Source organism: Maribacter confluentis (genome assembly GCF_030505015.1).
In the GTDB taxonomy this organism is placed as follows: domain Bacteria; phylum Bacteroidota; class Bacteroidia; order Flavobacteriales; family Flavobacteriaceae; genus Maribacter; species Maribacter sedimenticola.
Map to the genome: position 1 here is coordinate 3,979,335 of NZ_JAUKUC010000001.1, position 230,686 is coordinate 4,210,020.

The 230,686-nt window shown below is 36.8% G+C and carries 202 protein-coding genes, 3 tRNA genes and 1 pseudogene (2 of these 206 only partly in view); 59 read left to right on the forward strand and 147 right to left on the reverse strand.

The genetic code is table 11. The annotated features are described in order from the left end of the window. Both Q2T41_RS17390 and Q2T41_RS17395 read right to left on the reverse strand, forming a co-directional pair. Positions 1 to 364 carry the 5' end (the start) of a BatA domain-containing protein gene (locus tag Q2T41_RS17390; protein WP_304437112.1) on the reverse strand. It extends 1,553 nt beyond the left edge of the window, so only the first 364 of its 1,917 coding nucleotides appear in the window; the start codon lies at positions 362 to 364; its stop codon lies off the left edge, out of view. A 103-nt stretch (positions 365 to 467) separates the two neighbouring features. Continuing rightward, the gene (locus Q2T41_RS17395) at positions 468 to 1,475 is read right to left on the reverse strand and encodes a glycosyltransferase family 2 protein (protein WP_304437113.1); all 1,008 of its coding nucleotides are present in this window, start codon (positions 1,473 to 1,475) and stop codon (positions 468 to 470) included. 159 nt (positions 1,476 to 1,634) lie between these two features. Between Q2T41_RS17395 and Q2T41_RS17400 the strand changes: the two genes are divergently transcribed. The 6 genes from Q2T41_RS17400 (at position 1,635) to Q2T41_RS17425 (ending at position 4,284) form a co-directional block, all read left to right on the forward strand. Further along, positions 1,635 to 1,719 (forward strand) — tRNA-Ser (locus Q2T41_RS17400). A gap of 179 nt (positions 1,720 to 1,898) precedes the next feature. Further along, entirely contained in the window at positions 1,899 to 3,221 is a 1,323-nt protein-coding gene (locus Q2T41_RS17405; protein ID WP_304437114.1) for a GAF domain-containing sensor histidine kinase, read from the forward strand. A gap of 117 nt (positions 3,222 to 3,338) precedes the next feature. After that, positions 3,339 to 3,491: a hypothetical protein gene (locus tag Q2T41_RS17410; protein ID WP_304437115.1), complete on the forward strand. Its 153-nt coding sequence runs from the start codon at positions 3,339 to 3,341 to the stop codon at positions 3,489 to 3,491. A gap of 57 nt (positions 3,492 to 3,548) precedes the next feature. Further along, the gene (locus tag Q2T41_RS17415; protein ID WP_304437116.1) at positions 3,549 to 3,809 is read left to right on the forward strand and encodes a carbohydrate kinase family protein; all 261 of its coding nucleotides are present in this window, start codon (positions 3,549 to 3,551) and stop codon (positions 3,807 to 3,809) included. 132 nt (positions 3,810 to 3,941) lie between these two features. Continuing rightward, positions 3,942 to 4,148, forward strand: a complete 207-nt coding sequence (locus tag Q2T41_RS17420) for a hypothetical protein (protein ID WP_304437117.1) — start codon at positions 3,942 to 3,944, stop codon at positions 4,146 to 4,148. Beyond that, entirely contained in the window at positions 4,129 to 4,284 is a 156-nt protein-coding gene (locus Q2T41_RS17425) for a hypothetical protein (protein WP_304437118.1), read from the forward strand. The genes Q2T41_RS17420 and Q2T41_RS17425 overlap by 20 nt, the downstream gene beginning before the upstream one ends. Before the next feature lie 52 nt (positions 4,285 to 4,336). On the opposite strand, the gene Q2T41_RS17430 is transcribed toward Q2T41_RS17425, so the two are convergent. The 11 genes from Q2T41_RS17430 to Q2T41_RS17480 form a co-directional block, all read right to left on the reverse strand. Then, complete coding sequence (locus tag Q2T41_RS17430) at positions 4,337 to 5,821, reverse strand: mannitol dehydrogenase family protein (protein WP_304437119.1); 1,485 nt, start codon at positions 5,819 to 5,821, stop codon at positions 4,337 to 4,339. Next, positions 5,818 to 7,539: a purine-cytosine permease family protein gene (locus tag Q2T41_RS17435; protein ID WP_304437120.1), complete on the reverse strand. Its 1,722-nt coding sequence runs from the start codon at positions 7,537 to 7,539 to the stop codon at positions 5,818 to 5,820. Before Q2T41_RS17435 ends, Q2T41_RS17430 begins: the two co-directional genes overlap by 4 nt. Positions 7,540 to 7,687: 148 nt before the next feature. Continuing rightward, a complete protein-coding gene (locus Q2T41_RS17440) occupies positions 7,688 to 8,224 on the reverse strand; it encodes an NUDIX hydrolase (protein WP_304437121.1) in 537 nt (178 codons plus the stop codon). A gap of 107 nt (positions 8,225 to 8,331) precedes the next feature. Then, a complete protein-coding gene (locus Q2T41_RS17445) occupies positions 8,332 to 8,715 on the reverse strand; it encodes a DUF3037 domain-containing protein (RefSeq protein ID WP_089261450.1) in 384 nt (127 codons plus the stop codon). After that, complete coding sequence (locus tag Q2T41_RS17450; protein WP_089261448.1) at positions 8,705 to 9,484, reverse strand: HipA family kinase; 780 nt, start codon at positions 9,482 to 9,484, stop codon at positions 8,705 to 8,707. Before Q2T41_RS17450 ends, Q2T41_RS17445 begins: the two co-directional genes overlap by 11 nt. 96 nt (positions 9,485 to 9,580) lie before the next feature. Next, positions 9,581 to 10,627 (reverse strand): ACR3 family arsenite efflux transporter, encoded by a 1,047-nt coding sequence (gene arsB, locus Q2T41_RS17455; RefSeq protein WP_304437122.1) that lies wholly within the window; start codon positions 10,625 to 10,627, stop codon positions 9,581 to 9,583. Position 10,628: 1 nt separating this feature from the next. Then, positions 10,629 to 11,261 (reverse strand): arsenate-mycothiol transferase ArsC, encoded by a 633-nt coding sequence (locus Q2T41_RS17460; protein WP_304437123.1) that lies wholly within the window; start codon positions 11,259 to 11,261, stop codon positions 10,629 to 10,631. Between the two features lie 213 nt (positions 11,262 to 11,474). Then, positions 11,475 to 11,807, reverse strand: a complete 333-nt coding sequence (locus Q2T41_RS17465; protein WP_304437124.1) for an ArsR/SmtB family transcription factor — start codon at positions 11,805 to 11,807, stop codon at positions 11,475 to 11,477. A 129-nt stretch (positions 11,808 to 11,936) separates the two neighbouring features. Beyond that, positions 11,937 to 12,422, reverse strand: coding sequence for an aminotransferase (locus tag Q2T41_RS17470; RefSeq protein WP_304437125.1), 486 nt, complete (start codon positions 12,420 to 12,422; stop codon positions 11,937 to 11,939). Between the two features lie 191 nt (positions 12,423 to 12,613). Next, positions 12,614 to 13,240, reverse strand: a complete 627-nt coding sequence (locus tag Q2T41_RS17475; protein WP_304437126.1) for an HmuY family protein — start codon at positions 13,238 to 13,240, stop codon at positions 12,614 to 12,616. A 35-nt stretch (positions 13,241 to 13,275) separates the two neighbouring features. Then, a complete protein-coding gene (locus tag Q2T41_RS17480) occupies positions 13,276 to 15,393 on the reverse strand; it encodes a TonB-dependent receptor plug domain-containing protein (protein ID WP_304437127.1) in 2,118 nt (705 codons plus the stop codon). A 114-nt stretch (positions 15,394 to 15,507) separates the two neighbouring features. Here Q2T41_RS17480 and Q2T41_RS17485 point away from each other — a divergent pair, with 114 nt between their 5' ends. The 4 genes from Q2T41_RS17485 to Q2T41_RS17500 all read left to right on the forward strand — a co-directional run bounded on the left by Q2T41_RS17485 (position 15,508) and on the right by Q2T41_RS17500 (position 20,831). Further along, positions 15,508 to 16,413, forward strand: a complete 906-nt coding sequence (locus Q2T41_RS17485; RefSeq protein WP_089261623.1) for a DUF6607 family protein — start codon at positions 15,508 to 15,510, stop codon at positions 16,411 to 16,413. Between the two features lie 10 nt (positions 16,414 to 16,423). Next, entirely contained in the window at positions 16,424 to 17,920 is a 1,497-nt protein-coding gene (locus Q2T41_RS17490; RefSeq protein WP_304437128.1) for an ankyrin repeat domain-containing protein, read from the forward strand. An 86-nt stretch (positions 17,921 to 18,006) separates the two neighbouring features. Further along, entirely contained in the window at positions 18,007 to 18,492 is a 486-nt protein-coding gene (locus tag Q2T41_RS17495; protein ID WP_304437129.1) for a DUF2271 domain-containing protein, read from the forward strand. A gap of 143 nt (positions 18,493 to 18,635) precedes the next feature. Then, on the forward strand, positions 18,636 to 20,831 hold the full coding sequence (locus tag Q2T41_RS17500; RefSeq protein ID WP_304437130.1) for a PepSY domain-containing protein: 2,196 nt from the start codon (positions 18,636 to 18,638) through the stop codon (positions 20,829 to 20,831). 95 nt (positions 20,832 to 20,926) lie between these two features. Here the strand turns inward: Q2T41_RS17500 and Q2T41_RS17505 are convergent, their stop codons facing one another. The 13 genes from Q2T41_RS17505 to Q2T41_RS17565 all read right to left on the reverse strand — a co-directional run bounded on the left by Q2T41_RS17505 (position 20,927) and on the right by Q2T41_RS17565 (position 45,827). Next, the gene (locus Q2T41_RS17505; RefSeq protein ID WP_379922088.1) at positions 20,927 to 22,894 is read right to left on the reverse strand and encodes a heavy metal translocating P-type ATPase; all 1,968 of its coding nucleotides are present in this window, start codon (positions 22,892 to 22,894) and stop codon (positions 20,927 to 20,929) included. Between the two features lie 44 nt (positions 22,895 to 22,938). After that, complete coding sequence (locus tag Q2T41_RS17510; protein ID WP_089261430.1) at positions 22,939 to 23,355, reverse strand: Fur family transcriptional regulator; 417 nt, start codon at positions 23,353 to 23,355, stop codon at positions 22,939 to 22,941. A 136-nt stretch (positions 23,356 to 23,491) separates the two neighbouring features. Then, a complete protein-coding gene (locus Q2T41_RS17515) occupies positions 23,492 to 24,463 on the reverse strand; it encodes a succinylglutamate desuccinylase/aspartoacylase family protein (protein WP_304437132.1) in 972 nt (323 codons plus the stop codon). Continuing rightward, the gene (rimK, locus tag Q2T41_RS17520) at positions 24,453 to 25,328 is read right to left on the reverse strand and encodes a 30S ribosomal protein S6--L-glutamate ligase (RefSeq protein WP_089261621.1); all 876 of its coding nucleotides are present in this window, start codon (positions 25,326 to 25,328) and stop codon (positions 24,453 to 24,455) included. Before rimK ends, Q2T41_RS17515 begins: the two co-directional genes overlap by 11 nt. 171 nt (positions 25,329 to 25,499) lie before the next feature. After that, on the reverse strand, positions 25,500 to 27,434 hold the full coding sequence (locus tag Q2T41_RS17525; protein WP_304437133.1) for a sialate O-acetylesterase: 1,935 nt from the start codon (positions 27,432 to 27,434) through the stop codon (positions 25,500 to 25,502). A 12-nt stretch (positions 27,435 to 27,446) separates the two neighbouring features. Next, positions 27,447 to 28,487 carry a glycoside hydrolase family 43 protein gene (locus tag Q2T41_RS17530; protein WP_304437134.1) on the reverse strand — a complete coding sequence of 347 codons (1,041 nt, stop codon included), beginning with the start codon at positions 28,485 to 28,487 and terminating at the stop codon, positions 27,447 to 27,449. Between the two features lie 3 nt (positions 28,488 to 28,490). After that, positions 28,491 to 29,942, reverse strand: coding sequence for an MFS transporter (locus Q2T41_RS17535; protein WP_304437135.1), 1,452 nt, complete (start codon positions 29,940 to 29,942; stop codon positions 28,491 to 28,493). 24 nt (positions 29,943 to 29,966) lie between these two features. Further along, positions 29,967 to 31,052: an endo-1,4-beta-xylanase gene (locus tag Q2T41_RS17540; RefSeq protein WP_304437136.1), complete on the reverse strand. Its 1,086-nt coding sequence runs from the start codon at positions 31,050 to 31,052 to the stop codon at positions 29,967 to 29,969. 274 nt (positions 31,053 to 31,326) lie between these two features. Beyond that, positions 31,327 to 35,496: a two-component regulator propeller domain-containing protein gene (locus tag Q2T41_RS17545; RefSeq protein WP_304437137.1), complete on the reverse strand. Its 4,170-nt coding sequence runs from the start codon at positions 35,494 to 35,496 to the stop codon at positions 31,327 to 31,329. A gap of 29 nt (positions 35,497 to 35,525) precedes the next feature. Continuing rightward, the gene (locus Q2T41_RS17550) at positions 35,526 to 37,697 is read right to left on the reverse strand and encodes an alpha-glucuronidase family glycosyl hydrolase (RefSeq protein ID WP_304437138.1); all 2,172 of its coding nucleotides are present in this window, start codon (positions 37,695 to 37,697) and stop codon (positions 35,526 to 35,528) included. Between the two features lie 210 nt (positions 37,698 to 37,907). Beyond that, positions 37,908 to 41,216 (reverse strand): VCBS repeat-containing protein, encoded by a 3,309-nt coding sequence (locus tag Q2T41_RS17555; protein WP_304437139.1) that lies wholly within the window; start codon positions 41,214 to 41,216, stop codon positions 37,908 to 37,910. A gap of 109 nt (positions 41,217 to 41,325) precedes the next feature. Continuing rightward, positions 41,326 to 42,810 (reverse strand): RagB/SusD family nutrient uptake outer membrane protein, encoded by a 1,485-nt coding sequence (locus tag Q2T41_RS17560; RefSeq protein WP_304437140.1) that lies wholly within the window; start codon positions 42,808 to 42,810, stop codon positions 41,326 to 41,328. A 20-nt stretch (positions 42,811 to 42,830) separates the two neighbouring features. Beyond that, the gene (locus Q2T41_RS17565; protein ID WP_304437141.1) at positions 42,831 to 45,827 is read right to left on the reverse strand and encodes a SusC/RagA family TonB-linked outer membrane protein; all 2,997 of its coding nucleotides are present in this window, start codon (positions 45,825 to 45,827) and stop codon (positions 42,831 to 42,833) included. A gap of 380 nt (positions 45,828 to 46,207) precedes the next feature. Between Q2T41_RS17565 and Q2T41_RS17570 the strand changes: the two genes are divergently transcribed. Beyond that, positions 46,208 to 48,370 (forward strand): thioredoxin domain-containing protein, encoded by a 2,163-nt coding sequence (locus Q2T41_RS17570; RefSeq protein WP_304437142.1) that lies wholly within the window; start codon positions 46,208 to 46,210, stop codon positions 48,368 to 48,370. Positions 48,371 to 48,516: 146 nt separating this feature from the next. Beyond that, a complete protein-coding gene (locus Q2T41_RS17575) occupies positions 48,517 to 49,713 on the forward strand; it encodes a DegT/DnrJ/EryC1/StrS family aminotransferase (RefSeq protein WP_304437475.1) in 1,197 nt (398 codons plus the stop codon). Position 49,714: 1 nt separating this feature from the next. Here Q2T41_RS17575 and ribB read toward each other — a convergent pair whose 3' ends face one another. The 11 genes from ribB to Q2T41_RS17630 all read right to left on the reverse strand — a co-directional run bounded on the left by ribB (position 49,715) and on the right by Q2T41_RS17630 (position 60,720). Next, the gene (gene ribB / locus Q2T41_RS17580; RefSeq protein ID WP_304437143.1) at positions 49,715 to 50,851 is read right to left on the reverse strand and encodes a 3,4-dihydroxy-2-butanone-4-phosphate synthase; all 1,137 of its coding nucleotides are present in this window, start codon (positions 50,849 to 50,851) and stop codon (positions 49,715 to 49,717) included. Positions 50,852 to 50,862: 11 nt separating this feature from the next. After that, the gene (locus tag Q2T41_RS17585) at positions 50,863 to 52,296 is read right to left on the reverse strand and encodes an LptF/LptG family permease (protein WP_379922029.1); all 1,434 of its coding nucleotides are present in this window, start codon (positions 52,294 to 52,296) and stop codon (positions 50,863 to 50,865) included. Positions 52,297 to 52,370: 74 nt separating this feature from the next. Next, positions 52,371 to 53,015, reverse strand: a complete 645-nt coding sequence (gene lolA1, locus Q2T41_RS17590; RefSeq protein ID WP_304437476.1) for an outer membrane lipoprotein periplasmic chaperone LolA1 — start codon at positions 53,013 to 53,015, stop codon at positions 52,371 to 52,373. Between the two features lie 13 nt (positions 53,016 to 53,028). Continuing rightward, on the reverse strand, positions 53,029 to 55,398 hold the full coding sequence (locus Q2T41_RS17595; protein WP_089261403.1) for an FtsK/SpoIIIE family DNA translocase: 2,370 nt from the start codon (positions 55,396 to 55,398) through the stop codon (positions 53,029 to 53,031). A 61-nt stretch (positions 55,399 to 55,459) separates the two neighbouring features. After that, complete coding sequence (locus tag Q2T41_RS17600; protein WP_304437145.1) at positions 55,460 to 55,828, reverse strand: diacylglycerol kinase family protein; 369 nt, start codon at positions 55,826 to 55,828, stop codon at positions 55,460 to 55,462. A 10-nt stretch (positions 55,829 to 55,838) separates the two neighbouring features. Then, positions 55,839 to 56,342 carry a thiol peroxidase gene (gene tpx, locus Q2T41_RS17605; protein ID WP_304437146.1) on the reverse strand — a complete coding sequence of 168 codons (504 nt, stop codon included), beginning with the start codon at positions 56,340 to 56,342 and terminating at the stop codon, positions 55,839 to 55,841. A gap of 119 nt (positions 56,343 to 56,461) precedes the next feature. Continuing rightward, positions 56,462 to 56,719, reverse strand: coding sequence for a DUF6952 family protein (locus Q2T41_RS17610; protein WP_089261397.1), 258 nt, complete (start codon positions 56,717 to 56,719; stop codon positions 56,462 to 56,464). Beyond that, positions 56,700 to 57,014, reverse strand: coding sequence for a thioredoxin family protein (locus Q2T41_RS17615; RefSeq protein ID WP_089261395.1), 315 nt, complete (start codon positions 57,012 to 57,014; stop codon positions 56,700 to 56,702). Before Q2T41_RS17615 ends, Q2T41_RS17610 begins: the two co-directional genes overlap by 20 nt. Before the next feature lie 64 nt (positions 57,015 to 57,078). Then, positions 57,079 to 57,723, reverse strand: a complete 645-nt coding sequence (locus Q2T41_RS17620; protein ID WP_089261393.1) for a peroxiredoxin — start codon at positions 57,721 to 57,723, stop codon at positions 57,079 to 57,081. Between the two features lie 223 nt (positions 57,724 to 57,946). After that, positions 57,947 to 59,425, reverse strand: coding sequence for a Na+/H+ antiporter NhaC (nhaC, locus tag Q2T41_RS17625; protein WP_089261391.1), 1,479 nt, complete (start codon positions 59,423 to 59,425; stop codon positions 57,947 to 57,949). A 74-nt stretch (positions 59,426 to 59,499) separates the two neighbouring features. Then, on the reverse strand, positions 59,500 to 60,720 hold the full coding sequence (locus Q2T41_RS17630) for an aminotransferase class I/II-fold pyridoxal phosphate-dependent enzyme (RefSeq protein WP_304437147.1): 1,221 nt from the start codon (positions 60,718 to 60,720) through the stop codon (positions 59,500 to 59,502). 149 nt (positions 60,721 to 60,869) lie between these two features. Here Q2T41_RS17630 and Q2T41_RS17635 point away from each other — a divergent pair, with 149 nt between their 5' ends. Both Q2T41_RS17635 and lpdA read left to right on the forward strand, forming a co-directional pair. Then, complete coding sequence (locus tag Q2T41_RS17635; protein WP_089261387.1) at positions 60,870 to 61,328, forward strand: Lrp/AsnC family transcriptional regulator; 459 nt, start codon at positions 60,870 to 60,872, stop codon at positions 61,326 to 61,328. Between the two features lie 48 nt (positions 61,329 to 61,376). Further along, positions 61,377 to 62,783, forward strand: a complete 1,407-nt coding sequence (gene lpdA / locus Q2T41_RS17640; protein WP_304437148.1) for a dihydrolipoyl dehydrogenase — start codon at positions 61,377 to 61,379, stop codon at positions 62,781 to 62,783. A gap of 67 nt (positions 62,784 to 62,850) precedes the next feature. Here lpdA and Q2T41_RS20825 read toward each other — a convergent pair whose 3' ends face one another. Next, the gene (locus Q2T41_RS20825; protein WP_367186898.1) at positions 62,851 to 63,039 is read right to left on the reverse strand and encodes a hypothetical protein; all 189 of its coding nucleotides are present in this window, start codon (positions 63,037 to 63,039) and stop codon (positions 62,851 to 62,853) included. After that, complete coding sequence (locus tag Q2T41_RS17645) at positions 63,039 to 64,034, reverse strand: heparan-alpha-glucosaminide N-acetyltransferase domain-containing protein (protein ID WP_367186899.1); 996 nt, start codon at positions 64,032 to 64,034, stop codon at positions 63,039 to 63,041. Before Q2T41_RS17645 ends, Q2T41_RS20825 begins: the two co-directional genes overlap by 1 nt. 531 nt (positions 64,035 to 64,565) lie before the next feature. Here Q2T41_RS17645 and tilS point away from each other — a divergent pair. From tilS to Q2T41_RS17665, 4 genes are all read left to right on the forward strand, one after another. Beyond that, positions 64,566 to 65,873, forward strand: a complete 1,308-nt coding sequence (tilS, locus tag Q2T41_RS17650; protein WP_304437149.1) for a tRNA lysidine(34) synthetase TilS — start codon at positions 64,566 to 64,568, stop codon at positions 65,871 to 65,873. Then, positions 65,870 to 67,834 (forward strand): protein-disulfide reductase DsbD family protein, encoded by a 1,965-nt coding sequence (locus tag Q2T41_RS17655; protein ID WP_304437150.1) that lies wholly within the window; start codon positions 65,870 to 65,872, stop codon positions 67,832 to 67,834. Before tilS ends, Q2T41_RS17655 begins: the two co-directional genes overlap by 4 nt. A gap of 110 nt (positions 67,835 to 67,944) precedes the next feature. Continuing rightward, on the forward strand, positions 67,945 to 70,338 hold the full coding sequence (locus Q2T41_RS17660) for a penicillin acylase family protein (RefSeq protein ID WP_304437151.1): 2,394 nt from the start codon (positions 67,945 to 67,947) through the stop codon (positions 70,336 to 70,338). A 2-nt stretch (positions 70,339 to 70,340) separates the two neighbouring features. Continuing rightward, positions 70,341 to 71,876, forward strand: a complete 1,536-nt coding sequence (locus tag Q2T41_RS17665; protein ID WP_304437152.1) for a YifB family Mg chelatase-like AAA ATPase — start codon at positions 70,341 to 70,343, stop codon at positions 71,874 to 71,876. Between the two features lie 7 nt (positions 71,877 to 71,883). Here Q2T41_RS17665 and Q2T41_RS17670 read toward each other — a convergent pair whose 3' ends face one another. Continuing rightward, the gene (locus Q2T41_RS17670; RefSeq protein ID WP_304437153.1) at positions 71,884 to 72,450 is read right to left on the reverse strand and encodes a hypothetical protein; all 567 of its coding nucleotides are present in this window, start codon (positions 72,448 to 72,450) and stop codon (positions 71,884 to 71,886) included. 10 nt (positions 72,451 to 72,460) lie between these two features. After that, the gene (locus Q2T41_RS17675) at positions 72,461 to 72,907 is read right to left on the reverse strand and encodes a hypothetical protein (protein ID WP_089261365.1); all 447 of its coding nucleotides are present in this window, start codon (positions 72,905 to 72,907) and stop codon (positions 72,461 to 72,463) included. Between the two features lie 214 nt (positions 72,908 to 73,121). On the opposite strand from Q2T41_RS17675, the gene Q2T41_RS17680 reads away from it, so the two are divergent. From Q2T41_RS17680 to Q2T41_RS17730, 11 genes are all read left to right on the forward strand, one after another. Beyond that, on the forward strand, positions 73,122 to 74,315 hold the full coding sequence (locus tag Q2T41_RS17680; RefSeq protein WP_304437154.1) for an Nramp family divalent metal transporter: 1,194 nt from the start codon (positions 73,122 to 73,124) through the stop codon (positions 74,313 to 74,315). A gap of 3 nt (positions 74,316 to 74,318) precedes the next feature. Then, the gene (locus Q2T41_RS17685) at positions 74,319 to 75,059 is read left to right on the forward strand and encodes a LamB/YcsF family protein (RefSeq protein ID WP_304437155.1); all 741 of its coding nucleotides are present in this window, start codon (positions 74,319 to 74,321) and stop codon (positions 75,057 to 75,059) included. Then, a complete protein-coding gene (gene pxpB / locus Q2T41_RS17690; RefSeq protein WP_304437156.1) occupies positions 75,056 to 75,793 on the forward strand; it encodes a 5-oxoprolinase subunit PxpB in 738 nt (245 codons plus the stop codon). Before Q2T41_RS17685 ends, pxpB begins: the two co-directional genes overlap by 4 nt. After that, the gene (locus tag Q2T41_RS17695; RefSeq protein WP_304437157.1) at positions 75,786 to 76,625 is read left to right on the forward strand and encodes a 5-oxoprolinase subunit C family protein; all 840 of its coding nucleotides are present in this window, start codon (positions 75,786 to 75,788) and stop codon (positions 76,623 to 76,625) included. The genes pxpB and Q2T41_RS17695 overlap by 8 nt, the downstream gene beginning before the upstream one ends. Before the next feature lie 451 nt (positions 76,626 to 77,076). Continuing rightward, positions 77,077 to 78,753: a dihydroxy-acid dehydratase gene (ilvD, locus tag Q2T41_RS17700; protein ID WP_144800350.1), complete on the forward strand. Its 1,677-nt coding sequence runs from the start codon at positions 77,077 to 77,079 to the stop codon at positions 78,751 to 78,753. 96 nt (positions 78,754 to 78,849) lie between these two features. Then, a complete protein-coding gene (ilvB, locus tag Q2T41_RS17705; RefSeq protein WP_304437158.1) occupies positions 78,850 to 80,583 on the forward strand; it encodes a biosynthetic-type acetolactate synthase large subunit in 1,734 nt (577 codons plus the stop codon). A gap of 18 nt (positions 80,584 to 80,601) precedes the next feature. Next, positions 80,602 to 81,180 carry an O-methyltransferase gene (locus Q2T41_RS17710; protein ID WP_304437159.1) on the forward strand — a complete coding sequence of 193 codons (579 nt, stop codon included), beginning with the start codon at positions 80,602 to 80,604 and terminating at the stop codon, positions 81,178 to 81,180. Positions 81,181 to 81,239: 59 nt separating this feature from the next. Next, positions 81,240 to 81,758 carry an acetolactate synthase small subunit gene (ilvN, locus tag Q2T41_RS17715; protein WP_089261357.1) on the forward strand — a complete coding sequence of 173 codons (519 nt, stop codon included), beginning with the start codon at positions 81,240 to 81,242 and terminating at the stop codon, positions 81,756 to 81,758. A 41-nt stretch (positions 81,759 to 81,799) separates the two neighbouring features. Then, positions 81,800 to 83,275 carry a ketol-acid reductoisomerase gene (gene ilvC, locus Q2T41_RS17720; protein WP_144800353.1) on the forward strand — a complete coding sequence of 492 codons (1,476 nt, stop codon included), beginning with the start codon at positions 81,800 to 81,802 and terminating at the stop codon, positions 83,273 to 83,275. Between the two features lie 157 nt (positions 83,276 to 83,432). Beyond that, complete coding sequence (gene ilvA, locus Q2T41_RS17725; RefSeq protein WP_304437160.1) at positions 83,433 to 84,698, forward strand: threonine ammonia-lyase; 1,266 nt, start codon at positions 83,433 to 83,435, stop codon at positions 84,696 to 84,698. 86 nt (positions 84,699 to 84,784) lie between these two features. Beyond that, positions 84,785 to 86,371, forward strand: coding sequence for an NADP-dependent glyceraldehyde-3-phosphate dehydrogenase (locus tag Q2T41_RS17730; RefSeq protein WP_304437161.1), 1,587 nt, complete (start codon positions 84,785 to 84,787; stop codon positions 86,369 to 86,371). 30 nt (positions 86,372 to 86,401) lie between these two features. On the opposite strand, the gene Q2T41_RS17735 is transcribed toward Q2T41_RS17730, so the two are convergent. Together Q2T41_RS17735 and Q2T41_RS17740 are read right to left on the reverse strand one after the other, a co-directional pair. Next, complete coding sequence (locus Q2T41_RS17735; protein ID WP_304437162.1) at positions 86,402 to 87,040, reverse strand: hypothetical protein; 639 nt, start codon at positions 87,038 to 87,040, stop codon at positions 86,402 to 86,404. A gap of 108 nt (positions 87,041 to 87,148) precedes the next feature. After that, complete coding sequence (locus Q2T41_RS17740) at positions 87,149 to 89,302, reverse strand: TonB-dependent receptor (protein ID WP_304437163.1); 2,154 nt, start codon at positions 89,300 to 89,302, stop codon at positions 87,149 to 87,151. A gap of 251 nt (positions 89,303 to 89,553) precedes the next feature. Here Q2T41_RS17740 and Q2T41_RS17745 point away from each other — a divergent pair, with 251 nt between their 5' ends. Continuing rightward, on the forward strand, positions 89,554 to 90,753 hold the full coding sequence (locus tag Q2T41_RS17745; RefSeq protein ID WP_304437164.1) for an MFS transporter: 1,200 nt from the start codon (positions 89,554 to 89,556) through the stop codon (positions 90,751 to 90,753). Between the two features lie 74 nt (positions 90,754 to 90,827). Here the strand turns inward: Q2T41_RS17745 and Q2T41_RS17750 are convergent, their stop codons facing one another. Both Q2T41_RS17750 and Q2T41_RS17755 read right to left on the reverse strand, forming a co-directional pair. Continuing rightward, the gene (locus tag Q2T41_RS17750) at positions 90,828 to 92,603 is read right to left on the reverse strand and encodes a PAS domain-containing hybrid sensor histidine kinase/response regulator (RefSeq protein WP_304437165.1); all 1,776 of its coding nucleotides are present in this window, start codon (positions 92,601 to 92,603) and stop codon (positions 90,828 to 90,830) included. After that, entirely contained in the window at positions 92,600 to 93,733 is a 1,134-nt protein-coding gene (locus tag Q2T41_RS17755) for an FIST signal transduction protein (RefSeq protein ID WP_304437166.1), read from the reverse strand. The genes Q2T41_RS17750 and Q2T41_RS17755 overlap by 4 nt, the downstream gene beginning before the upstream one ends. Before the next feature lie 346 nt (positions 93,734 to 94,079). On the opposite strand from Q2T41_RS17755, the gene Q2T41_RS17760 reads away from it, so the two are divergent. Next, on the forward strand, positions 94,080 to 95,348 hold the full coding sequence (locus tag Q2T41_RS17760) for a serine hydrolase domain-containing protein (RefSeq protein ID WP_304437167.1): 1,269 nt from the start codon (positions 94,080 to 94,082) through the stop codon (positions 95,346 to 95,348). Between the two features lie 73 nt (positions 95,349 to 95,421). Here Q2T41_RS17760 and leuB read toward each other — a convergent pair whose 3' ends face one another. The 5 genes from leuB to recG all read right to left on the reverse strand — a co-directional run bounded on the left by leuB (position 95,422) and on the right by recG (position 102,402). Next, on the reverse strand, positions 95,422 to 96,477 hold the full coding sequence (leuB, locus tag Q2T41_RS17765; protein WP_304437168.1) for a 3-isopropylmalate dehydrogenase: 1,056 nt from the start codon (positions 96,475 to 96,477) through the stop codon (positions 95,422 to 95,424). 75 nt (positions 96,478 to 96,552) lie between these two features. Beyond that, positions 96,553 to 98,067 carry a hydroxymethylglutaryl-CoA lyase-like TIM-barrel protein gene (locus Q2T41_RS17770; RefSeq protein WP_304437169.1) on the reverse strand — a complete coding sequence of 505 codons (1,515 nt, stop codon included), beginning with the start codon at positions 98,065 to 98,067 and terminating at the stop codon, positions 96,553 to 96,555. Positions 98,068 to 98,093: 26 nt separating this feature from the next. Then, positions 98,094 to 98,690: a 3-isopropylmalate dehydratase small subunit gene (gene leuD, locus Q2T41_RS17775; RefSeq protein WP_304437170.1), complete on the reverse strand. Its 597-nt coding sequence runs from the start codon at positions 98,688 to 98,690 to the stop codon at positions 98,094 to 98,096. Between the two features lie 82 nt (positions 98,691 to 98,772). Further along, positions 98,773 to 100,191 (reverse strand): 3-isopropylmalate dehydratase large subunit, encoded by a 1,419-nt coding sequence (leuC, locus tag Q2T41_RS17780; RefSeq protein ID WP_089261344.1) that lies wholly within the window; start codon positions 100,189 to 100,191, stop codon positions 98,773 to 98,775. 105 nt (positions 100,192 to 100,296) lie between these two features. Further along, the gene (gene recG, locus Q2T41_RS17785) at positions 100,297 to 102,402 is read right to left on the reverse strand and encodes an ATP-dependent DNA helicase RecG (protein WP_304437171.1); all 2,106 of its coding nucleotides are present in this window, start codon (positions 102,400 to 102,402) and stop codon (positions 100,297 to 100,299) included. Between the two features lie 111 nt (positions 102,403 to 102,513). Between recG and Q2T41_RS17790 the strand changes: the two genes are divergently transcribed. Both Q2T41_RS17790 and Q2T41_RS17795 read left to right on the forward strand, forming a co-directional pair. Continuing rightward, positions 102,514 to 104,592 (forward strand): M1 family metallopeptidase, encoded by a 2,079-nt coding sequence (locus tag Q2T41_RS17790; RefSeq protein WP_304437172.1) that lies wholly within the window; start codon positions 102,514 to 102,516, stop codon positions 104,590 to 104,592. A 1-nt stretch (position 104,593) separates the two neighbouring features. Next, a complete protein-coding gene (locus Q2T41_RS17795; protein ID WP_304437173.1) occupies positions 104,594 to 105,508 on the forward strand; it encodes a patatin-like phospholipase family protein in 915 nt (304 codons plus the stop codon). A 39-nt stretch (positions 105,509 to 105,547) separates the two neighbouring features. On the opposite strand, the gene Q2T41_RS17800 is transcribed toward Q2T41_RS17795, so the two are convergent. The 4 genes from Q2T41_RS17800 to Q2T41_RS17815 form a co-directional block, all read right to left on the reverse strand. After that, the gene (locus Q2T41_RS17800; protein ID WP_304437174.1) at positions 105,548 to 106,066 is read right to left on the reverse strand and encodes a DUF7935 family protein; all 519 of its coding nucleotides are present in this window, start codon (positions 106,064 to 106,066) and stop codon (positions 105,548 to 105,550) included. An 85-nt stretch (positions 106,067 to 106,151) separates the two neighbouring features. Then, a complete protein-coding gene (locus Q2T41_RS17805; RefSeq protein ID WP_304437175.1) occupies positions 106,152 to 106,922 on the reverse strand; it encodes a hypothetical protein in 771 nt (256 codons plus the stop codon). A 5-nt stretch (positions 106,923 to 106,927) separates the two neighbouring features. Further along, the gene (locus Q2T41_RS17810; protein ID WP_304437176.1) at positions 106,928 to 108,505 is read right to left on the reverse strand and encodes an FMN-binding glutamate synthase family protein; all 1,578 of its coding nucleotides are present in this window, start codon (positions 108,503 to 108,505) and stop codon (positions 106,928 to 106,930) included. Between the two features lie 5 nt (positions 108,506 to 108,510). Beyond that, the gene (locus tag Q2T41_RS17815; protein WP_304437177.1) at positions 108,511 to 109,821 is read right to left on the reverse strand and encodes an amidohydrolase; all 1,311 of its coding nucleotides are present in this window, start codon (positions 109,819 to 109,821) and stop codon (positions 108,511 to 108,513) included. Positions 109,822 to 110,027: 206 nt separating this feature from the next. Between Q2T41_RS17815 and Q2T41_RS17820 the strand changes: the two genes are divergently transcribed. Then, on the forward strand, positions 110,028 to 112,355 hold the full coding sequence (locus Q2T41_RS17820; protein ID WP_304437178.1) for an ATP-dependent helicase: 2,328 nt from the start codon (positions 110,028 to 110,030) through the stop codon (positions 112,353 to 112,355). Positions 112,356 to 112,400: 45 nt separating this feature from the next. Beyond that, positions 112,401 to 113,021 (forward strand): L-threonylcarbamoyladenylate synthase, encoded by a 621-nt coding sequence (locus tag Q2T41_RS17825; protein WP_089261335.1) that lies wholly within the window; start codon positions 112,401 to 112,403, stop codon positions 113,019 to 113,021. A gap of 74 nt (positions 113,022 to 113,095) precedes the next feature. Here Q2T41_RS17825 and Q2T41_RS17830 read toward each other — a convergent pair whose 3' ends face one another. The 3 genes from Q2T41_RS17830 to Q2T41_RS17840 form a co-directional block, all read right to left on the reverse strand. Beyond that, positions 113,096 to 113,950: an OmpA/MotB family protein gene (locus Q2T41_RS17830; RefSeq protein WP_089261334.1), complete on the reverse strand. Its 855-nt coding sequence runs from the start codon at positions 113,948 to 113,950 to the stop codon at positions 113,096 to 113,098. A gap of 98 nt (positions 113,951 to 114,048) precedes the next feature. Continuing rightward, a complete protein-coding gene (locus tag Q2T41_RS17835; protein WP_304437179.1) occupies positions 114,049 to 115,050 on the reverse strand; it encodes a glycosyltransferase family 2 protein in 1,002 nt (333 codons plus the stop codon). Positions 115,051 to 115,062: 12 nt separating this feature from the next. Next, the gene (locus Q2T41_RS17840; RefSeq protein ID WP_144800370.1) at positions 115,063 to 115,509 is read right to left on the reverse strand and encodes a type I restriction enzyme HsdR N-terminal domain-containing protein; all 447 of its coding nucleotides are present in this window, start codon (positions 115,507 to 115,509) and stop codon (positions 115,063 to 115,065) included. A gap of 26 nt (positions 115,510 to 115,535) precedes the next feature. Between Q2T41_RS17840 and holA the strand changes: the two genes are divergently transcribed. Continuing rightward, positions 115,536 to 116,537: a DNA polymerase III subunit delta gene (gene holA / locus Q2T41_RS17845; protein ID WP_304437180.1), complete on the forward strand. Its 1,002-nt coding sequence runs from the start codon at positions 115,536 to 115,538 to the stop codon at positions 116,535 to 116,537. A 2-nt stretch (positions 116,538 to 116,539) separates the two neighbouring features. Here the strand turns inward: holA and Q2T41_RS17850 are convergent, their stop codons facing one another. After that, entirely contained in the window at positions 116,540 to 116,917 is a 378-nt protein-coding gene (locus Q2T41_RS17850) for a DoxX family protein (protein ID WP_089261330.1), read from the reverse strand. Between the two features lie 5 nt (positions 116,918 to 116,922). Further along, the gene (locus tag Q2T41_RS17855; RefSeq protein WP_304437182.1) at positions 116,923 to 119,208 is read right to left on the reverse strand and encodes an aminotransferase class III-fold pyridoxal phosphate-dependent enzyme; all 2,286 of its coding nucleotides are present in this window, start codon (positions 119,206 to 119,208) and stop codon (positions 116,923 to 116,925) included. 120 nt (positions 119,209 to 119,328) lie between these two features. Here Q2T41_RS17855 and Q2T41_RS17860 point away from each other — a divergent pair, with 120 nt between their 5' ends. Then, positions 119,329 to 122,109, forward strand: a complete 2,781-nt coding sequence (locus Q2T41_RS17860) for a M16 family metallopeptidase (protein ID WP_304437183.1) — start codon at positions 119,329 to 119,331, stop codon at positions 122,107 to 122,109. Positions 122,110 to 122,177: 68 nt separating this feature from the next. Here Q2T41_RS17860 and Q2T41_RS17865 read toward each other — a convergent pair whose 3' ends face one another. From Q2T41_RS17865 to Q2T41_RS17920, 12 genes are all read right to left on the reverse strand, one after another. Continuing rightward, a complete protein-coding gene (locus Q2T41_RS17865) occupies positions 122,178 to 124,589 on the reverse strand; it encodes an alpha-ketoacid dehydrogenase subunit alpha/beta (protein WP_304437184.1) in 2,412 nt (803 codons plus the stop codon). A gap of 157 nt (positions 124,590 to 124,746) precedes the next feature. After that, positions 124,747 to 127,596: a gluzincin family metallopeptidase gene (locus Q2T41_RS17870; RefSeq protein ID WP_367186900.1), complete on the reverse strand. Its 2,850-nt coding sequence runs from the start codon at positions 127,594 to 127,596 to the stop codon at positions 124,747 to 124,749. 8 nt (positions 127,597 to 127,604) lie between these two features. Beyond that, positions 127,605 to 128,291 carry an LOG family protein gene (locus tag Q2T41_RS17875; RefSeq protein WP_089261325.1) on the reverse strand — a complete coding sequence of 229 codons (687 nt, stop codon included), beginning with the start codon at positions 128,289 to 128,291 and terminating at the stop codon, positions 127,605 to 127,607. Between the two features lie 38 nt (positions 128,292 to 128,329). Then, complete coding sequence (uvrA, locus tag Q2T41_RS17880) at positions 128,330 to 131,161, reverse strand: excinuclease ABC subunit UvrA (protein ID WP_304437478.1); 2,832 nt, start codon at positions 131,159 to 131,161, stop codon at positions 128,330 to 128,332. 162 nt (positions 131,162 to 131,323) lie between these two features. After that, the gene (locus Q2T41_RS17885; RefSeq protein WP_304437185.1) at positions 131,324 to 131,821 is read right to left on the reverse strand and encodes a PepSY-associated TM helix domain-containing protein; all 498 of its coding nucleotides are present in this window, start codon (positions 131,819 to 131,821) and stop codon (positions 131,324 to 131,326) included. Next, a complete protein-coding gene (locus Q2T41_RS17890; RefSeq protein WP_304437186.1) occupies positions 131,787 to 131,990 on the reverse strand; it encodes a hypothetical protein in 204 nt (67 codons plus the stop codon). Before Q2T41_RS17890 ends, Q2T41_RS17885 begins: the two co-directional genes overlap by 35 nt. A gap of 61 nt (positions 131,991 to 132,051) precedes the next feature. After that, on the reverse strand, positions 132,052 to 132,654 hold the full coding sequence (locus Q2T41_RS17895; protein WP_304437187.1) for a TonB-dependent siderophore receptor: 603 nt from the start codon (positions 132,652 to 132,654) through the stop codon (positions 132,052 to 132,054). A 63-nt stretch (positions 132,655 to 132,717) separates the two neighbouring features. Then, positions 132,718 to 134,100, reverse strand: a complete 1,383-nt coding sequence (locus Q2T41_RS17900) for an exonuclease domain-containing protein (protein ID WP_304437188.1) — start codon at positions 134,098 to 134,100, stop codon at positions 132,718 to 132,720. A gap of 6 nt (positions 134,101 to 134,106) precedes the next feature. After that, positions 134,107 to 136,167, reverse strand: coding sequence for an ATP-dependent helicase (locus Q2T41_RS17905; protein ID WP_304437189.1), 2,061 nt, complete (start codon positions 136,165 to 136,167; stop codon positions 134,107 to 134,109). 217 nt (positions 136,168 to 136,384) lie between these two features. After that, entirely contained in the window at positions 136,385 to 138,805 is a 2,421-nt protein-coding gene (gene ligD / locus Q2T41_RS17910) for a DNA ligase D (protein ID WP_304437190.1), read from the reverse strand. A gap of 3 nt (positions 138,806 to 138,808) precedes the next feature. After that, entirely contained in the window at positions 138,809 to 139,582 is a 774-nt protein-coding gene (gene ku / locus Q2T41_RS17915; protein ID WP_304437191.1) for a non-homologous end joining protein Ku, read from the reverse strand. 74 nt (positions 139,583 to 139,656) lie between these two features. Further along, the gene (locus tag Q2T41_RS17920; RefSeq protein WP_304437192.1) at positions 139,657 to 139,998 is read right to left on the reverse strand and encodes a hypothetical protein; all 342 of its coding nucleotides are present in this window, start codon (positions 139,996 to 139,998) and stop codon (positions 139,657 to 139,659) included. Between the two features lie 276 nt (positions 139,999 to 140,274). Between Q2T41_RS17920 and Q2T41_RS17925 the strand changes: the two genes are divergently transcribed. From Q2T41_RS17925 to Q2T41_RS17945, 5 genes are all read left to right on the forward strand, one after another. Next, positions 140,275 to 140,634 carry a S24 family peptidase gene (locus tag Q2T41_RS17925; protein ID WP_304437193.1) on the forward strand — a complete coding sequence of 120 codons (360 nt, stop codon included), beginning with the start codon at positions 140,275 to 140,277 and terminating at the stop codon, positions 140,632 to 140,634. Continuing rightward, complete coding sequence (locus tag Q2T41_RS17930; protein WP_304437194.1) at positions 140,595 to 141,905, forward strand: Y-family DNA polymerase; 1,311 nt, start codon at positions 140,595 to 140,597, stop codon at positions 141,903 to 141,905. The genes Q2T41_RS17925 and Q2T41_RS17930 overlap by 40 nt, the downstream gene beginning before the upstream one ends. A 256-nt stretch (positions 141,906 to 142,161) precedes the next feature. Continuing rightward, positions 142,162 to 142,641 (forward strand): (2Fe-2S)-binding protein, encoded by a 480-nt coding sequence (locus Q2T41_RS17935; RefSeq protein WP_304437195.1) that lies wholly within the window; start codon positions 142,162 to 142,164, stop codon positions 142,639 to 142,641. 1 nt (position 142,642) lies between these two features. Next, positions 142,643 to 143,626, forward strand: a complete 984-nt coding sequence (locus Q2T41_RS17940; RefSeq protein WP_304437196.1) for an FAD binding domain-containing protein — start codon at positions 142,643 to 142,645, stop codon at positions 143,624 to 143,626. A gap of 11 nt (positions 143,627 to 143,637) precedes the next feature. Then, positions 143,638 to 145,845, forward strand: coding sequence for a xanthine dehydrogenase family protein molybdopterin-binding subunit (locus tag Q2T41_RS17945; RefSeq protein WP_304437197.1), 2,208 nt, complete (start codon positions 143,638 to 143,640; stop codon positions 145,843 to 145,845). A gap of 841 nt (positions 145,846 to 146,686) precedes the next feature. Here Q2T41_RS17945 and Q2T41_RS17950 read toward each other — a convergent pair. From Q2T41_RS17950 to Q2T41_RS17980, 7 genes are all read right to left on the reverse strand, one after another. Beyond that, positions 146,687 to 147,460 (reverse strand): DUF6090 family protein, encoded by a 774-nt coding sequence (locus tag Q2T41_RS17950; RefSeq protein ID WP_304437198.1) that lies wholly within the window; start codon positions 147,458 to 147,460, stop codon positions 146,687 to 146,689. Positions 147,461 to 147,813: 353 nt separating this feature from the next. Beyond that, positions 147,814 to 148,338, reverse strand: a complete 525-nt coding sequence (locus Q2T41_RS17955; protein ID WP_304437199.1) for a hypothetical protein — start codon at positions 148,336 to 148,338, stop codon at positions 147,814 to 147,816. Then, entirely contained in the window at positions 148,331 to 148,513 is a 183-nt protein-coding gene (locus tag Q2T41_RS17960) for a hypothetical protein (RefSeq protein WP_304437200.1), read from the reverse strand. Before Q2T41_RS17960 ends, Q2T41_RS17955 begins: the two co-directional genes overlap by 8 nt. Before the next feature lie 95 nt (positions 148,514 to 148,608). Next, the gene (locus Q2T41_RS17965; protein WP_304437201.1) at positions 148,609 to 149,178 is read right to left on the reverse strand and encodes a Crp/Fnr family transcriptional regulator; all 570 of its coding nucleotides are present in this window, start codon (positions 149,176 to 149,178) and stop codon (positions 148,609 to 148,611) included. A 216-nt stretch (positions 149,179 to 149,394) separates the two neighbouring features. Continuing rightward, a complete protein-coding gene (locus tag Q2T41_RS17970) occupies positions 149,395 to 149,526 on the reverse strand; it encodes a hypothetical protein (RefSeq protein ID WP_304437202.1) in 132 nt (43 codons plus the stop codon). Between the two features lie 575 nt (positions 149,527 to 150,101). After that, positions 150,102 to 151,325 carry a serine hydrolase domain-containing protein gene (locus Q2T41_RS17975; RefSeq protein WP_304437203.1) on the reverse strand — a complete coding sequence of 408 codons (1,224 nt, stop codon included), beginning with the start codon at positions 151,323 to 151,325 and terminating at the stop codon, positions 150,102 to 150,104. 558 nt (positions 151,326 to 151,883) lie between these two features. Continuing rightward, positions 151,884 to 152,318 carry a hypothetical protein gene (locus Q2T41_RS17980; RefSeq protein WP_304437204.1) on the reverse strand — a complete coding sequence of 145 codons (435 nt, stop codon included), beginning with the start codon at positions 152,316 to 152,318 and terminating at the stop codon, positions 151,884 to 151,886. A 365-nt stretch (positions 152,319 to 152,683) separates the two neighbouring features. Between Q2T41_RS17980 and Q2T41_RS17985 the strand changes: the two genes are divergently transcribed. Then, positions 152,684 to 153,055, forward strand: a complete 372-nt coding sequence (locus Q2T41_RS17985) for a hypothetical protein (protein ID WP_304437205.1) — start codon at positions 152,684 to 152,686, stop codon at positions 153,053 to 153,055. Beyond that, complete coding sequence (locus Q2T41_RS17990; protein WP_304437206.1) at positions 153,052 to 153,258, forward strand: helix-turn-helix transcriptional regulator; 207 nt, start codon at positions 153,052 to 153,054, stop codon at positions 153,256 to 153,258. The genes Q2T41_RS17985 and Q2T41_RS17990 overlap by 4 nt, the downstream gene beginning before the upstream one ends. 219 nt (positions 153,259 to 153,477) lie before the next feature. On the opposite strand, the gene Q2T41_RS17995 is transcribed toward Q2T41_RS17990, so the two are convergent. From Q2T41_RS17995 to Q2T41_RS18115, 25 genes are all read right to left on the reverse strand, one after another. Further along, entirely contained in the window at positions 153,478 to 153,990 is a 513-nt protein-coding gene (locus tag Q2T41_RS17995; RefSeq protein ID WP_304437207.1) for a GNAT family N-acetyltransferase, read from the reverse strand. Positions 153,991 to 154,522: 532 nt separating this feature from the next. Beyond that, complete coding sequence (locus Q2T41_RS18000) at positions 154,523 to 154,966, reverse strand: hypothetical protein (protein ID WP_304437208.1); 444 nt, start codon at positions 154,964 to 154,966, stop codon at positions 154,523 to 154,525. A 324-nt stretch (positions 154,967 to 155,290) separates the two neighbouring features. Beyond that, positions 155,291 to 156,088, reverse strand: coding sequence for a hypothetical protein (locus Q2T41_RS18005; RefSeq protein WP_304437209.1), 798 nt, complete (start codon positions 156,086 to 156,088; stop codon positions 155,291 to 155,293). 168 nt (positions 156,089 to 156,256) lie between these two features. Further along, on the reverse strand, positions 156,257 to 156,676 hold the full coding sequence (locus Q2T41_RS18010) for a hypothetical protein (protein ID WP_304437210.1): 420 nt from the start codon (positions 156,674 to 156,676) through the stop codon (positions 156,257 to 156,259). Between the two features lie 223 nt (positions 156,677 to 156,899). Beyond that, the gene (locus tag Q2T41_RS18015; protein ID WP_304437211.1) at positions 156,900 to 157,481 is read right to left on the reverse strand and encodes a hypothetical protein; all 582 of its coding nucleotides are present in this window, start codon (positions 157,479 to 157,481) and stop codon (positions 156,900 to 156,902) included. Continuing rightward, on the reverse strand, positions 157,478 to 157,834 hold the full coding sequence (locus Q2T41_RS18020) for a hypothetical protein (protein ID WP_304437212.1): 357 nt from the start codon (positions 157,832 to 157,834) through the stop codon (positions 157,478 to 157,480). The genes Q2T41_RS18015 and Q2T41_RS18020 overlap by 4 nt, the downstream gene beginning before the upstream one ends. 255 nt (positions 157,835 to 158,089) lie before the next feature. After that, complete coding sequence (locus Q2T41_RS18025) at positions 158,090 to 158,602, reverse strand: Imm44 family immunity protein (protein WP_304437213.1); 513 nt, start codon at positions 158,600 to 158,602, stop codon at positions 158,090 to 158,092. A gap of 221 nt (positions 158,603 to 158,823) precedes the next feature. Continuing rightward, on the reverse strand, positions 158,824 to 159,279 hold the full coding sequence (locus Q2T41_RS18030; protein ID WP_304437214.1) for a hypothetical protein: 456 nt from the start codon (positions 159,277 to 159,279) through the stop codon (positions 158,824 to 158,826). 208 nt (positions 159,280 to 159,487) lie between these two features. Next, positions 159,488 to 159,958, reverse strand: a complete 471-nt coding sequence (locus Q2T41_RS18035; RefSeq protein WP_304437215.1) for a hypothetical protein — start codon at positions 159,956 to 159,958, stop codon at positions 159,488 to 159,490. A 153-nt stretch (positions 159,959 to 160,111) separates the two neighbouring features. After that, a complete protein-coding gene (locus Q2T41_RS18040) occupies positions 160,112 to 160,366 on the reverse strand; it encodes a hypothetical protein (RefSeq protein ID WP_304437216.1) in 255 nt (84 codons plus the stop codon). Continuing rightward, positions 160,363 to 160,716, reverse strand: a complete 354-nt coding sequence (locus Q2T41_RS18045; protein WP_304437217.1) for a biotin/lipoyl-containing protein — start codon at positions 160,714 to 160,716, stop codon at positions 160,363 to 160,365. Before Q2T41_RS18045 ends, Q2T41_RS18040 begins: the two co-directional genes overlap by 4 nt. Positions 160,717 to 161,471: 755 nt before the next feature. Then, positions 161,472 to 161,996: a hypothetical protein gene (locus tag Q2T41_RS18050; protein ID WP_304437218.1), complete on the reverse strand. Its 525-nt coding sequence runs from the start codon at positions 161,994 to 161,996 to the stop codon at positions 161,472 to 161,474. Between the two features lie 216 nt (positions 161,997 to 162,212). After that, positions 162,213 to 162,680 carry a hypothetical protein gene (locus Q2T41_RS18055; protein ID WP_304437219.1) on the reverse strand — a complete coding sequence of 156 codons (468 nt, stop codon included), beginning with the start codon at positions 162,678 to 162,680 and terminating at the stop codon, positions 162,213 to 162,215. A 135-nt stretch (positions 162,681 to 162,815) separates the two neighbouring features. Then, entirely contained in the window at positions 162,816 to 163,430 is a 615-nt protein-coding gene (locus Q2T41_RS18060; protein ID WP_304437220.1) for a hypothetical protein, read from the reverse strand. A gap of 784 nt (positions 163,431 to 164,214) precedes the next feature. Further along, entirely contained in the window at positions 164,215 to 164,733 is a 519-nt protein-coding gene (locus tag Q2T41_RS18065) for a PH domain-containing protein (protein WP_495660024.1), read from the reverse strand. 241 nt (positions 164,734 to 164,974) lie between these two features. Continuing rightward, the gene (locus tag Q2T41_RS18070; RefSeq protein WP_304437222.1) at positions 164,975 to 165,853 is read right to left on the reverse strand and encodes a hypothetical protein; all 879 of its coding nucleotides are present in this window, start codon (positions 165,851 to 165,853) and stop codon (positions 164,975 to 164,977) included. Positions 165,854 to 166,031: 178 nt separating this feature from the next. Beyond that, a complete protein-coding gene (locus tag Q2T41_RS18075; protein WP_304437223.1) occupies positions 166,032 to 166,793 on the reverse strand; it encodes a 3-keto-alpha-glucoside-1,2-lyase-like domain-containing protein in 762 nt (253 codons plus the stop codon). Positions 166,794 to 166,882: 89 nt separating this feature from the next. Then, positions 166,883 to 167,470: a Crp/Fnr family transcriptional regulator gene (locus Q2T41_RS18080; RefSeq protein ID WP_304437224.1), complete on the reverse strand. Its 588-nt coding sequence runs from the start codon at positions 167,468 to 167,470 to the stop codon at positions 166,883 to 166,885. Then, positions 167,451 to 167,600: a hypothetical protein gene (locus tag Q2T41_RS18085; protein WP_304437225.1), complete on the reverse strand. Its 150-nt coding sequence runs from the start codon at positions 167,598 to 167,600 to the stop codon at positions 167,451 to 167,453. The genes Q2T41_RS18080 and Q2T41_RS18085 overlap by 20 nt, the downstream gene beginning before the upstream one ends. Positions 167,601 to 167,694: 94 nt before the next feature. Then, positions 167,695 to 168,285: a hypothetical protein gene (locus Q2T41_RS18090; RefSeq protein WP_304437226.1), complete on the reverse strand. Its 591-nt coding sequence runs from the start codon at positions 168,283 to 168,285 to the stop codon at positions 167,695 to 167,697. A gap of 154 nt (positions 168,286 to 168,439) precedes the next feature. Further along, positions 168,440 to 169,354, reverse strand: a complete 915-nt coding sequence (locus tag Q2T41_RS18095; protein WP_304437227.1) for a hypothetical protein — start codon at positions 169,352 to 169,354, stop codon at positions 168,440 to 168,442. Positions 169,355 to 169,405: 51 nt separating this feature from the next. Further along, positions 169,406 to 169,588, reverse strand: a complete 183-nt coding sequence (locus Q2T41_RS18100) for a hypothetical protein (RefSeq protein WP_291788605.1) — start codon at positions 169,586 to 169,588, stop codon at positions 169,406 to 169,408. Between the two features lie 69 nt (positions 169,589 to 169,657). After that, positions 169,658 to 170,056: a hypothetical protein gene (locus Q2T41_RS18105; protein WP_304437228.1), complete on the reverse strand. Its 399-nt coding sequence runs from the start codon at positions 170,054 to 170,056 to the stop codon at positions 169,658 to 169,660. A 170-nt stretch (positions 170,057 to 170,226) separates the two neighbouring features. Then, on the reverse strand, positions 170,227 to 171,147 hold the full coding sequence (locus Q2T41_RS18110; RefSeq protein WP_304437229.1) for a DUF2268 domain-containing putative Zn-dependent protease: 921 nt from the start codon (positions 171,145 to 171,147) through the stop codon (positions 170,227 to 170,229). A gap of 226 nt (positions 171,148 to 171,373) precedes the next feature. After that, complete coding sequence (locus Q2T41_RS18115; protein WP_304437230.1) at positions 171,374 to 171,877, reverse strand: hypothetical protein; 504 nt, start codon at positions 171,875 to 171,877, stop codon at positions 171,374 to 171,376. Positions 171,878 to 172,127: 250 nt separating this feature from the next. On the opposite strand from Q2T41_RS18115, the gene Q2T41_RS18120 reads away from it, so the two are divergent. Beyond that, positions 172,128 to 172,679 (forward strand): hypothetical protein, encoded by a 552-nt coding sequence (locus Q2T41_RS18120; protein WP_304437231.1) that lies wholly within the window; start codon positions 172,128 to 172,130, stop codon positions 172,677 to 172,679. Positions 172,680 to 172,884: 205 nt separating this feature from the next. On the opposite strand, the gene Q2T41_RS18125 is transcribed toward Q2T41_RS18120, so the two are convergent. From Q2T41_RS18125 to Q2T41_RS18175, 11 genes and pseudogenes are all read right to left on the reverse strand, one after another. Next, on the reverse strand, positions 172,885 to 173,100 hold the full coding sequence (locus Q2T41_RS18125) for a hypothetical protein (RefSeq protein WP_304437232.1): 216 nt from the start codon (positions 173,098 to 173,100) through the stop codon (positions 172,885 to 172,887). 318 nt (positions 173,101 to 173,418) lie between these two features. Further along, on the reverse strand, positions 173,419 to 174,954 hold the full coding sequence (locus Q2T41_RS18130; protein WP_304437233.1) for a DUF4932 domain-containing protein: 1,536 nt from the start codon (positions 174,952 to 174,954) through the stop codon (positions 173,419 to 173,421). A gap of 46 nt (positions 174,955 to 175,000) precedes the next feature. Continuing rightward, the gene (locus Q2T41_RS18135; RefSeq protein WP_304437234.1) at positions 175,001 to 175,654 is read right to left on the reverse strand and encodes a hypothetical protein; all 654 of its coding nucleotides are present in this window, start codon (positions 175,652 to 175,654) and stop codon (positions 175,001 to 175,003) included. A gap of 216 nt (positions 175,655 to 175,870) precedes the next feature. Further along, on the reverse strand, positions 175,871 to 176,455 hold the full coding sequence (locus Q2T41_RS18140) for a hypothetical protein (protein ID WP_304437235.1): 585 nt from the start codon (positions 176,453 to 176,455) through the stop codon (positions 175,871 to 175,873). Between the two features lie 258 nt (positions 176,456 to 176,713). Next, entirely contained in the window at positions 176,714 to 177,373 is a 660-nt protein-coding gene (locus Q2T41_RS18145) for a tetratricopeptide repeat protein (RefSeq protein ID WP_304437236.1), read from the reverse strand. Positions 177,374 to 177,515: 142 nt separating this feature from the next. Then, a complete protein-coding gene (locus tag Q2T41_RS18150) occupies positions 177,516 to 178,034 on the reverse strand; it encodes a hypothetical protein (protein WP_304437487.1) in 519 nt (172 codons plus the stop codon). A gap of 96 nt (positions 178,035 to 178,130) precedes the next feature. Continuing rightward, positions 178,131 to 178,301, reverse strand: a pseudogene (locus tag Q2T41_RS18155) (DUF6090 family protein); the annotation flags it as partial. 228 nt (positions 178,302 to 178,529) lie between these two features. Next, on the reverse strand, positions 178,530 to 179,522 hold the full coding sequence (locus Q2T41_RS18160) for a hypothetical protein (protein ID WP_304437237.1): 993 nt from the start codon (positions 179,520 to 179,522) through the stop codon (positions 178,530 to 178,532). A gap of 225 nt (positions 179,523 to 179,747) precedes the next feature. Further along, positions 179,748 to 180,341: a hypothetical protein gene (locus tag Q2T41_RS18165; protein WP_304437238.1), complete on the reverse strand. Its 594-nt coding sequence runs from the start codon at positions 180,339 to 180,341 to the stop codon at positions 179,748 to 179,750. Between the two features lie 217 nt (positions 180,342 to 180,558). Beyond that, positions 180,559 to 181,494, reverse strand: coding sequence for a hypothetical protein (locus Q2T41_RS18170; protein WP_304437239.1), 936 nt, complete (start codon positions 181,492 to 181,494; stop codon positions 180,559 to 180,561). Positions 181,495 to 181,703: 209 nt separating this feature from the next. After that, positions 181,704 to 182,228 carry a hypothetical protein gene (locus Q2T41_RS18175; protein WP_304437240.1) on the reverse strand — a complete coding sequence of 175 codons (525 nt, stop codon included), beginning with the start codon at positions 182,226 to 182,228 and terminating at the stop codon, positions 181,704 to 181,706. Positions 182,229 to 182,417: 189 nt separating this feature from the next. Here Q2T41_RS18175 and Q2T41_RS18180 point away from each other — a divergent pair, with 189 nt between their 5' ends. Further along, positions 182,418 to 182,960, forward strand: coding sequence for a hypothetical protein (locus tag Q2T41_RS18180; RefSeq protein WP_304435462.1), 543 nt, complete (start codon positions 182,418 to 182,420; stop codon positions 182,958 to 182,960). 766 nt (positions 182,961 to 183,726) lie between these two features. Here Q2T41_RS18180 and Q2T41_RS18185 read toward each other — a convergent pair. From Q2T41_RS18185 to xerA, 4 genes are all read right to left on the reverse strand, one after another. Next, positions 183,727 to 184,404, reverse strand: a complete 678-nt coding sequence (locus Q2T41_RS18185; RefSeq protein ID WP_304437241.1) for a hypothetical protein — start codon at positions 184,402 to 184,404, stop codon at positions 183,727 to 183,729. A gap of 762 nt (positions 184,405 to 185,166) precedes the next feature. Then, positions 185,167 to 185,655 (reverse strand): hypothetical protein, encoded by a 489-nt coding sequence (locus Q2T41_RS18190; protein WP_304437242.1) that lies wholly within the window; start codon positions 185,653 to 185,655, stop codon positions 185,167 to 185,169. Between the two features lie 729 nt (positions 185,656 to 186,384). Further along, positions 186,385 to 186,969, reverse strand: coding sequence for a hypothetical protein (locus Q2T41_RS18195; protein ID WP_304437235.1), 585 nt, complete (start codon positions 186,967 to 186,969; stop codon positions 186,385 to 186,387). 175 nt (positions 186,970 to 187,144) lie between these two features. Next, entirely contained in the window at positions 187,145 to 188,272 is a 1,128-nt protein-coding gene (xerA, locus tag Q2T41_RS18200; protein ID WP_304437243.1) for a site-specific tyrosine recombinase/integron integrase, read from the reverse strand. Between the two features lie 91 nt (positions 188,273 to 188,363). Here xerA and Q2T41_RS18205 point away from each other — a divergent pair, with 91 nt between their 5' ends. Then, positions 188,364 to 188,747: a hypothetical protein gene (locus tag Q2T41_RS18205; RefSeq protein ID WP_304437244.1), complete on the forward strand. Its 384-nt coding sequence runs from the start codon at positions 188,364 to 188,366 to the stop codon at positions 188,745 to 188,747. Positions 188,748 to 188,929: 182 nt separating this feature from the next. Here Q2T41_RS18205 and Q2T41_RS18210 read toward each other — a convergent pair whose 3' ends face one another. Beyond that, on the reverse strand, positions 188,930 to 189,100 hold the full coding sequence (locus tag Q2T41_RS18210) for a hypothetical protein (RefSeq protein ID WP_304437245.1): 171 nt from the start codon (positions 189,098 to 189,100) through the stop codon (positions 188,930 to 188,932). A gap of 54 nt (positions 189,101 to 189,154) precedes the next feature. Further along, a tRNA-Met gene (locus Q2T41_RS18215) sits at positions 189,155 to 189,228 on the reverse strand. A gap of 138 nt (positions 189,229 to 189,366) precedes the next feature. Here Q2T41_RS18215 and Q2T41_RS18220 point away from each other — a divergent pair. Further along, positions 189,367 to 189,750, forward strand: a complete 384-nt coding sequence (locus Q2T41_RS18220; protein WP_089260554.1) for an START-like domain-containing protein — start codon at positions 189,367 to 189,369, stop codon at positions 189,748 to 189,750. Next, positions 189,702 to 190,661 (forward strand): aminotransferase class IV, encoded by a 960-nt coding sequence (locus tag Q2T41_RS18225; protein WP_367186901.1) that lies wholly within the window; start codon positions 189,702 to 189,704, stop codon positions 190,659 to 190,661. The genes Q2T41_RS18220 and Q2T41_RS18225 overlap by 49 nt, the downstream gene beginning before the upstream one ends. Here Q2T41_RS18225 and Q2T41_RS18230 read toward each other — a convergent pair. From Q2T41_RS18230 to Q2T41_RS18250, 5 genes are all read right to left on the reverse strand, one after another. Beyond that, positions 190,658 to 191,218, reverse strand: coding sequence for a YqgE/AlgH family protein (locus Q2T41_RS18230; protein WP_089260552.1), 561 nt, complete (start codon positions 191,216 to 191,218; stop codon positions 190,658 to 190,660). The genes Q2T41_RS18225 and Q2T41_RS18230 overlap by 4 nt on opposite strands. A gap of 110 nt (positions 191,219 to 191,328) precedes the next feature. After that, complete coding sequence (locus tag Q2T41_RS18235; RefSeq protein WP_089260551.1) at positions 191,329 to 191,601, reverse strand: HU family DNA-binding protein; 273 nt, start codon at positions 191,599 to 191,601, stop codon at positions 191,329 to 191,331. A gap of 177 nt (positions 191,602 to 191,778) precedes the next feature. Further along, positions 191,779 to 192,726: a methionyl-tRNA formyltransferase gene (fmt, locus tag Q2T41_RS18240; protein WP_304437480.1), complete on the reverse strand. Its 948-nt coding sequence runs from the start codon at positions 192,724 to 192,726 to the stop codon at positions 191,779 to 191,781. Position 192,727: 1 nt separating this feature from the next. Then, positions 192,728 to 194,623 (reverse strand): RecQ family ATP-dependent DNA helicase, encoded by a 1,896-nt coding sequence (locus Q2T41_RS18245; protein WP_304437246.1) that lies wholly within the window; start codon positions 194,621 to 194,623, stop codon positions 192,728 to 192,730. Next, positions 194,620 to 195,186: an AAA family ATPase gene (locus tag Q2T41_RS18250; RefSeq protein WP_304437247.1), complete on the reverse strand. Its 567-nt coding sequence runs from the start codon at positions 195,184 to 195,186 to the stop codon at positions 194,620 to 194,622. The genes Q2T41_RS18245 and Q2T41_RS18250 overlap by 4 nt, the downstream gene beginning before the upstream one ends. Before the next feature lie 87 nt (positions 195,187 to 195,273). On the opposite strand from Q2T41_RS18250, the gene Q2T41_RS18255 reads away from it, so the two are divergent. From Q2T41_RS18255 to murA, 3 genes are all read left to right on the forward strand, one after another. Further along, positions 195,274 to 195,561, forward strand: coding sequence for a DUF493 family protein (locus Q2T41_RS18255; RefSeq protein WP_304437481.1), 288 nt, complete (start codon positions 195,274 to 195,276; stop codon positions 195,559 to 195,561). 81 nt (positions 195,562 to 195,642) lie between these two features. Then, a complete protein-coding gene (locus Q2T41_RS18260) occupies positions 195,643 to 196,302 on the forward strand; it encodes a DUF4290 domain-containing protein (RefSeq protein ID WP_304437248.1) in 660 nt (219 codons plus the stop codon). 16 nt (positions 196,303 to 196,318) lie between these two features. Beyond that, positions 196,319 to 197,626 carry a UDP-N-acetylglucosamine 1-carboxyvinyltransferase gene (murA, locus tag Q2T41_RS18265; protein ID WP_304437249.1) on the forward strand — a complete coding sequence of 436 codons (1,308 nt, stop codon included), beginning with the start codon at positions 196,319 to 196,321 and terminating at the stop codon, positions 197,624 to 197,626. On the opposite strand, the gene Q2T41_RS18270 is transcribed toward murA, so the two are convergent. From Q2T41_RS18270 to Q2T41_RS18285, 4 genes are all read right to left on the reverse strand, one after another. Beyond that, entirely contained in the window at positions 197,613 to 198,029 is a 417-nt protein-coding gene (locus Q2T41_RS18270) for a hypothetical protein (protein WP_304437250.1), read from the reverse strand. The two genes, murA and Q2T41_RS18270, sit on opposite strands and share 14 nt — an antisense overlap. Next, positions 198,029 to 199,012: a pirin family protein gene (locus Q2T41_RS18275; RefSeq protein ID WP_304437251.1), complete on the reverse strand. Its 984-nt coding sequence runs from the start codon at positions 199,010 to 199,012 to the stop codon at positions 198,029 to 198,031. The genes Q2T41_RS18270 and Q2T41_RS18275 overlap by 1 nt, the downstream gene beginning before the upstream one ends. Before the next feature lie 15 nt (positions 199,013 to 199,027). Beyond that, positions 199,028 to 199,471, reverse strand: coding sequence for a VOC family protein (locus Q2T41_RS18280; protein WP_304437252.1), 444 nt, complete (start codon positions 199,469 to 199,471; stop codon positions 199,028 to 199,030). Between the two features lie 82 nt (positions 199,472 to 199,553). Then, the gene (locus Q2T41_RS18285) at positions 199,554 to 200,981 is read right to left on the reverse strand and encodes an amidohydrolase (protein WP_304437253.1); all 1,428 of its coding nucleotides are present in this window, start codon (positions 200,979 to 200,981) and stop codon (positions 199,554 to 199,556) included. A 249-nt stretch (positions 200,982 to 201,230) separates the two neighbouring features. Here Q2T41_RS18285 and Q2T41_RS18290 point away from each other — a divergent pair, with 249 nt between their 5' ends. After that, entirely contained in the window at positions 201,231 to 202,280 is a 1,050-nt protein-coding gene (locus Q2T41_RS18290; protein WP_304437254.1) for a DUF6340 family protein, read from the forward strand. 2 nt (positions 202,281 to 202,282) lie between these two features. On the opposite strand, the gene Q2T41_RS18295 is transcribed toward Q2T41_RS18290, so the two are convergent. From Q2T41_RS18295 to Q2T41_RS18305, 3 genes are read right to left on the reverse strand one after another with little or no spacing between them, the layout of a single operon-like run. Then, entirely contained in the window at positions 202,283 to 203,596 is a 1,314-nt protein-coding gene (locus Q2T41_RS18295; protein ID WP_304437255.1) for a cryptochrome/photolyase family protein, read from the reverse strand. After that, complete coding sequence (locus tag Q2T41_RS18300; RefSeq protein WP_304437256.1) at positions 203,596 to 204,285, reverse strand: SDR family NAD(P)-dependent oxidoreductase; 690 nt, start codon at positions 204,283 to 204,285, stop codon at positions 203,596 to 203,598. The genes Q2T41_RS18295 and Q2T41_RS18300 overlap by 1 nt, the downstream gene beginning before the upstream one ends. Further along, the gene (locus tag Q2T41_RS18305) at positions 204,286 to 204,783 is read right to left on the reverse strand and encodes an SRPBCC family protein (RefSeq protein ID WP_304437257.1); all 498 of its coding nucleotides are present in this window, start codon (positions 204,781 to 204,783) and stop codon (positions 204,286 to 204,288) included. A gap of 174 nt (positions 204,784 to 204,957) precedes the next feature. Here Q2T41_RS18305 and Q2T41_RS18310 point away from each other — a divergent pair, with 174 nt between their 5' ends. Both Q2T41_RS18310 and Q2T41_RS18315 read left to right on the forward strand, forming a co-directional pair. Then, positions 204,958 to 206,157: a hypothetical protein gene (locus Q2T41_RS18310; RefSeq protein ID WP_304437258.1), complete on the forward strand. Its 1,200-nt coding sequence runs from the start codon at positions 204,958 to 204,960 to the stop codon at positions 206,155 to 206,157. Positions 206,158 to 206,246: 89 nt separating this feature from the next. Then, positions 206,247 to 207,092, forward strand: a complete 846-nt coding sequence (locus Q2T41_RS18315) for a DUF2911 domain-containing protein (protein WP_304437259.1) — start codon at positions 206,247 to 206,249, stop codon at positions 207,090 to 207,092. A 75-nt stretch (positions 207,093 to 207,167) separates the two neighbouring features. On the opposite strand, the gene galK is transcribed toward Q2T41_RS18315, so the two are convergent. The 8 genes from galK to Q2T41_RS18355 all read right to left on the reverse strand — a co-directional run bounded on the left by galK (position 207,168) and on the right by Q2T41_RS18355 (position 216,233). Continuing rightward, positions 207,168 to 208,325, reverse strand: a complete 1,158-nt coding sequence (gene galK, locus Q2T41_RS18320; protein WP_304437260.1) for a galactokinase — start codon at positions 208,323 to 208,325, stop codon at positions 207,168 to 207,170. 30 nt (positions 208,326 to 208,355) lie between these two features. Then, positions 208,356 to 210,089, reverse strand: coding sequence for a sodium:solute symporter family protein (locus Q2T41_RS18325; protein ID WP_304437261.1), 1,734 nt, complete (start codon positions 210,087 to 210,089; stop codon positions 208,356 to 208,358). Between the two features lie 111 nt (positions 210,090 to 210,200). After that, positions 210,201 to 212,732 (reverse strand): PIG-L family deacetylase, encoded by a 2,532-nt coding sequence (locus Q2T41_RS18330; RefSeq protein WP_304437262.1) that lies wholly within the window; start codon positions 212,730 to 212,732, stop codon positions 210,201 to 210,203. An 80-nt stretch (positions 212,733 to 212,812) separates the two neighbouring features. Beyond that, on the reverse strand, positions 212,813 to 213,382 hold the full coding sequence (locus Q2T41_RS18335) for a mechanosensitive ion channel domain-containing protein (protein ID WP_089260532.1): 570 nt from the start codon (positions 213,380 to 213,382) through the stop codon (positions 212,813 to 212,815). A 4-nt stretch (positions 213,383 to 213,386) separates the two neighbouring features. After that, positions 213,387 to 214,337: a septum formation inhibitor Maf gene (locus Q2T41_RS18340; RefSeq protein ID WP_304437263.1), complete on the reverse strand. Its 951-nt coding sequence runs from the start codon at positions 214,335 to 214,337 to the stop codon at positions 213,387 to 213,389. 30 nt (positions 214,338 to 214,367) lie between these two features. Further along, positions 214,368 to 214,955: a Maf family nucleotide pyrophosphatase gene (locus Q2T41_RS18345; protein ID WP_304437264.1), complete on the reverse strand. Its 588-nt coding sequence runs from the start codon at positions 214,953 to 214,955 to the stop codon at positions 214,368 to 214,370. Between the two features lie 2 nt (positions 214,956 to 214,957). Continuing rightward, complete coding sequence (locus Q2T41_RS18350; RefSeq protein ID WP_089260529.1) at positions 214,958 to 215,485, reverse strand: KdsC family phosphatase; 528 nt, start codon at positions 215,483 to 215,485, stop codon at positions 214,958 to 214,960. Further along, entirely contained in the window at positions 215,469 to 216,233 is a 765-nt protein-coding gene (locus Q2T41_RS18355) for a Rossmann-like and DUF2520 domain-containing protein (RefSeq protein WP_304437265.1), read from the reverse strand. The genes Q2T41_RS18350 and Q2T41_RS18355 overlap by 17 nt, the downstream gene beginning before the upstream one ends. A 138-nt stretch (positions 216,234 to 216,371) precedes the next feature. Here Q2T41_RS18355 and Q2T41_RS18360 point away from each other — a divergent pair, with 138 nt between their 5' ends. Beyond that, on the forward strand, positions 216,372 to 219,551 hold the full coding sequence (locus Q2T41_RS18360) for a cytochrome c biogenesis protein CcsA (RefSeq protein ID WP_304437482.1): 3,180 nt from the start codon (positions 216,372 to 216,374) through the stop codon (positions 219,549 to 219,551). 1 nt (position 219,552) lies between these two features. On the opposite strand, the gene Q2T41_RS18365 is transcribed toward Q2T41_RS18360, so the two are convergent. Beyond that, positions 219,553 to 220,821, reverse strand: a complete 1,269-nt coding sequence (locus Q2T41_RS18365) for a M14 family metallopeptidase (protein ID WP_304437266.1) — start codon at positions 220,819 to 220,821, stop codon at positions 219,553 to 219,555. Positions 220,822 to 221,007: 186 nt separating this feature from the next. On the opposite strand from Q2T41_RS18365, the gene Q2T41_RS18370 reads away from it, so the two are divergent. Together Q2T41_RS18370 and bshB1 are read left to right on the forward strand one after the other, a co-directional pair. Continuing rightward, on the forward strand, positions 221,008 to 222,174 hold the full coding sequence (locus Q2T41_RS18370) for a trans-sulfuration enzyme family protein (protein ID WP_304437267.1): 1,167 nt from the start codon (positions 221,008 to 221,010) through the stop codon (positions 222,172 to 222,174). Between the two features lie 13 nt (positions 222,175 to 222,187). Beyond that, the gene (bshB1, locus tag Q2T41_RS18375) at positions 222,188 to 222,904 is read left to right on the forward strand and encodes a bacillithiol biosynthesis deacetylase BshB1 (RefSeq protein WP_304437268.1); all 717 of its coding nucleotides are present in this window, start codon (positions 222,188 to 222,190) and stop codon (positions 222,902 to 222,904) included. On the opposite strand, the gene Q2T41_RS18380 is transcribed toward bshB1, so the two are convergent. Next, positions 222,901 to 224,988: a tetratricopeptide repeat-containing sensor histidine kinase gene (locus Q2T41_RS18380; RefSeq protein ID WP_304437269.1), complete on the reverse strand. Its 2,088-nt coding sequence runs from the start codon at positions 224,986 to 224,988 to the stop codon at positions 222,901 to 222,903. The genes bshB1 and Q2T41_RS18380 overlap by 4 nt on opposite strands. Before the next feature lie 266 nt (positions 224,989 to 225,254). Next, a complete protein-coding gene (locus Q2T41_RS18385) occupies positions 225,255 to 227,306 on the reverse strand; it encodes a tetratricopeptide repeat-containing sensor histidine kinase (RefSeq protein ID WP_304437270.1) in 2,052 nt (683 codons plus the stop codon). A gap of 153 nt (positions 227,307 to 227,459) precedes the next feature. On the opposite strand from Q2T41_RS18385, the gene Q2T41_RS18390 reads away from it, so the two are divergent. After that, positions 227,460 to 227,535, forward strand: a tRNA-His gene (locus tag Q2T41_RS18390). Between the two features lie 129 nt (positions 227,536 to 227,664). Here Q2T41_RS18390 and Q2T41_RS18395 read toward each other — a convergent pair. The 4 genes in view from Q2T41_RS18395 to Q2T41_RS18410 are tightly spaced (at most 58 nt apart) and all read right to left on the reverse strand, a layout consistent with a single transcriptional unit that may run on beyond the window. Further along, complete coding sequence (locus tag Q2T41_RS18395) at positions 227,665 to 229,230, reverse strand: M28 family peptidase (RefSeq protein WP_304437271.1); 1,566 nt, start codon at positions 229,228 to 229,230, stop codon at positions 227,665 to 227,667. A 58-nt stretch (positions 229,231 to 229,288) separates the two neighbouring features. After that, positions 229,289 to 229,723 (reverse strand): YybH family protein, encoded by a 435-nt coding sequence (locus Q2T41_RS18400; protein WP_304437272.1) that lies wholly within the window; start codon positions 229,721 to 229,723, stop codon positions 229,289 to 229,291. A 24-nt stretch (positions 229,724 to 229,747) separates the two neighbouring features. Then, positions 229,748 to 230,437, reverse strand: a complete 690-nt coding sequence (locus tag Q2T41_RS18405) for an SGNH/GDSL hydrolase family protein (protein WP_304437273.1) — start codon at positions 230,435 to 230,437, stop codon at positions 229,748 to 229,750. A gap of 9 nt (positions 230,438 to 230,446) precedes the next feature. Then, positions 230,447 to 230,686, reverse strand: the 3' portion of a protein-coding gene (locus Q2T41_RS18410; protein WP_143815189.1) for a hypothetical protein. 183 nt of this gene lie beyond the right edge of the window; the window shows 240 of its 423 coding nt (coding positions 184-423); the start codon falls outside the window, past its right edge; it ends in the stop codon at positions 230,447 to 230,449.

The window sequence follows — 230,686 nt, forward strand, 5'->3', positions numbered from 1 at the left end:
GCGGAGTATTTTTAATAAATTCTTGTATAGCATTATATAGGATGCTACCGTTTTCATTTTTACCGTCCATACTATAAGAGTTGTCCAAATAGAATACCGTTTCCTTTTCTTTTAAGGCGGTTTCATTGGCAGAAAATGGTTGCGCAAAAGAAATGACCACAGCTGCAATTAAACCTAGCCGGCTAAGTAGCAATAACCATTTTTTTAAAGTGCTGCTTTTTCGTGATTCCGATACCACCAGTTGTAAAAACTTGACATTGGTAAAGGGGGTTTTTTTAAACCTTCGTAATTGAAAAAGATGAATGAATATAGGAATGAGTAGTAGTAAAAGGCCCCAAAGAATTTCTGGATATTTAAATTGCATTCCTAGATTTGATTACTTCAAAGATAATTATTTTGTTCGTAGAAGTCTGTTGAAGCACAACTATTATTTTAAGGTCTATTTGCACTATATTTTTATGTGCCCATCAGCAGAAGAAGAAATAGTCAACAGATGATGTTGTGCCTAGTTCTTCAATATATGTTTTAATAGAATATTGTTCATCTTCATTGGCAACCGTAATGATGCATTGCGATATTGATATCTTTTCTAACTGGGAATAATGTAACAGTTTTACACCATAAATTTCTTTTCCTATTTTCTTGGTATTATCGCAAACCCACGTAAATGGTATTTTTTTCTCTATTAATGAACGGGCAACTTCCTTCCCTTTTTTCCCTGCGCCCCAAACTACCAGGGTTTTGCCTGTATCATATTCCAGTTTTAAAAAATAATGAAGTTTTATGGCTATAAAATAATTTTGGGCATAATGTTCGCTTGTACGAGACGTACGCGTGGTATAATCCCGCCAAAAATGTAAAACTTGGCTTGTTGCTATACAGGATAATCCATGTTCGTAAAAACGAAAAGCCAAATCATAATCTTCCGGATACCTATTTGGTTTAAATGCACCACAAATTTCAAAATCTGATCTATAAACCATCCAACAAGGGGAGGGGATTACACACTCTTTATAAATTCCTTTAAAATTATGTCCCTTAACAGTTAATTTATTCAGCCATTTTTCATACCTGGCATAACCATCATTGACCCCGGTCTTGGAAAAATAACGTACCAATCCTAATGCAAGAGAACCCTCGCCATTATTAATCAAAGCACTTACCATGGTCTCAATTTTATGAACGGTCATATAATCATCGGCATCCATGCGGGTTATGAACGTTCCTTTACTTTGCTTGTAAGCTTTTCTCAAAGCGGTAATGATTCCTTTTTCCTCATTACAATATATTTTAAAGCGTGCATCTTTTGCGGAATATCTTTGGGCTATGGCCAAACTATCGTCATTAGAATGATCGTTTACGGCAATAACCTCATAATTTAAATACGTTTGTTGCTGTATGGAATCCAAGCACTCCTCTAAATATGGCGCTACATTTTTAAACGGTATTAAGATGCTTACTAGGGGCTTGTCCATGTCCGTAAGGTAGTATAAAACCTAATTTTAAACTTAGACTTTTACCAATTTTTACCTTGGTTTTTTTGCTTAAAAAATAAAATAAGAAAAGGCTTTAATACATAAGAAATCATTTATATATTTGCACCCGCATTCAGGGAATACCTGATGAGGCACTCAGGAGAAATGGCAGAGTGGTCGAATGCGGCAGTCTTGAAAACTGTTGAGGGTCACACCTCCGGGGGTTCGAATCCCTCTTTCTCCGCAAGAGCAAAACCCAATATCGAAAGGTATTGGGTTTTTGTTTTTAGAGCCTATGGCGTTTTTAAATTTACTTATGTACTACACGTACTGCGGTTACTAATTAAAAATTTAAATTCGTTGACCTTGCCAAAATTGATTATATTGATTTAAGAACTCTTATTTTGCATTACAAAATACAATATGAAAATTGCGCATCCCCATCCTAAATCAAAGGAAAGAATTGAAATTTTAACCGAATATTCCATATTAGATACCTTACCTGAAAAAGATTATGACAATTTAACCAAACTCGCTGCAGAAATTTGCCAGACCCCTATATCATTGATTACCCTGCTGGACGATAAACGGCAATGGTTTAAATCCAATCATGGGCTTAATGTTCAGGAAACGCCTATTGAACATGCATTTTGTGCGCATGCCATTACTTCTGATCAGACAATTTTTTCATTGTCCGATGCAAGATCTGATGAGCGTTTTCATGACAATCCGTTAGTTACGGGTGATCCCAACATTGTTTTTTACGCCGGTATTCCATTAAAAAATTCATTTGGAGTGCCATTGGGTACATTGTGTGTGATCGATAAAAAGCCACGGACACTAACAGATAGCCAACAAGAGGCTCTTTCCATTTTATCGGAACAGGTAATCCATTTGTTAGAGCTGCGAAAGAATAAAATGGATCTAGAGCGTGCCAATGAGCAACTGATCGCATTTTCGGAAAAACTTGAAAAAAAGGTGTTGCAGCGAACGGTAGAGTTAGAGAAAAAGACAAAAAAATTAGAATTGACCAATGTAGAACTGGCTTCTTTTAATTATATATGTAGTCACGACCTACAAGAACCTCTTCGTAAAATTCAAATGTTTATTTCCCAAATTAATACCGAAGAGGCAAATCAGCTTTCTGATGATGGTAGGTATAAATTAGATCGTATCGTAGCTTCTATTGATAGAATGCGAAACCTAATACAAGACCTTCTAATGTATGGTGCGGCAGATGGTGCTCATAATAATTTGGAATCAATTTCTTTGACTGAGTTAGTAGCGGAAACCATAGAAATGCTTCATGAAGATGTAATTGAAGTTCATACAAAGATCAGCTTAGGAAAAGACTGTACCGTACATGTCATACCCGTACAATTTAGGCAACTACTTTTGAACCTCTTTTCCAATGCCATCAAGTTTGCGAGAAAAGATGTGGAAGCCAAGGTTCAAGTCTGTGGGGAAGTAGTAAACAGTACTAATTTTGCGGACTATCCCCTCAAGGCCCATACCCAATATGCCCGTATATTAATATCCGATAATGGTATAGGATTTGACCAAAAATATGAAGAAAAGGTGTTTGAGATTTTTAAACGTTTACATGGCGATACGGAATACCCGGGCACCGGTATAGGATTGGCAATCGTGAAAAGAGTGGTTCGTAATCATAAAGGTTATGTGAAGGTAAAGAGTGCGGTAGGTCAAGGTACTGCATTTGAAGTGTTCATACCTATGCCCAAATAGAGTATTCTATTTGCTTTCCATTATGGATATAATAATAGTTTTTGAAAAATTGGGGTTAAGTTTATATTGTGGGGAAAATAATAACATTTGGGGAGGTATTAATGCGTATTTCAACACGTGGAAACAAGAAATTCATACAATCAAATATTGTTGAGTTTTATTTTGAGGGAACAGGTGATTTCCATTGCTAGTTTTGGAGGCAATGTAAAACATATCAGTGCCGTTTCTCAAGATTCTATTGGAGAAACCGCTCTTGCTTATATTCGTTAATTTGGTGTAAATACTTCATCCATATTTTTTTCAAAATAACCTTTAGGTGTATATTTCTTGGAAGTAGGTGCAGTTTTTAGACCAAATATGATTTCCTATGACCGGTCTCATTCCGCATTTTCCGATATTACACCAGAAAAAGTAGATTGGGAAAATGCGTTGGAGCAAGGAAAGTGGTTGCTTTGGACAGGGATTACACCGGCGTTGTCAAAAGGTGCTTTTGATACCTTGAATGCCGGACTAAAATTGGCCAAGGAAAAAGGTTTGGTCATTTCGGCCGATCCAACGTATAGAAGTGGTCTATGGACTTATGGCTAAGATCTAAATAAGGCACTGACAATACTGCTCAAGAATTCTACTGTTTTTATTGGGGGGGGTCAATGAAATTAATGAGGGCTAGGTACCGCATATAGTTTCTCAAACAAAGCTTTTATTGAAGCAAGTAAACAGTTGGTCGCTACTTTCCCGTCAATAGAAAAAGTTTTTGATAAAATTAGGACTTCCCTAAATTCCTCCTGGCATAAAATAAGGGCTAGAATGTGGAACGGTACCGAATTTAGGGAAACGGAGGATTTGGATATTACCCATGTAGTAGATCGTATAGGTACGGGTGATGCCTTTGCCGCAGGGCTCATTTATGGGGCTGCAACAATATGATGACTACAAGGCAATGGAATTTGCAAGTGCCGTCTGTGCATTAAATCATACCTATGAAGGTGACGTCAACTTTGCAACGGTATATGAGGTTACTAATATTTTAAGTGGCGATACATCAGGACGTTTAAAACGCTAGATACATTTACCCTATTGAATCTAAATTATTTAAATGGTTTACTATGCTACGCTCAAATCATTTCCTTCATATGCTTTCTTATGTCGGTATCGTTATAAATTTTAGCAATTTTTTCTTTGTACTGGTTTGCAAACCTTTCATTATCGGCAAGGTTTCCAAAAATAGACTTCTGTTTAATGAATGCCAATGGGTCGGTACTGGTTTGCTTTGCTGCTTCATGTAATTCTTTAGCCATGGCATCGATCACTTCAATAGGTTGTCCATCTTTATTTAATTGCTTGTCACTATAATAACACCATGAAGCAATGACCAATGTGGCAAACTCAATACTGTTATGGTTTTCCAAATTATCGCTGAGAGTGGCAATTAGGAATTTTGGTAATTTGGCAGAACTTTCAGAACATATGCGGCTTACGCTATCCTTTATGTTTGGATTTGCAAAACGGGCTTCCAGACTATCCTTGTAAGTGTCTAAATCTATACCTTCTAACTGATCCAGGGTAGGGGTGGCTTCAATATCCATAAAGGTTCTTAGGTATTTAACGAACGTAGCATCTTCCATACATGCGTTTATGGTTTGGTGCCCGTGCAAAGCTCCAAGAATCCCTAAAACCGAATGGCCTGCATTTAACAAACGTAGTTTCATTTTTTCATAGGGTTTTACATTGGGCACAAATTGTACGCCCACCTTTTCCAATTCTGGCCTTCCATTGCTAAAATCATCCTCAATAACCCATTGTATAAAAGGTTCACAGGTTACGGGCCATTCATCCTTTAGTCCATATTCCTTTTCGAGGTATTCAATATCAGCTTGGGTCGTTACCGGAGTTATACGGTCTACCATACTGTTTGGGAAACTGACATTATTTTCTATCCATTGCGCTAAGTCCGGATTTTGTTTTTTGGCAAATGACATTACCATTTTTTGGGTTACATCACCGTTGTGTTCTATATTGTCACAAGACATTATGGTAAATGCAGGCAATGCACTGTCCCAACGTTTCTTTAAAGCTGCGGTCAAATATCCAAAAACCGTTTTAGGGTCGTCAGGATTTTGTAATTCATGTTGAATATCCGTATTGTTAAAATTAAATTCCCCGGTGGAAGCGTCAAAGTTATACCCACCCTCAGTAATGGTGAGCGATACAATTTTGGTCTGTGGGTTTGCCATTCTTTGAACTACAGCTTTTGGATCGTCAACACTTAATAGGATATCCTTAATGGAACCAATTATACTTGTTTCAATATTTCCATCAGGATGTTTTATGATTAGTGAATATAGGCCATCCTGTTTTTTTAAAACATCATAAATTTTCCGATCCCCTTCACGTAGTCCTACGCCACAAATAGCCCACTCATTGGCATTTTTTGTTTCTTGAAGCTTGTTCGTATAAAATGCTTGGTGTGCTCTATGAAAACCTCCTACACCAACATGTACAATTCCTATTTCAAGATCATTTCTAGAATATGTTGGACTTGTAATATGGGTAGCTATTTCAGCTAGATTGTTTTGGGTAAGTGAAATTGCGTTTTTCATTGATTTTTAGATTTTTGTTTGCCACGCTGTAATGCCCAATACGCAACAACGAAATATACTATGGTACAAATGAAGGCATAATTATAAAATTGCTCCCTATTTTCCTGGTAGTTTATTTCATTTGTACTGCCAAATAATACAATAGATGCAAGTATTAATGTACATATAAGGGCCACTATACCTATAGTGGTCAATATTCTCGTTAATATAGACTTGTCCTTTGCTTTTACATCTGTCAATTTTGCTTTTTCGTCTTGGTATTCCTCTATCTGCCTGTTACGTATATACTCTTTTTGTGCTTCCTCTGGATATTCTTTTTTGGCACCAAAACGACCTGCCAAAAAGGTGTATACCAAAATTGTAAATATCCAAGTAGGTATAAATAGATAGAAAAATGAAATTACATTTAACGCATTTAAACCAAAACCAAAGAATAGGCCCAATGCCCAAGAGGCAACTGCAGGAGTGCTAAAAGTTAATTTCTGATAGAGCGACCAATATCGTGTGTATCCTACTCGGGGGAAAATCTGATGTTCTGCAAATACAATACCTCCTACGGGTACAACGATCAAGCCCGCATAAGTTAGTAACGGTAATATTTGTGAGAAAACAAATGGGAAACATGCTATTATTATGGTTACTATACCTACGGCAAGTGTGGTTTTTTTTCTGGAATGATTGTGGAAAATTGCCTGAGTTGCCAAACCTGCCCTATATAAGTTGGTTATGGCTGTGGTCCAACCGGCTACAATCACGATGACAAAACCAGACCAACCAAGCGCATAATAGGCAACATCGCCCGGATCAAGTTGCACTATTGATTTGCCTAATATTACGGCCGCACCTGCACCCATGATTCCCGCAGCAATCCAGGCCACATAATGCCCGAACATCATTCCCGTACTGGTTGCCAAGGCATAGGATTTCTTTTTTGCGAAACGAAGTAAGGCCATATCTATTAATCCAAAATGGGTGATTGTATTTGCAGCCCATGCAAAACCAATTACCTCTATTAAACCTATGCCAGGTTGGCCATTACTATCTATACCTGTCCAAATGGATTGATTGCCCAAGGCAATAAAATCATTCCAGCCATCTGGAATAGTTTTTCCTAAAACATCAAGGGACAAAGCAGGTAGGAGTACCATGGCACCACTTGTAAACATGACAAATAGCCATGGAGCACAAATACCTGAAAATTCAGATACCGCATTAAAACCATATATGGCAATGGTGACCACAAAGGCTCCCACACAAAAAACAATAAGTACAAACCACATATTGGTTGGGTACCAGTTCAACTGGGCGGGAATATCAAAGGCAAAACGCACCGCAGTGGATGATACGGTAATCATGGCGGCAGATATTACGGAGAATATAAGTACATTGGCCCAGTTGTAGAGCTTTGTCATGGAATCGCCCGCTATTTTATTCAGGTAAGTGTACAGACTTAACCGGGTTTCCACAGCTATTGGAGATGTTATTAATGTCCAGCTCAATACTGCCAAAATATTGCCAATGAGCAAGCCGAGTAAAATATCCTTGGTCTTTGCGCCAAGGGCTACAAAGGTGGCTCCAATTACAAATTCCGTGGCGGCAACATGTTCTGCGGCATATAGGCCAGCAAAATGGGTCCAGTCATGTAGCTTATGTTTAGAAATGGGCAACTGTTCCTCATCTAGGTCATCGAATTGTTGAAGGTTTTTAGCATTATCCATAATGTCAATTGGTTGTTAATTTTGTTGAAGTTATTAAGATAATAGAAAACATACAGCTTTGACCAAAATGTTTAAAAACATGATTTTGTATAGTTTGTTAACTTGTTTGGCAACTGAATGATATGCGTCTATATATACAAACTATGTTTCAATGGATGGGTTTAGGAGCTGCATAACGACTAGCAATCAGTTCAAGTAAAAAAGTTTCCCTTATTATGGACATGCCCATTTTATTACTGGTGATCATAGTTCTTTTATTATGTGCTATGGCTTTATCAATATCTATCCATAATGCTTTCATGCCATTTTTTATCTCATAGGCTTCCAGCTTTGTTGGGCCTAGTTCTTTGCTCACTTCACATGTATAACAATAGGATATCATATGTTGTATTTCATGGTCCGGTTTGTACCAAGGTCTAAATTCTTCATATATTCCAAAGGGTTGAATATTCTTAATATCCTTGGCTCCGGTTTCCTCGCTAAGCTCACGGATCATACCTTCTATGTTGTCTTCGCCAATGTCCAAACCACCTCCTGGAAGGCTATAATCTTCATACCTTGCGGTATACACTAATAGGATGGCATTACCGTGCATGGCAATGCTTCTGGTGGCCAGTCTCTTTAAAATGGACTTGTTTTTTAAAGAAGTGACTTCGGGATGGTAATGGCATTTTAAAAGTTGCATGAATATTTTTTTGTAATTGATATGGGTTGAAAAAAGAAGAATTTATCTATTGGTATGTTTAAAGAGATCACTAAAAGTCTTGCAGATTTTTTGTTTCGCCCCCTAGTTTAAAGCACATATTCCTTGAATATATATTCTAATTCCTTAATGGGGTCAACACTTAATCCGGAACGGGTTGTTGAACTTTGGATAATAGTACTTCTACATGCGGTAAGCCATCCAAAACGGTCTGTTAAATCTAACTTCCCTATTGCTCCACCGGATGCATTGCCGTCACAGATCAGTTTCCATCCTTCTAAATACGTGTTTATAAGAGAAGGTTCCAGTTCTGGCGAGAATACTTTTAATTTATTTGTATCAATATAATATTTAATATCAAGAAACTTTAAGCGTTTGCAATACAGAATAACACCTACATTAAAAAATTCCTCTCTTTCAACTTTAGGAACGATTCTTATAATGGCGTATTTAAAAAGGTATCTATCTTGCATCTTCAGCTTCTTTTACGAGTACATCCATCATGGCCAATTTAGTGGTAATAAATTGTCTATAGGCGGCTCTTTTTTCCGCTACATTTAACATATCGGATTCGTTGGTTAACCAGTCTTCTGGGATTTTAGAAATAATATCGCTGACCGTTTGTTCTTTCAGTAGTGCTTTTATTTCCTGTGCAGCTTCTGGCAATGCTGTAGCTTGAGCTAATAAAACATGATCCTTTATAAACGGAAAAGTTCTGGAAAGATGATTTTCCCAAGTATCCCAATTATGGTGAAAATAAAAACTTGCGCCGTTATCTATAACCCATACTTCATTGTGCCAATAGAGTAGGTTGGCATTCTTTGCGGTGCGGTCTATATTGCTTATAAGGCTATCCAATACAACTATTTTTGACGCGGTAAGGGCATCTGCCTTAGAGGCCAAAGGATCAAAAGTGATTGCGCCGGACAAAAAATGCAATCCTAGGTTTAAGCCTACACTAAATTTCAACAAATCTTGAATTTCTTCATCCGGTTCCGTTTGTCTGAACGAATCCTCCAAATTCATAAAAACCAATTCCGGTACCTTTAATCCTATGGCACGCGCCAGTTCACCACCAATGAACTCTGCAATTAGTGATTTTTTTCCTTGTCCGGAACCCCTAAATTTTAATACATATAAGAAATCATCATCGGCTTTTACGATTGCAGGCATTGAGCCCCCTTCCCGTAAGGGCTGTATATACTGAACAACGTCTACCGTTCTGATATCAATGGTTTTCATAAAGCTAAATTAGCAATTATAAAGTGAACGTTTTTGGTGGTGCCAAATTGCTCCATTGCTTTTTACGCATGACATTAAAATTGTAAGGTTAATGGTTTATACAGCGGTATTGCCGAAATATTTTTTACGCAGCCAAAAGGAAACCCTTACCAACAATATTAAGGCCGGCACCTCCACTAAAGGGCCAATGACCCCCGCAAATGCTTGACCGGAATTTAAGCCAAAAACCGCTATGGCGACTGCAATGGCCAATTCAAAATTATTGCCTGCAGCCGTAAATGCAACTGAAGCTGTTTTGTCATATGTTGCCCCAGATGCTTTTGTAAAGAAAAAACCTATTATGAACATTAGCGTAAAATATATAAGTAACGGTATGGCAATGATTAAAACATCCATGGGTATCTCAACGATCAACTCTCCTTTTAAAGAAAACATTATTACTATGGTAAACAGTAAAGCCAATAAGGTCATGGGGGCAATGATTGGGATAAATTTGTTTGTATACCACTCTTCTCCTTTTATTGGTACCAATAGTAATCTGCTCAAAATACCCATTAAAAAAGGTATGCCTAAATATATTGCCACACTTTCCGCAATTGTACTGATAGAAATGTCTACAATGGCACCTTCAAAACCAAAATAGGGTGGTAGTACGGTAATAAAGATCCATGCATAAAAACTGTAAGCAAATACTTGAAAAATACTGTTTAAGGCAACCAATCCGGCTCCATATTCACTACTGCCCTCTGCCAAATCATTCCACACCAATACCATGGCAATACAACGTGCTAATCCAATCAAGATAAGTCCCACCATATATTCCGGATAATCCCTTAAAAAGGTAATGGCAAGCACAAACATTAATATGGGTCCAATAATCCAATTTAAAATAAGGGAAATGGTAAGTATCTTAGTGTTTTTAAAGACTTTTGGCAATAATCTATAATTAACTTTTGCCAAAGGCGGATACATCATTAATATAAGACCGATCGCAATAGGGATATTGGTAGTACCTCTATTAAAAGAATTGATAAAGGTTGGAAATGTTGGGAAAAAATAGCCTATTGCTACTCCAAAGGCCATTGCGGCAAATATCCACAAAGTAAGGTTACGGTCTAAAAAACTCATTTTTTTTGATGCCATCTTATAAATTTATTTGTGAGAATACATACAAAAGTTCTGTAGCAATCTGTATGCTCCTTTCATGATATTTTTCTGCTTGTTGAGGGGTGTTGTCAAAAGCTTTGGGGTCATTGAACGTAATAGGAATTCGCTTTTCTGCACCCGCAATGAACGGGCAGCCACCATCTGCTTGGGAACAGGTCATAATAGCGGCAAATTCCGATTTTGGATTGAATTCTGCATCCAATTTTTTGGAAAAACCTATGATAGGATGTTCGTTATCCGCATATTTTATACTGTAGACAGGATTTTCGTTTTCCGTAATCTGTTCAATCTTAAAACCAGCATTTCTTAATGTTTCTGCTGCCATTGGGAAAAGTGCGGTAGCCTCCGTACCGCCAGAATAACAGTGCACATTCTTTATTTGAAAGTAATAGGCCATCGTCTGGGCCCATACTTGTGAAAGATGGCTCCTGCGAGAATTGTGCGTACAAATAAAATTGATCCTTATGGGTTGTTGATCATTAACCTTGTTTTGGATAAAATCAATTAACGGTTGTAAAATGATTTTCCGTTCATCAGTAATACTTTCAGGATTTAAAGTCTTGATAATCTTTTCTATATCAGTAAATAAATTAGTTTTTGTCGTTGTCATGTTTAATGGTTTTACAGTATGGTGAATAGTAATTATTGCTTTTAGCCGATCATGATCGATTTTCTATGCTTGTAGCGTAAAATTTAGTTTCTTAAGCATTTTATGCGTGAGTATGGATTTAATGAATTTGCATCGTTATAATAATATGTTTAATATATTAGTTCAACTTTATATTTGTTCATTGCAATTTTACGATGAATCTGCATAAATTTTTTAGCAACAATCCATATCTTGGGACACGTCTTGGTCTAAAAATTCCATCATAATAGTTTTCATGGCCGTCCAATTTTTCTTGTCTATGCAATAACAAACACTTGTACCTTCTACGTTACCCTTTATTAAACCTAAATTCTTTAATTCCTTTAAATGTTGTGAAATTGTGGGTTGGGCCAAACCTATTTCGTTGACTAGGTCACCACAGACGCAGGCATTCATTTTAAAAAGATGCTGTAATATGGCCACCCGTGCCGGATGTCCAAATACCTTTGCAAAAAGGGAAATCCTATTCTGACCCTCTGTAAACATTTCCGTTTTGGCTAAGCCCATATCCTTAATTGATTGTTACATTGCAATATTACGATTAATAATTTAATTATATACGTATTGCTTAATTATTTTTAGGTACTAACAAATTCTAATTTCTAGATTATTTCGATGAAGAACATGTGGCATTGATTATACTGCACTGATCAATGCTAAATATAAATTTGCAGCGTACCCGCAGTACACAACCATTTCTTCAAGATTTATACTTGAAACATAATTGCCGGTTTCGATATTATAGTCATAATTTAATTTGGACCAACTATTAACAGACTTCATGGTCAATTGATGTTTGTTGAATTCATCAAATAATTCAAACCTTAATTTAAAGACTGCCTTATTTTTTAAAACATAATTAATTTCCTTACCGGGGATATGCTCCATTCTAATGACCATATATCCTTTAAGGTTAAAGGTAATGTCCCCAATAACATGCCCGTTTTTACTGATGTCAACTTTACTGGTCCATATGTTTTTCGGCTTTATTTCTATGTGGTTCCCGTTTATAATTGTGCGCGCTTTTCCGGAAAACCAATTCGTATACTCCAATTCACAGATTTCTTGATTTTGGCTTACTAACTTAAAATTTCCTTTTCCCGAGCTTGATATTATTTTCATATTTATATAGGTGCTATAGTATTTTTGAACATTAATAGTTGTTCTTGGTAGGTAGTTTAAATATTGGGTAATCCCATTTCAAAATACAATTTTTTGTTCTGTTGTCCCCTTTTGTTTATGTATTTAAAAATTTAAACAGCAAAGCTCATCCATTACAGATGAGCTTTGCAACAAACAACTCAAAAAGCAAATTATTCCAATGAAGTATCTCCTTCATTAGGGTTGTACACATAGTTAAATGTATAATAAGGGGTTGCGTCTACAAATGCATCAGGTGCAGCTGGCGCGTTTTCGTAATAACTGATAATCTCCACTTTGGCAAAATTGCCTTCCGTAGTTCTAAAAACAAATATTTTACCTGGAATAGGGGTGATTAAATGAGATGGTGGACCAGCATAATTGTACCAACCATTATCGCTTCCGGTTGGTATTGCAAATGCCGTATCAGTATCTTGCACAAAGGTTAGTCCATCTGCAGTACTTACACTTGCCATAGTGCCAGTAACCATTGCTACACCTACATTACTGTTGCGCACAGGTTCATCTGCGGTTCCTGTTTCCGTACCTCCGTTAATAGCTATGGTGGTACCCCTAAAAGCAATATCCCAATCCGTTTCGCTCGTTGTTACGGCACCGGTTTCAAAATCGAATTTGGTAAATTCGCCCCCAACTGGCTCTCCTTGTCCACCTGTTTGTGGTGCATAAAGGTTGCTTATGGATTCAGTTTGTACTGGGTCTAACGGTGTGCTGTCATCGTCATCGTTGCAAGAGGCAAAAGCCATTGCTAAAAATGTTAGTGCTAAAATGTTCTTCGTCATAATCATGTAATTAATTCCTGTTTGTTTTCAGGGGGTTAAAATTGATAGTTTAGTTTAATGTATGCTTGAATGCCCGGCATACTCGGGATATTGCTATCTGTGTAATCCAATAGGTTATTTGCGCCTACCTGGAGATTCAATTTTTTGTAAAAAGTCTTAGCTGCCGCTGCATTTAAGGTTAAAAATCCGTTGATGAAACTATTGTCGTAAGTGTCTATCAATCCATTGCCGTTAGCATCATATTGAGCATATTTACTACGGTATAAGACCCTTAGGTTGAAATCAGTATTTGCAGGCGCTATTGTATAGAAAACTTTAAAATTAGCATTATGCCTTGATCGGTTAATAAGTCCGTAATAATCTGCTTTTTCCAGTACCATTGTTTGACCGTTGACTGGGTGCCGTACAAAAACATCCCTATTTGCCACACGATTTTGCTGCTGTTTGTCAAAAGCGAATAATAGTTGATAACCTGCACTTAACTTAAGTGAGCTAGTTGGGGAGTATTTAGAATTGAGCTCTAGTCCAGTAGTATATATTTCATCAAAATTGTCGTAGCTAAAGACATTTTGACCATTTGTTTTACGTGCAACTATACGGGTGTCAATTAAATTTTTAAAATCATTTCTAAAAAAATTTACAGTCGTTGTTAGCCTAGGTAGAGTATGGGTAAACCCTATGTTATAACCAATAGAACTTTCTGCCTCTAAGGGTCTTGAGAGTTCGTCTTCCGTAACTAAAATGTCCAGTAATTGATCTTGTCCATTTAACTCCCGCAGTTTTTCTATGGCCACATTATAACCAAGTACGGTATACCCAACTGCGGAGTTGGTAAAATCAAAGTATAATTGTCTAAAATCTGGAGCCTTAAAGCCATAACCTATAGAGCCTTTAATAGAAAATGTGCTATTTGCCTTGTAGCGTATTGCAAGTTTTGGGCTAAATTGATTGTTGTACTCCGAATGTTTATCAAACCGGAGTCCCGCTATAACATTTAATTTTTCCAAAGGCTCTACATCATATTGCAAATACATATAATTAGATATAAACCTAACGGACTCATCAAAGTATGTGCGCTCCAACGCATCATATTGTAAACCTGTTCCAGCAGTAAGGGTTCCTGTGCCCAAGCCGGTATCCTTTGCATTGTTGGGATTTTTAAACTGGTAACTTCCCCTTATTTCCGGTCTAAATAATTTTTGGTCAAAATAACTGTTGCTGGCAACGAAGGCGGTAATTGGGTCCTCTAAATATTCCTGTGCTGTATAGTTGGTGTAATATATTTCATAGGAGGTGTGCAAACGTGCATTTGGTTTATGGTCAAGTCTTACATGGGCGTTCCATTCCTGTTCTTCGGTATCACCTTGGAATGCTATACTATCTTGTATAAAACCTCCATCCTGAACCTGTTTGTAGAAACGGGCAGATGTAAACAGGGTTAATTTGTCATTAAAATCATAGTATAGGCGCCCATTAGCTGTATAGTTTTTAAATGGGTTTACGGTTTGTCCGGCAATATCCTTATTTAAATCGTAGCCATTACTTGAAAATCTATTTGCAAAAAAACCGTACCTAAACTTTTTAAATCCTTGTTTGATATCCGCATTAATGTCCTGTTGACTGTACGTGCCAATTCTATAGGAAAGATTACCATCAAAAATTTCTCCTTTAGGCTTTTCGGTAATAATATTGATGACGCCGCCCAACGCCTCAGAGCCATACAGACTACTAGAAGGACCCTTGACAACTTCTATTTGTTTGATATTACCTACAGTTAACCTGCTTAGGTCAAAATTGCCTGCATTTCTACCTACAAGTGGTACGCCGTCTATTAATATCAATATATAGTCCGAAGCTATGCCTTGAATTTGAATACCTTGAAAACCACTTTCATCGGTTACGGTAATAATTCCTGTTTGCTCGTTCAGTAATTCGTTCAAACGGACAGTACCCGTTCTGCGGATAGATTCTTTATCGATCAAGGTTACAGGAAGGGGCAGTGACGATAATTGCCTTTCTGTACGGGTAGCGGTTACAATAACTTCAGTAAGGTGTAGTGCTTCCACAGAATCTTTTGCGGTAACATTAGCCGTTTGGGCCATTACCTGATATATGGAAGCGGACGCTACTAGAAGATAAATATTTAAACGCATCAATATTATTTAGAATAATTCTTAATAGTGAGCAAATATATAAACAATTCTTATTTAGAATAAATAAAAATAGTTATTTTTGTCCATGAACTTTATATGAGAAAAATTCAACCAATGAAAACACCTTTATATTTCCTTATCGTCCTGTTCGTATCGGGACCAATAATAGCGCAAAAGCAGAAAAAGAAACAGGACATTAATGCAATCAAGAGTATGTGCGGCTGCTATGAGGTAACTTTTAATTTTGCGGAAACCTTTCATTATAGTAATGATTCCCTTTATAAACCATCAAAAACAAAAGTTGATAAAGGTTTGGAATGGGCACAATTAATTGTTGATGAGGATGATAAGATTTCAATTCAGCATTTGCTTCAGGTCGGCGACCCATCGGCCCCACACATAGTTAAGCATTGGAGACAAGATTGGCTTTACCAGAATACGGACCTCTACACATATAATGCAAACAATACGTGGTCCTATACTAATTTGCCTGCCGATAAGGTAAAGGGTCAATGGACCCAAAAAGTATATCAAGTTGATGATAGTCCACGATATGAGGGTTCGTCCTCTTGGGTACATGTTGACGGCAAAAGTTTTTGGGAGAATACTGCAGATGCGCCATTGCCAAGAAGGGAATATACCACTAGAAGTGATTATAATTTGACTGTTCGTGGTAATAGACAGGAAATTACGGAATACGGCTGGTTGCACGATCAGGACAATGCCAAGGTTATTCGTGAGCCAGGCAAGGAAGATATTGTTTTGGCTAAGGAAAAAGGGTATAACACCTATGTTAAGGTAGATGATGGGCAATGTGCCGCAGCGGCTAATTGGTGGAAGAAAAATGCAGATAAATGGGCTTTGGTACGTACAAAATGGGATCAAGTATACGGTAGGAACAAAGACTTGACCTTAGCGGAGAAAGTTGACCATAAAGTATTGTATAAATATCTTTTTGATGAAGGATATGAGGACCAAGCTAAAATTAACCAAGTAATAGAATCATTTGTAAAGAACTAAATATTTTAAAATGAAAGTAATTAAGAATTTATCCTTAGTCGCCTTATTTCTGGGTACCGTTGTTACGGCCCAACAAAAAAATGAATTGCATGACCGTGGGTTTTGGAAGAGCAACCCTTCCGTTGCAATCGTAAAACAAAAAATAGCGGAGGGTAACGATCCCGTAGCAAGTAATGATAATGCCTTTGATGCAACTACTTTTGCTTTAATGGGAAAGGCCAGTGTAGATGTCATAGCCTATCTGTTATCATTGGACGGTAATGCCGTGGATAAAAAAACACATGATAGTCGTATATATCTTCATTGGGCCGGTTATGCAGGTAATGAAGAGGTGGTCAACTATTTATTGGAGCAAGGTTCATCCGTAACGGCATTGGATAGTCATCAATTTACGCCATTGGCCTTTGCGGCAAATGCCGGATTGACCAACCCTGCAATTTATAATGCTTTTGAAGGTAAAGGAGTTGATCTTGCCAAAGAAAAAAATGATTACGGCGCCAACTTATTGTTAATGGCTGCACCTTCTATTAAAAATGAAGAAGAACTAAATTTCTTTTTGTCTAAAGGGCTAGCGCTTGAAAGTAAAGACGATGACGGTAACGGTATTTTTAACTATGCCGTTAAAAAGGGAAATATTGATTTTCTGAAATTATTGGTCTCAAAAGGTGTGGACTATAAAAGTTTGAACAAGGAAGGGGGCAATGCTTTCTTGTTCGCTACCCAGGGTGGAAGAGGCTATAGTAACCCGTTACCGGTGTATGAATATTTGAAAAGCTTAGGATTGGAACCCAATGTGGTGACCAAAACGGGAACTACGCCATTACATAGATTGGCAGCTGGTAATAAGGATGTAGATATCTTTAAATTTTTTCTAGCTGCTGGTGTCAATGTCAATCAAAAGGATGAAATGGGAAATACTCCGTTTTTAAATGCAGCTTCTCGTAACGATTTGGCTATTGTTGAACTTTTAGGTGAAAATGTCAAAAACTATAATTTGGCCAATAATGATGGTCAAACAGCATTAATGCTTGCAGTAGAAAATAATGATCCAAATGTAGTAGACTATTTACTGAAAAATGGTGCAGATGCATCGGTCAAAGATGCTGAGGGCAATTCATTGGCTTATTATTTGGCCGCTTCCCATAGCTCCAGAAAACCTCAAAATTTTGATGCTAAACTACAATCGTTAAAAGAAAAGGGTGTTGCTTTCAACACCGTACAGGCAGGAAATAATACCTTACTTCATATTGCAGCTAAAAACAATGACCTGGAATTGTTGAAAAAACTGGATAGTTTTAACATCGCTATTAACGCTAAAAATAACGAGGGATTGACCGCTTTGCATTTGGCGGCGATGAAGGCGGAAAATGATCGTATGCTCAAATATTTGGTGTCCAAGGGGGCGGATACCAAAATAACGACCGATTTTGAAGAAACGGTCTATGATTTGGCAAGTGAAAACGAAGTGTTGGCCAAAGGACAGACTTCATTAAATTTCTTAAAGTAATATTGCCTTTAAGGGTAATCGTAAATAGTATATAGGATTGATGATGGATAACACATCAATTAGTTAAATATAGAATAGAGTAATAGATGAAAAAATTAATCAAATTTATACCGTCAATACTATTGGTAGGGTCACTGTTAACGGCATTTACCACAGTAGACAAACAACCTGTTAAATGCTTAATTCAATTGACCAATTACAGTGGTGAAGGAGCGTATATAGTTGTTTCCATTGTTAATGATAAAGCCAATTATGAGGAGACTTTATATGTTATAGGTAAAGATAGTGAATGGTACAGCGAGATTACGGAATGGTGGAAATTCTACGGTAAGAGTAGGCCAAATATCGATGCTATTTCAGGGGAGACCATTAGTGGTGGTGAACGTACCTTGTCCGTACTACAGATTCCAAAGGATAAAATAGATAACGGGTATAGTATACGATTTGAAACTTCTGTGGAGGATAAAGGCTATTTTGCGGACGATATCCAATTTGAGCTGACTTCAGAAAACCTTAAGGCGAAAGTAGAAGGCAAAGGATTTATCCGCTATGTAAGAATGTTACCCCAATAGTGTTAGTGTTTATGTTGAATTAAATGTTCTGGGATGTCCGTAGACCGATATTCCGGAACATTTAGATTATACTACTTACTTACATTTAATCCATAATATAAGCCCTTCTTGAAGGTTTCCGTTTACGTTATTTTTATATTTCTATGACCATTTCCATTTGGCGCTATAGTCACCTAGTTCTTGCCCTTGTATCTTCTTTGTTCTTGCTGGTCGCTGCGGTTACCGGTGTTATTCTGGCTGTGGAGCCTATAACACATCAGACCAAGGGGTATGCCGTTCATGATTTGGAAGATGTGCCATTAGGAGTCGCCATAAATGCATTGAAACAAAACTATGATGAGGTGCTTGGCCTGGAGGTGGAATCTTCCGGTTTTGTTAAGGCACAGGTATTGACAATGGATTTGGAGACATTGGATATTTATATTGATCCAAAAACAGGAGGAAAGTTAGGGGAGGTAGAGGAGCGGCCCTATATCTATACATTTGCTACCAATTTGCACCGTTCCTTGTTTCTAAAAAGCGTTGGCCGATTTTTTGTAGGATTGATATCTTTATTATTGTTTATTATAGTGGTCACCGGCTTGGTTTTACTTGCCAAACGCCAAGGTGGGTTCAAAAAAATATTTAGCAAGGTTCAAAAGGATTATTTTGAACTTCGTTATCACGTAATCTTAAGTAGGTGGTTCCTAATACCCATTATTATTTTATCCATAACCGGGGTCTATCTATCCGCAGAAAAGTTTGATCTGCTTCCAGATAGTATAGAAGTACCCCAAGAAATGGATGTTGACCATAGTGCTGAGATCTTTGCTGATATACAGGACGTGCCATTTTTTAAGGAAACCACTTTAGACGATGTACGGCAAGTAGAATTTCCTTTTTCTGACGATCCAGAGGATTACTATAGAATAGCGTTGTCCGATAGGGAGATACAAGTAAATCAGCAGACGGGAGCTATTGTGACCAGTATCAATTATCCTTTTACCGTACTGGCTTCCAGATTGAGTCTGGTCTTGCATACCGGTGAGGGCAATGTACTGTGGTCCATTATTTTATTATTGGCAAGTGCTTCTATTCTGTTTTTTATGTATTCTGGTTTCGTAATGACTTTAAAACGAAGGAAAAAAGGAAAGGTCAGCATAAAAATGCCTAATAAAGATGAATGTGAATATATTATTCTGGTGGGTTCCGAAACCGGAACAACCTTTGATTTTGCCCAACGTTTCTATGATGGATTAAGTAAAACCGGAAAGAAAGTGTATCTGGCCGAATTAAATAAATATACCACTTACGCGCGTGCAACACATATGATTATCTGTACAGCTACTTATGGTGAGGGTGAGCCACCTACCAATGCCAGAAAGTTTTCGACCTTGTTTTCTAACATCAAGCAACCTAATACAATCTCATATGCGGTAATTGGTTTTGGATCCTTGGAATACCCGGATTATTGCAAGTTTGCAATCCAGATTGATGCATTGTTACAGGCAGATTCAAATTTTACTCCGGTTATGCCTTTGTGTAAAGTAGACAGTGCAAATCATGAAACCCTTGCCAATTGGGTAGATCAATGGGGTAATCGTCAAGGTTTAAAAATTTCTTTGGAACATACTTACATTAAGGAGATAGAACGTGTAAAAATCCCGTTCGAGCTAACTGAACGTACGGGCCTTAATGTGGATGACACCTTTTTGCTGAAATTTAGGCCAAAACAAAAAATAACCTTCACTTCTGGTGATCTGTTGGCCGTATTTCCCGATGAATCGGGTCTGGTACGTCAATATTCCATTGCCAAAATCAATGATGAAGTATTACTTAGTGTTAAAAAACACGAAATGGGTCGTGGATCCAATTATTTATATGCACTGGAAGTAGGGAACGTTATAGAAGCTGCAATAGATGTTAATGCGCATTTTCATTTTCCTGAAAAATCGGCCATGGCCATATTAATTGCCAATGGTACGGGCATAGCTCCCTTTTTAGGTATGCTACAACATACTAGACAGAAGCAAATTGCATTGTTCTGGGGAGGGAGAACGCGGAATTCTAGTTTGATCTACGAGAATTTCTTAAATGGGATTATTACAACGAACGAAAAAATTTCTTTCATGCCATGTTTTTCCCGGGAAGTTGAAAAACGGTACGTTCAAGATTTGGTCCGTGAACAACAAAATGTTGTGTTGCATACCTTAACTAATGGTGGCACGGTCATGATTTGCGGTTCTTTAGCCATGCAGCATGAGGTGCTCGATGTGTTGGAAACTATATTGATTGAAAATACTACCCTTACTACTGAGGAACTGCAAAAGAAAGGGCTTATAAAGACAGACTGTTATTAATATTAAGTTTTCCAAATACAATACCTGTACCTAGTGTTTCAATTATCAAAAATACTTTTGATAAATATGTATTAACGAATTTCTCGTAAAGCTAGTTAATCCCAATTCATCCTTTGAAGTCTTACGGCATTTAAAATTGCAAGTAAAGCCACGCCTACATCGGCAAAAACAGCTTCCCACATTGTTGCTAGACCACCGGCACCTAATGCCAATACAAGTACTTTTACACCAAATGCCAACACAATATTCTGCCAAACGATCGCTCGGGTAGAGTTTCCTATTTTAATGGCCCTTGCAATTTTTGAAGGTTGGTCTGTTTGTATGATTATATCTGCTGTTTCTATTGCAACATCACTACCTAGCCCACCCATGGCAATACCTACATCACTGATGGCCAGTACCGGAGCATCATTTATCCCATCTCCTACAAAAGCAACATTAACATGCGGGTCTTTTTGCAATTTCTCGACTTCGCGAAGCTTATCTTCCGGTAAGAGACCGCCCAATGCCCAATCCAGACCCAATTCAACGGCTATTTTTTGGGTGATTTGGTCTTTGTCCCCAGAAAGCATAATAATCTTTTTAACTCCGGCATCACGTATTTGTTTTATTGCTTGGTGGGCATCATCCTTAAGTTCGTCGGCAATGGTAATATAGCCGGCAAATTTTCCGTCAATCGCAACCATAATGATGGTTTCCACAATTTGATCGGTAGTTGTTGGTACTTTAATATCATGGGCCGTCATCAAAGCTTTGTTCCCTGCCAAAACTATTTTGCCATTTACATTGCCCCTAAGTCCTTTGCCCGGAATTTCTACGACACCAGTTGCGGTATATTTATTGGCTTCTGTATTGTACGCTATAATTGCCTTTGCTATGGGGTGGGTAGATTTACTTTCTATAGCGATCAAGTAGTTCATGAAATCGGCCTCTGTAATGATCTGATCTGTAGCAAGATCACGAACTTTAAATACCCCTTTGGTTACCGTACCTGTTTTATCCATGACTACAGTATTCACTTTGGTCATGCTATCTAAAAAGGAGGCGCCTTTAAAAAGAATTCCGTTACGGGAAGCTGCTCCCAAACCGCCAAAATACCCAAGGGGAATTGAAATGACCAACGCACAAGGGCATGAAATCACTAGAAAAATCAATGCCCTATATAGCCATGTGCTGAATACATAGTCCTGAACAAAAAAATAGGGTATAAAGGTTAGGCCTATTGCCAGAAAAACTACAATAGGTGTGTAAACGCGCGCAAATTTACGTATGAACAGTTCTGTTTTGGATTTGCGGGCAGTTGCATTTTGAACCATTTCTATAATACGGGCTATGGAGCTATCCTTGAAGGCTTTAGTGGTTTCAACCTCTATGACCCCGTCTAAATTGATGCTTCCTGCAAATACGCTTTCCCCTTTCTTTACCGAATCTGGTTTGCTTTCTCCTGTCAACGCAGATTTGTTCATAGAGCCTTTTGCGGAAAGCAGTATACCATCCAACGGTATTTGTTCTCCTGCGCGAACTTGAATTACCTCCCCGATGGATACGGATTCCGGAGCTACGCCAATATATTCATTATTACGGAGTACCGTAGCTAATTTTGGTCTTACCTCCAATAGTGCCCTAATATCGCCTTTTGCCTTTTTGACCGCTGCGCCTTGAAAAAGTTCCCCTACGGCATAAAATAGCATTACAGCTACAGCTTCTGGGTATTCACCAATTGCAAAGGCGCCAATGGTTGCAATGCCCATCAAAAAGAATTCAGTGAAAAAATCCCCTTTTTGAATACTTTCCCAACCGGCTTTTAATACTGGTAGACCAACGGGTATATATGCTATGATATACCATAATGGACGGATCCACCCATTCCAAAATAATATCTGGTTGTAATCCAAGATTATTCCCAGTACCAGCAAGGAAAAGCTAAATATGGCTGGTATATAGACTTTAAGTCTATTTGTATCATTGTCGTTTAGGTCATTTTTATGGTCATCATGACAATGCGCGCATGTACTGGGATTTATGGTATTCTTTTCTAACTCTTTGTTCTTTTGATGCTTCATAATTATCGCAAGTTCCATAAATTATGAATGCAACAGTAGTGCAATTAATGCGTGCTGCAATTTTCACAGACTCCCTTTATTACCAAGTTCACATCTTCTGCAATGTAACCTTTTGGTAAATTAATATGGGGTATTTTATGCTCGGTCAGGCAAATCGTTGTATCGCATTGGCTGCAGTGAAAATGTAAATGAAGATCTTGGTCAATTTCACAGTTGCAACCAGGTTCACAAAGTGCAAATTTAGAAACATGGGTGCCATCATCTATTTGATGTACTATACCGTTTTCCTCAAATGTTTTAAGGGTACGGTATAGGGTAGTACGTTCAGCTTTTTCAAAGGCATTTTCTATATCTGTCAATGCAAGGGCAGATTTTTTTTCTGCCATATATTTATAGATAAGAATGCGCATTGCCGTTGGACGCACATTTTTAAGTGTTAGGGTTTGTTCTATTTCATTCATGATAGGAATAGGTTTTTTATGTTCCCTAATACATGGGTAATCAGTCTTTTAGTGTATTTTAATTTTAGGGGATCTTTAAATCTAATTTATGAAAATGGATGATATGAAAATAGCCGGTATACGCGTTTTTTAGACGTTATTCCACATCATGGGCAATGTGCAATATGGCATCTCCTTGATTTACGATCGGAGATTGGTTGATGCATAGGATATAGCTATTTTCCGTTGCTTTTATCTTTCGTTCAAAATATCCAAAAGGCCCTGAAATACTTCCCAGTTCGGCACCTTTGGAAACTTTCTCTCCAACTTTTACGATTGGATGAAACATGCCGGAATGTTTTGCCCGTATCCATTTAGAGGCATTTACCAATTTTGGGGTTACCGGTTTTGTGGATAATTGCGAAATTTCATCATCAAAATTACGCATTCCTAAATGTTGCATTATGCGTAAAGCACCCACTATACCGGTGTTGGTGATTTCCTTATCAATATGGAGCGATTTTCCTCCTTCGTATAACAAAACTTTTTTCTTCAGTTTGTGTAAAGTTTCCCTAAACGATTTTTCCCTACCTGCGGATTTTACTATAAATTCTGCGCCAAATTCCTTTGCCAGGGCCAAACCGTCCTCATCATCCTTGTCTATCCGTATTTGTGGGGCATTGAAACGGCTATCGCCACCAGTATGGAAATCTATACAACAATCAATTAAAGGTGCTATGTCCTTCACCAAATGATAGGCGAACCTACTTGCCAGGGAGCCTCTTAAACTACCGGGAAAAACCCGGTTAAGATCTCTCCCATCAGGAAATTGTCTTGTCTGGTTCAAAAATCCAAAAATGTTCACTACCGGAATACAAATGACCATACCGTAGGTTGGCCGGTTATACTTTTTTGAAACAATCTGGCGAACAATTTCAACACCGTTTATCTCATTGCCATGAATTCCGCCCGTTATCAATAATGTAGGGCCATCCTTTTTTCCACGTTCTACAATTACGGGGACCTCGATCTTTGTCCTCGTATGTAATTTTGCGATATCCAAACTTAGTTGGGCTCCTTTTCCTTTTTCAATATGCTGTCCTAGGACCTTATGTTTTTTAATCGACATTCCTTTCTACGTACTTTATAATTTTACCTGCAATATTTTTTCCTGTGGCGGCCTCAATGCCTTCTAGACCTGGTGATGAATTTACCTCCAAAATTAAGGGACCTCGGTCAGATTGTAACATATCTACACCGGCAACGCCCAATCCTAGGCATTTTGCAGCTTTTATAGCTGCATTTTCCTCTTCGTCCGTCAGTTCAATAATTTGGGCTGAACCTCCACGATGAAGGTTTGATCTAAATTCACCTTCCTTGCCCTGTCGTTTCATTGAGCCTACTACGACACCATCTATTACAAAAGCACGAATATCTGCCCCTTTTGCTTCTTTTATAAATTCTTGTACAATGACCCTTGCCTGAAGACCGTTGAAAGCCTCGAGAATAGATTCTGCGGAATTGCGGTTATCCGCTAGCACCACACCTAGACCTTGGGTCCCCTCCAATAATTTTATGACTACCGGGGCACCACCGGCCTTGTCAATGATGGCACCTACATTTTTTGAATAATTACTAAATATGGTTTTAGGCAATCCTAGACCGGCTCTTGATAAAATTTGTAAACTTCTTAATTTATCCCTTGAACGAACCAATGCCTGGGATTCTACGGAACTGAAGACTTTCATCATTTCAAATTGGCGAACAACGGCCGTTCCATAAAAAGTTATGGAAGCTCCTATACGTGGTATGACCCCATCAAAACCCTCCAGTTCCTTTCCTTGGTATATAAGACCTGGTCTTTTTTTCTCTATGATCAAATCACATTTAGAATGGTCTATGATATGCATTTCATGGCCTTTGTTCATTCCTGCTTCGATTAAGCGTTTGGTGGAATATAGGTTGGGGTTTTGGGATAATACGGCAATCTTCATTAACATGTATGGTTTAGTACTATTTGTAATGTAATTTTTTAAAAAGGAAATGGGTTAATAATGGTATCTGGCCTATCAAAATACTATAATAAATTGACCTTGCAATTATAATGAAAAATAAATCAGGTGGTTAAGTGTATAGTAAACTTTGCCTATAGAATTCTAAGAATTCTATTCCGTAGTAAATGGTGAAGCTGGCAAGCCTTCCTTGTTATAAAGATTTGCGTTATCTGGGTTATCTGACCATGCATAGCGCACGTATTTTGGAGCACTTATGTCATTATGCCATACAATGACCTTATTGTCTTCAATTTTGGCATTGGCCCATACAAAATTTTTATCCTCCCCGGCAATGGCAAATTGGGCCGGCGCACCGCCATCTTCAGTAATTAATCCACTACCTGTATATGAAAAGGAAAGAAGGATCTTATTGTTTTCAATAGTATGGCCATTATATAGGGGTCCTGAAAAAACAACGTCTTCATTATAGGCCAATTTAAACGCGGCCAAGGCCATACGCTCCCCAACATCTTTTTTGTTTTCAGGATGTATATCGTTCCATTCCCCTAAATCTATATTAATGGTCATAGCTGTATTTGCTATTTGCAATGCGTTTGATTGCGCATGCCTGAACTCGGCCCATTTACTTTCTTCCGGTAGATAGTTAACATCCATAAAATTGGGTAGTTGCGCATATATAAAGGGTAAATTGGGTAGTTCAAACTGGTTTCTCCAATCTATGATTAATCCTTGTAATAATTGGGCATATTTTTCCGGTTCACCGGAATTGCTTTCCCCTTGATACCATAATACGCCCGTGAGTGCAAGTTGGGTGTATGGAGCCACCATTGCATTGTACAATGCGGTAGGCTCGTTTTGGGCATTGAATATTGTGCCGTTTGGCGTGTTCTTTGGTGCAAATACTTCACCTACTTTATACTCCCAATATCCTTTAATATCTACAGTGTCTTTTTCTGTAGAAATGAAATATGGTTTATCTGGCACAAAGCCTCCTTTACCGTTGTAATTGGTAACCTTTACGACCAATGTATTTTTACCAGTTATCAAAAGATTACTGGGAATGGAGTATTGACGTTGTGGATATTGGTAAGTAGTCTGTCCTATTTTGGTACCATTTAGATATACTTGGTCTGCATCTACAATTCTTCCTAAAAATAGCTTAGCCTCCGCTTCTGCCATAGATTGTGGTACCTTAATTTCCTTCCTATACCACACCGTGCCATTTAAATCTTTGATGCCTTGGTCTTCCCAATAACCGGGTATGTTGATTTTACGCCAGTTTAATGGCTTGTAACTAGGGTCATACCAATGAATAGGACCTGATATGCCTAGGTCCATAGTGGTTTCTACAGTCTGATCTTTAGCGGCTTTGTCCCTTTTTATTAAACTATTTATATAAACCGAGTCCTTGTTTCTTTCAATTGTGTTTAGAATGTCAGGGTTGTTGTGAAAACCATTTTCGCTCGTCCAAGCCTCTATGCGGGTGCCCCCAACACTGGCATTTATCAATCCTATGGGAATGCCATACTTGTCATAAACCTGCTTGGCAAAAAAATAGGCGACCGCAGAAAAGTTGGGTATTTCCTTTGTAACGGCTACTTCCCATTTACCCCCGTCCATATTGTTTTTAGGTCCGTTCAATTCCGTATTTCTTGGTACCTTAAAATGTCTGATTTCGGGAAAGTTGGCCTCTCTTATCTCTTTGGCATAGGTAACATCATGCCTGAACAATTGATGTTCCATATTGGATTGTCCGGCAACCAACCATACATCACCAATTAAAATATTATGTACCGTAAGGTTGTTAGTAGCTGATATTTGAAGGTTATATGGGCCGCCAGCCTTCATTTTGGGGAAAACCACTTCCCATTCACCGCTGGCCGAAGCTTTTGTTTTACGAGTGTGATTTTTTAGGGTTAGTGTAATTTCTTCATGATTGGAAGCCCAACCCCATATTTTTATAGGAGCATTTCGTTGCAATACCATACTATCCCTGAATATTTGGGGCAATCTTACTTGGGCTATAGTGTCCGGTGAGAACAATAGGCCAAATAAGAGACTTAGTATGATTTTTGCAGATTTCACGATTATTTTGATCTATATGTTTTTGTATGGGGAAATGGTTTTTATATGCCCATCTTCCATATGTTCAATTTCTACCATTTTTACGGATCTTAAATGCGTTACGCCCTTAGATAAGCTACTGTCATGGTAAAATAAGTAATACTTGTCTTCTACCTGACATATTGAATGATGGGAGGTCCATCCAACAACAGGCTGTAAAATTCTACCGCCATATGTAAATGGACCATAAGGATTATCCCCTATGGCGTAACAAATAAAATGCGTATCTCCAGTGGAATAGGAAAAGTAATATTTTCCTTTGTATTTATGCATCCATGCTGCTTCAAAAAAACGCCTGTTATTGTCTCCGGCCAATAATAGATTACCATCTTCATCTAAAATTTCTATTTCCTTTGGTTTTTCTGCAAATTCCAAAAGGTCATCGGTTAATTTAGCAACAAATGGGAGTAGAGCCGGTTCATTATCTTCCGGTAAATGTGCTGTTGGACTATCCGGATTTTGAGCATTATATTCGCCGGTGCGCCAACGTTGTAATTGACCTCCCCATAAGCCTCCAAAATACATATAATAATTTCCATCATTATCTTGTAGAACGGCCGGATCAATAGAAAAACTATTTTCAATTGCTTTAGGTTGGGGTGTAAAAGGCCCAATAGGACTATTGCTCACCGCTACACCGATCTTGAATATACCATCATATCCTTTTGCCGGAAAAAACAGATAATATTTGTCATCTTTTTTAGCTGCATCTGGTGCCCACATTTGCTGTTCCGCCCATGGTACATCATTTACATGTAATGCTACACCATTGTCTTTGGCCTCTGCATCTATTGAATCCATGGACAATACGTGATAATCTTCCATAGCAAAGTGGCTTCCCAAGTCATCAAAAGCTTCACCTGCGTCTATATCGTGAGATGGGTAAATATATATTTTCCCATCAAAATAGTGTGCAGATGGATCTGCGGTATAAATATGGGTGACCAAAGGTTTTGATATTGCTTTTTTATTTAATTCATCAAAGTCAATATGGTCAATACTTTCTTCTGGCATAGTTTACGCTTTTCTTCTGGTTATTAAATCTTGTTCAATCTGAACTTCCATCTTTTTATTTATTTCATATAGGAACAACAGGGCAATGGCCAGGAAAAATGCAATTGACGGATAAATGCTGACCAACATTTTAGTGCCTTGTATGGCTGTGTCGGGTTGGATTATGGTTTCTGAATTTCCAAATTTGTTGGGGATATAATCATAAAGACCAAGTATCCATGTAACTAATGAACTGCCAATGGTCAACCCCAATTTTAAACCGATCATCATTGCGGAAAATATAATGGCGGTAGCCCTGCGGTTGTTCTTCCATTCAGAATAATCTGCAACGTCGGCGATCATTGCCCATAAAAGGGGTATGGTAATGCCATAGAAGAAACCATGTAATATTTGAGATAAAAACATTAATTCTACTGAGGTAGGGGCAAAGAAATAGAAAATGGCAATGAACAAGGTAGATATAAAAAGTGCAGCGCCAAAGACATCACGTTTCCCAAACCTATCTGCCAACCCTTTGGACAAGGAAATACCTACTATCATAAAAATTATTCCACCGGCATTGAAAAGTCCAAATCCTGCCGATATGGGGTTGTCACCAAAAAAATCGACTCCAATATTGGTTAAACCATTGAGAAGCGGACCAATAAATGCCGCTAAGCTATTGGCATCGACATAATTTTCAAAATAATAAACGTAAGAGCCACCCTTTAAGGCCAAGGTAATAAACACTAATGTGGTCAATACCAACATTATGATCCATGGCCTATTTTTAATCAAATCACCCAAATCCTCTCGCAAGCTTGATTTTTGCTCCGGGGTAGGTATTACGCGCTCCTTTGTTGTAAAGAATGTGATCAATAACATAATGGTACCAATGATCGCCAAATAGGTCATGACCTTTTCAATACCTACGGCCTTATCACCGTTACCTGCATATTCAATTATGGGCAGCATAAATACCTGAACAAAAAACTGGGCGAACATTACAGCTACAAAGCGATAGGACGATATACTGTTGCGTTCTTTCATACTACCGGTTATTACCCCGCTCAATGCGGCATAGGGTAAATTATTGGCGGCATATAATAAAAGTAGTAGGGTATAGGTTACGGCCGCATAGGCTACTTTGCCCGTATAATCAAAATCTGGTGTGCTGAAAGCTAAAAGTGCCACTAAACCTAATGGAATGGAGGTAAACAAAATCCAAGGTCTAAACTTTCCCCATTTACTTCTGGTCCTGTCCGCCAATGCACCTACTATGGGATTAAAGGCAAATGCCGCAATCATACCTACCAAAAATATTATGTAAGAGGCATCTTGGGTTTCTAATCCATAGATGTCCGTATAAAAATAGGCTAGATAGGTAACTAAGGTCTGGAAAACCAGATTGGCGGATAAATCCCCTAAAGAATATCCAATCTTTTCTTTTAGGGATACTTTATGTTCGTTGTTCATTTAGGATGAGTTTGGTTGTAAGTATTATAGCGTACTGTCTTTTGCCACCTGAATGACACTATGGTATGCTGCTTTTGGTTTAAACTGCCTGTCAAACAAAAGTGGATAATTGGTTCTGTTCTCAATAGGCCAATTGTTCAACCATGTCTGTCCATCGTTAACGCCCCAAAATGTAACTCGGCTAATTTTATCTTGATGCTTTTTGAACAATGCAAAAATATCCCGGTAGCGTTTTGCCAATTGGTTGGATACCGAATCCGGTAGTTGTTCCGTATACGGATTCATAAATTCACTTCCTTCAAAGTTTTGGCTGACTTCAGCCCCTTCCAAGTCCCATGGGTTTGGTAATGCGGTTACATCCAATTCCGTAATCATGACTTTTACGCCCAATTCTGAATACGCAATAATACTTTCTTCAATTTCCTGTAGTGATGGCCCCTCTAAGCTCCAATGTGCCTGCATACCAATACCATCTACCCTGGCTCCTTGTTCCTTAAGGTTCTTTACCAATGTAATGGCGCCTTCCCGTTTTTTGGGCTTGGTCATGTTATAATCATTGTAATAAAGCTCTGCATTAGGGTCTGCTTCTTGTGCCCATTTAAATGCATTGGTCAAATATTCCGGTCCTAATTTTTCCAGAAATAATGAGTTGCGTAAAGTGCCATTCTCATTTAATGCTTCATTGACCACGTCCCAACCATGTATTTTGCCCTTATAACGAGATGCAATGGTCTGTACGTGGTTCTTTAGACTATTTGATAATTCCTCATTATCCTTAATCTCGTTGACCCACGGAGCCAATTGACTATGCCAAACTAGATTATGGCCAATGAACACCAAATTATTTTTTTTGCTAAAATCGATATAACGGTCTGCCATTTCAAAATTAAATTCACCTTGAGCCGGCTCCATATACATCCATTTCATTGAATTTTCTGGAGTAATGGTATTAAACTGTTCCTTGATCAATTGTACACCTAGATTATCCTTACCGCTAATTTGATTGTCATTTACTGCGCTACCTATCAAAAAGTAATTCTTGTACGCTTCTTTAAGAGTTGGTTCTACTTCAACTTTTTCTGGTTGATGATCTTGCTTGCAACTTAGCAATACTGTGCTTATGCAAAAAAATAAAACGTATTTGCATAAATTGGAGGGACTATAAAGTTGTTTCATATGATGTTGATTGGTTAAGCTTGAGTTTTCGTTTATTTAAGTGTTTAAAAGTACGTTCTGCATTTCTAAGTCATTGTAACAATTGAAGCAATGCATAATAAACTTGTTGCATCGACAGAAAACATATCTAAAAAAAATTGATTTGCTAAAAATAGCTCCTGTAAATTTCAAAAACGTAAAATATTGATATGTTTTAAGTTAGCGGGTTTTATTCGTTTATTGTTTTCAATTCTGTTGGGAGCATACCAAATTCATTTTTAAAACATTTGCTGAAATAGGAGGGAGAGGAAAAACCTACCTTGAAACCAACTTCACTAATAGATTCACTGCCGTTTTCTATCATTTGCTTTGCTCTTTCCAATCGTATTTTTCTAATAAGTTCATTGGCCGTCATGCCCGTAATCGCCTTAATTTTTCTATATAACTGACTTCGGCTCAATGACATATCGTCTGCCAAATGCTCTACATTTAAGTCCGTTTCCCCAATATTCTCGTTGACATAGTCCAACACCTTCTGCATAAAAGTTTTGTCTATTTTGGTGGTGTTCTGTAGCAAGGTAATCTTGTTCTTGTCGTTGATATTATGCTCAAGAAATTGTTGCCTGTTTTCAATTAATCGTTTTAAGTATGACCGTAATACTTTCATTTCAAAAGGCTTGGTCAAATACGCATCAGCCCCGGCATCTATACCTTTTACTTTTTCACTGCTCATTGCCTTGGCGGTGAGCATAAGTACGGGTATATGGCTGGTCTTTAAATCATCCTTTATTTTTTTACAAAATTCAAAACCGTCCATTTCAGGCATAATGATGTCGGTTATAATAATATCCGGTATGCCTTTTAGGGCCAATTGTAATCCAATATGGCCATTGTCCGCCTCTACAACTATATAATCTGCCCGTAATTTGTTCTTAAGGTAATTTCTTAACTCTATATTGTCCTCTACTATTAGTACCGTTTTTTTGTCTTTTTCAGTACCAAGTAAGACGGTATCATTAAAGGCTTCAAGATTAATATTAGGTTTGTTCGTAGAAATTATATCCGTATCCAATGCTACGTTAGGCGTATATTCCGATGCTTTTAAATGGTTTTTGCCCAAGGGAAAGAACAACTTAAATTTAGTTCCTTGACCTTCTTCACTCTCCACATCAACAATTCCTTTATGTAACTGAACAAAGCTTTGAACCAGTTCTAGTCCAATACCGGTTCCTGTTGCACCATAATATTGTTGGTTTTTATCGGAAGCTTGATAAAAGCGTTCAAAAATGTGGCCAATGTCCTCTTTGCTAATGCCTGTGCCAGTGTCCTCTATGCTGATCTCTAAGGCATTGATGGGTTCTACTTCATTGATCAGTGGAAATATAATTTCCTCTTTGCATTTATAGACACTAATGGTAATTACGCCATTTTCCGATGTGGCCTTAAACGCATTGCTGAGTAAGTTGAAGAGTATTTTTTCCAAAAGACCGGGATCTCCCCAGAAATCGGTGTCGCGATCATCTGTCTCAATGGACATCAAGATATTTTTTTCAAAAGCCTCTTCCTCAAAATGTTCTGAAATTTCCTTGACAAATTTATGGGCATTGATGTTAGATGCGTTCAGCGTCAACCTATTTAAATTCAACTTTCTAAAATCCATTAATTCATCAATGAGATTTTTTAGCCGTTGCGCATTCCTGTAGATTATTCTGTGTTTTTCCTTTAGTCCCTTATTCAGTTTATATTGACTGTTTTCTACAATATCCATAATTGGATTTATTATCAAAGTCAATGGCGTTCTAAATTCATGGGATATATTTGTGAAAAACTGAATCTTTTTTTCGTTCAACAATTCTTCTTGTTGGCGCTGTGCCCTTTCAAACTTTATCATGCGTCTTTCCTCAATTCTTTTGTGAAGAAACCAATTGAGCAATAATGCAAAACCAACGGTCAAGATTAAATATCCTAAAATTGCCCATCTTGTGGCCCACCAAGGCGCTAGTACGGTAATGGGTAATGATAGTGGACTTTCTGTCCAAACACCGTCATTATTTGAAGCTTTTACATGAAATACATAATCTCCTGGTGATAAATTGGTATAGGTGGCCGTTCTTGTATTGCCAACATAGTTCCAATTATCCTCAAACCCCTCCAAATAATAGGCATATTCATTATTATTTGCTCTTGTAAAGTTAATAGCGGCAAATTCTAGGGTAAATACAAATTGATTAGGTTTTAACGTCAACTGCTCAACCTCATTTATACTTTTGCTTATGGGTGAATTCTTAGCCGTTGGAGAGACAGATTTATTGAATAATTTTAAATCTGTAAAATAGACCTTGGGTATCGTCTCATTATGTAAAATATTGTCTGGATGAAAATAATCTATCCCTTCGTAATTGCCAAAATATAAAATACCGTTCCGGTCCTTGGTAACGGCGTTATAATTAAAATTATTGGCCAATAGTCCATCTTCCCTATTGTAATTGGAAAATTGATCGGAGCTAGTCTCCAACATTGCCAACCCCGTTTCACCACTAACCCAAATATTATGGTTGTTGTCTTCTATGATAGATGATATATTTTCCAGTAAAAGACCATCTTCCTTAGTATACCAAACCACTTCGTTGATTTGGGGGCTTATCTTGCATAGTCCCTTGCCGTAGGTACCTACCCATATATTTTTTGCTTCGTCCTCATATAGGGCCCTAACATTTATTGTGCCCGTTAAATTTTGATTTTCGGATAAAAAGGAATTCAATAATAGGGACTGTAGTTTACTGTCCTCATTAGATCCATTGGTACGAACTAGACCGTTTGGGCCACCGATCCAAATATTGTCATTGTGATCAACCATTAAGGTGCGTATGTGGCCCTCAATGCCCAAGGATGTGTTGAACGAGGTATTGGTATGGTTTTTTATCTCCTTGTTAATTGGGTCATAAGAATGTAATCCGCCAAAAAATGTAGCGATCCATACCGTACCCTCAGCGTCTTCCGCAAAACTTGTAATACTATTGGAGGTCAGTCCACCATTGGTGGTTTCTATATTGTAATTTATAAAGGTACGTTCTCCTTTGGGAAGGAAATAAATTCCGGAACTCCATGTGCCGGCCCATAGATTTTCCTTGGAATCCAGGTATAAGGTTTGTACATCTAACTTTTCAAATCCTTTGTAACCACTGCTTTTACTATCCGATAGGTGATAAAATTTATTATTGACATGGTCATATTTATCTATGCCGCCACCATCCATTGCAATGTATAAATGGTTATCACTGGTTTCCACAATGCCGGTTACAGAAGGTGATTGTAAGGAGTTTGAGCTATAAGGAAGACTTTGGATGTTCTCAAATTTGTCATACAACTTGTCATAAACCCCTATGCCTTTATTGTAATACCCAAGCCAAATACGTTCTTGGTTATCGACAAAAATAGACCAGATGGAATTTGAACGAATACTATTGTATTCAGATTTGTTGTAGGTATAATTTTGTATTGGATTGCCCAGCTCATCCAACAAAAATAAACCGTCATTTTCCGTGGCACATAGAATGGTATTATCCTTTAGTACTTTAATGTCGAAAATACGTTTATCCGTAAAACCAAACTTTTCTATCGTGAAGTACCCTGTAGTTTCTTGTTTCACCTTTACCAATCCGTTTTTAAACGTTCCTATCAAAATATCGCCGTTCTGTTCAATTAATAGGGATTGTATGGAGTGTGAAATGCTCTGGTTGCCTTTTTTGGTCAAGAACATTTTTTGTTTAAGCTCATTTTGCTTTTTGTCATAGGTGTATAATCCCAAATTAGAACCTATCAACATATCACCATTGGGTAAGGGTACTAAAGTGTTAATTACGGATTTTGACCCTTTGCCATTGGATTCTTCCTGTACCATATGTATGTCAAATGTACTAGGATCTACTTGGTAAAGGCCGTGTGTGGGCGTGCCAACGTAGATGGTTCCTGAAATATCCTCACCAATGGAGTAAACTTGGGATTTTTTCAGTTTTCCTTTGTGATTTATAATCTGAATTCTTGAAAAATTGTCGAAGGTGGGATTGTATATACTCAGACCTTCATCCGTACCTACCCAAATTTGATTGTTGGAATCTAGAAACAGGGTATTGACAATAGAGCTCTGGATGGTGGTACTGTCATTGACCTGATTCTTATACGCTTTTAAATCCGTGCCGTTATATTTATAAAGACCTTCGCCATAGGTGGCTATCCAAATTAGACCATTATGATCTTGTACAATCTTTGTAATTGCACTTTTTGGAATACCCTCGTCAATAGTGAAAAAGTTATAGGTATCTGTAATATTCTGACCTGTTGCCATAAACATAAAAAAGCAACCCAACAGGCTAAATATATACCTTATTTGTATTTTCATTTTACAACATCTTTGCTCTATTTATTCTGCTAATTCCACTGTGGACGAATACCGGGTGCAAAAGGAAATTTAAGGGACCTGTATTCCTCAAGACTTTTATTAGGTTGTTCTACTCCTTTTGGTAAAGGTCTTTTTGAAAAAGTCTGGAAATATAACAAACACGCATTGCGCCACCATTTTGCTTCCTTTAGTTGAATCTGTAAAAGCATTTTTACTTCTTCATATTCATGTACTGTCAAGAATGGTTTTGCATTTTCCCATGTAGCGATCATAGTACTAACTTGGTCAACACCTTTTTGATATTTTAAAGCTATGCCGTCCCATAAACTATTTCCACTCTTAAGTTTGTAGTCCCATGGCAGATGGTGAAACCACAATAAAAACATTTCCGGTGTTGTTGCTGGATCATTAAATTTCTTTTCCAAGAACGGTGCATATTGCTCGGTAGCATTACTACCCGTATCGGTACGGTCAAAACCAATACCATTTTCGTCCGCTTTGTGATAATATATGGGGTTCCAGTCCGGTCTACTCAAATTATCTACCCAAGGTCCAGGTCCGTAATGGTGACCGGTGTCAAAAATGTGATGCAGGCCAAGTGGATTCATATAGTTTACAACAGCTTCGCGCGAAGTGAGCATCATTTCCTTAATAGGTTCTATAAAGTTTTTGTCATTGCTGTAGGTAGTCCTTAACCATTCTTCCGCAATTTCATCGGCACTTAAATAAGGATTCCAGGCTAGGCGTCCAAATCCATACCAATTTGCTTGGGCAAATGGGTGTCCCGTCCAATTTAAGTCATTGCCAATATTGGACACTCCGGCCATGGCACTTATAGCGTTGTTATATAAGCTACCATCCACAACCTTGGCTACCGTAGAGCCTGGCCCTTTTTGGTAGGTATCCGCCTCCAAGACCTCTATGAATAATTTGGGTAGAAATACTAAATGTGTACTAAAGCCTAAATATTCTTGGGTAATTTGAAATTCCATGGCAATAGGGGTTTCCTTTAATGCACCGAACAAGGGGTGAAAAGGCTCCCTAGGTTGAAAGTCAATGGCCCCGTTCTTGACCTGTACCACAACGTTGTCCTTAAATTTGCCGTCATAGGGTAAAAATTCATCATATGCTTGTTTGGCCCTGTCCGTATCATCATGCTCAGAATATACAAATGCCCTCCATATAACATTTCCCCCAAAAGGTTTTAGTGCGGTGGCCATCATGTTTGCACCATCAACATGGTTACGTCCATATTTTTGCGGACCTGGTTGCCCTTCTGAATTTGCCTTGACAAGAAATCCGCCAAAATCTGGTATACGGGCATAAATCTCCTTTGCCTTATTGGACCACCATTTTTGAACTTCTTCATTTAAGGGGTCCGCGGTTTTTAAATTTCCAATTTCTATTGGTGCGGAAAATCTGGCGGTCAAATATACTTTTATGCCATATCCTCTAAAAACCTTGGCCAGGGCCTCAACTTTTTCCAAATACATAGGGGTCAATACCAATGCATTGGCATTTACATTGGTAAGCACTGTAGCGTTGATGCCAACAGAAGCATTTGCCCTTGCATAATCTATGTAGCGTTGGTCAATATATTCCGGTAGTTTTTGCCAGTTCCAAAGCGAAAATCCGGCATATCCACGTTCTATGCTACGATCTAAATTGTCCCAATGATTTAACATCCTTAAGTCAATTTTAGGACTATCCGCTAATGAAACTCCTGCTAGATCCTCATTCATTTGCATAAGGTTCAGCAACCTAAAAGTGCCATACAAAATTCCAATATTGGTTTTGGCGCTGACAAGGGATATGTTTTTATCGTTATAAGCAACGGTCTTTATTACATAGCCTTCATCATTTAGATTATCTACATCCTCTTTGATCAATTTTTGCAATGCATTGGGCAATTGGTCATACCGATCGATTATTAGCGTGCTTTCTGCCAAATTTTTTGAAAACGCCACCGGTTTGCCCAGCATATTGGGTAGGGCAGTGGACAATTCATTTTTTGCATTTTCTAAAACTTCATTATCTGCGGGAAAATAAACTTGCGATACTAAATCCGCGTATGATTGCAATACAGTTTTAGATTCAATCCTTCCATATTTTAACCACAGTTTGTAATCTTCTAAATGCTGACTTTTTACTGATGCGGTATACAGTGTAAACAAGAGGATTACAATTTTAAATTGTTTCATTTTGATGATTATTTATAATCGTGATACCTTTAAAAATAGCATATTTATAATTATTCGGATATATTTTATGATATCTTCAAAGATGATGGCTTAATTGTACCCACCCTACGGACAAATGTGATAATTACCTCTATTGAAAGCTATCATTACGCTTTTAAACTTTGATGACCGCCTTGAATAATTTTTAAAGTGGATACGATAACCTTTTCGTTAATTCCACTTTATAAATTGCAGATAATCGTTATTCTTAGCAGCCATAATATATGGCTCGTTGTTTTTTCTGCGTAAAGTGGCCATTGCCTTTACATCACCAGGAATGAACAGACCAGAACTACTTGCGGGATTTGCCTTGAAATTACCTTGGCCATCACCTGTTAAAAGTAGTCCATGAGAAGCATCGTTTCTTGGTGTTTCTACCTCAGAAACATATAGGTTTCCTGCCAAGACTATATCCAGATTCCCATCTTTGTCAAAATCATTTACCAAAAATTGATTAATACTGGATAGTTGGGCCTCTACAGGTAATTCATGCACAATAAACTTGCCTTGGTCATTTTCAAGATATACACTGGCAAATGATTTTACTTGATAGTGTACGGCTGCCTTTAAGGACTTTTCTGTATATACATCCTCTAAGGTTGCCTCTGCAAAACTTTCATAGTTTTGGAATTTTTGCTTTATAGCTGGTATTTGTTGGGAGGAACACTGTCTGCCCCTTAAAGGATACTGCTTGCCCTCATTATAATAACTTAATACAATATCATCCTTACTGTCCTTATCAAAATCGTTTACGAATATGTCAAAAGTTTCGTCTTCCGTGGCCTTGTATTTATAATTAAGTCCATTATTGCCTACTATATAATCCATATCGCCATCATTGTCAAAATCGCCTTGTTCAATACTCCACCACCATCCTGAAGTGTCTAAGTTTAGGCCCAATGTTTGGGAAACTTCCGTAAAGCCTTTTTCGGAATTTTTAAATACCCTAATAGGCATCCATTCGCCAACAATGATAATGTCTTCCCAACCATCATTGTTATAATCTGAAATCACGGCACTAGTTGCCATGCCCAATTCCTTAAATTCCTTGGGCATCATTTTTTCCGCTAATTGAAATTTAGGATTGCTTGCATTCCCCACGTTTTCCAAGATGTAACTATCTGTGGGTTTAGGATAATTTCCGGGTACCTGTCTTCCCAAAACCAATAGATCATTATCGCCATCTTTGTCAAAATCCGCTGCATAAACTTTAGAACCGCTCATTCTCATATCCGGCAGATTTTCATCTTCCAATTTTTGAAAATTACCCATACCGTCATTGATATAAAGTCTGTCCTTTAATAGTTCAGATTGCGGCGAGAACTCATAGCCGCCACTTACCACATAAAGGTCGTTGTCCCCATCCGCATCGGCATCAAAAAATAGCGCTCCTATATCTTCTTTTGCATTGTCTTCCTCTAAAAACGGACTTTCCAATTTTTTGAATCCATTTGCCCCCTGTATAAATATGCCCCCTGTTTGCTTTGCTGAGCCTCCAACGAAATAATCGTCCAGTTGGTCCCCATTAATATCGCCGATGGCCAATGCTGGGCCAAATGCCGACATTTGATGCGGTAATAAGACCTGGGTGGCAAAATCATCATAATAATTTTCTTTATGTCTATGCGATGGAAAAATAGAGGTCGTATCCGTTGTGAACAACTGTGTAAGCTCCAAAGATTTATCCTCTTGTGACTTGGCGTCTTTATAGGAAAGTACCAATTGTTGGTTGGTGTCTACATTGGATAATGTTTGCACGGTACCATCTGTCCAGACCGCTTTTAATTCCTTGATCTTTTTATGGTTGCCCAGTCCAAAGTGAAGTTCTGGTGCAACAGAGGATTGAAAGCCTCTGCTCAAAGTCAATTCTTGTACCTGGGTACCTTCATCCGTGGTTATATAAACCCTATTGCCCAAGCCGGAAGTGTTTCCTTTATTTCCTTGAAACTTTACGCTTAGGTATGTATTTGAATTGGTGCCCGTATTCTTAAACACGGATGCCTTGTCATCAATGTTGTTGGTAATGATTTCCAAATCTCCATCGTTGTCCAGATCAGCGTAGACAACACCATTGGAAAAACCTTTATAGTTTATTCCCCATTTATCGTTTGCCATCTCAAAATCCAAATCTCCATTGTTCTTGAAAATGAAATTCTCAATTTTTTCTGATGGTATGCTATGGCTCAATTGTAAAAGGGTGTCATTTTCAATCTTAATCTTATCTAGTTTGTTAAAATAATCATTGTTGTTGATTTCCTTTCTGGTACCATTAGATACGAATAGATCTTTATGGCCGTCATTATCAAAATCAGCAAAAAGAGGTCCCCAACTCCAGTCTGTAGACGAGGTGCCCGTTATTCGGGATACGTTGGAGAAATGTGGAACACCATCCGTATAGACCCCGGAATTCAATTGTAGGCAATTGTGCATATATTGATAATGAAAACCCGCATTGACCACATCCCAAAACAGGGAAGGGTTCATACTGGCCATATTTGCTTTTTTTCTTCTATTGCTCCTTGCATCCATGTCTACCTGAAAAATATCAAGATTACCGTCGTTGTTAATATCAGCAATATCCGTTCCCATGCCATAAAAGGCCGTGTGTGCAGTGGCTTCTTTTATAACTTCTTTAAATGTGCCGTTTCCATTGTTGAGATACATAAAATCCGGAGAATTGAAATCATTGGAAACATATAGGTCCGGCCATCCGTCATTATTGATGTCCCCAACAGTGGCACTGAGGGTAAGTCCAAAATTTTTTACTCCCGCGGTTTCAGTGACATCTGTAAAGGAACCTCCATCGTTTCTATACAAATGATCGGATTCCGTATCTTCCAGATTGTTCATCTTAAAGGTGTAATAGAAAGTGGGCGATTTAAAATTTGTAGGGGGGTAGTTGGCTACGTACATATCTATATCCCCATCCTTATCATAATCGAAAAAGGTGGCTTGTACGCTATTACCTATATCGGCAACACCGTATTCTGCAGCTTTTTCAGTAAATGTACCGTCTGTATTGTTAATAAATAGTTGATTCTCCTTTGGTCCGAATTTTCCGCCAACGGAGCAATAAATGTCCAAATAGCCATCGCCGTTGACATCTGCCATGGTAACGCCTGTATACCAACGATCGTCACCTGCAACGCCCGCTTTATCGGTAATATCCTCAAATTGTAGGTTTCCCTTGTTCAAATAGAGCCTATTGGGTACTTGATTACCGGTAAAGTATAAGTCTAAAAGTCCGTCGTTATTGATATCACCAGTAGATACACCCCCGCCCATATAAAGATAGGAGTAGGTAAAATAGTTTAAGGAATCGTTTTCAGTAAGGGTATTGCTAAAATCAATACCAGTTTGGGAAGTAGTAAGCATAGAAAAGATTTTACCTTCAACCGGAGCTGCCTTTTTTGTACAATTGACCATTGTCAATACCCCTAAAAAACAGATTAGTGGTCTAAGTATCATCATTAATTTCATAGTACTGTAATTTGCAATTAAAATAAGATAAACTATTCAATAATATTGAAAAAGCAGCACGTTTTCACGTGCTGCCCAAATCAAACTAAACTAACTCAAAAAAACTATTTTAATATCCAGGATTCTGATCTGCTGCCGTTACATTTTCATTAGATGAAATTTCCCTGTCCGGTATGGGCCAAAGCTCATTTTTACCAGCTTGGAAATTAGTTCCTGCTAATTCTGTAGCGGCTAGGTTCCACCTTAAGATATCATTAAAGCGAACTTGCTCACCTGCTAATTCAACCTTTCTTTCATGAACGATAGCATCAAAAACTTCAGCTTTAGATAAACTATATGGTAGATCATCTAACGATGCCCTTTCCCTAACTTCATTAATATAATCAATGGCATCATCTTGCGTACCTACTTCATTTTCACACTCTGCCATCATTAACAGTACATCAGCATAACGTAAATATTTAAAGTTGATACCGGATTCTTGATCTTCATTGGCATCCTTGTAATAGTTCTGATATTTTTTCCATCCGGCACGTCTTTCTTCACCCGCGGTCAACATTTCAGCAGTAACGGTACCACCCGCAAACGTATCGCCCACCGAGTAGAAATTATCCGCATATCTGGTATCTCCTAGCTCAAATTCATCCAATAGATTATCTGACGGAAAAACGTTGAACCAATCATTAAACCCGTATTCCTGACCTCTAAAAGTAGCTTCGTTAGGTCCGGCACCTGTAACAGATGAGTTCCATTTAGCGCTTGCTCCCAAGGCATCATCATACTCTATTTCAAAAATGGATTCTATACCATGCTCTGTCTCTTCCGTGAAATTGTCAAAATAGTTTGGTTCCAATGCATATCCTGAAAGCTTTTCAAACTCGGCCAATGCCAAGGCATGTTCACCTCTGAACAAATAGACTTTTCCCAATAATGCAATTGCCGCACCTTTGGTAGCCCTACCGTTATCCTCTTCGCTCTTAGGTAATAAACTTGCAGATGCCGCTTGTAAATCTGAAATGATTAAAGCATATACCTCACTAGCGGGAGATTTGCCAATACCTTCTGTGGTAGTAGGTATTTCAGTAATTAACGGCATATCACCAAATCTTGTTACCAATAGAAAGTTATAAAGTGCGCGCAAGAATTTTGCTTCGCCAATGAACTTCTGTTTTGTGGCACTGCTAACAATAGCATCATCTATGGCGTTGATGGCCTCTTCATTGCCAATGACGAAATTGGCCTTGTTGATACCTCTGTAGCAACTTTCCCAATAATCTGCGATGGGTCCATGGCTAGAATCAAATGAAAAATCCAGGTATTGTCTTTTATCCGCCTCCAATTGTGGGTTACCATCGTTCTCATGTGACATGTTGTCCTGTGAGAAAAACATATGCCTGGAATATAGGCCTCTTGTCTGTAAATTGGCATAAACCGCATTTACTGCAGATTGTACCTGTGCTTCGGTCTTAAAAAATGTTTCGGGAGATAATCCATTGGGGTTTACCAGCTCCAAATCATTTTCACTACACGCATTTATTACCACTAGTGCGGTAAAAAGCGTGAACATTGAAAAAATAATTTTTGTTGTTTTCATATTTCTTTTCTATTTAGCAATTAAAATGATACTTGTAAACCTATTAGGTAAGTTTTAGGTTGTGGATAGGCACCTCTGTCGATACCATACTCAAATAAATCCCCATTTCCTACTTCTGGGTCTAGACCAGAGTATTCTGTAATGGTAATCAAGTTTTGACCACTAACATACACCCTAAACTTTGAGAACAACTCTTTGCCAAATGCGTTGCTTGGTATAGTGTACCCTATAGTAAGGTTCTTAAGCCTTGAAAATGATCCATCCTCTACAAAACGATCGGATAATTGAAGGTTTTGTGGAGCTCCACCAGCTCTTGGAACCGTAGTAGAAGGATTGGTCGGCGTCCATCTATCCAAAACACCAACTCCTGCGTTAAACAATCTTGGCATACCTTCTAGGTCATAAATGTTGGTATTGTACAAATCCCTACCGTAAATTCCGGTCCAGAACATATTAAAATCCCAATTCTTGTAATCTGCGCTTAAGTTAAGACCGTAGGTCAGGTCCGGAAGCGGATCACCTATAATAGCCCTATCTTCTGAAGTAATGTCACCATCATTGTTCAAATCCTTGAATCTAATGTCACCTGGCTGTACGGTGGTTTGACCTGGGTTGGCAGTAAATACCGCATCAACTTCGGCCTGGTTTTGATAAATACCATCTGTTACCAATCCGTAAAAATGAAATAAGGATTCGCCTTCAACAACTCTTGTAATGTTCTGGCTTTCAAAGTTTCCGCCAATAAGTTCGTCTACTCCTCCTAAAGAAAGAGCTGTGTTGGAACTAGTGGACAAGTTAACGTTGGCAGACCATTTAAAATCTCCTTCAAAATCATTATATCCTAAACTAAGTTCAAAACCTGTAGTCTCTACTGACCCCACATTTCTTACTTGACTGCCTTCATTGATACCCAGAGAGGTAGATGTAGGAACCCGTATTAAAAGATCATCACTTTGGTTTTCATAGTATTCTAGAGCTGCAGTGAACTTATCGTTAGCAAAACCTAAATCGACACCAATGTTCATCTGTTTGGTCTCCTCCCATTTTAAATCTGGATTAGCCAAACCAAAAGCGGTGGTGCCTACTGCATTAGATCCTGCAATTGGGTAAAGGAAATCATTTACCAATGTGGCGCTATATAAATAATTGGCAATCCTATCATTACCGGAATACCCTAAACTACCTCTTAACTTCAACGTACTTACGTTGGTGTCTACCATGAAATTTTCTTTGGCAACGTTCCAACCCAAAGCATAAGAAGAGAACCATCCCCATCGGTTATTAGATCCAAATTTAGAAGAAGCATCACGTCTTAAGGATACCGCTGCAATATATTTGTCGTCATAGTTATAGTTCAACCTTCCCAAAAATCCTAATCTATTATACTCAAAAGAAGTACTCTGTAAGCTAGAATCTTCATTGGATAATTCGTCAATTTCATCTGAAACCGAATTACGGCTGTTGGCATTGATGCTTGTACCTTTACTTTCAAATTTTTCCGATAGTAAAAGGGCCTCAAAATTATGTGCCTCTCCAAAAGTTTTGTTATACGTTAGACTATTGGTGAAAATTAATGTTTGACCATCAGATGCATTTTTTGTGATTGATGCAAATGCCTGTTGGTGTGTTCCTCCTAAACTATCATCGTTGAAAGATGGGATAAACCTGTCACTGGTAGCCTTGTAATAATCCAAACCTACTTGTGATTTGAACTTTAGACCTTCAAAAATGTCATATTCAGCAAAAATATTCCCAACCAAACTGAATGTATTGTTGACTGCATTTCCATGTTTTAATACTCGAACAGGGTTTTCTGCATCTTGGCCATCACCAGCACTGTTTGGTCCCTGAAAGCCACCAAGGTTGTTTTCATTGTAAACCGGTAAATATGGTGCAGCTTTTATAGCGTGCTCCAAAAGAGAACGGCCACCTACACCAGTTGGGTCTGGGTTCTGTTTGTTAAAATTAACGGACATGTTTTGTCCAAGCTTTAATTTTCCGAAGGTGAAATCACTATTGGCCCTAAAGGAATATCTTTGGAAGCCAGTTTCTATAACGATACCTTCACGCTCAAAATATCCACCAGAAATTCTGAAGTTACTGGTTTCATTACCACCGGATGCAGCCATGTCATAACTTCTTATAATTCCAGAGGTATATATTTCGTCTTGCCAGTTTGTATTTAGACCAGATGAGGACAATGGTGTATTAGGTACAATACCAAAGGCATCATTGGCATATTGTAAATATTGCTCCGTATTCAACACATCATATCTCTGGGTATTTTGCTGAAAACCGGTATGGGCATTAAAAGATAATTGCGTTTTACCACTTTTACCTTTTTTAGTGGTAACGATGATTACACCGTTAGAACCTTGTGCACCGTAAACAGCTGTTGTTGATGCGTCTTTAAGTACGTTAATGGTTTCAATATCATTTTGGTTGATACCAGAAAGATTACCAACGATTACTCCGTCAACTACAAATAGGGGTGAGTTGTTTCCAAAAGTACCTAAACCTCTAATGGTAATAGAAGGTTCTGTTCCCGGTGCACCTGTGTTAACTACAGAAATACCTGCAGCACGTCCTTGTAATGCCTCTGTGGCATTTGCAACCGGAACAGCATTAAGGTCTTCAGATTTTACACTGGAAATGGCCCCTGTAACGGCAGCCCTGCTTTGGGCACCATAACCTACAACGACCACTTCATCTAAAGTCTGTGCATCTATTTCCATTGACACATTAAAGGAAGTTTGCCCATTTACAGGTATTTGCTGTGTTAAATAGCCAATGTAACTGATGGTAAGGGTAGCGTCAGTAGGAACGTTCGCCAATGAAAAATTTCCATCGAAATCTGTCTGGGTTCCATTTGTGGTGCCAGAAACCACTACAGATGCACCGGGAAGCGGTGTACCCGTTTCATCAGAAACAACACCGGTGAGGGTAGTTGTTTGTGAAAAGGCAAATTGCCCCAACATTGCAATAAAGGCAATGAATGTAATTTTGAGTTTACTCATAATTAATTAAGTTTAAGTTGTTATTCGTTCGAGTCACATTTATGCTAAATAGTAACGAAACAAATATAATTTGGAGGTTATGTGGAGAGTAAAAGAAATGAAGCGAACACTGGTAATTTTGATGCAGCGCTTCTGTTATTATTAGTAATACGGCATTTTTAGCTATATTTTTTTATGAGTCTCTTTAAATACAAGGGGTAGATTTTTCATATTGATAAATAATCTGCATATTATTGACTTTGTTCAATTTTGATGTATTAAAATATTTTGAAAAATAGCACATGGATAACTATATATTTGAACTAATATGTTACTTGGACCAAAGCGGGAATTACATATAAATTAAATTTATCTTTGAAGCTTTATATACCTTGTTCGTTATGAAAATGCGGTCTTATTTAATCATTACCTTATTATTTATTGGGTTTTTAAACTCTTGTAAAGAAAGTAATAAGGAACATTCCCAAGATCTTTCTTCCGGTCATGAAAATGGCAATTATGAGTTTACAAATGAACTAATCCATGAGACTAGCCCATATCTTTTACAACATGCCCATAATCCGGTAAATTGGAAACCTTGGTCACAAGAAGCATTTAAGGAAGCTGAAAATAAGGGAGTACTGGTGGTTTTAAGTGTAGGGTATTCTACCTGTCATTGGTGCCATGTAATGGAAGAAGAGTCTTTTGAGGATTTGGAGGTGGCAAATTTGATGAACGCCAAATTTGTAAGTATAAAGGTTGACCGTGAGGAAAGACCAGATTTGGATATGGTTTACCAAACGGCCCTGCAATTGGTCAATGGTACTGGTGGATGGCCTATGAACGCAATCATTTTGCCAGATGGTAGCCCTATATACCTAGGCACTTATAGCACAAAAGAGGAATGGAAAAATATTCTCACCAAGTTTAGTACCGAGTATGAGGCTAATCCAGAAAAAATGAAGGAATATGCTACCATGCTCGCCAATGGTGTACAGGAGGTTTATGAACAACCGGCAAAACAATTGGCCAATGAAATATCCAAAACAAAAATTATAAACGGTATATCTACCTGGTCCAACTCGTGGGATAGGGAATGGGGAGGAAATACCGAACAGCAAAAATTCATTATTCCGGCAAATTTAATTATGTTATTGGAGTATGCGGTTTTGGAGCAGGATAAAAATGCACAAGATTTTGTTTTTAAAACATTGGATAAAGTATCTCAAGGAGGCATATATGACCATATAGGGGGAGGTTTTTTTAGATATAGCACGGATCCTAAATGGAAAGTGCCGCATTTTGAAAAAATGCTCTATGACAATGCACAAATGTTAAGCGTATTGTCCAATGCATATAAATTAAATGCAAATAATACCTACGAATCTTTAATAGAGGATACTTTTCATTTCTTGACTTCTGAAATGAAAAATCCGGAAGGCGGGTATTTTAGTGCAATGGATGCAGATACCAACGGAGAGGAAGGTATCTATTATATTTGGTCAATTGAGGAATTGAAATCGGTACTTAATACTGATTATGAGCTTTTTGCCAAGTTTTTCAATATAAACGATGGTGAGGTTTGGGAGCATTCAAGTTTCGTACTTTATACTACTGAATCCATAGCGGAATTCTCTAAGAACAATTCAATATCACAATCTGAATTTTCTATTAAACTTAAAAAATGGAAAGAGGCTTTGTATGATGCTCGTCAATTACGGGATAAACCTTCAACGGATTATAAGATCATAACTTCTTGGAATGCACTTTTAATCGATGGATTGGTAGATGCCTATAAAACCTTTAAAGATGCTCGTTACCTTAATGAGGCAAAATTAATATTTAACTATCTAAAAGATCATAATTATAAAAATGGGGAATTGGTTCATTCCTATACTGCCAATAGCGATCAAAAAGAAGTTTTTTTGGAAGATTATGCGTTCTTGGCCAAGGCAGCAATTAGTCTGTATGAAGTGACCCTAAATATCGATTACCTTAAAGTGGCCAATAAATTAATTGGTAGTGCACTTATAACCTATAAGAGCAAGTCTGGTTTGTTTTATTATAATCTACCCAATGATTTGGTGCCAAGAATGATTAACACCACAGACGGAGTCATCCCCTCTGCCAATGCTATTATGGCTCAAAACTTATTTAAAATAGGACATTTGGAATATAATACGTCATATTTAAATGATGCCAAAAGCATGACCTCTTTGGTAGTGGAGGACTTTGAGAATTATGCTCTTAATTATGGTTCATGGGGAACACTACTTTTAAACCATGCTTACCCTTATTATGAAATAGCTGTGGTAGGGGAGCAGGCTAAAAATCTGGTACAGGATTTAGGAGGTTTTTACCTAGCCAATACTTTAGTGGTCGGTAGTGAACGCTCAAGTGACATCTCTCTATTCAAGGATCGTTATGATGCCGATGATACGTTTGTCTATGTTTGCCAAAACAACACGTGTAAATTGCCGGTGACGAGCACGATAGAGGCTATTGGGCAAATGAAATCATTTGGATACCAAGGATTGGAGACTATCCAAAAATTTAGTAAATAATAAAGGAACCGTTTAAAATCAAGCAGGTTACAATAGGTATTTTCTATTCATATTGACGAATGAATTTATTATCTTAAAGCTGGCCAGAAAACTTTGCTATTACCAATTATTTGAACAAGATTTGTACAACAATAAAATGTAATAAAATGCCAGGTTTTGAACTGTTTGGGGAAAAAGAAAAAAGTCAAGTACAACAGGTATTGGATACCGGAGTTCTAATGCGTTATGGATTTGACGGTATGCGTAACGGTCAGTGGAAAGCAGTTGAGCTAGAACAGGCATTGGCTAAAAAAATGATGGTGAAACACGCTCAATTGGTGAGTAGTGGAACTGCGGCGTTAACGGTAGCCCTTGCCAGTGCCGGTGTTGGTGCGGGAGATGAAGTCATTATGCCCACATTTACTTTTGTTGCTAGTTTTGAATCTATTTTGGCAATAGGAGCAGTGCCTATCTTGGTAGATGTTGATGATACTTTAACTTTAGATCCTGCTGCGGTAGAAGAGGCAATTACCAGTAATACAAAGGTTATAATGCCTGTTCATATGTGTGGTTCCATGGCAGACTTGGGTGCTTTAAAATCCATTTGTGAAAAACATGGTTTATTACTTTTGGAAGATGCATGCCAAGCAATTGGAGGTAGTTACGACGGTAAACCTTTAGGAAGTTATGGTGATTTAGGATGTTTTTCCTTTGATTATGTCAAAACCATTACTTGTGGAGAAGGTGGAGCGCTTATTACCAATAACGATGCTTTTAAACTGCATGCTGATCATTTCTCCGATCATGGCCATGATCATATTGGAACGAATAGGGGAGCGGAAAGCCATCCGATTTTAGGATATAACTATAGAATATCCGAATTAAACGCTGCCGTGGGCTGTGCTCAAATTAAGCGTTTAGATGAGTTTTTGACAATTCAGGAAAAACATTATACACTTATAAAAACTATATTAGCTCCCATTGAGGGAATTACTTTTAGAAGAGTACCCCATGGTGGAGTTGAAAATTATTCTTTCTTGAATTTTTACATGCCGACAACCGAGTTGGCCAAAAAAGCGCATCAGGCGTTAACCAACGCTGGTTTGGATGCATGTTTTTATTGGTATGACAATAATTGGCATTATTACAAGAAATGGGAGCACCTTGCACATACCAAGTCGTTGGGGAAATTGCCTCAAGATGTATTGAACCAATTACCGGATTATACCAAGGCCGACTTTTCAAAATCTGATGTTTGGGTAGGTAGAAATATATCTTGTCTCATTAAACTTAGCTGGACTGAAGAACAGGTAAAAGAACGAGCGGATAAAATGAAAGATGTATTAACCGGCCTGTTATCGTAAATTAGTAGGATACATATTCTACTATTTCCAATCCGTATCCTATTATACCCACCCTTTTTGACTGTAAACTATTGGTCATCAATTTCATTTTGTGAATACCAAGGTCATGTAGTATTTGGGCACCAATACCAAAATCCCTACTGTCCATCTCAATTTTTGGAGCCTTCATTATTCCCTGTTTTTGCAATTCCTTGAGTTCCTTTAATCGAGATAGTAAATTAAGCGATTCTACATCTTGATTAATGAATACAATGGCACCTTTACCTTCATCATTTACTTTTTTGAACATATCCTCCAATTTTTCATCGGGATTATGGGTCAAGGTTCCTAAAATATCATTGTTGATCAAGGTAGAATTAATTCTAGTTAGAATTTTCTCATCTGCAGACCAAGTTCCTTTGGTCAACGCGAGGTGAACATGGTTATTGGTTGTTTGCTTATAGGCTCTTAACCTGTATTCGCCAAACCTCGTATTAATATTAAAATCTGTTTCTTTTTCAATTAAACTATCATGCTCCATTCTATAGGCTACCAAGTCTTCTATGGAAACGATCTTTAGGTCAAATTTTTTGGCCACTTCAATTAACTGGGGTAAACGCGCCATACTGCCATCATCGTTCATTATCTCAACGATATAACCGGCAGGTTTAAGACCGGCCAATCTAGCAAAATCAATAGCTGCCTCTGTATGTCCAGTTCTGCGGAGAACACCGCCTTCTTTTGCAACCAATGGGAAAATATGTCCAGGTCTTACCAGATCATGAGGTTTGGTATTGGGGTCGGTAAGGGCAAAAACGGTTTTGGAACGGTCAGATGCCGATATGCCAGTAGTTACTCCATTGCCCCTTAAATCTACGGAAACCGTAAAAGCTGTCTCAAACGGATCGGTATTGGTATTTACCATTAATGAAAGTCCTAATTCCTTACATCTACCTTCGGTCAACGGTGCGCATATAAGTCCTTTGCCATGCGTTGCCATGAAATTTATGGTTTCTGGGGTTGCCAGCTCGGCTGCAGCCAAAAAATCCCCTTCGTTTTCCCTATTCTCATCATCGACCACTATAATGACGTTTCCCAAACGGATGTCCTCAATAGCTTCCTCAATAGTGTTTAATTGTATTTTAATTTGATCTGTCATGTTGTTAAGAATCAGCTTTTGTCTTTTTTCTTAAATAATTTTTTGAAGAAATCGGTTATAAAACCAAAATCGACCATTCCTTTATCTTCCGTTGCCCTTTTAGTTAAAAATATTCCTAACGGCAGCATAATCAATGTAGCTATCCAGGCACCTAACATAGGGTGAATATTTCCTTCTTTGGAATAATTTCCGGCAAAAACACCTATAAAATAGTAGATAAGAAACAGCACTATGGCAATAACCATGGGTAAACCTAGTCCGCCTTTTCTAATAATTGCACCTAAAGGGGCACCCACAAAAAATAATATAATACAGGAAAATGCCAAGGCATACTTACTATGAAGTGAAAGTATGTGCATGTTATATATTTTATACCGCTTTTGCATTTCCTCTTTTTTACCGGTTACAGAACCTAAAATACTACTAGTTGCATTTTTTGCACTACTTAGTATTTGCAACTGTTGCCATTCTGGGAAAAGTACAAGGAAATTTTCCTTTATAGAATCTTGCAGGGCGGTGTTTGCTCTGGCCAATTTTGCTTTTTCCGCGGTAATGGAATCTTTTTTGGAAACCATATCTGCTTTAACGGAATCTTTGTTTTTAATGACCAATGGAGCAAATAGGCCAATTCTACTCTCAATATTTTTTGAAAACGCACGAACTATCCTGTAATTGTCTCCCCTTAAGGAATCAATATCTTTGGACAACCTTGAAATGTTTTTCATTTTATCGGTACTGATGTCCCGTTCCTCTTCCAATTCATCATTGTTGATGTCGGGAATTTCAATATTCATGGTGTAGGTATCAAAATTGGCTTGTGCAAAGGGGAATTGCATTTTGCTGTCATTACTTTTAGTGACAATATCCTCATAGTAATGCCCATCATGTAATACCAATTGAATTAAATCAGAATCTTCACTACTAATCAATTCTCCCGTTTTGGATTTAATGACCGTAGTATTCAAATTGGTTTTGGACTTTATATGGATAATGACGTTTTTTAAGAAGCGATCGTTCTCCCCATATTTTTCATCCACTTTAATGTTCATCCCTTCAAAATCACTAAAAACACCTTCTGCTACAACAGCGGCAGGTTTTACCTTGGCAATATTTCTCCTAAGATTGTATATTTTTCGCTGGGATAAGGGAATGACATTATTGGCAAAAAAGAAGGTGACACCCCCTAGTAAGACCACAAATATTATCAAGCTCAACATTGAGCGCTGCAACGAAATACCTGAAGCCTTCATTGCTGCAAACTCATAATTTTCTGCAATGGACCCAAAAGTAAGTATAGAGGATAATAGTACCGTTAACGGTAAAACTTTTTCGGTGAGATCTGGTAGTAAATAAAAAAGAAACTTTCCTATAATGATGATATCTAGACCTTTACCTGCAATATCGTCAATAAATAACCAGATCGTTTGAAATATGAAGATAAACATCAATATTACAAACGAACTGACAAAATTAAAGACGAACCTTGATAGGATATAACGGTCTAGAATTCTCAATAGATCTAATTTCTTAGAATGAAATAGCCTTCATCCTTATATTTAGCTTCATCAAAAGTAAATAAGGTTTTGGACAAATCTTGGTCTGTTTTAAAAGAATTAACAGTGATCGTTGTCTTTGTGCCATTCTTTCCGGTTTCAATTAGTTTATAGATATGCTTTGTACCCATATCTATTCCCAATAATCTTGATTTTATTTCGGTATCAGAATCTATTGGGGTCAATTTTACATATTGAATTTTTCTACCCTGCACATTCTGTAAAATATCCCATGCATAATTATGGCCCTCCTTATAGAATGTCAACATTTTAGAAGGGGTCATGGCGTTTTCGTCATCAGACTGGTCTTCAATGGTCACTTCTTCATTTTCAGGTACAATGGTATACACTTTCTTACCGTCATAGAGTTGTTGGGACCCTAAATAATTGAATATATATTTTTCGTCGGAAAGTGTTACATCACCTCTGGTCTCTTGATTTATTCCCGCTTCCGCATTTTTAAGGTCAAATTTAAAATCTACATATATATTGTCGTAACTCTTTACTTTGGCATATACCTCATCCAATAATGATTTTGCCTTATCTGAACTTTGTGCGTTGGCCAAAGTTGTCATTAAAATAGCCGTAAATACAATAATAATTTTTTTCATCATGTTTTTAATATTATTCATTATCCAAAATTTGGTGAAGGGCGGCAATATCCGTTACATAAACCTGTCTTGCCTTACTGCCTTCAAATGGACCTACAATTCCTGCTGCCTCTAACTGATCAATAATTCTGCCAGCCCTGTTATATCCCAATTTCAACTTACGCTGAATCAATGAGGCGGAGCCTTGTTGGGCAATTACGATAACTTCTGCAGCTTCGCGAAATTTAGCGTCCCTTTCAGACACATTGTTATCAAGACTCGTGCCAGAATCTTCGCCAACATATTCAGGGAGCTCATGGGCATCTGGATATGCTCGTTGACTGCCTATGAACTCAACAATTTTAGCTACCTCTGGGGTATCTACAAAAGCACATTGAATACGGGTTACATCATTACCTTGGGTAAACAACATATCACCCCTACCAATTAATTGATCGGCACCTGCAGTATCCAATATAGTTCTTGAATCTATTTTGGAAGTTACCCTAAATGCGAGCCTTGCCGGGAAGTTAGCTTTAATGATACCTGTAATAACGTTCACGGATGGTCGTTGTGTTGCAATGATCAAATGGATACCAATGGCCCTTGCCAATTGCGCCAATCTTGCAACAGGGGTTTCTACTTCCTTTCCCGCGGTCATGATAAGATCTGCAAACTCATCGATCACCAAAACGATATAGGGCAAAAATTTATGTCCGTCATGCGGATTAAGTTTACGCGCTTTAAACTTAGTATTGTATTCTTTAAGGTTACGGACCATAGCCAATTTTAAGAGCTCATACCTATTATCCATTTCTATACAAAGGGAATTTAAGGTGTGGATTACCTTGGTATTGTCCGTAATTATCGCTTCTTCTGAATCGGGTAGTTTGGCCAAGAAATGGCGCTCAATTTTATTGTAAAGCGTTAATTCTACCTTCTTGGGGTCAACAAGAATAAATTTAACCTCAGCTGGATGCCTTTTGTATAATAACGAGGTTAATACCGCATTTAAACCAACGGATTTACCTTGACCTGTGGCACCTGCCATTAACAAGTGTGGCATTTTAGCCAAATCAACTACAAAAGTTTCGTTACTGATCGTTTTTCCAAATGCAATGGGAAGTTCCATTTCGGCCTTTTGAAATTTGCTTGACGCAATTACCGAACGCATGGAGACTATAGTTGCGTTTTTATTGGGTACCTCAATACCAATGGTGCCCTTACCCGGTATGGGTGCTATGATACGTATGCCCAGGGCCGCCAACGACAGGGCAATATCATCTTCAAGGTTTTTTATCTTGGAAATACGTATACCCGCTTCCGGTACTATTTCATATAAGGTAACGGTAGGCCCTATGGTTGCTTTAATCTGGGCAATCCCAATTTTGTAATTTTTAAGGGTTTCTACAATTTTGTTCTTGTTTTCCTCTAATTCTTCTTGGTTTATGGTAATACCACCGGTTACCCCATGTTGATCCAATAATTCTATGGTTGGGAACTTATAATTACCCAGTTCCAGCGTAGGGTCAAATTCACCAAAGTCGTCGACCAATTTGTTGGCCAATAAATCTAATTCCTCAGGTTCTTCAATAACCTGTTCCACCTCCATATCCAAGGTTTCCTCTTCCTCAGGGGCAACAACTTCAAAATCCTTGGATTCCGGTTCTGGTTCTAAGTGGGGGATTTCGGTTTTATGAGTGTAGGTATCAACTACAATAGGGGACTCTTCCTCTAAGGAAGAGGTTATCAGCTCTTCTTCCTCTGCAAGTGTTTTCTTTCGTTCCTTACTTGCCTTAAATTCTGATGAAATGGCCTCTTTTCTTGATTTAAAGAATGAGCCTATAGCTTCTGGCGTAAGCTCAAATAATCTGACCACAATGAAAATCAGTCCAAAGAGCAATAATAACAATACTCCTATTTTGCCGGCGTAGTCCTGCAGAAAGTCATTCATTTCATAGCCGATCAATCCACCTAGTAAAGGGGTTTCAATGGCAAAGAACCCTAACGCGATTGAAATCCATATTACAAATAAAAGCCCCCATATCCATTTTTTGATCAGGGCTTTTAAAGGCAATCCTAAAAATAGATAAATGCCGGTTATACAAATTAAGAACGGGAAAATTAACGAGGCCAGTCCAAAGCCTTTATACATGAAAAAATGACTGATGCTAGCACCAAATTTGTTCAATAAATTCTTGGCAAGTTCATTACGGTCCTTAAATTCCGTCAATAGGCTTTGGTCATCTTGCCAATTAAAATAAAAGGATATAAATGAAAAAAACAATGCAATACTAAAAAGCATGAGTAAACTGCCCAAAATAATTTTATTCTGTTTGGACAATTTAAACGATGTTCCTTTTTTAGTAGGTTTTGGCTTTGATTTAGTTGCCTTCTTTGCCATTAAATCTTTTATTCTGGTGCTAAATTACAAATTTACGTTGAGCAATTGGAAATGTTGGCGCTTACTGGAAAATCTTAGGAATATAAATGATGAGCCCAATAATTGCCGAAGCTATTGAAACCAGCATAACGGCACCGGCAGAAATATCCTTAATAAAGCCTATCTTAACATCAAACTCTGGCTGTACATAATCTGATATTTTTTCAACGGCCGTATTTAAGCCTTCTATACCTAAAACTAGGGCAATGGCAAAAATCTGCAGAATCCATTCCGTGCTTGAAATTTCAAAATAAAAACCGGCTATGGTAACCACCATGGCAATGACCACTTGAATTTTTATACTTGCTTCGGTGCGTACCAATAACCAGGCTCCTTTTAAGGCGAAACCAACACTTTTGATACGATTGACCAAAAAGGATTCTTTGGGCATGGATTTATTTTTAACTCATCAACGCCTCCAATGCCGCCTTGTAATTAGGTTCTTCGGTTATTTCCGCTACTTGTTCCGTATAGATGACATTTCCTTTTTCATCCAGTACTACGACAGCTCTGGAATGTAGTGGTGTCAAAGGTCCATCAGAGAAATCTACGTTATACGCTTTACCGAAATTGCCATCCTTAAAATCTGAAAGCATTTCTACGTTTTCAATACCTTCCGCACCGCAAAATCTTGCTTGGGCAAATGGTAAATCCTTGGAAACACATAATACAATGGTATTGTCCAGCTCTGCAGCTTCTTGGTTAAATTGTCTTACGGACTGTGCGCAGGTACCAGTATCCACACTTGGAAAAATATTTAAAACTACCCTAGAACCTTCATAATCCGAAAGTTTAACGGTAGATAGGTCGTTTTTGGTCAATTGAAATTCTGGAGCCTTATTACCATTAGTCGGTAATGATCCAATAGTATGTACGGTATTGCCTTTTAGTGTTACGGAAGCCATGTTTTAAGTTTAAGATTTAAAGTTGTGAAATTATAAAATATAAAGCTTAAACGTAAATTAAAGGATAAAAAAAAGGTTCTTTCATGCATGAAAGAACCTTAAATATTTATTTGGGTATTTTATTTATCAATGGAGCCAAGAACCCGTTGCATAAATTGGTTCATGGCATCTTTTTTTGGAATACCATCCTGTATGCTCTGCGCTACATCAAGAGCACCGTACATATTGGAAATCAATTCTCCTATAACATCAAGCTCTTCATCTTTTAACGAGGGTAATTCCGTAAGGGCTTCTAAGGTTTCAATGGTTTCCAGAACGTAATCACTGTCCTTTTCCTCAATAAATTCCGTCAGTAATTTAATTATAGGCAACCTCACTGATCAATTCTTTTAAAAGGTCATATTTATTGGTCTGGACCTGATTCTTTAATTTCCCTTTTTCGAAAGATGCAAACGTTGGCAAATTGTCAACATTGGCAAGTTTTCTTGAGGCAGGGAATTTTTCGGCATCGGCTATGACAAAGGTAATGTTCTCATTGGTTGAAGCCTCTTTTTTGAATTTAGGCTTCATGATTCTACAGTTACCACACCAAGTGGCCGAATACTGAACAACAACATTATCATTATTAGCTATAATTTCCTGTAGATTATCTTCTTCTAGTTCTAGTAACATAACTTCAATTGTTTAATGGATTAACAAGGGCATGAAATCATTCATGCCCTATGATAAAAATTGTTTAGTTAGCGTGTGCGGATAGATAGGATTTTACACCCTCCCTGTTGGCGGACATTGCTTCTTTGCCTTCTTCCCAGTTGGCAGGACATACTTCTCCTTTTTCCTGTACATGGGTGTAAGCGTCTATTAAACGAAGATATTCGTTTACATTTCTACCTAAAGGCATATGGTTGATACCCTCATGGAAAACGGTTCCTTCCTCATCTATTAAGTAAGTGGCGCGGTAAGTAACATTATCGCCTTCAACGGTAATGATATCATTGACCTCATCGTATTCTTTATTTGTTGTGTCAAGAATACCTAAAGTAGCCGCTAAATTTCTGTTGCTATCAGCTAAAATAGGGTAGGTAACACCTTCAATTCCTCCGTTGTCCTTATCTGTACTTAACCAAGCAAAATGAACTTCTGCGGTATCACATGACGCTCCAATTACCATTGTATTTCTTTTTTCGAACTCACCTAAAGCTGCTTGAAAAGCATGTAGTTCGGTAGGACAAACGAAAGTGAAATCCTTTGGGTACCAAAAAAGAACTACTTTTTTATTGTTTTTCTGAGCTTCTTCCAATACGTTGATCTTAAAAGTATCGCCCATTTCGTTCATTGCATTAACGCTTAGATTTGGGAATTTTTTTCCTACAAATGCCATAATATGTTTTCGTTTATTGATTTATTTGTAAGGCAAAATTAGTGCATGAAAACCTGTATTGCAGCATTCAAAATTAGAATTTTCAATGCAAGAATAACTATTTTGAATGGCGTAAGAATTTGTATGTTTTTCTTGTTGAAGTGTTAATTATAGGTGCCATAAATTATCAGATCGTTACTTTAACGACCGGGGTAGGAACTTATAAGCAAACTGTGCAAATGAGTTATTTGGTGAATATGCGTTTGATCTTAATATTGAGCGCGGCAAATATAAAAGTCATGATCGGGCTTAACCAATTAAAAATGGCATATACAAAGTATTCCGCTACACTAACACCTAATACACCGCTATGATATGCTCCACAGGTATTATAAGGAATAAGTACGGAAGTTACCGTTCCCGTATCTTCCAAGGTCCTGCTCAGGTTTTCAGGAGCTAGACCTTTATCCTTAAATGCTTTGGCGAACATTTTGCCCGGAACCACAATGGCCAAATACTGGTCAGATGCAGTACCGTTTAGCACAATACAGCTTATACCTGTACTAAAGAATAGACCAAATGTAGATTTAGCCAAACTTAATAAGGCCTTTGTAATACGGGACAATGCTCCAATACCATCCATAATTCCGCCAAAAACCATGGCACAAACAATAAGCCAAATAGTACCCATCATACCGGCCATTCCCTTTGCGGAAAACAAATCGCTCAACACCTCATTGTCCGTTGGAATTTCAGTACTAACAGTAATTGCCTGTAATATACCCTTGTATGCCGAATGAAAATCTAGCTGTTTACTGTCCGTTATTCCAGCAACGACCTCAGGTTGAAAAATGACGGCAAATAATGCACCCAGCAAGGTGCCAATGAGCAATGCGGCCAATGGAGGTGTTTTTTTTACTATCAATGCGACGACTACCACTGGAACCAAAAATAACCATCCGTTTATATTGAAGGTGGCGTCTATAGAGGATAAAATGGAGTCGATATCCGCAACACCGCTCGTATCTATGTTAAGTCCAATAATTATGAACACCAATAACGTAATTGAAATTGTTGGAACCGTTGTCCATAACATATATTTAATATGGGTAAATAATTCCCCACCGGCCATTGCCGGTGCTAAATTTGTAGTATCGCTTAAAGGAGATAATTTATCTCCAAAATATGCACCGGATAATACGGCCCCTGCCGTCATTCCCAAGGAAACACCTAAGGCTTCACCAATACCTATAAGGGCAATACCAACTGTTGCAGAGGTGGTCCAGCTACTGCCGGTGGCCACGGATATGATTGCACAGATGATAACGCAGGCGGCCAAAAATATAGTGGGATTTAAGATTTGAAGACCATAATAGATCATAGCCGGTATTACACCACTTACCAGCCAAGTACCGGCCAAGGCGCCAACCATTAATAAGATAAGTAATGCTCCGGTCGTAGCTTTTATATTTTCCGCAACTTCCGCAAACATTTGTTTATAGGAAACTTTATTAAAAAAACCTACAATTGCGGCTATGGCGCCTCCTAATAATAGTATGAATTGATTGGATCCGCTTAGCGCATCATCCCCAAAAACATATACATTATAAGCTAGCATTCCTACTAAGGCTATAACCGGAATGAGAGCTTCTAAAATACTCAGTTCCCTGTTCTGTACAATATGTTCATTTTCTCTATGCTCATTGGTATTATGGTCGGCCATTAAAGATGAGTTTGGATTCTACGTAATATTACGATTTATGGGATTGATGTGCAAACCGTTTATAAAATCGATTATTAGGCTTTTATGCCGGTGGAATCCAATATCTTAAGGTCCATAAGGCATTTTTTCATCATGGAATACGTGCGTTCTATATCGTCATCAAGACCTATGGAAAATCTAATTAGGCCGTTTCCAAGGCCCATTTCTTCCTGTTCCTCAATAGGAATTTCTGAAGAGGTAGAACTTCCAGGCGCACTGAACAAGGTTTTGTAGAACCCTAAACTGACCGCTAAATAGCCTAATTTTTGTTCTTGCATTAATTCCATTAAGGTATTGGCATTTTCCAATGTCCCTACATCTAAGGTCAATAATCCGCCATAGCCATATTCCGGATTCATTTGGTCTTCCATGATTAAATGACCTGGGTGAGATGATAGTCCAGGATATACGACCCTTAAACCGTCTTGTTCAAATTTTTTGGCCAAGTATAGTGCGTTTGCACTATGTTGTTTCATTCTAATGTGTAAGGTACGCATATTTTTAAGGATAGATGCTGCCCGCATACTGTCCAAAGTACTTCCTAATAACATTCCCGCTCCATTGTTCACATCCTTAAGGGCTAAACAAAATTCGGTTGAGCCGCAAACCACACCGGCAACGCAGTCACTGGTTCCGTTAATGAATTTGGTAAGACTGTGGATAACAATATCGGCACCAAGTCTTGCAGGAGATACGGTAAGCGGAGAAAACGTATTGTCAACCACTAATGGTAAGGTGTTCTGTTTGGCAATCCGCGAAAGCGCAGAAATATCGGCTACCTCCAATAGGGGATTGCTCACACTTTCACAATAGATCATTTTAGTATTTGGGGTTATGGCATTCTCCACCGCTTTTAAATCTGTGATATCCAAAAATGTGGTGGTTATCCCCAATTTAACCAAAAAGTTTTTCATGAACGCATAAGTACCTCCATAAATGGTCCTGCTACTAATAATGTGGTCACCGGTATTGCACAATTGTAGTATTACTGCGGTAATGGCACCCATGCCACTTGCCGTAACATTAGCGGTCTCCGTGCCTTCCAGTGCGGCCAAGGCTTCGCCCAGATATAGATTGGACGGTGAGGAATGCCTACTATATAGGTAACACCCTTCCGTATTACCTTCAAAGGTATCGAACATGGTTTTGGCCGAGATAAAGGTATAGGTAGATGAATCCGAAATAGATGGATTGACTCCACCATATTCTCCAAAATATTGAAGGTCCTGTAAGTTGTTACTATGCTTTGTGCTCATGAATAATATTTTAAGTAAATCTAGTCTATAGTAAAATAATTGTCAATGCATTTGTTTAATTGTAGATTTTAATTCTATAATATATATTTTTTTAGATTTTAAATTTATATTTACAGCTATTACATCTGTTATTTAGATAATTAATCAAAATGAAACTAGACGATAAGGATATTAAGCTATTGGCTCTTTTACAGGACAATAGCAAGAAAACCAATAAGGAATATGCACTGCAATTGGGTTTGTCAACCACCGCAATCTATGAACGTATAAAGCGTTTGGAACGTACCGGGGCCATTAGGAATTATGTAGCCTTAGTGGACAAGGCCAAGGTCAATAGAAATTTTACCGTTTTTTGCCATGTAAAACTAGTACAGCATGTCAAGGATAATATTGCTCAGTTTGAGGCTCAGGTATTACGATTACAAGAGGTAGTAGAGTGCCACCATTTAAGCGGTGACTATGATTATTTGTTGAAGATACATGTGCAGGATATGGATGCTTACCGTCATTTTATGGTCAATAAACTTACGGCTATGAGCCATATTGGTAGTACACAGAGTTCTTTTACCATAAAAGAGGTAAAGCATTCTACGGCTATACCCCTGTAAAACTAAAAATAGTATTAATTTTGTAGGACATTAGAAAACAAATATTTTATGGATCAATATGATGTAGCCATTATAGGCTCTGGACCTGGTGGATATGTAGCGGCAATACGTTGTGCACAGCTAGGAATGAAAACAGCAATAATTGAAAAATATTCCACCTTGGGCGGAACCTGTTTAAATGTTGGGTGTATACCCTCAAAAGCGTTGTTGGATTCTTCACATCATTATGAGGATGCCATTAAACATTTTGATGAGCACGGTATTGAAATACCGGGAGAAATAAAGGTCAATTTGGAAAAAATGATTGCCCGTAAACAAAGTGTCGTTGATCAGACTACTAAGGGTATTGAGTTTTTAATGGATAAAAACAAGATTACCGTTTATGAGGGTGTTGGGAGCTTTAAGGACGCAACACATGTCTCTATTAAAAAGAACGATGGTAAGTCAGAAGATATTGAAGCTAAACATATTATTATAGCAACAGGTTCCAAACCTTCTACCTTACCCTTTATAAAATTGGATAAAGAACGTATCATTACTTCTACAGAGGCATTAAAGTTGAAAGAGGTACCCAAACACATGATCGTAATTGGCGGTGGGGTTATTGGCCTTGAATTAGGTCAGGTGTATAAGCGTCTTGGTGCGGAAGTTACGGTAGTGGAATTTATGGACCGTATTATTCCGGGAATGGACGGTGCCCTTTCCAAAGAATTGACCAAAGTGTTGAAAAAGCAAAAGATAAAGTTTGCATTATCCCATAAAGTTAAATCCGTTGAACGAAAAGGGGATAAGGTAATAGTAAAGGCTGATGACAAAAAAGGCCAAGAGGTTGTTTTTGAAGGGGATTATTGTTTAGTGGCCGTTGGACGTAGACCATTTACAGACGGGTTGAACGTTGAGGCTGCAGGAGTTGCCTTGGATGATAGGGGCAAAGTAATCGTAGATGGGCATTTAAAGACCAATGTAGATAACATTTATGCTATAGGTGATGTTATAAAAGGTGCAATGTTGGCACATAAGGCAGAAGAGGAAGGTACTTTGGTTGCAGAACAATTGGCGGGCCAAAAACCCCATATTGATTATAATTTGATTCCGGGCGTTGTATATACATGGCCAGAGGTTGCCGCTGTTGGTAAGACCGAGGAAGAGTTGAAGGAAGCGGGCGTTGATTTTAAGGTTGGCCAGTTTCCAATGCGTGCACTGGGCCGTTCCAGGGCCAGTATGGACACGGATGGATTTGTAAAAATATTGGCCGATAAAAAGACCGATGAGGTTTTAGGGGTTCATATGATCGGGGCACGTTGTGCCGATTTAATTGCAGAGGCGGTTACAGCTATGGAATTTAGGGCTTCAGCAGAAGATATCTCGCGTATGAGCCACGCACACCCAACTTATGCGGAAGCCGTTAAAGAGGCAGCGTTGGCCGCAACTGACGATCGCGCACTGCATATATAAATATTGATTGCAATAATTACATAAAAAAGCAGTCCTTGAACAGGCTGCTTTTTTTTATGAACAAAAATTAATTTTTAATTAGGCCTAAAGTGCGTAATACCTTTTCCGTAACGCTTTTTAAGACTTCAAAGGCTATTAGTGCAAATTGTTCCAAATAAATCCTTGCTATGGATAAAAAGGAAGAAATACCGGCTTTAAATTCTATTTTATGGTCTTCATATTTCAGGGCCAAAAAAGAACAAATGAACATAAACATTATTGCCCCGGAATGGCTATCCACGGAGTTAGGGAGTGATGAAAAAACCTATATAGGCCTACTCCTGTAAAACTACCGTACAAAATGATAAAATGTATCACATAGATGGACAATGTACTCTGACCAATTTTTAACCACGTAGCGTTCATTAAGAAACTTCTAAGAAGAATAAATAGGGAAAAGACCAATAGCACATCACCAAGTCTAATAAATAGGTAATTGTTAGAATATATCGCTTCAAATAAAGCTATACCGGTTATCTCGTGTACCGTATGGAAAAAATCCGATGAAAGAAAAATCAAGGTCAATCCAACACCAATATATGCTGGTATAAGAACGGTGTACAACTTTTTGTGTTCCTGAAACTTGGTGAAAATAACGGAAAGAAATCCACCTACAGAGGCATAGCCCAGCCATGGTATAATCGTAAATACCGAACCATGTGCTTTTGTAAAGTAATTGGCGAGAAATTGAGGTAATATCTCAAAGCTCATTGATTTATAAATCGGTTCAAAAATGAACAAAACCAACGTTGTGCCTGCCAATACACCAGGGAAAATCCATTTTTGTTTGGTAAACGTCAGCAAATAGCACGCTATAATAAATAGTAATGAAAGGCCTATACAGTGTAAAACATCCACCAAATAAAATGAATCATAAATTTCCCCTTTGAACAGGCCAAAAAGATTCATTCTTAGTAAATATGCGATTGCCAATAGCTCCAATCCTCTTTTTAGACCTTTTTTTACACGGGGATTGTTCCAGCCCGTTTGGGGCGAACGAATCAATAAGAACGTAAAAATGAATCCGGATACGGTAAAGAATACTGGCGCGGTAATACCCCTAAAATATTTCCAAGTGCTGAACACTAAATTTGAGCTATCCCTAAAGGCATTGTCTAAAAGTCCATCTATAAAATGCCCTTGTAGCATCATCAAAATGGCCCAAGCGCGTATGGCATCCAAAAAAAACAATCTGGTTCTAACGTTGCTCATTACTTTTAATATATCCTATATACTTCTATAACAGTATGTTTGGATGTTCACTGGCGCAAAATTAGATAAAATAAGTTAAGGTATTCCGTATTTAAAATAAATTCCTAATCTTCTATAAATTAGGGCTTTTGGGTTTGCTTTTGATATTTGTGGGTATCAAATCTTCAAAATCTAACAATGATAGGTTGGTCAAGTTAACTCTGCAGTTGGCATAAATAAAGTTTAATGGTCGGTCATATGCCATATTTTAGGATTGTGCGATATGGAGTTGGAAGGGCATAATTGGCAATATTTATTGTGATAGCTTTAATACGGAAAATGTAGTTGAAAAGAATTAAAGCGCATAGGGGGACAATGTAGTCGTAGAAGTATAGTATATTTTAGTGAAAGTTGAGAAATCTAAAAAGTAATGATATGTCTTTTTAAATAAAGCTTCTTTTTGGGCATTAATTCTATACCATTAAAATAGTAAGCTTAAAAATACTGGTATATGTTTTTAATAATCTTATGTGACTTCTGTACCTTTATCCCGTGTTAAAAGCCTTTAGGGAACATATTGAATTAGACTTTCCGGAGTTAATGACCGATCACTTTTTAATTGCCTGTAGTGGTGGATTGGACAGTGTGGTTCTTTGCGTACTTTGTAAGGAATTAGGTTTGAAGTTTTCAATGGCACATTGCAATTTTGGCCTACGTGGTCATGCCAGTGATGGAGATGAAGATTTTGTAAGATCATTGGCAAAATCACTTAATAGTCAAATATTTGTAACCCGTTTTGATACCTTGGGCTATGTCAACCAACATAAGGTTTCCATGCAAATGGCCTGTAGGGAATTGCGTTATGCCTGGTTTCGTAAAATTTTAGGGGAACAAGGCATTTCTATATTGTTGACCGCACATCATGCCAACGATAATCTTGAAACATTTTTGATCAACCTATCAAGGGGAAGCGGTATTGAAGGCCTAATGGGAATACCGGCCAAAACAACATATTTAAGAAGGCCATTGTTACCTTTTACACGGGAGCAGTTGGCTTCCTATGCACAGGACAATGCTATACGTTGGAGGGAAGATAGTAGTAATGCAGATACCAAGTATCTTAGAAATAAAATTAGGATCGATCTTGTTCCAATTCTAAAGGAACTTCACCCAACCTTTTCGGAGAATTTTAAAAATACATTGCGGTATTTAGAACAAACCAACACGATAGCCAATGCATATCTAGAAGAATTAAAGAAAGAATTGTTCGTTCCACAGGGAAATGGATATCAAATCCCTATTATCAAATTAAAGAAGCTACATCCATTGTCTACTTACTTACATGGACTATTTTATGAATACGGATTTAGGGAACTGGATAATCTTGAATCTATCTTGGACGGATTAAGCGGTAAATTTATACGGTCCAATACACATATTTTGGTAAAGAATCGTGAGTTTTTATTGCTCTCTCCTGTACAAACTCATAATGATAAACATTCTTATGATATTAGGGAGGATGCAGTAGTTGTTAAACACCCGGTATCACTTAAATTTTCAGAGGTCTCCCAACGTTATGATAATTCAAGAGACATAATTTACGTACAGAAAAATACGTTAAAATATCCTTTGACGTTAAGGAAATGGAAAAAGGGCGACTACTTTTATCCAATAGGGTTAAATGGCAAAAAAAAATTGGCCAAATTTTTTAAGGATGAAAAATTGGATATCCTATCAAAAGAGAATATTTGGTTGTTATGCTCGCAAGATCAGATTGTTTGGGTGGTAGGAATGCGTGCGGACAATAGATTTAAGGTCGTGGATAATGCCCAAAAGATTTTAAAAATAGAAATAACATGATAAAAAATTTAGTGCTCATTCTTTTTTTGTGTGTATGGCCATTTGCCGTAAAAGCACAGACAGATGAAAATCCGGTAGCTTGGGAACAGCAGGTCAATAAAATTTCAGAGACGGAATATGATTTGGTTATGAAAGCCAATATTATGGATGGATGGCATGTGTATTCCCAGTTTACTTCAGAAAATGGTTCCTTGCCAAGTGAATTTACTTATAATGGCAATGGAACGGTCTATGAGTTGATAGGGGGCACTAATGAAAGCGAAACTATTGTAGAGTATAGTGATATTTTTGAAGTGGACGAGACTTATTTTAAGGACAATGCTATTTTTACACAGCGTATAAAATTAAAGGATACCGTTGTTAATGAAATTGTGGTAGACTTGTTCTTTCAGGTATGTAAGGAGGTCTGTATTCCTATGGACAAGCAATTTGTTTTTAGGTTGGATGGTTCCACGGCAGAAGCTAAGGAGGTAATGGTAGATGATAGAAGTTTGGCGTTGAGCAAGGAACTTCGGTTAGACTTAACGAACAAGGAACTTCTTGTTAAAGGTCAGGAGAATATTACGGCCGGCACCAATATCTGGGTAATTTTTGGACTGGGATTTCTTGGCGGATTAATTGCTTTATTGACACCTTGTGTATTTCCTATGATACCGCTTACCGTATCGTTCTTTACCAAACAGACCAAGAAAAAATCGAAGGGGATTATTAATGCACTTCTGTATGGCTTTTTTATTGTACTGATTTACTTTTTGTTAAGCTTACCTTTTCATTTATTTGATTCTGTAGATTCGCAGATATTAAACTCCATAGCCACCAATGTATGGTTGAACCTTTTGTTTTTTATCATCTTTATATTTTTTGCGTTTTCATTCTTCGGTTATTATGAATTAACACTGCCTAGCTCATGGGCCAATAAGATGGATGCTGCCTCATCAAAAGTTGGTGGGGTCTTGGGTATATTTTTTATGGCGGTCACCTTGGCCATTGTTTCCTTTTCATGTACTGGACCAATATTGGGCGGTCTATTAGGTGGTACAACCTTGGCAGAGGGTGAAATTGCTACCAACCTTACTGCTGGTATGACCGGATTTGGTATGGCATTGGCATTGCCTTTTGGACTTTTTGCATTGTTTCCGGCTTGGTTGAATTCCTTGCCCAAATCTGGTGGATGGATGACCACGGTAAAAGTGGTGCTTGGGTTTTTGGAAATAGGACTGGCTTTAAAGTTTCTTTCTAATGCAGATTTAGTAGGTCATTGGGGAATATTAAAGCGTGAAATTTTCCTAGGAATCTGGATTCTTCTTGGTGTTGCTATGACCTTATACTTGTTTGGGCTCTATAAATTTCCACATGATGCACCGGTAAAAAAACTATCGCTTGGACGTAAATTTACTGGGGTGGTCAGTTTAGTATTTACCATGTATCTCATATTGGGTATTGTTAAGGTTATTCCATTAAAATTATTGAGCGGTTTTCCGCCACCGGAATTTTATAGCATTTTTGAACAGGAAAGTGATTGTCCCTTAGGTATAGATTGTTTTAAGGATTTTGAGAGTGGTCTGGCATATGCCAAAGAGGTCAATAAGCCCATTTTATTGGATTTTACCGGCTGGGCTTGCGTGAATTGTAGAAAGATGGAGGAAAACGTATGGAGCGATGGTGAAATATATCCATTGCTTAAAAATGAATTTGTATTGATTTCATTATATACGGACGATAGAAAGGAATTACCGGAATCCGAAAAATTCAATTTCCAATTTGAAAGTGGTAGAGTTAAGAAAATCAATAATATTGCGCAAAAATGGGGTACGTTTCAGGAAGTAAATTTTAATTCAATTTCCCAACCTTATTATGTGCTGTTGTCCCCAGATTTGGAGGTTTTGAATACTGCTATACAGAATACCGATATTCCCACGTATAAAAATTGGCTTTTAGAAGGCCTAGGGAATGCAAAATAGACCTTTAATTTTGTAAGATGTTGACTACTTGTCAGTAAAAAGCAGAGTTGCGAGCCCTTTATGTTAAAAATAGTTATAACTTGGTGGAAATAACTTTCCCCGAAATAACTATGAAAACATTAAAAAAAATTGGCAAATTTTTGCTGGTCATCATTGTCTTGTTGCTTATAGCAGTAGGAATATTTACCTATACCCTTAAGCCTGATTATTCTGGCAATAAGGAACTTTCAGGTTTACAACAGGAGGTAAGTGTTTATTATGATGATTATGGTGTTCCCCATATTTACGGGTCCAACGAAAAAGATGCTTTCAGGGCATTGGGATACGTACATGCCCAGGACCGTTTATGGCAAATGGAGCTATTACGAAGAATAGCAAGTGGTGGACTTTCCGAAGTATTTGGTCCGGATTTGGTGGATACCGATAAATTTTTTCTGTCATTGGGTATTTCAGACGCTACTAAGCAAACGGTCGCCAATTTAGATGGACAAAATAAAGGAGTTGAATTGGCTTCGGCCTATTTATCGGGTATTAATCAATTTATCGCGGAAGGCCCAACCCCTATAGAGTTTTATTTGACCGGTATAGACAAGCGAGATTTTGTCCTGGAGGATATTTACAATACCATTGGTTATATGGCCTTTAGTTTTGCCATGGCACATAAAACAGATCCATTGTTAACCACTATTCATGCAAAATTAGGGCCGGAATATTTAATGGACCTTCAGGTGGGTTCCAATATAGATACGGAATGGATAAAAAATTATAACCCAACTTCTAATGATTCCGTTCAAAATCAATTAACTGCAATGGTTAATAATGCATTGGGCAATTTGGAAATTCCGTTGTTTGAAGGTAGTAATAGCTGGGTCATTGCTCCTGAAAAAACAAAAAACGGAAAGGTAATTTTTGCGAATGATCCACATATAGGTTTTGCGCAACCATCTGTCTGGTATGAAGCACATATAGAAACACCATCGTATACTAAATACGGATATCATATAGCTGGTATTCCTTTTCCGTTACTGGGTCACAATAGGGAAATTGCTTATGGGTTGACCATGTTTGAGAATGATGATGTAGACTTTTATTACGAACGGCCAAACCCTACGAATAAGGACCAATATTGGGCACAAGATGGGTTTGTCGATTATGAAATTGTAGAAAAGACCATTAAGGTCAAAGATGCACAAGCTGTAAATTTTAAGTATCGTAAAACGGTTCATGGGCCTGTCTTAAATGGAATTGCGGACCAAATAAACGGAGACAGGCCCATAGCCATGTCATGGGTTTATACGCAAACTGAAAACCAGGTTATAGATGCCTTGTTTAATTTAAGCTTTGCCACAAATATCACGCAGTTTAAATCTACCTTGCCTAAAATTCATGCGCCTGGTCTAAATGTTATGTATGGCGATGCAAAAGGTAATATTGCCTGGTTCGCTACGGCAAAACTTTATCACATTCCTGATTCGGTCCATACAAAATTTATTTATGAAGAAGGGCAGGGGCTTCCAGTAGAAAAGGAATGGTTGCCCTTTCATGAAAATCCACAGGCCATAAACCCGCCTTCCCATTATGTGTATTCTGCCAATAATCAGCCGGATTCCATAGTGGGTATGCTTTATCCTGGTTACTATCTACCAGAGAACAGGGCTAAAAGAATCGTAGAATTATTGGAGCCTAAAAATGACTGGGACTTGAATTCGGCCACTCAAATGATTACAGATGTTACCTCCTCGGTAGAACCTGAAATCGTCTATAATTTAACGAAGTATATTGATATTTCTACCTTGAAGGAAAAGGAATTAAAGGTCATTGATTTATTAAATCTGTGGGATGGCAACTATGAGCTTTCATCTATTGAAGGAACGGTATATAACCGCTGGGTATATTATCTGTTAAAGCAAACTTTTAAAGATGAACTAGGTGATGAGTTGTTCTCTCAGTTCTTAAGTACCCATCTAATGAAAAGGATAATTGCACCTTTGTCCAAAAATGATGCTTCTGTATGGTGGGATGATGTTGCGACCAATGACCGTGAGGAAACAATAAACGATATTGTCAATAGTTCATTTGAACAGGCTCTTGTTTCGTTAAGGGATGATTTTGGTACCAATATTAATGAATGGCAATGGAAAAAAGTACATACTTTGGAGCACACCCATCCTATAGGTCAGATTGCTGCATTACGCTCATTTTTTAACGTAGGTCCCTTTGAGGTTGAGGGGTCTAGGGAAGTCATCAGTAATATGGCGTTTCCTTATGATGATACGGGATTGTACAAAACCAGTTCTGGACCATCTACCAGAAGAATAATAGATTTTTCTGATGTGGAGAACAGTGTAAGCATATTGCCCACTGGCCAATCAGGAAATCCTTTTAGTAGGCATTATCAAGACCAGGCACAAATGTATGTGGATGGTAAGTTCAGGAAAATGATGATGAACAAGGAAGAAATTCAAAAAAGTAAAGAAATCCTTATTTTTAGACCAAAGGATTAAAAATGCTTACAAAAGTTTATGGGAGTGCAGTTTTTGGTGTAGAAGCCACAACGATAGTAGTTGAGGTAAATATTGATAAAGGAATTGGGTACCATTTGGTAGGTCTGCCGGACAATGCAATTAAGGAAAGTAATTACAGAATTGCCGCCGCACTACAGAATAACGGTTATAAAATACCGGGAAAAAAGATTACCATTAATATGGCGCCTGCAGATCTTAGAAAAGAAGGTTCTGCCTATGACCTTACTTTGGCTTTAGGAATTTTATCTGCATCGGGCCAAATAGAATGCAATGATATTGAGAAGTATGTCATTATGGGGGAACTTTCCCTTGATGGAAGCTTGCAACCTATAAAAGGAGCGTTGCCTATTGCCATTAAAGCACAGGAAGAAGGTTTTACGGGGTTCATATTACCTACCGTAAATGCTAAGGAGGCCGCTATTGTGGGCAATTTAAAGGTATATGGGGTAGATAATATTAAACAGGTTCTTGATTTTTTTGACAAGGGTACCCCGTTGGAACAAACCATAATCAATACAAGGGAAGAGTTTTTTAAAAAGCTGGATTTTCCAGAATTCGATTTTTCTGATGTAAAAGGGCAGGAGAGTATAAAGAGGTGTATGGAAATTGCTGCCGCGGGAGGACATAATGTTATTTTGATAGGTCCGCCAGGTGCCGGAAAAACTATGTTGGCAAAAAGGCTCCCGTCAATTTTGCCGCCCATGACGTTGCATGAAGCCTTGGAAACCACAAAGATTCATAGCGTAGTGGGTAAAATAAAGAATATGGGGTTAATGAGTCAACGGCCTTTTAGAAGCCCTCATCATACCATATCCGATGTAGCCTTGGTCGGTGGTGGTTCTTATCCGCAACCAGGTGAAATTTCTTTATCGCATAATGGTGTATTGTTCTTGGATGAATTGCCAGAATTTAAACGAGGAGTTTTAGAAGTGCTGCGGCAACCTTTGGAAGATAGGGAGGTTACGATATCACGGGCTAGATTTACGGTAACCTATCCCAGTAGCTTTATGTTGGTGGCAAGTATGAACCCTAGCCCCGGTGGCTATTTTAACGACCCTGATGCCCCCGTGACATCATCGCCCGCAGAAATGCAACGCTATCTAAGCAAGATTTCAGGTCCGTTACTTGATCGTATCGATATTCATATTGAGGTGACCCCCGTACCTTTTGAAAAACTATCCGAAGAAAGAAAAGGAGAGGGTAGCGTGGAAATCAGAAAGAGGGTTACTGCGGCCCGGGAGATACAAACGGCACGTTTTGCAAGTTTGGAGAACATCCATTACAACGCCCAAATGAATACAAAACAAATACGCTTGTTCTGTAAACTAGACGAAGATTCCAAAACGTTGTTGAAAAATGCCATGGAACGTTTAAATTTATCCGCAAGGGCATATGATAGAATTCTTAAGGTGGCAAGGACTATTGCTGATCTTAGCGGTTCGTCCTCAATCAATGGTACCCACATTTCTGAAGCCATCCAGTACAGAAGTTTAGATAGGGAAGGTTGGTTGGGCTAGCGCTTTATTAAAAATATAACCCTTCGTTATTGATGTCATCTTCCTTATGTGGTTTGGAAGATGTAAATATATCTTTTAGAATATAACTGGTAACAATGGTAAGGCCAACCGTTAATGTAGGTATACTATAATCCCAGCTTAATAAGTGCATAAGTCCGCCCAAGATAATGGTCAGAACACCTACTACCATTACAAAATTCCAAATGATTTCTGCAAGGCTGTTTTTGATGCTTCGGTTTTTGTCCATAAAGTAAGACGTGCCTTCCATAGCAAACCAGGCTATAAAGGTCAAGGCAGTGCCAATTTGAAATATTAGGGTATATGGAAATTTTAAAATTGTTAGGAGTCCATTGGTGGTCCAAAACAGGACCATAGCCATTTTTATCAGGTCTACTGGTTTTTTATCCTCCTTTTTGTAAAACCTTACCGCATACAGGATTAGAATAGCGGCAAAAGATGTAAAGATAATTCCTGCTGCATAGGGCCAATGCAATACCCGCATTAGAAAACCTATTAGTAAGGTTGCCAATGCTGCCCTTATCTGGTTTTTATATACTTTTTTGGAATTCTCCATGGTCGTTGTATTAGTTGATTACCTTGATATTGGCCTTTAGGCCTTCCATGATTCCTATAATATTGTTTACGGTTTCGTTTAAATAATATCTTACTACAATATGCGGAATCCTTATGGTCGTAAAACCATTTCTAAAAGAATGCATGGCCTCTTCTAAATTATTGATCGCTTCATGTTCCGTAAGCTTATCATATTTGGAATCTATTTCAATATTTAACTTTACACGTGATATGGCGATATCTATAGATTTTTTACCGTCCCACCATTCTAACATAGAATTTACTCCTGCCTCTTTTAAGGCGTAATACAATTGTACGGCCTCTAGTGGGGTATCATGTTGTTTGATTAATAGTTCTATACGCTTGTAGTGTTTTGAGCATAGTTCAACACCCACAGTATCCATTGCATTTTTATGATCTATATAACCAAGTTCTTTCTTACATTCTAAACAAGTCATTAATAGGTTAAGTTTTAAGTTTTGGGATAAGTATAACCGTGATATTTTAAGAATAGTATATTGTTTCGATGAATGACTCCCAACTTTTAGACGAACTGCAAATTTTTAGATTAACTGCATTTTAAAATGTTAAAATTGTGGTGAAATAGAAATTGAAAGAGGTGAGCGATTTCATATTTTTAAAATTATATTTACACAACCCATAATTATTCATATGTTTAAGAAATTAGGACCTGGTGTTCTTGTTGCGGCCGCTTTCATTGGTCCCGGTACCGTTACCGCATGTACCTTGGCGGGTGCAGACTTTGGATTTAGTTTGTTGTGGGCCATGGTGTTATCCATATTTGCAACTTATGTGTTACAGGAAATGTCGGCCAGGCTGGGTATTGTTACCCAAAAAGGTTTGGCAGATGTTATTAAGCAAGAACTGCATACGACTTGGGTTCGTAATAGTGTCATAGGTTTAATTCTATGCGCAATTATTATTGGCAATGCCTCATATGAAGCAGGAAATATCGGTGGTGCTACGTTAGGTATGCAAGCACTGTTTGGTATGTCATACAGTAATTGGTATCCTTATATTTTAGGTAGTCTCGCTTTTATTCTATTGTATTTTGGGAGTTATAAGACCTTGGAAAAGGTTTTTATCTTCTTGGTATTGATTATGAGTTTGTCTTTCTTGGCAACTGCGCTACTCACAGGTCCCAATATTGCACAATTATTAAAAGGTTTGTTTATACCTTCAATTCCTGAAAAGGGAATTCTCACTATCATAGCACTGGTAGGAACAACCGTAGTACCCTATAACCTTTTTTTACATGCTGCATTGGTAAGTGAAAAGTGGAAGTTGAAAAGCGATTTGAATCTTGCCAAGCGAGATACGCTGGTTTCTATTTTTCTTGGTGGATTGGTGTCCATTAGTATCATGATTTCTGCTGCTGCCATAACCACTACAGAAGTCAACAGTGTTATGGATATGGCCAAGGCCTTGGAACCGTTGTACGGTTCTGCGGCACTTTATTTTATGGGTATTGGTCTATTTGCGGCCGGAATTACATCTGCAATCACAGCGCCATTGGCGGCAGCATATGTTGCAAATAGTTGCTTTGGATGGAAGGCGAAATTAAACGACACCAGATTTAGATTGGTTTGGATGATCATCTTAATTCTTGGTGTATTCTTTTTGTCGTTTGGAATTAAACCCATACAGGTAATCAAGTTTGCCCAAATAACCAATGGATTGTTGTTGCCTATAATAGCAGTTTTCTTACTTTGGGTTGTCAATAGGGTTGGGGTAATGGGTAGTTATAAAAATAATCTGGTACAAAATTGTATTGGAATCTTTATCATCATATTGTCCGTAATTTTAGGGGTTAAAAGTATATTAAGCGTTATAGGTCTGTTGTAATACATGGGGAAAAGCATAGATATAAATTGTGATGTTGGAGAAGGGGTAGGCAATGAGGAAAAATTGTTTCCATTGATCAGTTCATGTAATATAGCATGTGGTGGTCACGCAGGTTCTGCGGAAAGTATAGCAATTTGTTTACAATTGGCAAAAATTCATGAGGTAGCTATTGGTGCCCATCCTTCATATCCGGATAGGGAAAATTTTGGCAGGGTATCCATGACGATATCACATACCACCTTAATACGCCAAATTAGGGAGCAATTAAAAGTATTTACGAACATCTGTAATAAGCTAGATATGCCATTGCATCATATTAAACCTCATGGTGCATTATATAATGATATTGCCAACAACAGGAATTTGGCATTGGTATTCTTGAACGCTGTTGAACCATATAGGGAGAATACGTATTTATATGTTCCTTATGGCAGTTTAATAGCGGAATTGGCCATTTCCGCTCATTGGGACATTAAACGGGAAGCCTTTGCGGATAGAAATTATCATACAGATTTAAGTTTGGTGTCAAGAAAGGAAGAGAATGCCTTAATTACCAATGCTAAGGATGTATGGGAACATTTACTATTAATGGTCAAAGAAAATCATGTAAAAACTATAGAAAACATGAATGTCCCCATTCATGCGGATACCTATTGTTTTCATGGAGATACACCTGCCGCGTCTGATATTTTAACGTATATTACATCTAAATTATCAGAATTTAATTTACAACTCAAACCGTGAATTCCCCTAAAATCAAAATTAAACCGTTTGGTGTACATGCTATTTTAATAGAATGGCCACATACCGTCAATGAACAAATCCTAGAAATTATATTACAATATCAGGCCATATTGCAATCTAATGGTTTTGCCGATCCTGATTGGGAAATGGTACCGTCCTATAATTCATTGATGTTGGTCAATAGAAAGCATGAAATTGATCATAACAAGTTGACCTTAGAATTGGAAAATTATTATACTCAATTGGGTCATAAGGACAAAACAAGCAAATTTCTTTGGCGTTTGCCGGTTTGCTATGATCAAGAATTTGGTTTGGACCTACAAGAAGTAGGTGCAAAATTGAATATCTCCATAGCGGAAATTATAGCAATGCATACCGGTGCCCAATATACCGTTTTTGGTATTGGGTTCTTACCCGGATTTATGTATTTAGGAGGACTAAATGAAAAGTTAGAGGTCAACAGAAAAGCGTCACCCAGGGCAAAAGTAGAAAAGGGTGCAGTGGGTATTGCAGGTAAGCAGGCAGGGATATATCCCCAGGAATCTCCAGGAGGATGGAATATTATAGGAAATTGTCCCGTCCCAATTTTTGATGCATCCAAAGAAAATCCGTGTTTTGTCAATGTAGGTGATAAAATAGAATTTTTTGAAATATCAAGAGCGGCCTATAAGCTTCATAAGATTGAGGCCGAAGTAGGAATTTATCAACCGGAAAAAATACAATTGAATGCTTAAAGTTTTAAAAGCGGGATTTTATACTACGGTCCAAGATGAAGGTAGGTTCTTTTATAGAAATAAAGGCGTGCCCGTTTCCGGAGTTATGGACGAAATGTCCGTTTTCAAAGTAAATTCCTTATTGGAAAACGAACGTTCTGCGGCAGTCTTGGAAATTACCATGACGGGTCCAACGTTGGTATTTGAGGAAGAAACGTATATAGTGCTGGGAGGAGCAAAAATGTTAGCGACATTGAACAACTTGCCCATACAGAATTATAAGGTCTATCAAATAGAAGCCGGTGATATTGTTTCATTTGGCAAATTGGTCAAAGGTTTTAGATGTTACCTAGGGGTCAAGGGTGGTTTTACGGCTAAGAAAATATTGGGAAGTCGATCTTACTATAAACCTATTACAGAAAGCAATAGATTTAAGGATGGCGATGTTGTTGCCTATGAATACCAACAATTGTTTCAACCTAAAATTTCCGAGCTTAAAGTAGCCTCCTTCCTGGACGATACCATCCTTCATGTTTGTAAAGGACCGGAATTTGACCTTTTAACGGATAGGCAATTAGAGGAACTTTTTTCAAAAACATTTACCGTTGCACAAGAAAACAACAGAATGGCCTATCAGGTACATGAAACAATAACTCCCCATAACCTATCCATGCTCACTTCCGCAACACTTCCTGGAACGGTACAATTAACTCCCGCAGGAAAGTTGATTATCTTGATGAAGGATGGACAAACCACTGGGGGCTATCCTAGGGTATTGCAATTAACGGATAAGGCAATCTGTATTTTAGCACAGAAAAGGGTGGGTAATCCCATAAATTTTAAACTGGTGTAATCAATCAAACTATTATTTGGTAGTAGTCTTTATATCTCCAATTGTTATTTAACGAGAATCCGGTATAGTGTTATAATACAAACCAATATTGATTTTTATCCTATCATAAAATTATGTAGTATTGTAGTATGCTATCAATTAATATCTTTCATAATGTGGTCCGTGTCATTCCTTAATTAGGAATGATATAGCTTTTCATTATTGGAAAAAACCTGTATCAGATAAATTTGATACAGGTTTTTTTATAGAATCCATAGGAATTGTTAGTTGATTTGAAGTATTGAATATGGTATAAATTACCTGTTTAATTAATTGATTTGCAATTAGTTAAGTGATAATTAAATGAAATGAATTTATATTGTCCAATATTGTTAAAATTATAAACTTTTATAAACTTTTATCTTTGGTATACTAGCTGAACCTAATAAGATAAGCATACGAGAATTACATTATGGAATTGAACAAGCACAGTAAGAATGTAACCCAAGATCCAACACAACCAGCGGCACAAGCAATGCTATACGCCATAGGTCTAACGGAAGATGATTTAAAAAAGCCGTTAATAGGTATAGGGAGTACTGGTTATGAAGGAAACCCCTGTAATATGCACCTAAATGATTTGGCGCAGGAAGTAAAGACCGGTGTTAACGATAGTGGATTGGTAGGTCTTGTTTTTAATACTATTGGTGTTAGTGACGGTATATCCATGGGTACTTACGGAATGCGTTATTCATTACCTTCTAGGGATATAATTGCTGATTCTATGGAAACGGTAGTGCAGGCCATGAACTATGATGGTTTGGTTACCGTGGTAGGTTGTGATAAAAATATGCCGGGAGCCTTAATGGCCATGATCCGTTTAAATAGACCATCTGTTTTGGTATATGGTGGTACTATAGCTTCAGGTTGTTTTAAGGATAAAAAGTTAGATGTCGTTTCCGCTTTTGAAGCTTGGGGAGAAAAAGTTGCTGGTACCATGAACGAAGAGGATTACAAGGGAGTTATCCAGAACGCATGTCCCGGAGCAGGTGCCTGTGGTGGTATGTATACGGCAAATACCATGGCATCCGCTATTGAGGCCTTAGGTATGGCCATGCCCTATAACTCTTCTAATCCGGCAATAGGAAAAGCAAAACAGAATGATGCCATACAATCAGGTAAGGCCTTGAGGACCTTGTTGGAAAAGGATATTAAACCAAGTGATATCATTACCCGAAAATCCCTTGAAAATGCAGTGCGTTTGTTAACGCTTTTAGGGGGGTCTACCAATGCCGTTCTCCACTTTTTGGCCATAGCCAAAGCCGCAGATGTAGAATTTACGCTTGATGATTTTCAGAAAATAAGTGACACCACCCCGTTTTTGGCAGATTTAAAGCCTAGCGGTAAATTTTTAATGGAAGATGTACACCGTGTGGGCGGGGTACCTGCGGTAATGAAATTTATGTTAGAAAACGGTATGCTGCATGGAGATTGCTTGACCGTTACCGGTAAGACCATTGCGGAGAATTTGGCAGAGCTACCTGGATTATTGGAGCATCAGCAAGTAATTAAACCGTTGAACAACCCTATTAAACCTACAGGACATTTGCGTATTCTTTACGGAAACCTCGCCACGGAAGGTGCCGTTGCCAAAATTACCGGAAAGGAAGGCCTGTACTTCTCTGGACCGGCAAAGGTATATAATGACGAGTTTTTGGCAAATGCAGGTATAGGTAGGGGCGAAGTCAAGAAAGGAGATGTTGTGGTTATCCGGTATGAAGGGCCAAAAGGTGGACCTGGAATGCCAGAAATGTTAAAACCAACGGCGGCTATAATGGGTGCCGGACTGGGTAAGGATGTAGCCTTGATTACAGATGGTCGTTTCTCTGGTGGTACCCATGGTTTTGTGGTTGGACACGTTGCGCCTGAAGCCCAAGATGGAGGAACAATTGGTCTTTTGGAAAATGGTGATATCATTACCATAGATGCGGAAAAGAATGAAATATCCGTGAACCTGACCGATGCGCAATTGGCAGAGAGAAGAAAGAATTGGAAACAACCGGAATTGAAAGTGAAAAGGGGTAGTTTATATAAATATGCCCGCATGGTATCATCGGCCTCGCAAGGTTGTGTTACAGATGAATTTTAAACAATTAAAAGTAGTATACTTTTAATTAAGTACTAGATGCAATATAATGTCGGGCAGGGTAATCAGTAATGCAATGCTTGAATTTGATCATTAATTATGGAAACAGTAAAAGAGAAGAAGAAAGGTACAGCTGCCAAGAAAACTATCAAGATTTCTGGGGCAGAAGCATTAATTCATTGTTTATTGGCCGAAGGTGTCGATACAATGTATGGTTACCCCGGTGGTGCAATTATGCCCGTTTATGATGAACTATATAAATTTCAGGATAAACTTACACACATTCTTACCAGACATGAACAGGGCGCTACACATGCGGCCCAAGGGTATGCACGTGTTTCGGGTAAAGTTGGTGTGGCTATTGCTACTTCTGGTCCTGGTGCAACTAATTTGGTCACGGGTCTTGCAGATGCGCAAATAGATTCTACTCCAATGGTCTGCATTACAGGTCAGGTTACCAGACACTTACTGGGAACAGATGCCTTTCAGGAAACGGATATTATCGGTATTTCTACACCGGTTACTAAATGGAACTATCAGATTACCGAGGCTTCTGAAATTCCTGAAGTTATGGCAAAGGCGTTCTATTTGGCAAAATCTGGTAGGCCAGGTCCGGTATTGGTAGATATTACTAAAAATGCACAAATAGATGAATTGGATTTCTCCTATGAAAAATGTACCGGTGTAAGAAGTTATAAACCGGTTCCAAAACCAAGTGCAAAGGCAATAGAGGCTGCTGCAGAATTGATCAATAGTGCCAAGAAACCTTTTATTGTTTGGGGACAGGGCATTATTTTGGGACAGGCGGAAGATGAATTGAAAAAATTGGTCGAAAAAACGGGTATTCCTGCTGCATGGACCATCATGGGGGCATCTGCGTTAGATACCGCACATCCTTTAAATGTGGGTATGGTTGGTATGCACGGCAATTATGGCCCTAATCTATTGACCAATGAATGTGATGTATTGATCGCCATAGGTATGCGTTTTGACGATCGTGTAACGGGTAGGCTAGAGGATTATGCAAAACAGGCCAAGGTCATACATTTTGAAATTGATCCCGCAGAAGTCAATAAAAATGTTCATGCAGATGTAGCGGTTTTAGGAAATTCAAAAGAAACCTTAGGGTTGCTTCTACCTTTGTTGAACGAAAACAAGCATGATGCTTGGCATAACGAGTTCAAGGAGAAATATAAAATAGAGTTCGATACTATTATTAAGAACGATATCCACCCAACGAAGGAAGGACTGACCATGGGAGAGGTAATCGAAGAAATAAACCTGGCTTCCAATAATAAGGCCGTCATAGTATCAGACGTTGGTCAGCACCAAATGATTGCATGCAGATATGCCAAATTTTCACAATCCAAAAGTAATATTACTTCTGGCGGATTGGGTACTATGGGCTTTGCATTGCCCGCAGCCATAGGGGCAAAAATGGGTGCAATGGACAGGGAAGTGGTCGCAATTATAGGTGATGGAGGTTACCAAATGACTATTCAAGAACTTGGGGTGATCTTTCAGCATAATTTACCGGTCAAGATCGTTGTTTTGAACAATGAGCATTTGGGCATGGTTCGTCAATGGCAAGAATTGTTTTTTGATCGAAGATATGCGTCTACCGTAATGGTAAATCCAGATTTTGTAAAAATAGCGGAAGGTTATAGTATTGAGGCCAAACGAATCTCTGAACGTAAGGATTTAAAATCGACCATTCAGGAAATGATAGCTTCTGACAAACCTTACTTTTTGGAAGTGAAGGTAGAACAAGAGGATAATGTTTTTCCAATGATACCTTCCGGTGCTTCGGTATCTGAGGTTAGGTTAAAATAATAGGTAATAAACCTAACCATGATTGATACCAACATACAGGATATTCCAAAATTGCAAGAAGAGATACAGCAAAAATCCAAGGAAATTGGTTTTACGATGCCGTCAGACCTTTTTGTGGGCAGTTTTCTTAAGACCTTGATATCTTCAAAACCTGGAGGTAGATTCTTGGAAATCGGTACAGGTATTGGTCTAAGTCTTTCATGGATGATAGACGGTATGGATGCTAATGCTACTTTATTGTCAATAGATAATGATCAAGAGTTGATTTCCATAGCCACCCAATATTTTGGGGAGGACAAAAGGGTACAGCTTTTATGTAAGAATGCCGCAATTTGGATAAAGGAACATCAAGAAGATCGGTTCGATTTGATTTTCGCTGATGCATGGCCGGGTAAATACAGTGAAATCAATGAGGTCCTACAAATGCTGAACGTTGGTGGTTTTTATATCATAGATGATATGATGGAACAACCTAATTGGCCAGAAGGTCATTCGGACAATGTAACAGCACTTATTGCATATCTAGAACAAAGAAAAGATATACATTTGACAAAAATGAATTGGTCTACAGGCTTGATTATGGCTGTAAAAAAATAATATATAATAATAACGATACCATAAAATCCTTTTTTAAAAGGAGTAGGTAATGAAAGCTTATGGAAAATAAATGGTTTACGATATCGGTATATTCAGAAAACAATGTTGGATTACTGAACAGGATATCAGGAATATTCTTAAAGAGACATATTAATATAGAAAGTTTGAACGTCTCCAAATCTGAGATAGATGATGTCTCCAAGTTTACGATCGTAGCGCATACTACAGAAAAATGGGTACATAACATCGTAGGGCAGATAGAGAAACAAATTGAGGTAATTAAGGCATATTATCATACAGATGATGAGACTATTTACCAAGAGTCCGCCTTGTTCAAAATTGCTTCTGGTCTTTTGTTCGATGAACGTCAAATACAGAATATAATTAAGGATAACAATGCCCAAATAGTAACGGTGTCAAGAGATTTTTTTGTTATCGCCAAAAGCGGAAGAAGAAATGAAATCGATGAAATGCACGATCAGCTAAAACCTTATGGAATAATGCAGTTTGTACGTTCAGGCAGAATATCCGTTACCAAGGATGAAATGAAAATTTCTACCATTCTAAAAGAATTTTAATTAATAGAATTTTATCAATAATCAAATAAAGTAAATACAAAATGGCCAATTATTTTAATACGCTATCATTAAGGGATAAATTAACGCAACTTGGAAAATGCCGCTTCATGGATTCGTCTGAGTTTGCAGATGGTGTAAATGCTTTAAAAGGCAAAAAAATTGTAATCGTAGGTTGCGGTGCTCAAGGATTGAACCAGGGCTTGAACATGAGAGACTCCGGACTTGATATTTCCTATACGCTTAGAGATGCTGCAATTAAGGAAAAAAGACAATCCTATGTCAATGCTACTGAAAACGGTTTTACCGTTGGGACCTATGAAGAATTGATTCCTAGTGCGGACGTAGTGATCAATCTTACTCCGGACAAGCAGCACACAGCTGTTGTTGGTGCGGTTATGCCATTGATGAAAAAAGGAGCCACATTATCATATTCTCACGGTTTTAATATCGTGGAGGAAGGAATGCAGATACGTGAGGACATTACAGTAATTATGGTGGCACCAAAATGTCCGGGTTCTGAGGTGCGCGAAGAATATAAAAGAGGTTTTGGGGTTCCTACATTAATTGCTGTTCATCCTGATAACGACCCTCAAGGAAAAGGTTTGGAGCAAGCCAAAGCATATGCAGTGGGTACGGGCGGTGATAGGGCTGGCGTATTAATGTCCTCTTTTGTTGCCGAGGTGAAATCAGATTTAATGGGAGAACAAACCATACTTTGTGGATTGTTACAGACCGGTTCAATTTTATGTTTTGATAAAATGATCGAAAAAGGTATAGACCCAGGTTATGCTTCTAAATTGATACAATACGGATGGGAGACTATCACGGAAGGTATGAAATATGGAGGTATCACCAATATGATGGACCGTCTTACCAACCCGGCCAAAATTAAGGCTTTTGAGTTGTCAGAGGAACTAAAGGATATAATGCGACCTTTATTTCAAAAACATATGGACGATATCATGACCGGTCATTTTTCCAAAACCATGATGGAGGATTGGGCCAATGATGATAAAAATTTATTGACTTGGAGAGCTGCCACTGGAGAAACAGCTTTTGAAAAAACACCTGCAGGTGATCAAGAAATTACCGAGCAGGAATTTTATGATAATGGTGTCCTTATGGTGGCCATGGTCAGGGCAGGTGTAGAGTTGGCTTTCGAGGCAATGACAGAATCCGGTATAATTGCCGAATCTGCCTACTACGAATCCTTGCATGAGACCCCATTGATCGCCAATACTATTGCACGTAAGAAATTGTTTGAAATGAACCGTGTAATTTCGGATACTGCAGAATATGGTTGTTATCTTTTTGATCATGCCTGTAAACCTTTATTGACCGATTTTATGAAAGGCATAGAAACCAACGTAATCGGTAAAAATTTCTCAGAGGGTATGGACAATGATGTGGATAATGCACAATTAATTGCAGTAAACAAGGCTTTACGTGAGCATCCTGTTGAAATTGTAGGTGCACGTTTACGTGAATCAATGACTGCCATGAAGCCTATTGTTTAGGGTTGGTATAGGAATACTAAAATTTAGATTGTCCGGTTAGGTACATTCCAAGAGTTACGATCTTAAGTAGTTTTGTTAACTTTAAGGAAGTGTTTCTGAGCGGACAATTTAGTTCGTGCCCACAGATAAATGTTCAAATAAATTATTTAATTGTTTTATGAAATCAGCGCAACCATCCTATCTGCCTAAATTGGACGATGTTAGGCATGCAGCCAAGGTAATCGCAGAGATAGCTGAAGAAACACCTTTAACCGAAAGTATTAGGCTGTCAAAGCAATATGGGTGTCAAATTAGGTTAAAACGTGAGGATCTACAACGGGTACGCTCTTATAAAATTAGGGGTGCGTTCAATAAAATAAGTGCATTATCAAATGAAGACAGAGCTAAAGGTGTCATTTGTGCAAGTGCCGGTAATCATGCACAAGGGGTGGCATTTGCCTGTTTTCATTTAAAGATACAGGGAACTATATATATGCCTTCTGTTACACCAAAACAGAAAGTTGAGCAAACTAAATTATTTGGTGGTGAGTGGGTGGAGATTGTTTTGGAAGGGGATACTTTTGATGATGCCTCGTTGGCAGCAAGTAAATATGGAGCACGAACGGGTAAAATATTCGTACATCCTTTTGATGACCCAAAAATTATTGAAGGTCAGGCTACGGTTGGTCTGGAACTGATCTCTCAATCCAAAGCACCAATAGATTATCTGTTTGTTTGTATTGGAGGAGGCGGGTTGGCTTCTGGGCTAATTAGTGTTTTTAGTGAACTTTCACCTAATACCAAAATTATTGGCGTAGAACCAAAAGGAGCTCCTTCCATGAAAGCATCAATTGAGGCAGGAGAAATAATTGCACTGGAAGATATAGATAAATTCATAGATGGTGCCGCGGTGAAAAAAGTGGGCCGGTTGACCTATCCTATTTGCAATTGGTATTTAAATGATATGATTACTGTTGATGAGGGTATGGTATGCCAGACCATTTTAGACCTATACAATAGAGATGCCATTGTGGTAGAGCCTGCCGGTGCTTTGTCTATTGCGGCATTGGATCAGTATAAGGACAAAATTAGGGGTAAGAACGTAGTTTGTATCATTGGCGGCAGTAACAACGATATCACCAGGACAGCTGAAATAAAGGAGCGGGCGTTGTTATATGGTAAACTAAAGCATTATTTTATCATACGATTTCCACAGCGACCGGGAGCGTTAAAGGAATTTGTTGTGGATATTTTAGGACCTACGGATGATATCACACATTTTGAATATTCAAAAAAATCAAGCAGGGAAAATGCACCAGCGGTCGTTGGGATAGAGCTAAAGGACCCCAAAGACCTAAAGCCCTTAATAGAACGCATGAAAACTAACAATTTTTATGGAGATTATATAAATGATAAACCAGATTTGTTTGAATATTTGGTTTAAACTACTTTTAATCTTCCATGTTCCTGTATCGTTATATAGGCATTAAAAAGAAAAGCATATCATCAATCATAGATAAATAAAAAGTAATGGGCGATATAAAGATTCCACAAGAATTTCAGATTACATCAACAATTGATCAACGACATTATTTGGTCAATGGAGAACTAAAGGAATGGAAAGGTGAAACAACGGAAGTCTACTCTACCATATCCTCAACTAAGGAATACAAACCCACTTTATTGGGTAGTATCCCAGATTTACAGGAGGCAGAAGCGTTAGAAGCATTAAATGGCGCTCTAGGTGCCTACGATAAGGGACAGGGGGTTTGGCCGACCATGCATGTAAAAGATCGTATAGAATGTATGGAGGTTTTCGTAGAAAAAATGAAGACCAAAAGAGATGAGATCGTGAAATTGTTAATGTGGGAAATTGGTAAATCATTACCGGATTCGCAAAAAGAATTTGATCGTACGGTAGAGTATATTGAGGATACTATTGAAGATTATAAACAACTTGATCGCGATGCGGCAAAGTTCACCAAGCATGACGGGGTTTATGCACATATAAAAAGGGGACCGTTGGGCGTAGTCCTTTGTCTTGGGCCTTACAACTATCCATTAAACGAAACCTTTGCTTTGCTTATTCCCGCAATTATCATGGGTAATACAACCATCTTTAAACCGGCAAAGCACGGCGTACTTTTAATCACCCCACTACTAGAAGCGTTCCAAACAAGTTTTCCCAAAGGTGTGGTCAATGTACTATTTGGCCGTGGTAGAACCGTTGCGGCTCCTATAATGCAAACCGGAAAGGTAGATGTGCTGGCTTTGATCGGTAATAGTAAATCTGCAAATGCTCTACAAGAGCAACACCCAAAAAGTAACAGGTTGAGACTGGTACTCGGGCTGGAAGCTAAAAACCCTGCCATAATATTGCCTGATGCAGATTTGGAACTGACCATAAATGAATGTTTGGCCGGTACGCTATCTTTTAACGGTCAACGTTGTACCGCATTAAAAGTGGTCTATGTGCATGAGGATATTCGTGAAAAGTTCAATGATAGCTTTGCCAAAAAAGTCGATGAGCTTAAATTTGGAAACCCTTGGGAGAATGGTGTAAAATTAACGCCGCTACCAGAACCCGGAAAACCAGATTATATACAGGAATTGATTGATGACGCGCTATCTAAAGGAGCCAAAATTCTAAACAAGAAAGGTGGTAAACGATATGATAACTATATATGGCCAGCCGTTTTATATCCGGTAACCAAAGATATGCGCGTATATAAGGAGGAGCAGTTTGGTCCTATTATTCCAATTGTACCTTTTTCGGATATTGAAGAACCTTTGGACGATATGGCAGCCAGCAATTACGGACAACAGGTAAGTCTTTTTGGAAAAGATGTGTATGCATTGTCTCCACTGATAGATACTTTGGTAAACCTTGTTTGTAGGGTAAACTTGAACAGTTCTTGTCAAAGAGGTCCGGATGTTTATCCGTTTACGGGCCGTAAAGATTCTGCCCAAGCTACCCTTAGTGTTCATGATGCCTTGCGTTCGTTCTCTATACGGACTTTCGTGGCCTTTAAGGATAATGAACTGAATACGGAAATCGTAGAACAATTATTGGAAGCAAAGCTTTCTAATTTTGTAAGTACGGACTATATCTTATAGCCATTTCAAAATTGAATATAAAAACCTCTCCTATTCGGGAGAGGTTTCTTTTTTACAATTGGCACTTATTTCCTTTGCTCTGTCCAAGCCAGAGTATGGATAATACTTAATGGTCTGCTCTTCTTCTTGAAACAACCCAATTGCCCGTTCAATATCCGCACAAAAGGGAGCAATTGATTTTCCGAAGAATCTTGCCGACCCCATATCCCATTCAGCTTTGCTTAAGACTACCCTTGGGTTATTTGGAGCTATCTTTTGTGCTTTTTCATAAATGGCGGCATTTTCTGCTGAAAGCGTCATTCCGTATTTTGCGCCATCAAATGCAATGTAAGCTGTATTTAAAAGAGCATAGGAAATGAGTATTTCAGGATTGTTTTCAGATATTTCAGAAGCAGCATCCAAAAAAGTTTTGGCCCTTGTAAGTTTTGTGGTCAGTAAAGCTTCGTCCTTTAATCCAAAACTACTGACTATCTCAATAAGGCCAGCATAGTAAGGGGGTAACCAATTGTCGCTTTCAGCGGCTGCAATTCGTTCAAAAAGTTGAACGGCTTCAGTATTCTTTTGATCCTGCCAAAGGGCAAAGGCATTGTTCATCCCTGTTTCATAAGGCGTTTGTGCCGTTAATTGAAGAGTAAGGACGAATGCGCTAATTACTAATAAAGTTCTCATAATATTTAATGTTTAATTATTGTTTTGTTATTCAAATATCCAGGTATTCAAAGCTGCTTAATAATAACGTTGACCCAGTTGTTGATTAAAAGTATTGAATTGTAATTATTACAGATTATCAAGTTGATTATCATTTTTATTTTTGCTAATGGTCCAGAAGAATCCTACGAAAAAGAAGCGGTCTGCTGCAGGCGTAATTGTCCTTCTGTCAAAAAAGCCGTTCGTATTTGGTTGATCGGTATATTGATATCCATTAATATTTTTGGTGCCCAATACATTACTTACGGATAGGAAAAGTATCTTCTGTTGGTCAATTAAATAGGCATAATTCACATTTAATGAATTAAAGCTTTTAGCCTTCTCCAATAAGAATCCTCCTTTATTGGGGTCGGTATATGTACGGCCCGATGCAAAATTATAACTGAACCCAATCTGACTTTTCCATTTTTCTACCCATCTTTTCACTACAAGAGATGCATTGTGTTTGCTGGCAAAATTTGGAGTTGCGGTATTGGCGTAGTTTTGGTAGTTCCTTTCTGTGTCCAAAAATGAGTAGGACATCCAATATTCTGTGTTTTTAATTGTTTTATTGTCCCTCCAAAAGAGATCTAGACCCTTGGCAAAGCCATTACCATTGTTATTAAAAATAGATGAAGGCAAGGCAAACTCCGTATTATATTTTACCAAATTGCCATAATCTTTATAATAGACTTCGGCCCTGAATATTTGTTTGTTTTTTACATATTGGTAGTTGGCAATATAATGAGACGTTTTTTCCGCAGTAAAATCAGCGTTGTATATGAGATACCCATTTTTTGGGTTCTGGAAAAATTCACCGTAGGCCAAAGAGAACTGTGCATTTTCTCCAGATTTATAAGCTAATGATACTCTAGGTGATAAATTAAATTCTTGTAATAATGATGAGTATTCAGCACGTAATCCAATTTTGGTCGCTAATCTTTTAGAGAAAAAAACATCCGTTTCCACAAAACTGGCCAAAAGGTTGTTGTTGAATGAATAGCTTGTATTTATGGTGTTGTCTCTATAATTTTCCTTGAAATCCGTTATAAAATATTCTGCTCCAAAATTTAATTTATACCTACTGGAAAAATATTTATACAATGCAATCTTTAAATGCGCGGAATTTTCTATATCCGTAATATTAGACGAGTTTAAGGTTATATCAGTTTGATCATTGGCAAAGCTTACCCCAGAAGAAAAGCTCCACTCTTTTTCCAGAAAGTCTTGATATGATGAATTAATGTAGAGGTTATTGTTTTTAAGACCAAATCTAACACCGTTAACCTCATTGATATCCGCTTGCGTCAATTCAAAATTTGAAGCACTGTAGGCTCCGTATACTTTTAATAGTCCCTCGTTTTGAAATCTATACCGGTAAACAGCTTCCCCGCCAAAAGATTCAACAGGTTTGTGCCATTCGTTATTGTCCGGATATAAATGTTGATATGGCGCTAGATTAATGTAGTTTGTATTTATGCTTAATGCACTTTTCTTCCATTTTTGCGTATTTCCAAGACCTACGCCTACTGTCATCAATGAAATTTCCGTTTTTTCCTCTTGCGGTTCATTGATACTATTTAAAAGTAATACACTGGACAAGGCTTGTCCGTATTCTGCAGAATAGCCCCCAGTGGAAAATGTAATCCCCTTAAAAAGAAAAGGGGAAAGTCTACCCCTTACAGGAATATTGTTTGCAGATGGGGAGTAGGGTGTAAATACACGCATACCGTCTACAAATATTTGGGTTTCTTCGGCATCGCCACCTCGTACAAAGAGTCTGCCGTCTTCGGCAACATTAGAGGTTCCAGGTAATGTTTGTAATGCCCCTACAAAATCCCCAAGGGCACCTGCCGTGGTTACTATATCCAATGGTTTTAACGCGGTAACCTTTGCATTGTCCCCAGCCTTGAACGTTCCGGCATTTACGGTAACGGCATCCAATGTGTTTACATCATCCCTTAATTTAATGGTGATGTTTGTAAATGTGGTTACATCCGCTGTTTTTGAAAAAGTCTCATAGGATATGGATGAAGCAATCAGTGTCTGCATACCTGTAGCATTGGTATTAAAGGAGAATATACCAGCTTCATTGGTGGCTGTACCATCATAGGTGCCACTTAGATAAATATTTACACCCATTATGGGCGTTTCGTTGTGGTCCAGCACTCTTCCGGATACCGTAGTCTGTGCAGTTAAGTTAATATGGACTAGTATTAGTACACATAATAATAGTGTTCTCATGTTGATTATTTTTTTTTGATTGATACCGCAAATATGTATCGCAATGGATATTTTCTGGAAAATGATTTTCCCAGTTGTAGAAATTTTGGACTGAATTGTAGTTAGGGGAGGTATGTAATACTTAGGTAAGGGTAATTATTTACATAAATGTGGTAATTAATATGATTTCTTGCCGACATATGCGTTCTAACTTTGTCCTTTTAATTATGAGCTTTAATTAGATTGTTGAAGTAAGAACTAAAATTAGAAGTATGGAAACAATAAAATCAAACAAGAAAGCATTGTTCGCTTTGGCCATCGGAGGTTTTGGAATAGGACTTACCGAATTTGTGATTATGGGAATTTTGACGGAGGTTTCCGGTTCTTTAGGTATTACTATACCGCAAGCCGGTCACTTTATTGCGGCCTATGCCTTAGGGGTAGTGGTAGGGGCGCCGTTGCTTACAGGTATGGGTGCCAAACTTAGCCCAAAGAAAATGCTGTTTTTATTAATGATTTGGTTTACGGTATTCAATACACTTTCTGGACTGGCTTCCGGTTATTCAAGTCTACTGTTTTTAAGATTTTTGTCCGGTATTCCCCATGGTGCTTTTTTTGGAATAGGAGCAGTAGTAGCTACAAAGCTTGCAAAAAAAGGAAAAGTGGCACAGGCCATATCCATAATGTTTTCAGGTTTAACGGTGGCCAATGTCATAGGTGTTCCCATAGGAACTTACTTAGGACAACAGTTTAGCTGGAGCGTTTCATTTTACCTTGTTGGTTTTGTGGGCTTGTTAGCTTTGGGCAGTATATACTTATGGATGCCCAAAATTGAGGTTGAGGAATCAAGTGAAAAGGTTACTGTGGCACAAGGATTGAAAAATACCGAGCTTTGGGCCTTAATAGCGCTTACCACTATTGGTACCGGAGGATTTTTTGCATGGTACAGCTATGTTGCTCCCCTTATCACCAATGTGGCCGGATTACCTGAACATTTTGTAGGGTACGCCATGATGTTGGCCGGTCTGGGAATGGTAGCAGGAAATTTTTTAGGTGCTAAAATGGCAGATCTGCTTTCCCCTTTGAGAGCGGTTATAATAAGCCTTTCTATGATGTGCGCCATTTTATTGGCCAATATGGTCATTGCGACCAATCCGTATTTGTTAATGGTAATGACCTTTGTAATAGGTGCAATTTCGTTTACCGTGGCAACCCCTATACAAATGGCGATCATTAATACTTCCAAAGGGTCGGAAATGTTGGGTTCTTCTATGAACCAGAGTGCTTTTAATATGGGAAATGCATCCGGTGCCTATTTAGCGGGGCTTCCAATGGCATTTGGTTACGGCATTTTATATAGTAGTTTGGTTGGGGCTTTGCTAGCCTTTTCCGGGGTGATGATTGCATTGGCAATTCTACTAGTAAGAAAAAGAAGGGCAATTAAATATAGAAAAATGGCTATTAGCTGTTGATATAAGATAATGCGAACAAGAAAAAGGAACTTAAAATATAAGTTCCTTTTTTTATGCTCGATCATTTATAAATTTCATGTATTTTCTTTGACATTACCTATCAGGATTTCAGAAATGGTATGGTATAGTTCATTAGGATTAAAGGGTTTGCAAATTAGACCGTTCATTCCATGACTAAGTAAATCCTTTTTAATACTTTCTCCTGTAGATGCAGATAGTGCATAAATTGGTATGGTCTGATTATGAATACTTTCCGAAGCCCTAATGGCCAAACTAGCATCATAACCATTCATTACGGGCATCTGAAGGTCCATAAGAATAAGGTCGTATTCCTTTTTGAACGCGTATTGTACCGCAACTTTACCATCTATTGCCACATCATAATCAACCCCCCATTTTTTGAGGAATTTTTCAATTAGAAAGATATTGATCTTATTATCCTCAACTACCAATATCTTATAGCCATGCAGTTTTTTAGAATCTTCCAAGTCATTTGTTCCTAAAGCGGAATTGTTTTCTTCTTGAAGAATAGAAGCAATAGGATTTCCTTTTCTAAAGTCCAATTCAAAACTAAAACATGAGCCCACATTTGGTGTGCTCTCTACCTTAATGGATGTGCCCATAAGTTGTAATAGGCGTTGGCAGATGGCCAGGCCCAGACCTGTACCTCCATATATTCTAGTTGTACTTACATGTGCCTGTGCAAAGGATTCAAAGATTTTATCAATTTTATCGCTTTCAATCCCAATACCTGTATCGTTTACAGAAAATAAAAGTTTTGTATTATTCTCCGTTTCGTTAAGTACTTCAACTTCCAAAGAAACGGTTCCATGTTCCGTAAACTTTATTGCATTGCTTACCAAATTGGTCAGTATTTGTGACAAACGGGTACTGTCACCGATCATGGTATCCTGCAATAGAGAATCTTTTTTAATGTGAAATGAAATTCCTTTTTTGGATGCCTTATTGGTAAAAATACTTTGAACCGTATTCAATACTTGTTTCAAGCTAAAATTCGCTTTTTCCAGTTCTAAGGAACCTGCGGCAATTTTATCGTAATCAAGGATATCGTTTACAACCCCTAATAGGTGTTCAGAAGAATATTTAAGGGTACTCAAATTTTCTATTTGTTCTTGTTTTGGATTTTCAATGAGCAATAAATGGGCAATACCTATAACCGCATTAAGAGGTGTCCTGATTTCATGGGACATAGTGGACAAAAATTCGCTTTTAGCCTTATTCGCCTTTACTTCTTTTTCCCTAGCCTTAATCAGTTCATATTCCGTTAACTTAAGATTGGTAATATTTACGATGGTGCCTATGTATCCTTCTACTTTTCCTGAGCCAGATTTAATTCCCTTTATAGTGAATTCCAACCAAATTCTATCACCATTTTTATCTAGGGATTCCAATGTTTTATTAAATGTATTTGCTTCTGGATTATGAAGGTCCAACAAATTGGAATATGGTTTACCGTCTACATTCTTTAAACATTCCTCGATGGATTTACCAATAGATTCCTTTACGCTTAAACCGGTCATCTCTTCCCAAGCGGAATTTAGATAGGACCATTGTCCGGAAAGATCAATCTCAAAGATGACATCCTTAATGTTGCTTGCCACCTTGGTCAACTGACTGGTAACTTCTTCAACATTATTTTTTAATTGTAAGTTTCTTAGATACAATTCTTTTGAACTTTCTTCAAGAATGGTTTCTGCATGCTGCATATCTGCATCCATTACTTTATAGCTGTTATCAACCATATGAAGTAATGGCGCTATTTTGTCAAGAACCTTTTGGTCAAGATTCACTTCACATAATTGTCTTTGTAGTCTTCTATGGTACTTCATAGTTCAGAAAATGTAGTGACACACATGGTCAAGTTATGTAAAGAGGTTTTTGGTTTTTCAAAAAAGGGTGATATCTCACCATAAGAATAAAATCCAATAGATTTTGTAGTGGAAGGAAATTGCTGAACAACGGCCTCCACTTCTTCTTTGGCCAATTTGCCCAAGACCTTTCTTCTACCGGCGCAACTTATAAGGATGGCCAGTTCATGCTCATGTTTATTTTGTTGCGCAATTATTTTCGCTGCATTTTCCGCACCTAAGATTAGCCGATCGACATTGGCTTTCATAATACGCACATAGGAGCCGGCAGGAATCTCCTCTGCCATTATCAAACTTTTATTGGATTCGTCAATATCCAATAGTACTCTGATTACGGGATGGGAATGATCTTCGTTCCTGACTTTTATAGGATGTTTAAAACCAAATTGTTTTACATCGGATAAAATATTAGGCTCTACCACAGATTTGTAAAATTCAAGGGCTGGTAGGCCGTCTATTTCCAGGATTTGGTTCTTTTCTGATTTAGTGACCAGACACTCAACTCCATAACTGTCCCAACCACCCTGTGCATTGTAATTTACCTGTAAACGGTCACCATACATGGCAAGGGCAATTACCCTATTTCTTTTTAATGAGCCCTGATCTATAATATAGTTGGAACCGATATAGGATTCCCTACCTGCTAATCCTCCGGTAACGCTTATGTGCGATTTTAATTTATGATTAATACCCTTTAATAGGTTAGAGGCATGTAAGGTCTGCACATCTGAAATGAGAAATATATGTTTTAAGCCTTCTTGGTCTATGTCCTGTACGAACTTATTGCCAACTTCAAAATACTGACTTACATCTGTTGGCAGGTCTTTGCTAAAAAGTTTTACCTTAGTTCCATTAAACTTCACTGCCGATAATACAATACTATCATCTATTACTTGCTGGTCTATTATTTCTCCTGCAGTAGTGCCACCAATGATTATGGCCTGAGTATATTTTTGCTGAATACTGGTTAGTGCCTTATCTATATCCTCAAATTGCAATGAGGCAAATAGGAAGATTACATCTGGAACAAATGTTAGGGAAAGCGCCTCTATTTGCGCTTGGGAAGTTATAAGTTGTTGAAATATTCTCATAATTTGTAAGAAAATGACTACAATTAATATAACGTAACATTTTTAAAAATAATATGTAATACTCTTCTTTTTTTATTTGTAACATATTGAATTAAGGATAGCTGTTTTGATTAAAATACATAGCATTGAACTATGTTTTGTGATTGTATCTAGAAATTTTTCTTATTAAAATTTTAATGTAATTGGAACACTTAATACTGTGTGTTTATGTATGTCTATGCAATTACCACCAATAAAATATAAGAAGTATGGTTACGGCAAAACCTGTTAAAATTTTCAATTAGCTAACTACAACGGTACTTAAAAGTAAATTTTTACGTTCTTAAAAAACCAAATCTTTACTATAGTGAAACAAACCAAACTGTTTTTAGGCGTTTTGACCTTCGTAATTATTTTAATGCTTTTGACCTCTTCATCGGTACAACCAAGCAATGTAGAAGTGATTGTTCCCATTGATAAATCTGTTAAAACCTTAGCGGAAAAGCGTGAAATAGAACTTTATACGTTTCAGAAAAATGCATTGAAGCAGGCTTTAAAAAATTATTTTGAAGAAGCTATCCAATCAGGGGATATTGTTGGGGTCGGCGTAAGTATTGTAAAAGGGGACTCCATTATCATTTCTGATGGTTATGGAAAACGAAAGGTAGATGATTCCAAAGAAGTGGATGGGGAAACCTTATTTAGGCTAGGTTCCATTTCCAAAGGTTTTACCGGCATTCTTGCAGCGAATTTGGATAATGAGGGTATATTGCAATTAGATGATAGGGTAACCACATACCTGCCTGACTTTAAGTTTGGAAATCAACAGAATACACAACGAATTAAAATTGCACATTTGCTTTCCCATACAACGGGTACACCATATCATAGTTACACAGATTTGGTCGAAGCGGGTCTGCCCATGTCATCAATTAGTAAAAAATTCAGTTCCATTAACCCTATTAGTGTACCTGGTACGCAGTATAGTTACCAGAATGCCATGTTCTCTGTAGCTCAAGAAGTGATGCTGAAAGCAACAGGTAATGATATACAAACGTTGTTGACCAATAAATTTTTTGAACCTCTTGGCATGGATGCCATATCCATGGATCATGAAACGTTGATCTATACCAATAATATTGCTTTTCCACATGTTAAAAGAGGACAAAAATGGAAAACCTTAACTCCCAGGGATAATTATTACAATGCTATAGCAGCTGGTGGAATCAATGCCAATTCCAAGGATATGGCAAAGTGGATGCGATTCTTGTTGGGACATAACCCTAATGTAATGACCAAAGAACAGATTAAAGCGGCATTTACCCCATTCATTGAGTTAAAAGGGCATCATAAATATTATCAGAAATGGCCTGGACATGTAAAATCTGCTTATGGATTTGGTTGGAGAATACATACCGTTAAAGAAAAGGATAATGCTCCCGAAGAAACTATTTGGCATCACGGTGGTAGCGTAAATAATTATAGAAATGAAATCGCACTTTTTCCTGATGCTGATTTGGGTATTTGTGTATTGATCAATGGACCGTCTAAACTGGTCAAAACAGTGGTGCCAGATTTACGGGCTATAGTTAAAGGTATTTACGAACAAAAAATAGAGAATGCTTCCAGTATTTAAGATATACATTACTATTAATAAAAAATCCCTTTGAAAATTTCAAAGGGATTTTTTTATTATGTGGGTATTTAATTTAAATGTTGCTTGCCAACCAATCACCCACTTCACTGGTCTTAAAGCTCTTGCCACCATCTGCAAGATCTTCTGTTACATAACCCTCGGCCAAAGATTTGTTGACTACGCGCCTGATTTCTTCTGCTTCGGTTACCAGTTCTAAATCTTCGAACAACATAGCGGCAGAAAGAACAGTTGCCAATGGGTTGGCAATATCCTTACCGGCTGCTTGTGGGTAAGAACCATGTATAGGCTCATATAAAGAAACTTTACTTCCTACGGAAGATGAGGGCATTAGACCCATGGAGCCGGCAATGACAGAAGCTTCATCCGTTAGGATATCGCCAAATAGATTTGCGGTAATGATTACATCATATCCTTTTGGCCATTGGATCAATCTCATGGCTACGGCATCAATAAATTCATAGGAAACTTCAACTTCTGGATATTCTTTTTCCAAACCTTGTACGGTTTCTCTCCAAAGTCTAGAGGATTCCAATACATTGGCCTTGTCTACACAACATAATTTTTTGGAACGTTTCATGGCCATATCAAAACCTTTTCTAGCCAAACGTTCTATTTCAAAACGTTGATAGGTCATGGTATCAAAGGCGGTATTTCCATCATCTTTTCGTCCACGTTCCCCAAAATAGATTCCACCGGTCAATTCCCTTAGGATAATTAAATCCGTTCCTTCAATACGATCTCTTTTTAAAGGCGATTTGTCTATTAACGAAGGAAATGTAAACGTAGGCCTAACATTGGCAAACAGACCTAATTTTTGCCTCATTTTCAACAATCCTTGTTCCGGACGCACTTTTGCCGATGGATCATTATCAAAACGTGGATGGCCAATTGCACCAAACAAAACCGCATCTGCACTGGCGCATATATCATGGGTCTCATCTGGGTAAGGTTCACCTACGGCATCAATAGCTGCAGCTCCTGTCAAAGCAGGTTTCCAGCTGATTTCATGGTCGTATTTTTTTGCAATGGCATCACATACCTTTACTGCTTGATCAATAACTTCTGGACCGATACCATCACCGGCCAATAAGGCAATATTTAATTTCATGGTCTAATTGCTTTTTGCTTTTCGCTATGCGCTACACGTTATACTGTCATCGTATTACGTTTAAGCTATTTATTATTAAATTATATTCAACATTTTTTCAGTGGCTTTAATTGCACTCACCGTTTGGTCGGAATCCAGTCCTCTAGAGGTGAATTCCTTCCCGTCCAGCTCCCAGGTGATCACTGTTTCGCATAATGCATCTGATGTACTTCCAGGTGGTATTCTTACTGCGTAATCCGTTAATTTTGGAAGAGGTATTTTTTTTGCAATGTATACTTTTTTAAGAGCATTCATAAAAGCATCATATTGTCCATCACCTTGGGCATGTGCCTCAATAAGTTTTCCGTCAATTTCAACGGAAAGGGTAGTGGAGGGCATAAGTCCTTTGGCGTGGGTAAGCACATAAGATTTTATAAATACTCTTTGCTTATAATCTGCTGTATCCAACACATCAGATATGATAAAAGGAAGATCATCTTTGGTAACACGCTCTTTTTTATCGCCCAATTCAATAATTCTAGCGGTAACCTTTTTTAATTCTTCATTGTTCAAGGTCAAACCTAATTCCTGTAGATTCTTTTGAATATTTGCCTTACCGGACATTTTCCCTAATGCATATTTACGCTTTCTTCCAAAACGCTCAGGCATCAGGTCGCTAAAGTATAAATTCTTTTTACTGTCTCCGTCTGCATGAATTCCGGCGGTTTGCGTAAATACATTATCGCCCACAATAGGCTTATTGGCAGGTATGGTAAAACCGGTGAAGGCAGATACCAATTTACTCACTTTATATAATGAGGTTTCATTTACATTGATGGTAACCTCTGGTAAAAAATCGTTGATTACGGCAATGGCACTTGCCATAGGGGCATTGCCTGCTCGTTCACCCATACCGTTTACGGTAAGGTGAAGCCCATGGCAGCCTGCTTTAACGGCCTCCATAATATTGGCTACTCCTAGGTCATAATCGTTATGTCCATGAAAATCAAAATGTAAATCTGGATATTTTTGTACAATTTCCGTTAAAAACGCATACGTTTCAGTATGTGTCAATATACCCAAAGTATCCGGTAAAAGAATTCTTTTTACGTTTTGTGTGGATAGAAAATCCAAAAACTGAAATACATATTTCTTTGAGTTGCGCATGCCGTTGCTCCAATCCTCTAGGTAGATATTGTTTATAATACCTCTTTCCGTAGCTTGATTGAAGATTTCCTCAATTTCGGCAAAATGTTCTTCAGGTGTTTTCTTTAATTGATACTTTAAATGGTTCATTGATCCTTTGGTCAACAAATTCTGGGATATTGCGCCAGATTTTTGCATCCAATCCAATGATATGCCACCATCAACAAAGGTTAGGACCTCAACACGCTCCAGATATCCACTAGTGGCAGCCCATTCCGTAATTTTCTGTACGGCTTCCAACTCACCATCAGATACACGTGCAGATGCAATTTCAATACGATCAACCTTTAATTCTTCCAATAGAAGTTTTGCCAAGGTCAATTTTTCCGATGCAGAAAAGGAAACGCCCGAGGTTTGCTCACCATCCCTTAGGGTGGTATCCATGATTTCCAATTTTCTTTTCATTAGTGTGTTCCGTTATGAAAATTGGATTATAGCGGGGTGTTTTCTGCAAAGGTCTCAATATCCTTTTTAATGTTTAAAAGGTAATCGATATCATCAAAACCATTTAACATATTGTTCTTCTTGTAGTCATTGATGTCAAAAGACTCGCTTTCCCCTGTTGGCAACAATGTTATTTTTTGTTCTGGCAAATTGATTTCTATTTGGGTAGAAGGGTCTGCCTCTATGGCGTCAAAGATTTTCTGTAAAAACTCTGCGCTTACCTGTACGGGTAAAACTCCAATATTTAAACAGTTGTTTCTGAAAATATCTGCAAAGAAACTAGAAACTACACATCTAAATCCGTAATCATAAACTGCCCATGCAGCGTGCTCACGAGAGGATCCAGAACCAAAGTTTTTTCCACCTACTAAAATTTTTCCGCTGAATTTATTTTGGTTTAAAACAAAATCTTCTTTCAGGGTATTGTCCTGATTGTATCTCCAGTCTCTAAAAAGATTATCACCGAAACCTACACGCTCTGTTGCTTTTAAGAATCTTGCCGGTATTATTTGATCGGTATCTACATTTTCAATTGGCAACGGTACTGCCGTTGATGTCAATATATTGAATTTATCGTATGCCATTTTCTTTAATTTTTCTTTGATAGTTATTTGTTGTTGGTGAGCTAGTTTAGTATTGTAAAAATCTACAATTGACCAACAACCGTTAACCTGCAACCATTTCTTCCATTAATTCCCTAGGGTCTGTTACTTTACCGGTTACGGCCGCTGCTGCTGCAACTAGAGGACTTGCCAATAATGTTCTTGATCCTGGGCCTTGTCTTCCTTCAAAATTTCTGTTGGATGTACTTACTGCCAATTTACCGGCAGGTACCTTATCATCATTCATAGCCAAACATGCTGAACAACCAGGCTCACGAAGCTCAAATCCGGCTTCTGTCAAAATATCCAATATACCCTCTTCCTTAATGGCGGTTTCTACTTTATGAGATCCGGGTACAAGCCAAGCGGTTACGTTGCTCGCTTTTTTTCTACCTTTTACAATAGAGGCAAAAGCCCTAAAATCCTCAATACGGCCATTGGTGCAACTTCCTAGGAACACAAAATCTATTGGTTTGCCCATCATGCTGTCTCCTTCATTGAAATCCATATATTTCAATGATTTTTGGTAGGTAGTAGCACCACCTTGTACAGCACTTGCCATTGGAATATCGTTAGAGATACCCATTCCCATACCTGGGTTGGTACCGTAGGTAATCATAGGTTCGATCAATGAGCCGTCAAAAGTCAATTCCTTATCAAAAATAGCATCCTCATCCGTATACAAAGTTTCCCAATAGGCCATTGCCTTGTCCCAATCCGCACCTTTTGGTGTAAACTCACGACCTTTTATATATTCAAACGTTTTTTCGTCAGGAGCGATCATACCGCCACGGGCACCCATTTCAATACTTAGGTTACAAACGGTCATACGACCTTCCATACTCATTTCCCTGAAAATTTCACCTGCATATTCTACAAAGTATCCTGTTGCACCAGAAGTAGTCAGTTGAGAGATAATGAATAGAGCAACATCTTTAGGTGTAACCCCTTTACTCATTTTCCCGTTGATATTGATACGCATTCTCTTTGGCTTGGGCTGCATAATACACTGTGTAGCCAATACCATTTCAACTTCAGATGTACCAATACCAAAAGCAATTGCTCCAAAAGCACCATGGGTAGAGGTGTGTGAATCTCCACAAACTATGGTAGCGCCCGGCTGGGTAATACCATATTCAGGTCCTACAACGTGTACAATACCATTTTTTGCATGCCCCAATCCCCAATAGGAAATACCATATTCATTGGCATTTTCCTCCAACATTTTTAATTGGTTTGCAGAAAGTGGATCTGCAACAGGTAGATGTTGGTTGATCGTAGGTGTATTATGGTCAGCCGTTGCAAACGTTTTCTCTGGGTGCATTACGGGAATGTTTCTGTTCTTAATGCCTAGAAAAGCAACCGGGCTGGTTACTTCATGTACCATATGTCTGTCAATGAACAGCACATCTGGACCATCTTGTATTTTATGTACTACGTGGGAATCCCACACTTTATCAAATAATGTTTTTGTTGCGCTCATATTCTATATAATCTAAGTGCACAAATCTATTAAAACCAAGGGTTTTTTGGAAATTAACACCATCCTAAATTACGATGTTCAACGGTAAAAGTGTTAAGAATAAAACTAACTGATATATGTCCAGATATTTTTATGCTTTACCAATTGGGCGTACATATGTCTGATAATTAGATTTTCAGGTTTACTTAGCGTAGGGTCTTCCTTTAATAATTGAAGCGCATAGTAACGTGCGGTTTTAAGGATGTCATTATCTTTTACGATATCCGCAATCTTTAGGTTTAGCAGTCCGCTTTGTTGGGTGCCCATAATATCACCCGGACCACGGAGTTTAAGATCTACTTCTGCAATTTCAAACCCATCATTGGTGGCCACCATTGTTTCCAATCGGGTTTTGGAATCATTGGATAACTTATGTCCGGTCATTAGGATACAATAACTTTGATCGGCACCTCGCCCTACACGACCACGTAATTGGTGTAACTGTGATAGACCAAAACGCTCTGCGCTCTCAATGATCATAACAGATGCATTAGGTACGTTGACCCCAACTTCTATAACGGTCGTTGCCACCATAATTTGTGTCTCACCTTTTACAAAACGTTCCATCTCATAATCCTTGTCCGCCGGTTTCATTTGCCCGTGTACAATGCTTATCTGATATTTTGGTTGTGGAAAATCGCGCACAATACTTTCATAGCCATCCATAAGATCTTTATAATCCATTGCTTCGGATTCTTGTATTAATGGATATACTACATAAACCTGACGTCCTTTGTCAATTTCATCCCGTATAAAGCGGAATACCTTTAACCTGTTGCCATCATAACGATGAACGGTTTTGATAGGTTTACGGCCAGGAGGCAGTTCGTCAATGACGGAAATATCCAAATCGCCGTATAAACTCATGGCCAATGTTCTTGGTATTGGTGTAGCTGTCATGACTAAAATGTGTGGCGGAAATTCATTTTTATGCCAGAGTTTGGAACGTTGGGCAACGCCAAAACGGTGTTGTTCGTCAATTATGGCCATACCCAGGTTTTTATACCTTACCTTATCTTCCAAGAGTGCATGGGTACCTATAAGAATGTTCAGTTCCCCATTTTCAAGTTGCTCATGAATAGGTTTTCTAGCGGACTTTTTAACCGATCCCGTAAGTAGGGAACATGTAATTTCGGTTCCTTTCAATAACTCTGAAATGCCTTGAAAATGTTGATTGGCCAAAATTTCGGTAGGTGCCATTAAACAGGCTTGAAATCCGTTATCAATGGCCAAAAGCATGGTCATTACCGCTACAATAGTCTTTCCTGAGCCCACATCGCCCTGTAATAATCTATTCATTTGGGCATTACTGCCAAGGTCTGCCCGAATTTCCTTGATTACCCGTTTCTGTGCTCCGGTTAGTTCAAAAGGTAATTTATTGGTGTAGAAATCATTAAAATATTCACCGACTTCATGAAAGGGAAATCCTTTAATTTTCTTTTTACGTGAAACATTTTTTCCGATCAACTGTAATTGGATATAGAAGAGTTCCTCAAATTTTAGCCTAAACTGTGCCTTGGCCAAAAGGTCTTGACTTTTAGGAAAATGGATATTGAACATTGCTTCTGGTTTGGGCAATAATTTAAGCTCATCTAACAGTTTGTTGGACAGGCTTTCGGAGAATCTACCACCAATTTCCATAAACAGTTGCTGCATGAGTTTACTGACAACCTTATTTGTAATACCCTTGTTGCTTAATTTTTCTGTGGAAGGATATACAGGCTGCATATACACTTTAGTACCTTGTTGATGTTCCTTTAAAGGCTCCATTTCCGGATGGGCCATAGAAAAAGTACCGTTATACCAATTACATTTCCCAAAGATGACATAGGGTATGTTCAACTTAAGATTTTCGCGAATCCATTTTTGTCCCCTAAACCAAACCAGTTCCATTTCACCGGTCTCATCTATAAAGCGCGCAACCAATCTAGAACCCTTTTTTTGCTCTACGGTTTTTATATGAACGATTTTGCCAATTATCTGCACATCTGCATTGCTACGTTGTAATTGACCAATTTTATAATATTGGGTCTTATCAATATATCTGTTGGGGAAAAGGTTTAAAAGGTCTTGGTATGTGGATACGCCAATTTCTGAAGCCAAAATTTCTGCCCTATTGGGGCCAACCCCCTTTAAATATACTATTGGCGTTTGCAGAAAACTGTTGTTCATAACACGAATTTAGATCTAAACACGTTTAAGTACAAGTAGCTATGCATTTTTGCTGAAAAGGTCTTTTGTATTACATTTTTTTATATAGCTAAAGCCAAATATATTTACATTATGAAACCTGTTGTTTTTCTTTTCTTGATTTTCACTTTTGCTTTGGGTAATGCCCAGAACAGGAATGTGGATTTTGTTAGGATTTCCGCAACCATTAGTCCAGATACGCTAGCTATGGAAATACAAGGAAAGGTCCGTTATACTTTTCTTCAACATTCGGAAACAGATTCTATATTTATTGATGGTGTAAACATCAATATCATTGAATTTAGGCTTAATGGTCGTAAGCGGCAAGTGTTCAATAATGGTAAAAAAATTGGATTTAGGGCCCCTAAAAAGAACGGGGAGCATCATGTAGAACTAGACTATGTAGCTCAGCCCGTACAAGCCTTATATTTTGTTGGATTCAATGATGCCATAAGTGGTAATGAACAAATATGGACACAGGGACAGGGAAAATATACCAGTCATTGGTTACCTTCTTTTGACGATATGAACGAGAAGGTAGAGGTTGACCTTAAAATAATATATTTTAAAAACAACGAAGTTATTGCGAATGGTTTATTGGTAGATAAGACTCCCATTGACGGTAAATTGGCATGGAGCTTTGATATGGAGAGACCAATGAGTAGCTACTTGATCGCTTTTGCAATTGGTAAGTACAAAAAACAAGTATTAAGGTCAGAGAGCGGTATTCCTATAGAGAATTATTATTACCCTCAAGAGGAATTAAAAGTAGAACCCACATATAGATATACTAAAAGGATATTTGATTTCTTGGAAAAAGAAATAGAATTTGACTACCCTTGGCAAAACTATAAACAGGTTCCCGTACATGATTTTCTATATGCAGGAATGGAAAATACGGGTGCAACATTATTTTCTGATAGTTATTTGATAGATAGTGTGGCCTTTAAAGATAGAAATTATGTAAATGTCAATGCCCATGAGCTTGCGCACCAGTGGTTCGGTAATTTGGTTACGGAAGAAAGTGGTAACCACCATTGGCTTCAGGAAGGTTTTGCTACCTACTACGCTTATTTGGCCGAACGGTCCATTTTTGGGGAGGATAAATTTTATTGGAAGTATTACGATACGGCTGCCACGTTAAAAAATCAGTCAGAAGATGGCAATGGGCAATCATTACTTGATCCTAATGCAGATAGTTTAACCTTTTATGAAAAGGGCGCTTGGGCATTGTTGATTTTAAGGGAACAGTTGGGAGACCAGGCTTTTAGGCAGGGTATAGCTTCCTATTTGAAAAAGTATAGTTTTAGTAACGCTACCGTTACGGATTTTTTAAAGGAAATGGAGGCTGTAAGTGGACAAAATTTAAATTCCTTCAAAGAGGAATGGCTGGTTAATACTGACTTTCCGTATGAAAAAGCCATGGCTTATTTATATGAAAACAGTGCCTCAATACAGAGATATCAAGCTATAGCGGATGCAATTGGTACAACAGAAACATATTATAAAGATTCCATAATGACTTCATTCTGGAACGATTCTACTTCAGTTCATTTAAAAAAACAGTTTATTTTAGATTTTCATTCCAAAATCAGTGATACTACTTTAAGTGAATTGTTGCAGGCAAAGGAAATAATGCCCAGACAATATTTGGCCATTTCACGAGACCCTATCTTTAAAACTTTAAAACCTTTGTTCGAATCTATGTTAACGGACGATAGTTATGTGACTAAAGAAACTGTCTTTTATAAATTATGGGTTGAGTTTCCTGAGGAAAGGAGTAAATATTTAAATATACTCAAAGATGAAATTGGTTTGCCAAGTAAAAATATACGTACGCTTTGGTTAGCTTTGGCAATGGTTACACCAAGTTATAATTTGGTTAAAAAATCCGGTTATTTAAAAGAGCTTAAAAGTTATACTTCTTCCCGTTACAATACAGAGGTAAGGCAAAATGCATTTATGTATCTGTCCAATTTAAAAGTTTTGGAAGGGGAAGCTTTGGAAAATTTAATAAAGGCCACCAATCATCATTCTTGGCAATTTAAGACATTTGCAAGAAGAATGCTTGATGAGGAATTACGGGATGAAGATCAACGACAAAGAATAGATTCTTTATCAATGAGGATGGATACAAAGGATTTGCAGTACCTTAAGAAAAAAATCAAATAGCATGAGGGCTTTAGTAATTTCTGGTGGTGGTAGTAAAGGGGCTTTTGCTGGTGGCGTGGCACAATACCTAATACAAGAAGGGGGTAAGACTTATGACCTATTTGTAGGTACTTCTACCGGTAGTCTTTTAATATCCCATCTAGCACTAGGAAAATTAGAAAAGATTAAGGATATATATTCCAATGTCAATCAACAAAGTATATTTAATAATTGCCCATTCTTAATAAAGAAAATACATGGCAATGAAGAAATTTCTATAAACCACTGGAAGGTTTTGGGAAATTTTTTAAAGGGGAAAAAAACGTTTGGCGAAAGTGAAAACTTACGAAAACTCATTAGAAAAAGTCTTACCGTAGAAGAATTTGATACCCTAAAAAATGGCCCTAAGGATGTGGTCATTACCGTATCTAACCTTTCTTTGAACCAAGTGGAATATAAGTCTATAAAGGATTGTACATACGATGAATATTGTGATTGGATATGGATTTCGGCCAATTACACACCCTTTATGAGCTTGGTGCGTAAAAATGGATGTGAATATGCAGATGGGGGGCTTGGTAGTATTGTCCCTATAGAGGAGGCAATTAAAAGAGGGGCCACAGAGGTAGATGTGGTGGTGTTGCATACAGAGGTAAATTATTTAAACCGCGTAGCCTCTAGAAATCCGTTTGAGTTGATAACGACGATGATGAGCTTTATCCTTGATCGTATAGAAAACCAAAATATCAGAATTGGAAAATTGGTGGCCAATCAAAAAAATGCCATTATTAACCTTTATTATACGCCTACAATTCTAACGACCAATTCCCTAATTTTCGACAAGCAAAAAATGACCTTATGGTGGAAAAGGGGATATTTGTACGCCAAGAACAAAAATGAGGAAACCAACCCCATTGAGCCAAATGTCAATGAGTAATTGGTTTAAGGAAAAATGAACAATTGCCGCTTTGGGCAATTACCATAAATCATTGATTTCCTTTTTAACGAATGAAAGTGCAGTTGCAGATGGAGAGGATTTTTCCATAGTTTCATTTAAAATATCCTCCCTTAATTTATGGGCAGAATCCGTTTCGCTCATTGCCGCTTTACGTATCATTTGAATAGTGGCACTTTTAGCGGCCTTTATAATGTTCCAACATTCATCTGTCATATAGATCTGCTGAGAAAGATTATGATCAAATTCCGTTTCTATACTTTTTATCAATAAACTTTCATAAGCGGCTTTATCCTTGGAATGTGGGGCAACACGAACTACTAGGTTAGGTATGGAAATGCGTTCTAAAAACAGGGCCATTCTTTCATATGCCTGCAGCCTAACAGGTAATGTATCTTTTTGTGAATCTTTATGAAGCAGAAAACGCCTTCTGCCTTCCTCGTTATTGGTATGCATCCTAAAGAAATAAAATGCAATGGCACCTGTTACTACTGAAGGCAATAGATAAGCAAAAAGTTGAAATATTTGGTCTGAGGTCATTTTTAGTGTTATTTAAATTTAATACCCCTATTAAACGGTGAATATGTTCAATTAGTATAAAGGCTAATCGATGAAATGCAAGTGATTAATTTTTTACATCTCCCTTTGCCATATCATAAAATGCCTTGTAATCCGGTTGAAATTTAATCTGTATGGCTTCCCGTAAATTACCATCCGCACCAACTGTGTTTATACGATCACCTTGAACACCATAATCCTTTATTAGAATACTTGCTACTGATGTTGCCTGTTGTAGGGCAAGGTCTAATTCTCCTGTAATATTCATGCTAGCAACGGTTATCATGCTCTTAGGATTGGCTTTAATGAGATTGGCAATATTTTCTAGCCAGGCACTTGCTTCCGTAGAGACTTTGTTTCCTAATCCGTCCACAAAGAAAAAATCCAATTTTTCTGAAATGATAACTGTTCCATTGGCAACATTTACATTGGCATTTTCGCCTAAGGTCTGTTTTGCATGGGTTAGTACCATGATTGCGGTAGAGTCATTACTTGCAATGCCGTCAACAATACCTTTAATCTGTTCCTCTTTTCTTTTTAAGGTGGCCAAGGTTTTAGTAATGTTTTCCGAGTTTTGACTGGAAAGGGTGGCAAAACTGTTCAGATTTTTCATAAGGGTGGCATTCGCATCCTGTAGTTCCTTTACTTGAACTTGCATTTCCTCTGCTCTTAACAATCCTAATTTTTCATTGCGCTGTGCAGTGTTCACAATTCTTTTTATGGAATCTAGCTGAAATTTTAGTTCTTGGTTTTGTGCTATTAGGTCACTTTTTTTTTGGGCTTGTAGGTTGCTTAGACCAACCAAAAAAAGTAGTGAACCTACATATAGTTTCATCATCTGTATTATGCTTTTATTGTTTTGTCTTCAAATTTGCCGCCAAGATACGAACAGTCTTTTAATTCCTGAACACTTGTAAAGGCTACTTTGGCTTTATTATATCCATAGGTAGATGCCAGACTTCTATTAAGATCGTTGTCATCAACGTTTACCTGTACATCGTCCATTGTAAATTGGCTAGGATGTTCATAGCCTGCCGCATGTGTTATTTCTAACAATTCTTTTCGAAACGTGTTGAAATATTGTGCCAATCGGTCAGATTTAAGGGGAACATCTATTCCTTTCTGCAACCATTTGCTTTGTGTGGCAATTCCTGTAGGGCATCTGTTGGTATGACATACCTGTGCTTGAATGCAGCCAATGCTCATCATTGCCTCTCGTGCCACATTAATGCAGTCAACTCCCATGGAAAATGCCATGGCCGCTTTGGCGGGAAAGCCTAGTTTACCTGATCCTATGAATACAATTCTATCGGTCAGGCTTCTATTCAAAAATACTTTATAAAGACTGGAGAAACCATATACCCATGGTAGGGAAACATGGTCTGCAAATGAAGGTGGTGCGGCACCCGTTCCACCTTCGCCACCATCTACGGTAATAAAGTCGGGTCCCTTACCGGTTTTTATCATTAAATCCGCAAGTTCTTCCCATTGATCCAATTTTCCTATGGCCCCTTTGATCCCTACGGGTAATCCTGTTTCGTTTGCAATGGCCTCTATTAATGCCAACAGTTCTTCAACGGTTGAAAAAGCTTTGTGGGTAGCAGGGGAGAGCACATCCTTACCTACTTCAACACCTCTTATTTCAGCAAGTTCAGGAGTAATTTTTGCACCGGGTAGCACACCGCCTTTTCCGGGCTTTGCCCCTTGGGACAGCTTAATTTCAATAGCTTTAATGCAAGGATTGTCCGTAACCAACTTTTTCATCTTCTCCATATAGAAATTACCATCTGGCGTCCTAACCCCAAAGTAACCGGTACCAAAATGGAAAACAATATCACCTCCATGTTTATGATAGGGAGACAAACCGCCTTCACCCGTATTGTGGTAAGCACCTGCTTTTTTGACCCCTTTGTTCATAGCCTCTACTGCCGCTGCGGATAGAGAGCCAAAACTCATGGCCGATACATTGACCACGCTTGCTGGCCTAAACGGTTTTTTACGTTTGTTGTATAGTCCCATTACCTTAGCGCAAGGAATAAAAGTTGGTTCTAATGCATTTGGGTGACCATTGGGCACTGAAAAGGCCATCATTCTATTTTTAATAAAAATATGTTGATGTGCATAAAGGTCGCGGTCAGAACCAAAACCTTCATAATTGTTCTCCTTTTTTGCAGAGGCATAGATCCAACCTCTTTCAATTCTGTTGAACGGTAGTTCTTCCCTGTTGTTCGCTACAAAATACTGGCGCATTTCCGGACCAATACTTTCTAACCAATACCTTAGATGGCCTACTATGGGAAAATTATGTTTTATGGTATGTCGCTTTTGAATAAAGATATCCCAAATAGCAACGATGAAAAGAAACAAAAAAATCCAAGTCCACCAGGGTAGACTTGGAATATAGTTTATCAAATTACGCATCAATATTATCCTTTTGGTTTTATGTCCAAACGCGGGGTTTTGTCACTATTTAAATAATCTAAACTCATTTCCGTCAGTGTACGTACGCCTAATAATAACCCACTATCATCTATCAAAAAATCTGGAGTATGGTGTGGGTAAGATTTCGTATTACCGGGAGTCAATCCTCCAAGAAAAAAGAAAAACCCTGGAGCCTCTCGCTGAAAATAGGAAAAATCTTCTGCACCGGTAACTGCCTTTTGTATGCTTACATTGGGTTCTCCCGCAACGCGTTTAATGGTAGGTAGCATTTGTTCTACCAATTCAGGGTTGTTATAAGTAATATCGGTAGCATCTTTTATTTCACAGGTAGCTTCACCACCATATGCTTTGGCTATTGTGCTAACCATTTCAACCATACGCTTGTTCAATTTATCTTTCATATCATAGTCCAAGGTTCTGATCGTACCTATCATTTCAGCTGATTCTGGTATGATATTAAAGCGTACACCACTTTTTATTTTGCCAACCGTAATAACGGCGGCTTCATTGGTAAGGTCGGTTTCTCTACTGATGATGGTCTGTAAGCCATCAATAATTTTGGCACTGATCAAAATAGGGTCAACACCTGACCATGGCTGGGAGCCGTGAGATTGCTTGCCCATAACCTTTATCGTAAAACTTTGTGCAGCGGCCATTGTTCCGCCAGACTTATATTTAATGGTATTTACGGGTGTTTGGGAGTTAATGTGCAAACCAAATATGGCATCTACTTTAGGATTGTCCATAACACCTACCTTTACCATTAATAGTGCACCACCTTCCTCACCTGGCGGCGGACCTTCCTCCGCAGGTTGGAAAATAAACTTTACGGTTCCTTTGATCTTATCCTTGTTCTTGGACATAACCTCCGCTACGCCCATTAAGATAGCCGTATGGGTATCATGGCCACAAGCGTGCATAACACCCACTTTTTCGCCCATGAATTCAGAGGTTACATTAGACTTATAAGGTAGGTCGTTCCTTTCCGTAACGGGCAAGGCATCTATATCTGCCCTTAAGGCAACTACCTTTCCTGGCAAATCTCCCTTTAAAATACCGACTACTCCGGTATGGGCAACACCAGTTTGTACTTCAATGCCCAGTGCCTTTAAATGCTTTGCAATTTTTTCTGCAGTTTTAAATTCCCGGTTGCCCAATTCTGGATTTTGATGGATTTCCCTTCTCCATTCTATAACCTTGTCCTCAATGGCTTTGTAGTCCTTGTCCAAATTTGGTCCTTGTGCATAGGCAGAATAACCAAATAGTATGAGGGCCAATAATCCTAGTTTTCTCATAATCAGTATTTAAATATTAATGATGGTTCCTTCATCATGTGGGGTGTCGACATCATTTTTACCGACCCTTAACCTGATAATAGGTAATAAAAGTTTAAATATATTCAAATTGAAAAGAAATACCATCCATTGTTTATAATTCTAAATGCGTTCACTTTTAGTATCCCCCAATAATGGCTAAATTCACGCTCTAAATACAAGTAGATTTGAGCTCATTTATAGATGAATTGAACGAGGCACAAAAAGCCCCTGTTTTACATAAGGACGGACCTTTAATGGTAATTGCGGGTGCAGGATCCGGAAAAACACGTGTTCTTACCTATAGAATTGCACACTTAATGGCGCAAGGTGTAGATTCCTTTAATATTTTGGCATTGACATTTACCAACAAGGCCGCTCGTGAAATGAAAGCGCGTATTGCAACAATAGTTGGTGCAAGTGAAGCAAAAAACCTTTGGATGGGTACATTTCATTCTGTTTTTGCAAAATTGTTACGTATAGATGGTAATAAGTTGGGGTACCCTGCAAATTTTACCATCTATGATACTCAGGATTCACAACGACTAATTTCTTCGATCATAAAGGAAATGGGGCTTGACAAGGACATTTATAAATACAAGCAGATTCAAAACAGGATATCGTCTTTCAAGAATAGTTTAATAACAGTAAAGGCCTATCGTAATAATCCGGAGTTGGTAGAGCAGGATGCCATGGCCAAAAAACCCAGGACAGGAGATATTTATGAAAATTATGTAGATCGCTGTTTTAAGGCAGGAGCTATGGATTTTGATGATTTGCTTTTACGGACCAATGAGCTGTTGACACGCTACCCAGATGTTCTTATGAAATATCAAGATCGGTTCAGGTATATTCTGGTAGATGAGTACCAAGATACCAACCACTCCCAGTATTTGATCGTAAAGGCTTTGGCAGACCGTTTTCAGAATATTTGCGTAGTGGGCGATGATGCCCAGAGTATTTATTCATTTAGAGGGGCCAATATCAGTAATATTTTAAATTTTCAAAAAGATTACGAGAATGTGGGCATGTACCGTTTGGAACAGAATTACCGTTCTACACGTAACATCGTAAATGCGGCAAACTCTATTATTGGCAAAAATCAAAATCAAATAGAAAAAGTAGTTTGGACGGATAACGATGACGGCGCTGCCATAAAAATACATAGAAGCCCAACGGATGCAGAAGAGGGGAGGTTTGTGGCCAATTCTATATGGGAGCATAGAATGCAAGAGCAAATGTCCAATGGTGAATTTGCCGTTTTATATAGAACCAATTCACAATCCAGGGCCATAGAGGATGCTTTGAGAAAACGCGATATTCCTTATCGTATTTATGGCGGATTGTCATTTTATCAAAGAAAGGAAATCAAGGATGTGTTGTCCTACCTAAGATTGGTCATTAATCAGAAAGATGAAGAGGCCTTAAAAAGGGTCATAAATTTTCCTGCTAGGGGTATTGGGGGTACAACGTTGGACAAACTTGTTGTCGCTGCAAACCATTACAATCGCTCAATTTTTGAGGTGATGGAGAATATTGATAAAATTGACCTTAAGATAAATGCGGGCACCAAACGTAAACTTACTGATTTTGTAACTATGGTCAAGAGTTTTCAAGTCATGAGCGAATCTGCAGATGCTTTTACCTTGGCCGAACATGTAGCTAAGAAAACCGGTATACTTTTGGAATTTAAAAAAGACGGTACACCAGAGGGGATCGGTAAAATGGAGAATATAGAAGAGTTGTTGAACGGTATCAAGGATTTTGTAGAAGGGCAAAAAGAGATAGATGAAGCTACTGGCAGTATTACTGAATTTCTTGAAGATGTTGCCTTGGCTACCGATTTGGACAATGATACTGGAGATGATGATAGGGTGGCCCTCATGACCATACACTTGGCAAAGGGACTGGAATTTCCTTACGTATATATCGTAGGTATGGAAGAAGATCTCTTTCCGTCCGGGATGAGCATGAGTACACGAAGCGAATTGGAAGAAGAAAGACGCCTGTTTTACGTAGCGCTTACCAGGGCAGAAAAACAGGCTTATCTTACCTATACCCAAAACAGATATCGTTGGGGTAAGTTGATAGATGCGGAACCTAGTAGATTTTTAGAGGAAATCGATGAAAAATATGTTGAGAATTTAACTCCTATAGATGGCGGGTACCGTTATAAGTCCCTTATCAATGCAGATATATTTGGTGACGTGGACAAGAGTAGGTTAAGGCAGGTGAAACCCACTAGGGGCACACCACCAAGTATTGGCCAGCCTAATACAAATCAACTAAAAAAACTGAGAAAAATAAAGCCGCAATTGGCCGTTCCAGTTGGGAATACCAATAATATAGATCCCAATTTGGCGGTAGGTTCCTTGGTAAACCATAGTAGATTTGGCCGTGGTAAAGTGGTAAAGTTAGAAGGAGTGGGCAATGATAGAAAAGCAGAAATATTATTTGACAAAGGTGATATTAAAAAATTGTTATTGCGCTTTGCCAAATTAGAAGTATTGGGATAGTTTGGTATATTTAATAGTACATAACTATCTATAATTTAAAAGGTAATGGCCGAGTTTATAAAAATTTACGAGGAAAATCCTAACCCTAAAGAGATTAAAAGGGTAGTGGAAGTATTACGCAAAGGGGGCTTGGTCATTTATCCTACCGATACCGTTTATGGCCTTGGATGTGATATTACCAATACCCGCGCTTTGGAAAAAATTGCTCGGATCAAAGGTATAAAATTAGCAAAGGCCAATTGGTCGTTTATCTGTACCGATTTAAGCAACCTGTCTGATTATGTACGTCAAATAGACACTGCAACCTTCAAAATACTAAAAAGGGCATTACCTGGGCCTTATACCTTTATTTTGCCGGGTAACAATAATTTGCCCAAAGAATTTAAGAAAAAGAAAACAGTAGGTATCCGTGTGCCCGATAATACCATTATAAAAACCTTGGTAGAGGCTTTGGGTAATCCTATAGTATCCACTTCTATTCGTGATGACGATGATGTATTGGAATATACTACCGATCCAGAATTGATTTTTGAAAAGTGGGATAATTTAGTGGATATCGTCATAGATGGTGGCTATGGTGGCAACATAGGTTCTACCATTATAGACCTGTCTACAGGAGAGCCGGAAATTATACGGGAAGGCAAGGGTAGCTTGGATATCCTTTAATTGAATTATTGAAGATTATGCGCATAAAAAAAGCGGTCCAATTGGACCGCTTTTCCTATATTCTAAAATTAGAATTATTTATTGATTGCAGGATCTTTCATTCCTTCCTCGATCATGCTGTAGAATTGATCAATTTTTGGAAGAACAACAATACGAGTTCTTCTGTTCTTAGATTTTTCCGTAGCTGAAACAGGAACATACTCTGACCTACCTGCTGCTGTCATACGCTTAGGATCAACGTTGAAATCATTTTGTAAGATACGCACAACTGCAGTAGCACGCTTAACACTTAAATCCCAGTTGTCCAATAAAGAACCGTTACCTCTGTAAGGAACATTATCTGTATGACCTTCAACCATAAATTCAAAATCAGGTTTGTTGTTTACCACTTTGGCAACTTTACCTAAAACTTCCTTAGCTCTGCTAGTTACATTATAACTACCACTGCTAAACAATAATTTATCTGATATAGATACGAATACAACACCTTTTTCAACGCTGATTTCAATATCATCGTCATCCATATTGCCCAATACACCTTTTAAGCTCTGTACCAAAGAAAGGTTTACAGAATCCCTACGGGTAATTGCATCGTTTAATTTACGAATGGTCAAATCTTTTTCCTGTAAACTTTCCAAAGATTTTTCCAAGTTCTCGGCACCCTTGGTAGTCAAGGTTGTCAAGTTCCCCATATTATTGATCAAATCTTGATTGTTCGCCTTTAAAAATGCATTTTGATCTTCTAATGTTTGAAGTCTTGAAGAAGCTGTAGCTTTTTCTTCCAAACAGTCATTTAATTTTACGGTTGCAGAATTCAATAAATCTTGAGTGTTCTTATGTTTTGCTTCAAGATCTGCATATTTCTTCTGTGAAACACATGAAGATAATAAAAGCGTTACTCCAAGACATCCTAAAAATATTTTCTTCATAATTTTAATCTATATTAATATTTAGTTATTTACTTAATTTTCGCATCCAAGCGAGTCCAAAATTATATAATTACCAACTCACTTATAAAGCTGCATAGTTAATCTTTTACTAAAATGTTAAAATTTCTAATGTTATGTACGAAATATGACCATACTATAGATGTCGTAAGGTAATATTTTCTTATAAATTTTGTTTTTTCACGCTTAGTATACATTTTTTTGAATTGCCTATAAAAGCTTAAATGCGCCCTAAAGATGGCCAGAAAATGTTTAAAACGAAATTGAAAGATAAAACGTAATGCTGCAATGCCATCTAAGAGCAATCTTAAAAAAATAATGATGAATGCTTTTCCTAAGGGTAGGTTTTTGGTAATGGAAAACAATGAATTTCTAAAATTTAAGTATGTTTTTTTAGGGTTCATATTGCTTAAGGTGGATCCACCCAAATGAAACACCTTAGAGGTACCTATGTAAAAAACTTTATACCCATGATTTTTGGCGCGCCAACAAAAATCAACTTCTTCTTGGTGGGCAAAATAATCTGGATCAAAACCATTTAGCTCATTAAATACTTTTTTTCTTACGAACATGCATGCGCCGGTGGCCCAAAATATTTCCTTAATATCATCATATTGACCATGATCACGTTCCAAGGTCTGAAATATACGTCCCCTGCAGAAAGGGTATCCCAACTGATCAATAAAACCGCCTGCGGCACCCGCATATTCAAAATAGTCCCTTTTTAGAAGATCAAGTATTTTGGGTTGAACAATCGCAATTTCCGGCCTTTCCAAAAAAGCTTTTTTTATAGGAGTGATCCAATGGGGCGTAACTTCTACATCAGAATTCAATAAACAAAAAATATCTGCATCCACTTGTGCCAGAGCATCATTATATCCTTTGGCGAACCCTCCGTTCTCTTTGTTTTGAATAATATGTACGGTAGGAAAATTTGCTTGTACATAGGCGACCGAATCGTCTGTAGATGCATTGTCCGCTACATAAATAACCGCATCCCCAGAATGTTCAACGACAGACGGCAAGTAACGCTCAAGAAGCACTTCCCCATTCCAGTTTAATATGACTATTGCAATTTTCAAAACGAAGGCAAATTAACGGCTAAAATCAGGAATCTCCCGCATAAATTCATATTTTTCCGCTTGGGCATCTGTTTGGCAGTAAAAATGGGATATGCCGTTCGTTACCATTAAGTAGCTGGCGTTTAATTGTATATTGTATTGTGCAATTTGGTCAAACGTATTTTGGGATATGCTCACTTCAGGAGCTTTGCACTCAACCAGTAAATGCAGTTCCCCGGTAGGGTTGAAAACAACGACGTCATATCTTTTGACCAAACCGTTCATCTTTATCTGTTTTTCTACGTTGATATGGCTTAACGGATAGTTTTTTTCCTGCAATAAAAATTGAACCACATGTTGCCTTACCCATTCTTCTGGTGTAAGCACCACAAATTTTTTACGTACATCGTCAAAGATCAAGGTTCTATTTTCGCTATTTTTGACCCTAAAGGTGTAGCTGGGAAAATTTAATGGCTGCATGGTACAAAGTTGATGAATTTTTCTGAATGGATGAAGCAATACAAATAGTCAATGCAATTAAGAAAGGGCAGATAAGTCCGATCTATTTTTTATTTGGGGAAGAGCCCTATTTTATAGATAAAATATCCGATTACATTGGTAATAAGATCTTGGCGGAAGAGGAAAGGGATTTTAACCAAACCATACTCTATGGTAGGGATGTTTCTATTGATGATATCATTGGCAATGCCAAGCGTTATCCTATGATGGCAGAAAGACAAGTAGTTATCGTGAAAGAGGCACAGCACCTTTCCAGGACCATAGAGCAATTATGTAGTTATGCGGAAAACCCACAGCAGACTACGGTATTGGTAATTTGCTATAAATATAAAAAGCTTGACAAGCGTAAAAAATTATATAAGATTGTAAAAAAGTCCGGTGTCATTTTTGAAAGTAAAAAACTTTATGAGAATAAAGTAGCAGATTGGATCAGAAAGAATTTGTTAAGCAATGGTTTCACTATTACCCATAAGGCGGCAGTTCTTTTGGTGGAATACTTAGGAACCGATTTAAGCAAAATAAGTAAGGAGTTGGATAAATTGAAATTGGCCCTACCGCCACAGACCGATATTTCTCCACAACATATAGAGGAGCATATTGGTATAAGTAAGGATTATAACAATTTTGAATTAAAAAAAGCCATTGGTGAGCGCGATATTGTAAAAGCTGCCAAGATCATCACTTATTTTGCCCATAACCCAAAGGATAACCCATTTGTGTTGACGGTAACGTTATTGAATTCATTTTTTACCCAACTTTTACAATATCACGGTCTCAGCGACCATTCTCCCAAAAATGTAGCGTCAACCTTAGGAATCAATCCTTACTTTGTAAGTGAGATACAGACTGCGGCCAGAAATTACCCTATGAAAAAGGTAAGTGCCATTATCTCCAATTTACGTGAAATGGATTTAAAGGGTAAAGGTGTGGGCACCACTAATATGAACGACGCAGACCTGTTAAAGGAATTGCTCTATAAAATAGTTTAATTTTATTTTTTGTCAATACTGTATTTTCCAGGGCCAACCAATACAAGGGTAATAAAGGCCACAAGGTATAACAAGGCCTTTTCTTTTGTACCAAAAGGATCTGCACCGTGAGCTATGAAAGCTGCAACGGCCATTGTAATAGCGGCAGGAATAGCGGATAAACGGGTTTTAAAACCAATAATAATAAGTAAAGGACAAATAAATTCTCCAATAACAGCCAAAAATAATGATGGGGCGGCACCTATGCCTATGGGGTCACCAAATTCAAAGTTTCCAGATATAAGTTTTTGAAATTTTGGTAGACCGTGAGTCAACATCATTGCAGAAACGGCTATTCTAAAAAAAGCCAGGCCTACATCTTTAAATAGGGGGTTTTTCATGCGTTTTAATTATATACCTTAAAAGTATCGATTTTTTTTTGATTTTCTAAAATAATACGTAATTCACTCAATAACAAATTTGTGTTTTCCTTAGTAAAATATAGGGGAGGCTTAATTTTCAATACATTGTCATACGGCCCGTCCGTACTTATAAGAATATGTTTTTCCCGTAGTTCATTTTTAATATTTTTTGCCAAAACCGTATTCGGTAGGTTTTTGTGGTCCAAAAGCTCTACACCTAAAAACAGCCCTTCCCCACGTATGTCCGCCAGTTCAGGAAATTCGACTTTTAATTTTTTTAGGCCATTTTTAAGATATTGCCCTACTTTATGGGCATTTTCCGGCAAATCTTCATTATCCAAGACATGTAATACCGCCTCGCCAATAGCACATGACACCGGATTACCGCCAAATGAACTGAAAAACTCCATACCATTATCAAAACTTTGGGCAATTTCAGTTGTGGTCACTACAGCTGCCATAGGATGGCCGTTGCCAATAGGTTTTCCTAATACAACAATGTCCGGTATTACGTCATACATTTGATATCCCCAAAAATACTTGCCCAACCTTCCAAAACCTACCTGTACTTCATCACTTATGCAAACCCCTCCTTGTTGTCTAATGCCTTTATATACTTCCATCAAGTAATTTTGGGGTAATGGTACCTGGCCTCCGCAACCTACAATTGGTTCAGCAATAAAAGCGGCAATTTGACCTTTATTTTCATTAATGATTTGTATGGCATCTGCTATATAATACGCTGCCGCTTTTTTATCATTTCCTAATTTGACATTAAAGAGTTTGGGAAGCATTGTTTGTAAAACATTTTCCTGTCTACCGTTTCCTCCCTTATGATGATACTTATAGTGACTGATTTCAATAGCATTCTGTGTATTTCCATGATACCCGTGCTCCAATACCAATGTTTTATGCTTTTTGGTATGTGTTTTTGCAAGGCGTATGGCAAGATCAGATGCGGCACTTCCTGAATTGACCAAAAATACTTTGTTCAATTCTGGTGGAAATTTGTTCAATAGCTTGTCCGTATAGGACAATAATTCGTCATAGATATAGCGCGTATTGGTATTTAGTTTTCCCATGGCCCGTTGTCCGGCCCTAACCACATCTGGGTGACAATGACCTACTTGAATGATATTGTTGTACGCATCCAGAAACGTATTGCCATCTGTATCATACATATACTGAAATGCAGCGCCATACATTTGAATTGGTTTTGTGTAGCTCAAAGAAAGAGCATCGCTTAAATTGTTCTTTCGCCTTTTTAATTGAGTTTGTAAAGGTTTTGTTTTGTTTTTTTCAAAACCACATGCATTCCTAAAAACATTTTTAGCCAATAAAGGGTTTATGGTAATCCATTTGTGCAGCAACTTCCATGCAGCTTTTTCACTTATGGTAATGTATGCAGAATCAGGTTTTTGTTTTTTTGTATGAGCGGAATTTAGAACGCTAGTGCATAATCTAGCCGCAATTAAATAATATATTATATCAATTTCTCTTTCCTCTAAGGGTAAAATTTTATGATATGCTTTTATTACCGTTGAGGCAACTTGCAATGGATGTTCTTTGTTCATTAATATATAGGTAAGACCTATGACCAGCTCATTGATCAGCCATGAATGGCACATGTCCCCAAAATCTATTATACCAGAGATATGGTCGTTATTTACCAATATATTCCAATCGTTTGCATCGTTATGTATGCAGCTTTGTCTTAACTCATATTGTAAAGGCATAACATGTTCCTTATACTGCACACAATAATAATGTACCAAACTTCTATGTCTGGCTATTGTAATTTCTTCTAAGTATTTCCAATTCTTTTGAAAATGCTTAAGGTCCCATTGCGTTACTTTCGCTTTTATTTGTGGATGTTCATAGGTTGCTAAGCAATTGTCAAGTTTGGCCAACATGGTGCCAAATGAATTATATAGTTCCTTAGTGTGGTGAGACTCGGCCAAGAAATTTCCGTCCAAATAAGTGAGTAGTCTATAAATCCATTTATCGGTCCAACAAAATAAACTGCCAGTTAGGGTGGGTACAGGTTTGGAACTCTTTATTCCTTGTTCATTCAATAACGATAAAACTTTATTTTCCACATTAATTGAATGTACGTTCTGAGATTGGTTTTCGTATACCTTTAATACATACACATGGCCACTGGCAATAATCTTAAAATTTATACTGTCATATCCTTCTAAAGGTATAATAGAAGGTTCTTTAATTTCATATTCATGTCGTAATACAGATGTTATCTCTTTAGTGTTCATTCAAAAGTAGATTAGGTTTTTTGAAGTATGCTCTTGATAATTAGAAATTTAATGAAAGATATTCATAGTCCTATCCAAACATAATCTATTATATTTACGATAATCAAAAAAACATTCATCATGAAAAAATTTATTTTATGTATTTCCCTTGTGGTTTTTATGGCAGGTAAGAACGTTGCACAGGATTTTCAGTTCACAACAGACCAAATAGACTTCAAATATGAACGCTTTGTTTTGCCCAATGGATTGACGCTTTTGGTGCATGAAGACCATAAGGCACCTATTGCTGCGGTTAATGTCTGGTATCATGTAGGGTCCAAAAATGAAAAACTGGGCAAGAGTGGCTTTGCTCATTTATTTGAACACCTCATGTTCAATGGTAGTGAAAATTTCAACGATGACTATTTTCAAGCATTGGAACGTATTGGTGGTACGGACTTGAACGGTACTACAAATTCTGATCGCACAAACTATTTTCAAAATGTACCTACATCGGCACTTGATCAAGTGCTGTTTTTGGAATCTGATCGTATGGGGCATTTGTTAGGGGCTATTGACCAAGCAAAACTGGACGAACAACGTGGGGTCGTCCAAAATGAAAAGCGGCAAGGAGAGAACCAGCCATATGGCAAACAGTGGGAATTGCTGACCAAAGCGCTATATCCTAAAGGTCATCCTTATTCGTGGACCGTTATTGGAGAAATGGAGGATTTGAACGCAGCTTCCTTAGAAGATGTACAGGAATGGTTTAAGGCTTATTATGGTGCCGCCAATGCGGTTATTGCAATTGCAGGGGATGTGGAGCCACAAGAGGTCTATAAGAAAGTGTTGAGTTATTTTGGGGATATACCCGCCGGACCAACGATTATGAGGCAAGAGGTCAATATTCCCGTAAAATCTACCGATTCGTATCAAGTCTATGAAGACAGGGTGCCAGAAGCACGTATATTACTTACTTGGAACACACCTGAATTTGGGAATAAAGAGGATATCCATTTTGATTTGATTTCGGCCATTTTGACCAGCGGTAAAAATTCCAGACTTTTTAAACGTTTGGTATATGACGAACAATTGGCAAGTTCTGTTGTGTCTTTTCAATCCTCTAGTGAAATTGCCAGTAATTTTGTAACCTGGGCCAATGTAAAACCTGGGGGCGATGAAAAGCGGGTTCAGGAAATCATGGAAGAGGTATTGTCCAGACTAATTGCTGAAGGTCCTACGGAAAAGGAATTGAAGAGGGTAAAAGCATCCTATTTCGCAAATTTTATCAAGGGGCTTGAGCGGATTGGTGGTTTTGGTGGCGTGTCAGATATTCTTGCCTCCAACCAGACCTACTTCGGTGACGCAGGATACTATAAAACGGTCTTGAAATATGTGGAAGAGGCCACAACGGCAGATGTACAGGCAACCGCTAAAAAATGGCTGACCAAAGGTAAACATGTATTATTGTGCAAGCCATTTCCAGAATATACGGTTACTGAAAGCACGGTGGATCGTAGTAAGTTGCCAGAGGTAGGCGAAGCAAAAAGTTCCGTTTTTCCAGAATTGCAAAGAGATAAATTGTCTAATGGATTAAACATTGTATTGGCAAAAAGGACCGGTGTTCCTACCGTAGTCATGAACCTTATGTTCGATGCCGGTTATAAGACCGATTATCTGTCCAGTCCGGGTACAGCGGAATTGGCCATGAATCTATTGGATGAGGGAACAAAGGAATTGAATTCATTGGAAATTAATGAACGCCTACAATTGTTGGGCGCAAGTTTATATAGTTATTCAAGTCAGGATAATTCCAATGTCTATTTAAATACGTTGAAACCAAGTCTTAACGCCAGTATAGATTTATTTGCGGATGTAATTTTGAACCCTGCCTTTCCGGAAAAGGAATTTGAGAGGCTTAAAGAGGAACAAATCAACACAATAAACCAAGAAAAATCGCAACCAATTTCCATGGCATTAAGGGTAATGAACAAATATTTATATGGTGAAGGTCATCCGTACAGTAATCCATATACGGGAACGGGTTATGTGGAAACGGTTAATAAGTTGACCAAGAGTGATATAGAGTCATTTTATACTACCTGGATCAGACCTAACAACGCAACATTGGTAGTTACGGGAGATGTGGAGATGAAAGATTTAAAATCTAAGTTGGAAAAAGCATTGGGTAAATGGAAAAAGGCAGATGTGCCTACCATAAACTTTGCTACACCAAAGGTAAATTCTAAGAACACCTTATATCTCATGGATAGACCAGAATCAGAACAGTCCGTAATCCTGGCCGGGCATTTGACCGAAAAATATGGGGATGTATCACAAATTGCACTGGAACAAATGGTGAGTATTCTTGGGGGCGATTTTACATCTAGAATAAACATGAACCTTAGGGAAGATAAACATTGGGCTTATGGAGCAAGTGGATTTGTAATGGGCGCTAAGGCAGAAAGACCGTTCATTATGTACGCACCCGTGCAAACGGACAAGTCTGCAGAATCGGTTACTGAACTTAGAAAGGAAATATCAGAATTTATTTCAACCAGGCCGGTAACCCAGGAGGAACTGGACAAAGTAAAGACCAATCAAATTTTAAGTTTACCAGGGCAATGGGAAACCAACAGTGCGGTAAACCAATCTATTGTCAATATTGTAAAGTATGATTTAGCGGACGATTATTATCAAACCTATGACAGTAATGTTCGTAACCTTTCCTTGGCAGAAGTAAGGGATGTTAGCAAAAAAGTTGTACACCCTGAAAAAGTAAATTGGTTCATGGTAGGGGATAGGGCAAAAATAGCCGAAAATTTAGATGCCCTTGGTTTTGATGCTATTATTGAAATTGATGCGGATGGTAACCCAAAAATGCCTGCGGTAAAAACGACCAAAACCGATATTAAAAATTGATTTTAGTAATTTTTAAAAAGAGCGCCCATCAAGTATTGATGGGCGCTCTTTTTATTTTAAAGGAATACTTATCTCAATTTAGGAAAACCCTTGGGATTTGCCTCGTGCATAATAGCATATACCTTTTCAAATATATCTTCCCTATTTGGTTTTGAAAAATAATCACCATCGGTACCGTATGCGGGTCTGTGGGCCTTGGCGCTCAGCGTTTGGGGTGCACTGTCCAAATAATTAAAAGCCCCTTGCTTTTCTATAATCTCATTCATTAGATACGCAGAACAGCCACCCGGTACATCTTCATCTACAACCAATATCCTGTTCGTTTTTTTGATACTTTTAAGTACATCTTTTTCAATATCAAAAGGTAGTAAGGACTGCGCGTCAATGATTTCCACATCAATACCAACTTCAAGAAGCTCTTTTGCCGCTTTTTCAACAATTCTTAAGGTTGATCCATAGGAGACAATAGTAACATCATTACCTTCCCTAATGGTCTCTACTTTACCAATAGGTGTACAGAATTCTCCAAGATTACTAGGTTTAGGTTCCTTTAGTCGATATCCGTTTAAACTTTCAATGACCAAAGCAGGTTCATCGCTTTTAAGTAGTGTATTGTAAAACCCTGCCGCTTGGGTCATATTCCTTGGTGCCAAAATATAAATTCCCCTCAGCAAGTGGATCAATCCTCCCATTTCGGAACCAGAATGCCAAATACCTTCAAGTCTATGCCCTCTGGTTCTAATGATCAACGGAGCTTTTTGCTTACCGGCGGTACGGTAAAGCAATGACGCCAAATCATCTGTTAACGTTGGGAGCGCGTAGAAGATATAGTCCAGATATTGAATTTCGGCAATGGGCCTTAGGCCTCTTAATGCCATACCTATACCTTGGCCAATTATAGTAGTTTCTCGTATTCCTGTATCCGCTACCCTAATTTTACCATATTTCTCCTGCATGCCTTCCAATCCTTGGTTGACATCACCAATGGCACCGGTATCTTCACCAAAAATTAAAGTATTTGGGTATTTTTCAAACAATTTATCAAAATTGTCCCTTAAAATGACACGGCCATCAACCTGTTCGTTTTCATTTTTATAGGTAGGCGGTATGGCTTTTATATTTGAAGCCTTGTTTTCATTTTCATTATAAAGATGTGCGCTGTAAACGTGTTGGGCATCATTTAGGAACTTTGTAGTCCATGTATTCAACGCATTTTTTTCAGCAGTTTGTTCGCCTAATAGATACCGTAATGATTTACGGGCGGCAATGGCCAAATCTTTTTTGATAGGTTCCTCTACGGCTATCAGGTCATTCTTAATTTTATTTAAAAAATTCTTGTTCGCACTTTTTGAGGCCGCTTGGTCAATTAAGTGAATCAAACTTTTTTTAGCATTGAGTAGACCTTGTAGATACTCGCTCCATGCTTCTTTTTTTGCTTCCCTGACCGTTCGTTTTATTCTTTTTTCTATAGTCTCCAGCTCCTCTACGGTTGCTATGCCAGACTCCAATATCCATTCCTTAAAACGTTTGTTACAGTCATTGTCCCGCTCCCATTCCAATCTGGCGTTATCCTTGTATCGTTCATGGGAACCAGAGGTGGAGTGACCTTGTGGTTGCGTAAGTTCCTTTACATGGATCAATACGGGTACATGTTCTTGACGTGCAATATCCGCAGCATTTTCATAGGCATGCATTAATGCGGTATAATCCCAACCATTGACCTTGAATATCTCAAATCCATTATCGGTATCTGTGCGTTGAAAACCTGAAAGTACTTTTGAAATATCCTCTTTGGTGGTGTGGTATTTGGCCGGCACGGATATACCATATTCGTCGTCCCATATGCTAATGACCATAGGTACTTGTAGCACCCCGGCCGCATTAATGGTTTCAAAGAACATACCTTCACTAGTACTGGCATTGCCAATAGTACCCCAAGCTATTTCATTTCCGTTGTTGGAAAATTTGGCACTATCCAACCCATCTAAATTTCTATATACCTTAGATGCCTGTGCCAATCCTAATAATCTGGGCATTTGTCCTGCCGTACACGATATGTCCGCACTACTATTCTTTTGTTTGGTAAGGTCTTTCCAGCTTCCATCTGCATTAAGACTATGGGTGAGATAATGTCCGCCCATTTGTCTACCGGCGCTCATTGGTTCTTTTTCTATATCCGTTGTAGCATAAAGCGCATGGAAAAAGTGCTTTGGGTTCAATAGGCCCAAAGCCATCATAAATGTTTGGTCCCTGTAGTATCCACTTCTGAAATCCCCATTTTTGAAGGATCTGGCCATGGCCAATTGGGGCAGTTCCTTACCATCACCGAAAATTCCGAATTTGGCTTTGCCGGTAAGCACTTCCTTTCTGCCCAAAAGACTACAGGTCCTACTTAAAAAAGCAATTTCATAATCACTTATGATCTGCTCCTTAAAGTCGTCAAAAGAAATATCATTGCTTGTTTTTGATGAAACGTCCATGTGTGTTACCGATTTTTACAAAACTACCAATTCATGTAGATTATAGCAACGTCGTTGCTAGTTAATTTATTCCATATTTGTCAACAAAAAAGGTGGAAATCTGTATAATTTTTAATTTAATAACAAAAAAGAAGGTTCTGAATTAAAATTTGATAGTTTAAAACCATTTTCTTGTAAATAACCCAGTTAGGGTTTTGGGACTAACGGTAATAATGAACCGTATCTTTTCTCCGTAATTGGGCTGGGATACTTCCCAACCGTTGTTGGAATATAAAGGAAGGTACAGTTCAAAATAATCCGTAACCAGGTTTAAACGTACACCGGAATCATACACAAACTTTTCACTAAACCCATTATTTTTTACCAAGCCTGCATCCCCATACAACTCAATCCATCTCCAAAGGTTAAAGCTTCCGTTCACCGTGGCCATCCAATTATTTGAAAACCGATATTCCTTATCCAAAAAGGATTTGAATCCGCCTTCGGCAATAATAATCTGTTGGCTATAAATACCTGAATCTTCAGACCTTCCCAAATAGCCGTAGTCAAACAAATAATCCGTAGGTCTATCCAGGGCAAAACTAAAAAAATCTGTCTGTGTCCTATTACTCAGAAATTTACCTGCAAAGAACCTAAGGTTGAGCTGTCTATTGTTCTCAAATAATTTACGATACTCGTATTCAAAGGAAAGTTTGCTAAAGTTTCCTGCCAATTGAAAATCCACGAACCAGGAATTATAATCCAAAATACCATTGTTCCTGTTTATATATCGTGCATTGAAGACACTATAATCCGGATTGTCCGGGTCATTGGCCAAATTTTGTAATGAAGGGTCAAAATCCCTTAAGATATTGACATACCTAAAAGATAAAAATTCCCTTTTATTACTGATTAAATCCGCAGGCCTAAAACCTAAACTAAAAGAGGGTGTTATGGAGGTATATCTGGAATTTACATTAAAATGCGATGTTGATGCGCCAATGGCGTAGTTGGCCACATAGAGACCACTCTTGCTCAAGTATTTTCTATAACTGAATTTACCGTACCCAACAAAGGCTTTTTCCTTAAACGAGTAGGAGGGGGAAAAATCATAGACAAATGGTCTTTCCAACAAGGTTTTGTTGTAAAGGCGCATGCCGGGTACCCAACCGTCATACACGTTGAAATTTAAGACCGGAACATAAAAAACCTGATTAAAATACGGGTTTTCAGCATCCTTAAAAAAAGTAAATTTCAACTTTTTGTTACTTGAAAGGAAACCTTTTAAGGATTTCCAGTTATCCCTCTGGTTAAATTCCGGTATTTTTTGATCATAGTTAAGAACCAATTTATCCTCTTGATTGTTGGCTATGGTAAACGTTTTTTCCAACGCAATATCACTGAACCAATATTCAGATATTACAGAATCGTTCTTTAAGCCAAATACAGATATAGGAACATTGGTACCTTCCTTATTTTTGATCGTCACCAAAAGGGAATCTTCAGTTTTTTTGACTTTCTTTATTTTGAAATCTATCTTCCTATCCGTAGATACATAATCCTTAAAAAACCAATTGATATCCTGTGTGGTGGAACGTTTTAAAATAGATTCAAAATCAAGGACCTTAACCGTATTTAATTTATAATACTTATAAAAGGTCTTAATGCTCTCATCTACCTTTTCCTTTCCTATATAGTCTGCCAGATAGGCCAATCCCAGTCCTGCCTTATATTTATTCGCAATTTTTTGGTTGAACTTGATCAAGGAGTCGTTTGGTGTCTGTAAAGCTTGATCTAAATTCTTGCGCGCAGTTAAGTTATATAAAAAGGCATATTGATCATTAAAATCCATTTTGGCCAACTCAAAACTTCTAAAACCCCAAATTCTGGATAATTTACCCAACAGTTTTTGATCAGGGTAATATTGCTCCACATAGGCAATCATTAGATAATTTGCTATGGCACTGTTCAACCATTGCTCCTTTCTTGGATTTAAGAACATGCTTTCCTTTAATATACTGTTCAGTGCAGTTTTAAGGAACTTCATCTCAAACTGAAATTGCTCTTCATAAGGTCTTATGAACGATGGCAGCTGGTTTAGACCATACAAAGGGTCCTTATTATAATCTAGCTCACTGACCAAAACCTTTTCGTGCGGATATTCCCCAAGGTTGTTGTAGATAAAATCCGCTACTTTATTGATGGACAAACCTTGACCAATTGGACTATATCTTGGTGCCTTAATATTGGTCAAAAATGTCATGTACGGCGTGGTATGGGTGATAAACTCATCATTGGTCTTCAATATAATTTCACCGCCTCTCTGCAAGTTTCCCCGTAGTTGGGCAAATTGTCCATTGGGAAATGATGAAGATGAGGTAACGTTAAAATTTGAAGCCAAATATAGACTATCGGGAAATTTAAAATCAATTACCGTATTGGTGACATTGGTATGGAGGTCCTCAAGATTTTTATTGGAGTATAAAGCCCATTTGCCATCATATACCGCAGGGGTCAAATACCAATCCTTTAAATAATATCCACCTTTAGGGTCATAACCATAAGGTGTAAATTTATTGGGAGGTAATTTAACTTTATAGGTAATAAAAATTTTGGTGGTTTCCTTTGGCGGTAACATTTTGTTCAGGGTAACTTTCAAGATATCCTTACCTTCGGTACGGCCCCATTGTAACCCATTATAGGCATCATCTACAACGCTGACTATTGTAGTAATTCCTCTTTCGTCAGCTTTGGCTAGATGTAGGGATTTTTTGAATTCCTGAGCAAATCTTTTAGCAAGCCCCGTATTTTTATCCGAATAGGCATTGGCCCAATCGTTAAAATAGAGTACTCCCAAATTATAATTGGAATTGTTATAATAGGTAAATTCTTGTTTGATTTCCAGTTCTTTGGTATACTCGTTCAAGTTTACCGTTAGACTTGTCTCATATTGTGCATGACCCTTTATGCCCATAATAAGCATAAGGACAACAACGATATAAAAAAAAGATTTGAATTTAGGGGCCAAGGCTAGGATTAAAAATTAGGACTCATAGAATGACCTTTATAGAAAGAATCGATAATTTCTACAACTTCATCTTCAGTATCAACAATTTTTATCAAGTTTAAATCCTCTGGACTAATATTACCTACCTTCAGCATGGTGTTCTTTACCCAATCCATTAAACCTGTCCAAAAATCGCTCCCTACCAAAATAATTGGAAATTTGCCAATCTTATGGGTCTGTATTAAGGTTATTGCCTCAAAGAGTTCATCTAACGTACCAAAGCCGCCTGGCATAACCACAAAACCTTGTGAATATTTCACGAACATAACTTTTCTAACGAAGAAATAATCAAAGTCAAGACTTTTATCGCCATCTATATACGGATTGTCATGCTGTTCAAATGGTAAATCTATATTTAGACCTACGGAGGTGCCACCCGCAAGGCTGGCGCCTTTATTACCAGCCTCCATAATTCCTGGGCCACCGCCTGTTATAACTCCATAACCTGCTTCTGCTATTGATTTTGCAATAGATACCGCCAATTCATAATATGGGTCTTCTTCCTTGGTTCTTGCCGATCCAAATATAGATACGCAAGGCCCAATTTTACTCATGCGTTCAAAACCGTTGACAAATTCGCCCATAATCTTAAAAATGGCCCAAGAGTCATTTGTCTTAATTTCATTCCAGCCTTTATGATGTTTCTCTGATCTCATATATATTTATGTATTCTTACCTTTTATTTAAATTGAACTTATGCCAATTCTCTTTTTAAGAACGTAGCTGTATAGCTTTTCTTATTCTTTGCCACTTCTTCTGGTGTTCCTTTTGCAACCAATTGCCCACCGGAACGCCCTCCTTCATACCCAATATCAATAATGTAATCTACCATTTTAATTACATCCATATTGTGTTCTATGACCAATACGGTATTTCCTTTATCGGCTAACTTGTTCAGTACATCCATTAATACACGTATGTCCTCAAAATGTAGGCCAGTGGTGGGCTCGTCCAAAATATAAAAGGTGTTTCCCGTATCTCGCTTAGATAGTTCGGTTGCCAATTTTATACGTTGGGCCTCACCTCCCGACAAGGTGGTAGACTGTTGTCCCAAAGATATGTAACCTAGGCCAACATCTTGTATGGTCTTCAACTTACGATATATTTTAGGAATAGGTTCAAAAAAATCTACCGCTTCATTGATCGTCATTTCCAGTACATCGCTTATAGATTTACCTTTGTACCTAATTTCCAAAGTTTCCCTATTAAAACGTTTGCCGTTACACGTTTCACACTCTACATATACATCAGGTAAAAAATTCATTTCTATTACCCGAAGTCCACCTCCTTGACAGGTTTCACAACGACCACCTTTAACATTAAAACTAAACCTGCCGGGTTTATATCCCCTTATGGAGGCTTCTGTGGTTTTTGCAAATAAGGACCTTATTTCACTAAAAACTCCCGTGTATGTTGCCGGGTTTGATCTTGGTGTCCTGCCGATCGGCGATTGGTTAATATCTATTACCTTGTCTATATGCTCCAGTCCGGTAATTTTCTTGTAAGGCATTGGTTTTTTTACGCCATTAAAATAATGGGCGTTCATTATCGGGTAAAGCGTCTCGTTGATCAATGTAGATTTACCACTTCCGGAAACACCGGTTACGCCTATCATTTTTCCCAATGGAAACTTGACCGTAATATTTTTTAAATTGTTGCCCGTGCAGCCGGACAGTACTATTTCATTGCCATTTCCTGGCCTTCTTTTTTTAGGGACCTTTATTTCCTTGACACCGGTCATATAGTCCGCAGTCAATGTATGTACATGTTTAAGCTCCTCTGGTGTACCTTGTGAAATAATCTCTCCACCATTTTTACCGGCCTTTGGACCAATGTCTATCACATGGTCCGCCCGTTCTATCATATCTCGGTCATGTTCCACCACGATTACTGAGTTTCCAATATCCCTTAGAGACTCCAAGGATTTGATCAAACGTTCATTGTCCCTTTGGTGCAGACCAATACTTGGTTCATCCAATATATAAAGCACACCTACTAATTGGGAACCAATCTGGGTAGCCAACCTAATGCGTTGTGCCTCACCACCGGAAAGCGATTTGGAACTACGGTTCAAGGATAAATAATCCAACCCTACATCCAATAAAAACTGTATTCGCGTATTGATTTCCTTAATAATTTCCTCTGCTATCTTCTGTTGGTTGCCCTCTAGTTTTTGGTTCAACCCTAAAAAGAATGCCGATAACTCCACTATATCCAAATTGGCCAACTCTGCTATGTTCTTACCTTCCAATTTAAAATAAAGCGACTCCTTTTTAAGTCTAAAACCATTGCAGGACGGACAGGTTATTTTATCCATATATTCCTTGGCCCAGCGTTTAATGGAAGTTGATGCCGCTTCCTCAAATTGATTTTTTATGAAGTTGGATATTCCTTCATAATCAATTTTGTATGTTCTTTTAACCCCCAAGGTTTTAGAATCTACCTCAAAACTTTCCTTGCCTCCGTTCAATAGGACATCAATTGCGTCTTTTGGTATGTCCGCAATTGCATCGGTCAGTTCAAAGTTGTACCGTTGGGCAATAGTTTCTATCTGTTTGAAGGCCCATGATTTTTTAAATTCTCCTAGTGGAGCAATTCCTCCCGCCTTTATGGATAATTTCTTGTTGGGAAAAATCTTCTTTTCATTGACCTCATATACATGTCCAAGACCACTGCAGTAGGGACATATGCCTTTTGGGGAATTGAAGGAAAAAGTATTTGGTTCAGGTGTAGGGTAGGAGATGCCGGTGGTTGGGCACATTAAGTCCCTGCTAAAATACCTTGGAACCTCTGTACCTTCTTCCAAGACCATTAATACATTGTTACCACTGTACATTGCGGTATTGATGGTTTCGGAAAGGCGTTTATGAAAGTCTTCACTTTCAACGACCTTTAAGCGGTCAATTACTATTTCAATATCATGTGTTTTGTAACGGTCAACCTTCATGCCTTTGACCAGGTCCTTGATTTCCCCGTCTACCCTTACTTTTACAAAGCCCTGTTTGGCAATTTGCTCAAATAGTTCTCTATAGTGTCCTTTTCTGGATTTAATTATAGGTGCCAAAATATTGATTTTCTTATCGGCATAGGATGCAATAATTAGATTCTTGATCTGCTCATCACTATAACTTACCATTTTTTCGCCCGTATTATAACTATGCGCATCTGCAGCACGTGCAAAAAGTAAGCGTAAGAAATCATAGACTTCCGTAATGGTACCTACGGTTGATCTTGGAGATTTGGAAGTGGTTTTTTGTTCAATGGCGATAACGGGCGATAAACCGTCTATCTTATCTACATCCGGTCGTTCAAGACCTCCTAAAAATTGTCTGGCATAAGCCGAGAACGTTTCTATGTACCGTCGTTGTCCTTCGGCATAAATGGTATCAAAAGCAAGGGAAGATTTTCCACTGCCAGATAGCCCCGTTATGACTACAAGCTTATTTCTGGGTATGGTAACATCTATATTTTTAAGGTTGTGCACACGTGCGCCCTTGACCTCTATATTTTCTTCGTATTCAATCATGTATTCATAGCAAAGTTGCAAAAGTACGATTTTGAGTGCGAATTAAATACCCCTATAAGACTCTTTGAATGACCTTATTGCAAATATAAAAGTGTTAAAAAACTTACATCTTTCCATTGTCTGGATTTTTTATGGAACAATGAAGTGATTTGATGTAAACCATTATGTATTTGTTGATCTTTTTTTATAATGCCTTCCATACCATAAGAATGCACCCGTTACGGGTAATGTTGCCGTTAACAGGCTTATCAAAAATGCGATTGTTTTTCCTGCAAGTCCGCCTATCGCCCCTATATGAATATCATAGTTCATTCTAAGTAATTTGTCCGCGGCCTTGGCGTTTTCATATTTTCCATACAGGCTTGGAGTTTCAATTTCTTCCAATGTGTGCTGGTCAAAAAATCTATAGTCGGCATTATAATACAAACCGTCACTATGAGAAATTTCAACATAAATACTTTCATTTTCCGTAGCAGGATAATGCAGTTCTATACTTTTGGCATTTGGGGATTCTTGCCTTAATTTGGTAACCAGTACATCCATTGGCAATATGTTGCCCAATTCCTGTCCGTTACTCTTATTTGCAGGAATAATGAACTCCACATCTTTTTGTCCGCCAATTGACTTATATACTGCATAATGAAGCCATGTATAGGACATTATGCATAGGAAGCTCTTGGGGCATAACTTTTTTGTAACCATCATAAAAACTTGCTATCTCTTTTCTAAATGACCAACAGCAACCGTTTATGGCCACAATAAAAACCACAACGCCCGTGACCAGACCCAAAATTTTGTGTAGTTGCAATATGAATTTTCTAATTGTCATTTCTTTTGGAAATTAAAGGGCAACTTTATATAAAAGTTACCCTTGGTTAAATTCATTTCGTTTAGAAAGTATAGGTAAGGTTGGCCAGTAAAGCTCTAGGTGTCTGTGGAGAATTAGTGGTCCATCCTTTATAATATTCCTTATTAAACGCATTGTTCAATTTTACTCCTAGCCTGTAGTTATTGGCTTGATAGAAGATGGATGCATTGGCAATGGTGTAGCTAGGCAAAATGAATTCACCGGTAGATGTATAATTAATTGCAAAACGCTCACTTGATCCATTTATACCAAAACCAAGGCCAAAATCATCAAATGGGCCTGATTGGGATTCATAATTGGCCCAAAGGTTGTATAAAGTTTCCGGGCCTGCCTCCAAGGGTCTTCTGTTTAAAATTTCAGTATTGTCAGAGACCGTGGTCTCACTATCGTTATTGCTATATCCGGCCCTTATGATCAATCCCTTTAGGGGATTTGCGTTCAATTCAATTTCTATACCTTTGCTCACCACTTCTCCGCCTTGAATTTTATTGAAAGGAGAAGCTGGGTCGGTTATTACGCGGTCCTTCACCGTTATATCATAATAACTTACCGTTGCATTTAAGCTGCCATTAAACATATTGGTCTTTACGCCCGAACTCCAATTGATTGGCCTGCTCCGGGTCAAAGTTCTTTAGTGTCTGCTGTCTAATTTTTTCTATTGTAATTAGGTGAATTTAGTTACATACACCTAATTTAAATACGTAATTTTATGGGGATTTTTCTTTCTATAGGCCATAACAATTTTAGCGGTATGGTACGTATGGCGCTTGGGCATCAATAATCCTTCTAAGTCTTGGATGGATGCAATTGCCATGGAAGGGTCCAAAAAACCAAAGCCTTGATACACTCCATGGAGTACAAGTACAAAACTACGTTCTGATCGCGCTCTACCTTTTTCAAAAATCGCATAATTTTCATTTTCCCTATTTAAAAAGTCCAAAGCCTGGGATACTCTGGCATTATATACGGAAGGTTCCTCCAGTCCTTTACAGATTCCTTTGCAAGCACTATAACTTATGGGCAAGCATTTACCCAATTTACTTGTTAAACCTGTTGCCGTAGGGCATAGGTTAAATTTTTCAGTAAGCTCAATTAATCGGTTAATGGCATCCCCACGTTTTAAAAAGATTTCCGTGGGTGTATGTTGATAAGGGCGCCGTTCTATCCTTAAACGTAAGACCCCCTTTTTGTCTTTTTGGGGTACAATATGATAGGTTATATATGCTTTCTTTTGAATGTAATTGAGCTCAGGATCCAATTTTTGAATTAAATCTGCCTCTCTTAACAAGGCCAGTAATTCACTGCCTGTAAGTTCAAAATCTATACTATGTGTGGACGTACATAATTGCAATTCTTTTTCCGAAGAATTATAAAAATGACTTTGCACACGTTTTTTTATATTTTTGGCTTTCCCTACATAAATTACTTCCCCATGTATATCTTGAAATTTATAAACACCAGGTAAAGGGGGTAAATGTTCTACATACTTATATGCGGTAGACTTGGGAACAAATACTTCTTTTTTATTTTTCTGAAATAAGAATGTATCGATATAATTATCGTCTTCATCTAACCGCAACAGCCTTTGGAACAACGTGGTTACCGCATCATTTTCTTCATGAATATCAAACCTGTCAAAAAAGGGAATATTAAGTACATTACAGAGGTAAGGCAACTCATAATTTACCATATGGGGCAGTAGTTTTTTTGAAAGTCGCTGCGTACAAATTTGTGGCATTTTAAAAAGATGACCCAAATATTTAAATTCTGATTGTAACGCAAAATGTAGAAAAGACACGTTATGTCCTACTAGGATACAATCTTCCAATTCTAAGAGAATGGTTTCCGATACTTCCCTAAAAGTAGGGGACTTTAACAATATTTCATCAGTGAGGCCGGTTCTTTGTTCTATATAAAAAGGGATTCTTTGCTCTGGGTTAATATAGGAGGAAAATGTTTTTGTACCATGATCGCCATTTACCTTTTGTATTTCTAGTTGTACTATTCGTAGCGGGTTAGGCTTTTTCCCAAAGACGGTCATGGAAATGACGGCAAAATTTTTATCTGGCATTGTTTACTAATTAAAATCCATTCCAGAGGAAAGATCTATTTGATTGGGTTCCGGTGCGTCCTTAACCTTATTGAAATCTTGGCCAATGGTTTGTTGTTCAACCAGTTTTTCCGGTAGTCCGGTAAGAAAATAGGTTTCGGCATCATCTGTAGCCTGTCCGGTATTGGACGGAATTGATTTACCGTGAATAGCGGCAATGGAAGCCGTATTTCTAGTGATGATCAATCTGTTTTTGGCTCTTGTAAGTGCTACATATAAGACTCGCCGGTCTTCTTCAATGGCATCCGTATCATCTAATGACCATGCTGACGGAAATGATTTTGGCGATACGTTCAATACAATGCATACATCTGCCTCAAGCCCTTTGGCAGAATGAATGGTTGATATTATTACATGGTCCTTATTCTCGGAAGTTGCCAATTGAGATTCGCTCAACACAGGTGCACCGTTCATTTTTTCGGCATTGTCCAGAAGGCCCTCGCCAATGAACTCACCAAGGCTTGCATAACTATCCGCCAATAATTTTAACACAGGAAAATCACCCTTTCGTTTTTCCACCCAATCTTTTCTATATCTAAAGGCTAGGCCCAATGACATGGCCTCATATGCAATATCCACCATTTTTCCCACCTTGCCCTTTTCTTTTTGTACGGCATGGTACAATTGGGATATTTTTTGTCCATCCTTACCGGGTATCGCACTTTCCAACAAAGTTGGTATTTCGGTCTTACCTTCATCTGCAATGATAACGGCCATAATCCTAGATGCCCTTACCTCGCCAATGCCTTCCCAAAAAGTTAAAAAGCGAACCCATGCAATCTCATCGTATGGATTATTGACAATACGTAGCAAGGAGACCAAATCTTTTATGTGGGCGGCCTGCAAAAACTTACGACCCCCATACGTGATGTAAGGTATTTTTCGTCTAATGAATACGGCCTGTAATGATTTGGTGTAAAATTGTGAACGGGACAAAATGAGGTGGTCAGAAAATTTTCTATCCTCATCCGTATAATTTTTTAAGACCTCATCGGCAACCCAATTGGCTTCTTGCCATTCATCACTTACATTTAATAAAATAGGCAGTTCACCGCTTCCTCTAATAGACTGTAATCTTTTATCATACGCAATTGGCGATTTATCCAATAACCAATTGGAAATATCCAATATCTCTTGGGTAGACCTGTAATTTTTCTCCAGTTTATAGACTTCAGATTCTTTTACACGTTCTTTAAATTGATGTACGTTCTTAAAGTCAGCTCCTCGAAAAGAATAGATGGACTGCGCATCGTCTCCCACACAGAACAAACTGCAGATTTCAATAAAAGGTGATAACAGTTCCCATTGCAGCGGATTGGTATCCTGCATTTCATCTACCAAAAGATAATCAAGGTCTTGGGAAAGTAGTTTTCTTGCCTCGGGATTCTTTTTTAGTTGTGTGGCCACAACCAACAACAGGTCGTCATAATCCAAATACCTTTGCTCCATTTTTTTCTTTTGATACGCTCGAAGCAACAGTTCTACATTGGGCTTCATTGCCGTAATCTCATATTCGGTATCCTTGTCCTGTTTACCCTTATAAATCAAAGTGCGTAATGATTCCGTCAGATTTTTTTTGGTATTCCGGGCATAGGAATAGACATCCAGTAATTGTTGAGGTTTTATGCGTAGTTTTCCGTAAACCTCATTATGATGACCGGCAACCATTTTCATGACTCCCAATTGATCGTCAGGATCTATTACGGTAAAACTGGCCGCCCCAAATAGATTGGGGTATTTAATGATCAATTGATTACACCAAGAATGAAAGGTAGCTCCGTTCAATGTGCGTCCACTGGATTGTGGCAGACCGGCCTTTACACGTTCAACAATTTCATTGGCCGCTTTCTTTGTAAATGTCAGAATTTGAATTTTTGACGGATCGGCCCCATTCTCAATTAGATAGGATGCCCTTGCAATTATGGTACGCGTTTTTCCTGTACCTGCACCGGCAAGTACAAGTAAATGTTTACCTGTATAGGTTACGGCCTTTAATTGGCCCTTGTTTAATTCTTCCTTTAAATGCATTTAAGTTTGTTCAGTACATAAATGACCGCAGAGCAATATGCCCGTACGTTAAAACAAATGCTATCATAAACAGTGAAAACGTGCTCTGTTTAAATAGAATTGGTGAATTTTTTGGTGAGGTTGATTTGTTTACAAAATTAATTAAAATATACATGACGGGGTAGTGGTTAATGGTTTGGCAAACTATGGACCTAATAATATAGTTTTAATTTGCTCATTATCTAAATTCTAATTCCGTCAATACCTTTGCCATATCAAATTCAGTATTGTTTATAAGATTAAATAAGTCTCCTTCTTGCTCCAGTCGTTTAGGGTAGGTCTTCATAACATAGCATTGGGGGTTTAATTTGTCGTTCAATTCTTCCCAATAAATAGGTACGGAAATAGGGGCATTGGCAATAGGCCTAACGGAATGTACAGAGGCGATCGTATGTCCCTTTCTATTTTGTAAATAGTCCAAATAAATTTTTCCTTCACGTTTTTTTATGGTACGCTCCATGGTAGTCAATGAGGGCAACCGTTCTTCAATGACATGGCACAATAGTTTTATGAAATTACGCACCTCTTCATAGGTGTATACAGCCTGCATGGGAATATAAATGTGAATGCCCCTTGATCCCGAAACTTTACAAAAACTTGGGGCGGCTATCCCGGTAAGTAGGTTTTTAAATTCCTTTGCCACCTTTACCACCTTCTTAAAATTCATTTCCTTAGGAGGGTCCAAATCAATTATTCCATAATCTGGATAATCCAAATGCTGTATTCTTGAACTCCAAGGATTAATTTCAATACAACCTAAATTGGCCATATATAGCAGTGTAGCCGTGTTCTGGCATAATAGATAATTGATATCCCTATTGGATGATTTGGAATATATAGGGATAGTTTCTATCCAATCTGGCAAATTTTCATTGTCCTTTTGATAAAAACTTTCTTGTTGTATGCCATTGGGATGCCTGTGTAGACTTTGGGGCCTATCTTTCAAATGTGGTAGAATGTAGGTTGCAATCTGCACATAGTAATCAATTAGATCATACTTTTTTAATCCGGAATTAGGCCAATATATTTTGTCCAAATTACTAATAGGTACTTTAAAGCCATCGACTACTATCGTCTCCTTTCCAACAGTTTTGGGGCCAGTTGAACTATGTACGGCTTTTGGCTCCTGGCCCATTGTTGGTATTGTGCTCTTTAGGCGCTTAAATACCGGATTTCTCAATAAACCATTTTTAGTACGTTCTGTAAATTTTACCTCGCATTCTACAAGCGGTAGCACAAAATGTGCCTTTCGTCCCTTTAAAGATATTTTTTTATCAAACGGATATTCAGAGGTTTTCAGTGGTAAAAGTGCATAATATAATTCATTACGCTGTGCAGTTGAAAACCCAGAACCACAATTACCGACATAGATTAACCTACCATCCTCTTCTGTTCCAAGAATAAGGGAGCCTACACGTTTCGCACTGTTAGATGATTCCGTATATCCGCAGATAAAGGCATCCAGGCTTTGAATTCCTTTTATCTTTAACCACTTGTCCGTTCTATAACCAAGGGTATATGTAGAATTAGCTTCCTTAGCTATTACTCCTTCCATACCTACTTCAATAGCCTTTTGGTACAATGCAGTTCCCATTCCTTCCACATGGTCACAATACTTGCTGATCTTTAAATCTTCAAGTACTTCGGGTATCAGGCTTTTTCGTTCACGTAACGTTAAGTCCAACATACTGTATCCGTTCAAATACAGCATATCAAATACATAATATCTTAATTCTCCTTTGGCATCAGGATAATTTTGAAGTTCCCCAAATTGCGACACACCGTTGTAATCAACCAAAACTACTTCACCATCTAAAATAACTTCATTGTCCAATAATTGAAGTTCATCATATAATTTGGAGAATTTGGTATTGTAGTTAATACCGTTTCTGGATTGTAAAAGGATACCACTTTCAGCTACATGTGCAATAACCCTATAGCCATCCCATTTAAGTTCATAGATGAAATTGGTATCATTGAAAATGGTTTTGGTACTTGTAGCCAACATGGGTTGTACAACGCGACCAGGATGCAGATTTTGTGGGTATTCTTTTATATTGCGCTCCGTTACCGGAACCAATGTTTCTGCATTATAGAAAGCATCAATTGCATACGCATCTTTTTTCTTTAATAACAACCAATGCTCACTGCTTCCCTTTGGGGTGGTACGTACCAAAGCAAAGCGACCTTTAATTTTTTTTCCATGGAAGAATAATTTAAGATTGCCTAACGCCAATTGTTCCAAAAGCGGTTTATCAGTTTCCAAGTGATCAATTTCAAATATGCCATCATCCCATATTTTCATTATACCTGCACCATAATTACCTTTTGGAATTGTGCCTTGAAATTTAAGATAGGGTATAGGGTGATCCTCCGTTCTTACCGCCAATCGTTTATCTGACGGATTCATGGATGGCCCTTTGGGAATTGCCCAGCTTTTTAATGTGCCATCAATTTCCAAACGTATGTCGTAGTGCAAATGGGAGGCTTGATGTCGTTGTATTACAAATCGTTGGGTGTGGGTACCACTTACTAGTTCCCCTTTGGGTTCGGGGGTAGCGGTAAAGTCTCTTTTATCATTATATATCTTTAGACTCAAAGGTTACGATGCTTGTTTTTCACGTTTTTTCAAACTTGCTTTTAATTGTGCCATTAAATCTTTTGCTGGCGTTGGTTTTGATTCGAATTTTTCTGCTTTACTTGTTTTACCGGTAGCTTTAGATTCAATGATTTTTAAAAGTTGCTCGTTGTATACATCCTTGAACTTTGCAAAATTGAACTCTTCCGTATATTGGTCTATTAATGAAATTGCCATGTCCAATTCCTTTTTGGCAATTTTGGTGTTGGGTAGCTCCAATTCTCCAGTATCCCTTATTTCATCCTCGAACCTAATTACATGTAGTACCAGCGCATTTTCATATACCCCAATTAGGGAAAGGTGTTCCTTTTGGCGCATTACAAAGGTTGCCACTCCTAATTTTTCTGTTTTTTTCAATGCATTTCGCAATAATGTATAGGACTTTTCACCTCCCTTTTGCGGTTTAATGAAATACGGCTTTTTAAAAAGCACATCGGACACTTCGTCTTCCATGATGAACTGTTCAATATCAATAGTCTTACTTTTTTTCATATTGGCGTTCTCAAAATCCTCCTTTTCCAAAACGATATAGGTATCATCCTTTTTATAGCCTTTGACAATATCTTTCCACTCAACTTCTTTTCCCGTATCCTCATTGACCCTTTTATATCGTATCCTTGCACCATCATGGCTGTCCAACATATCCAGATCCAATTTTCGGTCCTCAGACCCAGAAAATAATTTTATGGGGATAGATACCAGTCCAAAACTTATGGAACCATTCCAAATTGATCTCATATAGCATATATTTTATCTATTGAAAGCAATGTATTGCTAACTTTTTTTACAACTAACATCTATTATTTTAGTGTTTAGTGAGATAATTCCCAAGAACGTATTTCTTCCGCAATGACCTGTGGAGATTGTTTTCTTTTTTGTGCTATTCTTTGAATGAGCGCACCAATGTTCTCCGTTTTAAATTCCTGTTCCATTTCATTTAATTCCGGAAATTTGGCAAGGTATTCATCTCTTACCGCCAACCATTGTTTTTCTAGATGAACATCATCAGCATCAATATTTACTCCTCCATTATTTACAGGATTACCTACCTCTTTTTTATTTTTGCTGTCCACATCCTCAGTTGTTTTTAATCCTTGATTTTGTTGAACTTCATTGGTTAAGCCTAATTCGTCATTTTTATATTTAGAACCCATAACTTTATTATTTATGTTTTATAGGTGAAATTACTATTGTACCGTGCAGTACACTACCTCTAACTATTTAATAATTAACCGTATCCGTTTTGGGATTGTATAGTTCTACTTTAATTAAAATCAATTTTATTTTTTGGACTAGTTTCCGTTAACAGGATTAGTGAATAACTCTTTATAAAAATAATTAAATTATTTGGAATATATCCTTAATTTTGGAATAAATCCAAATGTTTAGATAGTATTTTAAATTTTGCAAATGAGTCAGGAGTTTTTAGGATGGACGAAGAATTACGGTTAGTTAAGAAAGCGGATAAAAACTATAGGGTGCAGCGGCCTTCCCAAACGGGATTTTCAAGTCCTGCAACACATTATAATGAACCCAGAATAGATTTGAACGAAACACTGGTAAGCAATTCGTCCGCCACCTTTTTTGTTCGGGTGGCAGACGATTCCTTTCAAACATTCGGTATTGCCAAGAACGATGTACTTATTGTAGATAAGTCCTTGGTCCCTAAACCGGAGCAGTTGATCTTGGCCAGTATGGATGATGCATTTCATATCATGCGTGTAGGTAAAGCAGGAGATCCATTAAACTTATGGGGCGTGATAACCTATATCATAAAATCGGTTATATGATCGCATTGGTAGATTGTAATAGTTTTTACGCTTCTTGCGAACAGGTATTTAGGCCTGACCTTAAAAATAAACCTGTAGTAGTGTTAAGTAATAATGACGGGTGTATTATTGCGGCCAATAAGGAGGCCAAGGCTTTGACGGAAATACCTATGTTTCAACCTATCTTTAAAATCAGGAAATTGTTAGATGCCCATCAGGTTACTTACTTCTCTTCCAATTACACGTTATATAGTGATATGTCAAAAAGGGTAATGCAGACCTTGCATCAATTTTCTCCTTTGGTAGAGGAGTACAGTATTGATGAAAGTTTTGTGGATTTGTCTCATTATGACCCAGCAGAGTTGACAGAATTGGCGCAAAGAATGAAGGATACCATTGTGAAAAACACCGGCATACCCGTAGGTGTAGGAATTGCAAAGACCAAATCCCTGTCCAAACTGGCAAACAAGTATGCCAAGAAAGTAGCATCCAACGATAATATCTACATTGTGGATTCTGAAGAAAAAAGAAAATTCCTTTTGCACAATCTTTTGGTAAAGGACATATGGGGTATAGGCAAAAAGCATGCTATTCGATTGCAGAACAACCATATACGCACTGCATTGGATTTTGCCAATATGCCCGTAGCTTGGGTAAGGAAAGAGATGACGGTAATTGGAGAGCGCCTGTGGCGGGAGCTGAACAATATGTCCTGTCTGGAACTCGTGTTGCAACCCAATGCCAAGAAAGGTATAGGAACCGCAAAATCTTTTGGCTATAAATTGACGGATTATACATTGATAGAGGAAGCATGTAGTTACTATGTTGCTGAGGTAGCTGATCTATTAAGGCAGCAACAAAGCGCTGCAGCACAAATTGAAGTATCCTTACAGACCAATCAGCATAGTGCGGTAGATAAGCAATACCGTAATAAAATCGTCATTACCTTGGATACCCCCACGGATAGTACCGCAAAATTAACCAAAGAAGCGCTTAAAGGTCTTCGCCAAATATTCCGGCAGGGATATCGCTATAAAAAAGTGGGCATCAACTTAACGCAGCTAGTACAAAAAAACGAAGTACAGACCAATTTATTCCATACCCCCCATAAAAGTGATAGTGAAGCAATTACCAATGTAATGGATAATCTGAACAATAGGTATGGAAAGAATAAGATTAAATTAGCCACTGTAGGTAACCGCGATAAGGAATGGGCACTTATCAAAGAGCACAGAAGTCCAAGATATACTACCCAATGGAATGAACTTTTAACCATTGGGAGTACCCTATAATATCTTCATTTTATTTGTGGCATACGGTTATTTTTCGGTGTCCCATAAATTCTAAAAGAATGCAAACCCACTTTCCTTAATGGGTCAATAAAACATTTTATAGGACAATGCAAAACCTAGGGTAAGGCTAATTTTATGCATCGTGCAAAACCATTGCTCAGCTTAGAATAAATAACATGTGTTGTGTATCTGATTATATCACAATCAATAAATTCTTCGTCCATGGTGGTTCTGTACTTTATTTAAAAAATAGACCATGGGATTTTTAAGCGAAAATGATATTGAACTGCACATTAATGGTAAAAAACATCAAGTTACCATACCCATCAGTACCACTCTTTTGGACGCTCTACGGGAAGTCCTGAATTTAACAGGCACAAAAAAAGGGTGTGACCATGGTCAATGTGGAGCATGTACCGTGCTAGTAGATGGTAAAGCCATAAATTCTTGTCTTTCATTGGCGGTTATGAACGATGATAAGGAAATCGTGACTATAGAAGGTCTGGCCAGCGATGATGGTTTACACCAAGTGCAGCAGGCTTTTATTGAAAACGATGCCTTTCAGTGCGGTTATTGCACTTCAGGACAAATATGTTCAATGGTTAGTATGCTCAAAATGGGCAAAGGAAAAACACCGGAGGAAATCAGGGATCTTATGAGCGGTAATTTGTGCCGGTGCGGCGCCTATGCCAATATTTTTAAGGTAGCGGAAGCAATGGTAGCAAAAAATAACTGATATGAATGATTTTAACTATAGTAGGTATGTGGATATAGGGCAAGCGGTAGATGACCTGACCAAAAAAAATTATGCAAAACCCATAGCTGGAGGCACCAATTTGTTGGACCTAATGAAATATAGGGTAGAGAATCCGCACTACCTGTTAGATGTCAATCGTTTGCCTTATCGAGAAATCGTAGAAGCTCCTAACGGTGGAATACGTTTGGGCGCAATGGTGACCAATGCGGATACAGCGTACCATTCGTTGGTAGAAAAAAACTATCCTTTATTGTCCAAAGCCATCCTATCCGGTGCTTCGGCGCAATTAAGAAATGCCGCAACCAATGGTGGAAATCTTATGCAGCGTACTCGTTGCTATTACTTTTATGATACTGCCACACCATGTAATAAAAGAGAACCTGGAAGCGGTTGTTCCGCAATTGGGGGTTTTAATAGAATTCACGCTATTTTAGGTACTAGCGAAACCTGTATTGCGACACATCCATCAGATATGTGCGTGGCCTTGGCGGCCTTGGATGCTGAGATTGTTGTGCAAGGTGGGGAAGGGGAGCGACGATTACCAATTTTGGAATTTCATAGACTACCTGGTGATACTCCGCAAAAGGATAACCATCTCAAGTCCAATGAAATAATCACCTTCATTGATTTACCTGCAGAAACATATAATCAAAATTTTGCCTATATCAAGGTCCGTGATAGACCTTCCTATGCATTTGCATTGGTTTCCGTAGCAGCGGCAATGAAACTTACGGATAATCGTATTGAGACCATAAGGGTAGCCTTGGGCGGTGTTTCCCATAAACCGTGGCGTTTGCCGCAGGTGGAAGAGAAATTTGTGGGTAAGGAGGCCAATAATGAAAATTTTGAACAACTAGCTGAAGAATTATTGGACGGGGCCCAAGGTTTTGGGGATAATGATTTTAAAATAAAGCTGGCGCATAAAACAATAATTAGGGCTTTGAACGAGGCCAGGAAACTATAACACAATTGCAAATGGATACGGCATATATAGGAAAATCTAGGAAACGGGTAGATGGAGTAAAGAAGGTTACCGGGTCGGCAACCTATGCGGGCGAATTTAAACCTGTAGGATTGGTTCATGGCTATGTGGTGAACAGTACCGTTGCCAATGGAAAAATTGTGGCTATACATACCGGTAAGGCAAAAATGATAAATGGCGTACTTGACATTTTCACCCACGAAAACCTACCGGATGATTTACGTCAAAATGTTGATTATACGGACCCGTTGTCCCCACCCGGTCATCCTTTTAGACCTTTGTATAACGACCAGATACTATACAACGGTCAGCCTATTGCATTGGTCGTAGCGGAAAGCTTTGAATTGGCACGTTATGCCGCCGGCTTGGTTGAGGTGGAGTATTTAACAGAAGAATGTACTACGGACATTAAAAAGAATAAGGGCAATGCAACCACGGAGGGTGTGGAGGATACCGCACCGGACAGAGGTAATGCAGAACTATCATATGCTAACGCCGCTGTACGTATAGATGTGGAATACAGTCAGCCTAGACATTACCATAATCCTATGGAACCTCATGTTTCTATAGCGGAATGGAACGCAAAAACTCAATCCTTTAAAATTTATGATAAAGTACAGGGTGTAAACAGTAGCCAGAAATATATATGCGGAATATTTAACTTGGATACGGAAAATGTTCAAATATTATCACCTTTCGTGGGCGGAGGTTTTGGTTCTGGACTTCGTCCTCAGTATCAGCTGTTCTTGGCGGCCATGGCAGCACGTGAACTTCAACGACCTGTAAAGGTTTCTTTGACAAGGCGACAAATGTTTTCCTTTGGTCATAGACCTGCCTGTATTCAACAACTACAAATGGGTGCTTCCAAGGAAGGTAAACTGAAATCCATTATTCATAAGGCATACGGGGAAACCTCAAAATTTGAAAAATATAATGAAACTATCGTAGATTGGTCCGGTCTGATGTATCAGTGCGATAATGTTAAACTGGAATATCGTCTAATACCCGTAAATGTCTATACACCAATGGATATGAGGGCACCTGGAGGAGCTACGGGTATGTTTGCCTTGGAATGTGCAATGGATGAGCTTGCCATAAAAGCAAATATAGACCCGTTGGAATTTAGGCTTATAAATTATGCTGATAAGGACCAAAATGAGGACAAACCCTTTTCAAGCAAAGAATTAAGGGAATGTTACCGGCAAGCGGCAGCGTATTTTGGCTGGTATAATAGACATGCAAATACTCAAATAAAAGATGATTCCATTTTGGTAGGTTACGGTATGGCAACAGGATGTTGGGAAGCTATGCAACAAAAATCATCTGCTAAGGCTGTACTTACTTCTTCCGGTAAATTAGTGGTCAGTTCAAGCACTGCGGATATTGGTACCGGAACTTATACGGTGATGTCACAGATTGCCGGGGATACCTTGGGTATTGCTATGGAAGAAATTACATTTCAATTAGGAGACACCTCATTGCCCAAAGCACCTATAGAAGGGGGTTCCTGGACGGTATCTTCAGTAGGCTCTGCGGTAAAGGCGGTCTGTAATCATTTAAAAAAACAATTGATAGATCTGGCAAAGGTAAACGTTGACGAAGATTTGGATCATGTTGATTATGATGAGGTATCCTGTACTGATGGAACATTGATTTTTCCAAACGGTACATTGGTCAATATGAGCACTTTATTGGTAACGGCCGGACTTGATTCTATTGAGGCTGAAAATGCATTAGAGCCTGAAGAACGCCAAGAACAATATTCTTCTTATGCGCATTCATGTGTTATGGTTGAGGTCCATGTTGATAAGGATTTAGGTATGATTACTGTACCAAGGGTTACCAGTGCAATTGCAGGTGGACGAATCATTAATCCTAAAACGGCAGAGAGCCAAATCTTGGGTGCTATTACATGGGGCATAGGTATGGCCTTGGAAGAAGAGGGTATGATAGACGACCGCAGTGGTAGAATCATGAATGCCAATCTTGCGGAGTACCATATGGCAGTCCACGCCGATGTTCAACAGCTAAATGTACTTTTCGTAGAAGAGCATGATGATATAGTAAATCCGTTAGGGGCAAAAGGACTTGGGGAAATAGGGATTGTTGGAGTTGCCTCTGCAATTGCCAATGCCGTTTTTGATGCTACTGGAAAACGGGTGCGCAACTTACCTATTACATTGGATAAGCTATTGGAATAAGTGTGGAAAACTTTGTTTAACGAAATGTATGGCATTATTATTTTAGAAATCAAGATGGCAATATTGTTATGGAGAAGACATATAATTTACTTGATGTATTTGAAATGTACTGTCTTTGCTATAAATCAATCTGTTTTTGTTGAAGAATTTCATTATCAATATATCCCAATCTTTACATAATAGGTTAATCCTTTGTTCTTAAACGCACAACTTGCTAAAATTTATCATTAATATGGGATTAGATTTTTTATCTTTTTTAATGTTGCCAATAACACGTTCATGCGCAGGCAGGTGTTAGAATACCTTAATTTTTAACGTTCAAAAATGCTAGCTAAGCTACATTTTAGGTTTTTAAATTTATTCAAAAGAATCTTGAAACTAAACTTTGACAGGCTATAAGCACCGTCCTTCGTTTATTTCTTCAGCCGTGCTGCGTATAGGTTTTGTGGGCATGAGTTTTTATTTCGTGAATTAACTATTTTCGTTTTTAACAGATTAATAATTTTATGAAGTCGGAATTATATTATTGGAAGTATTATAAGACCATTCCTTTTGGTTATTTTTAAAACCCATGGGTCTTTTTAGAATTTCTCTAAAGCAAAATAGTCTACAACTCAATTTTGCTAAAACTTATATTAATTTACTATTCAGGCTTCTGTATAAACCGTAGCATCAAAATTACACTTGATTTTCTGATAAATACATAACCAAGCTTTTATATTTTGATTATAACTTTTCTATTCTCAATCCAAACATATCAATTTAGCAGTCTTTGTACTAAACACTAAAGCTTTTATTTAAAAATTGCTAAGTATGTTTTATTTACGTTATTGAGCTTTCGTTATTTTTTTTCTTCCAGTTCAGATTCAACCAAAGTTAATATCTCACTTGAGTATTCTAACATTTTAATATACAATTTTAATCTATTATTTTCTACACCTGTTTTCATAGCTAGTGGGTGCAAAATATTTGGGTTATGATATAACTCTATTAATTTTTTATTCTGGAACTCGACATCTTTTTTAACCTTGTTTAAGCCAACAGTTTGTCTAATTCTATTATCTAAAAATAACGTTCCAATTGATTTAAATTCATAATGTAGTGTATTTAGTAAATTCATGGATAAAGTTTCATCTTCAAATCCTTGATTTATTTCAGAAGAGAAGAACGCTAATTTTGACTTAAGAGTTTCGCTTTCTAATATTTTTAAATCTCCACTTCCGATCAAAGCTTGATAACTTCCTAAGATAGGTTCTGCTCTATAATAATTAAAAGCTCCATAGTAGATTAAAGAAATAATAGAATCTCTCTTGTATTTTAAATCCTTTCTTTCCAAACATTCTATAAGTGATTTGCAATTATCAATTACAAACGTTTGATTATCAATTATCTTTGAATATATTTTTTCGTTTTCGATAAAGTCTTTTTGAAGAGATTTGAGTATTAGTATTTCTCTCTTTTCTTCTTTTTGGTTTTCATTCCAATTGTTAATATATAATGCAACTAGTATTCCAATTACGACAAGTACAACTTCACCAATGGCATATTTTAGATACTTTCCGGTTTTTCCTTCTGACAGTAAGTTTTGCCTAATTATTCTAAAGAATTTTAACATTGATTTAGTGGTTGGTCATATTGAAGCATAATAGTATTGAAAAAAAAAAAGGCGTCATTTTTTGAGCCTGATTTTTAAACCGTGAAAATATGATTTTGGTTGGGGGAGAGCTTAAAGATAATTAATTTTGACTTATTTTCATTACGTAATTAGCGGGCTCTCCAACCACAGATTTTCATTGTTATCTTTTACAGCAAATAATATATTATTGCTTAAGCGCTTTCTCTTAAAATTAAGTAAATGTATTTCTATTGAAATGAAACAAATCTGTATTGTTGGTCCCTTTCCAGATATTTCCTGCTTTATCCTCTACAATAGATCAATTATGATAATTGTATGGCTATATTTTTTAATCATTCAGATTTCAATATTTTAAAATCCTTAAAATAGCCTTCGGTTCCAATATCTACCCAAAGTGCGATACTCCCTGATTGGGTCTTTCCCTTCATTTCGTTCACAATGAATGATGCGTATTCTTGGTCGTTCAAGTAGAGTTTTGCCTCTTTTCCTTTGAATTCTACTCTCAATATAATCCATTCATCCAGTCCGATATTTGCATACGTTTCAAACTCGCCCTTTGATTCCGCCCTTAATCGGTCGAATTTATAGTCTGGATAGGCATAATATTGTACGGTATGATTTCTAGCAAATTGATTATCCGACCTACCCACATTAGGTCTTATGTATATCGATTCGTATGCTGAATTGTCTTCATTTGCCCTAAACGCTACGCCAATAAATCCCTGAGACCCTTTGAATGGGGATGGAGTTTGAATTCTACTTAACATTTTCACTTCAAAGACACCATTTTGGATATCCAGATTTTTTACTTTCACATATGTCGGCTCATCCACGGTATTCGATAAGTTCTCAATCAAAGGGCAAGGATGTTAAATCCCGTTCTACTTTTAGAACTTTTTCTCCTTCTAGTTCCACAATGGTTGCTTTTACGTCAGAAATTTCAAATTCCCTTTCTTCCCATTCTATGGTTTGTGCAGAGACATTTATAATAACTAGAAGAAACACTATTGTTGCAAATAATGAATATTTCATAACCAAATGATTTTAAGTTTGTTACGTTTTAATAATGCAAATTTAACTAGGCATTGATAATTTAGTCATTGACAAAAATCAAGAAATAGGAAAATTTATTTTTTTGCCCTTATCCTGCTAAGGGTTTCAGGTGTTATTCCCATATACGAAGCAATCATATACTGGGGTACTCTCTGTATGATGTCGGGATATGTTTCTACGAAAATTTCATAACGTTTATCTAGGGGTAAACTTATGATATTGGCCGTTCTCTTTTGAATTGCCATGTATGCATCGGTCATCAAGATGCGTATATAGCTTTCATATTTTGGCAATATGTCCAAAAGTCTAACGTGTGATTCCTTGCTAATCAAGACAAGCTCCGTATCTTCCAAAGCATCAATGTTGTACGTTGCAGGTTTTTTTTTGATAAAGCTGTTCAAATCTCCCATTGTCCAACCCTCAAGCCCAAAAAGGACTACATTTTCATCTCCTTTTGAATTTAGCACATATGCCCTCAATACACCTTTTTCTATGAAAGTTATGTGTTCGGTAATTTCTCCAGCGTAAAGAAAGTGCTCCCCTTTTTTTAATTTTTTTAGGGATAAATGGTTGAGTAGTATTTTCTCTTCTTCCAAATCTAGTGTCACTTTCTCTCTAAACTTTTTTATAAATAGTTGTGACATAAATTGGGAAGTTTATTTTTTCAGCTTGCCGCTAACGGTCTAGGCTCATATGTTTGTTTCTATAGTTGAAGATAAGATATTTAGAATAATCTATTTGTTTAAAGGAAAGTGTAATTACTCGTTTCGGCTAGATACTGAATATGGAAATCGTCGCTTAGGTTTATACATTTTCCAATCTAATGTTTTAAAACATTAGATTGGAAAATAAACAATAGGTTAAATAGAAGTGACAGAGAGGTCTCTACCTGGTACATTGAAAAGTGATATCGTTTCATAGAAATCCCGCCCTTCTATTATTTTCTTGGATTCTGGACAGTACCTAAATCCTTTGGATAGAATTCGAATCAAGTGCGAGCAAAGATGATAAAGGGAATTATGGCTTAAAACCCAAAGAAATGGAAAAGTGTTTTAAAAAGAGTCTTGGCATAGATGTTTCAAAATTGAACTTCTCATTGTCACTAGGTTCCCTAAAGGTTGGTAAAGAAATCCGTGTCCAGTCCGTTAATTAACTTTAGAGAACTGGCTTAGGGCTTTTCATAGAAGGTTCTTTTAGGCAACGTATTTATTCCGGTTTAGGTTTACCCGTATAAGGCTTAAATACAAAATTTGAGTTTGGATCAAGAAATCTCAAAATCTTCAACTTCACAAAGGTTAGGTCAAAGTAATTCTCGTCATAAATTTTCAATATTAAATCGGCAAATTATGAACGATTTAATTCTAGCCCTTACTGTATTATATCAGAAGTTTTTTGACCAAAAAGAAAATTTTTAGAACCAGCAACATTTAGGTATTTCTGACCCAACAATGCACTTTCAATAGATGGCATTATTTTGTTAAAACCTTAACATAAAACAACATATTACTAATGATTATCACCTTTTTCATATGTTGCATAACACTTGTTGGAAACCGTTTTTATTTTTTTAATTTATCTTTCCCGCATATATTTCCATAGTTCGCCATATGGAAATAAAAGAAACCAGCATATCTCGACTTGCACTTGCATCACAATTTGTTATTAGTATTCTTCCAATATTTGTTTCAGGATTAAATGATAAATAAACTGTTCCACCTAAAAGATTGCCACCATTATGCATTATTCCGCCATCTTTAGCCAATTGCCAAAAAACGCCAATATTTTGAAAATTTCTTCCAGTTTCTTTTGACAATGTAACATGTTCGGTTAATAATGGACTCATCATGGTTTTGAACGATTCAGCCGTAAGAAGTTCACTTTTACCATTATATCCTTTAATCATTTCAATAAGGTAAGTGCTTAATTCATTACAGTTTGTAAGCATTCCACCATCTGGATAAGTATTCTCACCGAAAATTGGTGTTGCTATATGCTCATCAGTTACATATGAAGTGGTTAGTGAATCAATGTTAATACTTTTTATATCAAAAGTGCTGTTCTGAAAATTTAACTTTTTGAATAAATTTTGTTCAACGAAACCATCAAAACACTTACCGCTTACTCTTTCAACAATGTATGCGGCTAATGTGGCTCCTAAATTTGAATATTGGTAATGACTTCCAGGAGGGTTTTTCAAGAATGTATTTTTGTTATACCATTTACCTTTTTCGGAAAAAACATTTTTACAATATTTCTTTAGAGATAGTCTTTTGTTCTTTTTATAATTTTTAACATAATCCAATGTTTCTTTATCCAGCTTACTATCGTTTAGATTGGTTTGTTTGATAAAGTATCTCCCACGTAAATCATAATTATTTTCTGTGTCAATAATTCCTGAAGTATGTGTTACAAGTTGTTTTATTGTAATGATAGAATCTTTAAAATGAGGATTGTAAATTTTATAGGGTAAGTAATCATTGATTGGAGAGTTTAAGTCTAGTTTTCCTTCTTCGACCAACTTCATCACCGCAAATGATATTGTAGTTTTTGTAGTTGAAGCAATCAGTTGAATAGTTTTCAATGTATATGGCTTCTTGGACTTAAGGTCAGCGTAACCATAAGATTCTTGAAATAGTACACCTTGGTCATTCACAATTGCAACAGCAAATCCTGGTAAATTCTTTTTATTATAGAATTTTTCAATTTTCGTTTGAAGCGTATCCTTGTAGTTTTGGCTAAAACCCAATAAGGGGAAAAGAAAAATTAATATAATTGTTACTATTCTTTTCATTCTTAGTTTTAAATGGTTGCTATCGCAGCGCTATGTGTAGTACGCGATATTTTATGGAAATATAGTAAAAATCTTTATTGGTTTTCGACGGTGAAGGGAGTAAAATATGGCGGTCCTTCCGAGCGTAGCGAACACATGAATTCGTTAATAAATAAACAGTTATGAATAAATTACATATAGTGACGTGATATGTTGGGTTGTTTTCTTTCCCTAAGAGTCGTCTTTAGAAAAAGTTCCCTTATCCTACAGTTTTAAGTAATCTTACATAGCGCTGTGAAGATATTGCATTTCCCTTTGTGCGAGAATCGAGGTACGAGATGTAGCACATAGGGTCGACGTAGGAGAATGCAACATCATCGGTCTCGGCTATGATTAGTACGGGACTAAAAGTGCGCTTTTGTTTCCGTTTAAGTGATTAGCCGAATCTTTTCGTTTGTTTTTATTTTTTCTGTTTAAAAAGCCAAATCCAAAAGATTTGGCGGACACTCTAAATATACCCAAAACTTAGTGTTGAGGACGAAAACCCGTATTAATTATAGCCATTGTTGTGCAACGTTTTTATTTTTCAACCCTAATAAATATGGGTATTCTAAATTCTCCTTTTCTGCTAGTTCCGTTTTCGTCCATAAGACACATATTCAGTTCGAGGTTTTTAAAAGCCCTGAGGACTTCAGCATTTAAAATATCATTTTCCGTATTTGCATTTGCATTAATTAATTCTCCGTTTGAGTCAAAATTAAAAGTGCATCTAATTCGATATTTATTCTCCGGTATTTTGTCAAGAACATCTTGATTCAAAACCTTTTGTATTTCTTTTGCCAATTCCCTTTTAGAACAGCTCTTTTTACTATTCCAATTCGAAACGCTTTTACAAGAATTTGTTATGACGGAATATTCTATAAAATTAGATTTGTCCGCAATACTGTCCTTTTGAGATTGTCCAAATATTTGACTTGATAAAAAGAGAGTGAATACTAAAAATTTTATTTTCATTTATAAATTGTATCTGAGTGAAAAGTCCATTTTTGGATTTCAAGTCCGACTAATATCTTTTAATTGGTCAATTTTAGTGCCACTTTTATTTGTTTGACAAATGTTAGTTAATATACATTGTTTACAAAAGTTATAGATTAGAGTTTAAGCTAAGATTAGTTGCGTGTTTTAAGCAACTAATTTAGCAAATACAAACCGAATAGAAAATCCGAGAGGATTTTCGTAAGTAGGCTCGCACCAGCAATTAATTTTATACGGTGTTATATTTAGTTTTGTTATTATATACTTGTCTATATGTAAATTATAGTTTACATTTGTTGCGGTATAATTTACAAAAATGATTTAATATGAAAACAAATAGTCAATTGTTACTCCCATGGTTCAGGGGTAGTTTTTATTTCGGTATTGCTTTTTCATTACTTGCCTTAGGCTCCCTAGTTTTTGAAATAGTCGTGAATGGAAACTGGTTTGTTGAAAGTTTAATTGGACATTTAGGAATAGGTTTACTGTTTCTGTATTTTTCTGGGAAGCCAATGGTAGATGAAAGAATCCGGTATTTGAAGTTTAAAGGACTGGCCATAGGATTTGTTATTACATCCATTTCAGGAACTATTTTAAACTATTTAATAACATATCCTGATAGTCATCAAGAGAACGGGATTTCATCTTATTGGTTTGCACTGTCCTGTCTTGTGATTGCTTTTGGAAGCTTCACTATTCTAAAATTCAGAGAATGAAAAATCTTATAAAAGTAGAACGGGCAAGAAGTGATTTGTCACAAGCTGCATTAGCTGAAAAAGTAAATGTTACACGTCAAACTATTCATGCCATTGAAAAAGGTCGTTTTGTTCCATCTACAGCACTAGCTTTTAAAATTGCATCAATTTTTAATATCAAAGTTGATGAATTGTTTGAATTGGAAGAATCTGATTGGGATTGATATGTTTTAAAAATTAAATATAACGGTTAGTATATGGCAAGTAGGGCAGTAGAAAGCGATGAACTTTCAAGTTTGCACTGAGCCAAAAAGTTGTATTTTGTTTTTAATTTATTCATTTTTAAAAGCCAAATCAACGATTTGGCGGTATTTGTAAATAGCACTGAACTTTCGTAAACCACTAAGCGCCCTATTTGCTATATACCGTGTTAGCTACTGGCTTTATTCTATTTTTAGTTTCATCATAATGTCGGTTTGTTCATCGTTTCCAAGTTTGAAAACGTGTTTGTCAAACGCTTTAAATCCATTTTTTTCATAAAATCGGATTGCTCTTGGGTTTTGTTCCCAAACTCCCAACCAAACATATTCCACATTTTTTTCTCTTGCCAATTCAATGGCTTTGTCATATAATATTTGTCCGACTTTTTTTCCGTGAAATTCTTTTAGCACGTAAATCCTTTCAATTTCGAGTGCGTTTTTGTCTTTAATTTCGGTTTGAGATTCTCCAACGTTTACTTTTAAATATCCGATTGTTTTTCCGTCAAGTTCCGCAAAGTAAAATTCAGCGTTTTGGTCCGTCAGTTCCGTAGTCAGTTTTTCCGTTGAAAATCCGTTTTCCAAATATTCTTTCATATTCTCCTCGCTGTTTTCCGAGGAAAAAGTTTCGGCAAAAGTCAGTTTTCCGATTTCTTTTAGTTTTTCAATATCTTGAATATTTACTTTTCTGATTTTCATTTTTTATCGTTCATTTTTTCAGCTTGCAGCTAACGCAGCGCTATGTGTAGTCCGCGATATTTTATGGAAATATAGTGAAAACCTTTTTTGGTTTTCGACGGTATTGGGAATAAAATATGGCGGTCCTTCCGAGCGTAGCGAACACATGAATTCGTTAATAAATAAACAGTTATGAATAAATTACATATAGTGACGTGATATGTTGGGTTGTTTTCTTCCGTTAAGCGTCGTACTTAGAAAAGTTACCCTTATCCTACGGTTTAATGTGATCTGACATAGCGCTGCGATGATGTTGCATTTCCCTTTGTGCGAGAATCGAGGTACGAGATGTAGCACATAGGGTCGACGTAGGAGAATGCAACATCATCGTCTGGGGTCTATGTTTTGTTGCGTGTGGCGGTCGATTGCCTTTTTCGGCAAGCGAGAGTAGCCACGTAAGCGACAAAAAAATAAAAAAGCACTCATTGCCTAAGCAATGAAATATAGTCCCTGTTGGGTGCTGTAACCTCCCGTACTATTATGCCGTAATCTATCACATTCGATTTTTAAAATAATTTATAATTGAATCCTTAAATAAAGCCCATATGGTATATGCGATTATTAATATAGCAACCCCTTTTATAATACCCCATAAAGATTTTGATATTGTTGAGTTGTTTATACTTTCAGCTATAGTTTTTATGCTTGGTCGTTTGTTTGAATCTTTTAAGAATCCAAAACTATGATTGATTAAATCTTTTCTGTTTATGTCGTTTAAGTTGTCACACCATTTTTTGATACCAACAATACTAGCTTCTTTACCGTCTCGTGTTAAAGAATATGAGTCTTTTGTTATTTGTTTGACTAAACCACAGGCAATTAATTTGTTTAACGACTCACGCTGTTTGTTGTGCCATGATTTTTCATGTTCAAAATTCGGTTTTGTAAATCTAAAATTAGCTAATGACATAGAATCAAACAGTTCTTTAATCTCCATTTATAAAATTTTAGTCCTGCTCGTATTTCAGAGTAGGCAGGTGCTTTTTTATTTTAATAGACCCCAGACGTTGAGCGCAATTAGATTTAAGGGTAGAACGAAGGCACGTAGTTCTTTAAATCGTATCCGATGCAATGGCTTGTCGAAACAGCGTAGCAATTTGAGACAAGCCGTTGCTGAGGTTATTGCGCTCAACGTTTGGTATATGAGCTGTGGCGTTTCTCGGCACGAACCTTTCCTGATAAATACCGGCTTTGGGAAATCCGCAGGATTTTCCAAGTGAGGACTGACCAAGCCATAGCTTATATACGCTGTTAGCAAGCGTTATTTTGTTTTCATCGTTTTATCAATTATTATTTTTTGGTCAGTTTTGAATTCGGTTTCTGATGCAAAGAATTCATTATTACTTTTTTGTCCATATCCAAAAGCCCACATAAATAATTCAACTCCTAAATTAGAGGGTTGAATTATAATACCTGATTCATTGGCGTCACTAAATTTTGTTTTTAGATAGTCGGCTGGTCCATATGAAAAGTTTTCTATTAATTCCTCCTTGTTTAAACCCCAAATGGAATGAGTCATTAATGTGTCAAAGTTCGCGAGTTCCTCGCTCGTAAAATCCATTCCCTTCAAATAAGTAGAATAAGGGATAAAAATTTCCATTTTTCTTCGGTCAGTACTTTCTCCTATATTCAAATTTTGTCCGTCAAAATGATTCTTAACTGCTGTATAAATAAGGTAGTGTGTTCTCAACTGATAAGTCGATAGACGTGTTACTAGAGAAACAAAATAAGCTCCTCTATCATCTCTAGAAATTCCACTTCTAGAAGAAGCAAGAACTCCACCGAAATATTCAACTTGTAATTCCTCTTCGCACCAAGAACCTTCTTGAAGAATTCCTTTCAGCACCTTTGGCGGAACTTTTCCTGGTTCGTTTATTTTAGCGCCTAATTTCTTCTCCGCATTTTGAAATATTTTGGAAGTATTATTTACTTTTTTTTCTGTCCATTCTTTAATTTGATTTCCGACATAGTCCGCTGTTGGTCCTAAAATCTTTTCGACAACTTTGGCTCCACCAATTGCACTTCCTAATATTGTTAATCCAGTTCCTGGGTCTATCATAAGTCGAATTTTGTTGTAATGCTTGCTAACGGTCTCGTATAACCGACAGTTACGGGTTAATATGCGTTAATTTTCGGTTAAGCACGGACGTTAGCAATTCCGAGTGGATTCGGACGTAGTCGAATCCGCCGTAATTGCGGTTATACATTGTTGTGCATAGTGTTTTTATTATTTTTTAGTTCCAATTTCATTTATTTCATCTAGTTTTTCAGTCCGATTTATGAACAAAAATGGCAGTCCAATTCCAATTCCGATTATGATTGTTGAGTATAAAAAGAACGGTTCACTTATCAAATATTGTGGTATTAAAGGATTGTCAGGTTTCCCAATATAGGTCAATATGTAAAGTCCGATTGCGATTGTAATAATTACGAAAAGAATTATTATTAAAACGTCTTTTATTAAGTCGGCTGTTTTAAATTCCATTCGTTTTGAATTTAATAACATTCCGAAAATTGGAATTGAAGAAATAGCAAAATAGTCCAAATTATTAAAATTAAGTCCAAAAAAATATCCAGTCATCTTTTGAAGAGAGTCATTAAGTCCAAATGGATTAATTATTCCAAAAAAGAAGAGGAAGAAAATCAAAGCCGAAATTCCGCCAATGAGTTATTTTATTTTATTCGGGATTTTATTCAATTCGATTGGTTTTTGCGGTTGGGTTACATTATGCACAACGTGTTTGTATAAGATTAGTTGCGTTGTTTAAGCACCTAATTCAGCAAGTACGCACCTAACTGAAAATCCGCGAGGATTTTCAGAAGTAGGCGAGAACAAGCAATTACTTATAGCCAATGTTAGGTGCAGTTTTTTATTTAACGTTCCATTCAAAACCTTTTGTAGAAAACGTAATGTTATCCATTCCAGAGTCAAAAAATTCTGCTTCAATCATTAATTTTTCGGAAGTTTTTAACTTGGAAATAATTTTTGAAACACTTCCAAGAAAAACTACATCCGAACTTCCAGATGATGAATGATTTGCTGATACTCTAATTGGTGCTTCATCATCAAATTTGATACGATAAGTTTTTTCTCCAGAAAAGCCAGAAATAAATTGACATTTAGAACAAGATAGATAGACATCGTTACTTCCTTTCCAATTTCTGACGCTCAATGTAAAGTCTGAATTACCATAAGGAAAATCAAATTTGATTGAGTTATCAGAATTTATATAAGCAACAGTTCTTTTAGTATTGTCCATTTCATCGATGTCTTCTGAATATCTCCAATTTGTTTTATTTTCCTCTTCAGAACCTTCAGAATTTTCATTTGTTGTTGACGTTGTGGAATTTGAAGATGATGATGTTTCTTCATCGTCCATACTGCCAAATGCAATAAATACAAATAGTGCCAAAGCAGAAGCTGAAATCAAGTGTCGTAAATTTTTTTTCATTGAAATTTAAATTTTAAGTTAATGGTTTTTGTGAAAAATATGAATGGTAAAGTCATTCCGAAAATGTAAAAAAGCAAGTCGGTCAAATCGAATGTTCCAACCACAAGTCCAAATAGTTGTCCAATTTCGCTACCGATTGCCAAAATTGGGATTATTAAAATCCACAAGGTATTTTTAAGTGAAACAGAATTTTGCCAAATTGCCAACATTAAGCAGACATACGAGAAAATCCAAAGTCCGTCAGGAAGTGAGAACAAAATCCATTCAGGAATTTGATTGGCAAATTTAAAAGTCAATTTTCGCATCACGTTTGTCAGTCCGCTTAAACCAATTGTTTCGTACCAACCGAACATTCTGAGTGTCGCAGTTCTAAACAGCACGTAAATCAGTCCACCGAAAAGCAAGGTCAAAAAACTCCCAAAAAATAATTGTCTTTTCATTTAGTTTCAAATCTGTAAAATGTGCAAAATAGAAAATTTGGTTTGTTGTTTTTTACGGTTTTTCTCATTTAGCCGAATTTTTGTCTCAAATTGCACCTAACGGTCTCGGCTATGATTTCGTTGTGGAATCATCCGCAGGATTATTCCGCCGAAATCCAGCCGTTTGATTTATAAATTTAACTTTGATTTAGCTCTCTGCCACAATGAATTATAGCCATTGTTAGCTACTGGCTTTTTTTCTATTTTTTTATAATTCAGCGATTTTTTCACATCAGCTATTAGTTGCACAATGTCAAAATCCAATTTATTTCGCTTTACTTTTAATTCTACAAGTCCAAGTTTTTCGACTATCGATTCCGCAAAGAATTGTTGTCGGTCAGTTTCAGATAATTTGAAGAAATTTTCGTTATCCAGAATTATAGGAATTCCGATAGATTTTTCCTTTGGTCTATAATTTTCTATTTCTCTCAAATTTTTCCTCAAATAAGGAATTGGTTTTACATAAACCTGAAATAAAATTATTTGGAGTCCTTGTCCGTAATTTTTCCACTTCAGATGAGCGAGTTTATTTTTCAGTCCGCTGTCACTCCACAAATAGTCTTTGACTAATTCTTGGTCAGTTTCATCAGCATTAAAACTGGCAAAAAATCCAATTATATTTTCGTCATTCTTTTCGGTCATCTTTTTTCAGCTTGTAGCTAACGGTTGAGATATGAACAGTACGGGAGCAAACTAGCGTTTGCTTTCCGCCATACGCATAGCGAAATCTTTTTGTTTTGTTTTTTCTTTTTTTGTGTTAAAGCGAAATCCCAAAGATTTCGCGACATTATAAAAATATGCAAACCTTAGCGTTTAAGACCTAAGCCCATATTGTTTATAGGTTGTGTTACCCAAAGTATTTTTTAGTTCTGATAGTTAAATTTCTTACCACCATCTTGAACTTCAATTTTAACAATACTATCCATTGGGATTTCCCTTTTTAGTCCCTGAGCAAATCTTGAGCGTCCGCCTTTTAGAATATTATTTTCCAGAATAACCGTATCGAAATATAGAATATACTTTTTTCCATTTTTGTGAGTAACACGCATTTCTATTGATGGCGAATTGCTCAGATACATTTCTTGTCCAGTTTTATCAAACACCACAAGTCGGTCAATGTCATTTGCTGAATATTTTATTTTTCCAAACGTTAATGGATTGTTTATTTCGACATCTTTTTTGTTTTCCGAATTTGTATTTTTCATTTGTTCACGAAAACTATCTACAGGAATAGTATAAGTCTTACAGGATACCCCTAAAGCAATCAACATAAGTCCGCAAAATTTAATTATTTCACTTTTAAATTTTAGTTTTTTCATATTTTGGGTAACGTTTAGTATATGGCAAGTAGGGCAGCAGAAAGCGATAAACTTTCGAGTTTGCACTTAGCCAAAGCGTTGTATTTTGTTTTTAATTTATTCATTCTTAAAAGCCAAATCAACGATTTGGCGGTATTTGTAAGTAGCACTGAACTTTCGTAAACCACGAACGCCCTATTTGCTATATACAGTGTTACCCATAGTTTTTTTACATTCTACCCTGGTCGTATATTTCAAATTCAAATAAGTCTTTTGAGTCAAACCCATATACCTTAGTCAAGATTTTTATTGCTATTTCTTCAGCTTTGTTTTTATCATTTCCTACGTTTAATGCATAGCAAGGGATTCCGTCCCATTCATAGTACTTAAAGTCTTTTGAAATTTTAAGAGCAGTGAATCTGTTCTGATTGTCCTTTTCGTTATCGAAGGTCACATTAAATGAGAAATTAAAGGTGTTTTCTTCAGTTCGCGCTTGTTCAATTAATCCACCGTGAACAATTTGAAGAATAACAACATTGTCTTTTATGATATTTATCAAGAATGCGTTATTTGATTTCTCAAATCTATTTGCTGTAATTGTCAAGGTATTTATTAGACCTGTTTGCAATTCTTCGGTTTGAGCTTTTCCTCCAACTGTGATTCCAAAGATTGCTAAAATCGATAATAGTATTTTCTTCATTTTCATTAATTATGGGTAACGGTTCGGCTATGATTTCGTTGTGGACATTTCCAACGGAAATTGTCCGTATGAAATCCAGCCGTTTAAAAGTAACAAATTTTCAGGTTAGGGCAGAGGGAGCAATGAATTATAGCCAGTGTTGTAGCAAGTTTTTTAATTCCAAAGTGACCAAAATCCAATTCCTATCGCTAGCCATAAAAAGAAAACAATTCCAAGAGTTTTGTGGTATTTGTTTTTTAGCTTTTTGTCAGTTGCTTTTCTTGCCTGAAAATCTGCCATCATTTTAAAGCTGGAATTGAACATTGGATATCTGTAACCAAGTTTTTCCATTTGTAATCGCATCCAGTATATAATTCCACCTCCGAAGAGTGCGGCTATCCAAACAAGTAAGATTACCAAGTCCGTCATTGGAGTTTAGTGTTTTTAGAACCAATAATTTCAGCTAAGATTTGACCACCTTCAACTTTTTGACCAATTCTTTTGAAGTAATTCAATTTTCCGCCCACAAAGGATTCAAACTCGAATCTTTGAGTTTTATCCTCCACAGCCCCGATCACATCTCCAGGTCGAACCATCTGTCCTTTTTTAAAGAACCATTCTTTAATTATCCAGTCATTTCCATTACCTAATTCCTTAGGGAAAATAATATTTTCAGATTCTCCGTATTCAAGAAAACGACCATTTAATTCCGCATCAGTTTTCAAATTTGAAGTATCTAGACCAAGTTTGTCCATCTGTTTTAAAAACCAATTTCTCATTCAGGCAAAATTTGCTACAACGTCTAGGCTATGGCAAGTAGGGCGGGCAAAGAAACTTTTCGTTTCCATCTAAACTGTGAGCCAGAGCTTTTTGTTTTGTAATTATTTTTTCTTTTTTAATTGCCAAATCCAAAAGATTTGGCGGACTTAGTAAACAAGCCCAAGCTATTAAATATAGCACTTTATGCCCTATTTGTTATAGCCATTGTTACCTGCTGGTTCTTCTTTTATATCCAATCAATATGTTTATTAGGAAAATTATCAATCCAATTAGAATAAAAAAAATATTTGCAAACAAGATTGAATCATCTGGATATGAGGTATTTGTATAATATACGTCATCTTTTGGTCCACCAATTATTATGTTATTAAAAAACGGAATAATAAATAAAATGAAATGAACAAGTATTAAAACCACGAAAAACTTAAATCCTATTTTTTCTAATAGGTAATATATCAATCCGATTAATGCAAATCCAATAGAAACAATAACGTATAAATAAAATTGGCTAATAACGAAATAAGTATCGTGAAAATTGATGTCAATTACTTTATTTTGATTCGAAAAACCAATCAATATCATTATTGGAACTGTCCAAAGAAAAATCCGATTTAAAATTGTTTTTCTAATGTTCATTGAACTTGCAGGTAACGGTTTGTGTATGATTAGTTGCGGACTTTTCCAACGGAAAACGTCCGCCTGGTTCTAAAGATAATTGATTGCAGGAATTTCCAACTGGAAATTCCGACCGCAATTAATTATACACTTTGTTAGGCGCAGTTTTTTTTCTTTTCCATATAATCACAGCTACTATTATTAGCAAAATTATCATGAGAAACATAAGTCCATATGCCGTTTCAGCATGGTTTTTCAGTCCATTTAGTTGTTCCCATTGTTTTCCATCTGCAGATAATGGCGGATAAATTGTAAATCCGTCTGTAGTTTTTTCAGAGGTAGGAAGGAAATATTTTTCAAGTCCATTCGCAACTTTGGCAATTCCATAAATTCCGATTACTGATATGAACAGAAATATTATGGTCAATTGATTTTTAAGTCCATTGTATTCTTTGGATAATAAAAATCTTATGAAATAAATAATTCCGCCGGCTATGCTAAATAGAGAAATAAAAATCCATAAAATCCAAAGCAATTCTGAGTATTCGAAGCCTAGCGTCCAATTGTAGTTTTGAAATTGGGACAAGACGATAAAAGTGAGCCCCAAAGCACAGACCCCAATTAGTAGAATCCATTTAATTTCCGATTTCCATTTCGTGCTCATTTGAAATTGCGCCTAACGTTGCAGCTATGAGTAGTGCGGAGGAAAGGAATCATTTTCGATTCCGTCTTCGCACGTAGCAAAAGCTTTTTGTTTTGTTTTAATTTTTTTCGTCATAGCAAAATCCTAAAGATTTTGCGGACATATTAAATATACGCAAACCATTGAATTAAATACAAAACTCTGCATTACTTCATAGGTATTGTTAGCCATAGTTTTTTATTTTTCAATCAATTCAGTTTTATATTCGAGCCAAATAGTCAAAATATTTTCGGCATTTTCAATTTCAACATATTTGTTGGTTTCAATTATACGCAGCGAGAGATTTTCAGTCAACTTATATTCCGCTTTTTTTGTTTTTTCCCATATTGGTTCGATTGACTGTTTTTGCAATTCATTTTCGTTTATGAAGCATTTTCCAATCAAGTAATATGGGATAACATATAAATGATAATCATCATAATCGTGTGGCATTAACTCGTCCATTCCTTGTCCAACTGCTTTTGTTAAATCAATTCCTAGTTGTTTTTCAAGTCCGTTTAGTTCAGATAGTACACCAGAAATTTTACTAACATAATTTAGGCAATCAGGACAGTCACATATAAATCCGTTTTGAGATTTATAGAACTTTTCCGTTGCGTTTCGGTCAATTTCTAATTTTATATTACCTAATTCTACGGTTGTCATTCAATTATGGCTAACGGTTTTGGCTATGGATTCGTTGCGGAATGGTTCGGCAGAACTATTCCGCCGAAAACCAAAGTTAGCAAACACGCAGGAATTTCCGAGAGGAAATTCCGCCGCAATGAGCTATAGCCGTTGTTACACCACGTTTTTAATTCCGATTTTATATTTATCCGCTGTTTCTCTATCGAAAACAACAGTCAAATGGTCTTGCATTCCGATTATTCTTCCGTCCCTAATTTCAAGAGCAGAAATCCACAATTCTTTTCCATTTTCAAATTCAATTCGAACATCTTGCGGATAGTAATTTTTTTTGTCATCGTTAATCAAATTCCAATAAGACCAACAGCTTTTAATTCCGCTGATTTTCACTCCGATTAATTCAGTCCATTTTTGATTACTATTCGCTTTATATTTTTTCGCTCCATTTTCGGTGCTAAATTCTGTCAATATATTCCCTTTCCGAAATTTGACATCGTATTGGGTGTATTCATTTCCCCACACAAAATAGAATTTCAATTTGTCAGATGTTACGAATTCAAGTCCGTAATCTAACGAGTGATATTCGGTTTCATTCCACGTTGGCTCTCCGTAATCTATTTCGTAATAGTTTACGTCCACAATCGACTTTCCAATTAATTGTCTAATCGGTTTCTCGTATTTATTAACTTCTATTTCGATTGTGTTTTTCAAATGTGGTGTAACGTTTAAGCTAAGATTAGTTGCGTTGTGAAATCCGGCAGGATTTCCCATCGCGAACTAAGATAGCAAAATAGCTCTAGATTTTCCATCGGAAAATCCGGAGCAATTAATTTTAGGTATTGTTAGCGGTATTAAGCAACCCGACTCAACCTCAATAAAGACAAGCGAAAAGAACAATACCCGTAGATTTTGCCGCTTTTTCCATCCAGCGACAAACCTTGTTGAGATAAACATAGTTTAGAAGGCTTATTTAACTTAAACAAATAGTGACAAGCCAAAAGTCCGACTGCGTAACGATTGCGCACAGATTGCGTACTGGCGGCAAAAGGGAAGACCCTGAAAGCTGCTCTTTTTTTAACACAAACCAAAAGATTTGGGCAGACTTAAAATACAAAACTGAAGATTTTTTGCTTTTCTGATAAACGTTACTACTTGCGAACTGTTTGTTTTTTTAGCACGTAAAAGGAAAAAAGGAGTGGAGTAGAAGTTGCTCTAATTTTTTAAGAGCTTATTACGGCTAACGTCTAAGCTATGATTAGTGCGGCGAAGAAACCCGACGGATTTCCAGCTACGCGCTAAGCTAAAGCTTTTGGTTTTGATTTGTTTTTTGTTTTATCCAAAGCTAAATCCAACAGATTTAGCGACTTTATAAATATACACAGACCTCACGAATAAGACACAAGTCCGCATTAATTATAGGTATTGTTACCACACGTATTTTCTTTACAACACCGTTTTAAATTCGCTTTTATTCCGTTAAGATTGGTCCTTATGCATTAACTAGCTAAACAGTCCATCTGCATAACGGTTGCGTTTGAGTCGAGTCCATTAATTATTAATATTTTCTAGGAATAGATTTTAATTTTATGCCTTCTTTCATATCAAATTTCTTTATATATGGAAATACACGAAACCTATATTTTGTATTCCTTATTATTGGTGCATCATGTATAAAGTCCTTTAATAGGTTAGACAAATAGTATCTATCACCATTTTTAAATTGTAAGTCCCAATATCCAAAATCTGAAAAAATTACTGAATGCCTACTTTTATTATCAACTGTATTTTTATAGTTATAAGCTAAATGATAATTGGATTTTTTTACTTCATTGAAATGATAGCTTTTTCTAATTCCATTTTGAGTAATGGTAATTAAATTGGAATCGGTATCTGATTCAAAATCAATGTTTTTGTTTTCTGAATAATAATTAAAAATTAAAATTATGGGTAGTATATTAATAAGCAATATCAAGCCGAATAGTATTCCAAAAAAATCGTTAAACATTTCTGTGTTTTGTGGATAACATAATGCCAGAATTATTAGATATAAACCAAATGTAATTGCCATGTACATCAGATTACGTCTAAGTAGGTTATGTAGTAATTGCTTTTTTTTCAAAATGTGTGGTAACGGTTCGGCTAAGCGTAGTGCGGAGGCAAGGAAACTTTTTGTTTCCGTCTGCGCACGAAGTTAAAGCTTATTGTTTTGCTTTTTCTTTTTTTGTCCAAAGCTAAATCCATAAGATTTAGCGACATAATAAATATACACAGACCTTTCGGTTAAGCCCTAAAGTCCGCATTACGTTTAGGTATTGTTATATGCTGGCTTTTTTTCGTTTGAATTTATAACGACCTGATTTTAGGTCATTATCCAATTCTTGAATTAGTTGTTCCACCTCCCTCAAGTCCGCATGTTGATAATTAAATTCCTCGGCTTGCTCGCTAACAAAATGGTTTATTTCTCTTTCCTGAATTTTAATGAAATTATACTTTGACAAGTCAGAGCTTTTAGGGTCAAAAATCATTATTATAATATCTTCTCGATTATGCTCAGGATATTTTTCAATTGTTATTCCGAAACAGAGCTTAAACTTGCTGTCAAAATAGGGAATCAATACTTTTCTAACCTCGTTAGGTTTCTTCTTTGCATATTTGACCTCCCCTCTTGAGAAAGGAAATTTTTTCACTCTTTTTTTGTTGTATTTGGCACTTTGAAGAAATAATGAATGAATAATTTTGGTGTCTTTGTAGACAAGTAATTTTACCCTTTCCTTCTTTTTTTTCTCAAAGAGATATTCTCCGATATATAGGTCAAATTTGTCCGAGTCCGGATGTGGATTGTCCACAATTAGATTTTCCGGTTTGTAAATTTCATCCGCTATCGTTAAAAAATGTATGGGACTGACATCTCCAGGAAATCTACTTTGATGTTGAAAGACGGTATCTCCGTTTTCTTTTTGTACAGTATAAAGTTTTGTTGACCAATAATTGTGTCTGTCAATGATATGTTGATTTCCTGTGTCTTTATTCCCTTTGATTAATAAAAGTGAATGGCGGTCGGAAACAGCAATTAAAGCAGTATGTGGGTGATGTTCTTTTGGAATTAATCGAGTACCATAGTACATTAATACGGGGTTTTTAAAATTTCCGTACAGAATTTCTTTAATGTCCTCTTTTGTTAGTAATTGCTCCAATAGATGTTCAATTTACCTTTTTTTAAGCTTGCATATAACGGTTTGTGTATGAGCAGTAGCGGATTGCATGCCGTTACTTTTCGGTTTACAATATACTTTAATTATATAAAATAGCGGTTTGAGTGCTAACTCAAACCGCTATTGCTTATACACCTTGTTAGCGACTGGCTTTTCTTAGTTAAATATCATCGATTTTTTCTTGTTTCTCTTGATTTTTCTTCAATGCCCTTTTTGTTATTTTCAAATCTCTGAAATAGCCAATTGTCCCTATGTCAACATATAAACCTATATATCCTTTCTGATTTTTTCCTAACATCTTATTCACAATGAAAGAAGAATATTTCATGTCATTTATAAACATTTCAGCAATTTCACCATTCACTTCAATTCGCATGGTAATCCATTCTTCCAGTGCCACTGGGGCGGAACCTTCATATGTACCTGTTGGGAAATTATCCCTTAAGGTTTGAAATTTAAAATCAGGGTATGAAAAATATTGAACAGTATGATTTCTGGCATATTGGTTATTTATTCTTCCTACTTTGGGGCGTACATAAATAGATTCCCATTCAGAATCGTCTTCAGCAATTCTAAAATATACTCCAATAAAGCCTGCAATACCCGGATAAGGCGCAGGATTCTGTAATTGGCTATACATTTTCACTTCTATAGTTCCATTTTCAAAATCATTTAAATCAATTAGGCGAGCATAATGACGATCGTCTACCGTGGATTCTAAATTGTTTTCATCGAAAGGAAGTGCCTCTAAATCTCGCTCAATTTTCAACACTTTTTTGCCTTTAAGTTTGATGACTTTTCCAGTTACATTATGTAATTCAAAAGTTTGTTTCTTAAACTCAAGTTGTTTGTATTCCTGACTATAACCAACGTGTAGACATAATACTAAAGTTAAAGTTAAAATGATTTTATATTTTTTCATGGTTCATTATTTTATTTTACAAAGGTAATATCGGCTTAAAGCTTCCACCCATAAGATAGGTTAAGAAATAATCTTAATGTAGATTAAGACTATCGCTGTTTTGTGGAGATTTCTTTTCTGATTTTGCTTAGGAATTCGGAGGTTACCCCTATGTAAGACGCAATTTGAACATTTGAAATTCGATTGATAAGTTGGGGGAATCGGTTTAAAAATTCTATATACCTTTCTTCAGCAGTGGAGCTTATATTCTGCAACACTCTTTTTTGACTGGATATTAAAGCATTTTCACATAAAACTCTAAAAATGTGGTTAAACTTTGGATATTCTGTAAATAATTTAAATTGGTCCTCTTTCTTGATTTGATAGACAATTGAATGTTCAATTGCTTCAATATTTAACCTACTCGGTTGTCCAAAATAAAAACTTTCCATGTCGAGAATCCACCCGTTTTCTATTGCAAATTGTAGGTTATGTTCTTTACCTTGATCATCTACCAAAAACATTCTAAAACAACCTTCAACTACAAATGTATTCAATTGGCAAACATCTCCTTGCTGAAGAATATATTGCTTTCTTCTAACCTTTTTTTCTGTGAAAACCGTTTCTAGAAATTCAACTTCCATTTCATCTAACAGAAGATGTTTCGAAAAATAGGTTTTAAGTGGTACAATATTCATTTTCTTTTTTCAGCTTGTCGCTAACGGTCTCGGCTATGATTAGTGTGGGGCGGTGATTTACAATTCCCATTGCGCCATAGCCCGAAGCCAAATCTTTTTGTTTTGTTTTAATTTTTCTTGTCTTAAGCAAAATCTCAAAGATTTTGCGACCTCTTAAATATACACAGATCTTGGCGTTAGAACTTAAAACCCACATTAATTATAGGCATTGTTGTAAAACGTTTTTACTTTTTCTTAATGTCGTTACGAATGTCTTTTAGATAACCTTTTAGGATTTTGTAATGTTCTTCGTAGATTTCTTTTTGCCGTTTGGCTTTTACTGTTATTTGTCCAATTTTGTTTTCTATAACCTCCAAAGAATCCTCTTTATTTACTTTTAAATCAAGGATTTCTTGATTAAGCTTAAAAGTCTCAGATACTAAATCGATAGATTTTTCGTCTATAATTTCATAAAAGATATTAATATGATGATGCTCGAAGTGAGGAAATTTTTTAAGTTTTTCAGAATAAAATTCAACCTGTTTGTTCAAATCATCAATCATTTGAGGATTAGGGCTATCAACATTAGTTAGAAAATTGAGTTGTTGAATTATTAAGTTGTAATAATTTAATTGCTCCAAATAGTATTCGCTTGCTTTCTTTGCGGCGTGTATCTTTTCTTTTAGTATAAATCCATTTAACTCCCTTTTGTGTCCGAGTCGGTCTTTATATAATTGAAAGATATTATTTAAAAATCCACCGGCAAAAGCACTTATTAATGCTATTAGAGAAGCGCCAATAGCTGGATAATCTTTTAATAAATTCAGTAGGTCCATTTAAATGTTTTACAACGTGCGGATATGTGTACAATTACATATATCCCATATTAGGGGTAATTTAATAAATCTGCAGCAAATACCTATTCTCTCTCGGTTGAACTGTATGATATACGACTAGCAGCGATTAAACATTTGACTTAATAACAATCGTTTATTTGAACTTTTGCATGTTTAGGAAATTTTCTAAGTCCATACTGACATTATTCTTTGGTCCAGGTGGACACTCTTTTTGATATTGTTCAACACAGAGTTTGCAAAGTATATTGTATGTCATTTCTAGTAATGGTAATAAGTCACTCAATAGAGGTCTTGGGATAAGATAATTATCAAAATCATCATGCGCCACTAATTTATCTCTGATGGTCTTAAATGTTTTAATGTTGTCTTTATTCTTCAACAAAGAACTTTCAATTTCGCTCAAAGAATTGGCAGAAATATTGATGTTTCCGACAAATTTTTTATTCTTAATCCTATTCACTAAGTTCCAGAAACTATAATGATTATTTTGCCCTTCAGTTATCAATTTAGAAATTTCTAATACACAGGTTCTGGCACATACTATTCTTATAAATTTTAATGACATTGAATTAGATACAATTCTCATTTCTTCACCTCTATCTTTATGAAATAAGTAGTCAGCGTGATGATAGGCCGTCAAAGCAAGTTCATAGATTCGCCATGTCAATTCCAACTCATGTTCCAAAACTCCATATATATTAAGAATTGATTTTTTTTGAATCCTATCCAACAAAATGTCGCCATTGTCATATTCTTCAGGCGCAAGTAAATGCAAAAGAGACCAAATTGGGCTTGTTATATGTGTAATACCATATGGTCTCAATGCAGATGGTCCTAGATTAAATAATTCTGGATTCAATTTGAATGCTTCAATTCCTACAATGATTTTTTTAAAGGGAATTGAAGTTTCTTGACCATTTTCGCGCTTCACATACACGTAATTACTGGTCTCACGTAAATACTCAAAACTATTGAACCCTTCTACTCTTGAGATTCCACTATCACAAAAGCGCTGCAAAATTTTACCTAGTAATATATTAGAGTTCATCCTTTATTTGAACTTTTACTATTATAAATGAAATCCATAAACATCTTAAATTCAAACCCCATACCCCTTTCCAAACATCATCATAAACCACAAGAAAAACAAACCCGTTAACAATCCTACTCCGATAATTGAATAGGCTAAGATGTCGAAAATTTTTCTATCACTTCTCTTAATACCAAAAGCAATCAATATGATTACTACAAAAGCCAATAAAACAAAAATTACACTAGTCATTCTTTAATTGAACTTTAGAGGATTTGGACTAGGGCTTTTCATAGGAGGTTTTGTTGTAAAATGTATTTTTTAGATATTGTGAATCCGTCCCTTTAGTTTTTTCCGATTGAAGGAACTAACTCTTACTTGGTCTTGTTTTTTTATAATTCCGTATGCGACTACTGGGACAAGTAAAAATCCTCCAACTATGAAAATTACATAATGATTCCGACTTCCTGTAAATATTGGGCTTACAAATAAGAACATAAGTGGTGTGCCAATTAAGAAAATAAGTCCGGCACCAAATTTCGCTAAATTCGATTCTTTTGCGTTAAGTTCGTCCACGTGAAAATCCGTAGTCCGTCCACAATTTTTACAAGTCAGTTTTTTATTCTCTCCGTCTTGCATCGCAAACTCCACTCGAGTATTCGCATTTGTTGAATATCCGAGTTCATTTTCACATTTAGGACATTTTACGTAAACTTTCATTTATTTGAAGTGGGTCTTTTAATATGTTTTACAACGGTTTTGTGTAAGCGTCAGTAACGGGAAAATGCGCGAGTATTTTCCGCTGACGCACCTAATTTAGCAAAAACGAGTTGAATTTCCGAGTGGTAAATTCAGCCGTTATTGCGCTTACACGTTGTTAGGCAACGTTATTATTTCAATATTTTACTTTTTCTCAAAACTTTTTTAGGTGACATTTCATAAATCTTTTTCCAAGAATCTTTTCCGTTTCTTTTGACAAATTCATCGACTATTCTAAATCCAATATAATAGCCAACTGCGCCTGGTAGTTTTTCTGAAAATTTGTAGCCTCGATTGGCAAAATTGTCGCTTAGCTTCTCGTTGTTAGATTTATAGTTTTTCTTTAAAAGTTTAGTAAGCTCTTTTTCGTTTTCCAAACAAGCCTTATATTCCGATTCCGTGAAGTCTAATTCTTCGGCTATTATAGTTTTGCCGTCATGAAATAAGTAGCTAACATAGCAAGCAAATCCTTCGTCCAAAATTCTATATAGAACCGCATTGTTTTCCTGTTCCATTGTGTCGGAATAAATTTGGTGATTTATTTCGTGAGGGAAGAAAATTTTAATGTCCTCAAGATTTTTATTCGACTCGTGCGCTAAATCAATGAGCATCGTTCCGTCATCAAATCCGCCTAAGTTTGTCCATTTAGGTCCGAAGAATATATACCATTTTCCTTTCGGTTTTTTACCAGTAAATTTTTCCATTTCTCGAACTGTCTCAAAAAAGTATTGATTAAGTTTTGAAAGGTCGATGCTATTGGCTTTTGTATTGTAGGATTCTAATTCTTTGTATGCAATATTGTTTACCCAATCTGTAAAATCCGATTCGCTACCTAAATATCCGTTCCACAAATAGCTGTTCGGTTTGTAAATTGAGTCAATTAATATTGCATTTCGTTTTTCAACAGGCTCATTTTGAAGCATATTCATTAATTCAATCTGCTTTTGAGAGATGTCAATAATTTCAATTCCAGACTTTTGCTTGTTTTGTGCAGAAACCTTAACCTGTAGAAAAAAACTTAAAAAAAGAAAGTAAATGATTTTTCTATCCATAATTCTCTGTTCTAATGTTGCCTAACGGCTCAGTGTATGAAATCGTAGCGTGTTAAAAGATACTATATTTTCGATTTAGCACTGAGCCAAATTTTTATATTTTGTTTTAATTTTCAGTTTTAAAGCCAAATTAAAAATTTGGTGGTTTAAGCAAATAAAACACAAACCTTTCAGTTTAGCCTTTATTAGCTATGTTTTATACACCGTGTTGTAAGCAGTTTTTGTTTCATTTACCCACGAAATGTTGGTCTTTCAAATCCGCTGGGTATTTAATAGATTTCAAATATTCCCAATCAACATTTTGTCGGATATTTATAAAATCGGTTTCTTTTACTTTTTTATAATTCATAACAAAAAATGTTTCGATATAATCTAACATCATCTCACAAAATCCAATAAATTCTCCTTTTGGATTGTCTTTTATTTTAGAAGCGAAAAATTGAACGGAATAACTTTTAATTGATTCTTTTGAAAATGTGTTTGGTGGAAGAATTACTAAATATTTTTCAATTCCGTCAAAACTTTTCAAGTGTTCTGGGATATTTTTATAATCGGCAGAGTCAAAGAATATTCCGAAACTATGAATCCATTTAGTATTGAGAATAATTTTAAATTCCGACAGTATATTTTCCGCCACAAATTTTTCAAAGTATTCAATTGTTTTATAGTGAATCGGAAGTCTCTCAACTTCGGTTTCATCAAATAATTCAATTTTAAACTTAGTGTTCATTGTTTTTCTTAAATTGCTTACAACGTCTCGGCTAAGCGTAGTGCGGGGGCAAGGAAACTTTTCGTTTCCGTCTGCGCACGAAGCTAAAGCTTATTGTTTAGTTTTTATTTTTCTTGTCCAAAGCTAAATCCATAAGATTTAGCGACCTTATAAATATACACAGACCTTTCGGTTTTACCCTAAAGTCCGCATTACGTTTAGGTTTTGTTGTAAAACGTTTTTTAACACGCAATTATTTAAATTTACAATTATGAACACAGAAATATTATACCAAGCAAAAAAAGAAACGCTTTTCCTCATTAAGGAAGAGGCAGAAAAAAGTTTGTATGGAATACAGAAAATTGAAGATGTAATAACTGACAAGTCCAATGGCTTAATGAGGATTTTGATTAGTTTTTTCATTATAATCTCTGGCTATTCAATAAAGTCTATTACCGAAAATAAACTTGATTTGCTTTTTTACATTGCCTTAGGTTTAGTGGTGTTAATAGGCTGGGTTATTTGGGTTCTATATATAAACATACTACCATTAAAAACAGGTGTTAACGGAACAAATCCATATCAACTACTACAATCAGATATTATTTCAGGAGATAGTAATTCCGACGAATTAAATTTGGTGAGAAACAGAGTTTACAGCTTAGAAAAAGCCATAGAAAAGTCACTAGAATCCCATAAAATCCGTCATTCCAGATTTATGAAAGCTAATAAGATTTTAGTTATAGGACTTTCTGTAATTACAATTCTAACTACTTTGTATCTTTTGGTCCAATTTTTTCCTCCTTGTCAATGTATATCGTAGTATCTCTTAAAGGTGGATTTTCTTGCTCGTTAGAGTCATTTTCTTCGTCTGGCATAATATTTATTTAAATGTTATAAAACGGTTGAACTGGTATGTTTGATTTCTAGTTTGAAGATACTATAAAATGAATAACAAAAGATATGATAAAGGAGAGAGATTCCTTTATCGAAATTCACTAGTATATGCATTTACAAATCTTAAAGTATCAGTCAGTTTTAGTGGTATTTTTATCAAGCTTATCTTGCAAAAATGTTCTTTTCTTTCTTTTTCTATTTTTATATAATGATAGAGAGATATATGAGAATGCTGCAAAAATCAGAGTAATAATTACACCTGCACCTCCTTCAGGAATTGTCATGAAATTACCCAATATGCTATTGAATAAAGTACCTAGAAAGATACTTATTAAAAGATTTTTCATTTTTTTAAATGTTTTACAACGGTTCGGCTAAGCGTAGTGCGGAAGTAAGGAAACTTTTCGTTTCCGTCTTAGCACGAAGCTAAACCTTATTGTTTTGATTTATTTTTTTGTTCCAAAGCTAAATCCATAAGATTTAGCGACATTATAAACATACACAGACCATTCGGTTTAGCCCTAAAGTCCGCATTACGTTTAGGTTTTGTTATCTTCTGTTGCGATACGTAACAGTAAGCAGCTTTCAATTCCGTTTCCATTTTTACGCGTCCTGAGTAAAGTCCATCAGCTTAGCACTTGCGTTTGAGTAGGAAATCCATAAGTTTATATAATCGACTTCATGGCGTTTAATATATCATCATAAGATTGAAATATCGTTCTAGGATTATCTTTCATAAGAGTTATAATTTTTTTGTTAAACACTTTAAATTTAGGATAACCTCTTCTTTCCATTAGCGTAATCCTCTTGTCGATAATTTCATTTGCCAGTTTCTCAGGGTAATGCTCTGTTATATAAACACAAAATACTGAGTGAGTCATATATTCATTGAATATGGCATATTCGCTACTATAATTTTTCTGCGCATCTTTGGTTGCCCAAAAATCTTTATTATGAAATATCGACTTTATTTGTTGAATATGTTGGTCGCTTGTTGGGTTCACATAATTATGGTCAATTTCGGTGAATACTATTCCAGACATTAGTCCTTCTTTTAGTTCCTCTGAATATTCAAGGTTGGAATCAATGCTTTCTGTAGAATTGATGAACATGACAGATTCCTGAAATTCAGGATCTTTGAAAAAACCCTTTTGGAATTTTTGAGTACTATGCGAGCCATCTATAAGTGGTGAAAAAATAATTTTGTAGGAATCCATTCTTTGTGGAAATTCTTTCTCAATCCAATCCCACATTTGATTGATGGGAAGTAGTTTTGATTCCCTTTCTTTTAGGCTGTTGTAAAAGTCAATATTTTGATTATAAAATTCCCTAAAGTTTGATTGTTGCGCGAAATCTTGAATTAGATAGAGCATATTCCTGAATTGACCACCCATAATTCCTGAATTGTCCCAATAAACATGTTTATACGGAGTATCGTAGGTTAAATTTTCTTCAACGAATTTAAAGGCTAAACTGTTTTCTCGAAAGCCATAATAGGTATTCCAAAAATCTGAATTAGAACATTTCTTGTTTAAGATTTGAATCAGTTTATGGTTTTTAAATGCCCCAAAATGATTTTCCAAATTTTTAATATATGTTGTATTTTCAGGATGATTATTCGTTTTTTTGGAACATTCACTCAAATAGAGAATTATGTTCGCGAGTTCATAGACCTCTGGTATTTCAAAACTTGCTTTTCCCTGGTTTTTTAAAACATAGTTATCGTCAAAATTGGAGGTGATGGATTGAAACCTTAAAATGCAAAGTGTTGTGTCCTTTGAAGAAACTAATGGAATCTTAATTAGTTGTTCAAATGGGTAATTTACATGAGGGATTTTAATAGTATCCAAATCGGTCCAAATCTCGAAATAAACTTCTTTGTAACCATATGTTCCCCAATTAATAGTATCTGCTTTTGATATGCCTAACCTCAATTCTTTGTCCCATTTTGGACTATTAATATATACAGAATCATTATTACTCCTTAAAGTATCTGGATACACCATCTCCGGTTCAAGATTTTGAGCCGTTAAGACAGTTGAGAAAATTATAACAACTGAAAAGAACTGAAATATCTCTTTCATATTCATTAAATTATTTTTGAGCAATTGAAGATAACGGTCTCGGCTATGAGTAGTTGCGTGGTTTAGCACATAACTTTGCAAGTACACACCAAACTGAAAATCCGCGAGGATTTTCAAAAGTAGGCGGGAACAAGCAATTACTTATAGCCATTGTTGCCACCAGTTATTTTATTCCGATAACTTTTTCAATCGGTTCGTTAATATAATCAAATTCAAGTTTTTTCATTTTGTGTATTGGGCTGTCAAATCCAACAATATTGTTTCCACTAAATGACCTTAAATCCAAAACTCGAAATTTCTTTTTGTATTTAGTCAGCGTTTGGTTTTTCAAGTCCAAAATTCCGATTTTTTGGAATGTTCCGCTAAATAATGACCTGTCCCAAATCGGTATTGCAACTTTTTGTCCGTTTCGAGTCCAGATTGCTGGTCCACCACAATTTTCGGGAATCAGAATTTCCTTATTGTCATTGAGTTTGATTTTACATTTTCCGCTCAATGGTGCACCCATTCCAACTTCATTAAGGTTCGAATATTCCAAAGTAGCTTTATTTTCATTTTCTTGTTCATTTGAGTTTTCATTCGGAAAATCCCAAGCATTAGGATATTTCAGAGAATCCATTGAGAATCCAACTATTCTTCCAATTGAGAGTTCGTCAAATTTTAATGCTTGAAGTATTGTTCGAGCTTTGTATTTGTCCGACTTTTTGGCTTTGTCAAATTCGTACATTAATCCACTCACATAAAGGCGTTCGTTTCCTGTCATTCCTTCAATTCCGACAACGCTATTTGCTTTTTTGTAGATTTCTTCTGTGGTCATTTCTCTAATTGGTGGCAACGGTTTAGCTATGAACAGTACGGGAGCAAACTAGCGTTTGCTTTCCGCCACGCACGTAGCGAAATCTTTTGGTTTTGTTTTTTCTTTTTTGATGTCAAAGCGAAATCCCAAAGATTTCGCGACTTCATAAAAATACGCAAACCTTAGCGTTTAAGACCTAAGCCCGTATTGTTTATAGGTTTTGTTGCCAGTAGTTTTTTAATAATCAGTTCCAATATATTGCAATTCGTTTTTAGTCTTTGATAATTGAAGATAAAAGTGAGTTGTACCATCTCCAATTGGTTTTTCAGTCCAATATTCTCTATTCAAGTGATTTTCGGTTTCGTAATTCAATTTTTCAAAAGTCTCATAGTTTGCTGATGGAAAATCCTTTTTGTAATCTTTAAACTCCAAAAATTCTTTTGATTCCCTAATTTGCTTTGCTATCCTTACTTTATCTGATTCCGAAATTTGGATTTTTAGAGTATGTGCGTAATCCATAAATCCACCACTTTCATTTTTCAATATTTTAAAGTCGTCTTTTAGCTCAATGTTATGTTCCGCTAATAATTTCCTTGCGTCATTTTTACTAAAAGTCCAGTCACTAATCCAAGGTGACATAAATAATAATATGAAACCAAAAGTCAGCAATAACGAAACATATTTTCCAGTTTTCGGTCTTTTAAATACTCTAAATATCCAGTAAGTCAGAAATACAATTTGAAAGGCCAAAATAAATGGCCAAATAAAAATCACAAGAAATTCTAGTTCCGCCAATATAGTCCAAGCAATTAATAAGCTCAAAATAGTTCCAGTTACAATTCCAGTTTTTTTATTTCTGTTCTTAAAAGGAAGCCAAAAACATAGGATTGATAATCCGAATAAAATTAGACTTGATATGATATTGAAGTGGTTCATTCAAATTACTGGCAACGGTTCGTGTATGATTAGTTGCGGACTTTTCCAACGGAAAATGTCCGCCTGACTTTAAAGATAATTGATTGCAGTGATTTCCCTTTGGGAAATCCGACCGCAATTAATTATACACCGTGTTGTAAAACGTTATTTATTATTCATTTCCTGAATCTTATTTTTTAGACCTTCAATCTGATTTACAATATTCGGGTCTATTTTAGAATTCAGAGGATTCTTGGTTTCAATCCTTTTAATTTCCTCTTGATAAAGTTCAATAGCACTTTTAAAATCTCCCTTCATTTCATAGACTAATGCTAAATCATAAATGTAATCTGTATTGTCCTTTATTGCTTTTTTGAATTCTGCTATAGCCTCATCATACCTTTCCATTTTGGCCAAAGCCCAGCCAGAATTTCCCAATGCCGTTGGATATTCGTAACCTGCCTTTTCCATTGCCTTTTTAAACTCTTGATGAGCGAGTTCAAAAGAATCCAGTTTGTAAAGACCTGTACCTTTATAGATATTTAGAAAGTCTTTTTTGGGATATTTTCGGATAATTTGATCAATGTAAATAATTGCTTGACTTGGATTTGTTTTTAGCAAACTATCTATTTTAGGTTCATGAAAATTAGTGTATTGTTCCTCAGCAACCCATTGCTCTTGGGGGATTTGATTTGCTTTTCTCCTTTTTTCTCTTTCATGCTGTTCGGACATGCTCGCAATTCCAAGTCCAAATATTCCAAGATAATTAAGTCCAATACCAATAAGAAATATGATTACGATATAATAGACGTATTTCTTTTTCATAATGTTTTACAACGGTCTCGGCTATGATTTCGTTGTGGAATCATCCGCTGGATGAGTCCGCTGGTAAGTCAGCCGTTGATTAATACCTAAATTTTGGTGTGGCACAAAACCACAATGAATTATAGCCATTGTTGTGCTTTCGTTATTTTTCAATTTCAGATTCTAAAACTTCAATAATATAGTCTATTCGCTTCATTAAAGTTTGGCCTTCGAGATTGTTAAAGGTGTTTAAATTCAAACTCCATGTTATTATTCCTTCGAGTTTTGGGTCGGACAGCAACTGTTCTTTGCTGATTTTACTGATTTTGGAATTTCCAGGAATTGGATTGCTAATTTCTTTAGTCTCCAATAAGCTTGATGAACTTGCTTTTTTCCAAAAATAATTTGCTAAATCGCGTTGAATACCTTTTTCGTTAATATAAGATGTAAAGGCCGTTTCGTAATACCTTAGATACATTTGCTCAATTTCCTTAAGTTGAATGACATCTGTACTCCAATTAATAAGCAACTGTTTTAACTCTTCGCTCCTTACAATTTCAATGCTACCAGATTTGACCAAATCATTCTGGATAGGATCAAATGTGGTGGGAACAACACTCCCCAAATACAATAGAATACTATCCAATCGGGCGTTTTCTGGTTCTGAATAAAAAGTCAGCAAACGATTACAATTTTGATTGATATCATTTCTGCTTTCAATCTTTTCGCGCAGTTGTTTTCGGTTAGATTTAAATTCTTTGACCAGCCTTTTGAGAATTGCGTGCTCTTTTAAATTTTCTTTTCGTTCCTCATTCCAGTTATTTATTTGCAGTGCAAGCAAAATTCCAATAACAACAAGTATAATTTCTCCAATGGCATATTTTAAGTATTTTCCAGTTTTTCCTTCTGAAAGCAAACTTTGTCTAATTTTTCTAAAGAATTTTATCATTGATTATTGGTTGGTCATAATGAAACACAACGGTTAGTATAAGAAAAGTAGGGCAGTTGGTAAGCGATGTTCTTTACATATAGCTACAAGCCAAATCTTTTGTATTTTGTTTTTATATTATTTCCCTAAAAGCCAAATCAAAAGATTTGGCGACTTCGCAAGTACGCCTAAGCCTTTTTTTAAGCACTTATTCGCCCTATTTTTTTTATACATTGTTACCCACCGTTTTTATTGCAGTATGTCAATAATCCATTCAATTAATCCTTTCGGTTCGGCGATTGACCAAGAGTGTGGCTGTCGCATTCCGTTAGCTCTAAATCCTTTACCTAAAGCAGTAATTAACTCGGCATTTTTGTTGCCCATAATCTGTAGTTGATTAATCATTGCTGATTGATTTAAAACACTAATGTCGTATAAATCCCTCTGTCTTTCTTTTAAATACCACTCAATATCTGGGTCGGCATAAATTCTAATTGGCGTTTCAATTAAAAATTTCGCATTTCCTCCGTTTTTTTCAGTCCTTGAATACATTGAATTTTTAATATATACACTTGGTACTTTTTCTGGCGAGCCTCCAAATTCTTTTTCAAGTTTTTCTAAATAAACCGTTGATTCATTTACGGCTGGTTCTGAAAAATTCAATTCTTTTGTTCTTAAAAATGAATTGTAAAGTCGAACCCAATCTAGCGGTGGGTCAATTCCATAAACTCCAACGGGCTGAATAGAAGTTAAATCAGGATTTTCTTTAGAGATTTCCACATATCTAATTGCATTCATAGCCCCTAAAGAAAATCCTCCTACTATTATTTTTTCTTTTGGGGCTTGATATTTGGATATAGCTTTTTCAAAAGTTGTATTTAAAAATGCCATTGTAGTTTTATCAAGATAGAGGTTGTAATTAATAGATGGAATTATTAGTAAAATGCCATTTTCATATGCAAGTTCAGCTAGTTTGGCATTATTATTCATTACATCTTCTGCACGTTCTGCTGTTGGCGGCAATAAAATAAGAGTTCCTTTAATTTTCTTTTTTGGTTTTAGAGCATAATAGAAAAGTTCGTTAGAATCTTCATCATTAACATACAGATAAGTATTGTCCACGATATCAATCGAAATTTTATCCAGATTTTTTAGAATAGTTTCGCTTAGATTAATTTCAGATGTTTGCCCGAAAACTGAAACGGATAATAATAATATCAGGATATTTGTTAGCGTTCTCATAATTATTTTTCAAATGGTGGGTAACGTTTGAGCTAAGCGTAGTGCGGATGCAAGGAAACTTTTCGTTTCCGTCTACGCACGAAGCTAAAGCTTATTGTTTTACTATTTCTTTTTTTGTCCAAAGCTAAATCCATAAGATTTAGCGACTTTATAAATATACACAGACCTTTGGTTTTAGCCCTAAAGTCCGCATTACGTTTAGGTTTTGTTGTAAGCTGGGTTTATTCAGTTACTCATTTTCATGTAAATGTATGTCGATATCGCAATTAAGCTTAATGAAATTATTAAAGAATAAATCAATATTTTCCAAATAGGTTTATTCCGATGTTCTAAATCCGCTGGATAAAATTTTCCAAATTTTAAAACCAACACAAATCCACCAATTAAAGCAACGATTTGTAAAATCAGTCGTACCATATTTACATCAGTCAGACTTATAAGAAATATTAACGACAATGCGTAAACAAGTCCAAATACTAAGACTGAATTTGATTTTCCTTTATTCCCTAATTTTCTAAAGTTATATGTCATCATAATTGCTCCGCAAATTGCAGTAAAAAATGCAGAAAAAATTACAATAGATTTTTGAGAATATAATTCAGGAAGACTTTGATGTCTTTCTAATTCCAGTTTTTCATTTCGTTGGTTCTCTTCATATTCCTTCAGAGCAGGAGCCGTTTCTTCAGAAAACCCTCTTTTATTCAGTTCGTTAATTGCAGAATTAAATGCTGTTTCTTGGTAACTTTCTTTATTATTTAATATGTCAAACAATTCTTTGTCAGATGAGTTTGACATTCTTTCGTTAAATTCACTCTCCATTTATAGATTCAATTTTTACCTTGCTTACAACGGTTCGTGTATGATTAGTTGCGGACTTTTTCAACGGAAAATGTCCGCCTGACTTTAAAGATAATTGATTGCAGTGATTTCCCTTTGGGAAATCCGACCGCAATTAATTATACACCGTGTTGTAAAACGTTTTTTCAATTTCCACGACCTAGAAACATGACTAGAGAACTAAATTCAGTAGGGAGTTTCACAAAGATTTTGAAATTATTTTACTGATTTTGCCCATATCGGAAGGCTTAACCCTATACTTGCTTTCTACGTTTAAATAAATCATTTCACCGTCCAGACTTTTGGCAATCGTGAGAATTTTAAATTTACTGAACTGATTTTCGTTCAAGTAAATGAAGTCCTCATTGTTCAGTATTTTATGATTGAGTTCTTCATAGGAAATCAATTTATAGGGATGCTCATATGCATTTAAAACTTTATCTAGTTGTTTTTGTATATTTTCACGGTTTTTATCTGGAATATCTGAACCAACTGCCCAGGGTATATGTAGTGTTTCTGTGGCCAAAGAAGCGAGTTTGTCCTCTTTGACAATTCCGTCATTCATTTTTAAGTTTTGGGAATTGGTTAATCGCCTGTTTAATTCTTGAAAATAGTTCTTTATTAAACCGAGTCTTAAACAATAAGTATCCTCTTGGTCTTCAGCGTATAACATATCCCTTGAAAGGTATATTTCGGCCATATCCATATGGTCGTAATCAAATTCACCTTTTTTTGTCGTGTGTACGTTTTTATATGCGAAGACGTAAAAAACAAATTTATTGAAGTAACCTACGGTTTCTATTCCCTTGGAAACGGTGTAATCCGTATTTATTATATAGATGTTAATTTGATCTGAGGAAATATATTTTTCTTTGTTGGATTTTAGTTCATCAAATGTGATAAAGGAAATCGGATTAAAGGTCCAAACAGATTCAATAATATCTTTAAGTTCATTTTTATTGCAAATATCCGGTAGAACAAAATTTGTTGACGTCGTTTTTAATTTTTCAAATGTTTTTTCACTGTGATTTCCAACCCATAAGTTGCCAGCTCCTCTTCCATTTCCAATATTTACTTGTCCGAAAGCAAATAAGGAAAAAAATAACAAATAGGTAAAGAAATAAATTTTATGCATTTCCGATTATTTTAAATGATTAGTGCTTAAAAAACGATTCTAATCAGTATAAATTGCGTAGAAATGTTTTATAACGTGTTTGTATAAGGAAAGTTGCGGGTTTGCGTGCGAGGATTTTCCGAAGGAAAATCAGACGTAGCAAACGTGCAACGACCTTTGTTTTAGTACAACACCAGCAATTTTTTATATACGGTGTTGTAAAACGTTTTTTAATTCAGTTTTGCTCTTAATTTGTCCCAAAAGGTAACTTTTTCATTTGATTCATTATCTTTTGTAAACTTTATTTTATTCCAATGTTTGTCTAAATCCTTAACCGTTTTTAATTTCAGACCTCTAATATTGATTTCAGCCATTCCAGTTTTTAAATCTTCCGACATATTTTTATATAGTGCAATATTGTCTTTTTTGACATTACTTATCTCTATATCTTTAATTTCAGAGCGAAATTCAGTCGAGAGTCTTTTCCATAATTCCGCGTCTTTATAGTCCGAATTATAACAGATTATTGGTTTTTCATTATCTTTTTGGTTAACGAACTGAATAATTTCCGCAAACATTTTGGTTTTCTGCTTTTCGTTTAAGCCTGTATTTGTCAAATCGTCAAACTGAATTCTAATTCCATTTATCCACGTAGAATTTAATTCATATTCTTTTCCATTCAGTTTGTATATAATTCCTTCTCCTCGAAATCCAAATTTAATATGAGAAAAGTCCTTTGTTTTATCTGCTGACATTGGTTTGGTCAAATGTTTTACAACGGTTTAGCTATGATTAGTTGCGTGTTCATAGCCCAAAATACAATAAATACACGCTTAATTAGAAAATCCGTTTAGGATTTTCGGACTGGCAAAGACTCAAGCAATTAATTATAGGTTTTGTTGGCAAATCGTTTTTATTTACAGTATTAATTAAATTTACAATATATGAGCAAATTCAAAATTGATAAGTCTAACTGGAAATCCATTCCCATTGAGTCGGTAAAATTTATTCTTAGTGAAGCAAAGGATTATTTGGACTATACTTTGGTCGAATCTAACAAAATTACAAGTCGGGCCTATTCCATCATATTACTTTTGTTTGCAGTACTATCGGCCGTTATTGGATACACTTTTAATAAAATGGTTTTAGGAGGTTTTGAAAAAATAATCTTATTAAATTTCTGCTTTGTCGCTGTTTTGGTTTTTATTTTAATCCAACTAGGTAGGTTAATTTTTCCTCGAAAAATTATGCAAAAAGGGAGAATCCCTAAAAAATTAGCTTTACCTCAATTTTTGAACAATCCAAAATTAAATGGCAATGAAAATTATCTTGCGTTCATAATACAGGACATTGAAGTCGTGCAAGAAAAAATAGATTACAACTTAATTAAAAACGAGAAACGACAAGGCAAACTAAAAAACAACATGATAGCTGTTGCAGTTTTATTTCCATTGTATTTAATTATAGCGTTTTTTACAACACTTTAAATATCTATATCAATTTCGGTCGTGTCTGGTGATGGGTTTTCAGTCGGAAGGTCTGGAAAATCAAAATCTTCATCATCTGGTCCGTGGAAATTATAATTCATGTTATTATCTTTTAAAATGTTTGCCAACGACTGGTGTATAAGTAGTGGCCCCTTTCCAGGCTAATATGTTTTTGGGCCATTACTTATAATACCTGTTGTAAGTGGTTTTATTTTAATTTTACTTTTCCCTAAAATTAGGAATAATAACCATTTATAGTTTGCCATAAGAGAATAATAAAGACTCTTTTTGTTGAGCCTCCCGTTTTACATTAATTTATATAGCTAATATGATTAGTGTAAAACGGAACTTAAATTCCTCTAAACGGGCAGAAAAACAATAAAATCCCGCTTAAAATTTGACTTTCTCAAAATTTTTACCGTCCTTTTACAAGTAGTTTTTAACGTGTCAACGTTTTGTGAGCGAGCTCCCAACGCTGAAAGCTAAACTACTTGGGAAATATCCGCCGAAAGAGTCGAATATTACCTTAATCCTTTTCTGCCCGTTTAGAGATTCCGACTTTTTATATCCACAATATAACTCAGGTAATCCTCAGCTAAAAGAACATTAGCGATGGCAAATTACTTACAACGTTGTTGTGTATGGTTAGTTGCGTGTTTCAGCAACTAATTTAGCAAACAAATACGAACCCGAGAAAATTCCGAAGGAATTTTCCAAATAATCAACGACCAAAGCAATTAATTATACACGGTGTTACCTGCTGGCTTTATTTATCAAAACCGAATTCAATAAATTTTGAGCCAATATCGTTAATTTTATAAATCAGTTTAGGTTGTACATCATCTCCATTTCCTCCAACTCTAATTTGAAATTGTTTTTGTCTTTTAACATCCGAAATTGATTGCTTTATAAGTCCTATTTGGTGTAAGTTTGATTTAATATCATCACTTATATATCCAAGATGATAATTATTTTCCAACAATTTTAAATCCTCTATGTAAGCATTGTCAATAATGTAAGTCAGTCTATTAAAATCTTTATACTCCAATTTTCCTATAATTGTTTTTTTAAACAGCTTTCCAATAATAGTCGCTTTCTCATCGTCGTTTAATCTATTCAGAGTTATGAGTAGTTTTTCTCCTGCTTTATTCGTTTCATTTTTTGATTCCAATTCATTAATGAAATTTTCACGGTCTGATAACGGAATCTCATTTAATTCAATCAGAAATTTGAGCAACTTTTTGGTGAAAAAAGACTCCGTTATTTTTTTGTATAGACTATAACCTTTAAATCCAATTCCAAATACAGGAATATCCTTTAATACGTCCGATTCAGTTATTAAATCAAGTCCAGATTCTAAAAGTTCAGGTGTTAGTTCAGTTAGAGCCTCTGACTTTACTGATTTAAAAATATCAATTTGATTTTTTTCTTTTTTGTCGCTCATTTTTCAGCTTGCAGGTAACGTCTAGGCTATGATTAGTGCGGTGCGGAAATCCGACGGATTTCGAGCTACGCGCCAAGCTAAAGCTTTTGGTTTTGATTTGTTTTTTGTTCTGTCCAAAGCTAAATCCAACAGATTTAGCGACATTATAAATATACACAGACCTTATGAATAAGACACAAGTCCGCATTAATTATAGGATTTGTTACCAACTGTTTTTTTACGTTTGAGTGTGCCATTTTATGTTACTATTATTTTATCGGCTCGAATATGAGGTCCGTCCGTAACAGTTGCGTTCGAGTAAAATCCATCTGCGTTCAGATTGCGTTTAAATAGTAATTCGACTTGTGAATAATGGACAGTCAATTTATCCAAAAAGGGGAAGTTCCAGTCAGACATATAATCACTATGTTAAGAATTGTGTAGGGTTTTAAAAGCTCTTTTCCAACAATTCCTATAAATAGAGTGAGGGCTAATAAAAAACCGCAGATAATAACTGTGGGGTAGAATGTATACATCCATAAAATACCAATTCCTATACCAGATTCTCCAGTGAAAAAGAAAATATTTATAAAGAGAATTATTAAACAAATAATAATAATTGTAAAATTAAATTTTCGCATTTCGAGCTTACTGCAATATTTTTTTAAATAGTTGGTAACGGTTGGTGTATGGTTAGTTGCGGGATGGTTCGCGAGAAACATTCCGCTGTGGCACTAAGTTAATTAATTCGAGTGAATTTCCGGCGAGGAAATTCCGCAGCAATTAATTATACACCGTGTTGTAAACAGTTATTTTTTCCGCAATATATTTTTCAATCAATTCTTTGTCTGCTTGGTTTTTTAAAATTAGCAACTCATTGTTTTTATAAGTCCGATAATTCATTAAAAATTTTGTTTTTCCACTACGATTTAATTCCGTGAATTCAAATCGGTTTGGGTCAAATTTGTCATCTATCAATTCCGTTTTTTGAGTTTGGTCAAATATTTTTTTTAGACGTGTTATTTTTCCGCTTTTCTCGTCAATTTTCACTTCCGAGTAGTAAATCCAAGATGCAAATCGATAAAGCGTGTATCCTATTAAAGTCAATGTCGCTATAAAAATTCCGACTAACCAGCCGAAAACAATAATCAAAAATATGAAAGATGCAGAAGTCCAGATTATTAACTCTTTCCATTTGAGAGGAATCCTATCGCTCAAAGTATGAACGTGTCCATTTTTAGAAATTCTAAAATAATTTTCGCTCTCGTTCATAATTGTTTACAACGTTTAAGCTAAGATTAGTTGCGTTGTGAAATCCGGCAGGATTTCCCATCGCGAACTAAGATAGCAAAATAGCTCTAGATTTTCCATCGGAAAATCCGGAGCAATTAATTTTAGGTATTGTTAGCGGTATTAAGCAACCCGACTCAACCTCAATAAAGACAAGCGAAAAGAACAATACCCGTAGATTTTGCCGCTTTTTCCATCCAGCGACAAACCTTGTTGAGATAAACATAGTTTAGAAGGCTTATTTAACTTAAACAAATAGTGACAAGCCAAAAGTCCGACTGCGTAACGATTGCGCACAGATTGCGTACTGGCGGCAAAAGGGAAGACCCTGAAAGCTGCTCTTTTTTTAACACAAACCAAAAGATTTGGGCAGACTTAAAATACAAAACTGAAGATTTTTTGCTTTTCTGATAAACGTTACTACTTGCGAACTGTTTGTTTTTTTAGCACGTAAAAGGAAAAAAGGAGTGGAGTAGAAGTTGCTCTAATTTTTTAAGAGCTTATTACGGCTAACGGTTTAGCTATGAACAGTACGGGAGCAAACTAGCGTTTGCTTTCCGCCACGCACGTAGCGAAATCTTTTGGTTTTGTTTTTTCTTTTTTGATGTCAAAGCGAAATCCCAAAGATTTCGCGACTTCATAAAAATACGCAAACCTTAGCGTTTAAGACCTAAGCCCGTATTGTTTATAGGTTTTGTTGCCAGTAGTTTTTTAATAATCAGTTCCAATATATTGCAATTCGTTTTTAGTCTTTGATAATTGAAGATAAAAGTGAGTTGTACCATCTCCAATTGGTTTTTCAGTCCAATATTCTCTATTCAAGTGATTTTCGGTTTCGTAATTCAATTTTTCAAAAGTCTCATAGTTTGCTGATGGAAAATCCTTTTTGTAATCTTTAAACTCCAAAAATTCTTTTGATTCCCTAATTTGCTTTGCTATCCTTACTTTATCTGATTCCGAAATTTGGATTTTTAGAGTATGTGCGTAATCCATAAATCCACCACTTTCATTTTTCAATATTTTAAAGTCGTCTTTTAGCTCAATGTTATGTTCCGCTAATAATTTCCTTGCGTCATTTTTACTAAAAGTCCAGTCACTAATCCAAGGTGACATAAATAATAATATGAAACCAAAAGTCAGCAATAACGAAACATATTTTCCAGTTTTCGGTCTTTTAAATACTCTAAATATCCAGTAAGTCAGAAATACAATTTGAAAGGCCAAAATAAATGGCCAAATAAAAATCACAAGAAATTCTAGTTCCGCCAATATAGTCCAAGCAATTAATAAGCTCAAAATAGTTCCAGTTACAATTCCAGTTTTTTTATTTCTGTTCTTAAAAGGAAGCCAAAAACATAGGATTGATAATCCGAATAAAATTAGACTTGATATGATATTGAAGTGGTTCATTCAAATTACTGGCAACGTAAGAATATAGATCATATGATCTATATATATTTCATATGCGGAACTAAGATAAGAGATCTTTTATACCATTAAAGGAGGTTTCCGCCACATGGGTGTAAATTTCCGTAGTTTTGGTAGAACTATGACCCAATAATAATTGTATATGCCGTATGTCAATGCCGTCTTCAATAAGGTGTGTGGCAAAACTGTGCCTGAGCATATGGGGAGTTACTTTTTTATAGATTCCCGCTCTTTTGGCGGCCATAGAAATAAGTTTAAGTACACTGGATGCCGTATAGGCCTTCTGTTTTGGTCCTTCAAAAAGAAAGACCTTGGGTCTGTATTGCTTGTAATAAGTACGAAGTTCCTTTAATAGGGTAGGGCTCAGTACGGTCATTCTATCCTTGTTTCCCTTTGCGTCCTTTACGAGGATAAGCATTCTCTTGCTATCGATATCTTCCAATTTAAGGTGTAGCAGCTCACTTCTACGTAGCCCCGCAGAATATAGAAGGGAGACGATACAACGATGCTTTAAATTATTGGTATGGTCTATTAAAAATAAAACTTCTTTTTTTGAAAGTACTTTAGGCAATTGTTTATGTTTAATGGGCCGTTCAATTTTATAGAATCGGTTGGGCATACCCATTACTACCTCAAAATAGAACTTAATGCTGTTGACCGCTTGGTTTAAATAGGAGGTTGAGCGTCCTTCTCTAGTAAGAACCTGCAGATAGTTCCTAATTTCGATTTCAGTTATGACTTCGGGCTTTATATGGGAATAATAGTTGATGAACGTTTCAAAATGGTGTACATAGGTTTTTACAGTGTTCTCGGCATATTTTCTAAGTTCCAGCTTATCCAGGTATTCTTCCGGACATCTCTTATGACCTTCTTTAAGGTTCCTGTTTCTATACCAGTCTATATTATTGGGTTTTTCCGGATTTAGGCCGCTATTATTTTCAAAAAAATAGTTTCCGTTAATCCAGACCTCTCCGCGAAACGTACTAAAAATAGTTCTAAGATTGGTTCTGTTGTTACGGATATGGTACATTCCATATTCCTCACTCCAGCAAATATTCGGTAGTTTCTCTACAAGAGCTTGGACCACTTTGTCAGATTTAAAAATGAGTCCAATATGTTTCACGTTATCGATCATTAAATGCTTTAGCGTAATACTTCTACCTTTAAACATGACATTTTTTTTACAAGTTCACTAAAGAAAATGATTTAATCGTATCTTAATCGAATAATGTTCGTATAAGTATTCACTTAAATTCATGGAAATGAGGTTACAACATGAATGTTTGTATTGTAAAAAACCACTTACCGGGAGGACGGATAAAAAATATTGCAATCTGCATTGCAAGAGTGCTTACCAATACCAAAAAGAAAAGGAACGACCTGAACGTTTCTATAATAAAGTGGACAATCAATTAAAACTGAACAGAAAGCTTCTAAAAAATTATAATAAAGGCGGTAAGGTCACTATCAGAAGCAATGTTTTATTGGAATTAGGCTTTGACCCAAATTTCTTTACCCACTATTGGAAAAACCAAAAGGGGGAGGTGTACCTATTTGTCTATGAATACGGATTTTTAAGAAAGACCGATAACGGAAAGGAAAAATATGTTTTGGTCATTTGGCAGGACTATATGAGGGATATTTAACCATACATTATAGATAGACTAGGTTTTCAGTCTTTGGTGCAGCACTATATTATCGGAATAAAGGTCGTAACCATGTTTTAGAAGCCTCAATAAGACTTTTCTGTAGGTCACCAGTACGTAAAGTCTTTCTTCTTTTGATTTATAGGTATTGGCATTCCCATAAAGTGTGTCTGCCGCTTTAGCTATCCATTTTTAGGGTCACAGAATGAGAAATAAACGTACCAACGTTTTGTCAAATCGCTATTGGTTGAGTATATTTTTGGGACGGAAAAATTACTTTTTACGGACAAATCGTTTGCACTTTTGTATTCATTCTCGTATTCAAAGGTAATCAACTCCTTAAAACTGGGCATAAAACAACGGTTTAGCGAAAACTAAACCGTTGTTTTTAAATACGTAATAATTAGTAGCGAGAGGGGGGCACGATCCCCCGACCTCCGGGTTATGAATCCGACGCTCTAACCAACTGAGCTACCTCGCCATATTATTTTTAAACGGCTGCAAATATAGTGGTAATTTATTTGTTCTTCAACTAAACCCACTTAAAAAATTTATAGCGGTCATTTATTTTTTTATCATTGAGAAATATATATATTGCTCTGAATAAAGTAGTAGATAAATGAGCGATAAAATAAAATTCGAAATAGAGTTTGTAATTCAGTCTTCACCCCAAATGTTATATCAATATTTGGCTACCCCATCTGGATTGTCAGAATGGTTTGCGGACAATGTAAATTCAAGAGGAGAGACATTTACCTTTATCTGGGATGGCGCAGAAGAAGAAGCTAAATTGTTGAAAAGGAAAACAGATGAGTTCGTGCGCTTTGCATGGGACGAAGCCGAGGACAATAGCTATTTTGAAATGAAAATTATTGTAGATGAAATTACGAAGGATGTTTCACTGTTCATAACGGATTTTGCGGATGAAGATGAAGTAGACGAATCTAAAATGCTATGGACCAACCAAGTTTCGGATTTAAAGCAAGTATTGGGTTCTTCCTAATAATATTCCTAATTACAGTATCTTTGAGCCTTAAAATTTTTAAGGCTTTTTTTATGGTCAATTTTAATGGTGAACTGGTAGAGGGCAATGGTCCTATACTTAATGCGGACAATAGGGGCTTACAGTTTGGAGATGCTCTTTTTGAAAGAGTAAGGGTCGTTAACGGTGATGTATTTTTCTTAGAGGAGCATTATTTGCGCTTAATGTCGTCCATGAGGATATTGAGGATGGTCATACCCATGAACTTTACCATGGAATTTATGGAAGCGGAAATTTTAAAATTGATAACAAAAATAAATGCGGATAAAGGGTATGAAATTAAATTTACAGTTTTCAGAAATAGTACAAAAAAGGATGCTGCAAACGTAAACTCCATTTCTTACGTCATTACAGCCAAAGAATTGGAGCATACCTTTTTTACAATGAACACCGGTGATTATGAGGTTGACCTGTATAAGGATTTTTATAAAAATTCAACAATGCTTTCCAATCTGGAAACCACCAATAAAATTTTATACACCGTTGCCGAAATTTATGCAAACGAAAACGATTACGATGATTGTTTATTGTTGAACGAACGTAAGCAGGTAGTGGAAACATTACACGGTAATATTTTTTTGGTAAAAGATAACTGTATTAAAACTCCGCCATTGACAGATGGTTGTTTAAATAGGATTTTAAGGAAAAAATTAATGGATATTATTGCCAAACTTGAGGATTACCAACTGTTAGAAGAGAGTATTTCACCATTTGAACTTCAAAAAGCGGACGAATTATTTTTAACCAATAGTATTGATGGTATCGTGTCCATTTCCAAATACAGAAAGAAAAATTTCAATGATGCCGCAGCTAAGGCATTGATAGGAAAACTAAATGCAGCGGCACGTTTATCCTTGGGTAAAACGGTCTAATTAAGACTCGGATTTTCTGGAGCATTTGACCACAGCAGATAATTACCGCCCAATTGTATCATATTTTCCTTCCAAAAAGCGTTGGCCGCTTTTTGGATAATTCTACTTTCGTGCTCATTCTCGATTACGATCCAAGATTTAGAGGTCAATTCCTCATCTAACTGCAGTGAAGACCAACCGGAGTATCCAAGAAAGAAACGGATATCATCTTCTGAAATTATCTCTTTATTGATAAGTTCTATGGTCGTTTCAAAATCACCACCCCAATAAATACCATCTGAAATTTCCACACTATTATCGATTAAATGTGGGACCTTGTGTATAAAATATAAATTATCCTGTTCTACAGGACCACCGTTATATACTTGAAAGGGTAACTCAATTTCAGTAACCAAGTCATTTATTTGATACTCCAAAGGCTTGTTTAATATAAAGCCAACAGAACCTTCAGTATTATGTTCCGCCAGCAGCACAACGGACCTATTAAAAGATACGTCACCCGTTAACGTTGGTTCTGCGATCAACAATTTACCCTTAGTTGGTTTTAAAGAGACCATGTATATTAACTTATTATAAACCTAATGTAAGATAAATCCTCCTAATTTCAAAAATCAATAAATAAAAAAGCGCCACTATGGGCGCTTTTCGTAATATATGTATGCAAATCTTAGTTTACAGCTTTACCTAAATCAGCTCCAGCTTTAAACTTAACTACATTTTTAGCAGCAATTTGGATAGTTTTTCCTGTTGATGGGTTTCTACCTTCTCTTGCATTTCTTTTAGATACGGACCAAGAACCGAAACCTACTAAAGAAACTCTATCTCCTTTTTTTAGAGAACTCTCAACATTTCCTAAGAAAGATTCTAATGACTTTTTTGCCGCAGCTTTTGTGATGCCAGCGTCAGCTGCCATTGCATCGATCAATTCTGTTTTGTTCATAATGTGATTAATTAATTGTGATTAATATAATTTTTATACCTGATAACAAATTTATATGGATTTATGACCAACACAAGTAAAATGGGCGGAAATCCCTTATTTTGTTGATAACTCAAGAGGTTTGTTAATAAAGTAGGTCTTTTTTTACATTTCGCCTAGCCCAATAACTACGGGGGTTTAACCCATTTTGGCATTTTCTTGGAGTTGAAGACCGTTTAAAACATCCTTAACATGCATTCTTTTTTTGCCTTGTAATTGCATTTCTTCCAAAAGTATATACCCATGTTGTACAGCAACCTTTAATTCTTTTTTGGAAAAGACTAAGGTTCCGTTTGCCAATTCATGTTCAGCTTTTTCTATGTTAGCCTTATAGATTTTGGTAATAGTTTGCTGGTCTGCGTTGTACAGGGTTGTCCAAGAAGCAGGGTAGGGGCTTAACCCTCTAATGAAATTATAAATATCCACCTGCGGCCTGTTCCAATCTATCTCGCACGTTTCCCTATGAATTTTATGTGCAAGTTTAAGGTCGTCATGGTTTTCTTGCTTTGAGGTATTGAAATTACCCTCTTGAATTCTCTGCAAAGTTTTTATAACGGTCGTTGCACCTAAATGCATAAGCCGGTCATGAAGATCCGCAACATTGTCAGTAAAATTAATGGTTGCTTCATCTTGTAAAATAATTTCGCCAGTATCTATTTTTTCATCGATAAAAAAAGTAGTGACTCCGGTTTTTGTTTCTCCGTTTATTATGGCCCAGTTTATTGGAGCGGCACCACGATATTGTGGTAATAATGAAGCGTGTAGGTTAAAAGTTCCATATTTGGGCATATTCCAAACCACCTTGGGTAGCATTCTAAAGGCGACCACAATTTGTATGTTGGCGTTCAGGTCCTTTAAAGCGGCCAAAAAATCCTCATTTTTTAAATTGGTGGGCTGTAAGATTTTTAAACCATGTTTTACCGCAAATTGTTTTACCGCAGACTCATTGAGTTTTCTACCTCTACCGGCGGGCCGATCCGGAGCGGTTATTACCCCGGCAATCGTATATTTTTTTTGTACGAGCTGTTCCAGAATTCCCACGGCAAAATCCGGGGTTCCCATAAATACAATTCTCAATGCTTCCATATTATCTGCGTTCATATTCGTTTGTTGCGTTTAACGATAGTTGTTTTTCTTCCAATAGTTCTTGTAGGGCAGTGATAAGGTTTTCCTGTTCCGCGCCCAATTTTTCCTGTAATGTTCTAGAAGAGGCGCTTTGTTCCTGTAATATTCCTAGAATAGCTTCTTTTAATTTCTGTATATCGGTATGCCCTATCTTATTTCTTTCACAAACATCGCAAATACCGCAGGCAATACGTTGCTTTTCACCAAAATAATCCAATAACTGAATGCTTCTACAGGTATCTACATTATCTATATAATCAAGAATAGTTGTTATTTTTTCAGTTTTAATTTGATTTTGTTCAACGATAGTCTTGGAAAATCTGTTGATAGTACGGTCATCGTCCCGTGGTACCAAAAATGTAATTTCCAGATCAGTAGGAGAACTATGGTAAATGATCATGTCATCTTTGGCTAATTTTTCAAGATTCAACTGAACCACAGATTCTGGTCTTTTGCTTTTCTTTGCCAATAAATAGGTATTTATTTGGTTGTCAAACTCAAAAAGTCCTCCATAGGTGCGTAAAACTATTTTGACAAATTCCTCTAATTGCGGATTCTGATGAAAATAACGATAAATGGCTGATTTGTCCGTTTTGAATTTGACAGTGGTTTTCTTTGAAAAATTCTCTGATAACGATATAACGGAATTCCTGTCCAGTAACTGAAGGGTGTTGTACGTTAAATAGGTATTCAGCTTATAGGTGCTGCAAAATTCGTTAAAATTAAATGGAAATTTTTCTTCTACATATTCGCCAAACCCTATTTGAAAATAATTGTTGAGTTTTTTGTAGACCAATTTTACATATGATGTATCTGGCAAAACATCCAAAAATTGTTTTTTAACCAGATTTTTGTCCGTTGTATTGGTCAATAATATAGCTTTGGCCCTATCTCCGTTTCTACCGGCCCTTCCTGCTTCTTGAAAATAGTTTTCAATACTATCCGGTATTTGATAATGTATGACCAATGCCACATCTGGCTTGTCAATGCCCATGCCAAATGCATTTGTGGCAACCATAACCTGTGCTTTATTAGTTAACCACGTACCTAACCTTTCCGTTTTTAGTTTTTGGTCCATACCACCATGATAAAAAGTAGCTTTGATGGCGTTTTGCTGTAAAAAGGAAGATAGCTCCTCTGCCTTTTTTCTGCTTCTAACGTAGACAATGGCACTAGTTTTTAACTGTTTGCAATATCTTTTTAAGTAACCGTTTTTGTCCTCGGTGGCTATAATTCCAAATCCAATATTTTTTCTAAAGAACGAATCTTTTACTACTAAGGGAGATTTAAGCTCAAGAGAATTGACCATATCTTCCGTTACTCTTTTTGTAGCCGTTGCAGTAAGGGTCAAAATTGGGGCTTGTGGATGAAATTCCCTTAGAATGGCGCAATTTAGGTATGCCGGCCTAAAATCATGTCCCCATTCAGAAATGCAATGTGCTTCATCTATCACGATTATAGATACGTTCATGGACTTTATACGCTCCTGCACAAGCTCTTGTTGCAACCTTTCTGGTGAGAGGTATAAAAATTTGTAATTGCCGTAGATACAATTATCCAATAATTTATCTACATCCTCAAGTTTAATTCCGCCCTTTAGGCCTAAGGCCTTAATGCCCAATTTTTGCAAATTGTCCACTTGGTTTTCAATCAGGGCAATCAAGGGAGATACGACTATACATATACCGTCTTTCATTAAAGCGGGTACTTGAAAACAAATAGATTTCCCGCCACCTGTGGGCAGTAGGCCTAAAACATCCTTACCGTTCAGGACGGCGTTGATAATACTTTTTTGCGAGCCCTTAAAGTTTTCAAAGCCCCAATATTTATTTAAGATGTCTTCTGGTGTAGTGTTCACCCTGTCTTCTCTATATGGTCTATAACAAATTGTAAACGTTCTTCAATTGTGCCAAAAGGAACCTCAATAGGTTGGTAACCCAATGCCGTATATGTTTGGTCCAAATGGGCGTGAATGCCACAGGCCTGTTCAAAATTTTCCATACGTTCATTATCCTGAACATAAATATCCTCCCATGGTGGTAAGATCAGTACTTCGTCGTATCTGTGCAGGGAACATAAATCGGAATAGTAAGGTTCTATAGGTTGTTTAAAATAATTCATATAGGCTATTACATCCGGTAATCCACGGTCGTAGAATAGATGTGGCCGTTGTATGATCTCACCTTCCTTAAAATGTTTTAAACGGGCATGTATAAGTTGATCGTTGAAACTTTTGGCATCATCCACAAAGTCAATAGGGTTTACCAGTTGATCAACAACTTCCTTGCCGTCAAGGGCATCTAACGTCATGGTCCTTATCACTTCATGAAAACAATGAAAACCATGTTCTTCCAAAGATGAGATCAGTACAGTTTTACCTGTTCCGGGCCCGCCTGTAACAACTATTCTTTTGTTTTTCAATTTCTTACAATTAGCTGACAAAAGTACATAAACCCAGAGTATAAAAAAACTGGTGGTTTACCCTTATCTTTGCTTAAAATTGAAGGTATGGATGAAAATAATCCTGAAGAATTTTATAAAAAATTAAGGGTTCAGTTAAAGGAAACATCAAAATGGCCCACTAATTATCTATATAAATTTATAGTAAAGAGCGATACGGATAAAGTAGGGCAAATTCACCGTATATTTGATAATATGGGCGCGGTAATCAATTCAAAAAAATCCAAAACAGGAAAATATACCAGTGTTTCCATTACCGTGAATTTGGATAGCCCGGACAGTGTTATCAAAAAATACAAGGAAGTAGGTAAAATAGAAGGGGTAATCTCGCTCTAAAATAGTATTTCAGCTATAATTTTATTAATTTGGCATCGTTATAAGAATACTTCTCAAACATTTTAAGCTAAAATTTTCAATTTGCAATTAGTAGAAAACCTAGAATATAATACGGAACGTTCACATTTAATTATACCTGAATATGGCCGTCATTTTCAAAAAATGGTAGATTATGCCGTATCTATAGAGGATCCGGTAGAACGTAATAAGATAGCCCAATCCATAATCAGTGTAATGGGTAACCTGCAGCCACATTTACGTGATGTGCCAGATTTTCAACATAAGCTATGGGACCAGCTGTTCATTATGTCAGATTTTAAATTGGATGTGGAATCACCGTTTCCTATTACGTCCAAGGAAATCCTTAGACAACGACCAGAACCTTTGGAATATCCACAGAATTTTCCAAAATACCGTTTTTACGGCAACAATATTAAACGAATGGTGGATGTAGCCGTGGAATGGGAAAAGGGGGACAAAAGATCGGGCTTGGAATATGCCATTGCAAACCATATGAAGAAATGTTACCTTAATTGGAACAAGGACGTGGTAGACGATAAAACTATTTTTAAACATTTGTACGAGTTGAGCGATGGTCAAATAGATTTGGCTTCTGAGGAAGTAAATCTTACCGACAGTGGCCAGTTCCTTAAAAATAGAGTTGCCAAAACGCCGAGGTCAAATAATTCTGGCAAGAAAAATCAAAGAAACAATAATAACCGCGGCAAGAAACGCTATTAAATTTCCACTTATTTAGATGGGAACATTCAAAATTGAAGGAGGGCACCAGTTATCCGGTGAAATAACACCTCAGGGCGCAAAAAACGAAGCACTTCAAATCCTTTGCGCAGTACTGTTAACAGACGAAAAAGTAACCATTAGCAATATTCCGGATATTGTTGATGTCAATAAGCTCATTTCCTTATTGGAGGATTTAGGCGTTAAGATTCAAAAGAAGGGAAAAGGTTCATACACGTTTAAGGCAGACGATGTAAATATGGATTATTTACAGTCCGATCAGTTTAAACAAGATGGTAGGGGACTACGTGGATCCATCATGTTGGTAGGACCATTATTGTCCCGTTTTGGTAAAGGGTATATACCCAAACCAGGAGGAGATAAAATTGGTAGAAGACGCTTGGACACCCATTTTGAAGGTTTTATAAAATTAGGCGCCAAGTTTCGATACAACCGTGAGGAATATTTTTACGGGGTAGAGGCCGAAAAATTAATCGGTACCTATATGCTTTTGGATGAAGCATCCGTAACCGGTACTGCAAATATTGTAATGGCAGCTGTTCTGGCAGAAGGCCAGACAACCATATACAATGCCGCCTGCGAACCTTATTTACAGCAGTTGTGTAAAATGCTCAATAGAATGGGCGCCAAAATATCGGGTGTAGGCTCTAATCTTTTGGTAATTGATGGGGTAGATAAATTAGGTGGTACGGAACATAGAATGTTACCGGATATGATCGAAATAGGTAGCTGGATCGGTCTGGCGGCAATGACCAAAAGTGAATTGACCATTAAGGATGTTAGTTGGAACGATTTGGGTCAAATACCTACCGTTTTTAGAAAATTGGGCATAACCGTTGAAAAGAAAGGTGATGATATTTATATTCCCATCCATAAAGATGGGTATGAAATCCAAAATTATATAGACGGTTCCATTTTGACCATTGCCGATGCTCCTTGGCCAGGATTAACTCCTGATATTTTAAGTATTATGTTGGTCGTAGCGACACAGGCTAGAGGAGAGGTGTTGATACATCAAAAAATGTTTGAAAGCCGTTTATTCTTCGTGGATAAATTGTTGGATATGGGAGCTAAGGTTATCTTATGTGATCCGCACAGGGCTACCGTAATAGGACATGATTTCAAATCTACCTTAAAGGCCACTACAATGACTTCCCCTGATATTAGGGCCGGTGTTTCATTATTAATTGCCGCATTATCGGCAAAAGGAACTTCCACTATTCACAATATTGAACAAATTGATCGTGGATATGAGCATATAGATGAACGTTTACGGGCAATAGGAGCCAAGATTACACGGGTTTAACCTTAATATAAATCGTAAGTATAAATAACAAACTCCATAAGATGGTCCGTAGCCAATTATGGAGTTTTAGTTTTATAAGGGTTTTGTCAATTTCAGTTTTGTTGGCTATCTGGTTGTGTAATGGTACAAATTTTAGGAATGTGGACAACCAAACGCTTAGCACAAGTACACTACTAATAAGTGTATACAAGTCTAATTCTTTGTAGACTTGAAGGGTAGTGGTTATTAATTGACCTGTCATCAACGGAACTACGATAATGGCTATACTTTTGGTGTATTTATTATGCCATTGATACAGATTTTTATGTGGGTAGTATGTAAAACTCGGATAAATTATAAGTTGTACCATCCAAATCAATACAAACAATCCTGTATCGCAAATAAGACGTATAAGGTCCAACATTATTTTTCAATTATGTTGCCATCAGGGTATTGGGCAAAACGTCCTCGTTCAACATCATGTACATGATCGGGATAGCGCCAAGGCCAACCTCCAAACTGAGTCAATCTAAATTCATCCATGGCTTGTTCCAATTCCTTTTGGGTATTCATAACAAACGGACCGTATTTTTCAACGGGCTCATTGATCGGTCTGCCTTGTAAAACCAATAGGTAAGCATCTTTTTCTATGGCCTTTATTGTCATTGGTTTGGATGCATCTGCTTCTATTCCATGATTGGGCATAACGGTTTCATCCATAATCCGTAACGTATTACCTTCATAGAAATATATGGTGCGCAACGTACCATGTTTCGCCATGGGCAATTTAACCGATTGATTGGCAAGGATATGGATGTTCCATATAGCGACATCATTATCCAAATCCGCGGCCCAAGAATCGGGCGCAGGTGGTAAGGCCTTATAATCGTCATAATTTCCTGCAATGACCTTAATTGTACCCCCTTGAAGTTTGGCTATAGGTATTTCCTCATGCCAAAGCATTTTAAAATGGGGTGGCACCAATTTATTTTTTTGAGGTAGATTCAACCAAATTTGAAAGAGTTCCAAGGTGTTTTCCCTATCCGTATGCAGTAAAGGAAACATTTCTGAATGTTGTACACCTCTGCCGGCAGTCATCCATTGTACGTCCCCTTCACCAAAACGGCCTGCAGCTCCTAAAGAATCGGAGTGGTCACAAAAACCTTTATTCGCTATGGTGATGGTTTCAAATCCACGATGGGGATGTGCTGGAAACCCGGGAATTGAAGTGCCATGGTACATTCGCCAGCCATCCTTGCCTATGAAGTCATTACCCAAAGGCCTGCCCTCCAATGAATCCGCAGGGCCCAATGCTCCATTTCCTTTGGGGTAATGGTCTAAATGATACACACAGAACAAAAATGGATCTTGTGTCTGCCAAGGAAATCTTAATTGAAAAATCTTCATGGTTTAGAAATTTACTTAATGTACCGCAGTGTTGATCTCTATCCAATATTCATCTGGGTCTTGAATATATATTTGACGAACTTTATCCTTTCTAGTGGTTACGGCGTTTTTCTTTCCGGGCCAATCCCAATAGGTTATCCCATTTTTTTCCAAGTGTGCTATTACGCCCTCTAAATCTTGGGTTGATAGGCATAAGTGCATGGATTTATTTTTTTCGAACGGTACAAATTCGCGCTCGATTAAATGAACATGTGAGTTTCCGTTTACAACGAACCAGCGAATATTTGAAGGATTGTCCGGATGTTCCGTTTCCTTTAATCCTAATATGTTACCATAAAATTCTGCACTGGCATTTACATCCGAAACTACAATGGATTGGTGATCGAATTGAAATTGAAATTTTTGGGCAACACAAAAAGTGGTACAAAATAAAAGTAATGCGACAATACAATTTTTCATGATGATATAGATATGTTCGGCTTTCAAGATACTTAAAAATGAAAGAAGCTACCGTTTATGATAGCTTCTTTTCCTATTTGTTTTATTTTCCTTTAAGTGGCGGTGGACCATCTATCATTGGCTCATAGACCTCGTCTCCTTTTCTTGTCTTAAATTCCTCTTTTACCTTTGTGACTAGTTTTGGGTCTTGAAAAAGATCCAACATCGTCATTGCCATTGCCTTAGAAGCATGAATCATTCCCTTATGACCAATGGACATACCACCACAGGCCACAACGGCCCATGAATGCCAGGGAGTACCTTTTGGTGCAACGGCTACACCTAAGTTAATATTGGGTACGTTCCAACTTACATCGCCTACATCCGTTGAACCACCACCGGGATTTTCTTCGGTTTCCTTTAAGGGATGCACGGCGCCATCCATACCTATTTCTGGTTTACCGGTTGCTTTTTGTATTGCTTTTCCAAAAACGGTTTCTTCCTCCGTGTATGTAATGGGGCCTAATAATTCTAAGTTGCCCTGCATAATTTCACCGCCGGCACGATTGACCAATGTTTCATAAATACCGGAAACCAATGAAATTTTATAGTCTACATTGGCCATGATGGCGGCACCTTCCGCCATTTTTTTTACACGTTCATAGGTGGGCAACATTTTTGACCTTTTGGGGTCACGTACCCTTACCCATAATTTTGCATAATCTGGCACTACGTTCACTACTTGTCCTCCGTCCTGAATATGGTAATGTATTCTAGAAGTGGGCAATATATGCTCCCTATAATAATTGATGCCCGTGGTGTATAGCTCTAAGGCATCAGAGGCACTACGGCCGTTCCAAGGGTCTGCCGAAGCATGGGCGGTCTGTCCGTAAAATTCTACGATAAAATCGATCAATGAAAGTCCACTCTGTACATCGGCCTCTATTTCAGCAGAAGGGTGCCAGCTAATATTTACATCTACATCATCCCAAAGCCCCGCTTTTACCATCCAAACCTTTGCAAAATACTTTTCTTCCGCAGGTGTGCCTAGAAATTTTACGGTGCCTTTTATTTTACCGGCATCCATTAATTCCTTTATGGCAATGGCAGAGCCCAGACTGGCGGTGCCAAACATATTATGACCACACCCATGACCGGCGGCACCTTCCTTAAAAGGTTCTTTTACCGGTGTCGTTTTTTGTGATATGCCGGGTAGGGCATCAAATTCTCCTAGGATACTTATTACCGGACTTCCGGAACCATAGGTGGCGGTAAAGGCAGTTGGGATATCCGCAACGCCCCTTGTTACGGTCAATCCATTTTTCTCTGCATAATCAGCTAGTATTCTGGATGATTCAGATTCATCAAAAGCAGTCTCTGCCAAGGCCCAAATAGAATCACTTATTTTAATAAGCTCCTCTTTATGTTTTTCAACAGATTCAATAAGCGATTTTTTGTCTTTACTCAATTTTTGAGAAAATACAGTTGTACCCATGCATAGGCATAAGGCGAGCAGTGTAATTTTTTTCATTTTCGTAAAAGTTGGTTTGTAGTCAGTTATTAATCGAACAATTGTCGATTGTTGTAGTAAATATAACGATATACTAGGTTTTAATGAAGTTCAATTTACATTATAAACCTGTACTATTATGCTATTTAAAAATAATGAACACACAATTAAACTATTGATAATACGGCAGCTAATATTTGATATAATGTATAATTTAAAGTCTCATTTTTCGTTAATACTCAAATCATTACGTTTAAAATTCATTCAGTTATGAAAAGTTTATACTTGTATATGCTCTGCCTTGCTGTTTCATTTTCATTTATAGCTTGTAGTTCTACAAATAGATTAACCATGGGTATTACCCAACCTGCTCAAGTTTCAATAGCATCTGATGTATTGCATATAGGAATCATCAACAGGAGTGAAGCTTCGGAAAAAAATAAAGTTGTAGATAATATTGAAAAGATACTTTCATTGGAAGGATTGAACATGGACAAAGAAGGGGCGCAAAAAGCCGTATCCGGACTACGGTATGAATTAGAGCGTGGTAATAGGTTTGAAACGATAAAAATAATTGAAGGTAATAAAGATTTTGAAAAGGGATTAGGTGTTTTCCCTGCAGCACTTTCATGGGATGTTGTAGACAAAATTTGTAAAGAAAATGGTGTGGATGTATTGTTCTCTCTAGAATTTTATGATACTGATACCGCAGCAGATTATGAGATGACCATGATGAAAATTCCTAACAACTTAGGTATTTTGGCAGAAGTACCTGGTCATAGAATTATTTTAAATACACTGATCAATAATGGATGGCGTGTCTATGATGCCGCCAATAGAATTATCGTTGATGAGTACATCACTAATAATCAGGTAAATTCTATGGGAGAAGGAATAAATCCTGTAAAGGCATTTGAAGCCGTGATCGGAAGAAAAGAAGCTGTGATGGATATCAGTACAAATTTAGGGGCTAATTATGCCCGTTTTACCCTGCCAGCAAAAGTTCGTATCGCTAGGGAATATTTTGTAAAAGGAAGTGACAGTTTCAAGATGGCAAAAAGAAGGGCATTGACCGGTAATTGGGACGGCGCGGCAGAACTTTGGGATGCGGAGTTAAACAATCCTAAATTAAAAGTTGCCGGTAGAGCCCATTATAACATGGCAATAAGTAATGAAATTAACGGCAATTTAAGCCGTGCTATAGAGTTTGCCTCTAAAGCATACACGGACTATGGTACTAAAGAAGCACTACGCTATGTCAATACACTAAAAAGAAGGGTCGTTGATCAACAAGAATTAAATCGTCAATTGGCAAAATAATATCAATTCAAGGCATTCTTATAGGTTTCCAAACACCGTTCCCTTGCCTTTTTATGGTCTACCATTTTTTCTGGATAATCATCCGTGCCATATTCTGGAATCCATTTTTTAATATATTCCTTTTTTTTATCGAATTTATCTACCTGTGTCATAGGATTGAAAATTCTAAAATATGGTGAAGCATCTACGCCGCTACCCGCTGCCCATTGCCAATTACCAACATTGGAACTCATTTCGTAATCCAACAACTTTTCTGCAAAATAAGTTTCGCCCCAACGCCAATCTATCAACAAATGTTTACATAAGAAACTTGCTACCAGCATTCTTACCCGGTTGTGCATATATCCCGTGTTGTAAAGTTCACGCATACCCGCATCTACAAGTAAGTAACCGGTATTTCCATTTTTCCACTTATCAAATTCATCTTCATTGTTTCTCCATTCAATACGGTCATATTTGGGTTTAAAAGCGTTATCTGTCGTATGTGGGAAATGCCAAAGAATGGTCATGAAAAATTCTCGCCAAATGAGCTCGCTCCAAAATACCTCGTTCTTTTCCGCTATGGCCTTTTTTATCATTTTCCTTACCGATACCGTCCCAAATCTTAAATGGGGACCCAAATGTGATGTACCATAATCCAAGGCAGGAAAATTTCTGGTACCCTCATAGTTTTCGATTAATGTGGGCGTAACATCATAATCCGGTACTTCTATTTCAGATTTTTCAAATCCAATATCACTTAGTGATAGGTTTGGTAATCTGGTATGGGCTATTAAATTATGTAGATGCTGACTGGTATAATGGATTTTTAGGTTCTTATCCGCATCAAAATTTTCTTTCCATTTATTTTTATAGGGTGTATAGACTACGTAAGGTTCGCCATCATCCTTTACAATTTCCGCTTTTTCAAAGATTACTTGGTCCTTAAAAGTTTTAAATGGTATATCATTATCGGCTAATAACTTTTCTATATGTACATCACGTTCTTTTGCATAAGGCTCATAATCCCGGTTCGTGAATACGCACTCTATTTCATATTCTTTTAATAGTTCAGCAAAGACAGATTTGGGTTTTCCATAATACATGGCCAAGGAACTGTTGTGGTTCTCTTGGAGCTCATTACGCATTTGCTGTAAAGTATCGTATATAAAATTCAGCCTTGCATCATCCTTGGGAAGTTTGGACAATATTTCGGTATCAAAAATGAAAATGGGTAGTACGGGAAAATCTCCCTTTAAAGCTTCCAAAAAGCCCACGTTATCATCTAATCTTAAATCTCTTCTAAACCAAAATATAGAAACTTTCTTATTGGACATTAATGTATGTTTAAAGTTGATAAACCACCATCCACACCAAGAACCTGACCCGTTACCCAAGCACTTTTCTCGCTTAACAAATAAATGGCACTTTGGGCAATATCGTTTGCAGTGCCAACACGCTTTAAAGGATGTCTGTCATCCATTGCCTCTCTTTTCTTTTCATTGTTCAATAGCCTACCTGCAAGGGGAGTATCCACTAAGGAAGGAGCAATTACGTTAACCCTAATTTTAGGGGCATATTCAGCGGCCATAGACTTTGCAAAACCTTCTATTGCTCCTTTGGCAGCAGAAACACTTGTGTGGAACGGCATTCCTGTACCTACGGCAATAGTACTAAAAAATACCATGCTTGAACCTTCGTTCATTTTACCGATGATATTCTTGACCACATTTACCATAGCAAAGAAATTAATTTCCATATCCTGTCTTATGGTATCCACACCCATCATTTTAAAAGGTTTTAAATTTATACTGCCCGGGCAATATACAAAACCATCTAACTTTTCTGGAAGTTGACCTAGGTCCAGTTCATCCTTGGTGGCATCAAATGGTATATGGGTTATATTTTTATGGACAATAGTATCTGCTGTTCTAGAGGCTATGAAAAGTTGATGGTTGTCCTTTAATTCATTCACTATTGCTAAGCCAATACCGTGAGAACCTCCAATTAGTAATATATTTTTCATTTAAAAAGAGTTTAGTGATAATTGATTGGGAATATGTTCTATTGCACCAAAAAGTTCCTTTAATTTTTGTTCCCTATATTTAAAAATGGTCAGTAATTGTTTCTTTACCAATAGGGGATGGGCAATTTGGCCTAAAATGCCTAGAGGAATCTTGTAATCAATAATATCTTCCATTTCAATACCATGTTCTATTTCTGTGATAAAGTGTTTATGGTGCCATAGGGCGTACGGTCCAAACCGTTGTTCGTCCACGAAATACTCACCAACCCTAACATGAGTAATTTCCGTTACCCATTTTGTTGTGTAACCAGGAAACGGGGATACGGTATATTGTATTATTTGACCAGGAAACATAGGTCTGTCCGCTCCGGACAAAATGTTGAAACCCATATGTTCAGGAGTAATTACCTTTAAGTTCTTAGGGTCCGATAGAAAATTCCACGCTTCACCTTTGGATATGGGTAAAGCCTGCTTAGAATGTAATTGATATAATTTCATGTGCGCTGTTTGTCCAAAGGTATGACCATTATTTGTTTAATTAAAATCTAAATAAGTTAAACAAAAATTAAATTAATAGATATTTGGCCCTTTAGACCGATGGTTTGACGATTAATTTAAATTTACATCGCTTATGCTGAAGGTTTTAACTTTATTGTAGTTTATTTTGCATCTATGAAAATTTCCGTTCACTATTTTTTATGTGTAATTATGATCGTAACGACCTTGCATAGTTATGCACAGCAAAACTTGCAAACCATTGGTGAACTCCCCAGCGAAGTACTGGAAAGCTCTGGATTGTTATTTTTTAATGGACATTTAATTACACATAATGATTCCGGTAACGAGCCTGTCTTATATGAACTGGATACCTTGAACCTATCCGTTGTAAGGACTGTAACGGTTACGAACGTCGAAAATACGGATTGGGAAGCTATTACGGAAGACGGGGAATATATTTATATAGGTGATTTTGGCAACAATGTCGGTACTCGAACGGATTTGGCAATCCATAGAATTGAAAAGTCAGACTTTTTGGCCTCTGATGAAGTTCAGGCAACTACCATATTTTTTTCCTATGCCGACCAAATTGATTTTTCGGATAGTGGAAATAGCGATTGGGATGCAGAAGCTTTTTTCGTTTTGAACGATATATTGATCATTCTTACCAAACAATGGCAAAGTATGGGAAGTGTAGCATATGCAATTCCTAAATTTCCAGGAAACCATGTGGCAGAAAGGGTGGGAGCAATAGAGAATATAGGTTTGGTTACGGATGCCACCTTTGATAGTACAAATAATACCTTGGTAATTTTAGGGTATTCTTCCATTTTAAGTCCATTTATAGGCACTGTTGACATTTTGGATTCCCAAGATGTCCTTAACGGACTTTCAATTAATTCCTTGGGATTGAATTTTGTTCAAGCTGAAGGTATTACGAATACTACATCAGGAAATTACTTTTTTACCTCGGAATATTTCTCCAGGCAAAGTCCTACCATTGAGTCAAGTTCAAGGTTGTTTTCATTTCAACTCATAGATGAAGAACCCGAAGAACCTGAAATTCCAGAGGAAACGGAAGAACCCGAAACGCCAGAAGAGCCGGAAGAACCTGAAGCACCTCAAGAGGAACTAGTGGACCAACTTATTATTTATAAAGATGATAACAGTAATATTTACCATTATTCTATAACCACTACCAAAGATATTTATGGGCAGATCATTTATAATGTTCTTGGACAACGGGTATGGGAAAATTTAAATGAGGTCGAGAAAGAAGGTGTTATTAATGTATCCTTGGAAACCTCAATATACTATATGACCATGTATTTAGAAGATGGAGTCATAGCACAACCTTTTGCTGTATATAAGTAATTCAACATCTCTCAGTATTTAAGATTTTGTTAACAATCTAACGGTATGTTTATCTCTAATTTCGTAGGTATAAACTAATCACTAAAGTCATGAACAAAGTAGTACTCTTTTTATTGGCAATCGTAGCGTCATTTACGGTTGAAGCACAAATTAATACTCCGGCACCAAGTCCGTCTTCAAAATTAATACAGACTGTGGGCCTAACCGAAGTAACCATTGATTATTCCAGACCTTCCATGAGAGGTCGTAAGGTTTATGGTAATTTGGTTCCTTTTGACAAGCTATGGCGAACAGGTTCCAATGCTTATACCAAAGTTACTTTTGATACTCAGGTTACCATTGCTGATAGTGCGGTGGAAGCTGGTACGTATTCAATTTTTACCAAACCTGGAGCTTCTTCTTGGGAAGTGTTTTTTTACACCGATATTGATGGTGGAGGAACCCCAAAGGTTTGGGAAGAAGAAAAGGTTGTAGCTCAATTGAACGTTCCAGTTTATAAAATGGATATGCCTGTTGAAACGTTTACGATTACTATAGATGATGTAACGAGTAATGGAGCAAACATTGGCATCATATGGGAGAACACCTATGTTGCCGTTCCATTTTCAGTACCAACGGATGCAATTGTAATGAAGAATATAGATAAAGCATTAAACGGTCCTACTGCAGGGGATTATTATGCAGCGGCAGTATACTATTCCAGTGAAGGCAAGGATATACAAAAAGCAAAGCAATGGATGGACAAAGCAATGTCAATGACCGATAAACCTGCATTTTGGCAATTAAGGCAGCAATCTTTGATATTGGCAAAGGCAGGGGACAAAAAAGGAGCAATAGAGGCAGCCAAAAAATCATTGGCAGGTGCTAAAGAAGCCGGTAACGATGATTATGTTAAAATGAATACAGATTCATTAAAAGAGTGGGGGGCCAAGTAAGCTTTCCTTTCCATAATAAAAAGTCCGTGCAATGAATGCACGGACTTTTTTTATAAGATTGTTTTATTGGTTTTATTAGGCAATTACCTTTACACCATCATCAATGGCCAGGTGATAATATTCTGCACTTATTCCGGTGCGCTCCCTGTAATTTTGTAGTAGTGCCGTAATGCAGGTATCCAATTTATTGGTTTCTACAAGGTTTATGGTGCACCCTCCAAAACCGCCACCCATCATTCTAGAACCCATTACACCGTCCAGTTCTTCACCAATCTTTACCAAGATATCTAGTTCTGGTGTTGTAATTTCATATTGTAATGACATGGCCCAATGCCCTTGCCTTAGAATTTTCCCAACTTGCTCCGCATTGCCTTCCGTTAAGGCCTGCATCATGTTAAGAACTCGTGAATTCTCCTCTATAATATATTTGGCGCGTTTTAAATCGGTTTCATTTGCTTTCTCGGATATATGATGTAAATCTTCTACTGTTACATCACGTAATGAAGTCACCCCATTTTTAATCTGCTGTACCAATTTCACAATATTTTCACATGATACCCTTCTCTTGTTGTATTCAGAATCCACGGCCAAATTGTGCTTAATATTAGAATTTACCAAAACCCAACTATAACCTTGAAGATTAATGGGGATGTAACTATGGCTCAAATCTTTACAGTCTAGAAAAAAAGCATTTCCTTTTTTTCCAAAAAGTACCGCATATTGATCCATTAGACCGCAATTAAGACCAATCTTATGTTCCGCTTTTTGAGCAATCAACGCTATGTCTTCCCTGGGAAGTTCTTTGCCTGAAACTTTGGTGATAGCGTAAATAAATCCACAGCAAAGTGCAGCGGAAGAAGAAAGTCCTGAACCAATGGGAATATCACCGCCAAAAACGCAGTTCATTCCTTTAAGCGGATAATTTTCGGCTACTAAAATATCAATGATCGCTTTAAAGTAGTTACCCCAAAAGCGTGCATACTTATCGTGATTTCCGTTTAATTGAAACGTTATCTTTTCCGGTTGGGTCAGAAAGGTTTCTATTTGTATGGTACCGGATTCATTAGGGGAAACCGCAAAATATATGGCTTTCTCAATGGAGGCCGGCAGTACTAAACCTTCATTATAATCTGTGTGCTCCCCTATAAGATTAATTCTTCCTGGTGCTTTAATCAATAAGGGTTGCGAGTGATTTTGTTCTGTAAAATAGGAGGAAATTTCTTTTTGGACCATAAATTGGGGCTGAACGTGATTTATTGGTGATTAATTTGTGGATAACGGCTTTTTCAACATTCTATCAAACGCTTCAAATACAAATGATATTATAATTACCAATGCCGCACCAAAAAAGTTTAACCATAAATATCCTAATTTTTCCTGACCGGATGGATAGATGTGGATAAGGTAGTAATAAATTATGCAAATAATGATCTGTGTTATTATTGCAGCAAAAAAGACCGCATTCCCTTTAATGAACTTAAAAAAGAACGCAATTAAAAATATACCCAAAACGTTGCCATAGAATATACTACCAATAATATTGACCAGTTGAATTAAATTATCAAATAAGTTGGCTACACACGCAATGAATATAGCTACAACTCCCCATAACAAGGTAAAATACTTAGAGGCCTTAACATAATGCTTTTCGGTAAATATTCCCGTACGGTTTCTTTTGTAAAGGTCCAAAGCAGTTATGGTTCCCAAGGCATTTAATTCAGAAGCGGTTGAGGACATTGCGGCAGAAAGGATAACCGCAAGCAATAGCCCCACTAAACCTGTAGGAAGATTGTTGAGAATGAAATGTATAAACACATAATCCTTATCATTGGTCTCCACTACACTATTAGCCTGACCAATTAAGGATTTGGCCGCTACGCGATTGGTGCTGTCTTTTTGATTAATGCGTATAATTTGCATTTTTGCTTCTTCCACGGCCGTAAATTCCTTAATCTCCAGAGCAGAGGAAAATTTATTTTGCGCAATTCTTTTTTCAGCTTCCAAGGCTATCTGTCCTTCTTGCAGTAACCGGTAATCGTCTGCCAATGGAGATTCCATAACGGCTTGCGTCGCCGATGGATTAAAATTTAATGGTGAAGGATTGTATTGATAAAAGACAAAAACCATAACCCCTACCAGTAATATAAAAAACTGCATAGGTATTTTAAAAATGGCATTGAATACGAGACCTAACTGGCTCTCACGAATAGATTTTCCAGATAAATATCGTTGTACCTGACTTTGGTCCGTACCAAAATATGCCAGAAAAAGGAAAAGTCCCCCAGTAATACCACTCCATATGGTATACCTGCTAGAGGTATCTAAATCAAAATTTAAAATATTTAGCTTATTACTGGCACCTGCAATCTTCATGGCCTTGCTAAAAGTGATGTCCGAAGGAAGGTAGCCCAATATAAAGAAAAAGGTAATGAACATACCGGTCATGATAATGAACATTTGCTGTTTTTGGGTTACGCTCACGGCCTTGGTTCCACCGGATACGGTGTAAATGATTACCAAAGTCCCTATAATAATATTCAGCGTTCTTAAATCCCAACCCAATACCGCCGACAAAATTATAGATGGTGCAAATATGGTTATACCAGCTGCAAGACCTCTTTGTATCAAGAAAAGAACTGCGGCCAAGGAGCGTGTTTTTAAATCAAAGCGCCCTTCTAAGAATTCATAGGCCGTATAGACTTTCATTCTATGGTATAAGGGAACAAATACCATACATATAATTATCATAGCAAATGGCAATCCAAAATAGAACTGTACAAAGCCCATACCGTCATGAAAAGCCTGCCCCGGGGTAGATAAAAATGTAATGGCACTGGCCTGGGTAGCCATTACGGATAAGCCAATAGTCCACCATTTAGAGTTGTTGCCACCTCTAACATAGTCATCTACGTTCTTACTGCCTTTGGTTTTCCATACCCCATAAATTACAATGAACAATAGGGTACCGGCCAATATGAACCAATCTAGTTCCTTCATATTAATTAAAAGAAGTCATTACGTAATAAAAAACAAGAACATAAATTAAGTTGAGGACCAATACTATAGTGTATTCTTTCTTCCATGTAGTATTTTCATCACGTTCTGTTTTCATCCTTTTATTTTTTCTTTGGATACAACCTTATCCTTACCTACGGATAATAGGTTGGAGAATAGTTTGTATGCGCCTGGCACACCTACGGGCAATTCCCTAAAAAAGCTTAGTCCGGTATAAATATAGTTTCCCTTTCCATATGGGGCAATTAATAAACTACCTTTTGTACTTTTCTCTCCTTGATCGCTCATTTCTAGTATTGGTGTAAATTCAGGACTCCACTCATTAGGGAAGTATAGACCACGCTCTTGAACCCATCCATTAAAATCATCTGTGGTAATTTTATTAGGGAAATTTACCAAGGAATGGTTTGTGGCTATGATTTTGACTTCACTGTTTTCATTGGTGACCCTATCCCTGGAAATAGTAAGTTCATAAGGTGCAATTTTCTCAAATTGATCACGCCACCTACTTGCCGTATTATACTGCACAATAACCGTACCGCCGTTCTTTACATATTCTAGAATAAATCTTTGCTTAAATTCCAGTTCGTCTACGACATTATATGCCCTAATACCCATAACAACGGCATCATATTTACTCAAAGATTCGGCAGTGATAGAAGCCGGATCAATAAGCTGTACATTATAACCTATTTGCGCTAAGCTTGTAGGTACTTCATCTCCGGCACCCATTATATACCCTATATTTTCACCTGCCTTTTCAATATTTAACCTAACTACCTTGGCCTCTGATGGCAATAGCACGGTTTGCGTAGGAATATGGTCATAGGCTATGGTTACCAATTCTTTTTTGATTTCCTGGCCGTTAAGTTTTAGTATAGGTGTTATAAAACTTTCATTTTCGGTTGCCGGGGGGGTTAAGGTGAAGTAAACCGTCTGTTCATCATCTTTTTTGGCTATGAAGAATTCCTGTTGGGATTTATCTATCTGCCATCCTGCTCCAAAGGTCAACGCTATACTGCCCTTTATACTGTCCTTATGTGCTTTTATGGTAACGGGAATACGCTTTGGGGCGGCATCGGCAAAAATTAAAACCTTATCCTTGAATTTTGCGGTAGCCTGGGGTAAAATCTCAAATGGTTGATATAATTCCCCTTTATCCGGTCTTGCATATTTATAACGTACTGGTCTTGAAATAGGGATAGTTTCTCCTGCCAGCTCTATAGTAAAATTGACGGTAAAAGCCCTTGGTGTTTCCGGTAGGCCAATTAATTCCTTGTCCTTAACCTTATATATACCTAAATCACCTTTTTCCAATAACCAATACGGACTGGTAAATGATGTTTTTGTCGGTATATTGAAGTTTACACCATTCTTATAGGCATTGTTATTATGAAGTGGTATCGGTGTCGTAGAGACTTTTTCTTCATTGATATTAACGGATTTTAATATTACTTTAAAAGCACTTCGGTTCAATGCTTCAAGGTCTATGGAAACTGTTTCTCCAGGAGTAGATGAAGGTGTTTTTGTGGTTGCCTCTAAATGAAGTCCCATAATTGCGGTCATAATAGCTACCAACTCTTGGGTTTTCCGGTTTTTCCAATGGGTGTCAGAGATTTTTTGAATCAAGCCATAGGCTTTTGCCAACTCGGGCAAATGAACCGTGGGGTCCTTGAAATTAAAGTCATTTTCTACTTTGTAAAGTATATCACCAACTTCCTTACCACCTTTTACCCTTGACCAACTCGTATCTATTCCGTCAAAAATATTTGATTTATCATTGGGTAAATCCCCTTTAAGCAATTCTATATATTCGTTTTCGGAACCTCTTGTAGTCAGTCTTCCAAATCCTTGGCATAAATGTTGACTACTTGCCAATGACGCTATTTCATTATTGGATTTGCCCAACATAGGATAGTATACCCCAACATCCATTTGTAATAAATTGGTCTTATCCGCTTTCTTGAAATTTTCTTCACTACCATAAAACCACCATGAGGTGTTAAAAAATAATCTTTTTGGTTGCCAAGGATTTGTGGCACTTAACTGTTCAGGATATGCATTGGTATCATTTGCCAAGTCAAACGCTTCTACACTCAACATTGCCGATGAAGTGTGGTGACCATGTGTACTTCCCGGTGTACGGTGGTCAAACCTATTAATAATAATGTCTGGCTTAAATTTCCTTATGGCCCTGACCACATCTCCCAAAATGGCTTCCTTGTTCCATATTTCAAGAGTTTCCTTAGGGTGTTTGGAATATCCAAAATCGTTAGCGCGTGTAAAAAGTTGTTCTCCTCCATCTACACGTCTTGCCGCCAATAACTCCTGAGTGCGCAAAACTCCTAAAAGTTCACGTAATTCCGTTCCAATAAGATTTTGCCCACCATCTCCACGGGTAAGGGATAAGTAACCGGTTCTGGCCTTGACATTATTAGATAAATAAGATATTAGCCTTGTATTTTCATCATCCGGGTGTGCCGCAATATATAAGGCGGTACCTAAAAAATTTAATTTTTCAATGGAATGGTAAATATCTGCTGGGGAAGATGTTTTTGGAGCTTGAGATAAAACGGTTGAACTAATTAAAAGGACACAGGATAACAATCCTAATAAATGGCGCATGTTAAGGTGGTTTTGGTCGTAAAATCAAATATAATAAGATTAGCTGCCAACCTTGCTTTTTTACGACTTCTTTAACAAAATCAGGCTTTTTCTTCCTCAGTAGTTAAAAACTCACCTTCACGGTAAGTAGATATTAAAACTACTCCCTTTTGTAGTACCAAATTGTTGGGATAGGTTAAAATTTCTCCATTGCTACGTCTTAAATGCAAATGAAAGGCCCTAATGTCCTCAATTACAAAAGTGTCTAAATTACCGGCTTCGGAATCGTTAAGTTCCTTATCCAATATCCGTATGGTATTTCCTATTTTAAAAGGAAAAGAAAAAAAGATAATTACACCGGCGGTAATATTGCTCAAAATAGACCATTGTGCAAATAATGCTACGCCTATTACTGCAAAAACGGAGGATAGCAAAACACCCAGCTCCTTATAATTAACGCTCCAAACCAGGGTAAGGGCTATAACGGCAATAATGGTAAGCGCAATATTTATAAATTTAATGATCAGGTTGGTTCTTACCGGATTAAAATCACTTAATTTACTGACTTTGCGGACTGCTGTAGTAAAAAGAAATTTTAATACAAGAATAATAATGAATACAACAAGACTGTAAATTAACTCGCTGTGATGATTGGCAATAAAGTTTCTCATAAATCTATAACCCTAAACTATCGCGCAAAGATAAATGCTTATTCGAATTTTGTTGCCAATAGGGTGTTGTAATCCTGTTAATTATTGTAGCGGTAGATGTCAAAATTTTGGCATTTTGCCCAAATCCACCTTTATAGGTATCCGTCCAACCTTCTATTGTATATGGAAAGGTAGATGAATAGGTTATTTGCAGGGTGCGCTCCAATGCAGGATATGAAATTTCATAGACCGTATAACCATCCATAGTACTGATGGTTGCTTTAGCATCGTAAGGTTTTAATTCTTTATGGGTAAGCCTAATATACTCCAATGAAGGTATCATTTGAAATGAACCTGTAGGTAACGCTGATGGGTCTATCCGTATCTTGTTCCATATTTCATTTTCTAAATGTGTTTTTGATAAATGAACATTCTGGTCTGCTTCATTACCAAAATAGGAATGGGACATGATTTCAAAATCATTTCTATTGTTTAATTGGGCATATACATGGCCACACCATTCTTGTGCGGAAAAAGAAAGTTTTAGGGCATGTTGATTATCGTGTACCGGATAAAAGCTACTGGTCATAATAGAATAAGGATAAATTCCTGTTAAATAATTTTTGGTCGCATTTAGTTTTAAAACAGGTATATTTTTCGGAGATTTTTGGTCCGCTTTTACTTGCAAATCGGGTAAAAAAGGCTCTGTTACATAAATCATTACCGCTTTGCCGTTTCGTAACTCCCCATACCTGGCTTGTTCCAGGGCATAAGAAGTAATCTCCGCGTTTCCTGAATACCAATATTCCTTAAAGTCCTTGGATAAGGTTTTTTTTGGTAAAGGTGCGTCAGTTTGTTGTGCTATCTGTTTTTGTTCTTCTTGGATTTCCGTACCCTGCTCTTTACAGGAAATTTGTATACTGGTTACCAAGATTACCAAAATGGAGCAGGTAAGGGCAAATTTAATTTTATTCATAACTTGATCTTTTGGGCTATTTAAGATAACCTACTTTACCATATTTAACAAGGTATTATAGGTTAATTGTGTTGGCAGACCTACTACATTGGTATAAGACCCCTTTATTTCTTCAATACCAATTAATCCTATCCATTCTTGTATGCCATAAGCTCCGGCTTTATCGTAAGGCTGGTACTCTTCAATATAATAGGTTATTTCCTCAGATGTCAATTTCTTGAATTTTACTTCTGTTATGGAATGGGCTATTTCTTGTTTTTTGGCAGTAGTAAAACAAACGGAAGTAATGACCTGATGCCAGTTGCCCGATAATTTCGTGAGCATTTCCTTGGCCTCAAGAAAATCCTTTGCCTTTGCCAATGATTCGTCATTATGCCAAACAACGGTATCTGAAGTAATTAAAATGTCGTTCGGTTTTAAATCGCTAACAAATGCCTTTGCTTTTAGTTGGGATAAAAAATCGGATATTTCTGCAGCCTTTAGGTGTTGCGGATATAGTTCTTCGACCGATTTTAATCGGACTTCAAAATCTAGTCCCATATCCGTAAAGAATTGTTGTCTTCTAGGGGAACCGGATGCTAAAATGATGTTGAAATTTCTAAACTGTTCCTTAATCATCCTTAATCGTTTGTTGCGCTATAGTGACTTGTCCAGTCGCCCCTAACTTTAAGTACTTGTTCAATTACATCGCGCACACAGCCATGTCCGCCGTTAATATGCGAAATATAGTTGCTTACACTCTTAACTTCGGCTACAGCGTTTTGGGGACATGTAGCAATACCTACTTCTTTCATTGGAGGTATATCCGGAATGTCATCACCCATGTAAAGAATATTTTCGGCATCTATATTATAAATGTCCATATATTCTTCCAAGGCATCAATCTTATGGTGGGCTCCCATATAGATATCTGTTACTCCAAGACCGCGTAACCTACTTCTTACACCCTCGTTGGTGCCTCCTGTGATTATGCAAACATTATAACCTTTACTAAGAGCTACTTTTAAAGCATAGCCGTCCTTAACGCTCATTTTTCGTAACATTTCACCATCTGTGGTAATGATGACACTGCCATCCGTGAAAACTCCATCTACATCAAAAACAAAGGTGGTAATGTTTTTAAGGTACTCTTTATAACTTTTCTCCATGTGTTCTTTTAATTGCATTGCTCAATAGCGTATATATTTCCCGTTGCTGTTTGTTTTTTATAAATTTTAAGTGGTTGTGTAAGGTATTTTGGTCACCTCTTTTTGCAGGTCCGGTTTGGGCTAAAAGAGGGGGCAAGTTGTCCAATTTAGCGGCAGTTTCCTTGATCAACGGTAACAATAGGCTAAAGTCCACTCCATTATCCATACAGATTTCCTCACCCATGGTATACATGTAATTGGTAAAATTGTTGACAAATACCGCAGCAATATGCAAGGCTCTGCGTTCTTCCGTATTTATGAATTGTACATTATTACTTAAACTTTTCCCTAAGGATTGCACTAATTGCCGGTCGTTGATATTGCTTACCTCCAAACAAATAGGAATATCCTGAAAAGAAATTGTTTTGCCTATTGTAAATGTCTGTAACGGATAGAAAACCCCATACCGATCACAATCTTTCAACTCTTGCATAGAAGTAGCACCGGAGGTATGTACTACCAAACCTTTCTTATTTTTGAACTTTTCCGCAACTGTGGCTATTGCATTGTCCGATACCGCCAATATATATACATCCGCATTAGGTATATTATCAAAATTTGTATTTAGAGGGGCCTTGTCTATGGCAAACGTAAGATGTTCTGGATTTCTACCTAGTACCTGTTCAACTTTAACGTGCGCCGTCTTATCAAGGGCTTGAAAGAGATTTTGGGCTACATTGCCCGTCCCGACTAAAACGACAGATATCATGGGGTAAAAATACGAAGATTATTTATGGGGCAATAGCATAAAATTAACAGTTTTGACTAACTTTTAAACGTATAATAGCTATACGTAAATGGTGAAAAGACCGTATTTTTGCAACTTGAAAATCAACTCCATTCCTTCATGACGGAAATGTTCAAGAAAATATTCTTCTCTACACGTTTAATGTCTATTTTATTTATTGTTTTTGCAGTGGCCATGGCATTTGGTACATTCATAGAAAGCTGGTATAGTACGGAGACTGCGCGTATATGGATTTATAATGCTTTTTGGTTTGAGGCAATAATGGTCTTCTTTGTAATTAATTTTATCGGTAATATTTCACGGTACCGTTTATTGCGATTGGAAAAATGGCCTGTATTAACATTACACCTATCATGGATATTGATCATCATTGGTGCATTTGTTACCAGATATATTAGTTTTGAAGGGATGATGCCCATTAGGGAGGGCAAGACTGAGCGAGTGTTTTATTCTGACAAAACATTTTTGACCGTCTATGTGGATGGTGAAATCAATGGAGAGCCTAGGCGAAAGGTATTAGAAGATGATTTGATCGTAACGTCGGAAGCCATAAAATCTAATCTACCCTGGAATTCTGATTTTAACGGCCAAGCTTTTGAAATTTCTTACGTAGATTTTATAGAAGGTGCAAAGGAAGGACTTATTCCTAATGACAATGGAAATGCTTATTTAAAGATTGTTGAAGCCGGTGACGGTCAACGTCACGAGCATTATTTGGAAGATGGCAAAGTAGCAAGTATACATAATGTACTGTTTGCATTGAACAAAGAAACTCAAGGTGCAATAAATATTAAGACTACAGATTCCATTTACCAAATATTTGCTCCTTTTGATGGTAATTTTATGAGAATGGCAGACCAGTTCCAAGGTACTTTGGTCAAGGATAGTTTACAGCCATTACAGTTAAGGTCTTTATATAACACCGCAGGTATGCAGTTCGTAATTCCGGATTCCCTAATAAAAGGTTCTTATGGCATTGTTGAGATTCCAAAGGCCGAGCAGACTAAAATGGACCAAGATGCCATGGTGCTTGATATAAGTGCCAATGGAGAGACTAGTCAAATTAAGGTCTTGGGTACAAAAGGCCCGTCAGATTTCAGTGAAAAGGTCAATATTGGTGGCCTGGACTTTTCCGTACGGTATGGCTCTAAAGTATATGAGCTGCCGTTTGGTATAAAATTGAATGATTTTATTGCGGAAAAATATCCAGGTACGGAAAAAGGATATTCATCATATATGAGTAAAGTTTCAATTGCGGATGAACGGCCTTTTGATTATGATATTTTCATGAACCATGTCCTAGATCATAAAGGATATCGGTTTTTTCAATCTAGCTTTGATCCAGATGAGAAAGGAACGGTACTATCTGTAAATCATGATTTTTGGGGCACTTGGATAACTTATATTGGATATTTTCTGCTTTATATCGGCTTAATGGGAATTATGTTCTTTGGAAAAACAAGGTTTAGGGATTTAGCGGATACATTGGATAAAATAAAAGATAAAAAGAAAAAAATGTTCGGTAGCGCTTTGTTAATGCTATTGTTGGTCAACACCTCATTCTCCCAAGAAAATCATACCGTTAGCCAAGGACATGTGACTACACCAACTACTGAACAGATAGACTCGTTGGTAAAGTCAAGTATGGTTGGTAAGAAACACGCCGATAAATTTGGAAGGTTGGTCATACAGGATGATGGTGGTCGTATGAAACCTATAAATACGTTTTCATCTGAATTGTTACGTAAACTCAGTTTAAAGGATACGTACCTAGGGTACAATTCTGACCAGATTCTGCTCTCCATGATGATGAACCCTGCCGTCTGGTACAATACCGAGTTCATTGCATTGGACAAAAAAGCGCAGAATGATAGTATTAGAAAAATTATAGGGGTACCAAGTGGACAAAAATATGTGAAGGCCACTGATTTTTTTGATGAAAAGGGGCAGTACAAATTAGAGCCTTATTTAAGGGAGGCTACCGCTACCACGAATCCCAATAAATTTCAGCAAGATTTTAAGGATGCCAATATTAGGTTAAGTTTATTGAACCAAGCCCTTGGTCAGGATATTGTCAAAATTTTTCCTCTTTTGGATGACGAAAATAACAAATGGATTTCCGCCATAGAATATAGAGGAGGACAATATGAAATAAGAGATTCGCTGTACGCAAATTTTGTTAAGAATGCCCTGCCGTATTATATAATGACTTTGGGAAAGGCTCAAAAAAGTGGAGATTATTCCCAAGCCGATAAATTATTGGAGGCGTTTGAGCAGAACCAAATAAACCACGGTAGCGAGGTTTTACCTTCTAAACAGAAGATAGAGACCGAGGTGATTTACAACCGACTGAATATATTCAATAAGCTATATCAATACTATGCACTTGTTGGACTATTGATGTTTCTTACACTTATATTACAAATTTTTAAAGATCGCTCTATTTGGCGTGTTGCCATTTACTTTTTTAAAGGAACCATTATCATCTTATTTTTATGGCATACTGCAGGTTTGATATTGCGATGGTATATTTCCGGTCATGCTCCTTGGAGTGATTCTTATGAAAGTATTTTATATGTTGCTTGGGCTACCATGGGAATTGGTTTGGCCTTAGGAAGAAAAAGTGATATGACCTTGGCCTCATCCGCATTCGTAACTTCTATGCTGTTGTGGATTGCCCACCAAAGTTGGATCGATCCGTCCATTGCCAATTTACAACCCGTTTTGGACAGTTATTGGTTAATGATCCATGTGGCCGTAATTGTGGGTAGCTATGGACCCTTGACAGTTGGAATGATATTGGGACTTGTAAGTCTTATTCTAATGATTTTGACCACTAAGAAGAATAAGGCAAGAATGGCAATAAACATAAAGGAATTAACGATCATCAATGAGCTGGCACTGACCACTGGTCTGGTAATGTTGACCATTGGTAACTTCTTAGGAGGGCAATGGGCCAATGAAAGTTGGGGACGCTACTGGGGGTGGGATCCAAAGGAAACTTGGGCTTTGATTTCAATTATGATATACGCTTTTGTAATCCATACCAGACTGGTTCCCGGATTAAGAGGCAAATGGACCTTTAACTTTATGAGTGTGGTGGCATTTGGAAGTATTATGATGACCTATTTTGGTGTCAACTTTTACTTGGTCGGCCTGCATAGTTATGCTAGTGGAGCACAGGTGATAACGCCCACTTTTATTTACTATTTGGTTGCGGGTGTTTTGGTCTTGGGTGCCTTAAGTTATTGGAGGTATAAGGTAAATTATTCTAAATAAATTATTGAAGTAAAAGCTTCATTAATTCTTCCGCCGCAATTTTACCTTTTAGTCTTAAAAAATCCCGTGGTGTATTGTCGCCCAATTCAAAGACTATGGCCGGCATGTCATGATTTACGTAAAAGTAATTTCTGGATACCATTGTGGGTTTTATATCCGTAGAGGGTTTTATATTGGTATGTTTTTGGGGAAGGCGATTGCTTATGTTTTCTATCCAATTAAAAATAATTTCGCCCTTTTTGCCAATAATGGTAGAATCAATAGGGTAATAGATATCGTCCCAAGTTGAATGAAAATCGGCTCCAAATACAAATTCATATCCTTCATCTTCCTTTTGTACCAGAAAATCACGTACGCTTCTTGTTTCTGGTTGATTAAAATTTTCCCAATCCCTGTTCAGATCAATACCGCCCATATTATGTCGCCAGTGACCATTGTCAACCCCATCAGGATTCATTAAGGGTACCACGAATAAATCATAATTGTTCCTAAAATCCTGTGCTTCTGGAGAATCGCCTGCTAACGTTTCAATGAAAGACTTCATTGCTAAAAATCCGGTTACCTCCGGAGGATGCTGTCTGGAAATGACCATTACGGCCTTTTTATGGCTTCCTTCCTTGATCTGCATTACATTCATGGACCTATTTTCTCTGCTTCTGCCGATCTCGTAAGTGGTGACATAAGGTTTTGTTGACATGGAATCTACCCATTGCTTTACCCTGGTAGAGCCATATAGTTCTTGTGCAGTTATGTAAAGTGGCTTTTCGCCTATATTCACCTTGATTTCAACGAACTCCGGTACCGCTTTTATACCAAATGTTCCCGTTCCTTCATTAATTGCATTGAAATTTACACTGTCCAATGGCGTAAAATGTATTCCATCAGTGCTAAGTTTTGGATAGTATCTACTGCGAGAATCCTGATAGGTCATTTTAATGGTTATCGTTTTGGGAGTTGTAGACCAAACTTTAAAGGCGTACCATGGGCTTACATTGACCGGTGTATTTTCTGCAGTAATCAGTGCGGTATAGTGATCATTGCCATCATAGGCGATGCCATTTAATCTTCCACTTTCAAAATCATTGCTAAAAAAGGTTGTTTCATCTTCAAAGGACCAAATTCCCTTCCATTGTTTTTGTACGGGTTTGGACAATGTAGATACAATGGCATTTTTGCCCTGACCTTGATAACCGGTTGTAACGGGTTTTTGATTGGTGCAGGAAAGTACTAAATAACATATGAAAATCGTAGATAGTAGTTTTTTTATCATGGCCTGTTGGTTATGGGTTGCACTAACTGTAAATCTGCAAATGGTAAACTTATAACTAATAAATCTAAAAACAAATATTCAACGTTGTATCATGTTCGGTTCAATCTACTTGTAGCTACCTTATCGAATCGATCAAAGATTTTTAGATTAGTATTCATTACCTTTATTCCCTTTAATTTAATATGCATGAATTCCAATAAAAAAGGGTTAAATACTATTTGTACACATGTAGGGGAGTTAGAGGATAAACAATATAGAGGGGCGGTATCTCCTCTTTATATGAGTAGCTCATATGCCTACGAAGATGTTGATGTTAAGCGCTATCCACGTTATTTTAATACACCCAATCAAGAAGGGCTTTGTAAAAAAGTAGCAGCTCTTGAGCATGCAGAGGCGGCTTTGATATTTGGTAGTGGCATGGCCGCGGTAAGCACTGCATTAATGGCGTTTTTAAAGGCCGGTGAACATGTAGTTTTACAACAAACCCTATATGGTGGCACCTATAACCTGGTTCATGAGGAATTTAGTAAATATGGTATTGAATATACCTTTACAAAGGGTTGGGCAGCTAAAGATTTCGAAGCGGAAATCAAGGATAATACTAAAGTAATCTACATAGAGACCCCTTCTAATCCATTATTGACAATAACTGATTTGGAGGCTGTTGCGGCACTTGCACAAAATAATGGACTCGTTTCTATGATAGATAATACATTTGCTAGTCCGGTGAATCAAAACCCTATTGATTTTGGAATAGATATTGTAATTCATAGTGCTACCAAATATATGGGAGGTCATTCAGATATCTGCGCAGGAGCGGTTGCCTCCAATACCCAGAATATTGATCGCATTTTTCAACTGGCCAAAAATTTTGGTGGTAGTTTAAGTGATTATACCGTATGGCTTTTAGAGCGTAGTATAAAAACAATGGGAATCCGTGTACGGGCACAAAACGAAAATGCGTTGGCCATGGCCCAATTTTTGGAAAAGAATGATGATATCGTAAAAGTGTACTATCCTGGTTTGCCCCACCATCAAGATCATGATATTGCAAAAAGACAAATGAAAGGTTTTGGCGGTATGGTCTCCTTTGAATTAAAGCCTGGTATAGATTCCTCAAAATTTCAGAAAGCCTTGCAATTAATTAAGCCATCCATGAGCTTGGCCGGGGTGGAAAGCACGTTACTTTCACCAGCAAAAACCTCACATGCACTAATGAGCGCAGAAGTGCGGGAAAGTCAAGGAATTGCGGACGGACTTATCCGTTTCTCCGTTGGTATTGAAGAGGTGGATGATTTGAAAGCTGATATTCTCCAAGCGATAAAAAAAGTTAAATTACACCCTTTATCTTAATAAAAGAAATAGCATGAAATTGGATATTTTAGTATTTGGGGCACACCCAGATGACGCGGAGTTAGGTGCAGGTGGTACCATTGCCAAAGAAATTGCCTTGGGCAAGAAAGTAGGTATTATAGATTTAACCCGTGGGGAATTAGGTACAAGGGGATCAGCGGAAATACGTGATGTAGAGGCGGCGGACGCTGCAAAGATATTAGGTGTTACAGTCCGAGAAAATCTAAAATTTAAGGACGGATTTTTTGTTAATGATGAAAACCACCAAATGGAGGTTATCAAGGCGATTAGAAAATATAGACCGGAAACCGTATTATGTAATGCTATAGATGATAGGCATATAGATCATGGTAAAGGAAGTAAACTTGTAAGTGACGCTTGTTTTTTGAGTGGGTTGAGACGTATTGAAACAAAATTAGGGGAGGTGCACCAACAGGAATGGAGACCAAAATTAGTATACCATTACATACAATGGAAGAACCTAAAACCGGATTTTGTTGTTGATATTAGTGATTATATTATTTCCAAGACCAATGCTATCAAAGCCTATACTTCACAATTTCACGATCCAAACAGCAGTGAACCAGAAACACCAATTAGTAGTAAAACCTTTATAGAAAGTGTACACTATAGAGCTAAAGATTTGGGAAGATTGGTCGGTGTAGATTATGGAGAAGGCTTTACGGTTGAAAGAATGGTTGCCGTAAAATCCTTGGATAGTTTAATTTAGGCAGATTTTTTATATTCTTCCCTAACACGGGGAATGGAAAAGTAGAAGGTGGAGCCTTTTCCAAGAGCGCTATGTACCCAGATTTTACCTTTGTTTTTCTCTACCATTTCCTTACATAAGGAAAGTCCAAGTCCTGTCCCTTTTTCATCATTGGTGCCATAGGTAGTATGGTTGGCATCTTTTTGAAAAATCTTACTCATAGTCTCTTCGCTCATGCCCATACCATTATCCTTCACATATATCTCACACGTTTTTAATTTTTGTATGGCACCAATAATGATCTGTCCGTTATTTGGTGTAAACTTAAGGGCATTGCTCAAAAGATTACGAATAATAATGTCTATCTGGTTGGGATCAGACCATATCTGGCAATTAGGTTCTATTCTATTTTGTAGGGTTATTGACTTAGATTGTGCAATTTCAGATAATAGTGCAATATTTTCATCAACAATAGTGACTAAATTGGTAACCGATGGCTTGGTGATAGAACCGTTCATTTGAGTTTGTCCCCAAGACAGTAAATTGTTGAGCGTAAAAGAAATAGTATCAATATCCACTTTTAATTTGGGGACGAAGTTCAAGAATTCGTCCTTGGTCATTTCACCTTCCTTAAATAATTTCAATAGTCCTTGAAATGCGCCTATTGGTCCCCTAAGGTCATGACCAATGATTGAGAACAATTTGTTCTTCGTTTGGTTCAGCTCGTTTAAATACGCCTGTTTTTCTTCTAAATCTTGCTTTTTAGATAAAAGCTCTGCATTTAGTTTTTTTTGTATTTGCTGATTTCGTTGAATTATAAAGGTAATGACGACAAAGATGATTAGAATTATAGCAATAAGATAAATAACAATATTTTGTTTGGCCAATGCCTTTTCGTTTTCTAATATCAATTGTTGCTTTTGCCTATTATATTCCGTTTTTGTCTTCAACATGTCCAAGGCAATTTCATTTCCTTTTTTAGTCAAGGATTCCGAAGTCACTTGAAATATCTCATGGTACCAAAGCGATTTTTTATATTCTTTTTTGTTCTTGTGTATTTTAAACAACTGATAGGCACAATCCTTAATTCCTGTTCTATAACCTATTTTTTTAGACAATTCAAAGGCTTCTAAAGAATACACCTGCGCTATACTGTCATTATCGGTATTCAAATAAGCTTCTGACATACCGTTGAGAAGAGCAATCTTTCCTCTATCGTCCTCAATTTCTTCATGAAGTAATTCACTTTGCTTATACCAATATAATGCCCAAGTATTCTTACCTTTTTTTAAATAGATCTTACCTTTAACCTCATAGGCATAAGCAAGCCATTCTAAAATTTTCTCTTGTTCAAATATGGTAATTGCGCTATTAATGTTGAACATTGCATATTCCAGTTCGTTCATGTCTGCATAGGCATCTGCCATACTGCTCATGGTTTCGGCAATATATATTACATTACCAATTTCCTCATTGATCGCTTTTACTTTTTTGAAGAATACCATGGCATGGTTGTAATCTTTCTGGGATAAATACAACTCTGCAATATTTTCATTGATAATGGAAAGGTAATTTTTATAATCTTGTTTCTCAGAAATTTCAATAGCCTCTAAATATCCTTTTAAAGCCAATGCATAATTGCCTTGAAAGCTATACTCCTTGGATAATACATTGAGCGATTTTACCTTTAACCTAAGTTCTTTATGATTTGAAGCCAGATCATGGGCTTTGTTGAAATAAGATATTGCATGATCTATATGGCCTTTGTCAGAGTAGAATCCACCTAAATTAATAAAAGAATAAATTTCACCGTTAATATATGATGATGACTGACTTAGCCTTAGACTTTCATCACTTAAACTATATAAACTGTCTAGATTGTGATAACGGTATTCACCAGCTAAGTCTATGATTTTATTTATATAAAGGGTATCCTGAGGTTTAAAGCTTGGGGAATTACGAATTGTTTCTAATTCTCTCAATAGTATTTTTCTTCTTAAATCCTGTCCAAAAGTATTGGAATTGACCAATATTATAAAAATGAATGCCGTAACACGACATGCTTTTTTATATCCGGTACATATTCTCAAAAACTTATAATTCATAAATAGAATCAAAAATTAAAATCTAAAATTAACTTACAAGTAGTGAGATAAATAAATTATGTTGTGAAATGCTAAATATTGTGTGTTTCAGCGATTTAAATGTGTAGTTCGTCGATGTTTTTACTGATTGACACAAAAATTTAATCAGTAAAATCTTACTTTATAGACATAATTTAAATGATTATTCTTACTTTATAAATAGTAGATAAATAGTATGTAAATATTTGATAATCATTGTAATAGAATGATTTTTTATAATTTTTCTACTATGTATATATCTTTTTCATAGGTAGTTCAACAGAAAATATACTGCCTTGGTCAAGTGTACTTTCTACTTGTATTTTGCCATTGTTTGCCAACACCATTTCCTTTACTAATCGCAGTCCCAGTCCAGTACCCTTTTCCCTGTTAGTACCATAGGTTGAAAAATGTTCATTGTCATTAAAGATATTTTGAATGGCTTCTTTACCCATACCAACACCATTGTCAATGACGTATATTTTGAGCGAATCATCAATCTGTTCGGTCAATATTTTAATTTCACCATTATTGGGGGTGAATTTAATGGCGTTACTAATTAAGTTTCTAAATATAATATTGAAATGGTCCCAGTCTACAAAAGCGGTATGAACTTCTTTGATGCCGGTAATAAGTTTAATGGATTTTTTTTGAAGTTCATTTTTATATAATTGTAAAATAATATCCAATTCCGGTTTTACCTGTACTGTTTCCGGATTTATTTGATTCCCGTTCATTTGCGCCTTGCCCCAATGTAAAAGATTATCCATTGTAAATTGAACTTGTTCTAGTTCTTCCTTTAATTGTGGAGCAAATTTTTCAAAATAAACTTTACCTTCAGGGTCTTCCAAATAAAACTTTAGCAATTCTTTCAGGGAAATGATAGGCCCCCTTAAATCATGGCCAATGATTGAAAAAAGCCGATCTTGATTTCTATTGATTGTTGTTAGTTCTTTTTGGTTTTCATTTAATGCCACTGCTTGACTTTCCAATTGTTTATTCAATAATTTTTCCCTTTTATTGATGCTCAATATGATTAAAACTATTATGAACAAGATAGCCAAAGCTATGAGGGCCCATCTAACGTATTTGCGTTGTTGCTCTAATTCAAGAGCACTTTTTGCCTTAAGGTCTTCTTTTTCCTTTTCAAGATTAAGTTTGGCGTTGACCATAGTTAAATTTCTACGATTCTTTTCTTTGGAAATATCGTTGGCCAGTTTCTCGGTCATTTCCAAATATTCCAAGGATTTACCAATATTACCTTGTTGCTTGTTAATCTCATATAATAATCTATAAACTTTTTCTAAGCCTGTGTTTAATTTAAATGATTTGTACAGGTCAAGACTTTTATATGCATAATCCTCAGAAGTGTCAATGTCATTCAATTTGTAGTTAGCCTTGGCAAGACCAAAATATACATCGGCCTTACCTTTAATATCATTGAGGGAGTTATGTGAATTAAGAGCTTTTGTATAATTGGACTTAGCCATCTGATAATTTCCGGTCTTTAAAAGTAATTGACCATAGGTGCCATAGGAAAATGCCAACCACAACTCATCATTGTGTTTTTTAAAATAGGTAATACTATTTTGTAATAATGATTTTGCTTCCTGAAATTTATCTTGTTGAATATAGAGATAGGCTAAATTACTAGAAATCATGGCTATCATACTGCCATCCTGTAATTTTTGAGCTGCTTCTTTTGCACTTGCATAATAGCCGTGAGCTTCATCAAAATCTTCCAGTAGGTTGAACATAGTCCCTAAGTTCATGTTCATTCTGAACACATAAAAATCATCTTTTTTTCTTTCACCTATAGCTAGCGCATGTAAAAAATGGGTGTAAGTCAACGGATAGTTTTGTTGACTAAAATATGCTTGCCCTAATTGGTTATGTACCTTCATTTCGGTTTGGGCATATTGAGATAGGTGTATGTCCGCTATGGCTTTGTTTCCAAAATCTATAGCTTTCTCCATCTCACCTTTAAATAAGTGAAACATTGAAAAATTGGATAATGCTTCTAGTTCTCCTTTTTTATAATCTATGGCCCCACTAATTTCAAGTGCTTTTTGAGCAAGTATGTTTATAGAATCTTTTGCTGTATACCTTAGTTGGTATGCTAAACCATTTAATAAATCTACATATTGGGTAGAGTTTTCGGTGAAATTTGGTTGTTGCTTAAAATCTTTTATCTGGTTTTTAAAAATTTGGATACTATCTACTTGCCCAAAAGCTTTAATGCAATTACTAAAGCAAAATATACCAAGAAGAAAAAATTTACATAGGTTTTTGAGAGTCATAGGGGTAACCTGTTATAGGTCATTAAATTAAAACTATTTTTCAATTTAGATAGAAATTAGGTAGGGAAGTGTAAAAATGAAATATTTATTCAAAAGTGATTTATTATTTGCGGGTAATATATAAAAAATTTACATTTGCACTCGCTTACAAATGGTGGTTGTAGCTCAGCTGGTTAGAGCATCGGTTTGTGGTACCGAGGGTCGCCGGTTCGAACCCGGTCTTCCACCCTAAAAGCAGATAGAAAGTCTTGAATATTTGTTCAAGACTTTTTTATTTGGGTCAATTTTAAAAATGGTATAAATGCATAAAAGCCTGATAGTTATGGTAACCATCAGGCTTTTTATTTTTCTTTATTAACTATTCCGTGGCCTTATCGACAACAAGTTTGTTGTTGCGGTTAGCAATTTCCCATGCAGTGTAAAAAATCAATCTTGAACGATTTTCCAATAGATCATAATTTATCTTATCCGGGGTGTCACTTGGTCTATGGTAATCATCATGGGTTCCATTAAAATAAAAAATAATGGGAATATTATTTTTTGCAAAGTTATAATGGTCACTTCTGTAGTAAAAACGGTTTGGGTCGTTTTCATCGTTGTAGGTGTAATCAAGTTCTAAATTTGCATATTCAGCATTGATTTCTTCAGATAACTCATGTAATTCCGTACTCAATTTATCCGATCCAATTAAATAAACATAATTACGGTCACCTTCTCTTTGTGGGTCAATTCTACCGATCATATCAATATTTAAGTTGGCTACGGTTTGTTCCAAAGGAAAGAGTGGCTCATAATCCGTATAATATTGAGAGCCAAGTAAACCTTTTTCCTCTCCGGTAACATGTAAGAAAACTATAGAACGTTTTGGCCCGTGACCGGCGTCCGCTGCCAATTTAAAAGCTTCTGCAATCTCCAATAACGAAACCGTACCAGAACCATCATCATCCGCACCATTATTGATTTCTCCGTTACTTGAAATTCCAATATGATCTAAATGCGACGAAATAACCAAATACTCCTCTGGCTTTTCAGTGCCCTTTATTATGGCGGCAACATTTTCTGAGGATATTTTATCATTAGAGCTTTCAAAATTAAGTTCTAACGTTGTTGTTAAAATTTTACCTGATTCGTCCGTATTGATTGATGGATAAATTTCTTCTGCCAAATTTTGGTCAATAAACAGACTATAGAATTCAGTGGCATTGGGATCTACAAGTTCCATTCTGCCACTATTATTGGTTTCCATGTACTGATACCTGCGTTTAAAACGATCAAAATTTTGGGCATCATAATACAATACACCTTTAGCTCCTTTTTCTACCGCTATCTGTATTCTCTTGGTCAATGATTCTGACATGTTGCTCCAAATGGATGGCTCCGTACTACCGGAAATCTTATAGGTACCGTCTTCATTTTTAGGTTCACCAGATTTTAATAGTACAATTTTATCCGTAACATCCAAGTCTCCATAATCTGTATAAGATTCATCTTCAATGCCATAGGCTATATATACAATATTGTCAAATGCATTCTGTGCAGCTCCAAAGGTTAATACGTGGTCACCAATACCAAAATCCTTGCCGTTGACGCTTAACTTGCCGGTGGGTAAGTTGCTTACCTCTAAAGGAACGTTCTGAAAATAATCTCCATTTGGTTTTGCGGCAGGTACACCTAATTCTTCATATTGAGCCTTGATGTATTCAATAGCTTTTTTCTGGCCCGGTTGTCCCGTTTCCCTTCCTTCAAATTCATCAGAGGCGTAAATGTATAGATGGTCCTTTAATTCATTTTCAGTGATTGAAGTAGCATACGTTGTAGGAGATACTTTTTCTGTGGTCTTTGCTTCTGCTTTTTCTGTCACCGTTTTTTGTGAAGAATTACAGGAAAAGACCAATGAGACCAATAAGATCAGTGCTTTTTTCATGTTCTTTTTTTTGATAAAAATTTATCAAAAATAATCAAAACCTTAGGATTAGAAGTTATTAGCAGGAAGAATCGGCAATGATTTTCCATTTACCATTAATTCTTTTAAAGATAATCATGAACGTGCCCTTAGCGTCACCTACCGTTCGCTTTAGCATATATTCGCCCATTACAAAATAGGAATCTTGGTTAATAGGATGAATCTTAGCGATAGTGAAGGTCAATTCTCCGATATGGGATGCATCCGGATAACTTTTTTTATAACTATTCAATGTGGTTGTCCACCCTGTCTTTAATTGGGCTCCACTATAAAAAAATAAGGAATCCGTTTGGTGGTAGGCTTCCATGAAACCTTTTAAATCATTGTTGTTCCAATCTTTTTGCTGCTGAGCTATTATGCGGGTAATCTCCTTTATATCATCTTGCGCATTATGCTCTTTATGACACGAGCATAACATGAGGAGGGTTATAAATAGTATATGTACAATTCTCATATTTGAAACACAAAGTGGCGCAAACTAATTTGTTAAAGCTTGTTCAATAGCCGCCTCGACCAAAGGTTCCATAATTTTGTAACCTTCTACGGTTGGGTGTACACCGTCTTCGGCATATTTTTTGGGCAAGCCATTTTTCTCATCGGCCATAGCAGAAAAATAATCCACATAAATATGGCCTTTATCATCACAATATTCTTTAATCAATTTATTAAGTGCAATAATTTTCTCAGCAGGTTCCAAACCTGGTTTCCATGGGTAATCATATGCGGGTAGGGTAGAGGTTAAAATTACTTTTATATCATTGGATGTGGCTATTTCTGCCATTCCCTTAATATTGTCCATAATCATTGCTATGGTAGACGGACCTGTATTTCCGGCTATATCATTAGTGCCAGCCAATAGTACTACAGCTTTAGGGTTTAAGTCTATCACATCTTGCCTGAACCTAATAAGCATTTGTGGGGTAGTTTGGCCGCTAATACCGCGATTAACATAAGGTTTGCCCTTGAAAAATTCCGGTCTTGAATTAAGCCAACCAATGGTAATGGAATTACCCATAAAAACAATCCTATTCTCATTATCGCTGATTTCAGGGAGATTGTTGTTGGCTTCTTTAAAACGATTGAGGTCTGCCCAATCCTGAGAATGCAATTTGGTAAGTCCTAGCAAGGATAACATAAGCACAATACTAAGTTGATATACAGATTTCATATTTATTAATTATGTTTTTTGAATTTCAGATTTTTCATTTGCGGTTAGCGGAACATTTTTAATGATGCTCTCCTTATTGGGCCGTTGAACAAATAAATAGGCCAATAGACAAATAACGATGACCAAGGGCAGCGCATTGCCCGTTTTATAATATGCATATAACCCTGCAAAGGCAGGTACTTCTATCAATGCATATTTTATATGTAACGCGGATTGATATTTTTTTAGTTTATCTGCCAATTGCTCATT

What these genes read in the sequence shown, in the direction of transcription:
- holA (WP_304437180.1), top strand. Translation starts at nt 115,536, where the DNA reads ATGGATGAAGCAATACAAATAGTCAATGCAATTAAGAAAGGGCAGATA.
- Q2T41_RS18255 (WP_304437481.1), top strand. Translation starts at nt 195,274, where the DNA reads ATGGATGAAAATAATCCTGAAGAATTTTATAAAAAATTAAGGGTTCAG.
- xerA (WP_304437243.1), bottom strand. Translation starts at nt 188,272, where the DNA reads ATGTTTAAAGGTAGAAGTATTACGCTAAAGCATTTAATGATCGATAAC.
- Q2T41_RS18125 (WP_304437232.1), bottom strand. Translation starts at nt 173,100, where the DNA reads ATGAAAAATCTTTTAATAAGTATCTTTCTAGGTACTTTATTCAATAGC.
- Q2T41_RS17825 (WP_089261335.1), top strand. Translation starts at nt 112,401, where the DNA reads ATGGCCGAGTTTATAAAAATTTACGAGGAAAATCCTAACCCTAAAGAG.
- Q2T41_RS17530 (WP_304437134.1), bottom strand. Translation starts at nt 28,487, where the DNA reads ATGCCAGAAGAAAGTATTGACCATATTGACTTTGATGAATTAAATAAA.
- Q2T41_RS18350 (WP_089260529.1), bottom strand. Translation starts at nt 215,485, where the DNA reads ATGGAGAAAAGTTATAAAGAGTACCTTAAAAACATTACCACCTTTGTT.
- Q2T41_RS18040 (WP_304437216.1), bottom strand. Translation starts at nt 160,366, where the DNA reads ATGACGGACTTGGTAATCTTACTTGTTTGGATAGCCGCACTCTTCGGA.
- Q2T41_RS17620 (WP_089261393.1), bottom strand. Translation starts at nt 57,723, where the DNA reads ATGGCATTTGTAGGAAAAAAATTCCCAAATCTAAGCGTTAATGCAATG.
- ilvN (WP_089261357.1), top strand. Translation starts at nt 81,240, where the DNA reads ATGGAAAATAAATGGTTTACGATATCGGTATATTCAGAAAACAATGTT.
- Q2T41_RS18400 (WP_304437272.1), bottom strand. Translation starts at nt 229,723, where the DNA reads ATGAGAATTGTACATATACTATTTATAACCCTCCTCATGTTATGCTCG.
- Q2T41_RS17935 (WP_304437195.1), top strand. Translation starts at nt 142,162, where the DNA reads ATGGGATTTTTAAGCGAAAATGATATTGAACTGCACATTAATGGTAAA.
- Q2T41_RS18305 (WP_304437257.1), bottom strand. Translation starts at nt 204,783, where the DNA reads ATGAAATTATATCAATTACATTCTAAGCAGGCTTTACCCATATCCAAA.
- Q2T41_RS18065 (WP_495660024.1), bottom strand. Translation starts at nt 164,733, where the DNA reads ATGTACATGGCAATTACATTTGGTTTATATCTAATAATTCTGGCATTA.
- leuD (WP_304437170.1), bottom strand. Translation starts at nt 98,690, where the DNA reads ATGGCATACGATAAATTCAATATATTGACATCAACGGCAGTACCGTTG.
- Q2T41_RS17475 (WP_304437126.1), bottom strand. Translation starts at nt 13,240, where the DNA reads ATGACGAAGAACATTTTAGCACTAACATTTTTAGCAATGGCTTTTGCC.
- Q2T41_RS18295 (WP_304437255.1), bottom strand. Translation starts at nt 203,596, where the DNA reads ATGTCCAATAAGAAAGTTTCTATATTTTGGTTTAGAAGAGATTTAAGA.
- Q2T41_RS17965 (WP_304437201.1), bottom strand. Translation starts at nt 149,178, where the DNA reads ATGTCACAACTATTTATAAAAAAGTTTAGAGAGAAAGTGACACTAGAT.
- Q2T41_RS17675 (WP_089261365.1), bottom strand. Translation starts at nt 72,907, where the DNA reads ATGACTTGTTTAGAATGTAAGAAAGAACTTGGTTATATAGATCATAAA.
- Q2T41_RS18030 (WP_304437214.1), bottom strand. Translation starts at nt 159,279, where the DNA reads ATGAAAAAACTAAAATTTAAAAGTGAAATAATTAAATTTTGCGGACTT.
- Q2T41_RS18340 (WP_304437263.1), bottom strand. Translation starts at nt 214,337, where the DNA reads ATGAATAAAATTAAATTTGCCCTTACCTGCTCCATTTTGGTAATCTTG.
- Q2T41_RS18300 (WP_304437256.1), bottom strand. Translation starts at nt 204,285, where the DNA reads ATGAAAAATATATTACTAATTGGAGGTTCTCACGGTATTGGCTTAGCA.
- Q2T41_RS17810 (WP_304437176.1), bottom strand. Translation starts at nt 108,505, where the DNA reads ATGCGTAATTTGATAAACTATATTCCAAGTCTACCCTGGTGGACTTGG.
- recG (WP_304437171.1), bottom strand. Translation starts at nt 102,402, where the DNA reads ATGAACAACAGTTTTCTGCAAACGCCAATAGTATATTTAAAGGGGGTT.
- ilvB (WP_304437158.1), top strand. Translation starts at nt 78,850, where the DNA reads ATGGAAACAGTAAAAGAGAAGAAGAAAGGTACAGCTGCCAAGAAAACT.
- Q2T41_RS18005 (WP_304437209.1), bottom strand. Translation starts at nt 156,088, where the DNA reads ATGATAGACCCAGGAACTGGATTAACAATATTAGGAAGTGCAATTGGT.
- Q2T41_RS17630 (WP_304437147.1), bottom strand. Translation starts at nt 60,720, where the DNA reads ATGAGCACAAAGCATAGTAACAACTTACAGGACCTTCAATATTTTGGA.
- Q2T41_RS17990 (WP_304437206.1), top strand. Translation starts at nt 153,052, where the DNA reads ATGAAAAATCTTATAAAAGTAGAACGGGCAAGAAGTGATTTGTCACAA.
- Q2T41_RS17850 (WP_089261330.1), bottom strand. Translation starts at nt 116,917, where the DNA reads ATGAAAAACCCCCTATTTAAAGATGTAGGCCTGGCTTTTTTTAGAATA.
- lpdA (WP_304437148.1), top strand. Translation starts at nt 61,377, where the DNA reads ATGGATCAATATGATGTAGCCATTATAGGCTCTGGACCTGGTGGATAT.
- Q2T41_RS17980 (WP_304437204.1), bottom strand. Translation starts at nt 152,318, where the DNA reads ATGAAAATAAAATTTTTAGTATTCACTCTCTTTTTATCAAGTCAAATA.
- Q2T41_RS18105 (WP_304437228.1), bottom strand. Translation starts at nt 170,056, where the DNA reads ATGAAAGTTTACGTAAAATGTCCTAAATGTGAAAATGAACTCGGATAT.
- Q2T41_RS17670 (WP_304437153.1), bottom strand. Translation starts at nt 72,450, where the DNA reads ATGGAGAATTCCAAAAAAGTATATAAAAACCAGATAAGGGCAGCATTG.
- Q2T41_RS18335 (WP_089260532.1), bottom strand. Translation starts at nt 213,382, where the DNA reads ATGAGAAACTTTATTGCCAATCATCACAGCGAGTTAATTTACAGTCTT.
- Q2T41_RS17695 (WP_304437157.1), top strand. Translation starts at nt 75,786, where the DNA reads ATGCTTAAAGTTTTAAAAGCGGGATTTTATACTACGGTCCAAGATGAA.
- Q2T41_RS18135 (WP_304437234.1), bottom strand. Translation starts at nt 175,654, where the DNA reads ATGACCACAGAAGAAATCTACAAAAAAGCAAATAGCGTTGTCGGAATT.
- Q2T41_RS18110 (WP_304437229.1), bottom strand. Translation starts at nt 171,147, where the DNA reads ATGGATAGAAAAATCATTTACTTTCTTTTTTTAAGTTTTTTTCTACAG.
- lolA1 (WP_304437476.1), bottom strand. Translation starts at nt 53,015, where the DNA reads ATGAAAAAAATTATTATTGTATTTACGGCTATTTTAATGACAACTTTG.
- Q2T41_RS18345 (WP_304437264.1), bottom strand. Translation starts at nt 214,955, where the DNA reads ATGATTAAGGAACAGTTTAGAAATTTCAACATCATTTTAGCATCCGGT.
- galK (WP_304437260.1), bottom strand. Translation starts at nt 208,325, where the DNA reads ATGGTCCAAAAAGAAATTTCCTCCTATTTTACAGAACAAAATCACTCG.
- Q2T41_RS17480 (WP_304437127.1), bottom strand. Translation starts at nt 15,393, where the DNA reads ATGCGTTTAAATATTTATCTTCTAGTAGCGTCCGCTTCCATATATCAG.
- Q2T41_RS17395 (WP_304437113.1), bottom strand. Translation starts at nt 1,475, where the DNA reads ATGGACAAGCCCCTAGTAAGCATCTTAATACCGTTTAAAAATGTAGCG.
- Q2T41_RS17900 (WP_304437188.1), bottom strand. Translation starts at nt 134,100, where the DNA reads ATGCCAGATAAAAATTTTGCCGTCATTTCCATGACCGTCTTTGGGAAA.
- Q2T41_RS17505 (WP_379922088.1), bottom strand. Translation starts at nt 22,894, where the DNA reads ATGAAGCATCAAAAGAACAAAGAGTTAGAAAAGAATACCATAAATCCC.
- Q2T41_RS18090 (WP_304437226.1), bottom strand. Translation starts at nt 168,285, where the DNA reads ATGGACCTACTGAATTTATTAAAAGATTATCCAGCTATTGGCGCTTCT.
- Q2T41_RS17975 (WP_304437203.1), bottom strand. Translation starts at nt 151,325, where the DNA reads ATGAAAAGAATAGTAACAATTATATTAATTTTTCTTTTCCCCTTATTG.
- Q2T41_RS17575 (WP_304437475.1), top strand. Translation starts at nt 48,517, where the DNA reads ATGCCAGGTTTTGAACTGTTTGGGGAAAAAGAAAAAAGTCAAGTACAA.
- Q2T41_RS18175 (WP_304437240.1), bottom strand. Translation starts at nt 182,228, where the DNA reads ATGTCAGCAGATAAAACAAAGGACTTTTCTCATATTAAATTTGGATTT.
- Q2T41_RS17815 (WP_304437177.1), bottom strand. Translation starts at nt 109,821, where the DNA reads ATGAGAAAACTAGGATTATTGGCCCTCATACTATTTGGTTATTCTGCC.
- Q2T41_RS18185 (WP_304437241.1), bottom strand. Translation starts at nt 184,404, where the DNA reads ATGAGCGACAAAAAAGAAAAAAATCAAATTGATATTTTTAAATCAGTA.
- Q2T41_RS18315 (WP_304437259.1), top strand. Translation starts at nt 206,247, where the DNA reads ATGAACAAAGTAGTACTCTTTTTATTGGCAATCGTAGCGTCATTTACG.
- Q2T41_RS17800 (WP_304437174.1), bottom strand. Translation starts at nt 106,066, where the DNA reads ATGACCTCAGACCAAATATTTCAACTTTTTGCTTATCTATTGCCTTCA.
- Q2T41_RS17485 (WP_089261623.1), top strand. Translation starts at nt 15,508, where the DNA reads ATGAAAACACCTTTATATTTCCTTATCGTCCTGTTCGTATCGGGACCA.
- Q2T41_RS17730 (WP_304437161.1), top strand. Translation starts at nt 84,785, where the DNA reads ATGGGCGATATAAAGATTCCACAAGAATTTCAGATTACATCAACAATT.
- Q2T41_RS18060 (WP_304437220.1), bottom strand. Translation starts at nt 163,430, where the DNA reads ATGGGAAATCCTGCCGGATTTCACAACGCAACTAATCTTAGCTTAAAC.
- Q2T41_RS18355 (WP_304437265.1), bottom strand. Translation starts at nt 216,233, where the DNA reads ATGATATCTGTCGTTTTAGTCGGGACGGGCAATGTAGCCCAAAATCTC.
- Q2T41_RS18360 (WP_304437482.1), top strand. Translation starts at nt 216,372, where the DNA reads ATGACGGAAATGTTCAAGAAAATATTCTTCTCTACACGTTTAATGTCT.
- Q2T41_RS18225 (WP_367186901.1), top strand. Translation starts at nt 189,702, where the DNA reads ATGGACCAACCAAGTTTCGGATTTAAAGCAAGTATTGGGTTCTTCCTA.
- Q2T41_RS17425 (WP_304437118.1), top strand. Translation starts at nt 4,129, where the DNA reads ATGGGGCTGCAACAATATGATGACTACAAGGCAATGGAATTTGCAAGT.
- ilvA (WP_304437160.1), top strand. Translation starts at nt 83,433, where the DNA reads ATGAAATCAGCGCAACCATCCTATCTGCCTAAATTGGACGATGTTAGG.
- Q2T41_RS17795 (WP_304437173.1), top strand. Translation starts at nt 104,594, where the DNA reads ATGAGGGCTTTAGTAATTTCTGGTGGTGGTAGTAAAGGGGCTTTTGCT.
- Q2T41_RS18180 (WP_304435462.1), top strand. Translation starts at nt 182,418, where the DNA reads ATGAGCAAATTCAAAATTGATAAGTCTAACTGGAAATCCATTCCCATT.
- Q2T41_RS17710 (WP_304437159.1), top strand. Translation starts at nt 80,602, where the DNA reads ATGATTGATACCAACATACAGGATATTCCAAAATTGCAAGAAGAGATA.
- Q2T41_RS17565 (WP_304437141.1), bottom strand. Translation starts at nt 45,827, where the DNA reads ATGAGTAAACTCAAAATTACATTCATTGCCTTTATTGCAATGTTGGGG.
- Q2T41_RS17460 (WP_304437123.1), bottom strand. Translation starts at nt 11,261, where the DNA reads ATGACAACGACAAAAACTAATTTATTTACTGATATAGAAAAGATTATC.
- Q2T41_RS17405 (WP_304437114.1), top strand. Translation starts at nt 1,899, where the DNA reads ATGAAAATTGCGCATCCCCATCCTAAATCAAAGGAAAGAATTGAAATT.
- rimK (WP_089261621.1), bottom strand. Translation starts at nt 25,328, where the DNA reads ATGAAGATTGCCGTATTATCCCAAAACCCCAACCTATATTCCACCAAA.
- Q2T41_RS18235 (WP_089260551.1), bottom strand. Translation starts at nt 191,601, where the DNA reads ATGAACAAAACAGAATTGATCGATGCAATGGCAGCTGACGCTGGCATC.
- Q2T41_RS17745 (WP_304437164.1), top strand. Translation starts at nt 89,554, where the DNA reads ATGGAAACAATAAAATCAAACAAGAAAGCATTGTTCGCTTTGGCCATC.
- Q2T41_RS18330 (WP_304437262.1), bottom strand. Translation starts at nt 212,732, where the DNA reads ATGCGCCATTTATTAGGATTGTTATCCTGTGTCCTTTTAATTAGTTCA.
- Q2T41_RS18100 (WP_291788605.1), bottom strand. Translation starts at nt 169,588, where the DNA reads ATGACTAGTGTAATTTTTGTTTTATTGGCTTTTGTAGTAATCATATTG.
- Q2T41_RS18190 (WP_304437242.1), bottom strand. Translation starts at nt 185,655, where the DNA reads ATGAACGAGAGCGAAAATTATTTTAGAATTTCTAAAAATGGACACGTT.
- Q2T41_RS18075 (WP_304437223.1), bottom strand. Translation starts at nt 166,793, where the DNA reads ATGAAAAAATATAAAATCATTTTAACTTTAACTTTAGTATTATGTCTA.
- Q2T41_RS18370 (WP_304437267.1), top strand. Translation starts at nt 221,008, where the DNA reads ATGAATTCCAATAAAAAAGGGTTAAATACTATTTGTACACATGTAGGG.
- Q2T41_RS20825 (WP_367186898.1), bottom strand. Translation starts at nt 63,039, where the DNA reads ATGTTTATGTTCATTTGTTCTTTTTTGGCCCTGAAATATGAAGACCAT.
- Q2T41_RS18020 (WP_304437212.1), bottom strand. Translation starts at nt 157,834, where the DNA reads ATGTTCGGTTGGTACGAAACAATTGGTTTAAGCGGACTGACAAACGTG.
- arsB (WP_304437122.1), bottom strand. Translation starts at nt 10,627, where the DNA reads ATGGCATCAAAAAAAATGAGTTTTTTAGACCGTAACCTTACTTTGTGG.
- Q2T41_RS18325 (WP_304437261.1), bottom strand. Translation starts at nt 210,089, where the DNA reads ATGAAGGAACTAGATTGGTTCATATTGGCCGGTACCCTATTGTTCATT.
- Q2T41_RS18230 (WP_089260552.1), bottom strand. Translation starts at nt 191,218, where the DNA reads ATGGTCTCTTTAAAACCAACTAAGGGTAAATTGTTGATCGCAGAACCA.
- Q2T41_RS17855 (WP_304437182.1), bottom strand. Translation starts at nt 119,208, where the DNA reads ATGAACACTAAAGAGATAACATCTGTATTACGACATGAATATGAAATT.
- Q2T41_RS17740 (WP_304437163.1), bottom strand. Translation starts at nt 89,302, where the DNA reads ATGAGAACACTATTATTATGTGTACTAATACTAGTCCATATTAACTTA.
- Q2T41_RS17430 (WP_304437119.1), bottom strand. Translation starts at nt 5,821, where the DNA reads ATGAAAAACGCAATTTCACTTACCCAAAACAATCTAGCTGAAATAGCT.
- Q2T41_RS17945 (WP_304437197.1), top strand. Translation starts at nt 143,638, where the DNA reads ATGGATACGGCATATATAGGAAAATCTAGGAAACGGGTAGATGGAGTA.
- Q2T41_RS17545 (WP_304437137.1), bottom strand. Translation starts at nt 35,496, where the DNA reads ATGAAAATACAAATAAGGTATATATTTAGCCTGTTGGGTTGCTTTTTT.
- Q2T41_RS18270 (WP_304437250.1), bottom strand. Translation starts at nt 198,029, where the DNA reads ATGTTGGACCTTATACGTCTTATTTGCGATACAGGATTGTTTGTATTG.
- Q2T41_RS17840 (WP_144800370.1), bottom strand. Translation starts at nt 115,509, where the DNA reads ATGCAGCCATTAAATTTTCCCAGCTACACCTTTAGGGTCAAAAATAGC.
- Q2T41_RS17755 (WP_304437166.1), bottom strand. Translation starts at nt 93,733, where the DNA reads ATGAGAATATTTCAACAACTTATAACTTCCCAAGCGCAAATAGAGGCG.
- ribB (WP_304437143.1), bottom strand. Translation starts at nt 50,851, where the DNA reads ATGACAGATCAAATTAAAATACAATTAAACACTATTGAGGAAGCTATT.
- Q2T41_RS17890 (WP_304437186.1), bottom strand. Translation starts at nt 131,990, where the DNA reads ATGACAATTAGAAAATTCATATTGCAACTACACAAAATTTTGGGTCTG.
- Q2T41_RS17645 (WP_367186899.1), bottom strand. Translation starts at nt 64,034, where the DNA reads ATGAGCAACGTTAGAACCAGATTGTTTTTTTTGGATGCCATACGCGCT.
- Q2T41_RS18290 (WP_304437254.1), top strand. Translation starts at nt 201,231, where the DNA reads ATGAAAAGTTTATACTTGTATATGCTCTGCCTTGCTGTTTCATTTTCA.
- Q2T41_RS17440 (WP_304437121.1), bottom strand. Translation starts at nt 8,224, where the DNA reads ATGCAACTTTTAAAATGCCATTACCATCCCGAAGTCACTTCTTTAAAA.
- Q2T41_RS18310 (WP_304437258.1), top strand. Translation starts at nt 204,958, where the DNA reads ATGAAAATTTCCGTTCACTATTTTTTATGTGTAATTATGATCGTAACG.
- Q2T41_RS17435 (WP_304437120.1), bottom strand. Translation starts at nt 7,539, where the DNA reads ATGGATAATGCTAAAAACCTTCAACAATTCGATGACCTAGATGAGGAA.
- Q2T41_RS18120 (WP_304437231.1), top strand. Translation starts at nt 172,128, where the DNA reads ATGAACACAGAAATATTATACCAAGCAAAAAAAGAAACGCTTTTCCTC.
- Q2T41_RS17960 (WP_304437200.1), bottom strand. Translation starts at nt 148,513, where the DNA reads ATGAAATATTCATTATTTGCAACAATAGTGTTTCTTCTAGTTATTATA.
- ilvC (WP_144800353.1), top strand. Translation starts at nt 81,800, where the DNA reads ATGGCCAATTATTTTAATACGCTATCATTAAGGGATAAATTAACGCAA.
- Q2T41_RS18165 (WP_304437238.1), bottom strand. Translation starts at nt 180,341, where the DNA reads ATGGAGAGTGAATTTAACGAAAGAATGTCAAACTCATCTGACAAAGAA.
- Q2T41_RS17570 (WP_304437142.1), top strand. Translation starts at nt 46,208, where the DNA reads ATGAAAATGCGGTCTTATTTAATCATTACCTTATTATTTATTGGGTTT.
- Q2T41_RS18055 (WP_304437219.1), bottom strand. Translation starts at nt 162,680, where the DNA reads ATGACAACCGTAGAATTAGGTAATATAAAATTAGAAATTGACCGAAAC.
- Q2T41_RS17660 (WP_304437151.1), top strand. Translation starts at nt 67,945, where the DNA reads ATGAAAACATTAAAAAAAATTGGCAAATTTTTGCTGGTCATCATTGTC.
- Q2T41_RS18220 (WP_089260554.1), top strand. Translation starts at nt 189,367, where the DNA reads ATGAGCGATAAAATAAAATTCGAAATAGAGTTTGTAATTCAGTCTTCA.
- Q2T41_RS17685 (WP_304437155.1), top strand. Translation starts at nt 74,319, where the DNA reads ATGGGGAAAAGCATAGATATAAATTGTGATGTTGGAGAAGGGGTAGGC.
- Q2T41_RS18095 (WP_304437227.1), bottom strand. Translation starts at nt 169,354, where the DNA reads ATGAACTCTAATATATTACTAGGTAAAATTTTGCAGCGCTTTTGTGAT.
- Q2T41_RS18365 (WP_304437266.1), bottom strand. Translation starts at nt 220,821, where the DNA reads ATGATAAAAAAACTACTATCTACGATTTTCATATGTTATTTAGTACTT.
- Q2T41_RS17995 (WP_304437207.1), bottom strand. Translation starts at nt 153,990, where the DNA reads ATGAAAATCAGAAAAGTAAATATTCAAGATATTGAAAAACTAAAAGAA.
- Q2T41_RS17830 (WP_089261334.1), bottom strand. Translation starts at nt 113,950, where the DNA reads ATGAAGAAAATATTTTTAGGATGTCTTGGAGTAACGCTTTTATTATCT.
- Q2T41_RS17860 (WP_304437183.1), top strand. Translation starts at nt 119,329, where the DNA reads ATGAAAAAATTTATTTTATGTATTTCCCTTGTGGTTTTTATGGCAGGT.
- Q2T41_RS17490 (WP_304437128.1), top strand. Translation starts at nt 16,424, where the DNA reads ATGAAAGTAATTAAGAATTTATCCTTAGTCGCCTTATTTCTGGGTACC.
- Q2T41_RS17600 (WP_304437145.1), bottom strand. Translation starts at nt 55,828, where the DNA reads ATGCCCAAAGAATCCTTTTTGGTCAATCGTATCAAAAGTGTTGGTTTC.
- Q2T41_RS17465 (WP_304437124.1), bottom strand. Translation starts at nt 11,807, where the DNA reads ATGGGCTTAGCCAAAACGGAAATGTTTACAGAGGGTCAGAATAGGATT.
- Q2T41_RS17555 (WP_304437139.1), bottom strand. Translation starts at nt 41,216, where the DNA reads ATGAAATTAATGATGATACTTAGACCACTAATCTGTTTTTTAGGGGTA.
- Q2T41_RS18170 (WP_304437239.1), bottom strand. Translation starts at nt 181,494, where the DNA reads ATGCATAAAATTTATTTCTTTACCTATTTGTTATTTTTTTCCTTATTT.
- Q2T41_RS17615 (WP_089261395.1), bottom strand. Translation starts at nt 57,014, where the DNA reads ATGTTACTAGAACTAGAAGAAGATAATCTACAGGAAATTATAGCTAAT.
- Q2T41_RS17950 (WP_304437198.1), bottom strand. Translation starts at nt 147,460, where the DNA reads ATGTTAAAATTCTTTAGAATAATTAGGCAAAACTTACTGTCAGAAGGA.
- Q2T41_RS17500 (WP_304437130.1), top strand. Translation starts at nt 18,636, where the DNA reads ATGACCATTTCCATTTGGCGCTATAGTCACCTAGTTCTTGCCCTTGTA.
- fmt (WP_304437480.1), bottom strand. Translation starts at nt 192,726, where the DNA reads ATGGAAGCATTGAGAATTGTATTTATGGGAACCCCGGATTTTGCCGTG.
- Q2T41_RS17510 (WP_089261430.1), bottom strand. Translation starts at nt 23,355, where the DNA reads ATGAATGAAATAGAACAAACCCTAACACTTAAAAATGTGCGTCCAACG.
- Q2T41_RS17805 (WP_304437175.1), bottom strand. Translation starts at nt 106,922, where the DNA reads ATGATGAAACTATATGTAGGTTCACTACTTTTTTTGGTTGGTCTAAGC.
- Q2T41_RS17925 (WP_304437193.1), top strand. Translation starts at nt 140,275, where the DNA reads ATGGACGAAGAATTACGGTTAGTTAAGAAAGCGGATAAAAACTATAGG.
- leuC (WP_089261344.1), bottom strand. Translation starts at nt 100,191, where the DNA reads ATGAGCGCAACAAAAACATTATTTGATAAAGTGTGGGATTCCCACGTA.
- Q2T41_RS18045 (WP_304437217.1), bottom strand. Translation starts at nt 160,716, where the DNA reads ATGAGAAATTGGTTTTTAAAACAGATGGACAAACTTGGTCTAGATACT.
- murA (WP_304437249.1), top strand. Translation starts at nt 196,319, where the DNA reads ATGGGAACATTCAAAATTGAAGGAGGGCACCAGTTATCCGGTGAAATA.
- Q2T41_RS18275 (WP_304437251.1), bottom strand. Translation starts at nt 199,012, where the DNA reads ATGAAGATTTTTCAATTAAGATTTCCTTGGCAGACACAAGATCCATTT.
- Q2T41_RS17930 (WP_304437194.1), top strand. Translation starts at nt 140,595, where the DNA reads ATGGGGCGTGATAACCTATATCATAAAATCGGTTATATGATCGCATTG.
- Q2T41_RS18000 (WP_304437208.1), bottom strand. Translation starts at nt 154,966, where the DNA reads ATGGAGATTAAAGAACTGTTTGATTCTATGTCATTAGCTAATTTTAGA.
- Q2T41_RS18050 (WP_304437218.1), bottom strand. Translation starts at nt 161,996, where the DNA reads ATGAGCACGAAATGGAAATCGGAAATTAAATGGATTCTACTAATTGGG.
- Q2T41_RS18405 (WP_304437273.1), bottom strand. Translation starts at nt 230,437, where the DNA reads ATGAAATCTGTATATCAACTTAGTATTGTGCTTATGTTATCCTTGCTA.
- Q2T41_RS17450 (WP_089261448.1), bottom strand. Translation starts at nt 9,484, where the DNA reads ATGAAAACCATTGATATCAGAACGGTAGACGTTGTTCAGTATATACAG.
- Q2T41_RS17560 (WP_304437140.1), bottom strand. Translation starts at nt 42,810, where the DNA reads ATGAAAACAACAAAAATTATTTTTTCAATGTTCACGCTTTTTACCGCA.
- ku (WP_304437191.1), bottom strand. Translation starts at nt 139,582, where the DNA reads ATGAGATCAATTTGGAATGGTTCCATAAGTTTTGGACTGGTATCTATC.
- Q2T41_RS18015 (WP_304437211.1), bottom strand. Translation starts at nt 157,481, where the DNA reads ATGAAAAAAAATTTACGACACTTGATTTCAGCTTCTGCTTTGGCACTA.
- Q2T41_RS18385 (WP_304437270.1), bottom strand. Translation starts at nt 227,306, where the DNA reads ATGACTCTCAAAAACCTATGTAAATTTTTTCTTCTTGGTATATTTTGC.
- ilvD (WP_144800350.1), top strand. Translation starts at nt 77,077, where the DNA reads ATGGAATTGAACAAGCACAGTAAGAATGTAACCCAAGATCCAACACAA.
- Q2T41_RS18210 (WP_304437245.1), bottom strand. Translation starts at nt 189,100, where the DNA reads ATGCCCAGTTTTAAGGAGTTGATTACCTTTGAATACGAGAATGAATAC.
- Q2T41_RS17595 (WP_089261403.1), bottom strand. Translation starts at nt 55,398, where the DNA reads ATGGCAAAGAAGGCAACTAAATCAAAGCCAAAACCTACTAAAAAAGGA.
- Q2T41_RS17940 (WP_304437196.1), top strand. Translation starts at nt 142,643, where the DNA reads ATGAATGATTTTAACTATAGTAGGTATGTGGATATAGGGCAAGCGGTA.
- Q2T41_RS18380 (WP_304437269.1), bottom strand. Translation starts at nt 224,988, where the DNA reads ATGAATTATAAGTTTTTGAGAATATGTACCGGATATAAAAAAGCATGT.
- Q2T41_RS17750 (WP_304437165.1), bottom strand. Translation starts at nt 92,603, where the DNA reads ATGAAGTACCATAGAAGACTACAAAGACAATTATGTGAAGTGAATCTT.
- Q2T41_RS17635 (WP_089261387.1), top strand. Translation starts at nt 60,870, where the DNA reads ATGAAACTAGACGATAAGGATATTAAGCTATTGGCTCTTTTACAGGAC.
- leuB (WP_304437168.1), bottom strand. Translation starts at nt 96,477, where the DNA reads ATGAAATTAAATATTGCCTTATTGGCCGGTGATGGTATCGGTCCAGAA.
- Q2T41_RS17535 (WP_304437135.1), bottom strand. Translation starts at nt 29,942, where the DNA reads ATGAACAACGAACATAAAGTATCCCTAAAAGAAAAGATTGGATATTCT.
- Q2T41_RS18080 (WP_304437224.1), bottom strand. Translation starts at nt 167,470, where the DNA reads ATGAATATTGTACCACTTAAAACCTATTTTTCGAAACATCTTCTGTTA.
- bshB1 (WP_304437268.1), top strand. Translation starts at nt 222,188, where the DNA reads ATGAAATTGGATATTTTAGTATTTGGGGCACACCCAGATGACGCGGAG.
- tpx (WP_304437146.1), bottom strand. Translation starts at nt 56,342, where the DNA reads ATGGCTTCCGTAACACTAAAAGGCAATACCGTACATACTATTGGATCA.
- Q2T41_RS17770 (WP_304437169.1), bottom strand. Translation starts at nt 98,067, where the DNA reads ATGAAAAGAAAATTGGAAATCATGGATACCACCCTAAGGGATGGTGAG.
- Q2T41_RS18160 (WP_304437237.1), bottom strand. Translation starts at nt 179,522, where the DNA reads ATGAGAACGCTAACAAATATCCTGATATTATTATTATCCGTTTCAGTT.
- Q2T41_RS17495 (WP_304437129.1), top strand. Translation starts at nt 18,007, where the DNA reads ATGAAAAAATTAATCAAATTTATACCGTCAATACTATTGGTAGGGTCA.
- Q2T41_RS17470 (WP_304437125.1), bottom strand. Translation starts at nt 12,422, where the DNA reads ATGAAAATAATATCAAGCTCGGGAAAAGGAAATTTTAAGTTAGTAAGC.
- Q2T41_RS17885 (WP_304437185.1), bottom strand. Translation starts at nt 131,821, where the DNA reads ATGTCCTATACATGGCTTCATTATGCAGTATATAAGTCAATTGGCGGA.
- Q2T41_RS17445 (WP_089261450.1), bottom strand. Translation starts at nt 8,715, where the DNA reads ATGCAAGATAGATACCTTTTTAAATACGCCATTATAAGAATCGTTCCT.
- Q2T41_RS17735 (WP_304437162.1), bottom strand. Translation starts at nt 87,040, where the DNA reads ATGAGAACTTTATTAGTAATTAGCGCATTCGTCCTTACTCTTCAATTA.
- uvrA (WP_304437478.1), bottom strand. Translation starts at nt 131,161, where the DNA reads ATGATTGAATACGAAGAAAATATAGAGGTCAAGGGCGCACGTGTGCAC.
- Q2T41_RS18205 (WP_304437244.1), top strand. Translation starts at nt 188,364, where the DNA reads ATGAGGTTACAACATGAATGTTTGTATTGTAAAAAACCACTTACCGGG.
- Q2T41_RS18285 (WP_304437253.1), bottom strand. Translation starts at nt 200,981, where the DNA reads ATGAAAAAAATTACACTGCTCGCCTTATGCCTATGCATGGGTACAACT.
- Q2T41_RS17585 (WP_379922029.1), bottom strand. Translation starts at nt 52,296, where the DNA reads ATGTTTATCTTCATATTTCAAACGATCTGGTTATTTATTGACGATATT.
- Q2T41_RS17865 (WP_304437184.1), bottom strand. Translation starts at nt 124,589, where the DNA reads ATGGACGTTTCATCAAAAACAAGCAATGATATTTCTTTTGACGACTTT.
- Q2T41_RS18145 (WP_304437236.1), bottom strand. Translation starts at nt 177,373, where the DNA reads ATGAAAAAGAAATACGTCTATTATATCGTAATCATATTTCTTATTGGT.
- Q2T41_RS17875 (WP_089261325.1), bottom strand. Translation starts at nt 128,291, where the DNA reads ATGAGATCAGAGAAACATCATAAAGGCTGGAATGAAATTAAGACAAAT.
- Q2T41_RS17655 (WP_304437150.1), top strand. Translation starts at nt 65,870, where the DNA reads ATGATAAAAAATTTAGTGCTCATTCTTTTTTTGTGTGTATGGCCATTT.
- Q2T41_RS18025 (WP_304437213.1), bottom strand. Translation starts at nt 158,602, where the DNA reads ATGACCGAAAAGAATGACGAAAATATAATTGGATTTTTTGCCAGTTTT.
- Q2T41_RS18115 (WP_304437230.1), bottom strand. Translation starts at nt 171,877, where the DNA reads ATGAACACTAAGTTTAAAATTGAATTATTTGATGAAACCGAAGTTGAG.
- Q2T41_RS17515 (WP_304437132.1), bottom strand. Translation starts at nt 24,463, where the DNA reads ATGTCGATTAAAAAACATAAGGTCCTAGGACAGCATATTGAAAAAGGA.
- Q2T41_RS18035 (WP_304437215.1), bottom strand. Translation starts at nt 159,958, where the DNA reads ATGAAGAAAATACTATTATCGATTTTAGCAATCTTTGGAATCACAGTT.
- Q2T41_RS18280 (WP_304437252.1), bottom strand. Translation starts at nt 199,471, where the DNA reads ATGAAAAATTGTATTGTCGCATTACTTTTATTTTGTACCACTTTTTGT.
- Q2T41_RS17680 (WP_304437154.1), top strand. Translation starts at nt 73,122, where the DNA reads ATGTTTAAGAAATTAGGACCTGGTGTTCTTGTTGCGGCCGCTTTCATT.
- Q2T41_RS17920 (WP_304437192.1), bottom strand. Translation starts at nt 139,998, where the DNA reads ATGGGTTCTAAATATAAAAATGACGAATTAGGCTTAACCAATGAAGTT.
- Q2T41_RS17550 (WP_304437138.1), bottom strand. Translation starts at nt 37,697, where the DNA reads ATGAAACAATTTAAAATTGTAATCCTCTTGTTTACACTGTATACCGCA.
- nhaC (WP_089261391.1), bottom strand. Translation starts at nt 59,425, where the DNA reads ATGGCCGACCATAATACCAATGAGCATAGAGAAAATGAACATATTGTA.
- Q2T41_RS17790 (WP_304437172.1), top strand. Translation starts at nt 102,514, where the DNA reads ATGAAACCTGTTGTTTTTCTTTTCTTGATTTTCACTTTTGCTTTGGGT.
- Q2T41_RS18395 (WP_304437271.1), bottom strand. Translation starts at nt 229,230, where the DNA reads ATGAAAAAAGCACTGATCTTATTGGTCTCATTGGTCTTTTCCTGTAAT.
- Q2T41_RS17905 (WP_304437189.1), bottom strand. Translation starts at nt 136,167, where the DNA reads ATGCATTTAAAGGAAGAATTAAACAAGGGCCAATTAAAGGCCGTAACC.
- Q2T41_RS17665 (WP_304437152.1), top strand. Translation starts at nt 70,341, where the DNA reads ATGCTTACAAAAGTTTATGGGAGTGCAGTTTTTGGTGTAGAAGCCACA.